Origin of the sequence: Pseudoalteromonas sp. SCSIO 43088, assembly GCF_023650795.1 — a bacterium.
Classification (GTDB): Bacteria; Pseudomonadota; Gammaproteobacteria; order Enterobacterales; family Alteromonadaceae; genus Pseudoalteromonas; species Pseudoalteromonas shioyasakiensis.
The window spans coordinates 2,667,488-2,898,173 of the sequence record NZ_CP072675.1 but is presented as its reverse complement, the minus strand read 5'-3'; the positions used below and the strand labels follow the sequence as shown (position 1 = coordinate 2,898,173).

Genomic DNA, 230,686 nt, shown 5'->3' with positions numbered 1-230,686 from the left:
CCGTTGAAACAAGATATATCATTATGAAAGTTAGCCATTTTGCTTCGTCTACCGTTTGATATGGAAGGTTATTCCAATACAATTTTGTATCTTGTGAGGCCGCTGTTCGGTATGGAGTTAAATCCCAATAAGTAGCGTCACCATAGGTTGATAGCACTACTCCGTCAGTATTTCGTGAGATAACGAAAGTTTGAGAGGGACAAGTTATATTTTTAGAGTTAAGTTGGAAACTGTCAGGTTTAGTTTGGTCAACCGCCGTTTCAAATCTAGATTCGTAAAGTAATTGATAAGACTCATTCATTTAATGAGCTCCAGATTAATGAGTAACTGGTATTTCCTGTCCCAATATGGAGAAAGCATTTCTTGCTCTGACACTTCCGAGCATATTCTATCAACAAGAAGTTTTAATTTTTTATTCTGGGTTCTAAGTGACATTAATATTTCATCTATACGAGTAAGCATTTTACCAAAGTAGTTTTCAAAATGTGTTTCATTGCTTGCCAGTTGACGAGACTCAACAGAGATATAACGGAAGCTAACTAGCTTTCTAATGTCTTCTTCATCTGCAACAATCCTATAGTGGGAACAATTTAAACAACCATGTGGGGTTGAACAGTCAGGTAAAACATTACTTATAGAATCAATGACCTTTGGAACTTGGAATTGTTGGCACTGACCTATAGGAACTGAGGTATACTGCGATTTTTTAGCGTTAGAAGTATTAAATTGAATGGTGGAAAGGCTATCGTAAAATTTTGACATTTCGTTTGCGCTTTCAATTTCAGACCCTGTTGTGTAATGTTTTAGCACTGTACGCTCGCTATTTTGTAACATCATTGCCGTGGTTTTAGGATCTGTATTGGTGATTAACCAATCGGCTTTGTGAGCTCTCCATTCTCGTGCGGTTATCGTTGGTATGTTGATGCCAATATTATTCCTTAATTTTTGATTGAAATTGGTAGTAAAACCCTTTGATAATGGCTTGTGATTGATAATTGAAGCATCAAAACCAAAAAATAATTGGGTACTATCTTCTACAAGTAAATATTTTCGAAGTTTTAAATACTTTTTAAAGAGTGGTAAAAATGAACTGGTGACGATGAAGTGCTGTGATTTGTTTCCAGCCCTGAGTTTGATTGCGCGATAACCTTGATGTTCTTTGCCAACTTTATAATCGTTAGACCAATTAAGTGTTATCATTTGTGCTAAATTCATTGCGGTATTCGATATGAATAACATGGTAAAAGCGTCACTTGCAAGTGAAGCTAGGCGTCTACGATAATAGTTATTATTGTCCGAATTTGCCTCAACTAGCGCTTTTTGAGATGCCTTCATAATGTACCTAGAGGCATCTCTTTTTTGTTTTTTATCTCCATTGTAATATTTCTCCATATTTTCTACTTTGGATAAACAACCGTTTTCATAATCCCACGACCAAAAACCTCTAGTCCATTCATTACGTACTTTTAATTTTGCTGTAGTGGCCATTGGACGAGTTGTTGGAAATACCCACAGAGTTTCTTCAGGCAAAGTTAATTGAAACGGGTACTTTTCAAAGCTAAGAACAAAGTCAGTTATTTGATTAAATAGGCTTAAATATAGTTCAATAGACTGATGGACCTTTGAATGACCAGGAACTGGAGTTGCTACTGTTGCGGCTCCACTCTTTCTGATAAGACGAAGCCCCGCACTAATGACTCCTTCATCGTCATCAAAAATGAATTTTAATATTTCAATGATATGATTTTGATAACGAGCTGCGGTATTTATGTTGAGTTGACTACTTCGTGTTAAATGAAAAAGAGTAAGGATATATTCAGCCAAGCTTTTCCTTGCTGTCATGATTGTGTTCAATACATCTTCTTGCTGGTTAGAATCACACCAAACTAAAAATTGATTAAAGCTACTAGTATATCGATGAAGGGTTTTTGGCGTTATGCCTGTGCTATATCGACTATGCAAATATTCCACAAAGGCTTTTATAGCGTTAATACGACTCTTTTTGAATGAACTAGCATCAACTAAGCTTGTAGCATAGTCTGCATGATTTGAATTGGCATGTTTTGATTTTCTCCTGGTAAAACACCAGGAGCCAACATCTAAATTTTTGACTTGCCAAGGCACTTTTATTTGTAACTGTGAATAATCAACTGGATAAATATTGTCATCAAAATTAAGGGGGATATTTTCAAGTTCATATACAATGGTTTTTCGTTCTGTCCATCGAGTATTAATTTCCTTCATAATCATCACTCACTTGCATAAGGTGTTTTTCAAACTCAGATTGAACAGTAAGTGCAATTGAAAAGTCCTTTCGATAGGTCAGATACCGCTCAGTTGTAGTAATACTTGAATGACCTAGTCTTTTTTGAACGATCATTAGGGCTGACCACAAAGCATCCCCACTCAGTAACTCTCTTCCCATAGTTGAATTATGATTTGTAGATTTAATTTTATCTTCGAGCAAGTTCATACCAAAAGTGGCTCTGAGATCATGAAATCTAATGCTAAATATGTGGCCTTTGCTAGTGAGCTCAGGTATAAGTTGCTGTCGTATAAATGCGTTAACAGATATTCCTCGAGGAGGATGACGATAAAGGGTTAAGAATGGATCTGAATTTGCCATATAATAAGGTCGTCCGCCTTTAGTTAAAAATGCATATTGATAATTCTCAGATTCATAAACTAGCCTAGATAATTGATTCCTTGTTTTGGCACGCTTTGAGCCAAGATATAACTGAATACGCCTATATAGCCACGCTGGTATATGCAGAACGATATTTTTTCCGTACTTCGTATCAATTAAGGTACCGTTTCCAGTATTTATTTTTACGACTTTTAAGGTATCAGGAATTTCAGCCTCAAAATGGCAATGTCTTAATGTGAAAACTGTTTGAAGCCTGGCACCGGTTGTTAAGGCAAACATAAATGATAAAGTCATTTCTGAATTGCCAATGTTTCTTAATGCCTCAACTAATTGGTATTGCTCAGTTGTAGCAAGTGGTCTTAGTTTTCCACCGTCTTGTATGTACTCTTCATAATCAGAGTTATTGTTCGTTTGCTTAAAAGATAAATCCGTGGATATTTGTTTTTTACTGAGTGAAAAGCCTTTATGATCTTTAAAGTTAATAAAAACTTCTTTCTCTCTCCACAATGGATAATCAAATGTTACTCCTGCACAGGTTTTTAGCCATCGGTAGAATGTTTGTACTGTACCCATTCTGCGTTTAGCTGTACTCGATTTTATTTCACCATTTCTTATTAACTCATGAAGGTAGGCACAGAATCGATAGGTTGGTCTTGCCATTATTCGTTTAGGGACGGATAAATAGTCAACTTCTTCAGTATCTAACCATCTTTTAAACATAACTAAATCAACAGATTTAGATTCTAATGTTTTTGGAGAAACACGTTTAACCGATTTTAAACTATCCAGCAAAAATAAATTGGCCTGCTCCCAAAGGCTTCCGTCTGAATTAAGTATCATCGGAAAATGATTGTAATGATCTAAATGAAAGTCATCATTTTGCTGAATTTGATACTTATATTTTTCTTTAGTTTTAGGGCAGGTATTAGAAATTAAGTCACCATCGACAACGAAACTAGTAGGTTCAAATAATTTTAAGTGAGTTATAACTTCAAACTTAGCTTTAGACATTTGGTTATCTATTTTAAATATGAATAATGATTTATATAAATCTAAAGTAACTCAAAAAGAATGTTTTTACAGGAAAAAATGTCCGTATTTAAATATATTTACATATGTAGAATATTGCAGTTATATATACAGTATGTTAACTTTCGTTCACTGGTTACGCTTACATTAATTCAAATAGGAATTATTATTATGAAATCACGTGCAGCAGTTGCTTTTGGCCCAGGTAAACCTTTAGAAGTTGTAGAAATAGATGTAGAACCACCTCGTAAAGGCGAGGTACTAATCAAAGTTACCCACACCGGTGTTTGTCATACAGACGCATTTACATTGTCTGGTGATGACCCTGAAGGCCTATTTCCCGTAGTATTAGGTCATGAGGGCGCAGGCACAGTAGTAGAAGTTGGTGAGGGTGTTACTAGTGTGAAGCCAGGAGATCATGTTATCCCTTTATATACGGCTGAGTGTGGAGAGTGTTTGTTTTGTAAGTCAGGGAAAACAAATCTATGTGTCGCCGTCAGAGAGACTCAAGGTAAAGGGGTGATGCCTGATGGAACAAGTCGATTTTCTTATCAAGGGAAGCCTTTGTACCATTATATGGGATGTTCAACGTTTAGTGAGTATACGGTGGTGTCAGAATACTCTCTAGCTAAAATTAATCCAAGCGCCAACCCCGAGCATGTATGTCTCTTAGGGTGCGGAGTTACAACAGGTATAGGTGCTGTACACAATACAGCAAAAGTCCAGCCCGGAGATTCTGTTGCAGTGTTTGGGCTCGGGGGCATAGGACTAGCAGCAATTCAAGGTGCAAGGCAAGCTAAAGCTGGTCGAATCATTGCAATCGATATGAATCCAGCCAAATTCGAATTAGCAGAAAAGTTTGGCGCAACCGATTGCATCAATCCAAAAGACTTCGATAAACCAATTCAGGAAGTATTAATTGAAATGACGGGGTGGGGTGTTGACCACACTTTTGAGTGTATCGGCAATGTACACGTTATGCGCGCCGCATTGGAAGCAGCCCACCGAGGTTGGGGGCAGTCTGTTGTCATCGGTGTAGCAGGTGCTGGCCAGGAAATATCCACTCGACCATTCCAGTTGGTTACAGGCCGGGTGTGGAAAGGTTCTGCTTTTGGGGGAGTTAAAGGGCGTTCTCAGCTCCCTGGAATGGTTGAAGATGCAATGAAAGGTGAGATAGATTTAGCACCTTTTGTCACTCATACAATGGGTTTAGAGGACATCAACAAAGCATTCGATTTAATGCACGAAGGTAAATCAATTCGCACAGTAATTCATTACTAAAATGCGATAAACACAACGAACGACACGGAGGCGAGTATCCGTGTCTTACAACTATACGGAGAGTTATCATGACTAAACCACTAATTCACCCTTCTGTTGATAATGGTATCACAGCGGGGAATCAAAACTTTTCAGGAGGGACTATCGAGTGTTTGTGCCCTTCAAATAAAGTTGAGGTTTCGGTAGGAGCCCAAACCTTACACAACCATGCTTGTGGTTGCTCAAAGTGCTGGAAACCTGAAGGGGCTACTTTTGCAGTGATTGCTGTTGTACCCAAAGATAAGGTGAATGTAACGACCAACGCCAACAAGCTACATATCGTTGATGAAAGTGCCGCGATACAGCGACATGCATGCATTGATTGTGGAGCTCATTTGTTTGGTCGAATTGAGAACAAAGAACATCCTTTCTATGGTCTTGATTTTGTTCATACAGAACTTTCGCCGCAACAGGGTTGGTCATCTCCAGGTTTCGCTGCGTTTGTGTCGTCAGTAATCGAGAGTGGTACGCCACCATCGACTATGGGCGCTATTCGTTCTCGCTTACGTGAACTAAAACTCGAACCATATGACTGTCTATCGCCGGAGTTAATGGATGTACTCGCTACACATGCAGCGAAACAGAAAGGTACATACCGCGAAGACTAATTAGAGACTTCATCGCAAAGTGAAGAAAAAATGAAAAGTAACTCCTCTTTTAAATCAGATCTGATAGAAAACCTAGAAGACGTCGTATATGGAATGCCTGCTCATACAGAGCGATTGCAAGCTGTAAACGAAATACATGCTAGGCCCCATTTGTCGGTCGATGCGCCAAGCTGTATGCTTCAATTGGCGTTTATGACGGATGGAGATAAACATAGGGATAATGCTGCTTTAAAGGGGTTGTCAGACCAACTGGGAATTGAGCTCCGCGAAGGTGAGGAGTTTCTTCATGATATTAACTTGCGTGATGGTCGGCTTCACTGTGAAAAGCATCTCGAGTTTTCGACATATCTTTGGTGTACAGCAATCAACCCAGAGACACACGAAATATTAGGAGAGGATCCATTTAAACGGGGCTTTGTTCCACCTGGCCCCGTTGTTTCTGGGGTCCGTTTGACAATTCTACCTTTTGATAGTCAAACAGAAGACAATATTGCACGCTTTGACTTTATATCACCTTGTTATTCAAAAGTTGAGAATGGTTTGGCGACAATTGTTACCGACTTTAGACAGGATGAAGATGGAATAACGAACGCGCTTATTATAGAAAAGGGATTGAAACCTGATCGAATAGGAGCATTAGCGCAGTGTTTGTTCGAGATTGAAACCTATCGAACGTTGGCCATGATAGCTATACCTTTAACGCGAACAATGGCGTTAGAGTTACGTAATATGGAATCTACTCTCGCACTTATTACTGAAGAAATGCGTTCAGATCCGAACTCAAGACGAGAAAGTGACGTTTTGTTATCTGAATTGACGAGTTTGGCAGCCGATTTAGAAGCTAGCGCAGCCGCTAATCTTTATAGATTTGGAGCAAGTCGTGCGTACTATGAAATTGTTCAAGAGCGACTTTCCTCACTTTCAGAACAATCAATGCCGGGATATTGCACATGGTACGAGTTTCTTGAACGCAGAATTGCACCCGCTATGCGGACCTGCCAATCCGTGAAAGAACGACAAGCTAAGTTGTCTGATAAATTAACTCGTGCGATATCTTTGCTTCGTTCTTGGATAGATGTTGAGCTTGAGCGCCAGAATCGAGATCTTCTGGCTTCAATGAATAATCGAGCCCAATTGCAGTTGCGTCTGCAACAGACTGTAGAAGGACTATCTGTGGCAGCTATTTCTTATTATATAGTCGGTCTACTTAGCTACATAGTGAAAGGTATGCCTTTCATATATAAGCTTATAGTTCCTGAAATCGCAATTGCTATAACAGTACCTTTAGTGACTCTATTTGTATGGTGGGTAGTACATAAAATCAGAGCAGCTCATACAGACCCACAAAAACACCCCTAAAATCTATGAATATATCGCCGTAATTTGCGGTAATAACAGGAGAACTATTATGGAGCGCATCGAGCACAATGCTAGTTTTGGCGGTTGGCAGGATGTCTATCAACATGATTCATCATCATTGGGATGTACAATGCGATTTGGTATATACCTTCCGCCGCAAGCAGAAAATAACAAGGTCCCCGTTCTTTACTGGCTTTCAGGACTTACTTGTACTGAACAAAATTTCATCACCAAATCAGCTGTGCAGCGCTATGCTGCGGAACACGGTATTGCGGTGGTGGCTCCTGACACCAGTCCACGCGGTGACGAAGTTGCAGATTGTGATGCATATGACCTTGGTAAAGGGGCTGGGTTTTATGTAAACGCTTTAAAAAAACCTTGGAGTACTCATTATCAGATGTACGACTATATAGTACAAGAACTCCCAGCGCTAATTGAAGCGAACTTTAATGTTACTCAAGAACGCTCAATAAGCGGTCACTCGATGGGTGGTCACGGAGCTTTGGTTATTTCAATACGAAACCCCGGACGTTATCGAAGTGTGTCTGCGTTCTCGCCGATCGTATCGCCGACACAGGTACCTTGGGGCCAAAAAGCATTTAAATCATACCTAGGTAATGATCAAGAGCTGTGGAAACAATATGATACCGTTGAACTAATCTCAACTGCTAAAGAGCGACTGCCTCTACTAATAGATCAAGGTATGAAGGATGATTTTCTGGAGTCTCAATTGAAACCCGAATTACTTCAGACTGCCTGTAAAGAGAATAATTATCCTCTAACTTTAAATTTGCGGCCCGATTATGATCATAGCTACTACTTCATCGCAAGTTTTATTGAGGAACATATGTCACATCATGCTGCCGCACTAAAAAGTAATGAAATGTAAGGAGCAATACTCATGGCAACTAAAACACATGAACGACACAAAGTGATCGTGGTTGGAGCTGGGTTTGGGGGCTTGGATGTCGTCAATAATCTTTCTGGTAAGTTCGTTGATGTAACGATTATTGATAGACGAAACCACCACTTATTTCAACCACTGTTATATCAAGTGGCTGGTGCATCCTTAGCCCCATCAGAAATAGCGTGGCCAATTCGACATCTTTTTAGAAAGAGACAAGAAGTTAATACGCTAATGGCTGAGGTAGTAGGTGTTGATAAAAAGGCTAAGCAGGTCATTATCGATAGCGGTGAACGACTCAGTTATGACACCCTCGTACTTGCTACTGGCGCAACTCATGCTTACTTTGGGCGTGATGAATGGGAGCCGTTCGCACCGGGCTTGAAAACGTTGGAAGATGCAACAAAGATCAGAGAGCGTATTCTCACTTCGTTTGAAGAAGCTGAAAGGACCTGTGATTTGGTGCAACAAGAAGCACTGAAAACGTTTGTTATTATAGGTGGGGGGCCAACAGGTGTAGAGTTAGCTGGCACGATTGCAGAACTAGCACGTGATACACTGGCGCGTGACTTTAGAAATATGGAGCCGAGTAAGTCTCGGGTCGTGCTTATTGAGGCTGCACCACGCTTACTTTCGGTGTTCCCTGAAAAACTGTCGGAGTATACCCGTAAAGCACTTGAAAAACTTGGTGTTGAGGTTATTACTGGAATGCCCGTGACAGAGTGTTCCGGCGAAGGTGTTGTTTATGACGGGAAGCAGATTAAGGCTAATACTATAGTTTGGGCCGCAGGTGTAAAGGCGTCTCCAGCCGCCCAGTGGTTGGGTGTTGAGGCTGATCGTGCAGGTCGTGTAATAGTAGATCAGCATCTTAACATTACAGATCACTTAGACATATTCGTTATCGGCGACACTGCAGCTGCAACAATGGAAGATGGCAAGCTTGTTCCAGGAATAGCCCCGGCGGCGAAGCAAGAAGGCAAATACGTTGCGAAGCTGATAATGAAACGTTTGAAAGGAAAAGAGGATAATCCTCCTTTTAAATATAGCCATCAAGGTAATCTTGCGACGATAGGGCATAGTCTTGCGGTTGTAGATTTTGGGTGGATCAGACTTAAAGGATTATTTGCCTGGTGGATATGGAAGCTAGTTCATATTTATTTTTTGATCGGAACCCGGAATCGGCTAAGCGTGGCTTTAAGTTGGGTATGGAATCACAGTATAGGTTATCGCGGTTCGCGCATTGTAATGAAGACCAGTTCCGACAGAGCTAGGAAACAACACGAAGACGATAAGTAATATAAATATCAGCAAATAGTAGATTTAGATCTATTTGTAAAGGAGACACTTCATTATTGAGCATTTGTAGTTTGATCAGAAAGGGACTTTCGATCGGCTCGGGAGCTAAGGTTAATAACACAGTTACTTGATAATTATAGTCATTATTAGTTCTTCGAATCTTGTTTTTAGACAAAACTCATTAAGTTGTCAGAGCTGAAGTCCAGCCTTCTTTTAAGTCATACGACGCCCTTTTCTAAGATAATGGGGTTCTAGGGATTTTCCCCTCTAAAAAGACATAATCCTCTGTAGACCACACCAATAAATGGCTGCGGAGGTGGGTTACTACTTATAAGTGTGGCAAATTAGGTAAATATCGTACATTTAATACGGAACAGCCCTGATATGGCCATCAAAAACGAAATTACTATTCTCACGAGAGCAGAACAGGCAGATCTTTATTCCCCACCCATTTTTTCAATCGAAGAACAACGTCTGTACTTTTCTCTGAACGATGCGGAATTGGCAGTTTTTCGGTCAATTCGTCTCAGAGCTCATAGATGTTACTTTGTCGCGATTTTGGGATACTTCAAATCAAAGCCCGTCATCCTAGATATCGCTTACTCGCAGGTTTCTAAGGATTTAATGTTCATCAGTAAAGAGCTGCTTGGCGGCAAGGGGCTCAGACCATTCACTCCCTCACAAAAACAAAAAGATCGACTCTACGCAAAAGTATTAGACCTTGCTGGTTATCACAAATGGGACGAAAGTCAGCACTTCAATTCTCTTTTCGACCACCTTGTTCAGGTGGGCAATGCCTGGCTGGAGCCGCGTTACCTCTTTGATACTGCTATTGAATTCCTAACCAGTCACAGCATTGCTATCCCTAGGTACACCGTACTCCAGAGACTGATAAGCAGAGCGATGCAGCAGGTCAGAAAAGACCTGGCGCACCAACTTAATCAACTCACCAGTCCTGAACTTCACGTCTTTCTGGACAGCATAACAGCCATTGATGACGGACTAAGCCTGAACCAGCTCAGAGGCGGTGCAAAAAGTCTGACCGTACCTGAACTTAAAAAAGAGCTTGCCCTTTATCATCAGTTAGCGCCATGGCGCACGCAAATCAATGGCGTTATCGATGGGCTTAATCTGTCTCTTAAAAATCGACAACACTTCGGTGAGCTCATCAACTATTACGGTAGTAAACTCAAACGATTCAAACGCGCACAGCAGCATCTATGGTTGCTATGTCACCTGACAGAGCGGATACAACTGGCACTGGAACGGTTAACTGATGGGTTCATTTACCATATCCGCAAGCAACAAGAAGCTGCCAACACCTTTGCACAACAAGCAGTGTTCCTGTCCTGGCAGTCAGCCGCGGACAATGTCACGAAAGCGGCAGAGTTACTGCATCTGTTTGTGGATGAGAACATTGATGATAATCAACCCTTCTCAGTAGTCAGACAGCAGGCATTGAAGGTCATGAATGACAGGGATATCCAGACCCTCTGCCTTTACCTGAAAAAACAGAAACGGACCGTGGAAGAGTACCAGTGGCAACATTACGATGAACAATGCAATCTCCTGGAGCAACTGTTAAGGCAGGTGTTCTTGTGCCTTGAATGTGAGGCCGGTAAAGGCTCAGAAGCCGTCGTCGCCCAACTTCAACAGATGCAGACGGAAATCGCATTCGGTGGACCACTGAAGAGGCTGTACTTGGAGAACCACCGACTTTTCCAGTTTCATCCTTGGTATAAAGGTTTTCCAATAAATAGTCTCGATATCTCACGATTGGACTTTCCTCTACCTTCTCGGTGCAGTCATATATTGTTAACGGAGGTTTTTCATCAACCAGAAGGCCAGTCCTTGGGTGTGTATGTTCGGGGATTTCCGTGCTCAACCACCGATAGAAGCTCAATAACGCAACTGCATGGGATTGAATCGTCTTATCGGAGGATATATCTGGATCTGCCAACAAAGAGTGAAGATATAGATTCACTGGCACCACATTGATACCATCGGGGTCTATTAAAATTGGAAGTTTATGAGCAAATGGTTTTGAGTTGTCCCTAACGTCATGGATGATCTCGCCACTGTCAGGGTGTGGCCTACTTATAAATGAGGGATATTTCTCCGTACTAATCCACATAAGACAATAGTCAAAGCCGAAGTCATCTGGAAACGACCTATTTTGTTCAATCACATTAACACCTAAATCATCCGTTATTCACACTGCTAAGCCTTCCCCCAGGGGGTTACGCGTTCATACATCTACTTTTTCAAGATATTTCTTAACCAATAGTAAAAATTGTAACCACCCCTCATCTCGACGTCTAATTTATACAACCTGAAACATTACAACATGTGATGTCTAAAGTATTTCCCAACTGTAAGCGCATAGTTAGAGGAGAATGCCAAAATGCCATGGCGCTGCATTTCGGCTTTGATCTGAAAGACGGGTACGCCCATTTTAATACCGAGTAACTTAGCTTCACGCGAGCGTGCAACCACGCAGCCGTCATTGTTGGACAGCACCACAACCGGCGTATCTTTTAAATCAGGACGAAACAGCTTCTCACAACTGGCGTAAAAGTTGTTGCAGTCCACCAAGGCAAATACAGGCATGGGACAGTCACGACTTACGGCGCATGTTTCGCACCACATTGGTGACCACACCAAATATCTCTAACTCTGCCCCTTCAGGAATATGAATGGGCTCATACGCCTGGTTTCTTGGGATCAGCTTGACGCACGGCCTTAGTTGAAGCTCCTTTACCGTGAGTTCTCCATGGATGCCAGCGATGACAATGTCACCGTGTTCTGCTTGAACAGAACGATCAACCACCAAAATATCATCTGGGTGAATCCCAGCATCAATCATTGAATCACCTTCAACACGCACAAAGAACGTTGCAGCCGGTCGCTTGATGCACAGCTCGTTGAGGTCGAGCGTTTGCTCAACATAATCCTGCGCTGGTGAGGGAAAACCAGCAGAAACACGTTCCATGAACAATGGAATACGAAGGCGCTTGGCTTTGATGAAGGCAAGTGCGCCGCTACGGCCTATCAGCGAGACACTCATGACGAACCTCGAAAAAATAGAATTAATACTGTTTGTTTATACAGTATCTGATGCTATGCTGATTTCTACAAGTAAAATTGTAGGTAAAACTGTAGTTGTTCGAGTAAGACGTTGTGTCGTGGGTGATTTCTTTTTTGTGTTGAAAAGCTTGATGTGGGGATTGCTCGCCCTCGTCAAAGCCTGCAAGGCTTGGACAATACTGCTTCTGCCTACTGCTCTTGTTTCTGTTACTGATCCTGTTACTGCTACTGGTTAACGCATGGGTCAAGTAACCGTCAAACAAGGCTTGTTGAACCCTTTGCAAAGGGTTTAAAAACAGTTAGTAAAATTCTGCTTCGTATTGAATTTACTGGCTTAAAGCGAAGTCAGGAGCATCATTAAAATGCTCAGTCGAACTCAGTTCAAGCCTTTTTCAACCGTTTGAAAAGGGGTTGGCTAAGCCATACCTAAAGGGTATCGGTAAGGGTTACCTAAAGGGTTTAGCTAAGGCTTTCTGAAAGGCTTAGCCAAAGCCTTCATACATGGGTCACCCAGTAGAAAGATCAAAAAAACGCTGAGGTATCCAAGGTGCATTTAGAGAAACCTGTGGCACAGTGAAATAACCCAAAGCGAACAATAGAAGTGAAGAGGAACCATCAATGACAAGAGCCCCTGCGCCATTTCCGCTAGAGCGCCTCGCGGATATCCCAGAAAGGCCAGAAGATTTTAGATTGCTGGAGCGTATTCCATTAACGCGTGAGCCGCAGTCCTGGCCACTTGAACTTTCTCCTATGGTAGGCGATGAACAGCCAATGGTGCTGCTCGATACAGAGACAACCGGACTGTCTGCCGATGATGAGTCCATTATTGAGCTTGGTATGGTTAAGGTGCTTTACAGCCCCTCTGCTCAGCGGATTGTGTCGATTGTTGATGTGATCAGCTTGTATGAAGATCCCGGTAAGCCAATCCCCGAGCTGATTACCGACTTAACGGGTATCACCGATGATATGGTGCAAGGCCAGCACATTGATGATTCACTGGTAGCGAGTTGGTTATCCGATGATCCGCTGGTGGTTGCACACAATGCACAGTTTGATCGTCCTTTCTTTGAAAAGCGGTTTGCTGCATTAGGACATCTATCTTGGGCCTGTTCAGCCAGTGGCATAGATTGGAAGGCGCTGGGTTTTGAAAGTCGAAAACTTGAGTACCTGCTGCTTCGCTTAGGTTGGTTTTATGAAGGACACCGAGCTGCAACCGATTGTTTGGCGATGGCCTGGCTGTTTCATTTGTTGCCCGAGTCCGTTGCAAACTTGTTGTCTGAAGCAGACAGGCGAACTGTGTTAGTTCGTGCGTTTGGTGCGCCGTTTGACGTAAAGGACTATTTAAAAGAGCGTGGTTACCGCTGGCATGACGGTGTTAAAGGTGCCAACAAACATTGGTGGCGCGAAATCAGCGAAGACGAGTTGCCGCAGGAACAAACTTACCTGGATGATTTGTATCATCGTGGCTCAGAACATGCCCACTATGACTACAAAGATGCCCGCAATCGATTTAAAGCTTTGTCATAGCCCCTTGCATATTTGAAAACCTCTGGAAAATGGAAAGTGAACTCATGGTTTAACCAACAAGAGGAATCTTTCCATGTACCAAGACACCTACATTGAATACTGGGGCGAAATCTTCGTCTCTGCCCGCATCATTGAATTTGGCATCACGTTCGAGCGCTTTCTTAAAGATCCATGGAAGCATTTGATGTCCTGTGGCCAAGAGTCTGCCCCAGACGCGATTGCTGAAGGGATGCTGCCATTGCTACCAGCCCAGGCAGAAGTTGCCAGGCGCATTCGGGAGAGTGAGCAACGAGCCCTGATGTCTACAGACTCGGACAAAGGGGTATCTCATCGCGGTAACATCGTGGTGCCATTGGTTCAGGTAGCGCATTGATAGCGGCTATCAGCAATGGCATGAAACAATGTCTTCACGCCCATACCTGAGCGGCAATTGCATTCCAGATCAAAAAATTGCCGCTTAGTCTTCCCTACAAGATAATTTGTGATAGGATGATACCTAATAAAATTAATTAGGTTGAAGCCTATTCAGTGTTTTATGGCCATCTGTCCAGCTTCAACCAGTAGAGATTGATTAGTCATTGCGGATAAAGAGCAGCTTTGTGCCATGCCGTTCAATGTGATTAAGCGATGTCTGACCGTATTTTATAAACAGAGTTTTAAGAATCTGGTTGAATTGGATAAACAAGACGCATGACAAATGATGGTCTGAAACAAACGGTAGTGGCGAAGCCAGATAGGCTTTCGCAGATAGCGCAGTTGCCACAAGCAACCAGGGATCGCATTGCCCACATCGATTTCACCTTATTGTTTAAGGGAGAAGCGGTACGGGCGGATTTAGTCGATCGCTTCAGCATTGCCGCCGCACAAGCAACGAAAGACTTCACAATGTACCGAGAGCTTGCACCAGGCAACATTGAGTATGACCAAAAGCTCAAGTTGCATAAGCGCGGTGAAGCTTTTGAGCCCTTGTTCGACTACGACGTTGTGAGAACACTGGCAACCATTAGCCAAGGGTACGGTGATGGCTTCACTGGAAAGGTAAAACCACCTCTTGCTTGTGAAGCGCCTTATCACCTTAACAAGCCGAGTTTATCGATAGTAGCGAAAGTCACCGAGGCCATACACAAAGGCAAAGCCTTGAGCATTACCTATGTGTCGTTATCGAGTGGTGAAACCACGCGTGAAATTGTACCGCATACGCTGGTGGACAATGGCCTGCGTTGGCATGTTCGTGGTTTTGACCGCAAGCATGGCGAGTTCCGTGACTTTGTACTGACCCGAATTAAAGCAGCGGTTGTGCTTGAATATTCCACTTTATCTGAAACCGAGCTCGAAGCCCAAGACCGGCAATGGAACCGCTTTGTAGAGCTGGAGTTAGTGCCGCATCCTCGTATTGAGCACAGCGAAGCGATTGAACTGGATTATGGTATGGCGGGTGGCGTTCTAAAGGTTGAGATTAGAGCGGCAACGGCAGGCTATTTACTCAGACAATGGAATGTGGATTGTTCTTCCAACGCCACACTAAAAGATGGTGGAGCTCAATTGCATTTAAAGAACAGAGCAACACTTTATGGAGTTAAAAACATCATGCTAGCTCCAGGGATTGAAAAAGAACTTGGTAACTAATGCACAAAAACGAACTTGGCGCAGGGAATAAATTTTGATGAAAATAATCGATAACCTTAACAACCTATTAGGTGACGAGCTTCAACAGACGCTGACACCGAATACAAAGTTAAAGATTGCTGCGTCTTGCTTTTCTATTTATGCGTATGAGGCTCTCAAAAAGGAGTTAGCGAAGATAGACTCACTTGAGTTCATCTTCACATCACCTACTTTTGTCGCAGATGAAGTTACCGATAAATTCAAAAAAGAAAAACGAGAGTTCTTTATTCCCAAAGCAGGGCGTGAACGCAGCCTTTACGGAACTGACTTTGAAATACAGTTAAAGAACAAGCTCACTCAAAAGGCGATCGCAAAAGAGTGTGCAAACTGGATCAGAAAGAAAGCAACATTCAAATCAAACAAAACTGATTCTCCAATGCAGTCGTTTGTTGTGACGGAAGCACCTAGACAGCAAACAGAGACAATGAGTGCAGTTTTTGCTCCGGTTAGCGGGTTTACGGCGGTTGATCTAGGGTATCAGCGAGGAAATGCTATTTCGAATTTTGTGCAAAAAATCGATGAGCCAAATTTCACAGCGCAGTACTTACAGTTATTCGACCAAATTTGGAAAGACCCTGCGAAGCTTCAAGATGTTACTAAAACCATTTGCGAGCATATAGAGTCTGTCTACCAGGAAAACTCGCCTGAAAAAGTCTATTTCATTATTTTGTATAACATTTTTAATGAATTCCTTGATGATATTACAGAGGATGTATTACCAAATGATCGAACCGGCTATCAGGACACCTTGATTTGGAACAAGTTATTTAACTATCAAAAAGATGCTGCGACCGGGATCATCAATAAGTTAGAGACCTATAACGGCTGCATTCTGGCTGATAGTGTTGGTCTTGGTAAAACATTTACAGCGTTAGCTGTCATCAAGTATTACGAGCTCAGAAACAAATCAGTGCTGCTTCTATGTCCGAAAAAGTTAGCGGATAACTGGCTCAACTTTAATCGAAACCTAAAAACAAATATCTTTGCTAAAGACCGTTTTAGTTACGATGTTTTGTGTCACACAGATTTGAGCCGAACCTCTGGCGAATCCTTCGGTACTCCGTTGAATAGAATCAACTGGGGTAACTATGACCTGGTCGTCATTGATGAGTCGCATAACTTTAGAAATAACGATGCAGTGAAAGATCGAGAAACTCGATATCAGAAACTGATGAATAAAGTTATTCGCGCTGGCGTGAAAACCAAAGTCCTGATGCTATCAGCTACACCAGTGAATAACAGATTTACTGACCTAAGAAACCAGCTTGCGCTAGCTTATGAAGGTGAGTCGAGCAATCTCACAAAGCATCTTAAAACCACAAAAAGCGTAGAGCAGATATTCAACCAAGCACAAGCCGCATTTAACGCTTGGTCCAAACTCGACCCAGAGACGCGAACAGCTAAAGCCATACTCGATGCCTTAGATTTCGACTTTTTTGAACTGCTTGATAGCGTCACTATCGCTCGCTCACGAAAGCACATCACAACATTCTACGACACAACAGATATTGGCCATTTCCCTGAACGTAACAAGCCAATCTCGTTTCATTGTCCGCTTACTACTCGTTCGGATGTAGTTAGCCTGAATGAGATCTTTGAACAGCTTAAGCTACTCAAACTATCTGTTTATGCGCCAGTGAGTTATATCCTCCCGAGTAGATTGAAGAAATATGAGGAGATGTATGACACGGAAGTTGAAGGCGGAAAAGGTAAGTTAAAGCAAAGCGACCGTGAAAAAAGTTTGGTTGCATTGATGACAACGAACCTCCTAAAGCGTCTTGAGAGCTCCGTATACTCGTTCAGAAGCACCTTGCAATCTCTCCATGATAACCATGTTCGTGTTCTAGGTATTATCGACGAATTCTATAAGCGAGACGGGCAAACCGAAGTGAGCAGTCTCGTTGAAGCGCTAGAGTCTATTGAAGCAGATGAAGACGATATGCCTTCTTATCACGATATGGAAATCGGTAACAAAATCAAAATTAAGCTAATGGATATGGATCTTCCATCCTGGCAGCAGGATTTAGATGGCGATTTGGAGCTGATCAAAGGGTTACTAGATTCTGTTAGCAAAATTAAGCCAGAAGAAGATGCTAAGTTGCAGCATCTGAAATCACATATTGCTGCAAAAATAAATAATCCGATAAATCCTGGAAACAGGAAAATCATCGTGTTCACGGCGTTTGCTGACACCGCTCAGTATCTGTACGAGCAGTTGTCACCTGTGATGTTAAGCGAGCATAGAATCCATACTGCGATGATCACTGGTGGTGCCAGTTTACCTAAGACCACCTTAAAAACCGGACGAAAAGGTTACGACACACAAGAAGTGCTCACCTTGTTTTCTCCAGTTTCCAAATCGAAAGCCAGTGTATTACCTGACGAACCCGCTGAAATCGATTTGTTGATTGCTACAGACTGTATCTCTGAAGGGCAGAACTTACAGGATTGCGATTACTTAATTAACTTTGATATTCATTGGAATCCAGTTCGGATTGTTCAGCGCTTTGGGCGTGTTGACCGTATTGGCTCGCCGAATAAATGTATTCAGTTAGTTAACTACTGGCCTGATATATCGCTGGATGAGTACATCAACTTAAAAGAACGTGTTGAAAGTCGAATGACGATTGTTGACGTAACAGCGACCGGTGATGACAACGTTCTAAGTAGTCAAGCGAATGATGTGTCGTACCGTAAAGAGCAGTTAAAGAAACTACAAGAAGAAGTCATCGAGCTTGAAGATTTAAAAACGGGGGTTTCTATCACCGATCTAGGTCTAAACGAATTTCGAATGGACCTACTAAATCTAATGAAACTCTACGGCGAACCAAGAAATGCACCAAGCGGCATGCATGCGGTGGTTGAGGCTAAGCCAGAATTAGGGTTATTGCCTGGCGTGGTGTTTGCGCTGAAAAACGTCAATAACAGTATCGATAGCGATCTGCAAAACAGGCTCCATCCTTATTACCTTGTCTATGTATCGAATGAAGGGCACATCGTCGCTAATCATTTTGAGGTAAAGAGACTATTAGATTTAATCCGCAGTAGCTGCAAAGGGCAAACAGAGCCGCTCAGTGAGATTTGTGCGTTATTTAATCGCCTAACACAAGATGGTCGAGATATGCAGCGTTACTCTCACCTTCTAACAGATGCCATAAAAAGCATGGTTGAAGTTAAGGAAGAAAAAGATATTGATAGTTTGTTTAGCGGTGGCGCTACCTCAGCTTTAGTGAATACATTTGCCGGGCTTGATGACTTTGAATTGCTGGCATTTATTGTGATTCAGCAAAAGCAGTTCATTGATAACAGTGCTCAGGATGAGGTTAGCTAGTCTATGAACTCACCTTGGATATTTCCTGACAAAGCAAAGTTCGGTCGAGTCGTACCGAAGAACAAAATATACGAACACAGTGCGGCAAGCGCTGGGTTGAAGTCACTTTTTGTACAGCAAGTTGATCAAATCCTTTGGGCTTACAAGCTATCACCTAACACACTGAATATTCCTCACACTAGTGAGATCAGTGAAATACAGGTTATCAGTGTGAAGCTTAAAGGCGACGAAGTAGACAATAGCGTACTAAAAGCGATTGATTTGGCCATACCTTTTCCCATTTTGTTTGAGGTATGGGGGGCTAGTGGTGAACAAGGCCACTATGCCGCTTGCTATAAGCGTAAGGCAGAAAATGATCAGTCCAAATGGGTTTGTAGCCACTATCTACACTCAGAAATATTCAATTCCGGTGAAGCATTAACAGTGAATTCAGAAGTTTTGGGTTTGCCTACAGCAATCGATATGGAGGAGCTGTATCAAAAGCTTCTTGCTCGCTTGTTACCCATACCCAAACGTACCGCTGAGAGTATTGAAGAGGCCATTGAACGCTTGGTGGCAATTCAGGCATTGGAAAAGCAAATATCGCAGTATAAGAAGAAGGTTCACGCTGAGAAACAGTTTAACCGAAAGGTTGAGCTCAATAAGCAGTTAAAGAATTTAAGGTGCGAGCTTGAAGAGTTACTCGCATAAAGATTACACAGATAAATAATTTTAATCAGTTAAATAGTGCCACATGCTTTTTATGCAAGGCATCACGCAAAAGGTGAACACATGGATAAATTAAAGATGCACAGCCCCGACATGACGCAGCAAAACATAGAGAAAATTCAGGCGTTGTTTCCGAACTGCGTGACGGAATCAAAAGGGGCTAACGGAGAACTAAAGCTAGCCATTGACTTTGACCAACTTAAACAAGAGCTATCAAATTCAATCGTTGAAGGCCCGCAAGAGCGCTATCAGCTGAACTGGCCCGGTAAGCGAGAAGCACTACTAACAGCGAATGCATCTATTGCCAAAACCTTAAGACCTTGCCCAGAAGAAAGTGTCAATTTTGACACCACTGAAAACCTCTTTATTGAAGGTGATAACCTTGATGCGCTAAAGATGTTGCAAGAAACCTATTTAGGGAAGGTCAAGATGATTTACATTGATCCACCATATAATACGGGGAATGACTTTATTTATGAGGATGATTATTCAGAGAATACAGAGAATTATTTTTTGAAATCTAATCAAAAAGATATTCAAGGAAATAGGTTAGTCGCTAACAAAGATAGTAATGGTAGGTTCCACTCTGATTGGCTTTCCATGATTTACTCTAGAATAAAACTATCTCGAAATTTACTTTGTGATGATGGTGTAATATTTATAAGTATTGATGACGGAGAAGTCGCAAACCTAAGGAAATTATGTGATGAAGTTTTTGGTGAGTCTAACTTGGTTTCACAAATTTGTCACAAGTCACGAGCTTCAGTATCTAATGATAAAATCATATCTCCTAACCATAATACAATATTGATGTATGTTAAATCTTATGAGCGAATTTTTGAAAGTAGAAAATATATTGGACTTGACCCAAATCTCGAGGGATTTTCCAACCCAGATAATGATCCAAGAGGGGATTGGAAAAAATCACCAGTAGACGGGCCTGGTGGAGCGAAGAAAGGTAATCCTTATTATGAGTTTTTGGGTGTTGAGGGGTATTTCAGGTTTTCTAAAGAGACTATGCAGAAAAAATACGATGAAGGGCTAATAATAAAAACTGAAAAAGGGCTTCAGCAAAAGTATTTTCTTAAACAAGCTATGGAGAGTAGAAAAACCGATACCACTTGGTGGGAGGATGGCGGTTTAACATCATCAGCCACAAGAAAATTGCAGGAATTAATGGGTGCAAAAACATTTGATACGCCTAAGCCAGTTGAGCTTGTTTCTAGGATGCTAAAGCTAGTAACTTTTAAAGATAAAGAAAATGCATTAGTACTTGACTTTTTTCTGGCTCTTCAACTACAGCCCATGCAGTAATGAAGTTGAATGCTGAAGACGGTGGCAACCGCAAATTTATCATGGTTCAGTTGCCTGAAGAGTGTGATAAAAAATCAGAAGCCTTCAAAGCTGGCTACAAAACTATTGCTGAGATATCAAAAGAACGCATTCGCCGAGCTGGTGCAAAAATATTAGAGGGCGAGTGCCACAAAGGCTGGAATAAAGATGTAGGTTTTCGAGTGCTTAAAGTGGACACCTCCAATATGGCAGATGTTTACTACTCGCCAGATCAAGTTACTCAGGGTTCGTTAGACTTATTGGTAGATAATATTAAATCAGACCGCACTGATGAAGATTTACTCTTTCAAGTACTGCTGGATTGGGGCGTCGATTTAACCTTACCCATTAAAAAAGAAACGATTCAAGGTAAATCGGTATTCTTTGTTGATGATGATGCACTGGTGGCCTGTTTTGATCTGCGTATAAATGAAGCTTTGATTAAAGAGTTAGCCACAAAAGAGCCACTTCGCGTGGTGTTTCGTGATGACGGCTTTGAGTCTGATGCAGTAAAAATTAATGCCGAGCAGATTTTCAAGCAAGTGTCGCCGCATACTGAAGTTAAAGCGATATAAGGGGGGAGCATGAAGTTAAAGTTCAAAGTCCAACCTTATCAAACTGTTGCCGTAGAGTCGGTTGTTGACTGTTTTGCGGGGCAACCTAATACCTCGGGAGTTACCTACCGAATCGACCCTGGTGTTGCCAAAGATAAATTTGGCAATGCTGGCTGGGATATGAGCGATCAGGATGGTTTTAAAAATGCTGAACTCGCGATCAACGAATCGCAGTTATTGCAAAATATTCATGGTGTTCAAAGTAGACAGAACCTGCCTGTTTCAGAAGCGTTAGTCTGCAATGCTAGCTCTAAGATTAATCTCGATGTTGAAATGGAAACCGGTACTGGTAAGACATATTGCTACATCAAAACCATCTTTGAGATGAATAAGCGCTATGGCTGGAGCAAATTTATTATCGTTGTACCTAGCATCGCCATTCGTGAAGGTGTTTACAAGTCGCTGCAAATCACAGGTGAGCATTTTGCTCAGAATTACGACGGTAAAAAGGCTCGGTTCTTTATCTATAACTCGAAACAATTGCACCAGTTAGAGAGTTTTTCTTCTGACAGTGGCATCAATGTGATGGTCATTAATATTCAAGCCTTTAATGCGTCAGGAAAAGACAATCGACGTATTTATGAAGAGTTGGATGACTTCCAGTCTAGGCGTCCTATTGATGTTATTAGTGCAAACCGTCCAATCCTGATTTTGGATGAGCCGCAGAAGATGGAAGGTAAGAAGACATTAGATGCCTTAGCCAAATTCAAACCACTGATGGTACTTCGATATTCGGCCACGCATAAGACAACACATAATAAAGTGCATCGCCTGGATGCGCTTGACGCTTATAACAATAAGCTGGTTAAGAAAATTGCAGTTCGTGGTATCTCAGTAAAAGGCTTAGCGGGCACGACAGCCTATCTATATCTGGAGTCCATCGAAATCTCGAAAAAAATGCCAATTGCTCGCATTGAAATCGAGGTTAAACAACAAAATGGTATTAAACGCATACCCAAGAAGGTCACTAAGGGCGATAATCTTTTTGATCTTAGTCATGGTCTGGACCAGTACCGTGATTTTGTGGTTACTGATATCAACGCGGTTAACGACACGGTTGAATTCAAAAATGGCCATGTTTTAACCGCGGGCGATGCCACGGGAGACGTGACCGAAGAGACCATTCGCCGAATCCAGATCCGAGAGACAATTAAAGCGCACCTTGAAAAAGAAAAAACACTTTTTAACCAGGGTATAAAGGTTCTCTCTCTCTTTTTTATTGACGAAGTCGCAAAGTATAGAGACTACTCTCAAGCCGATGAAAAAGGTGATTATGCTCGCGTCTTTGAAGAAGAGTATTCCTTGCTTGTACAGGAGTATCTTGATGAGTCGTCCCTTTTGCCAAGTGAGCAGACTGATGCCTATAAAGCCTATCTATCGGCCATTGAAGGCTCCAGAACGCATAATGGTTACTTCTCAATTGATAAGAAATCAAATCGTCTTCAGAACCCCGGCTTTAAAGTTCGTGGTGAAGATGCCGGGCTATCAGACGATGTAGATGCTTATGATTTGATTCTAAAAGATAAGGAAAAGTTACTTTCGTTTGAAGAGCCTACTCGGTTTATCTTTTCACATTCGGCCTTGCGCGAGGGGTGGGATAATCCAAACGTATTTGTTATGTGTATGCTAAAACACAGCGACAACACTATCTCTCGTCGTCAAGAAGTTGGGCGTGGTTTACGTCTGGCCGTCAATAAACATGGTGACAGACAAGACCATCCGGCAACTGTGCATGAAATTAATGTTTTGTCGGTGATTGCAAGTGAAAGCTATAAAGACTTTGTCACGAATCTGCAAAAAGAGATCAGCGAGTCTCTCTCAGCTAGACCTAGAAAAGCAGATGAAGCTTATTTTACGGGTAAGACAATTACAACGGCTGATGGACCTGTAGAAGTAACACCTGTCATGGCTAAGCAAATTTATAAGTATTTGCTTAAAAATGATTATACTAATGAAGTTGACGATTCAATTGCGCCATCATTCCACCAGGCTAAGGCTAGTGGACAGTTAGCGCCAATGCCTATTGAGTTAGAGCCTTACCGAGAGCAAATATTGACTCTGATAGACGGTGTTTATAGTGAAGCGCAATTGCCAGGTGTTGGTGATGATCGTAAACCTAAAAACAATCCGTTGAATGCTAATTTTGATAAGAAAGAGTTTCAGGAGCTTTGGCACAAAATCAATCGCAAAGCGGTTTATAAGGTTGATTTTGATTCGTCTGAGTTGATTAAAAATTGTATTCGGGTACTCAATAAAGAACTTAAGGTAACGCCTCTTCAATACACCATTCAAGATGGTGTTCAATTGGATGGCATTACCGACGAACAACTCAAAGCTGGACAAAGTTTCAAGGTGAAAAACACTGAGACTGAAACTCATCAATCGAGCATTCATTCTGCTGTTCGTTATGACTTGGTTGGTAAGTTGGCTGAAAATTGTGTGCTGACTCGCAAAACAGTCGCCGAAATACTGATGGGTATAGAACCTGTAGTATTTGCACAATTTAAGCAAAACCCTGAGCATTTTCTAGCTGAAGCTTCACGGCTTGTGAAAGAGCAAAAGGCATCTGTGATTATCGAGAAGCTATCATATGATCCAACGAACGAATCTTATGATGTTGATATATTCACGGCAGAGCAAAAAATCACTGATATGACAAAAGCCGTTAGTGGCGTTAATAAGCATATTTATGATTATGTTGTCGTTGATTCACAAGGCATTGAACGAGACTTTGTTACCGAGCTTGATACAAGCAAAGAAGTCGTGGTTTATGCAAAACTACCTCGTGGTTTTCTGATACCGACGCCTGTTGGCGACTACAACCCTGATTGGGCGATTTCCTTCAAAGAAGGAAGTGTTAAACACATTTACTTTATTGCAGAGACTAAAGGAACTATGTCTTCGCTTGAATTGCGTGGCATAGAAGATCGCAAGATTGAATGTGCTAGGAAATTCTTTGAAAAAATTAATGCAGAGATAACGAGTGAAAACGTCAAATATGATGTTGTAACGAGTTACTCGAAATTAATGGAAGTCGTAAGCGGCTAGTTGTTTCCGTTTTTATATCGGGCTGTCAGTTCATCTGGCTGACAGCTCACTTTTAGTTTCATAACAATAATTGGAACATTCAGCCAGATTGAGTCTAAATGTCGCTCATTCATGCGGTTAAATTTTTAGTATGGCTGTTTACGTGACGGAGAAATAGCATGAATCCTGAAAAATACAATAGAAGTATAAGCTTGCTTTGCCCGACTTGTGGCTGTTCAGACTTTTCCTACGAAGACGGTTGCGATGAAACAATACAAGTAATGACTTGTGCATCTTGTGGCAGAGAGTTCAATAAAGATGAGCTTATTCAAGAGAATAGCGAAAATATTGATGAGCACCTTTCTGAAATCAAGGAAGAAGTTTTAAATGACGTTCAAGACGAACTACGTAAATATTTGAAAAAGGCTTTTTCTGGTAGCAAGAATATAAGGATTAGGTAATGCCAGTAACTATTGATGCAGGTGATGTGATAGCTGGATTAGCTTTCCTTTTATCTGGCTACGCAACATGGCAAACGGTCAGCTTTAATAAGAGGCAGAAGTCACTTGTCGAAAGCCAGGAAAAGCTAAACACCATTCTCTTGGAAAAAGAAAATGAAGATGCTCTGAAAGGAAAGCAAGCTGACCTTAGTGCATCAATTATAAAACTTGGCAGCAGTAAGTATCGGCTTAAGGTTTGGAATAAAGGTTCTGCTACTGCAAGAAACGTCAGAATTGAGTTCCCCGAAGGTAACGATTTAGTTATTGAATCAGAAGTGACTGACAAATTTCCGATGGAAAGCCTCGAAAAGTATCAAGCCGTTGAGCTGATAGCCGCTGTTCATATGCAAACGAAACGAAAGCATGTTGTTCGGCTAGTTTGGGAAGATGATGCCCAGTCCTATAATGAAAAGCTGTCTTACCCTACACTGTAATGTAACTGTCGATTCTCTCACTAGAGCTAAAACAACTACAGATAAATGCATATTTCTTTCGGCTATCAAACATCTTCAGTTGCTAAAGAACCTTCACACTATCGTGTCGGAGGTTCACTATGTTCAAAAACCTATTTTTTCAAATCAAAGCACTACCAGAGCTTTCATCGCAACTGGATGCGGAAATTCCACGCTACCCGCCATTCCTAAAGGGGTTGCCAGCAGCGTCACCCGAGGATTTGCAGTCCACACAAGACGAGCTAATTTCCAAACTGCGCCAGGTACTTGGCTTTAATCAGCGTGAGTTTCAAAGACTGATTCAGCCCTGCATTGATCATCTGGCTGCTTATGTTCATTTGTTGCCAGCTTCTGAGCATCATCATCACAGTGGTGCTGGTGGTTTATTACGTCACTCGTTGGAAGTTGCTTTCTGGGCGGCACAAGCAGCTGAAGGGATCATCTTTGTTGCCAGTGGCACACCGGTTGAGAAAAAAGAGCTAGAGCCAAGGTGGCGTGTCGCGGCGGCTCTTGGCGGTTTGTTCCATGATATTGGTAAGCCTGTTTCAGATTTGTCCATCACAGACGAAGATGGACGCTATCAGTGGAACCCTTTTTTAGAAACCTTATCTCAGTGGACCACTAATAACAGCATTGAACGCTATTTCATTCGCTGGCGCGACGGACGTTGCAAGCGGCACGAGCAATTCTCAATTCTGGTGTTAAACCGGGTGATGACACCTGAGTTGCTCGCTTGGTTAACCCAGCCGGGCCCAGAGATTTTGCAAGCCATGCTGGAAGCAATTGGCAATACCGATCCCGAGCATGCCCTATCTAAATTGGTCATTGAAGCTGACCAAACCAGTGTCCAGCGAGACCTGAAAGCTCAACGAATTTCCGTTGACGACAATGCCCTTGGTGTCCCAGTCGAACGCTATCTACTTGATGCCATGAGGCGATTACTTGCCAGTTCCCAGTGGTTGGTCAATCAGCGAGATGCCAGAGTTTGGGTACGAAAATTGAATCAATCAACCAATCTTTACCTGGTCTGGAAAAGTGCAGCTAAGGACATCATTGAGCTGTTGGCCAAAGACAAGATACCTGGCATTCCAAGAGATCCCGATACCCTTGCGGACATCCTCATTGAGCGAGGATTGGCCACTAAATCCGTCTCAAATGAGCGATATGAAAGCCTTGCCCCTGAAGTGCTGATCAAAGACGACAAGCCAATCTGGTTACCCATGCTGCATATATCTGAGGCCGATTTATTGTTCAGCTCGAATGTACCAAGTAGCGTGAGACTGTTTAGCAAATCTGAGTGGGAAGCAACACAGCAAACACAAGCAGAGCCACAGAGTCGCTCCAGAGAGCATTCAGACTTGCCTGAAGCGTCATCATCAATCGAACATAGAAAATCGGATGAGTCACCATCGACAAACTCGTCCGAACAAGATGATGAACTTCGTCTTGCTAGTGATGTTAATAACCCCCAGGCAAATGAAAATGCTCCAGGTGATGGATGTGAAAAGCCTAACAATTCATATGATGGCGCTATCTCAAATAACGTAAACCAGCACGATGCAGAGGCATTGAATCTGCCTGAATCTTTGGCATGGCTCCCAGAGGCCAGTAGTGCGTTGGTTATGGTTGGTGAACAGATACTGATCCGCTATCCCGATGCCGTAAGACATTGGTGTGCTCCCCGAAAACTGCTTGCTGAACTCAGTCGATTGGATTGGCTTGAATTAGATCCCGCAAACCCGACTCGTAAGGCCAGAACTGTGACTACGAATGATGGCGTTCAGGAGCAAGGGTTACTGCTGAAAGTATCGATTTCTAAAGGGCTTTCTGCACTGATTGACCTTCCCAAACAAGACGCAGAATCAGCGGCAGCAATTCAGAACGAAGAGGCTTCACAGCGTCCGAGTCGAACTAAGATAACCAATGCCCAAGCAAAAGAGCCCGCCACAAGAGCGGAGCGTAATCAAAAGCCGATTGCGCCCAATGCGAACTCAATTACAGACCCCAAACACGAGCAGCGGCAAAAGATGGTTAATTTTGTGAAAGATTTGCCCATCTTACTGACCGATGGCGATTACCCAGACGTGGATCATAGTGCCGATGGTATTCGCGTCACGATTCAAACCTTACGCCAAGTCGCCAATGAGCATGGCATTCCAGCCGGACAGCTGCTTCGGGGGATCTCGGCCAGTGACCAATGCCAGTTTGATGAGGGGGAAACGGTTCTGTTTACCGCTCACGCTGAACGTTAATCCATTTTAAGTTGAGCAGATTGCAAACGGTTATTTTGCGGAGCATGAATGAAAGAAAACGCATACGAGATGCCCTGGCGCACGAACTATGAAGCCATGGCAGCAGCAGGTTGGATGGTCGGAGCAACTGGGGCAATTGCCGCAGAAATGCTGACTGAGCTACCACCTGAGCCATTTTGGTGGATGACAGGGATTTCCTCGGGCATGGCGTTGTATCGCCTGCCTGAGGCTTACCGTCTTTATAAGTTGCAGAAGGGGCTAAAAGGCAAACCTTTGGCTTTTATGGAGCTTTCGCATTTACAAAAGGTGATGGCAAAACATCCTGATGAACTGTGGTTAGGGTATGGCTTTGAGTGGGACCAACGTCATGCTCAACGCGCTTATGAAATATTAAAGCGGGATAAGCAAACCTTGCTTAACCAAGGTCACGGCAAACAAATGGGTTCGACCTGGATTCATGGTGTTGAGCCCAAAGAAGAAGATGTGTACCAGCCAGTTGGTCACACTGAGGGGCACACCTTAATTGTCGGCACGACCGGTGCCGGGAAAACCCGATGCTTTGATGCGATGATCACTCAGGCCATTTTGCGTAATGAAGCCGTGATTATTATTGACCCTAAGGGAGACAAGGAACTTAAGGATAATGCACAGCGAGCCTGTATTGCCGCCGGTAGTCCTGAGCGCTTTGTGTATTTTCATCCGGGTTTTCCAGAGCATTCAGTACGTCTTAATCCCCTGAGAAACTTTAACCGGGGTACTGAAATTGCCAGCCGAATTGCGGCATTAATCCCCTCTGAAACCGGTGCTGATCCATTTAAAGCCTTTGGCCAAATGGCACTGAATAACATAGTGCAAGGTTTGTTGCTTACGTCACAACGTCCTGATCTGAAAACACTGAGGCGTTTTTTGGAAGGTGGCCCAGAAGGCTTGGTAGTAAAAGCCGTCACAGCCTGGGGTGAGCAGGTGTATCCGAACTTTAGTGTGGAGATCAAGCGCTTTACCGAAAAGGCCAATACCTTGGCTAAACAAGCCATGGCGATGTTGCTTTTTTACTACGAACGCATTCAGCCCGTTGCCGCCAACACCGATTTGGAAGGCCTTTTGAGCATGTTTGAGCATGACAGAACCCACTATTCCAAGATGGTGGCTTCACTGATGCCGGTGCTCAATATGCTCACATCAAGTGAACTTGGTCCACTGTTATCACCTATTGCAAACGACGTGGATGACAGCCGGTTAATTACGGATTCTGGCCGTATTATCAACAATGCCCAAGTGGCATATATCGGCTTGGATTCATTAACCGACGCCATGGTTGGCAGCGCCATTGGTTCGTTGCTTTTATCCGATCTCACCGCCGTGGCCGGTGACCGCTATAACTATGGTGTTGAAAATCGTCCCGTAAATATTTTCATCGATGAGGCGGCTGAAGTCGTCAACGATCCCTTTATTCAACTGCTCAACAAAGGCCGTGGCGCAAAAATGCGTTGTGTGATTGCTACTCAGACCTTTGCTGATTTTTCAGCTCGTACAGGCAGTGAAGCTAAAGCTCGCCAGGTGTTAGGTAACATCAACAACCTGATAGCCCTTCGGGTGATGGATGCCGAAACGCAGCAGTACATTACCGACAATCTGCCTAAGACTCGGTTGCAGTACATCATGCAAACTCAAGGTATGTCGTCCAACTCGGACAGCCCCGCGTTGTTTACCGGCAATCATGGCGAACGCTTGATGGAGGAAGAAGGCGATATGTTTCCACCGCAGTTATTAGGCCAGCTCCCCAACCTAGAGTACATCGCCAAGCTTTCAGGTGGCCGCGTGATCAAAGGTCGCATTCCTATTTTAACCAGCTCTACACAGGCAGCATAAGGAGTCTGTATGCATCATTCTGTCTGTCTGAAAATGACAACACTTACCAGTAAAGAAATGATCGCTCAGTGGCAGCAACATAACCCCCAGTTCAAGGAAACCTTAAGACTGCTTGAAACCGACTGGCCTCATGCGTTGGCCTCGGTGTATTGCTTGGCAGACTACTTAACGGATGCGTTCACGTTAGATGGTCATTCCATCTTTGATTTGTGTCTGAGCAATGGCTTGGGTAGTTATGAAGAAGTCAGTTGTGATGATGACAGTGTACGCCTTTGGCATTTCATTGAGGCACTGACCTGGACTGCATCCAGTGCTTTAACGGGGATTCGGCTGCGTGACCCTGATCATTTCGAGTGGGCTGCCGTAGATGGTGTGTATTTCTACTCCTGGATTCGTAATCGTCCAAATCGGATGGCGTATTTGGCTGAAGGACGCATCGATGTGCGTTATGTCAGTGGTCATACGACGACAAAGCGGCTTCAACAAGTGATTAAAGCCCGGATTATGACGCCAACCGTTGCAGCCATGCTGGCGCGAGCTGAAGAGGATGTTTGGCATGAGCAAGCATAAGTCGGTTTGGCTACTGTGTCTGGCACTGATGCTAGAGATTATTGCTATTGGCGTGTTAGTGCCCGGTGATTGGACTGGCCGGGTCATCAGTAAAGAGAAGCAGATGATCCAAAACCAATTGGGCGCACAAACAAGCTATTGGATTGGTCAAACTAGCCATCGCTGGTATCAGTCATGGATTGTGGATACGCAGATGGAGCAATCTGTGCGTGATTTTCTAATCCCCACTGAAGAGCAGCGACTGCGCTCTAAAGGGATGGAGAACATGGGTGGCTTTTGGTTTGTGTGGGTAGAAGACCGTATTCAGGCATTTTTTGATGTGCTGTACCAAGTGTTCACTCGATTTGCTTTGCTGATGGTCTGGTTGCCCTTTGCGCTTATTCTCATGTTACCGGCGCTGTGGGACGGCTTGATGACCTGGAAGATTAAGAAGACAACCTTTGATTTTTCGAGCCCAATCATTCACCGCTACAGCATGATTATCCTGGGCTCAGGTGTCATTTTGCTGTTTATGGGATTGTTCGCCCCGCTGGCTATTCCACCGGTGGTGTTACCGTCGCTGATCATCGGTTTGGCATTGATGGCGGGGTTGGCGTTAAGCCACTTGCAGAAGAAGATATGAGGCCTGTCAGGCCTCATCTTGTAGAGCTAAAACCTTACGCCTACGGTATTGCCGTTCTCGTCTTCAGCAGGCAAATGGTAAGTATCAATAAGGTGACCTTGAAGCCAAATATATTGCGGCATCCAAAACGAGTACTGTCGTATAAGAGCCAATACTTCTTTTAACGGTTTGTTTGCATGAGGCTCGGCAAGACGGAAGTAAATGAATGAGCAATAATCTCGAAAATACTCATGAAGCTCTGAATCCGATAGCGTTTCTTTTAGCGGCCTGTTTTGTTCGTCGTCCTCATCAGGGGAATTGGCATAAATTTCAAATAGCTGCTTTTCAGTGAGCATCTCCAAGAAGTGGTCTTCAATTAAGATCCCATCACTGGTATCGACATCCATACCATCTTTGACATCAAAAGCCATGACACATCCTGAAGATAATGCCACTTCTGATGGTTTCAGTACGTCATTAGCTTGTACAACCTGATGCCAATGATTAAAACCAGCAGATACTGCAATTTCATCGAGTGCTTGAGTGTGTGGAATAGATTTTTCACGTTTAAGCTTTCGTGCTTTTTGCTTTAAACGTTCAACCGTGGCAGAGGAAATGATTTTAGTAATTTGCATTGAGTTTCTCCTATTAGCGAATACGGTGCCCACTGCAGAGGTCGCAGAAAAAACCTAAGCAAAAAATAAATTTGATATGCATGTCGTCCCATCCGGGTTTGCTAAAGTGGGCAGCTGGTCTCGACACGACCAATATCCCCATCATATCAACCGCATCAAAAAGATTAATTGTTAGTATTGTCTGAGTAGAACCCTCAAAACCTTCAAGAATTCGGCATCTAGCTGACCACTGAAGCTGCCAATCCCAAGGCATCCTTCACTTCTCAATTCAAACAACGAGGAGTGACTATGGAACCTGTGAGTATTCCGTCCTATATCGATGACCCGCCGCACTTCCTGCTTTGGAGTGCCGATGAGATGGCTCCCATTCTGTTGGGGCTAGTGATCGGCATTTTTACCGGTAATGCCTTGGTTTTATGCCTGCTGGGGTTGGTGACAACCAAGCTCTATCGGCGTTTTCGTGATGGTCGCCCAGATGGTTTTATTCTTCACGCCATCTACTGGGCTGGGCTGTTGCCAACCAAAGCCAAGACGATCCCTAACCCATTTATCAGGAGCTATCTGCCGTGAAGTTCGACGTGTTTTTAAAATCATGGCAAGGCACGCAATTAGAGAACCGATGGCAGCGGTTCCTGATTGCGGTGCTGGTGCTATCTAATTTGCTGCTTGCGATAGCGGCATTTTCTCGCAATACCGTGGTAGCTATTCAACCACCAACCTTGTCTGAAACGGCTGAAGTGTCACGAAACCAAGCCACTCAACCTTACCTTGAATCCTGGGGACTCTACCTGGCTGAGCTTATGGGCAACGTGACGCCGGGTAATGTGTCTTTCATCCGGGTTGCCATTGAGCCGCTACTTTCTCCAGCGGTGTACCAGCAAGTGGTCGATGCACTGGAGATTCAGGCAAGACAGATCCGTGAAGACCGAGTCACGCTCAAATTCCAACCCAGACAAGTGGAGTATGAGTATGAAACCGGCCATGTCTTTGTGACCGGTTATTCCTTGGTCTCTGGGCCATCTGGAGATGAACAGCGCCAAACTCGCACCTATGAGTTTGACATCGATATTGAGCAATACCGTCCAAAGCTCAGTTGGATGGATACGTATGAGGGGCAAGCTAGAACGAAGGGAGTTCGTGAAAAGTTGACCCAAGAGCAAAACCGGAGGGTGAATGATGCGAACCAAAATTAGTCGATGGATAACACCAAGCTTAATCGCAATGAGCTTGAGTGGCGTCCTGTTATCTCAAGCGTCGTATGCAGACGTGGAATTGCCGATTGTGCCAGCCAGTGTGATGAAGCAGTCTGCTACTGCAAATCCACCGGTTCAAAGCAATTCGGTTGCAGCGGATACGCCAACAACGCTACTGATGACACCGGGGGTTAATGAACTGATCCCTGTAGCACTTGGTCATCTGAATCGAATTGTGACGCCGTTTGAATCGCCTCAGGTGAGAACAACCAGTGATGCTCAGACGCAAATCAAGGGGAATGTTGTATATGTGGCCACGGACAAAGAATCACCGGTTTCACTTTACATCACTCCGCCTGGTCTGGAAGCGCCCGCGTTATCTGTCACCTTAGTACCTCGTCGTATTCCACCGCGTGAAATCACCTTAGCTATTGATGGTCAGCAGTGGCCTATTAAGGGCGTCGTGAACCGCAAAGCCGCCACTTGGGAAACAGCTCAACCTTACGTCGATAACCTACGTGACTTACTGAGACGCCTTGCACTAAATGAGTTACCACAAGGCTATGACATCCGTTTAGCTGGCCAAACTGACACAAGCCCGAAATGTTTTCAGCCGGGCTTAAAGTTTGGTTTTAAGCAGGGGCAAATTGTGTCGGGACATTACTTCACCGTCTATGTAGGACTGGTTGAAAGCTTTGCCGATGAGCCGATAGAAGCCAGTGAATTAGCCTGTCATGCACCAGATATAGTGGCAAGCGCTTACTGGCCTCGCAATATCTTGTTGCCGGGTGAAAAGACTGAGTTGTATGTGGTTGTTCGCAATCATCGTGAAGAACCAGTGGAAAGTCAGCGACCTTCGCTTCTTGTGGGAGGTAAGTAACGATGAAAGCACAATGGGAACAAATGAGCCCGAACATGAAGCGGGGCCTATCGGTTGCCGGTATTGCTGGTGGTCTCATTCTTATGGTGATGGTGTTTTCACCTAATCCTGACGATGGCTCAAGCAGTCGGAACCGACAGGAAACAATTCGGCACATTCTTACGGATACCAATACTCGTGATGTTGGGGTCGATAGTTTGGCTGCGAACGTAAAACTACTCAGTGAGCGCAATGAACAGTTACGTCGTGAAGTTGAGCGCTTGCGTCGCGACGTCGATTCAGGACGGCTAAGCCCAGGTTCGCCTTCTATACCAAGTGAGGTCAATGCGGAGCTGGCCCGCCTTAGAGCGGAACTTGATGATGTTCGCGCAGGAGGTGATGCAGCAGTTGAAGGCAAAAATAGCCGTTTTGAAGTGCCTTTATCTGCCATGGAATTACCCAAAGACGAAAAGCCTCTGCCGTCTAACCCAGACGACTATTTTGCCAATGCGCCGCTGCCTGATCCGCTCTATCAGCAGCCAGCCAATGGCCAAGGTACACGAGCACGAGATGTTCCATTGCCGCCAATCACGATTCGTATGATTGAGCCTGAAGTGGTTGCTGAACCAGAGGTTGTTGTGCAAGAAGCGCCGCCTTTGTATCTACCGGCGGGCAGCATCATCTCAGGTACTTTGATCACAGGTTTGGATGCCCCCACTCACGAGTCCGCAAGACGCGAGCCTTTTCCAGCATTGCTGAGGATTCAAAAGGAAGCCATTTTACCCAACCGATTTAGAGCGGATATCAAAGAGTGTTTCTTGATCGCCGCAGGTTACGGTGATTTGAGCTCTGAGCGTGCCTATTTGCGAGGCGAGACCATTTCATGTGTGAGAGAAGATGGCGGCGTCATTGAAACACGACTGGATTCTTATGCCGTAGGTGAAGACGGCAAAGCCGGTATTCGTGGCCGATTAGTGTCGAAACAAGGCCAACTGGTGGCTAAATCGATGATGGCCGGATTCCTACAGGGCTTGGCAGGCGCATTTGATGTGAATCCTGTACCAACGATTCAGACGGGTAATGCCGGTGATACTCAGCTGTACCAGCAAGTCATGAGCCAAGAAGCATTACAAGGCGCTGCGATTAAAGGCACAGGTAAAGCATTGGATCGAGTGGCCAAGTTCTATTTGGACATGGCTGAAAATATGTTCCCAGTCATAGAGGTAGACGCTGCCAGGAAAATTGAAGTCATAGTCACTCGTGGTGCCTCGTTGTCGTTGGCCACTTCGCAAGGGGGAGGTGCAAGAAGATGAAAAAATCCTGCATGTTGCTAACCGATCGAAGTCCGTTTCAGACAATAAGATGTGTATCCAGAGGAGAGTTAACCATGACGACATCAATGCAGAACAACCCAAAGCACCAGTCAAAACAGTGGTCTAAAGCTGGATTACTTTTATTGGCAGTCGGCTCAACCTTATTGTCTGGCTGTAGTTCATTGGGTCTTGGGAGTAGTGAATATGGATGCCCAGGTATGCCTGACGGTGTGCGCTGTTTATCCGCTCGTGAAGTCTATGAGCTGACCAGTAATGGCGCTGCACCCAAGACGATTGATGCTGTGGCGACTCGAATTGGTTCTCCCTCTGGGTATTCACAATCTGATTTAGAGACAGGACTGCTGAGCCATCCAGCATTACCTGAGACGCAGCAATCTGCACCTATTCGCATTCCTTCAAGGGTAATGCGGATTTGGATTGCGCCTTGGGAGGATGACCGTGGAGATCTGAATTTATCCAGCTACGTGTTTACCGAAATTGAACCGCGCCGGTGGGATATTGGGGTGTCAGCACCTCGAACGGTTTCGCCAGTGCTACGTCCACTTCAGACTCAAAGCGATTCAGCCTCAGCGGGAGCTGATGGTAAGCGCGATAACTTGAGTATCTACGGAGAAACTAACGAATGACAAATGCAGTTCGCACCATTCAGACTCAGCGCCTAATGACCATTGGTGCGCTTGGTTTAATGGCGTTAATGATTTCGGAGCCCTCATTTGCGGGCACCGGTGGTGATGCTTTCACTGATGTGTGGGATACCCTAAAAGATTGGACCCAAGGTACTTTGGGACGGATCGTAGCGGGAGCCATGGTACTGGTGGGTATTGTGGGCGGTATCGCCCGCCAAAGCTTGATGGCTTTTGCCTTGGGCATTGGTGGCGGTATGGGTCTCTACAATACGCCAACCGTCGTTGAAAGTGTTATGTCTGCAACCTTACCTGTTGTTGCCAGCACTCAAGAAGTTATTGGCACAACTGTTCCAGCAATCAGCGCCGTTTTACTGGGCACCTGAATGTGAGCCATAGTAGGCAGTTCACTTAAGGTAATCAAACTAGGTCTACACAACATCGGGTTATTGGTGATGTTGTGTAGACCTTTTCATTTCAACAACGCCGCATTAGCGGGCTTGGTTTACAGTATTTGGTATATTAATACCTAAAGTGTTAAAATCACTGTCACAATAAACTATATGGTTTATACTGTTTGTGATATTCATACTTTGGGTGTTAAAATGTCATCTAAGATAAACTGGCTTGTTGCTCATACTTCTCCTGGTGCGCTAGTACTTCAGCAATGGCTGACTGAAAACGGTGTGAGCTATTCCTTGGCTCAAAAGTACGCGCAGAACGGTTGGCTAAAGAAGCTATGTTCTGGCGTGTATTATCGTCCAGATGCGCGGGGCGATATAAAGCCAACTTGGGTTGATGCCATTCAAGCATTAGATGTGCAATTGGGCGTTTCAGTTCATTTGGCTGGATTGAGCAGCTTAACTCACCAAGGACTGAGTCACTATTTACAGCTGAACAAAGAGCAAGTTTGGATTTGCGTTAAAAACAAGTCGTCCTTACCGAAATGGTTTCGTGAATTCCCTTATCAGAATTGGTTTTACTGTGGAAACCATAAGCTTGAAGTGAATCCCGAGAAAGATTTGAAAAGGATCACGGTTAAAGAGAAAGAACTCACTGTCAGCTGTGCAGAACTTGCTGCCTATGAAGTGGTAGATGCGATTGGAAAGCTGATTTCATTTGAGCATGTCGCAGAATTATTTCAGGGTTTAGTCAATCTTAGCCCTAGAAAAGTACAAGATATTCTTGAACGAAGCAGCTCTGTTCAGGCAAACCGAATATTTCTATTTCTGGGTCGATACTACGATCACCAGTGGGTCAATCGCATAGATGAAACAAGAATTAAATTGGGGGCAGGAAAGCGGCAGGTTGTCGAAAAAGGACGTTTTGATGAGCGATATCAAATCACAGTGCCAGAGATATTAAGCGTCAAAAAAGGTGAACAACATAATGGATAAAGATAGCCCATATTACAAACAGGTTTCTTTGCTCATAAGAATGCTGCCTGTGGTAGCAACAGAGACGGTTTTTGCACTTAAAGGTGGCACCGCCATTAATTTATTTGTGAGAGATTTTCCTCGGTTATCTGTAGATATTGATCTTGCTTATCTTCCACTTGAACCAAGAGATGAGGCTTTGATTAATGTCAGGGCTGCATTGCAGCGCATTACAGACAGAATCAATACTCAACCAGATATCAGAGCGGCATTTCAGGATAATAAAGCTGATGAACTGAGAATAGTTGTATCAAGTCCGGTTGCGACGATCAAAATTGAAGTGTCGCCCGTCGCCAGAGGTACATTGCATAGTGCAGAAATAATGGCAGTTCAAGAGTCTGTTGAATACGAGTTTGGTTATGCTGAGATTCAGGTAGTCAGTCTTCCCGATCTGTATGGTGGGAAATTGTGTGCTGCAATGGATCGCCAACATCCTCGCGACTTATTTGATGTGCGTATGTTACTTGGCAGTGAAGGGGTTTCGAGAGAGATTTTAGTGGGTTTTTTAACCTATACATTAAGTCATCCTCGGCCTATTAATGAAGTCATGTCGCCAAACTGGCAGCCGCTGAATGAGAAATTTCAGGCAGAATTTGATGGAATGACTTTTGAAAAAGTTGAATGCGAAGACTTAGCTTCTGTTAGGCCTATGATGTTAACTTCGCTGCAAAAACATTTCACAGAAAGGGATTATGCTTTCCTTATGTCATTCAAAAGAGGGCAACCTGACTGGGCATTGTTTGACTATCCTAATGCAGCAGACTTGCCAGCGATTCGTTGGAAGTTGCAGAACATAAACAAATTGGCAAAGAATCAAGCAAAACATCAAGAGCAATTAGATAAATTGAAGCAAGTGCTTGATGATTGGCTTGTTAACGCAAACGCCGAGTAATTCGTTTATAACAAACCTCAACGAGCTATAAGCCCCCTAGTTAGATTGCGATTTCTTCAATCTATCTAACCGAGTCCACATAGGACAACTGCATAGACTGGAGCCTCGATTTACATTAACGAGGACTCCTCATGCGAAAACTATCTCCAATCATTCTGGCGCTTGCGCTGTCTCCTTTGGTTCAAGCTGAACCTGTGTCTGAAGTGTCGCCCGTTGGCAAAATTGACGGCATGGTTTCTTTACCTGTCACGGGTATGAAAGCGGTCGAAAGCAATGGCCGTATTGTTTTCATGTCAGACAGTGGCCGGTTCGTCATTGATGGCACGCTCTATGATGCCTGGTCCAAAAAGCCGCTTACCAGCCTTGAAGAAATTCGTGAAGCGGGGAACACGCTGGACTTAGGTCGTCTTGGCCTAAAAATGGATGATTTGAATCCACTGACGCTGGGTGAAGGCAAAAAGAAAGTGGTGGTCTTTGTTGACCCACGATGCCCGCACTGCCATGAGCTTTTGAAACAAGCTTTACCGTTAACCAAAGAATACACCTTCCAAATACTCCCTGTGCCAGTGCTTGGTCCTGATTCAGAGCGTCAGGTTCGCCAGCTTGGCTGTGCGCGTGACAAAAAAGCGGCCACCGATGCATTGCTGAATGGCCGGATTGGTAACCTAGAACAGGATGATGCCTGCAACTTAGAACCAATGCAGCGTACCTTGGTGACGGCTCAAATCCTGGGCATTCAAGGTGTGCCTTTCATCGTCGCCAATGATGGTCGCATCAGCCGAGGCCGTCCTTATGATCTTTCTGCTTGGTTGGAGGGGCGTTAATGAAAGCCTCTCTGTATTCAGGGCAACGCGCTTCAGAGCTCTTGCCAGTATTGGCCTATTCCGACGATGAGCAACTGTTTTTCATGGAAGACCAGAGTGTTGGCTTTGGTTTTCTATGTGACCCATTGCCTGGTGGTGATGAGTCTGTTGCAGACAGGGTTAATGTTCTACTCAACAACGACTGGCCAAAAGACACTTTGCTGCAATTTGGCCTGTACGCCTCGCCTGATATTCAAACCGACCTTCAGCGCATGATGGGCTTACGGCATCGTCAATCCGATCCATTGCTTAGGGCGTCGATACGCAAACGTGCGGATTTCCTCGATGGGGGCACGGTTCAATCGATAGAAGAATCGACCCAGACTCAGGTACGCAACTTTCAACTGATCGTCACCTGCAAATTGCCTTTGGAAAGTCCTATACCGACGGAGCGTGAGTTGAGTCGAGCATCCGCGCTTCGAGCTTCTTTCTCTCAGGCGTTGGCAACGGTTGGTTTTCGCGTCACTGAGATGACTGACCGAAATTGGCTCGCGGCATTAAGTGCGCAACTTAACTGGGGAAAAGATGCTTCTTGGCGTAATCCATCTCCAATCCGCAGTGAGGCAGATAAACCACTTCGAGAGCAAGTGTTGGATTATGACCGAGCTATCAAGGTGGATAGCCAAGGTCTGATGCTGGGTGATTACCGAGTTAAAACCTTATCGTTTAAGCGCTTGCCTGAGCGGATCTGGTTTGGTCATGCCGCAAGTTTTGCGGGCGATATGATGACGGGCAGTCGCGGCTTACGCGGCAGCTTTTTGCTAAATGTCACCATTCACTTTCCTTCAGCCGAGGCGATGCGATCTCGTTTAGAGACGAAGCGTCAATGGGCGGTCAATCAGGCTTATGGCCCGATGCTCAAGTTTGTGCCGGTGCTGGCAGCCAAGAAAAAGGGGTTTGATGTTCTTTTTGAAGCCTTGCAAGAAGGTGATCGTCCTATTCGGGCAAATATGACCTTAACGCTGTTTTCCCCGACGGAAGAGGCGTCCATCAGCTCTGTTTCAAATGCTCGAACTTATTTCAAAGAACTCGGGTTTGAGCTGATGGAAGACAAGTACTTCTGTTTGCCCATTTTCCTGAATGCCTTGCCATTTGGTGCCGACCGCCAGGCGATGAACGACTTGTTTCGATTTAAGACCATGGCGACACGACATGTGATCCCACTGTTGCCTTTGTTTGCAGATTGGAAAGGCACGGGCACGCCAGTGATTAACTTTGTTTCCCGCAATGGCCAGATCATGAGTGTGTCCCTTTATGACTCGGGCAGTAATTACAACTGTTGCATCGCGGCGCAATCGGGATCGGGCAAGTCATTCCTGGTGAACGAAATCATCTCCTCCTACTTATCTGAAGGCGGGCAATGCTGGGTAATTGATGTTGGCCGCTCTTATGAAAAGCTGTGTGAAGTCTATGATGGTGAGTTCTTACAGTTCGGGCGGGACAGTGGCATTTGCTTAAACCCGTTTGAAATCGTTGAGGACTATGACGAAGAAGCGGATGTACTGGTTGGGTTATTGGCCGCAATGGCCGCACCTACGCAGTCATTAACCGATTTTCAGATGGCCAACCTAAAACGTCAGACCCGTGAACTGTGGGAGAAAAAAGGTCGTGCCATGTTGGTTGATGATGTGGCAGAGGCTTTAAAAAATCATGAAGACCGACGTGTGCAGGACGTGGGTGAGCAGCTCTATCCGTTTACGACACAGGGCGAATATGGCCGCTTCTTTAATGGTCACAACAATATTCGCTTCAAAAACCGATTCACCGTTCTGGAGTTAGAAGAGCTCAAGGGGCGTAAGCATCTGCAACAAGTGGTGTTGCTTCAGCTTATCTACCAAATCCAACAGGAGATGTACTTAGGTGAGCGGGATCGTCGCAAGATTGTGTTCATTGACGAAGCCTGGGATCTGCTGACTCAAGGTGATGTCGGTAAGTTTATCGAGACGGGTTACCGTCGATTTCGAAAATATGGCGGCAGTGCTGTAACAGTAACGCAGTCGGTCAACGATTTATACGACAGCCCTACAGGTAAAGCCATCGCTGAAAACTCGGCCAATATGTACCTGCTTGGCCAAAAAGCCGAAACCATCAACGCGCTCAAAAAAGAAGGCCGTTTGCCATTAGGTGAAGGCGGCTACGAATACCTGAAAACGGTTCATACCGTCACGGGTGTCTATTCCGAGATTTTCTTTATTACCGAGATGGGCACCGGGATTGGCCGCCTTATCGTCGATCCGTTTCACAAGCTGTTGTACTCGTCCCGTGCAGAAGATGTAAACGCGATTAAACAGTTAACGCGCAAAGGCCTTTCTGTTGCTGATGCCATCTCTCAGTTGTTGAAGGAGCGAGGCTTTGACTGCTCCCCTCCCTAAAGGAAGGGGATTCTTGTTTCAAGGCGTTATGCCCGAAGTTCATTAGAACAATCGGGACTTACTTACGCTCCACAAGCTAACACCGCTTGCCCAGCGGCTTTGATATTAATAGCGGCATTGGTATCACGGTCTAAGCGCGCTTCACACGCTGGACAAGTCCAATGCCTTATATGTAACGGTAGAGAATCAACTACGTGACCACAGCAATTACAACGCTTACTAGACGGATACCACTTGTCAATCTGGACAAGTGTTCTGCCGCGCCATTCTGCTTTGTACTCAAGCTGCCTAACCATTTCGCCCCAATTGGCGTCACCAATGGCCTTAGCAAGTCGCGGATTCTTGACCATGTTTTTAACGCTCAAACTCTCACAGCTAATCACTTGGTTTTCGTTTATCAACGTAGTGGTGAGTTTGTGGGTAAAGTCGCGGCGGCAGTCGGCAATCTTCGCCTGAATGCGAGCAACTTTGATTCTGGCTTTGTGGAAGTTGGCAGTTCCTTTCTTCTTCTTGGAAAGGCGGCGTTGCGCCTGAGCCAATTTCTTCTCGTACTTTGCAGTATGGCGGGGATTGCCAGATTTAAACCCGTCAGCGGTAATCACAAGGTCGGTCAAACCCAAATCAATACCCGTTGTCTTTTTGGTAACAGGCAGTGGTTTAGGCTCGAAGCGGCAAAGCATAGACACGAAGTAGCGGCCTGCACTGTCTTTCGAGATAGTGACGGTAGTTGGTTCGCTAGGAAGTTCACGCGACCAGCGAATATCAAGCGGCTGTTTGGACTTGGCAATGTAGATATTGCCATCTTTGAACTTAAACGCCGACTTCGTGAATTCTGCGCTTTGCTTGCTGCGCTTCTTCTTAAAGGCTGGATACTTCGCCCTTCCTTCAAAGAAGTTCTTAAACGCAGTTTGTTGATGGCGCAAAGATTGTTGGAGCGGTACACACGACACGCTGTTAAGCCATTCAAACTCAGTTTGCTTCTTGAGTTCGGTCAGCTTAGAGCTTGCCGTGTTGTAGTTAACCTTTTTGCTTTCGTTGTAGAAAGCGTCGGTACGCCATTTAAGGATCGCGTTATAAACGAAACGCACACAGCCGAAAGTCTGCGCAAGCAATTGAGCCTGTTCAGTCGTTGGGTAAAAGCGTTGTTTAATAGCGATCTCTTTCATAGTTCACAAGAATACAGTTGTTTTTGTGAAAGTAAATATTAACATTAACCAATCGGGTAGTTTTTGCTCCTTCGGAGCAACCGCTATCCCTCCTCGCCCTAGAAGGACGGGGTTTCTCGCGGGATTTAGATGAATAAGACCACGCTTTGGCCATTTATGGCCTCTATTACTTTGTCTATTGCTGGTAGCGGTTTAATGACCAGCTGGCTTTTAATGAAAACACTCGAACCCATCCACAGCCAGTTGGCGTTAAGTACGCCCATTGCAGTCGTGGATTTTGGGGATGCGGTGTTGTCACTGGGTCCTAATGCCAGCGAACAAGACATCGAATCCAGGTTGCTTCAGACCAATCAGCAAATTGAAAAGTTAAAAGCAGCCGGTTTTATCGTGCTGGATGCCCAAGCGGTGGTTGGCGCTGATGATTCTGTTTTCGTGCCAGTAGGCTCAAAGGAGGTGTCTCATGCAGATACTCCGTAAAAGAATGCCTTGGCGGCCATATCTCATCCGTTTGACCATCCTTGCGTTAATCATGGCAATGGTAGGCACCTACGCCATGATGCGCTACAGAATAGGTATTGATACCCAGCAAGAGCGCTGCCTGCCTGATACCACGGTGTATCTGATTGACCTATGGAATAAAGAGCCCGTTAAGGATGGTTTGTATGCCTTCCACTCAAAAGGACTCGCTCCGTTATATAACGACGGTACTCGGATGCTGAAACGCCTAACAGGGATGCCTGGGGATGAAGTCAATGTGACGCCTGAGCATGTGCTGGTGAATGGTGCTGAAGTCTCTACCGGCATGGCATTAGCCCAGCGTCTTGGTGTGGCTGAAACAGAATTTAGCCGCTCATTGACGCTGCAAGAAAACGAGTATTGGTTTTCCGGTGAGGCCGCAACGAGTTTCGACTCCCGTTATTGGAATGCCGTTAAGCGCGAGCAGATTGTCGGTCGCGCTTGGCCGCTTTGGTAGGAGGTGGATGATGAGAAGACTATGCCTCTTATTTTTGTTGGTTGCTCCATTGGCTTGGGTGCAAGTGTCCTGGGCACAAGAGCCTTATCCGTTGTCTGACGAGGACAAAAAGATCGTCGAAATGAGCCGCAGCATTTTACAAAGTGCTGTGGATGGTGCATCTGAATTTATAGAGCCTTTTGCACCGGTTGAACAACCTGCGTCGCTCAAACACAGCGATGAATGGTTGATATTTGCGTCGTCCTCACTGGGAGATTCGTCACTGAAGCAGCTTTTCAAAGAGGCCAGTGCTACCGGCGCTATTGTGTTGTTTCGGGGAATTCCTGAAGGAAAGACCTTGGGGGCAGCTATCCGTGATTGGCATACCCTGATGACGGGGCTTGATCCTGTTCCTCAGGTTCGAATCGATCCGAAAGCCTTTGTGCACTGGCGGGTGACTAGCGTGCCTGCCATTTTTCGCATAGACGATGACAAGGTGACTGCAAGTGCACTAGGGGTTTACAGCAAGGACTGGTTGCAACGCCAAATTGAAACCGGCAATACCGGTTCATTGGGTCAACGCGGTCCGATTCATTCGATTTTAGAACCGGATTTGATGCAAGTGGCGATGCAGCGATTACAGTCGATTGACCTGGGCGCATTAAAGAAAAAAGCCATTGAGCGTTTCTGGTCTCGCCAAACATTCACTGACTTACCCAAAGCCACGCAGTATCGGATAAGAACGGTTGATCCAACCATCGTCATGCAGCGGCCACTATTGGATGCCAATGGCCGAACATTGATCCCAGCAGGAACGCGTATTAACCCGCTCAAAGCCTTGCCATTTACTCAGCAGCTCGTGGTGTTTAATGCGTCGAACGCTGAAGAAGTGGACGCAGTAGCGCATTGGCTTGAGACGCAAGATAGGACGCTGCGCCGCATTACGCTTATCACCACGCAGCTCGACCGTGCCCAAGGCTGGAATCGCCTCAATGCGCTCGAAAAGACATTGGATAGTCCGGTTTACCTTCTCAATGCCTCGCTAAAGCAGCGCTTTGATCTGCAAGTCACCCCATCGTTTGTTCAAGCAAAGGGGCTCGCGTTTGAAATAGAAGAAATTCCAGCAAAGGAGCTTGTTCATGAAAAAGCTCAATAATACGTATCGTCTGATGCGGACTCTCGTTGTCATGTTTGTCCTAAGCGCCTCTATTCCTGCAAAAGCCGAATTGACTTGCCCAGACGCGGGGTTATTGTCCGGCAAGTTGCTGACGGATGTTTGCTGGTCATGCATTTTTCCTATCCGGGTTGCCGGTCTTCCTCTTGGCTCTGGCAATGTCCCAAGCGGCGCATCAAATAAGTCATTTTGCTTATGTGAAGACAACTTAGGCGTGCCAAGGCCAGGTATTGTTACCAGTATGTGGGAGCCAGCGCGTTTGATTGAACTGGTCAGAACGCCAGGTTGTTCGCCTTCACTGGGAGGGATTCGCTTACCGTTAGGTGATAGGCGATTGCAAGGTGGTCATGGTGAAGGTGAATACGATACCGGTGATCTTGCTTTCTACCATTACCATTATTACGCCTTTCCGCTTTTGGTCATGCTCGATTTGTTCATGGATGGCAATTGCAATGCCGATGGTTACATGGATTTTGACTTGATGTATTTGTCGGAATTGGACCCAACATGGCTGAACGATGAACTGGCCTTTTTTACTCAGCCTGAAGCTGCTGCTGTTGCTAATCCATTGGCTATCTCTGCTTGTACCGCTGACGCTGCTTCATCAACGCTTGGTAAACCCATCGATCAGTTGTTTTGGTGTGCTGGCAGTTGGGGCCATCTCTATCCGTTATCTGGCCACACCTTAGCCTTTGGTTCATTAGCAGAAAACACCAGCCATTTAGCGGCGCGTGCAATCGCGGCTCAACACAGGCGTGGTCTTGCAAGACGAACAATGGGGAACAGTGCGCTATGCCGACCTGTTATCGAACCCATGCTGCCGAAATCCCAATACAAGATGAGTATGTTCTTCCCTGTACCAGAAACTGAAAGTGCGCATGTCATCGGTGAAAGCACCATGAAATGGGGAGAGTGGCGAACGATCCCCGGTGCCGGAGAAGATGCGCTCTACATTTTGTGGCGCTGGCAAGACTGCTGTAACTCGGGAGGTTAACTATGAAACCAACATTTTTTACCCGAGTGTTAGCGGGTATTTTATCTATCACTATGGCGTGCTTGCCCTTACATGGTGTGGCCGCTGATGTACAGCGCCAATCCGGCCTAAGCGGACAACAAGAAGGTAAGCAATTGCTGCAAAACTGGACGATGCCCGCACTCAATGGCAATACATTGTCGGTGCCGAATGGCAGTGGTAATGAGTCCATTAACTTGCAAGAGCTTTTCCCAGGTATGGATCAGGGCTCATTGGATGTCTTAACAGGCGTTTATGGCTCTGATGCCAGCATGAATCAATTGGGGACGCAGCGCCAAGAGAGCATGGTATCCGAAAGTGGCGCTACGGGTGAGGCATTTCGTTCGCTACAACAAATCAAAGACAGGTCTCGGCCAGATATGGTCAATGATCCCCTTTGGGCATTAACTGATGCGGTTCAAACTGACCCTAATCTATTGACGCAAAGCTTCCCAGGTTGTGAGTCTCAAGGTGAAGGAAGCCCAAACTACCAGCAATGTGACAGACTCAATACAGCGGTTAACAGCTGCACTATTACTCACGATTACACGGCAGGCATTATTGAGCATGTTTCAGGACCAATGAACCTTCGCTCTTGTGGTGAGGGATGTCTTGAAGTTTGGATTGGACGAATTGGCGACAACTACTGGAGTGGCCGTTGTAAAGTGTTTGAACAGGCCATCACACTCAAAGTCGTGAACCCCGATGCGATTACCTCAGCCGTTCTTGAGTACGCCAAATGGGATGACTACATGCAAGTTTGGCTTGGCGATCAGAAAGTCTGGTCTGGGCCGAACAATAACTTTCCACCAGAAACGGCTGGCCGCTGCGAGCTCAGTACCAGTTGGGAGCGCAATCCAAATACCGATCTCACTGCTAAGCTAAAAGCGGTAGAACCAGGTTTAGAAGTGCCGGTAAAAATTCGCGTATCGGTTACTGGTAGTGGTGAGGGGTATGCACGCATCAAGGTGCGCTTTGATCCAACCAAGGTGGTGATGAATGATAGTTGGTCGCCACAATCCTGTATCGAACAAGCAGCGGATATCCCGACGAAGTTTTCAGACTACAGCATTCAATGCACGGATCAGCCGTCTTCAACCAACGGATGTACGGTGGTCAATGGTGTTTCAGTTTGTGAATCCTACTTTGCCCCAAGCCCTGTGGCGGGCATATCGCCTTTGTGTCGGCGTATACAAGTCAGTGTGGATGACGAAAGCTATAAGGGGATTGAAAATCAGGCCTGCCAAGTGCTTGAAGCGAATCCTTCCTGTGGATTCATGTCGTCAGAATGTGCCGAAACCAATGATAAAGGTGAATGCATTCGTTTTACCGATACCTATGACTGTGGATTGCAAACCAGCGATCCAAAGTGTGTGGTATCCAACCTTATGCCAAGTAGTTTTGAGGCCTGTGAGCCTACTCAGACTATTACGCCATTTACTGAAACCAAGCATGTACCGGATTACCAGGTGTGCGAAAAGATCAGCGCGCTTACTCAGTGTCAGTTAGAGCGACGTGTATCCGCCGAAACACATCAACAAAGCTGGTCCATTGAGCGTGGTTGCTTTAGCTCTGAAACGCTCAGTTTTGTTCCACAGCACAGCAGTACTATGCAAACTGGAAACGCGACGCTGAGGATTTTTGATAATCAAAATACTGAGATAAAAATCACCGAGTCGCCGTCCAAGGCAAATGGCTGGAAAACGACACTCTCATTGACGGGCAACAAGGAGACGGTCACAGAGACGAAACCGTCCATTAAATACCCTGAAATGACCTGTCCAAAAGGAACCTTGGTTGGCTCATTGTGCAAGGTCGTTAATGGGTCGATTATTTCGTCGCATGAACCGCAGGAAGTCACTCGTTCCAGATGTGAGTCCGGCTGGAACAAAGTCGATTTCGATACTTGCAGCCGAGAAGTTCAGAAGTGTTTGGCTCCTGCAAAACTGAGCGCTTCATTGACCTTCTCTGGCAAATACTTAGAGCAAGACGTTGTTCATCAATCAAGTGATCTGGGCATAGACCAATGCTTGATGCAAACGGATCAGTTTACTGCGGTGCAGTGGCAGTGTTTGGATACGGGCACAAAACGAATCGACGGGTTAACGGTTGGTAGTGGTGAGTTGGCGAATCTTGGAAGCCTTTATCCGGCGGTTGTTTCGTCTCCTGCTCATTTAACCAGTCGCGGCAGTTCTGATGGACTGGGGCTCTCATGCTGGAGGGCAAGAGCGACCTACAATGCTTCGACTGCTCATCCAGAGTTCAACATGGGCAGCTCAGATAGCTGGGTAGATGCCAATGGTAATACACAAACCATCGTCAATAACGGACAAAACACGACCACCAATACGTGTTCCGCGCTAGAGCAAAACCCGGCCTGCCAGTACGTCAGAACCGAATGCACTGAAGGCGGGGCTGGTCATGAAGGCTTCTGTTATATCCAAAGTTTGGTGTATGACTGCGGACAAAGCGTTGAAGTGCAAAATGCACGAATGGAAACTCAATACAACTGTGAGGGGCCAGTTCGCTGCATGGGCACAGATTGTTTAGAGCCAGAGTCAATCAAGCAGGCTAACTTTGCAGAGGCAGCTGCGATGCTTAATGCGGCGCAGTTTATGACCAATGATATGTCATGCACGGGAGCTGATGGCCAAGATAACGTCGAGTGTACGGTCTTTAAAGGGAATGCTGGCCAGTGCAAAAAAGCCGTTGGCGGCATAGTCGATTGCTGTGAAAAGCCAAGTGGCGTGTCGTTATCGGACTACATCACGATGATAGTGGCGGTTAACAAGCTTGATACGGCAGTCATGGCCATGAATCCGTCTTCGGCAATCTATGGTTCTTGGAATACGCTCAGGGAGCCAATTACGAGCACTTGGAGTGCGGTCAAAGAGCCTTTTGTGTCAGCATGGGACTCTCTCATGGGAGCTGGGCCATCAACGGCTGCTGGCGCGGGAGCGGAGCAAGCTGCGACTGGCTTCATGCAGGTGTTGACCAACAAAACGGCTGAATGGGTAGGTACGACCTTTGGTTCGGGGGCACAATCGGCACTGTTTAGTAACGTTGGTGGCGCGGTTGGAGCCGATGGTGTCGTTTCGGGTGGTAACTTTGCACTGGGAGGCGCAGCGGGCGCAGTTCTGAGTACGGTTATGACGGCCTACATGATTTATTCAGTCACCATGATCCTCATTCAGCTTATCTGGAAATGTGAGCAGAGTGAGTTTGAGATGAACGCCAAGCGGGTATTGAAGAGTTGCCATTACGTGGGCTCTTACTGCAAGTCCAAGTTCTTAGGTGCCTGTGTTGAAAAACGGCAGTCATATTGCTGCTTTACTTCGCCACTTTCACGGATCATTCAAGAACAAGTACGTCCGCAATTAGGCCTTGGCTGGGGCAGTGCGAAGTCACCAAACTGTGAAGGTTTGACCGCGAGTCAGTTAAACCAGGTAGATTGGAGCCAAGTCAATTTGGATGAATGGATAGGTATCTTGTCGATCACGGGCAACCTACCCGAAATACCGTCACTGGATCTGGAACGACTCACAGGCTCAGGAAGTACGCTAAACGTTGATGGGAACCGTCAAAGTGCCGCAGATAGAGCCATTGAACGGCTAAACGGAATGGATGCACAGAAACTGCGTCAGGAGGCGACGGAAGAAATTTCGGGGAATAATTGAGCTCGTCCTTCTAAAATAGCAGCGACAATAATGTTCCATTTTGGTTACTTTAATGCGATTTTACGCTTTAAAGTAACCATTTTTGCACTTTGTGATCACAGATCGAACAATTTCAGCTAACGCGCTTTTGCCCTTTTTTGTGTTAGCTACGGGGCAAAGTTAAGCCATTGATTAAGATTTTGACTCACTCAATCCTATCACTTTGTCATTCGTTCAATGAGCGCTGGTTTTAGATAGTAGATTAAGTACAGCAACACCACATACGATTAATCCAATTCCAATCCACCCCCATGTATCCATTTTCTGTCCATATACAAGCCAAGCAATGCCAGTAACAATGGCCACGCCCAAGCCCGCCCATACAGCATAAGCGATGCCAACTGGTATAGATTTAAGGGATAACGATAGAAAATAGAAAGAAATACCATAACCTAAGCAAACAACGAATGAAGGAATCAACTTTGTAAAACCATCGGTTGATTTCAATGTAGTGGTTGCAATCACTTCACCAAGTATTGCTATTGTCAAGAATAACCAGTGTTTCACAAATATACTCCTAGTAGGTTTAGCTGAGGGCTAAGTATATGGAGTTTATTGATTAAATATCAGTCTTGTTAAAAAACAGAATTTCTGAGCAATGATTGCTTTATCAACGTTTCAATGCGCTCTCGGCTGACTCAAAAATGTCCAAAACTGTTTTACAAAGTTCACAACTGCAATTTAGAAGAGCCCCTTCGAGAGGGGCTGGTTGATGGGAGCCTAGTTGGCTAGTTGGCGGGGTTATCTGTTTCCTCTTCAGTGATATCGTCATCGGTTGAAGGCACCGCTTGCTCAACTTCTGCTTCTTTACCCTTAGCTTGGGCTGATTTTCGTGCTCGAATTTCGATATCAATTATGCGTCGAGCCAGTTTGATGATGCGCTGTTGCCATGCGTAGTTGCCATCAACACGTTGCTTGTTGCTAAGCACGCTAGACAACCAGAGTGTGTCCATTGAGAGCATCAACGCATCGAGTTTGCGAACTAATCCGACAAACTGGCCAACCTGAGGCGAGCTGATTTTGGCGTTGAAGGTAATCGGGTCGGTGTAGTCAGGTACTTCATCGATACCGTTGGACTCCATCAGTTTGTCCAAACGAGCTTGTTCGTTGTCTACCGCTTTAGCGCAATCCTCGATCAATTGGCTAATGATCTGTTCCACTTCATCAATTTCGTTCTCATCGCCAATGATGCGCAGGATGACATCGATTCCGTAAAGCGCACTGACCGTCCGTCTAAAAACACGGTCAACGACACGTTGCGCCTGTAAGCTGTTAATTGTGAATGATTGTTCAAAGATGGGTTTTGAGTAATTGGGTTTTGCTTGGGCCATAAGTTTGCTCCTGATATGACAAAAATCAGTCCCTAGCCTAATCCTCTGTGCGGTAATGGCCTTTCAGCTAGGTGGAAGAATTGAGCATCTTTCTGACTATCCTGTCTGGATAAGACGGTTACACTGACTTTCAAATATTGCTGATCTGTTTCAGTGATATCTGCGCCTGAGAGCATGAGCTCAAAGGAAGCCCGCCGCTGAGTATTCTCAGTGGTACTAAGAGGTAGCTAGCCTCCCTAAACAAATAGCCTGCATGTTTTTACATGCTCAACCATGCGTTCCTTACGGTTCGCCTTTTCACCACCCAACTGGGGGAGTTTTCCCCAGTTGGGGGTGACTCCTTCACAACCAAATTAAGGAGTCACCAATGGAATATATCTTCGGATTTATTATCCAAATCGCAGGCATTATGTTGCTTGCAAAACTGAGCTGGTCGCTTTTGCGATTGCTTGCTCGTCAAAGCGTGCGCCCGTTTCGATTTGTACTTACTCAAATCAAGCGATTGCTCACACCAACACCAAAACGTCGTCCAATGGCAGTGCCTAAAGCTCCTGGTATGCCCCGTTTGACATCTGCGTTTTACAAAGAGCCACATCAGTACGACATGGCTTTACTCGACATACCAACCTATCTGCGCCGTCAGTCATCTTTGCCCAGCCGGGCAGAAACGACTGTGTGCACAGAGTTCAACTAAGACGAGGAGAACATTATGAAAAACCAAGTAACACTCATAGGCTACGTTGGCTCTGAGCCAGAGACACGAGCCTATCCATCAGGTGATTTAGTGACCAGCATTTCACTGGCCACTTCTGAGAAATGGCGCGACCGTCAATCCAATGAGCTCAAAGAGCATACGGAATGGCATCGGGTCGTTTTTCGAGATCGTGGTGGATTTAAGTTAGGGCTAAGAGCAAAAGATTTAATCCAAAAAGGAGCGAAGCTTTTTGTTCAAGGTCCTCAGCGCACGCGCTCATGGGAGAAAGATGGTATTAAGCATCGATTGACCGAAGTGGACGCGGACGAGTTTCTGCTTCTTGATAGTGTGAACAAAACATCTGAGCCATCAGCGGCGGATGATGCGGGCTCCCAAGCTAATTGGGCACAAACTTATCCTGAACCAGATTTTTAACCGAGCAAAAACGCTTAAACCCAGCCGGGAGTACTTTCCCGTCAGGGGCAGACTCCCACTTTGATTGTCGGAGTCCACAATGGAAAAACCAAAGCTAATCCAACGCTTTGCTGAGCGCTTTAGTGTCGATCCAAACAAGTTGTTCGATACCCTAAAAGCAACAGCATTCAAGCAACGTGACGGTAGTGCACCGACCAATGAGCAGATGATGGCGCTCTTGGTGGTTGCAGATCAGTACGGCTTGAACCCTTTCACCAAAGAGATTTTTGCGTTCCCTGATAAACAAGCTGGGATTATTCCAGTGGTAGGTGTCGATGGATGGTCTCGCATCATCAATCAACACGACCAGTTTGATGGCATGGAGTTTAAGACTTCAGAAAACAAAGTCTCACTGGATGGCGCGAAAGAATGCCCTGAATGGATGGAATGCATCATCTACCGGCGCGACCGTTCGCACCCAGTCAAAATCACTGAGTATCTGGATGAAGTCTATCGGCCGCCTTTTGAAGGTAACGGCAAAAATGGCCCTTACCGTGTAGATGGTCCATGGCAGACGCACACTAAGCGAATGCTAAGACATAAATCCATGATCCAGTGTTCCCGCATCGCGTTTGGCTTTGTGGGAATTTTCGATCAAGACGAAGCGGAGCGAATTATCGAAGGCCAAGCTACACATGTTGTTGAGCCATCTGTGATTCCACCCGAGCAAGTTGATGATCGAACCCGAGGGCTTGTTTACAAGCTTATCGAGCGGGCGGAAGCTTCAAACGCTTGGAATAGTGCATTGGAATATGCCAATGAACATTTTCAAGGTGTTGAACTGACGTTTGCGAAACAAGAAATATTTAATGCACAGCAACAAGCAGCCAAAGCGCTCACACAGCCTTTAGCTTCTTAGCGCCACGCATTCATTCTACTAACCCTGGCGGGATTATTCTCCCGTCAGGGGGAAGGTCTCGTCTTTTTTTGGAGATCTTCCATGACTAAATCAGCCTCACTTTTTCGCTTGGTACTGGTTGTTGCCCTTGTCGTAGGTTCGATTCAAGCCGGTAAAGCGGCAATTGATTCGGTTCAAGCAAGTGTTGTTCAGCACCAAACAGCGTTAGCACAAGCTGCAAAGTAACCACTTAACCCTGAAGGGGAGTTCTCTCCTTCGGGGGAGTCTCCCCTCAAAGGAGGCAATATGAAGGTTATCGACCTATCACAACGTACTCCTGCATGGCACCAGTGGCGCATTGCAGGGGTTACGGCATCTGAAGCCCCAATTATTATGGGGCGTTCACCCTACAAAACACCTTGGCGATTATGGGCAGAAAAAACCGGATTCGTATTACCGGAAGACCTGTCTAATAATCCCAATGTGCTTCGCGGTATACGGTTGGAGCCTCAAGCAAGGCGAGCATTTGAGAATGCGCATAATGACTTTCTTCTGCCGTTATGTGCAGAAGCCGATCATAACGCAATCTTTCGAGCCAGCTTTGATGGCGTCAACGATGCGGGCGAACCCGTTGAACTGAAATGTCCTTGCCAGTCAGTTTTTGAGGATGTGCAAGCTCACAGAGAACAAAGTGAGGCGTACCAGTTGTATTGGGTGCAAGTTCAGCATCAAATACTGGTCGCCAATAGCACGCGTGGTTGGTTGGTTTTCTATTTTGAGGACCAACTGATTGAGTTTGAAATACAACGAGACGCGGCGTTCTTAACTGAGTTGCAAGAAACAGCGCTTCAGTTTTGGGAGTTAGTACAGACCAAAAAAGAACCGTCAAAATGCCCAGAGCAAGATTGTTTTGTTCCCAAGGGTGAAGCTCAATACCGCTGGACATCGTTGTCTCGCCAGTATTGCTCAGCACATGCCGAAGTGGTCCGACTGGAAAATTACATCAAATCTTTGAAAGAAGAAATGCGAGACGCTCAGTCGAAATTGGTCGCTATGATGGGTAACTACGCTCATGCCGATTATGCTGGGGTCAAACTCAGCCGCTACATGATGGCGGGTACGGTGGACTATAAGCAATTGGCCACCGATAAGTTAGGCGAGCTGGATGAACAGGTTTTAGCCGCTTACCGAAAAGCGCCACAAGAGCGGTTGCGCATTAGCACCAATAAGCCAGAGCAGCCCGTTGAAACACCAATCAAAATCAGTCTTGAGCAAGATAACTTGGTTCTGCCAGGTGACTCGCCGAGCTCATTTTACTTTTAACGTTCACTTGGAGCCGATTTCGGCTCCTTTCTCATGCGCTTACATCGAGTGCATCAGAAAGCAGTTTCACTCGTAGCCAATGCTGGGTACGAATGATAGAGCGAGCTGAACTCTTACATACACAGCCATACCACAATCAACACACCACCCGACGGGGACTTCATTCCCTGTTGGGGCATGGGGCCTCGTTAAAACTAATGAGGTTTACCATGACAGAACAATCCCCATTTTTGGTTCAAGTGAATCAAGCGTTTAATGTCCCGGCTCCTGATGCTTTCGTTCTGGAAGGATATGGTGCCGACACTACCCATCCAAACATTCCCGTTCGCAAGGACGAGTATGTTTTTAGAAAAGAAGACTTACGTGACGTATTGGCGTTCTTGTCTCACCCAGACGGTGACGGTTTGTATATTACAGGCCCCACGGGATGCGGTAAGACCTCGCTAATTTGCCAAGTTGCTTCTCGATTGAATTGGCCTGTTCAGCAAATTACTGCGCACGGTCGATTGGAGTTGTCCGATCTTATCGGTCACCACACACTGGTTAATGGCAACATGACCTTTGTGTATGGGCCGCTGGCACTGGCTGTCAAGCATGGCCATTTGCTGATCATTAATGAAATGGATCTTGCTGAGCCTGCTGAACTGGCTGGGCTCAATGACATTTTGGAAGGTGCCCCGTTGGTCATCGCACAAAATGGCGGTGAGATCATCATGCCACATGCCAAGTTTCGTTTTATCGCTACCGGCAACAGTGCGGGCAGCGGTGACCAAACGGGCTTGTATCAAGGTGTGCTCCAACAGAATTTGGCTTTTCTTGATCGCTTTAGAATCATCGAAGCGACCTATGCAGAGCCTTCTGTAGAGGAAGCCATTCTGGAGAACGTTGCGCCGGGCTTGCCAGAAGTCTTTCGCCAGAAAATGGTGAAAGTGGCTGGTGACATTCGTCGTCTCTTTATTGGGGGCGCGGATGGCGGTGCTGAGCTTAGTATCACCATGTCCACTAGGACCTTGGTGCGCTGGGCAAAGTTAACACTTGCTTTCAAAGGTGCTCCTAACGCAGTGGAGTATGCACTGGTTCGGTCTTTGACGGCTCGTGCTGAGTTGGAGCAACGTGAAGCTATTCACCGTATTGCCGCTGATGTCTTCGGTGACCACTGGGAGGATTGATGATGGAAAAGTGCTTTGCTCTTTACCGTTACAGTCATTCTGATGGGACAGCCAAAGAATGGGCCATTTACGTTGGATCAGACACCCAGGAGATTGAAGTTCGGTTTGGAAAAGCTGGTCAAATGTCGCAGCAGCGATTGATTGACTCGACTGATCCTAACGCTGAAGCAGACCGACGAATCAATGAGAAAATCAACAAGGGTTATCGATTTGTTGGACAAGTCGGCATTGATCATCAAGGGCGGCCATTTGAACTCTCAAATGCGCTAGATAGCGTCGCGTGCGCCAATAACGTCAGTTGGGAGTTTCGTACTCGCAAGGACGTCAATGGCCAAATCTCGCTGGCTCAAAAAGCGTTGTTCGATATGGCAAAGCTGCTTGAAGCCTATGGCTTGGCTGTTATTGATGATAACCAGGTCAGGATTGGAAAATGGTCATTAGGGTTTTGCAAAAGCGGATTACCTAGTACCAATCAAATCAGCATGGTGTCAGGTGAAGGCGCTGGCATTGTTAACACTGATGATGGCCCGTGGCCATTGTTGCTGTTACTGGCCTTTAAGCGTCAATTACCACCATTGTGTTCGCTCACAGTAGCGAGTCCTGAAGGGATAGAAGTATCCGACCAACTGAAGTTGGAAAAAGATGTATTGCGGTTGCTAGGCAGTGATTTAGAGCGGGTTCGCCCGATTGCTGAAGCACTGGACTTAATGCCTGCGAAAATCGATCTCAACCAATCGTCGCCTGATTCGCAAAATTACTATTTCTGATAGTGGTATTGCCATTAGCGCGTCAACTACTACCACCCAAACGGGGGCCATTGCTCCTGTTTGGAGTGGTGCGTCCCCATCTCGCATGAGGATGCACTATGAGTATTCAAACCCTCGACAAACTTTTGATTTGTCACATCGACTGTTCCATCTGGAGCGGTAGAAAAAAACTAAGGCCTGAAGATTTCAGATTAGCCAATGGCAGCCAACTTCCACCGAAGGATGTTGCCAGCTTAGGGAGTAAAAAAATTTGCGACCCAGAGGCATTGGCGAACTTTGAACGGCTTAAAAAAGAAGCGCAGCGCTTGTGTGAGCAAGTCGGTGTGCGGTTTTTAGGTGGCTATGCCGTCCCTGAAGACCGAATTGATCAGATTGTTCCAGAGCTTGACCGGATCGGTCAGGAGTTTGCGCAGTGTAAGCAGTTGTTCTTGGACAACTATGATCAGGTGACGTTTGACTGGGTTGCGAAACACCCGGAATTTGCAGATGCAATCCGGCGTGCGCTGTCACCCATCGAAGACGTGGAACAACGGCTTCAGTTCGATTATGCCATCTATCGAATGCAACCGGCTGAACAAGCTGGAGGCTTAGATGACAAGGTCAATGGTATGGGACACACCCTCTTTAGGGAGGTGGCTCGTGATGCCAATGAACTGTTTGAGCGTTCCGTTGCAGGCAAGAATCAAATCAGTCAGCGAGCCCTTAATCCGCTCAAGCGATTAAGAGACAAGTTGGATGGTTTGTCCTTCCTGGATCATCGAGTTCAGCCGATGGTTGAAGCGATGGACAATTTATTTGTTCGTCTGCCGAAGACCGGCCCTGTGACAGACAATCTCTATCACGAACTGATGGCGACCATTTTAATTTTGTCTGATCCAGACAAGATGAGAATGCACGGTGAAGGTCAATTGGATATCAGACAACTGATGCCCAAACCTGAACCTAAACCCGCACAGCCAGTATCTGCTCAGGCAGATAACTTACGTGCAATACCACAACCAACCGTCAGACCAAACCTTGGTTCGACTGTACCAAACTCATTTTATTTCTAACGTCCTTGAGGGCATGTTGCCCTTAAGGGCGCATGTCCTCTGAACTATGTAAGAGGAAATTATGCAATCAACCATCCATAACCCCAGCCAACTGAACCAGTTTGAACCGCATTTTCGTGGTGTGACTGATGCGGTTGAAAGTGAATCGATACCAGAAGTGGCGTGTTGTCGAACGTTAGTACAACGGTCGTACTCAACACATAGTGTCGTGATCCCCAAGAACCCTGTTTTGATCGCAGATGCGGACGCACAAGGAGTTTGGGTAACGGCCATGGTATTTGTTCCAAACATGGCATTGCAGCAAACCGCTTTTGAGCGGGCCTGGCTGCAATATCAGCACGAGGTGTCTACTCAGTTACAAGACCAGTACGGTCTGACATTGGATGACATCCTGAGTTTAGACCAGCTTAAAACGTCATTTGAGCAGCACGAGAGTCCAGCTCAATTGGTGGCTTGGTTAGGTCAAAAATATGACCTGGATAAGCTAAAAGCACAGGTTTAAACACTTACATTCCCAGCGGGGAAACGCTCCCGCTGAGGGAGTATTCCCCCTAATGATTAGGAGACTCCCATGAATCATCCATTAAAAAACGCACTGCCAATCGTTGCCGCCGCTTATGGCGAAAAGTTTGGTGTGAAGGTGCTTATTCAAGGACAAGATGCGTTTACCGATGGTGAGCGGATTGTGATCCCAACAGCAAACCCAGACGACCCACACTATCAACAGATAGCTTGGGGTTATCTGGCTCATGAAGCGGCGCATATTCGGCATACCAATTTTGACATGGTGAAGAAGGCGTCGTCTAAGCCGATCCGTAAGGCACTTCTCAATATTATTGAGGATGTGCGCATTGAAAACGAATTGGCAAAGGATTACCCCGGAACCCGGCGCAGTATTTCGCAAGTGATTGAGTACATGGTGGACACACAGCAAATGTGTGTACCTGAACAGCCTGAGCCTGCATCTAACTTGCAAGCCTGGTTGTTGTTTCGCTTGAGATGCCATTTTCTGGGCCAGAAAGCACTGACGCCTTTGTATCAAGCTGTTGATGAAAGGGTGAGACAACTCTTTCCTGCCGCAGCGATGAGCCGGTTAAGCGCCATGCTGACAGCAGTGCCTAGCCTGGCATCTACAGGTGAAGTGCTGAAACTTGTCGATGCCATCGTTGCCATGTTGGAAGAAGAATCTCGTCCACCACAGGATGAGTCGGATGCTGATAACGGTGATGACATTGGACAAGATGCGAGTAATGACAGCAATAGCAGTAGTGACAGTCAAACCCCGGAAACAGGTTCGTCTGCAACGGGGGATGCTGCTGAAACGGGAGATTCTGATAACTCTGATCAAGCTGACAATTTGCGACAAGCCTTAGAGGCCAGTGCCGCTCAGTTTGAATCCGATACCTTTGCACAAGTGGCAGAAGTGTTGTCGGAACAAGCTGAAGGACATCAGGGTGTCACTCCACTCAGTTTGCCCCAAGCAGAGCAGGCTATGTTGGGTGATGAGGCCATCTTGACCTTATCGGCGTCTGAGTCCGCTCAAATTCGAGCCCGACTTAGGGGCATGGTTCAGTCCAGTCAGGACAATCGGAATCATGCCAAAAGGCACGGTCTTCGAGTTGCAACCCATCGTCTTGCCGCTTCACAAGCCGGTGAGTCGAGATTGTTTATTCAAAGGCAACCTCGCATTGCGCCTAATGCTGCTGTGCACTTGCTGGTCGATATATCGGGTTCAATGGGTAAACCCATTGGCGAAGGTAATCGAAAGTACTTTCATGTTGCCAATGAAGCCGCTTTGGCTTTGGCCATGGCACTGGAAGGCATACCGGGTGTTGTACCTGCGGTCAGTTATTTTCCTGGTATTCATCAGGAAGTTTCTATCGCGTTATTGCCCAAGCAATCGGTTCGACATCGGGCCGCCTGTTTTGACCAAAAAACACGAGGTTGTACGCCTATGGCACAAGCGATGTGGTTTGCGGCAAACAGTTTGTTAGCGCAAAAACAGAAGCGAAAGCTAATGATAGTGCTAACCGATGGTGACCCAGATGATTGGGCTGCCACGCATGACATTGTTGACCGGTGCAGACGCAGTGGCTTTGAGCTGCTGGGGATCGGGATTCAAACACGCAGTGTTGAGAAATTCTTTCCTCAAAGCATCGTGATTAACGACGTCAAAGATCTGAAGCGTGAGTTATTCGAAGTAACACAACAACTGTTAATTCAGTAACCACATCAACTTTACCACCCTGCGGGGACGATTCCGTCCCCTTCAGGGCATGGGTTCGTCTCCGCTTTTTTTTTGGGGAGACTCCTATGAAAAACAAAAAGTTCTTAGCTGGCGAAGAAGCCGGTACTTATATCGTTCCTGAGCAAGTGACTGAAGCGGATATCTTAGATATGGCGCTCAAGCTTGCCCGTGGTCGATTGAGTAAAGGTCGAAAAATTGAACAGCCATCGTCGGCGTTCTCATACCTGCAAACACTGATGCACGAGTATGAGCACGAAGTCTTTGGCGTGCTGTTTCTTGATACAAAGCATCGTGTCATTCGATTTGAAGAGCTGTTCAAAGGCACTTTAGATGCGGCGAGCGTGTATCCAAGGGAAGTAACAAAACGAGCGCTAGAACTTAATGCGGCAGCAGTGATACTGGTTCATAACCATCCATCGGGTGATCCTGAACCCAGTGAAGCTGATAAACGCATCACTCATCGACTCCGTGACGCCTTGTCACTTGTTGATATTCGAACGCTTGACCATGTCGTGGTCGCATACGAGGGCTGCGTTTCGCTTGCCGAACGCGGTTATCTTTAATGAATGGGGGCATTGCCCATTCACCTTCATCACAAAAGCAGTCCCATCAACACACGTTATCACAGCTCGAATTTCTATTTGAGTTTGATGATGCCCCAGTCACTTGGTCTGACACGGAAATCTGGCAGTTACGCGAAGGCATTCTATTGGATGCGATCCGTGTATTGCTGGACGGTCGTGTCAGTACTCGGTTGCGCAAGGATGTGTTGTCGTGGATTCAAAATGACGAAATTGCGCCATTTTGCTTTCGTGTTTGCGCGATGGCTGCGGTTGTCGATCCTGATGTGCTTCGTGAGTCCATCATGTGGCTATTAAGACGACATGGTATCCAGCTTGACTAACGCTCCTGTATTAACCGAACGGCTAATGCAGGACCCAAGCTGACTTTTACCACCTGTGGTAGGAGTCGGCATTTTACTGAAGGAGGTTATATGGCGTTACCTTTACAAATTGAAACAGTAAGGCCATATCTTAATGGCCAATGGCTTCAAATACTGGCGGCGTTGGTGCCAGAACTTGATGCCGCTATTGCTCGAAAAGGCCGTCATGTGGCTTGTCCTGTTCATGGCGGTCGTGATGGCTTTAGGCTGTTCAAAGATGCTGAATATACCGGTGGTGGCGTTTGTAATACCTGCGGTATCTTTCATGATGGCTTTGAACTGTTGTCTTGGATTAATGGGTGGAACTTTGCTCAGTCTATTGAAGCAATTGGCCAAGTTCTTGGTATTCAACCCGGACAAATACAAGCACCTTCTCGGGCAATAACGCGTAACGCTGTTGATTGGAAGGCTAGAAAGCAGGACGAGGACAAAGCGATTATCCATCGCTTGAATCAAACCTGGGGAGAAACGCTATCTCTTGCAGATGCTCGTGCGCAACCAGTTTGGAACTACTTGCATCGTCGTGGCATTGTTACCCGGCTTCGTCCTGAATGGGATTCGGTGCTGAGGTTTCATCCAAACTTGCCTTACCATGATGAAGATGGTCTGTTTATCGATAGCTACCCAGCGCTGCTAGGTAAAATCGTTACTCAGCAAGGGCGTTCGGCCACGTTTCATCGGATCTACCTAAGTGAAGATGGATTCAAAGCGCCGGTTGAAAAGCCTAAAAAGATGATGCCCATACCAAGTGACAGAACAATCACTGGCGGTGCCATTCCGATTGGTGAGCCTGGTGAAGTATTAGGTGTTTCTGAAGGCATCGAAACAGCTTTAGCGGTTACCAGAGCAACGGGACAAACATGTTGGTCGGTTGTGAATGCAACCCTACTGGCTAGGTTTGAACCACCAAGTAATGTGAAAATGCTGTACATCTGGGCAGATCACGATCTCTCTGAGACCGGCCTGAATGCAGCGAATGAACTCAAGAAAAAAGCCTGGCAAAAAGGCATTCTGACACAAGTGTTGATCCCTCCGATACCAACGTCACTTGGCGTGAAAAGTTGGGATTGGAATGATGTGCTGAATGTTTACGGTGCCATGGGCTTTCCTAAAGTTCATATCTGATCCAAGGGGCTTCGGCCCCTTTTTTTGCGCCTTGCATATTTGAAAAAACATGGAGAATGAAAAATAGATAACCAATAGGAGAAACAAACATGATGGTATTAACCCTGTTAACAAAGCAGATTGATGGTGAGTTTACGGTTTACTGGAAGACCGGCCTTCGAAGAGGTGGTGAGCTAAAGGTCGATTTAGGTGAGCAATACGACAAGCTACCTGAGCAGCAAAAGCCAATTGCAGCTGAGCTCTATGCGATTCACCACCTATTGTCAGTGAAAGAGGTGATGGGGAGTAACCGAAGCGGCAATGGCCTTCAAATCCGGGTCAGTAAAGGAGCTATCAAAAAGTTACAGAAACAACGCTCAACTCAGCATTCACTATACAGCCTGACCAGGTTCTTGCTCACCCGTTACCAAGAAGCACAGATATCGGTAGAGAAGCGGGACGATTGGCTCTCACATTCCTTCGAAGAATACAGCGTCGATAATGCTACAGTGAGAGAAATCGATGAGGTCATCAACGTTCCGAACATTGGACCTGTCGTGGTGACTCGTCATGCACTGGAACGGTTTGTGGAACGGCTTTCAGACGGTGCTCCTAAGCATCCTTGGAAGGCTTTGTGCGCCAAATTGTGTAGCACAGAATTGGCAAAATCATTATTGCCAGAATATATAGCTTCAAACAAAGCCAAAAAATACTTCGTACAGGCTGAGTTTTGGTGTCATGGCAGCTCTGGTATGCACTTTGTTATGGTGCCATCAGCTAACGTACTTACGTTAGTAACAGTGTTTAATAGATAGTCAGAAACACACACGATTCCTTCATCTATCTGGCCAATCGCTCTTATGGGGATCTTTAGCATGTAGCTCTATGAAATTTTCTGGAGCTGACAATGAGAACCCCCTTGTTACCTTGGTTCATCCTATGGGTGACCATCCCAATCATTATTTTCTTTCTATTCATCTTGCCCGCCCATGCCAGTGATGGGCCATTCTATCAGCGTGGTCAGGAAGGCTGGTTTTGGTATCAGGTCATTCCTGAACCTGAGCAGCCTGATGAGCTGATAGAGCCGGAAGCTGGTGTCTTGGAGTCCAGTCAGAGCGAACTAAAGCCCTTCAGTGCCGCATGGTTCCGAGAGCATATGCAATCGTTTATGGACAAGGCAATTGATGAGCCAACGAGTGAGAATGTCAGAGCCTATCTTTATCTTCAGCGCGTCATGATGGATAAGGGCTCACTATTTGCTGATGTTAGTCAGCAGGTGGTCATGGGCGATCCTGTTTTGGATGAAATCAGTCGAAGACCCTTGGCGACTTATGCCGCCAATCGGATGGATAGAGAAGCTGGCACTCAACGGGATGTTGCTTTAGGTGAGGTAGCAAAACGAGCTGGCTTGTTCTTCTTCTATCGTTCGGATTGCCCTTACTGCCATGCTCAAGCGCCTATTATCGAATCCATGGCTTTGAACTACGGTTTTGAGGTGTTTGCTATTGCTGTTGATGGCTTGCCTTTACCCGGTGGAGAGTTTCCCAATTACAAAGTTGATTCAGGACAAGCACAATCCTTGTCCGTTACGACTGTCCCTGCCGTGTTCTTAGTTGATCCGCCTAATGTCATCACTCCGATTGGCCAAGGCGCAATGAGCCTTGATGAGCTCAATAATCGAATCATTCTCGCAGCCCATCAAGCCGGTTGGATTGACGATCAAACTTACTATGCCACCAGACCTGTTCAACCCGGCGTGTCACTCGCGATGTCAGCCCAAGAGCTTAACGAAAAGATATTACAGGACCCTGAGTTCCTTGTTCGCTATCTGCGTGCACAAGGAGGGTTATAACGATGAAAAAAGTATTCCGAGTATCGCTAATCGCCTGTGCGATTGGTTTTTCATCTATGAGCCAAGCAAGCTTGCAACAGGAGATGAACCAGTTGTTTGGTTCAATGACCAACGCCACTGCGCCAGGTGTATTCGAGAGTCAGCGGCGTGGCGTTATATCTGGTGGAAGCGTTGTTGTCCGTAACAGGATCATGAACGAGAACCTCGTCTCTATGGTGCCTCCGTCATTCCAAGCCGGTTGTGGTGGCATTGATATGTTCGCGGGAAGTTTGTCATTTGTTAACGCGGATCAGTTTGTTCAATTACTTCGCTCTGTTGCTGCAAACGCCAAGGGGTACGCATTCCAATTGGCGCTCAGTGCTATGTGTGAGAAATGCTCCCAGCACATGGAGACACTGCAAAAGAAAATCCAGCAGTTGAACGAGTATTTTGGCAATTCCTGTCAAATGGCTCAGGGAGTCGTGAACGATACCCTGGCTGCTTTTGGTAAAAAGGGGCAAACAGAAGCCAGCATGTTGAGCTCACTAAAAGGGGCTGGAGACGTTTTTACCAGTTGGAGTGAGTCCAATGGTAAGAACCCATATGAGAACGCTTCGAGTGTCGCGGCATCTGATGTAAACAGAACGATTAAAGGTAACTTGGTCTGGCGAGCACTGAAACGTCATTCGGCATCAAGCTGGTTTGCATCGGGGGATGACCGTTTTCTTGAAGCAGTTATGTCGGTGACTGGTTCGATCATTGTTGGTGATCTAGCTAATGCCGCTGATGGCCAAGGTAAAGCCCCAAAACTGACCAGGCTGAATGGCAATAAAGTGACTATTGAGCATCTAATTCATGGCGGTAACGTCGCTATGTACCGATGTGACACAGTGACGCAAGACGGTTGTCTGAACCCAATAATCACTAACGTGACTCTTACCGGGTTATCAACTCAGGTAGAAAATTTACTTCTTGGTACAGGTTCTAGTAACGGCATTATTTTTAAGTTTGCTCGAAATACAGGGGCTGCTAGCGCCACCGAAAAGGCTTTTATGACCTCGGCTCCTGCCAGCATTGGGGGCATGATTCGAACTCTTTCTGCATTAAATGAAGGGGCTGCTAGGTCGTTTGCTTCACGAGCGGCGCCATTTATTGCTGTTGAGATGGCCCGAGCATTGGTTGAAGACATGCTCAATGCAGCTAGAAGCACCTCTGGTGTAGAAGATCATGCCTATGCGAAGTTGTTAACTGAAGACCTTGAACGTGCACGTCGCCAAATCAATGAGGAATACGCCGCGTTACAGCGAAGATACGGTTCAGAGCAAGAATTGCTGGCGCATTTTAATCAGGTGATTCAGACCATTCGCAAGCAGCGTTATTACACCGTTAAATCTACGGCACTGGGGGAATAGATAATGTGGGAAATCTATTCCATCGGGGATTCGGCTTTTTTAGAGCAGGTCTTGAACGCTGTCGCGATGATCACTGGTACAGGCGACTTTACTTCAATGGTTCGCATTGGCTTGCTCATTGGGGTATTGATGGTCTCTGTTCAGGCCTTAATGCAAGGTGGTCGTGGGATTAACTTTCAACATGTTTTAGTCTCATGGCTAGTCTTTGCAACCATGTTTGGGCCCAGTACCCGAGTGAGCATTGAGGATGCGTACACGGGACAAGTTCGAGTGGTTGATAATGTGCCCATCGGTGTTGCTGCCGCAGGTAGTACGATTTCGACTGTTGGCTTTCAAATCACACGATTGTTTGAAACGGCGTTCTCAACTCCCGCCATGACGGAATACGGCTTTGCATCCAGTTTACAGTCACTGATTAAAGTGAGAAAACAGGTGATGGATCGCTCTGGGTTGGGTGATGCAAATCGTGTCGCCGGTTCGGACATCGAGCAATCGTGGTTTAACTACATCAAAGAGTGCACCTTGATTGGTATCGACATTGGCCAAAAGAACCTCGATCAGGTGCTGAGTGATCCTAACCCGATGACTGCGATTAGGTTTGACTCTAGCATTTATGGCACGCGCATCATGCTCAGTGGTAGCAGTAGCGATTTGGACTGCACCGATGCCTATAGTCAGCTGAAACTCATGACAGAATCAACCTTCATTCCAAGGCTTAAACAGGTTCTGTCAGCCTCATTGGGGACTTCGTCTGCAACGGACACTGATGACGTGATCCGAAATGCACTGAATAACCTTGGTTTAGCTTCGGTTAACACCCAAGAGTACATGACCGCGTCAGTGCTTTTGCCTATTTATGAGCAAAGCGTGACAGGCAAGTATATGGATGATCAAGCTTTCACCGCAGCCGTGATGGTTAACCAAGCGATTGAGCAGCGCAATACACAATGGGCGGCGGAGCAGACCCTGTTCCAAAGTATCGTACGTCCGATGATGACGTTTTTTGAGGGGTTCATTTACGCCATCACCCCATTGATGGCCTTTGTGATTGCCCTTGGCCAAATCGGGATGCGAATGGCCGGGAAGTACTTGTTAATCCTGCTTTGGATTCAACTTTGGATGCCCGTCATGGCCATCATTAACCTATATATCCATTTAACCGTTGCTGGGAAAATGTCGGCTCTTGATGCCTTTGCAGGTACAGAAGTGCCATCTTTTGCTGGGATGATGCAGATGGATTCAGTGCTGCAAACCTGGATAGCTACTGGCGGCATGTTGGCGTCGAGTGTTCCGGCGATTTCGCTCATGCTCGTGTATGGCTCAGCAATAACCGCTACCCACTTGGCTGGACGTCTTCAAAACGGTGATGCAATTGATGAAAAGATGGCAAGTCCAGATGTCGCGAAAAATGCCCCGGTGATGCAATCACAGTCAATGTTCCAAAATTCAGCCCTCACTGGTTCTGCTATGACCGGCGCGTCAAACCTACTTAGCAGTTTCTCTGTCGGAAACGCAGTGGGTTCAATGGTCGGCTCTGCAAAAGAATCCATGACTCAGGCAACTCAAGCCTTTAGCCGTCAAGTTGGCAATACCATGAGCCGAACCTTTGGTGAAAAGCTAAGTTACGACAATCTATCTTCGGTTGGACGTCAGATCGGTTCTTCTAATTCCGCATCTAGCGCCGTTGTTAATCAGGTTACTGATGACCTGCAAACACGGTATGGTTTCGGAGACGATAAAAAAGACGCTGTACGTGGCTTGGTATCTGGCGTGTTATCGGGAGGTCTAAGGGTCGGTGGCGATGGAACTATTACAAATACCGGTGATAAAGAAGTAGCAGACAAAGGGTTCTTGGGAAGATTGCTTGGTACAGGGGGGAATGACTCCCCACAAGGTAGCTTGCCTGGAGTCGATAAGCCTGAATCCTCAAGAGTGCCAAAAATATCACGGTTACGAGCTGGGTTGGATCTAGGTGGTAACTTTAGTGGCCAAGTTGAGTCATCAGAGGGCAGTTCTCGGTCAACGACCGCAAATACGCTCACTGGGGAGATGCAAAGCTTGGCATCGAGTGATTCACGACGTGCTGAGTATCGCGATGCCATGGTTAAGGACCTTTCAGATTCAAGACGTTCTGGCGTTGAAATGTCCTTGTCTAACCAAGACTATCAGTCTCTTCAGAGTTCAGCACAAGACGTTGTCACGGCATCAAACCGCTTTAGTGAGCTTGATCAGGCCAGCTACAGTCTATCAGGACAAAGGAACACGGATGGTGCGACGTTAACTCGATTAGCGGCGGATAACCCTGAAGTCATGGATTATTTAGGTCGCTATATGAACCAGCATGTTGAAGCCGGTAACCGATTACGTGAAAACCTTCCAATGTATCAGCGCTTGCTACCTGATGATAATCAGGCGTATGTGGCCGCAGCTATGGAGTCTTTAACCTATAGCAACTCCTCAACGCCCGCTGAACGAGACAATGATTATCAAGCAGCAATGACTGTTATGGCCATGGCTACTGGAGCCGATTTACGATCAATTCAACCGCGCTCAAATGAAGGCTTGTCATCAGCTGCACCTACTTTTGGTGGCACTCAAAGCCAAGTGGAATCGGGGGTATTGGGCGGCTACGAGGATGCTGCAACTGTTCAAACTCAGTTCAACGTAGCTCAATCAGCTTACCAAACTAATTTGTCTGGTGTTGATGGACAACTAAATGCGCATCAACAACAAGCCCAACAGGCCGTAGTTTCTGACACAAGTACCTATCAATCTGGACTAAACCGTGAAGCTGGCTCTCAGTGGCGATCTCGCATTATGGCTGATGATAGCGGAGTTTCTGGTGCTGAAATGTTCTTCAACAGCGCCAGTGCAATTGGTGACTTCAGTGGCAAGCATACTGATGCAGCACTGCATACCTTGAATCACTTTGGCGAAGACTATGAGAGTTACAAGGAGCAAGCACTTGAAGACCCTAGCTCACGAGGTTTCTTGCACAATGCAACGGTGGCCAGTAAATCAACCTGGGATGGCTTAAAAGCAGCCGTTGACGCCGGAACCTCTTTGGAAAACCCATTGACGGCGTTTAATGATGCATACAGTGGATCGAGTTCGCAGTATGCCTCCGAAGTAAACTGGGGTACTAAGTCTGAAGCCATGTTGGCTGGGGCATTCGGTGCGGCAGTTAACAATCGATATGGTGAGTTCTTAGAACAGTATGCCGATGATTTTAAACAGGAAGCATACAGCGAAGGGCAGAGAATGGGATTGACCCCGATTCAAAGTCAAGTGTTCGCTCAAGCTTTCAATGAAGGTTTGGCGGGGCGCGTTTTCAACTCTGAAGACTCATCGAGTTGGTCGCCTGAAATGCTTGGTCTAAGGGAGCAAATGCTAAATGAGTATCGTCAAAAAGATGAGAGCGGTGCTTACATCCCCGACAGTGTGTCCGAAGAAGATAAAGCATTTGTGGATAAGCAGATTGCAGTGATCTCAAATGCATCCCTTGCTGGAGATTATGCTCAGAACAACTTGATCGATATTAGGGCCTATAACCAGGCTTCAGGAAGGAACTAAAAACAGAAGGTAGCCAGCTTGTGATGGGCTGGCTATTTTTTTGGCCTTTTGGGGAGGATAGATGAGCGACCGTCTGCAAATTCGTTTACCCAGTACCAATATTTTTTTTCGCTCAGGCTTAGTTCTCGACCGGTATCTTTCAGTTGTCTTTGAAATAAATGGATTAGTCCGCTTAAGCCTAAGAAAGCTAAACCGACACATAAAATTGCCCAACTCGCTTGCCAATATGCGATTGCTAAACACATAGTGGTGATGGTTATAAGGCCGATAGGACTAGCAGTTGCTTTGAATCCCAAGTAGCTGAAAAAAACGATGGTGCAAAACAGAAATGGCAAAGCCGCTAACTTGGCAGATGCCGTAAATATTTCTGATGGAAAAAAATGAGCCGCTGCCAAAGTCGCCAGAAAAAGCCCCAGTGATATAAACCAGCAGCGTGCTGGTAAAGATTTAAGTAAGTTTGTCATCTTCTTAGTACTCTCAAAGTGCACAGACGGTGCACAATCAAATCATGCATCAGCATGTTAGTTCTCAAAAAGTGCTCTAGTGGTTTGCTCGGCCATAATCTCACACACAGGGCATTTAAGCTGAATGCGCTGTTGTGATACCGTCAAATACAGACTGCCGCATCGACACCGGTGTAAGGATGCAAGCTGTGATCTTAAATCACGAGCTAGAACCCAACCTTCATTGATGGTCAGTTTTTTCCAGGGGATCTCAGCTGGAAGATCTGCTTCTTCTCTTGCAACCAAATACGCATCGTAAGCCTTCATCAAAGCATCGATATTTAATTGCTTGTAGACATTATCACCACCAATATTGACATAAAGCGCCATAAGCAGGGAGCCTTCAACTAATGCTCTTCTGCTTTTGACGATGGCATCAGATTCTGGCAATTGACCAGGACAAGGTGACTTGCCAGTCACTTCTTTATGGAGCCTTCTGATAATGTGGATTGGCAAACCTGTATCGAGCGCGATAATGGTTGTTCGAAATCCGTATTTAATAAGCAGCGAGGCTCGGGTAAACAGCTCACTTTTGGACAGGTTATCAATCATGCATCCCCCTTGTTGTTTAGGGTTGATAATAAATAAGCGATTCTTGGGATACCTGTGCCTTTGCTCTTCACCATCTCAATCAGTTGGCTTTGGTTACCCCTTGGTTGAAACAGCATGAATGATGAGGTCGCCACTCGTTGCAGGTCGTCAACTCCAGCATTAATCAGCGCATCAACCACATCGCGTGTAAGTCCAAAGCGCAAGACCGCCTCTTGTGGATCAATGCGCGCCAATTCCCGTGCTGCGTGTAGGTATGCCAAATTTAATTGATAGAAGTCTTGTTGATTGGTTGTCATTGACGGACCTCCAGTTCATGTAAAATATTGCGATAGATAGAAAGCACTCTTTGCCCATACCAGCGTGCACGCTCTTCGTTCCAACTGTGATAGCGGCCTATGCCAAGCTCTAAATCGTTTGGTGAAGACTTGATTGCTTCGGCCAAAATACTGGAGCCGACAGTAAGGTTGGTGATGGGGTCTAGCAGTTCAGCTGCTGAGCTCACTCGATGCCCATGCCAATGCAAATTGATTTGCATAAGGCCAATATCGAGCTGGTATTTTTCACTCTCTTGAAGTGCCTGGTTTAACAGTTGCTCCGCTTCTGTCTTAGATTTGGCGTAGGTTGCGTTTGAACCATTGCGAATTGCGTATGGCCATGGACTGGTCATGTTAAGACCTCGATGTGAGGCTGACTCAGCCAAGGCAACGGCGTAGAGCATGACTGGATCAATACCAACACTTTGTGCTGCTTTTTCCCACTGATAGCCCGGAAACGCATAGACTGAAGTGCTTGCGGACATAGCTATCACTAGGGCAACGGTTTTTGCTTTAATCGTTTTCATTTTTGTCCTCTAATTGATTTCCGAGAAGCGCCTGAATGGCTTTCGGGCTTATTCTTTTCAAAGGCACTGCGCTAAAATTGGCGATGCCTCTCGTGTAAACTTGTGCCGCTTTTGACCAGTCACCCACGGCAACAGGCGCTTGCATATCAAATCCTTTTTGCTGGTTCTGATGGTCTGCAATACCCTGTAATAGCCTTGGGTATTCACCCACTTCGTCCCGCAGCAAGTAAGCCTGGTAGCGTGTTAAAAACTCTTTTTGCTTAAAGGGGTATTCCCTGTCATCAACTTTGCAGAGTTCAACCCATCCCCCCATGTCTGAAATCACGCGGTGGATAAGTGCATCGTCAAACATCACGGATGTCCAAGCACCAACCTGACGAACAGCCTTGTCAACTTTGTTCCAAGCAACCATGGCTCTTGAACCCGAGTTGCCATCGATATGCTTGATGACGTCAGCGGGCTTTGGAAAAAATTGCCCAGTATCCGGTGATTGAATATGCCGAGTCAGACCGATTCGCACTTCTTCAATGCTATAAGCACGAAGGGCTTCAAATGCGATGGATAGCAATTGCGGTGATACGCTTTTGCCATACATGGCCCAAGCTGCTCCCCAAACTTCAGCAAACTCGCGTTTATCAACCTCCTGCACTTGAACGAACCTCCCGAATACCTGGTCCGGCCCAGCTTTCAGCGATGCGACGATTGCTTTCTTCAATATTCAATTGGTGATTGCTGCCCTTTAGGCTCGTCGATGATTGCTGTACTTCATCAATGCGAACGTACTCGTCTTCCCATTGCCGGTTTAAAAGCCAGTTATGTGGCATAGGGGTCTTAGTCCGATCTTGATACTGCAATCGGTTGTCTCGTTGCTCTTTCCAGCGTGTTAGCACTTCCAAGGCGAGTTCATGGTCTTCATTGAGGCCCATGCGTAGCCATTCTTCTTTGGCTTTAGCTTTTTTTTCTTTGCGTATTTGTACATCCCAGAAGTCTTCAAACTGTATGTGATAAACAGTTTTAACTGTTGGTTTATTGCTTCTCTCAGAGTCATCCGACCGTTGAGAGTCCCTTACCGGGTTGCCAACAGGCATAAACAATGATGAAAATTCTTCTGGAAGCCGAGCTTGAAAAGCGGCAAGAGATTTCAAAAGCGATGCCATACCAACGAAGTCGGCAGGTACATCTTTAAGCAACCGAAAGGCTGCCTTACCTTGGTTTGGGTTTTCGATTGGGTTGTGCTTCAGAAAGCTTCGAATCAAAGTCCAACCGGATTCCTCGCAACGAATGAGGAACTGATCTTGTTCTAACTCATTTAGAGCCTTGGCAACCTGTTGCTCATCCCAGTTCAAGTCAGAAGCAACGTAACCAATCGGCAATCGAAAGCAGCCAAGCAAATTACAATGCGGGCATGTAAGCAAATACAGTCCTAGCAACTTCGCTGAGTCACTCCAGGACAAAACATTTTGCTTTAGCCAAAAGCGGGTATAGACCTTGCCATAATCACGCATGGAGTTACTCGCTTTTGTGTTTACGTAAAATGCTGACCATTACTTGCCCTTAATCCTACTGGTTACTGGCTTTCAGCTCGCTTGGGCATTCGGGGTAGATGTCCGGTCTTAACTGAGATCGGGTTACTTGTCCTTGCGTAGCTTGTTCGATGGGTAAAACGAATTCAGCGGGAACACGCCCTGATTTATTCAACCAAAACCAGACGTTTTGCTGTTTTGAGTTGATGGCTCGTGCTAATGCTGATTGCCCGCCGACCAAGTCAATGGCACGGCGGAGATGTTTTTGTGTCGTGTTGAACACTTCCATACCGTCTCCTGTTACAATAATAACTGTTACAAGATTGAATGTTACAGTTTAAACTGTAGATAAGTCAACAGTTAAAATTGTTGAAAGGCTACAGTTTTATTTGTAGAATACGGGCTTATGAAAACTTTATCCGAACGACTAAACCATGCCTTGCAGCTTACTGGGGTGACTCAGTCTGAGTTGGCTCGTCGCATTGGTATCAAACAGCAGTCGATCAGCCAGATTTGCTCTGGTAAATCGGCTAGATCTCGTTACACCATGCAGATCGCGGAGGCGCTTCGCGTGAATGCTCATTGGCTCGCCACAGGTGATGGCGAGATTGGCTTGGGGGTCGGTAATGTAGAAGTTGGGCCTGACATTAAGGGAAGAATTCCTCTCATTAACTGGGTTCAGGCCGGTGATTGGACTGAAATAGCGGAGGGATTTGCCCATGAAGATGCTGAGGAGTGGCGTGAAGTCACAGGGAAAGCACATGAGGGTTGTTTCGCACTTCGCGTAAAAGGCGACAGTATGGAAAATCCAAGCGGAAAAAAATCCATACCTGAGGGAGCAGTGATCGTTGTTGATCCTGAATTACCTTACTCTTCAGGTTCATTGGTTGTTGCGCGTTTGGATGATTCGAAAGAAGCAACCTTTAAGCAGTTAGTTATTGATGGTGAACAGAAGTACCTAAAACCTTTGAACCCCCAATACCCTGCAATACCGATCAACGGCAACTGCACCATCATCGGTGTAGTACGACAAGCTATCATCGATTTCTGGTAGCGAAGGAATTTGTGGTTTAGCCACAGTTGTTCATGAGCTGAAGAAGCAACGATTGCAAACAGCTACAACTGAGCATTGGCGCACGCTGAGAGTAAATGGTAACCGATTAGATAACCATTGATTGTTTATAAAGTCAAGATCAGCGAAAATAGCGGCCAATTACGATTAACACGACGGATTTGACAAGCGAAGAACTGAAAATAGAGTACTTCCAAAAGTGTGTACAAATCCGTGTACAAACTAAAAGAATTTATACATGGCAAACCAAGATTTTCTTAATGAAATCAATAAGCGAAGGACCTTTGCTATCATCTCGCACCCGGATGCGGGTAAAACCACTATTACAGAAAAAGTTCTGTTGTTCGGACAAGCGATTCAAAAAGCGGGTACCGTAAAGGGTCGTGGCTCAAACCAGCACGCAAAATCAGACTGGATGGAAATGGAAAAAGAACGTGGTATCTCGGTAACTACGTCTGTTATGCAATTTCCTTACAACGAGCGTCTAGTTAACTTACTTGATACTCCGGGACACGAAGACTTCTCTGAAGATACTTATCGTACACTGACTGCGGTTGACTCATGCCTAATGGTAATCGACGCAGCGAAAGGTGTTGAGGATCGTACTCGTAAATTAATGGAAGTAACACGCTTACGTACCACACCTATCGTAACTTTTATGAATAAGTGTGACCGTGATATTCGTGATCCAATGGAGTTATTAGACGAAGTTGAAACTGAGCTAAACATTGCCTGTGCGCCGGTTACTTGGCCGATTGGTTGTGGTAAAGAGTTTAAAGGTGTTTACCACATTCACCGTGAAGAAACGATTTTGTATAGCACAGGTCAAGGTCACACAATTCAAGAAGTTCGCGTTATTAAAGGTTTAGATAACCCAGAACTTGATGATGCTATTGGCGGTGAGCTTGCTGAGCAACTTCGTGAAGAGCTAGAGCTGGTAATTGGTGCATCACACGAATTTGATTTAGAGCTGTTCTTAGCTGGCGAATTATCACCAGTCTACTTTGGTACAGCACTTGGTAACTTTGGTGTTGACCATGTTCTTGATGGCTTAACTGAGTGGGCTCCTGCGCCATTACCACGTGAAACAGAAGACCGCCAAGTTGCGGCAACTGAAGATAACTTCTCTGGTTTCGTATTTAAAATCCAAGCGAACATGGACCCTAAACACCGTGACCGAATCGCCTTTATGCGTATTGTATCTGGCAAATATAGCCAAGGTATGAAGATGAATCATGTGCGTATTGGTAAGCAAGTCAGTATTTCTGATGCGGTAACCTTCATGGCCGGTGACCGTGAGCGAGCGCAAGATGCTTACGCAGGTGACATTATTGGTTTACACAACCACGGTACAATTCAAATTGGTGATACCTTCACGCAAGGTGAAAAAATGAAGTTTGGTGGTATTCCTAACTTCGCGCCAGAATTATTCCGTCGTATTCGCTTAAAAGATCCATTAAAACAAAAGCAATTATTAAAAGGCTTAGTTCAGCTATCTGAAGAAGGTGCTGTGCAAGTATTTAGACCGCTTATCAATAACGACCTAATCGTTGGTGCGGTCGGTGTACTACAGTTTGACGTAGTTGTTGCCCGCTTAAAAGCAGAATACAACGTTGATGCGATTTACGAAGGTGTTAGTGTTAACACTGCACGTTGGGTAAGCTCAGACGATACCAAAAAGCTTGAAGAGTTTAAGCGTAAGTGCGAAAGCAACTTAGCGCTTGATGGCGGCGATAACCTTACTTATATCGCGCCAAGCCGTGTAAACCTAAACTTGTCGATGGAACGCTATCCAGATATCAAGTTTAACCACACGCGCGAAAACTAATACGCTAAGTCTGCTTCAAATTTAAGTGCCCGTACAGCGGGCCATAAAGGTAAAAATTACAATGAATATTCGTACTCTTTTAATCGACAAAGCAATTGCTGCTATGGTTGCAGCCGGGTTACCTGAAGACACTAACCCAGCGGTGACACAAAGCACACGCCCACAGTTTGGTGATTACCAAATTAATGGCGCAATGGGCGCGGCTAAAAAATTAAAATCAAACCCGCGTGAACTTGCACAAAAAATTATCGATAACCTAGACCTTGCAGATATCGCAGAAAAAACTGAAATCGCAGGCCCAGGTTTTATCAATATTCACCTAAAGCCTGAGTTTTTATCAGCTAGCTTAAAAGCAGCAAACGAAGACGAAAAGCTAGCAGTTGCGCCTCATGCAACAGCGCAAAAAGTGGTTGTTGATTACTCATCACCTAACCTTGCTAAAGAAATGCACGTAGGTCACTTACGTTCAACCATCATTGGTGATGCAGTTGTTCGTGCTCTTGAGTTCCGTGGTGATGAAGTTGTTCGTCAAAACCATATGGGTGACTGGGGTACTCAGTTCGGTATGTTAATCGCGCACTTAGAAGATCAAATCAATCAAGGTGTAGACTTAGAGTCTGTAGCGCTGGCCGACCTTGAAACCTTCTACCGCGATGCGAAAAAACGCTTTGATGATGAAGAAGGGTTTGCCGACAAAGCCCGTAATTACGTTGTTAAATTACAAAGCGGCGACGCACACTGTGAAAAACTTTGGAAGTTATTCATTGCCACTTCTGTAAAGCATTCTGAAGAAGTTTATAAGCGTCTAAACGTCACACTTACGCAAGATGACATCATGGCCGAAAGTGCTTACAACAGCGAACTTGCAAACATCATCGCACTATTAAAAGACAAAAACATTGCCGTTGAGTCTGACGGTGCGCAAGTGGTGTTCTTAGACGAGCTTGCTAACAAAGACGGCGAGCCTTCAGTGTTTATCGTACAGAAATCAGGTGGTGGTTTCTTATATGCAACAACTGACTTAGCTGCTTGTGATTACCGTTCAAATAAATTGGGTGCTGATCGCATCTTAATCTTTGTAGATGCACGTCAAAGCTTACACTTCAATCAAGTTGAGCTAACAGCACGTAAAGCAGGTTTATTACGTGATGAAACAAGTTATGAATTCTGCCCATTCGGCACCATGATGGGTGAAGATGGTAAGCCATTCAAAACTCGTACTGGCGGTACCGTTAAACTTGCTGACTTACTTGAAGAGTCTATCACTCGTGCCGCAGCTAAGCTTGCTGAGCGTGAGTCAGATTTAAGCGACGAAGAGCGTAGCGAAATTGCCCGTAAAGTAGGTATTGGCGCAGTAAAATATGCGGATCTCTCTAAGCACCGTACTAGCGACTATATCTTCAACTGGGACACAATGCTGAGCTTTGAAGGTGCGACAGCGCCTTACCTACAATATGCATACACACGTGTTCGCAGTATTTTCCGTAAATCAGGTATCGAAGCAGCGTCATTAACAGCAGACGTTGCAATCAACGAGCCACAAGAAAAAGCGCTGGCACTTAAACTTCTTCAGTTAGAAGAAGTGCTCGATCTAATGATCAGCGAAGCGACACCGCACGTATTATGTGGATACCTATACGAACTAGCAAGCCTATACATGACGTTCTACGAAGCATGCCCAGTTCTAAAAGAAGGCGTAGAGCCAAGTGTTCGTGATAGCCGTTTAGTACTGTGTAATTTGGTTGCGAAGACGCTGAAATCAGGATTGGATCTTTTAGGTATCGAAGTCATGGAGCAAATGTAATCACCGTCGTATTTTAACCTAATACTGCGTTGTCAAACCGACTGACCCTAATCACATACAAAACACGTATGCTCATAGGGATAAGTCGGTTTTCCGCCTTGTCTTAGGCTAAACTACTTAGGTGAATTCTGCTTCGTGTAGTTCGCTTTGAAAGCACTCCTACACTTGCAGAAGGTTTAAGAACCCATAGCTTCGTAGGTTGGGTAGAGCGTAGCGAAACCGAGTATAAATCGAAGGTCCTAGACTCTAGGCGCGAGGGGAGTAGCTTGTAGAACCTAGAACCTAGAACCTAGAACCTAGCTTCGTAGGTTGGGTAGAGCGTAGCGAAACCCAACAAAATTGACAGCTCAATAACCTTGATTAATCTTTAGCTGATAGCTGATAGCTGATAGCTGATAGCTGATAGCTGATAGCTGATAGCTGATAGCTGATAGCTGATAGCTGATAGCTGATAGCTGATAGTAGCGATAGTAGCGATAGAGGGAATTTTATGAAACTTGAAGATATTCGCCGTGAATATTTACAGGATGGTTTATCTGAAGACATGCTTGATGCGTCTCCAATCAAGCAGTTTGAAAAATGGCTTGAGCAAGCTGTTGCAACTAATTTACCTGATCCTACGGCGATGGTCGTTGCAACGGTTGATGAACATGGTCAGCCTTCGCAGCGTATTGTGCTGTTAAAGCATCTTGATGAAAATGGCTTTGTGTTTTTTACCAATACCGGCTCGCGCAAGGCGCAGGAGCTTAAAGGTAATAACAAAATTTCTCTGCACTTTCCGTGGCATCATATGGAGCGACAAGTCATTGTCTATGGTGAAGCTAAACCTTTACCAACAACGGCTGTGGCTAAGTACTTTTTATCGCGTCCTAAAGAAAGCCAGTTAGCTGCATGGGCATCTCAGCAAAGTCGTCCTGTGTCATCGCGTAAGGTACTAATGGAAACATTTGCGAAAATGAAGCAAAAGTTTTCAGAGGGTGAAATTCCACTACCTGATTTTTGGGGAGGCTACTGTGTTGAGCCTACTAAAATCGAATTTTGGCAAGGTGGGGCACACCGCTTACACGACCGCTTTATGTATCAACGCCAAGCCGACGGTAGTTGGCAGTTTGGTCGTTTAAATCCGTAAATGCGTTTTATCGATTCCCACTGCCACCTTGATTTTGGCGAATTTGATGAGACTCGCAAAGAGCTCATCAAAACATGCAAGCAAGTAGGGATCGAGCATTTTATTGTGCCGGGTGTGAGCTTGGCACAATCTACAAAACTATTCTCTTTTGCTAAATCAGAGCCAAGTATTTCAGTTGCTTTAGGCTTACATCCTTATTTTTTATCTGATCACCAAACTCATCACCTCGCTGAACTAGAACAGTTAGCGAAAACCCATACAGGGCAGTTTATTGCCATCGGAGAGTGCGGACTTGATCGCAGTATCGACAACCTAGATAAACAAACGCAGCTTTTTGAAGGGCAGATAGAGCTTGCCAACCAACTCGCTTTACCACTGATTGTGCATCACAGACAAAGCCATGACTTAATTGCTCGCTCATTTAAGCGCTGCAAGCCAAAGTATGGAGGTGTTATTCATGCCTTTTCAGGTTCAGAACAACAAGCTCAGAGTTATATTAAACAAGGGTTTAAGCTTGGTGTTGGTGGCGTGATAAGTTACCCGCGCGCTGCTAAAACTCGTAAAGTTATAAACACAATTGAACCCCAGCATTTAGTGCTTGAAACCGACTCGCCATCAATGCCGCTAGCTGGTTTTCAAGGGCAGATTAATACACCACTTAAGGTGCGCGATGTATTTGCTCATTTATGTGAGCTTAAAAGCGCGACAGGCGATGCAAAGCAGCAATTGGCTGCTGAACTTTATGATTCTTGCTCTGCGCTTTTTTTGATGTAACGGTTGATTTGCCAGTGTTTTAAGCCGCGGCCTAACTGCCAAGTAAAAATACAGGTGATCACTAACATTAATAACACTTGGCGACCTAAATCATGAAAACTACTGTGGCTGGTCGCAATAGAAGCCTGCGTTAAATAGGTAATCGACACAAAGCCAATTGGCCTTTCATCATCACTTATCACCGGCTCTACAAATGGGGTTTTAAGCTTACTGATACCCGGCGTTGAGTCGGGTAATAAACCAAAAGTGTGGTGACTTTGCCAATTATCGCTGGCAGCAATTTGAATACCTTGTTGATCGTAAATCGTTGCCGCTAACACATACTCATCTTCAGCAATATGATTACACAACGCATTTAACTCGGGTTTGTTCTTCTCTTGCAGTGGGGTTTTTGCATTTAGTGCCATAAACTTGGTTAAGCTTATCGCGGTGCTGTCAGCACTATCATAAAGTAATTGGTGGCTTTGAAAGCTACTATTCATGGCAACCCAACTTAACAGCACAAAACAGGCTGCAGCCAAGCTCAAGCGCACAACACGTTGGCGATAAGTGGCTGAAAAGGGAATTTTAAGTTGGTTATTTTTCATAGTCACCGTATACGTTACTGACAGCTTTTAAATTTGATGGTACAACATGATAACTTTAACAGCCCCTTGAGTGCGAGTGCCAAATGCACGACCAAGGACAGACATAAGTCTAATGTGGAGCCACTATGTCACAGCTTAGCTTAGCTGCTACACCTTCAGCAAATTTAGCAGAACAAATCAGCCTAAATTGCTGGTATAAAATTGAAAACAAACACCTTATTACAACAGACTTTACGCCAAAAGCAAATCAAGGCGTGTTCAGTGTTGCCTTTGGTAATGAGCTTAATGCTGAGCAATTACTTGCTATTAGCGATTTTTTAGCAGCGCAAGGGTTTAGCAATTTATCGCTTTGTTGTTATCAGCCAATCGCAGACATGCCAGTAGCGTGGAGCTTTCATAGCGATACAACAACTGCACTAAGTCCATTGGTATTAGTTGAGTTTGCTAAGCAATTGGGTATTCAATTGGTGCAATTAACTAATCCACCTACAGTGAATGAGCCGGGCTTATTGCTAATGGATATGGATTCAACAGCCATTACTATCGAGTGTATCGACGAAATTGCGCGTCTTGCCGATGTGTATGATGAAGTTGCCGCTGTAACCGCGCAAGCAATGGCCGGTCAGCTGGACTTTGCACAAAGCTTAAAGCAGCGTGTCGCTAAACTAGAAGGTATCGATGTAGACTTAATTGATGGCTTAAAAGCGCGTTTACCGCTAATGCCGGGCGTGAGTGAATTATGCCAATTCTTAAAGCAACATAATTGGCATTTAGCAATAGCATCAGGTGGTTTTGTACCATTTGCTGAACAAGTACAGTCACTGCTTGATTTAGATGAAGTGCACGCTAATACCCTTGAGTTCAAAGATAATCGTTTAACAGGTAAAGTGATTGGCACTATTGTTGATGCTGAAGAAAAAGCCCGTGTACTTAAACGAATCGAACAAAAGCTTACCTTAAACAATCGCCAAACTGTTGCTATGGGTGATGGTGCGAACGATTTGAAAATGATGGCTGCGGCAGGGCTTGGTGTTGCTGTGCATGGTAAACCTAAAGTAGTTGAGCAAGCACAAACTGCAATTAATGAAGGCTCATTACTGCAAGTTGCTTACTTACTCTCTCTACCGTTAGATTACTCGCTTTAACCAAGTTGCTTTGCGTTTACTCATTTCATTGATCAGCCTTTGGTCAATATCAAAATGGGTAAGCGCTTCTTCGGTTATATCAATTAAATCACCCACACCAGCTACTGCCCATAGTGCTTCTTCTAAGTCTTTTGCTTTATGTAATGCGTACTGACTAATGTATTTGAGTTCATTCGCTAAGTAATCAATATCTGGGCGACCAGTTCGTGATACATATAAACGAAATACAAAGACTAAATCGTTTTTCAGCGCTTTTTTCACAAACAAAGTTTGTGGTTTGTAATCATCTTCACTAATACAGCGGCTGGTAATTGCATCGCTTATTTCGGCTTGGCGCGGATCAAAGCGAACAAATAGGGTAAATGGTAGAGGTGGATCTTGGCGACTACGGTCTTTGATCAACGGGGTGATCACTTCTGTAATTTGGTCCGTTGATAAGAATCCGTCGATGCTGGTTGTTTCGTTCAATAACGCAAAATTTTGTAGTAGTACATGAAGAGGGCTTGGATATAAGCCTTGGCCAATAGCGCCAGCTTTAAAGTGGGCAGCTTCTTTATGTAAATAAAACGGAAATTGGCAGACGCTTTTGGTCACCATATTTCTGAGTGCAGTTGATAGCCCCGGAATTTTAGGGGTTTCTTCACAAACACGTAATTTGTCTTTGTTGTTATCGATTAATACGGTGAAAAACTTAATCGCCATATGCGGTAAGTCACCAACTTTATGCACTTTTAAATTTACCGTTGTCAGTGATTTACTTATAGCCATTACTTCATAAGCCAAATTTGTTAAATCGTGCTTTTTGGTAATTTTTTGCAAATCAGGCAAGTTTAGTTTGATGATATCGCCTTTTTTGAACTCAACCGGTTGGTCGCATTCAATTTGCAAGCCCATCACAGATAAATCACGAGTATGGCCTGTAATTGTTTGCTCATGATGTTCAATGCTGATAGCTGTTTTGTATAAATAGCGTTTATGAGCGCGAAGGTTCACATACTCAAGCGCCACAGGCTCTAAATGAGGAGGCGTTTTATGCTTACTGTGACCAAACTGTTTAAGTTGGTTTACCGCATCTTTATTATAATCAAGCTGTTGGTATGTTTGTTGTTCAAACTTAGTACCCACCGAGGTCAAAATCAGTAGATATTTAACATCTTTAATCAACCCCTGCACCCTTGGTGTCGGTGGCTTATTAAGTTTTTCGATGTTTTTGCCAGCACTACTAGGTAGAGATAGCGGAATATACGAATCTTCCGGGTGGCTTGGCATCAACTGAAGCTTAAAGCATTGCCAGCTGTCTTTTTGGCTACCAAAGCCGAAAAATAAATCTCTCAGTTGTGGTTGGCTATCAAGCTCAGTTCGCGTAGCTGAGTAGTAATAAATTTTACCAGCAACGGTATGAGTGAAGGTATACAGGTATTCTTCTTTTACCGCATCAGGTGAACTGAGCAAGTGACCTAAACGTTGTTGATTGATAATGCTATATAAGCATGACAACTTACGCTCATCACAAAAATAGCGCTGAATAAAAATGTTATTTTCTGTGGTTAACGCAAGGCTAGGATAAAGCTTGTCGCCTTGTAAGCTCAAAAAAGTATAAAGCGAGGTAACACGTGGAATGTAGTATTGCTCGTAGCCTTTCGATACAACCGCATCTAAGGTATTGTCTAAGTTCACTTTATAGCGACGTTTATTACCGTGAATAAAGCTTTCTAAGAACTCATCAAACTTATCATTATTTTCAATAAAGGTGCGCTTTAAGCGTACATGGTTGTATTCACGGGATACTTTTTCTACCGCAACCACTTCGTATTGAATTCCGTTTTTTAAGCCCAGTTCAAAATCTTGCTCTAGGCCAACCAAGCGCAGACCAATTAATTGGCCTTTTTTAACTTTATACCGTGGTGCTAACTTGATTTTTGCGCCACTTAAAGAGATATCAGAGGTGGAAGCTGCAACCTTATTGTCTTTATCTAGTTCAACGGAAATTTTAATTGAGTAGTTCATCCGCTCTTCGCGGCGACTTTCATAGGATGCAAACTTAATGACCTTAGCAGACTGCTCTGTCGTGGTACTATCGTCAGTTAAAGCTTGTTCAGCGGCTTTTTTTTGCATTACGCGGTGATTGTTTTCGGTATTCATTACCGCTTCGTAAACGGCAAGGGTGTAACCACCGTGGCGCTTTATAGCATCTTCAAACACTTCAATGGCTGTATCGTCCATAAAGTGTTGCTTACCATCATATTCGTAGGGTTTGACTTGGCCGGTTACCTGGCCACGTAAATCAATAAAGCGTGCTACAGGCTGAGATAAGCGCGACATTTCCATTTTGATCAGAAACTGCTCTGGCTTAGTTAAGCTAGCTGTCTTTGATTTAAACAGTTTGTCGAACTGGGGAGTGCCTAAATGTGCCTTTAGTTCTTCAACTAGGCTTTCATATTTAAGCAGTATGTCTTCAGCCATTTATAAAACCATCACCGTCTATCTAAAAAAGTAGGTATACTAGCGGGCTATTGAAAGCCAAAGCAGTGTAACTAGTTTTTTATTTTATTAGTTATTGTTATATGTATTCGCCAATTAAATGGCAAGCACTGTAAAGTTTTATTTGTAAGCAAAAACTGTGCCCTTAACCATTTCTTAATTAAGCACTTAGCATGATTAAGCGTTTTTCATGGGGCAAGTTACAGCATATTATCTTTTGTGACTACAAAAGTGACTCTAGCTTAATTACCTGAGTCATATGTTTTACTTTAGCTATTATATGCTTGAAAATACAGAAATAGTCACAAAACAGCGACCAAAATAGGTAAGGCCGAATGGCAAAATCAGCAAAAATCGAATTTGTCTGCACTGAGTGCGGCATGAACTATCAACGCTGGCAAGGTCAGTGTAAGTGTGGAGCGTGGAATACGCTGGCAGAATTTAAGCCTTCAGCGGGGCAATCGAAGCAATCGAAGCAAGCGGCAAGCCGTGCGGCAGTGGCAGGCTATGCCGGTATCGCTAGCGGTGGCTCAAAGAAAATCAATGAAGTTGCGACCACAGAGGCCGAAAAACGCCTCACGGAAATAGGTGAGCTAGACAGAGTACTAAGTGGTGGCGTAACCACAGGCTCTGTTAACATTATTTCTGGCGACCCTGGTGCCGGTAAAACCACTTTGCTGTCAGATTTAGTCGCACGTATGTCAAAGCTAATGCCTTCTTTATACTGCACAGCCGAAGAATCTTTATCGCAGTTTAAAAACCGTGTGAATCGCTTACGATTAGATTACAACGAAGATGAGCTTTACTTGCTGTCTGAAACCAGTGTTGAAGCCATCATTGAAGAGCTTGATAAAAACAAAATTAAGTTCGCGGTTATTGACTCAATTCAGGCCGTGGTAACAGAAACGGCAAATGGTAGCCCTGGCTCACCCTCACAGGTAAAAAGTGCAGCTCAGGCACTAACACAATACTGTAAGCAAAATGATGTCACTATGTTCATCATTGCTCATGTAAACAAAAATAACGAAATTGCTGGGCCGCAAACACTTGTACACATAGTCGATGCTTTATTGCATATCGATACTAACGATGGCCAAGTCAGAACACTGCGTGCTAATAAAAACCGTTTTGGTGATATCGACACCGTGGGTATTTTTAGAATGTGCGAGCGCGGAATGCTGAGCGTTGATAACCCAAGCGAAATCTTTTTATCTGGTTCTAGTACCGAGTCTCCGGGCTCTGCTATCACTTGTATCCGTAAAGGTAACCGTAACTTACTACTCGAAATACAATGTTTAACCACAGAAACCGAAGCCGAATTCCCGCAGCGGGTGTGTGTTGGCTTAAATATGAATCGTATCAAGATGCTAACAGGTATTTTACGTAAGCACACAAAAACAAAAATCTTCCACGATACTTTTTTCAACATTGTTGGTGGATTAAAAATCGATGAGTCAGAGACTTGTATCGATTTAGCATTGGTAGCAGCACTTTTAAGCAGCTTGAACGAATTTGTTGTACCGCGTACCACCTGTATTATGGGTGAGCTAAGTTTAAATGGTGATGTAAGACCAATCGACAGCGGCGTACCTCGAGTTAAAGAAGCTGCGCAACACGGTTTTACTGAGATCTTTATTCCATATCGTAATTACCATAAATCAATGGAAGGCCTTGGGGCTAAGATCACCCCAGTAAAAACCGTGCATGAGCTATTGTCGTTAATAAACTAAATACAATTTGATACACTGATAAAAAATTTACACCAATTAAAGGAAATAAAATGAAGAAGTTAATTATTGCAGCGGTTGTTGCTGCGGCTGTCGGTGGCGTAGCTTACGCAAATTACGCAGCTACACAGGAAGTGAAAAAGGTGGTTGATAAGCAAATCAGTGCGTTATCAATCCAAAGCGGTGTAGAAATTAAATACAGTGATATCTCAGCCAGTATTTTTGATAGCAGCATGCAGTTATCTGAGATCACGGTTTCAAATAGTTTAAGCAATGAGCCTGTTGCAACAATCGATAGTATTGATGTGTCGGGTTACGAAGTAGATGCGGTGCCGCCTCACACAGGTTTTGTTATGAAAAACTTTCGTTTTAGCGATGAATTTTTAGCGCAGCTGCCAGAAAATTCTAATAACAAGCTAGCATCAACAAGCTATAACGTTGACTCATCGCTTGATTATAATAAAGATTCAGGCGACAGTGACTTTGCTCTTAAAGTGACTGCAAATGAGGTGGCTGACGTTAACTTTAATCTTGGTTTAGCTAAAACCACAGCGCTGATGGAAGCATCACTCGCTGTGAGCCAGATGCAAAATGAAGCAGCTGATGGTCAGCTTACTTTAGAGCAGCAGTTACAACAGCAATCGAAGATGATGGCAGCCCTCACTCAGTTAGAGCCACGTAGCATTAATATGTCGATTGCTGATGAAGGTGAGCTTAAAGCGGTTGTTGATAGCTTCTTAACTGCACAAGGTATGACTCATGATCAATTTAAGCAAGTCGTTGCGATGCAATTACAGCAAGTACCAGTGAGTGAAGAGCTTGCTACAGCGATTAGCAACTTTGTGAATGGTTTATCGTCTTTCTCTGTATCAGCTAAATTACCTGAAGGTAAAACTATGATGGAGATTAATCAGCAAATTCAAATGCTGATGGGTCAACCTGAAGAACTTGCGAAATTCATCAACCTACAAGCAAGTGGCGAATAATCTCAAGCCTCTTCTGTAAACCTAACCTTAAAGTGACGAGTGATTTAACTTACTCACTTTAAGGTTGTTTTTTATCTGCATCACACCTTGGCTGTGTTCTAAAAATTTCTGTGCTAAAGCGCGTTGAAATCCCGTTTCTGCAATACCTTTTAGTTCAACAGTTTCACCTTCAACAATCACTTGTAAGTTTTCAATGTCAAAGTTAGGGTTACGAGTTAACTTCTGCAATGCCATTTGCTGTAAGCGCGGTTGCGCAGATGTGCTTGTTGTTAGCACACTAGTATTGGCGCTCACAGTCGTTGCGCAAGCAAGTAAAAACATACAACTCAATAAAGTAAGTACTACGGTTAATTTGAAGCGGCTCATACAATTCCCTCGTTAATCTAGTCTGCTGTGAACTATTGCTGAACCTGTTACAATTATTATTCCAATGTTTAAGTTGTTGAATTTGATTGGGTTATTTTTATGGGTGTGATGTGTGGGCAATAAAGTGTGAACTAATTACACAGTTAATAAGTAAAAAGGGTATGGCACAAAAATGCCGAGACAAGCTCGGCATTTTCACAGTTATGATGTTAAAGTTAAAACTACTTCTTCTTCGTTTTAGCTTTGGCTTTTTTCTTTGCCTTCATTTTTACTGGATCTTTTTTCTTTTTAGATGGGATCTTCGCTTCTTTGTGCTGTGGCTCAAGCCCTTTAATTACTCGGCGTTTAAGCTTTTGCTCAATGTAGCGCTCAACTTTACCAACAATTGCCACGTCATGAGCTTCAATAAATGAAATCGCAATGCCTTTTTTACCTGCACGACCAGTACGGCCAATACGGTGTACGTATACGTCTGCGGTGCGAGGCATATCAAAGTTGATAACATGGCTGATATCAGCAACATCAATACCACGAGCAGCAACATCCGTAGCAACTAAGATATTGTTGCGACCAGAGTGAAAGTTCTCCATCGCTTTCATGCGCTTGTCTTGTGGCATTTCACCGCGTAACCAAGCTACACGAAGGCCTTCGTTGTTTAGCTCACCAACTAATGTTTCTAAGCGCTCACGAGTTTTTACAAACACAATAGCTTTATGAATGTCATCACCATTTAATGTTTCAACCAACATTTTTAGCTTGTGGTCGTAGTCATCCGCAAGATGAACCCATTGGTGGATTTTGCCTTTCTCTTTACGTGAAGATTCGGCTTCAAGCAGTGCAGGGTCGTTTAAGATACGTTCTGCAAATAACTCAACGCTGTCACCTTCAAGGGTCGCTGAGAATAAGAAACATTGGCGGCGGTTACGTGCTTCATCACAAATACGTAGCATTTCTTTACGAAAGCCCATATCTAGCATGCGGTCAGCTTCATCAAGAATAAGCATTTCAACGTTTTCAGCATGGAAGTTCTCTGTTTCAAGGTACTCCATTAAACGCCCAGGTGTGGCAATGAGAATGTCGTTATTGCTTTCGAAAATTTCTCTGTGTGTCCCGTAGTTTATACCACCTGTTACAACCCCAATTTTAAGATGAGTTTGTGCTGCGAGTAATTCACATTGCTCATGAATTTGATAAGCAAGCTCACGGGTTGGTGTCATGATCAACACGCGCGCAAAGCCAGGATCGCGACGCGGGAAATCAAGCAAATATTGAATTGCAGGGATCAAAAACGCGGCTGTTTTACCCGTACCAGTAGGGGCAGATGCCAAAATATCACGACCTTGAAGAGCTTCAGGGATCGCTTGTTGTTGAATACTGGTTGGCGTATCAAAACCCATTTTATTAATGGCATTTAACAGCTTGTTATCGATATCAAATTCAGAAAATTGCATAGAGTGACATAAATAGAGGACAATTGAGCCTAATTATACGCGTTAACGCGGCTGTGGTGAATGAAAAGGTGAAAAAATGTCAGGCTTTGTGTTTAAACAATTTACGGTAACGCAAACACGCACGGCGATGAAAGTGTCGACCGACGGTATTTTGTTAGGGGCGTGGGCTGATGTAAGTGGTGCTAAGGGCATTTTAGATATTGGCACTGGCACAGGGCTGTTGGCGCTAATGGCAAAACAAAGAGCGCCTGAAGCAAAAGTCAGTGCCATAGAAATAGACACGGGTGCCTGCAGTGATGCCCGAGATAACTTTGCGGCTAGCCCATGGTCTGATATAAACCTTTTCGAAGGTGCTGTGCAGTCGTTCAGCGCAGCAGAGCCTTTTGATGCGATCATCACCAATCCACCGTATTTTAATGCGAGCCTAAAAGGTGAAAATGATGCTCGAAATACTGCCCGCCATACTGATGGCCTGAGCTTCAGCGAATTAATAGCAGCGTGTACTAGGCTTAGCCACGGCAAAACGCTTTTGAATGTGATTTTGCCTTGCGTAGAGGCAAAACAATTCATTGCGGTAGCAGAGCAAGCAGGCTGGTACTTAAATCGGCATTGCTTGGTACGTACAACCGAGAAAAAACAACCAAGTCGCAGCTTGTTGTTACTCAGTCAAAACAGTACTGAATGCGAAACAACGTCGTTAACGATACACGCCGCTGATGGCAGTTATAGTCAAGGTTATAAAGAGCTATGTAAAGCTTTTTACCTAAAGATGTAATTGTTATTCAGCAATGCTCGCTTCAAGGCCATCTTCACTTAAAAGTAAAGTGTATGACTGCCCATATGATGCGTTGCAGATTGAGACAGGTTCATAAACTCGCTTATCTTCATCATTGAGCTTTGATACTTTTAAATCATCAGCGCAGTCATCAATGTGGTACCAGTAACTTAATTGATTTTGATATAAATTGACGATTTGCTTTTCAACTTTTAAGCGAAGGTTTTCAGTTGCGAGAATACGTATAGCAAAAAAGTCATCTTTATCATCATTAGCTTTTTTTACTAGAGTTAAACGAAGCTTTTCTTCATTTTGCCAAGCCACAAAATGATAAGGTTGATTTTGCTCTACCTGATACATCTGTGTGGCTGAGTTAGTTATGTCACTGTGATCGACTACATAAAATGAAATACGGCTACGTTCATTGTGAGCATGTGTTACATCAACGGGAAGTGATTGCGATGCAAGCGTATCAACATAGTATTGAGAGTCTTTAAATTCTTGAGCATCACCAAACAGGTCAGTGTTTGCCATGTAATAGTCCACTTCTAAATCAGTGGTATTTACGAGTGTGTAATTGTTCTCATACATTTCATCGCCAAAGTTATGAGTTTCTTCAACTTCTAATTCATCACAACCAGTTAGCAAAATACTTGCGGCAATCATTATAGGTAGCGCACTTTTCATTGTTATTCCTTTTACAAATGAAGGAGCCGATTAGCATACTTATAAGTTATTGTACCTTTATTGGTTGTTAAATTGTACCGGTAGCTGTAATTGCATTACTTCATCAAGCTGAATTTGTTGCACATATTCAAGCTCTAATAGGGCGTCTAACACGGCTTTACTGTGCGACTTTTCTATTTCGGCACTGCAAAAGTCAATAATGCTAAAGCGGCGTTTTATCAGCAGGCCGTTGATTTCAGGTAAAGGATGTGTGGTTTCAATTAGCACGCGGGTCGTAGGGCAGGGGTCGGCATAGCCTGAACGTAATAACTTTTTTAAATTAAACAAGTTATCATCAAGCCGACCCAGTTCAATGGCGGCTTTAGCGCTATCAGGAATAAATAATGGCTCAGCAAAGCGATTTATTTTTATTTCGCCCGCGGCGTTAATTGTAGCTACCTGATTACTGTCGTAACTGACAATATCACCGGTAATTAATGTGAATTGACTCATTGTGTTCCCTCGCAATGCTGTGTCGATTTCGGAGCTTAGCAAAATGGTGTGTTTGGTTAAGCCCTGATATAGTGCCAAAGTCTTAAGTTTTATACGAGTTTTTTATGTTCCGTTTATCAATTGTTTTATCTGCCTTATTATTTTCTCAGTTAAGTTTTGCTGCATTGACGCCTGTGGGTCTTTGGAAAACTATTGACGAAGAAACGAATGAAGCGAAATCTTTAGTACGTATTAGTGAGCAAGATGGTGTATTGGTTGGTAGTGTTGAAAAAATCCTTAACCCAGCCAAGCAAGACGCAATCTGCGAAGAGTGTAAAGGTGATAAGAAAAATCAGCCTATTTTAGGGTTAAAAATTATAGAAGGCGCTACAGATGCTGGCGATGGTAGCTGGCAAGAGGGTGAAATTCTAGACCCAAACAATGGTAAAACCTATACCCTTAAACTGACCCCACAAGAACAAGGTAAGGTGCTTGAAGTACGCGGATATATTGCATTTTTCTATCGTAATCAATATTGGCAACGTGTTGAGTAACCATTAAAAAAGCCAAGCAATGCTTGGCTTTTTTATTCATGACTTACAAGCTTTCGCTGTACTCAGTCATGACTTGTTCAACCCAGCTTGCGATACGTTCATCGCTAAGCTCGTATTGACTGTCTTCATCAAGGGCTAAGCCAACAAATTGTTTGCCATCTTCGCTGAGTGCTTTTGAAGCCTCAAATTCATAACTTGCATCGTTAGGCCATTTGCCTAGCAAGGTAATGCTTTGATCACAAATTTCATCGTGTAACATGCCAAGTGCGTCTTGGAACCACTGACCATAACCTTGTTGATCGCCCATACCAAACAGAGCCACGGTTTTGCCGTTTAGGTTAACATCTTTAATGTCGTCCCAGATTGATTCCCAATCTTCTTGCAACTCGCCAAAATCCCAAGTTGAAATGCCGAAGATCACGAAATCAAATTGCTCTGCATTTTTTAATGGCTCATCTTTGATATTGTGAAGGCTCACTATGTCGTGACCAATAATATCGCGAATTTTCTCTGCCGCTATTTCTGTGTAGCAGGTTGTCGAACCATAAAATAAACCAATCTGCATCGTATTTATCACTGTGTATTTGCCTGATATGATAGGCGTAAGTTTACCGTAAGGTATAATCAATTGATACCTTGATAAGGATGAGAGTACGCGTGGCTGATAATAATTCACAAGCCCAAAAAGGTGTAATAACAGCAAATAACGCCGAACATTTAGAGTTATTTTTAGATACGCTGTATCTTGAGCAAGGGGTCAGCGAAAATACACTCGCCGCTTATCGCAGTGACCTTGAAAAGTTTTGCCAATTTTTAAAAGATAAAGACCTACTAGCTGTTCGCTCTGATGATATTGAAGCGTATTTAGCATACCGTGTTGATTTAGGGCTGAAGTCGCGCAGTACAGCGCGAAGCATCAGTGCGCTTAAGCGTTTTTATCAGTATTTTGTGCGCGAAAAAGCCATTGCCGATTCGCCGATGGTCAATATTGCTCAGCCAAAAGCTGGGCAGTCATTACCAAAAACGCTGTCAGAAGCCGAAGTCGAAGCTTTGCTTGCAGCCCCAGACATAGAAGATCCTATGGGGCTTCGCGATAAAGCCATGCTTGAGCTGTTATATGCCACGGGGCTTCGTGTTACTGAGCTGGTGGGACTCAGAATGGAGCAAATTAATTTGCGCCAAGCGGTAGTCTTTGTAAAAGGTAAGGGTAATAAAGAGCGTTTAGTTCCCTTAGGCGAAGAAGCAATGTACTGGCTTGAGCAGTTTTTAAAAGTGGGCCGTTCGCAAATGATTAAGCATGCCACTGACTTTGTGTTCCCATCAAAGCGCGGGATTGGCATGACACGACAAACTTTTTGGCATCGCATCAAACACTATGCTATTTTGGCATCAGTTGAATCGCCGTTATCACCGCATACGCTTAGACACGCGTTTGCAACGCATTTGCTTAATCATGGGGCGGACCTTAGAGTCGTGCAAATGATGTTAGGTCACAGTGACTTATCAACAACACAAATTTATACCCATGTAGCGAATGAAAGATTGAAGTCGGTACACGAGCAACATCATCCACGTGCTTAGTGCAAGATTTTTAAAGATGTACCGGTCTATGTAAAAAATGATCAGGATATAGGATATTTATGAAAAAGTTAGTTTTAGCCACAGCACTACTAGGCACAAGCTTAAATGTGTTTGCCAATGGCGTATCAACAACAGACGCTGCTGATGCCCCTATTATTGCTAAGTTTGCTGAATTAGGCGTAACCGTTAAGCAAATCAACCCAAGCCCAGTGGCAGGCCTTAAAGAACTAATTACTGATAAGGGTGTACTGTACGCAAGCCCTGACGGTCAATTTCTAATGCAAGGAACACTGATTGACCTTAATAACCGAGTTAATCTAACAGAGCATGCACTGAGCGATGTACGTAAAGAAGGCATTGCTGAGTACGAAGACTCAATGATCGTTTACAAAGCGCAAAACGAAAAGCATTCAATCACAGTCTTTACCGATATTACCTGTGGTTACTGCCGTAAGTTACACCGTGAACTTGATGATTTCTTAGATGCGGGTATCACGGTTAAATACCTTGCTTTCCCACGTGGTGGTTTACGTGGTAAAGGTTATCAAGATTTAATGAATGTATGGTGTGCTAAAGACCCTGCTGAAGCGTTAACAGAAGCAAAAGCGGGTGCAGAAGTCGCTGCAGTGCCTGGTTGTAACGCACCAATTGCTGAGCATTATCAACTAGGTCAAAGCTTTGGTATGTCGGGTACTCCAGCAATTATTTTAGAAGATGGCACCATGATCCCAGGTTATCAATCAGCTGCGCAGATCAGCCAAGCGCTTGATGCCTTACCAAAAACATCTTCATAATTGATTTTTTAAACGAAAAGGCCTATTTGTCGTAGGCCTTTTTTATTTGTCTTAAGCAAAGAAGTACCATTTCCGACATGGAAAAAATAATTCAAGCTCGTCCTCATGTTGATGATTCGCATCTACCACACCATTTACACCCTGTAATTAAGCAAATATATGCGACTCGACAGGTGCAAAGTGCCACCGAACTCGATAATAGCGCTGCGACATTACATGATTTTAAGTTGTTTAAAGACATCGACAAAGCTGTGGTGCTATTGCAACAAGCGCTCGCGGCTCAAAGTCGCGTGTTAATCGTCGGTGACTTTGATGCCGATGGCGCAACCAGCACAGCAACCTTAATGCAAGGTCTTGCTATGTTTGGCTTAAAGAACCTTGATTACTTGGTTCCAGACAGATTCAGCCTAGGTTATGGCTTAAGTCCTGCGCTTGCTGAGCAAATAGTGACTATGCAACCCGAGCTTGTGATCACTGTTGATAACGGTATTTCATGTATTGATGGCATTGCAATTGTTAAACAAGCGGGTATTAAGGTGCTGGTAACTGATCACCATTTACAAGGTGAAACCTTGCCAAATGCAGATGCTATCGTGAACCCAAATCGCCATGACTGTCAGTTTCCATCGAAATCAATAGCAGGCGTTGGGGTAGCTTTTTATCTGCTCATTGCTTTACGTAGCCACTTACGTGAACAAGGGTATTTTCAGCATCAGCCAATGCCAAATTTGGCTGAGTTACTTGATATTGTAGCCCTTGGTACCGTTGCCGATGTAGTCGCTCTTGATGCCAATAACCGTACCTTAGTTCATCAAGGTTTAGCGCGTATTCGTAGTGGTAAAACACGCCCAGGTATTAGTGCCCTAATCGAAGTGGCGAATCGTAATGCTGCCCGTTTAAGTGCCAGTGACTTTGGCTTTTCATTAGCGCCACGCTTAAATGCAGCAGGGCGTCTAGATGATATGAGTTTAGGCATAGCTTGTTTGTTATCAAGCGATATAAACCAAGCACGCCGCATTGCCAGTGAGCTCGACAGTCTCAATCATGAGCGCCGTGAAATAGAGCAGGGCATGCAAACTGAAGCACAAGCAGTGCTTGACCGTTTAGCATTTAAAACCGACACAGTGCCTGATGCCATTTGTTTATACCAAGCTGATTGGCACCAAGGTGTGATTGGTATTTTGGCTGGCCGCTTAAAAGAAAAGTATCACCGCCCGACGATTATTTTTGCCGCTGGCGATAACGGCGAAATAAAAGGCTCTTGCCGCTCTATTGAAGGGCTGCATATGCGTGATTTACTCGAGCGAGTAAATACGCTCTATCCGCACTTGATCAGTAAATTTGGTGGCCATGCTATGGCGGCCGGGCTGAGTATCAATGAGCAAAGTTTTACTGAATTTAAAACAGTGTTTGAGCAAATGGTAACAGACACACTCACTGAAGAGCACAAGCAAAGTATTTTACTTACCGATGGTGAACTGCCTAATGATTGCTTTTCGATGGAGTTTGCCAACTTACTAAAAAATGCTGGCCCCTGGGGGCAGCAATTTCCAGAGCCAGTGTTTGAGCATGTGTTTGAGGTAATACAGCAGCGCATTGTTGGTGAAAAACACTTAAAACTGGTTTTAAAACATCAGTCTGGACGATTAGTTGACGGTATTGCATTTGGTGTTGATGTGCGTGCATGGCCAGATACCGAAGTGCGTTATGTGAAAGCTGCTTACCAACTCGATATAAATGAATTCCGTGGTAAATTCTCGTTACAGTTGATTATTCGAGAGCTACAAAAAGCGACATAAAAATATCGTTATAATCGACATAAAAGGCTAATAAAACGCTCGGTTTTTTGTTAAAATCGGGCGTTTTTAATATTTGTAGATAATTTACCGTATTTATTGTCGATATCGGTGCGCGGTAAATCAGCCATTTTGGAGTAATGTACATGTTTGAAGTGAATCCTGTGATTAATCAAATCAAGGAAATTCGCGAACGTACTGAACTGCTTCGGGGGTACCTTTGACTACCCTCTTAAGAAAGAGCGGTTAGAAGAAGTTAACGCAGAACTTGAAGATTCAGCAGTGTGGAATGAGCCAGAGCGAGCTCAAGCACTTGGCCGTGAAAAGTCGGCACTCGAAGCTATCGTTGAGACCATTGATAATCTAGTGTCAGGTACCGAAGATGTTGAAGGTTTAGTCGAGCTTGCTGTTGAAGCAGAAGATGAAGAAACCTTCGCTGAAGCCGAAGCTGAATTAGGCGATTTAAACGCACAGCTTGAAAAGCTAGAGTTCCGTCGTATGTTCTCAGGCGATCATGACCAAAACGATGCTTACCTTGATTTACAATCAGGTTCTGGCGGTACTGAAGCCCAAGACTGGTGTAACATGCTACTGCGTATGTATTTACGTTGGGGTGAAGCAAAAGGCTTTAAAGTTGAATTGGTTGAAGCAACTGATGGTGATGTGGCTGGTATTAAGGGCGCAACAGTGCGCTTTGTTGGCGAATATGCATACGGTTGGTTACGTACAGAAACAGGTGTTCACCGTTTAGTGCGTAAGAGCCCGTTCGACTCAAGTGGTCGTCGTCATACCTCGTTTGCATCGGCATTCGTTTACCCAGAAATCGACGATAATATCGAAATTGATATTAATCCGGCAGACTTACGTATTGACGTTTACCGCGCATCAGGCGCCGGTGGTCAGCACGTAAATACAACAGAATCTGCGGTTCGTATTACTCATATACCAACTAACACTGTTGTACAGTGCCAAAATGAGCGTTCACAGCACAAGAATAAAGACCAAGCAATGAAGCAGTTAAAAGCGAAATTGTTTGAGCTTGAAATTCAAAAGCAAAATGCTGAGAAACAAAGCCAAGAAGATGCTAAATCTGATATTGGCTGGGGTAGTCAAATTCGTTCATACGTACTTGATGACTCGCGCATTAAAGACTTACGTACAGGCGTTGAAAACCGTAATACACAAGCGGTTCTTGACGGCGACTTAGATAAATTTATTGAAGCCAGCCTTAAATCTGGCCTATAACCACCAAGCTAAAAAAGAGCTAAAAAATGACTGATCAAATCCAAGACGAAAATAAGTTAATCGCTGAGCGTCGTGGCAAATTAGACGCAATCCGCGAAAATTGCCCAGCCAACGGTCATCCAAACCAATTCCGTCGTGAACATTACACGGCTGATTTGCAAGCTGAGTTTGGTGATAAATCGAAAGAAGAATTAGTTGCTGAGCAACACGTTGTATCAGTTGCAGGTCGTATTCTTGCAAAACGTGGTCCTTTCCTTGCGTTACAAGACATGAAAGGCCAAATTCAAGCGTACGCATCAAAAGACGTACAAAAAGAATTAAAAGCAAAATATGGTCAACTTGATATCGGTGACATCATCGGTGTTAAAGGCGCACTAAATAAATCAGGTAAAGGCGACCTATACGTAGAAATGACAGAGTACGAGTTACTGACAAAGTCATTACGCCCGTTACCAGAAAAATTCCATGGTTTATCTGACCAAGAAACTAAATACCGTCAACGTTATGTTGATTTAATCACTAATGATGCGACGCGTGAAACCTTCCGTATTCGCTCTAAGGTTGTTGAAGGTATCCGTCGTTTCTTAGCTGATCGTGATTTCATGGAAGTTGAAACGCCTATGCTACAAGTGATCCCGGGTGGTGCGTCTGCACGTCCATTCGTAACACACCACAATGCACTTGATATCGACATGTACTTACGTATTGCACCTGAGCTTTACTTAAAACGTTTAGTTGTGGGTGGCTTTGAGCGTGTATTCGAAATCAACCGTAACTTCCGTAACGAAGGTTTATCAACGCGTCATAACCCAGAATTCACAATGATCGAATTCTACCAAGCATACGCTGATTACATTGACCTAATGAACATTACTGAAGACATGTTACGTACTGTTGCGACAGACGTACTTGGTTCACCAATTGTTGTAAACACAACGAAAGATGAAAATGGTGAAGTGGTTGATTCAGTAGAGTACGACTTTGGACAACCTTTTGCTCGTTTAACAATGAGCGAGGCTATCCTTAAGTACAACCCAGACTTTGATGCTGCGGTATTTAATGACCCTGAAAACCATTTTGAAGAACTTAAAGCGTACGCGAAGCAAGTACACGTTAAGATCCCAGAAAACTGTGTATGGGGCCCGGGTAAATTCTTATGTGAAATCTTCGAAGAGACAGCTGAGCATAAGTTAATTCAACCAACTTTCATTACCGCTTACCCGTGGGAAGTGTCACCACTTGCACGTCGTAACGATGAAAACCCGTTTGTAACTGACCGTTTCGAATTCTTCGTTGGCGGCCGTGAATTAGCAAATGGCTTCTCTGAGCTTAACGATGCACAAGACCAAGCAGAGCGCTTTACTCGTCAAGTTGAAGAGAAAGACGCAGGTGATGATGAAGCAATGCACTACGATGATGACTATATCCGTGCATTAGAATACGGCTTACCACCAACAGCGGGTGAGGGTATTGGTATCGATCGTCTAGTGATGTTATTTACTGACTCACCAACAATTAAAGACGTGATCCTATTCCCACACATGCGTCCTCAAGCTGATTAATCAGCTAAAAGTCTTGAAAACGCCGCTTTTTAGCGGCGTTTTTGTTATCAGAAATTTCTGATTTTTATTGCTCTCAATTTTAATACTCAATTGTAATTAGCTGATCTGAAAAGAAATGCTGAATTAGTCTTCCAACAAAGTTACTAAGTTGTAAAATTTTTCTACAAATACAAAGGCCAATAGTATTATTTTTAGCCAAGATATGACATCATTGCGCAATTCTCGTTCAATGTATAAATGGACTTAATAATAATGACTAAAAAGCCTTCGCCGTTGCCTACAGATACGAACAAAAGCGAGCATCAACGTGAAGATTTTTATCGTGCTTGCATAGCCGAATTTCAACAATTGGGTTATCAAGATCAATACCTCGCAGAGTTAACTGATGAACTGATCCCATTGACGGGTCTTGAGCCGTTGAGTGATAAAGAAAAAACGGCGAAAGGATAAACAAAAACAAGCTGTTTTGGCTCGTTATGGACAATCTATAACCATCTATACGATTTTCCTTGAAAAGTGTTTGACATATTTCCTGAAATCTTTATTATACGCCCCACAAGACGGAGAGGTGGCCGAGTGGCCGAAGGCGCTCCCCTGCTAAGGGAGTATAGGGTTTGTAGCTCTATCGAGGGTTCGAATCCCTCCTTCTCCACCATTTTTCCTAAAATGGCATGTCTTGAAAGTAATATGTGTGGACGCGTAGCTCAGCTGGATAGAGTACCTGGCTACGAACCAGGCGGTCGGAGGTTCGAATCCTCCCGCGTCCGCCACTTTTTACTTTAACTCTGCATCGAGTATAAACTTGAGTCTCTTGCTAAGAGAATAAATTAGCAATGTTCAAATGTGCGTGTGGACGCGTAGCTCAGCTGGATAGAGTACCTGGCTACGAACCAGGCGGTCGGAGGTTCGAATCCTCCCGCGTCCGCCATATTTGAAACTCATATCGAGTATAAAGATACAAATTTGGTCGGAGGTTCACTCTTTCAAGAGACGTCCCGCGTCCGCCATATTTGAAACTCATATCGAGTATAAAGATAAAATCATTGCAAGATTATAAAATGCAACTGCGGACGCGTAGCTCAGCTGGATAGAGTACCTGGCTACGAACCAGGCGGTCGGAGGTTCGAATCCTCCCGCGTCCGCCACTTTCTCTTAGAAAGTGACATAAGCCGACAAGCTGTCGGTTTTTTTGTGTCTTTAAGATACAGTCAATGCAAGACTTAAACATGCAGAATATAATGCGGACGCGTAGCTCAGCTGGATAGAGTACCTGGCTACGAACCAGGCGGTCGGAGGTTCGAATCCTCCCGCGTCCGCCACTTTTCTCTCAATAAGAGTTAAAGTGACATAAACCGACGAAAGTCGGTTTTTTTGTGCCTGCAATTCGCGTAGAAGCGTGAAAACACGATATAAACCTGTAGCAGCGATTTTATATCGCGTCTATTATCGTAATATTCGTAGTAGCGACTTCAGCCGTGAATAAACATACCTTTTATTGCACCTCATTATTCTTTGGGCGACTTTGAACCATACAGCCGGAGGTTCACTGTTTCAAAATACGTCCCGCGTACGCCACTTTTCTCTTAAGTAGAGTTAAAGTGACATAAACCGACGAAAGTCGGTTTTTTTGTGCCTAAAATTCGCGAACATCACGCTTCCACACTATTAATTAAACCCTAACTCAAAATATAAAAAACGCACCCCGTAGGCGTGAAACTTGTTTCGCGCGTATCACGATGCTGTCGCCATAAATGACGACCTACAGGGGGGCAGCGACTTCAGTCGCGAACATCATGCTTCCACACCACAAATTAAACCCCAACTCAAAATACAAAAAATGCACCCCGTAGGCGTGAAACTTGTTTCGCGCGTATAAAGATGCTGTTGCCATAAATGATGACCTCCATCTACCACATCTTGTTATCTATCCCAGAATAACCATTTCTCAATGTTAGGTTCATGCTCATGCATTATTTACATTTAACCGACAAAGGGTACAATCTCGCTAATATAATAATAATTAAACCAATATCCCTTGCGTCTATTTCATTTATTCTTTTTTTATTGCATTTTGCTTGGTTCGTTTGCTGCGCAAAGCGAGCCAGTTGTATCGCAATCAACACCATTAAACCAACAACAAATCCAAGCACTCAAATTTGAATCTCCAATTAAAGCAGATTGGTTGTTTAGTACTTACCAAGAGTCCGTATTTAATTCATCAATTTTGGTCTTAGAGGCCGGTGATAAAAAGTCGCCGCCTTTGCTGCTTGTGCATGGTTTAGGCGTATTAGGTATGCAAGATTGGTTTGGGGTTATCCCTGAACTCAGTAAACATTATCATGTTATTGCGATTGATTTACCTGGTTTTGCTCACTCAGAAAGCCCCGAAGGGCGTTACTCTCCTCGCAATTATGCTGCTGTACTGGCGGAAGTGGTCGATCTCTATATTGCTGAACCAACCACGGTTGTGGGTCACTCTATGGGGGGAGCGGTCAGCCTGTATTTTGCTGGCAAATACCCGGAGAAACTCAATAAATTGGTGTTAGTCGACGCGGCAGGTATTTTACATAAAGTGGCATTTATAAAGCCTATCTCCAACGTACCTAAGCCTAATACTAAGCTACCTAAATTTCTCTCAACTAAGTTAGCTCAGCTCAATGATTTTACAACCGGACTCATTGAAGAAGGGGCGATCGATTCATACCTGACAGAGTTATTGCAGCGTAGTGATGGTGCGTGGAAGCTAGTAATGGGTGAAACACCAAATATGAATGCAGCGCTGAGTTTAGTTGAAGAAGACTTTAGCGAGATTGTCAGCAATCTGAAAATAGAAACACATATTATTTGGGGTGAAGAAGATGCCGTAGCTCCATTACGAACTGCAAAAGTATTGAACAGCCAGCTAATCAATAGTGATTTAGCTACTTTGCCTGATGTGGGTCATGTGCCAATGAAGCAACAGCCCAGCCAGTTTTTAGCTTTATTAAATCGAGCGTTAACTGGGGAAGTTAAAAAAACAGCCAGTGCAGAAGTTTCAGATAAACAAATCGAGACATTTCATTGTGAAGATCAGCACAGTCGCGAGTTTTCAGGCCATTACCGTCATATGATTATTGAAGACTGTAATAATGTGTTACTTAAAAATGTGGTTGCTGAATCTATCCGTATTAAAGATTCTTTAGTGAGATTAGAAAATGTAAGCTTATCAGGGGCTAAACTCGCTTTAAATGTTAAGCGCTCTGTGGTTGAACTAACCAATGTCACTATTACGGCTCAACAAGGTGTAAAACTGAATGAAAGCCGATTTGATGGTGCTGGTGTGCAAATCAATGCATCTGAGCATGCAATAAGCGTTGTCGATGACAGCAATATTATATTCTCGTTAAGTAGAATCCATAGCCCGATATATCAAGGTTTGGCACATGATGCCATAGAAGTAGAAAAAGGAATTATTGATGACCGCTTTAAATAGCATCCCTTTTGTTAAATTAGCAGCGTGCTCGCTGTTTTGTGTCGCTTTACTAAGTGGTTGCAAATCAACAAAGACTGAGCAACAACAATATGCTGATCTACAAGATAGTTTTAGTTATGAAACGTACAGGGGATTGTCGAATACCAGTGTCGATACCATTGCTTATGGTTATAACAAACTGCAAAAAGAACAGTTAGAGCAAATAGGTGCAATTGAGCCAACACTGACTCATGCTATGATGAGCTACATTTTGAGCCTTGGTGTAAGTAAAGATTTTGCAATTGCTGAAAGCGACTTAGCGCTTGCTAAAGCGACTGATATGCGGGGTAAATATTTAGCATACAGTGCTCAGTCTTTGGCTTTTTATAACAAAGGTTGGCGTAAAATGGCTAAACAAAAAGCTGACTTCATTCGCACCGATCCTTTGTTTGCGACAGTGAGCCAGAGCTATCCAAAAGAGCAGCTTATTTCTTATCTCATTATTGGCAGTGTTGCAGTTCGTGATGGTGACTTAGCGACAGCACAAAACATGTTTTATGTGATTGGTGAGCAGATTGAAAAACCCTGGTTACCAAGCTTAGCAAAAGCGTTAACGGTAACCCTAAATGGCTCAACAATAGACTCATTAATCATGCTAAAAGATATCAGCACAGATCCCTCTTTAAACGGCTATGAACGTGAGAAAATAGCCGAGCTGATGGATGTTGCGCAAAGCAAATTAAGCGATAAAAAGAAGCGTCAAAAAATCACCCATATTGCTGACGATTTCTTTCTCGACCGCATTAAGGATAAAAGCTCAACGCTATATCGTGATTTGATCACTGACTTACAAAAATACACTGAGCAAGTTCTTTAATCTCTTAAGAAGTTGAGTGTAGTTTCACACTCAACGTCACCTAAATCCTCACTGTTTCAAATCCTTTACGCATTAAAACCGAGTTAATTTGCTTCACGGTCAATTTGTGTTAGATTTAATAAAATATTCCAAAAATAATAACAAGTGGGAATTTTATTTTATGTATGCGAAAGGTGCATATCAAAAACGGCTGGCTATAAGTTGCGGCTTGATACTCTTGGCTGGCTGTAAAGCGAACACAGAAAAAGCTCCATTAACCGACCAACAATACTTTGAGCAAGTAATGTTAGCACCCGCTATTTTGCCAAACGATTTAACGAATACCGGCTGTTTATCGCTTGAGAGTGAAACTAAGCTGCAAGGCTATAAATCAGCGGCTGAGGTTAATTACCAGCAGGCGGATTGGCAAAACAGAGTTGCGGCCGACTGGCAGTATTTTTTAGCCCCAGAGCAACCGGGCAAGCTACTTTTAATTGATTATCAAGTTCAAGCAGGGCAATTAGCTTACCGGTATTTAAGTGACGGCAGCCACAATGAGTTGTATGAACCTTGGAGTTCATCAAAAATTCAAGCATTTAGCGGTGCGCTGTCAAAAGTAAGGCAAACCCACCCAGAGCTTGGCGCAGCTTCTTTTGCTGGTGATACGGCACTGGCTGATTTGATCAGCAGTATTAATAGTTACGAAGCATTTGGCAAAGCCGATGGTAACTCAAATGCGATAGCCAGTTATTTTGTCAATGTGGCAGGGCGCGAATATTTACGTGGGCTTTTTAATGATGGCTGGCTAAAACTAGAGGATCAGCGTTTGTTATTTAACGGCGCATATGGCTCAGAGCAGTTTATGCCATCAGACGAATACTGGCATAACCCTGCCAATAATGAGCTTGATGCAAAGATAAGCCGGTACAAAGCAAGCAGTGATGATCCTGGCTATTTAGGGTATCGTTGTGAGAGCTGTGGTTTAACGGGCAACAAAGCAATGACCACACTTGCTCAAGCGGAATGGTTAAAACGTCTGGTTAGTCATCAGCGTGAACCAAGTACGCAAATGCCTTATTTACAAGCAAGTGATGTTGATGTGCTACTTAACGGCACAGGTCATACAGATGAACATGCTCCTGTAGGCGGTATGATGGTAGGTATCAGTCATATCGTTACAAATGCATTGGCAAATGTTATTGCGCCAAATGATAGTCGCTCTGCAAAAGAAGTGCTCGATAGCGCGACGAATGGGCAATGGCGTGTTTGGCAAAAAATTGGTTGGGGGCCAAGTGAAACGCGCTCCACCACAGAAACCGTAATGTTGGCACATGTGTGTTTAGGCAATTACCAAGGTGGCCGTGAGTTTACGTTTAGTGTACAGCAGTCAACTTCGGGGGCTGACGAAGCCAATTTGCCAACAGTCGGTAAGCAAATGCAGCAAAAGTTGCAGCATGCTTTTACAAAATTATTAGATTAACGCGTTCAATAAGAATTAAGGTACAGCTATGCGTCGTTCAATTATCGCTTTATCAATTACTTTAGGTGTTGCTTTTAGTGCACCTATGCATGCTGAGGGTTGGCAATCAGATGTTATCGGGGTCACGCAGTCACAGCTTTCGCCCAGCTACTGGCTAGCACAAGGGGCATCGGCAAAAGTGATCATGACTGAGTCGCAAATTGCGGCCTTCAACAAAAAACTAGTAAAAGATAATAAATACATTGTTGATCCTCTTTCATTTCAAAAATCGCTTACCAAAGACGAGCTAACAAGCGCCATTCATTCAGCAAGTTCAATTCCAAAAAGCCCGCGCTTTTTTACCGATGGCCGCCAACTCACCGCGAAAGACTTTGCCAAATATCAGGAAAACTTAAACCTTAACAAGGTCGCAGATAACAATGAGGTACGTTTTGCTGTAGTCGTTAAGCGCACTGTATTACGTACTTTTCCAACTTGGGATCGGGTTTTAAATAGCGGCCTTGATCAAGACTTAGATCGCTTTCAAGAAAGCGGAATGTTCCCGGGCGAAGCGGTTGCTGTATTGCATCAAAGCGCAGATAAAAAATGGTTGTTAGTACGTGCTTACAACTACCTAGCGTGGACGCCTGCCGAAGATCTTGCCTTTGCTGATGCAGATAAAATAAAGGCCTATCGCGAACAAGATGACTTCTTAGTTGTTACCGGTGCAAAAGTAAATACTGCTTATGTGCCAAACGATGAAGGCCTCTCAGAAGTTCAGCTCGATATGGGAGTACGCTTACCATTAGTTGATAGTGAGCAAGTACCGTATTTGCTAAATGGTCAAAATAGCTATGCTAGCCATGTTGTACAGTTACCAACCCGCGATGAGCAAGGCCAACTTGTTATTAAACCGGCGATGATTAGTAAAACTGCCGATGTAAATTTAGGCTACCTAGACTACAACGAACAGAATCTAATTAAACAGGGCTTTAAGTTTTTAGGTGAGCGTTATGGTTGGGGTCATGATTATAATGGCCGTGACTGCACTGGGTTTGTTGGTGAAATTTATAAGAGCTTTGGCCTACTAATGCCGCGTAATTCAGGGCAGCAAGGCAGTAGTGAATACGGGCAAAATAATCGCTTTGATAAAAATACAGCGGCGGATGCTAAGTTACCAAAGGTTAAAAACATGGCGATTGGCGATCTAATTTATATTCCGGGTCATGTAATGATGTATTTAGGAGAGCACCAAGGCGAGCCGTATGTTATTCATGACGTTAAAGGCTTAGGTTATAACAAAGGCGATGGTAGTTTTTATAGTAGTGCCTTGAATGGGGTGTCGGTCACGCCATTATTACCACTTAGATTATCTCAAGAAACCAGCTACTTAGATCGTATTTATAACATTAAGCGTATTCGCTAGAGGCCAATATGAAAATTAAAGCTGTTCGCTTTGCAAAGCTCAAAGTGCCATTAGTTACCCCATTTAAAACAGCACTAAGAGAAGTCAGTTTTATCGAGGATTTAGTGGTTTTAATCGATACAGAATGTGGCCAAATCGGCTATGGCTCTGCGGCCTCAACTCCGGTTATTACAGGTGATACCCATCAAGGAATGATCGCGGTCATTCAGCAGTTTATTGCTCCTAAATTAGTGGGGCAAGAAATCGAAAACATTAACCAGCTTACCCACATTATTCAATCTACGGTGGTTGGTAACAGTAGTGCAAAAGCGGCTTTAGAGTTAGCGGTTTACGACTTGTGGGGCAAGCTCTATCAAGTGCCTTTATATAAGCTACTTGGTGGTGGTAATTCAGCGCTGAAAACCGATATCACCATTAGTGTCGATAACATAGATAAAATGCTCAGTGATTGTCAGCGAGCGGTTGAGCAAGGTTTTGATGTATTAAAAATAAAAATCGGCAATAACCTTAATCAAGATATTGAACGAGTAAAAGCAATCCATGCAGGGTTTGCCGCTAAGGCGCAGCTTCGTTTAGATGTAAACCAAGGCTGGAATGCCAAACAAACTGTGTTTGCACTGCAGCAACTTGAGCAAGCAGGCGTGGTATTAGAGTTGGTTGAGCAACCGGTAAAAAGCAGCGATATTCAAGGTCTCAAATATATTACTGAGCGAGTGAACACCCCGATTATGGCCGATGAAAGCGCCTTTTCACCGAAGCAAGTGATCCAACTTTTAGAACTTGGCGCAGTTGATATTATCAATATTAAATTAATGAAAACGGGCGGTTTAAGCCGAGCAATTGAGATTGCTAATATCACAGCCCAATACCAAGCGGAGTGTATGATAGGTTGTATGCTAGAGGGCAGTATTGCCGTAGCTGGTGCTGCACATTTAGCCTCTGCCAAAGCACAGCAAATCAGTAAAATCGATTTAGATGGCCCAGCCCTTGGTCAATATGACCCTGTGCAAGGGGGCGTTGAATTTAGCGGCCCACAAATACGCTTATCGGATGCCCCAGGTCTTGGTATTGAATCAATAACGGGGCTTGAACTAATTATAAACGGAGTATGGCCAGCATGAAAAAACTAGTCAGTCTTATTGCAGTTATGAGTTTATCGGCTTGTGCCAGCAAAGAGTTACCTAAACCTATTATTGATAACAGTCATCAACAGCTCGTCGTGGTGGTAGCCAATGACAGTGATGCCATTGATGCCACCTTGTATCGTTTTGAAAAAACCGCTGGTAGCTGGCAACAACAAGGTCAGCAACACGCGGTGGTACTGGGTCGTACTGGCCTTGCGTGGGGAGTGGGGCTGCATCCGGCACAATCGGGTCAGCAAAAACAAGAAGGCGATGGTAAAGCGCCTGCAGGTATTTTTGAGCTTGGTACTGCATTTGGTTATTTAGATTCATTACAAACGAACCTCAGTTATCAAGCAATGACAGCAAATGATTATTGTATTGATGTGAAAGGCTCACCGTTTTACAACCAATTGGTTGATAAAGCACAAGTAGGTGAAGATGCCGTAAAAGATTCTTCAGAATGGATGCGTCGTGATATTTACAGCCAAGATAATCTTTATAAAAAAGGCATTGTAGTTAAGCATAATCCAAGCAATATTAATGGCGCGGGTAGTTGTATCTTCATGCACTTATGGCGTGCACCTAGTAAACCAACAGCGGGTTGTACTGCGATGACTGAAAGCGATATGGATGCTCTACTTGCTTGGTTAGATGAGCGTAAAAAACCATTATTAGTCAGCTTAACCAAAGCGCAATATCAACAAAAGCAAAGTCAGTGGCAATTACCTAACTTAGCTAAATAAAAATAATAAAATAAAAGTATTTTAATTTTGTCATAATGGTGGAATAATATATTCCATTGAGGTTTGGGTTAGGATAATAAATGAGTGCAAATTACGCTTTTCTCGATTGGCTAGTATTCGCAAGTTACGGTGCAATTTTATTGCTAAGTGGCTGGTGGTTTAATCGCAAACGCGCTAACTCAAGCCAAGATTTTTTTCTAGGCGGAAATAGCATGCCAACTTGGATGGTGGCTATTTCTGTTTTAGCTACTTCGCAATCTGCGGCAACGTTTATTGGTGGGCCTGATCAAGGCTATCAAGGTGATTTTTCATATATTGCGACCAATATCGGTGCGTTTATTGCGGCATTTATTGTATCGGCGTTTTTAATTCCAAAGTTTTACCAGCAAAAAGTGTATACCGTTTACGAACTGCTTGAAAAACGTATCGGACCAAAAGCTAAGCGCCGTAGTGGCTTGATGTATTTATTTGGCCGTGTGTTTGCCAGTGGCGCCCGTTTGTATATGGCAGCGATTGCTGTGGCGATGATTCTATATGGCAATATCGATGCAGATAGTGTGGTTATCGCAACTTTAGTACTGGCGCTTGCAGGTCTGCTTTATACCTTTTTGGGTGGCATTCGCAGCGTTATTTATTCTGATGTACTGCAAAGTATCGTTTATGTGAGTGCAGCTATTGCGGTTATTTGGTGCTTGCTGAATGTTATTCCGGCTGATTTCTCAACCATAATTGCAACTTTGAGTGAGCCAAGTCCTGGTGCAGACTCAAAACTCGCGCTGTTTAAATTTGATTTAGACTTTGGCCCGTCAGGGGTCTTTAACATGGCCTCTGTGTTAACGGGGTTTGTGCTATTAAATATCGCCGCATTTGGTTTAGACCAAGATATGACGCAGCGTTTATTAACCTGTAAAAGTCCAAAAGAAGGCAGTAAAGCGTTATTACTATCGGTAGTGATGGTGATCCCGGTTATGGCTATTTTTATCTTTATTGGTTTGCTGCTTTATATTGTTTATCAGCAACCTGCATTAATGAATAACGAAGCTGGGAAAACGGTTGTACAAGAATTTAATGGCGAAAAAATCACTATCTTTATGTACTACGTATTAAACGAAGTACCAGCCGGGGTTAAAGGTTTAGTCAGCGTGGGTATTATTGCTGCGGCTATTTCTACTTTGAACTCTGGGCTTAGTTCGATGTCTTCAGTCATCGTACAAGATATTTATCGCCCGTATTTAGAAAAACATAACAAACAAGTAAGCGATCATCACTTTGTAAAAGCGGGTCGCGTAGGGATGGCACTAGTGAGCCTTGCCTTAGCGCTGATGGCTATTCTTTGTTATTTCTGGCAGCAATACAGTGATATGCCATTATTAAAATTTGCGTTAAGTGTAATGGTATTTTCGTACAGCGGTTTGTTAGGTGTGTATTTTACTACCTTGTTCACCAAACGAGGCAGTGAAGGCTCAGTGTTAGCAGCACTAATAGCGGGCTTTGTGGTGACCTTATTAATGCAGCCGTACATGATTGACTGGTTACTACCCGAATCAATGCGCTTTTACTTAGGATTTACTTGGCAGCTATGCATAGGTACATTGCTCGCAACATTGGTGTGTTGCCTTGGTAAAGCGGCAGACGAGAAGAGTGCGTAAATGGCTGTACGCTATGTTTTAGCCATCGATGGTGGCGGCACCAAAGTGTTAGCAGAGCTAAAAGAGCAGGCAAGTGGCGCTACTTTTCGTGCCCAAGCGGGTTCGGCATCAATTTCGAATGATCTTGATTTAGCGTTAGAAAACATTGTTAAAGTGACCCGTGATGTATGCCAGCAAAGTGGCGCTGAGCCTAGTGAAATCGTCACCGTTATGGGGGTTGCTGGTGGCTCATCGCAGAGCCTTGCTGAACAATTAACAGTGATGCTCAAGCTGATTTACGAAATAGAATTTGCCAGTTTGCAAATTACCAGCGATGCAATTACGTCACTATATGGTGCTAATCTTGGTGACCCATGTGTGGTTATTGCCCTTGGCACCGGTGCTGTCGGGGCACGATTAAACGCCCAAAAGCAAACTAAGTTGGTGAGCGGCTGGGGTTTTACCATTGATGATTTTGGTGGTGGTGCCCGCATCGGCCTGATGGCTGTGCAGCAATTATTAAACGATATAGATATTTACGATTTACCAAAAAGCCGATTAACGATTCGTTTGAGTGAGCAGCTAGGATGCACTCGTCAAACAATTAGTAGTTGGCTTAAACAAGCAAAACCCGCGGATTATGCAGCATTTAGCCCGTTGGTGTTTAGCTTACAAAACGACTGTGAGGCGGCAAAAGCGGTTTTAACAGAGCACACCCAGTCGGTGGTTCGGTTAATAAATAAAAGCCGAGGTAACTCGCCGTTACCGGTGATTTTAATTGGTGGTTTGGCGAAAGTTAGCCAACCGTTATTGCCACTTGCCTTACAAAACGAATTATCTCCTTGTAAGGGAGATTCATTAACTGGTGCCGCCATTTTAGCGGCAAAGCATTACCATGACATTATTGAAAAAGGACAACCCAATGAGCCCTGAGCACGTCTTTAAGCAACAACGTGAGTTACTCGAAGAGTTAAACGGTATTGTCTCTGAAGGACAAAACCCAGACACTTTGGATATCGATCTGCTCAGCTCCACTGAGATCCTCACTAAAATCAATAATGAAGATCACAAAGTAGCGGGTGCCGTGAAACTTGTGATCCCACAAATTAGTGAAGCTGTCGATCATGTCGTTGAAGCATTTCAACAAGGTGGCAGGTTAATCTACATTGGTGCTGGCACCAGTGGTCGCTTGGGTATTTTGGATGCGGTTGAATGTGCGCCTACCTATAGCGTAAGCGATCAGCAAGTGCTCGGTATTATTGCTGGTGGTGACACCGCGGTTAAAAAAGCCGTAGAAGGCGCTGAAGATAGCACCGCGTTTGCTATTGAAGATTTAAAAAATGCCAATTTAACCAGTAAAGATGTCGTGGTTGGCATTGCCGCCAGCGGTCGTACACCGTATGTTTGCTCGGCAATTGAATACGCTAAATCACTTGGTTGTGTCACTGTAGGTGTCACTTGTAACCCTGATTCAGCGGTGATGCGTTTACCACAAATCGGCATTTGCCCCGTGGTGGGTGCAGAAGCTGTAACTGGCTCTACACGTATGAAATCGGGCACGGCACAGAAACTCGTACTGAATATGCTAAGTACAGCCAGCATGATCCGCACAGGCAAGGTGTATAAAAACCTGATGGTTGATGTGAATGCTAGTAACGAAAAGCTGCACGCTCGTGCTATTCGCATTGTGATGCAAGCAACAGAATGTTCTCAGCAGCAAGCTGTGGATGCATTAAAGCAAGCTGAGCAAAGTGCAAAACTGGCTATTTTAATCGTGTTAACTGGAAAACCAGCTCCTGAAGCAAAACAGTTATTGTCAAAAGCGGGTGGCTTTTTACGGAAGGCGGTTGAAGAATAATGCGTTTTTTAACTGTTTTATTTGTTAGTTGTCTAGCGCTTTTAGGTTGCCAAGAAACACCTGCACAAGCGCCTAAAAATGCACAGCCTTTACAGGTGGGCGCAGCCAATTTTCAAGCTTATGTACCTGCATTAACAGGGAAACGTGTTGGCTTGGTCGTTAATCAAACATCAGTGGTGAATGGTCAACATTTGGTTGATGCATTACTTGATAAAGGCGTTGTCGTTAGCAAAATATTTGCTCCAGAGCATGGCTTTCGCGGCGACCATGACGCTGGTGCTCACGTTAAAAGCACAGTAGATGCTAAAACCGGCATTGATGTTGTGTCGATTTATGGCAGTAATAAAAAGCCAAGCCCTGAGATGCTTGCTGATTTAGACGTCATTATTTTTGATATTCAAGATGTTGGTGTGCGTTTTTACACTTATATCAGCTCAATGCACTACGTGATGGAAGCTGCCGCTGAAAATGGTAAAGAGGTTGTGGTACTCGATAGACCAAACCCGAATATAGCTTATGTGGATGGACCTATCCTTGACCCAAAATTTCGCTCATTTGTTGGCATGCACGAAATTCCTGTTTTACACGGTATGACAGTGGCTGAGCTTGCTCAAATGATCAAAGGCGAAGGCTGGATAAATGACGCAGATAAGCTTGAGCTAAGTGTCGTGCCTGTTACAAACTACGACCGTGCTATGGCTTATGAGCTACCAATAAAGCCAAGCCCTAACTTACCAAATGCCCAATCAATTGCGCTTTATCCATCTTTGTGTTTCTTTGAAGCAACGCCTGTGACTATTGGCCGTGGCACTGATTTTCCGTTTCAAGTTGTTGGTTACTCGCCAGTTAAACTCGGCGAATTTAGCTTTACGCCAAGGGCGATTAAAGGCGCTTCAATGCACCCTAAATTCAAAGGGGTTGAAGTATTTGGTCAAGACTTACGAGATGCTGATATTCATGGCCTAGATTTAAGCTTGTTTATTTCGGTTTATCAAAAGCTAAGTGCGAATGAGCAAACGTTTTTTGAACGCGCTGATTTTATGGATAAACTTGCAGGGACTGATAAATTGCGTTTAGCCATTGAAGCAGGCCAAACTGAGCAACAAATAAAGCAAAGCTGGCAAGCCGACTTAAGTGCTTTTAAACGAAAGCGCTCCCCGTATTTACTGTATCAATAATAACTGGATAATTAGCTAACTAGATAAATAACAACGAGGCGCTTGCCTCGTTTTTTATACCCATAAAAAAGCTGTGTTATATTAAGGAACTTGATTTACAAGGATATAGCATGAAAGTTCATTTAATTGCTGCACTCGCTTTACTCGCTGGCTGCTCACAACTCCCAAACACTACAACAAGTAACTCAACCGATGTGCTCGATCTTCGTGATGATAAAAACGCAGCAGAGCAGCTGTGGACACTTAAACATGCAACAAAGCCCAGTTACCCTAAAGCAGCTTTTATATCTAAGCAGACGGGCTGTGCGCGCTTTATTATTACTATTGATAAACAAGGTAATACCACCGATATCCGTTTTGTAGAGAGCTTCCCTGAAGGACTATTTGTCGATGTGTCGCGAGAGTCGCTTAAAACTTGGCAGTGGCAAGCAAGGGAAAGTAACAGCGAAGTGAGAGCGATTATTCGAACTGTGCAACTCGACTACTATATGAAAGAAGCGAGTAATATGGATGCCGCAAAAGCATTTTGTACAATTTAAGCTTTTACTGTTTTTAAGGCATAAAAAAGGGCCGCAATAGCGGCCCCCAACAGGATTGATAAACTTAGAACTTGAAGTTAAACGACAGCTGCACGCGACGTGGGCTGTAGTAGTTGCGATACTCACCAAAGGTTTCTGACGAGACATAAGGGTTATTGTTATAACCTGTTTGACGGTCAAATACGTTGAAGATATCAGCGCGGAATTGTAATTCCATGTCACCTGAGAACTTAAAGTCTTGGGTGTAGTTTAAGTCAAGTTGCCAGTGGCTTGGGCTACGACGGCTACCCGCAGGCTCGCTGTAACGTGTGGTACCACTTGAGTAACCGTAGATTGAACCATCCCATGCTTCCCAAGGTTTACCCGACTGGAATACAAAGTATGCACCGATGTTCGCATCCCATGGCACAGTGTAGTAACCATACACTTTTACTTTATGTGGCTTATCACCTGATAATGTACCGTATTTGTAATCCCAAGGGTAACGGCCACGGCCATCGCCATAGTTTGATGAACCAATGAAGGTATTAGCATCTGTTGTTGCTGTGGTGTTATCTTGGTCGAAGTTACCGTAGTAATGGCTCCAAACATAAGAGGCATTGATGTAGCTGTTTTCACCTAGATATTCAGCTTCGATACTAGCTTCCCAGTACTTGGTTTCGCCGCCATCTACTTCGGCAATAACATAAGAAGAACCACCAATTTCATCACGGATTTCATCTAGGTTATCTACATATAAACCTTTGTCTGCAATATGTTGTGGTACGCCATCAGCATCAACGCCAGAGTAGTCAGTTAAGCGTGCATTGTTTGGCATATCTTCCCAGAAATGCGACGCTTTACGGTGACGTACGTGAGCACGTAATACTAAATCAGAACCCACATATTTAGTGGTACCAAGAGTAAACTCTTTGATTTGACGAGGTGTTAAATCATCAGCAAATACTTTACCTGATGAACCTTGACGTGGTTCAGCGTAAATTACGTTACCCGCTTCATCAAATTCAACTTCGATTTCGGCACGGGTATTACGGTCCCAAGAGGCTGCGCGCGCTAATGAGCTTGCTTCAGGGTTATACATTGAGAAGTTTGCAAATACTGAGTCTTGATCTGCATAATTCCAATTCACACCTAAACGCGGTTGGATCATATCTGACCAATCTGTTTGGTACATTTTGTATTTTTCGCCTGGTGCTAACTCATAGCCAGAGAGCGTACCTGATGCCGATTTAAGGCCTTGGCCATACCAAGTATCGCGGCTTACGAGTACACCCACATTGTAAGTCCAATCACCTACTTCAATGGTATCGTTGATTTCGAAATTCAGTGTTTCCATTTCTGAGTTGATAGCAGAAACGGCGTCTTCACCAGCAACCAAGCTCATTTGTTGTACGCGAGCACGGTAAATCACCGGGACAGAGCTGCCTTCTTCTAAGCTTTCATCGAGGCCGCCAACATAAGAGATTCTACCCCAACCGTTTGAAAGGCGAGACAGTACTTCTTTGCTTTCTTTCCATTCACCACCTACATGTAACGTGTGGTAAGTATCGCCCCAGCTAAATTCATGTTCTAGGTTTAACTCGAAGCTATCACGGTAAAAGTCAATATTATCGTATTGGTAATAAGCTCCAACACCGCCGCCACCAAGCATTTCGCCGTTTTCAGTATAACCGTACTGTGCAATTAAAGGTGCGGCGCCTGCATTAAATGCAGCAATTTGCTCAGCTGTGTAGTTATCATCAGCATCTAATAAACTAGGTACACTGAAGTAACCCATTTCAGTTAGATTACTTAAGTCAAGTTGACCTGTTAGCGATGGCACTACAGATAGCTCGGTATCTGGTGTGGTACCAGACTCAAGTTCAAATTTACTGTACTGGAATGAAAGGGTTGTTGCGTCACCTAAGAGCCATGAACCATCAAAGGTAAAGATATCTTGGTCTGCTACATCCCCGCAGAGACGCTGTCTGTTTCGTAAGCGCCAATTGAGCGACCTTCGATGGTTTTTTCTGAAGTACGCTGTGAAATATTAAGTAAAATATCGTCAGTAGGTGCCCAAGTTAACTTACCAAAGTATTCATCACGCACACTCTTATAGTCTTTTACTTCACCATACGCAGTATCTTTATTAGTACGAGTTTCCTCAGGACGATAATAAGAAGTGTAGAAGTATAAAGAGTCTTCAATAAGCGGGCCGCCTAAACTTGCTGTAAGCCAGCTTTTATCTAGCTCATAGCTTTCTTGACCTGTTGGTGTTGCCACTAAACTTTTAGGTTGAACCTTGTATTCAACATTACCGTGGAATTCGTCAGTACCTGATTTTGATACCGTATTGATTGAGAAGCCGCCTGAGCGGTTAAAACCAACGGCTTTTGCACCACCGCGGTCCATAGTTACGTAAGCAACGTCATGAGTTGATGGCTCTGATGCTAAGTTACCAAACATAGGTAGAGATACATCAACACCATCAAAACCATACGAGTTATCAACACCAGAACCACCGGCTGATGGGCCTAGCGTTGCGTTTTCAGATAGTTCAACACCCGGTACTAGTTTTAATAGGTCACGGTAATCTTGACCAACTGGCACGCTATTGATTGCTTCTTCACCAAGTGAGTTAGTCAGTGCAGACTTACCTTGGCGGAATAATTTACTGCCGGTAACCGTGATGACTTCAACGTTTTCGTTAGCACCACCCATAGTGACGTTTAGACTCGAAGTTTGTTCAAGTAAAACATCCACAGTCATGGTTTGAGTTACACCGTTTTTATCGGTGAAGGTCAGTTCATAAGTACCCGGTTTTAATTGTGGTAAGTCGTAGCTGCCGTCTTCTCGCGTAACAACGGTACGTGGTTTTGGCATCACATTACTTTTTGCTGTTACTGTGATCCCCGCCAGTGACTGCTGTGCTTCTGGTGATGATACTTTACCTTTGATCCCCCCGGTTAGATTTGCAAAGGCTGGCGCGCTGGCTAACGCCGCGGCCATAACAACACCTGTAAAGGCTGTTTTCTTTGCGCGAAGTGCATTGCTAGTCGCTTTTGCTATATAGCTCATTGCGAGTGTGGATGCATGTTGTTTCATTGTTTCCCGTCCTTATATTTATATGCTTTGCTGGACTACTTACCCAATTGAGACTTATGAACTTTAAAATTATGTTGCCCATATATTAAACAGGTGTTATTTAAGTTGGTCAAGAATATTTTTTCATTTAAAGGTTGGTTTTTAGGAATAAAATATATAACCGATTTTAGGTAAAGATCAGTAATGACTTGCTTTAACGGGGTGCTAATTTATTCTTAGTACAACTTTGTAAGAAATTATGATTTTAAAGTCAGTCGCTTATCGCAATTGTTTGGTAGTTTAGAGGAGAAAGGGGATTGTTAAACTGCATCCTAAATTAGGCATAAAAAAAGCAGCCTGAGCTGCTTTAAAGTATTTATATAACCTTATTGAAGAAATTAGTTATTCTTAAATTCGCCAACAACTTCATTAGAATGTTCTAGTAACTTACGACCTTGGCGGCTTGACTGTGTTAGAGCAATAAACAAAATATCAATGACAAAATCTTGTGCCGTACGCGCTAAGATTGACGATAAACGTACAGACTCGCCTTCAGCAACCGAATAAAGTTTTACATCAGCTGAGTCAGCAACAAGGCTACTACCAAATTTAGTCACTGAGATCACCGAGCTTGAGTTTTTCTTAGCTTGTTTAACAACTTCGGCAATTTCGCGAGTCATACCTGACTCACTTATCGCGATAACCAAATCACCTTTTGAAAACGTCGCAACATACGCAAGTTGTGCATGCCCATCGGGCTCTGCAATAGCTGGCATACCGAGTTTTTGTAATTTATAAGAAAAATCTTTTGCGACCAGTGCTGAGCCACCTAAACCACAAATTAAAATGCGCTTTGCAGATTTTAATAGCTCTACCGCTTTTTCGACAGCTGGTGCTTCGTTGAGGTTTTTGGTTTCGGTTAACACCGCCAATTTACTGCTTAATAGTTTTTCGGCGATTTGCTCTAGCGAGTCATTCAGAGTGATCTTGCCATGTAGCTTAGGTTCGCTGCTTTCATCGTTAAGTGCATCAATTACCGCAAGTTTAAAAGCAGGGAAGCCTTTATAACCTAACTTTTGCGAAAACTTCACCACACTTGATTGGCTTACACCAACCACTTTTGCTAGTTCAACCGATGATAAATTACGAATGGCATTCGCTGAATTTAACGTAAAGTCAGCAAGCTTAGCTTCGCTGCTCGATAGAGATTGGCGTAAGGCTTTAATTTTTACAAAAGTAGACATAGGGCTCACTTTGTTTGCTTAACTTAGTCAAAGCGCAAAGCGATGGTTCTATTATAAACACAGGGCTTGGGCGCATTGTTTGCTTAACACGACGACTTATTTTTGTTTTAGCAGACCTAAGTTTGGAATATTTTTCTTAATTTAGATGGAATAATATAGTTTTATTCCATAATAGATACAACTCTAATTATTGAGATAGCTCTATTTTTAGTAACTTAGCGATAATGTATGCTTTTTATTCTTTAATTGGGAAATAAAATATTTTACATGTTAAGTGGGTGTTGCTACTGTATTGCTGAGAATCGTCAACGCTTAAATCATCAGGTATGAATCTGTTATGAGTTTTACCCCTTTGAAAACGTTACTTAAACAGCTGTGTTATCTTAGTAGTGCGGCATTATTAGTAAGCTGCGCCAGTAATCCATATACCTATACACAATCAGCTAATTACAGTCATCGTGTTAAGTTTTTAGTGATGCATTACACCGCCATTGATTACGAAAAATCAATGCGTGCGCTCGTGGATGAAGGGGGCTTAAGTTCACATTATTTATTACCTGAATCAGGCGACCCGAGTTATCCAAAAGACGATTTAGAAATTATTCAGCTGGTTGATGAGAAAGATAGAGCATGGCACGCCGGACGCAGTTTTTGGCAAGGCCGAGAAGATTTAAATGATCATTCAATTGGTATTGAAATAGTGAATGTACCAAGCTGTCATATTCCTGAGCAAACTAAGCTTGCGATGGAAAATGACGCCAGCAAGTTATGTATTTTCCCAGATTATGATGCCAAGCAAATAGAGCTACTAATAAAACTTAGTAAAGATATTCTTGCCCGTAATCCTGATATTGGCCCAACTCAAGTGATTGGCCATTCTGATATTGCCCCAAGCCGTAAGAACGACCCAGGTCCGCGTTTTCCTTGGTATCAACTGTATAAAGCAGGTATCGGTGCATGGTATGAAAGCGACACCGTTGATAAATATTGGCAGTTATTTAGTGCATCAAAACCTTCAGTTGAATTAATGCAAAAAGCATTACGCAGTTACGGCTATGAGGTGATTGCAACGGGTCAACTTGATTCGCAAACGCTAGATGCCCTTAGTGCCTTTCAAATGCACTTTTTGCCTTGGCATGTAAGCGGTAATAGTGATGCAAGAAGTGCCGCGGTGCTATTTGCATTACTAGATAAGTACTTTCCTAAAAAGCTAGAGCGGTTATTTAAAGAATATCAGCAGCAACAGCAAGCGGTTGAGCCAGCGCCAAAAACACTGGCCAATGCACAAGTTATAGCGCGTATTCCGGCTCTTGATCCAAGCAGTCGCGCGCTTGTTAACGACCGAGGCACATTTACAGCCTATAAAGGTCGCGGTGAAATTATCATTGAAAACCAAGATGCAACCAGTGCTGATATTTTCATAAATGGTGAAAAAATTAATATTGCCTCACCGTTAACAGCCGAAAAAATATATCAATACAGTTTGGCTAAACGCACCCGCGATGGCATAAACACGTATAAAGTAGAAAATGTATTACCTGAAGGGGCAAGCTTAACCTTACGTTTTCCTTACCCAACGCTTGATAAAAACAGCACTCAAAAGCGTTTTAGTGCCGTTGATGAATTAATTAATCAAGAGATTAAAGAGGGCTTTCCGGGCGCGGTACTCGCCGTTGTTAAAGATGGCAAGTTGATTAAACTAAGCCATTATGGCGCGGCTAAAAAGTACCATGCTGATGGCAGTGAACTTGCAAGCCCACAATCTATGCAAAACGATACCTTGTTTGATATAGCTTCAAACTCAAAAATGTTTGCCACTAACTTTGCGCTGATGAAGCTTGCCAGCGAAGGTAAACTCGACGTAGAAAAACCACTGTTTTATTACCTACCAGAATTTAGAGGCAGCGGCCGTGAACAGCGTTTAGTAAAAGATTTACTCACCCATAGTGCGGGTTATCCTGCGGTGGTTGATTTTCATCGTAAAGACAATAAATTTGGTGAGCGCTTTTTTTCTCAAAACAGCCTGCGTACTAAAAACCTACTGTTAACAGGTGTCCCTTTTGTGGCTGGTCGTAACGTAAAACACCTATATTCTGATATCGATTATATGTTGCTTGGTGTACTAGTTGAACGCATCAGTGGTATGGCGCTCGATACCTATGTAGAAAGCCAAATTTATCAGCCACTTGGTTTAACACATACGGTTTATAATCCATTACAGAAAGGTTTTTTAGCTTCGCAAATTGCTGCCACTGAGATTAACGGCAACACCCGAGGTGGTCGCATCGAGTTTGAAAATATTCGAACTGATGTACTGCAAGGTGAAGTACATGATGAAAAAGCGTTTTATGCTTTAGGTGGCGTAGCAGGGCATGCAGGGCTTTTTAGCACTGCCGGTGACTTATCCGTGCTTATGCAGGTGTTACTCAATGGCGGTGGCTACGACAACAAGCAAATTTTTACGCCACAAGTACTTGAGCAATTTACAAACTCCCAAGCAAGTGATGAGACTTATGGTTTAGGGTGGCGTAGAGCGGGGCATCAAGCGCGTAAATGGCATTTTGGCCCTTATGCTAGCCCGCGGGCTTTTGGTCATACCGGCTGGACAGGCACCGTGACCGTTATTGACCCTGAGTATGACCTTGCTATTGTGCTATTAACCAATGCCCGTCATACACCGATTGAAGGTTCACAAGAAAATTACCAGTTTGTCGGCAAGCGTTTCGAAACAGGTAAGTATGGCTCTATTATCTCACTGATTTATGAGAGTATATTAAATCACTAGTCGAATTAAGTTGAGTTTGGTGGCAAAGCCATTAAGCTTAGCGAGTTTTCGCATAATAAAAATAAAATGTTGTTCTTAATTTAAAAGGGTTTTTATGTCTTGGTATTCAATTTTACCACCCTTGATTGCTATCTTAATTGTGTTTTGGCGCAAAGAAGTGATCATGGCGTTATTGGTCGCGGTTGCGTCGTCTGAGTTTTTGCTTGCTCTGAATGGTGAAGGTAATACCTTGTTTTTCACCTTTATCAACACTATTGAGCGAGTCATTGAGGTTGCCAGCTCCCCTGGTAATAGCCGCATCCTTATTTTTAGTATCTTAATAGGTGCTTTACTTGCCTATATTCGTGAATCTGGCGGTGTAGCCGCTACCGTTAACTTGCTGATGAACAAAGGGGTGGCTAAAAGTAAGCGCCAAGTGGGCTACTTAACCATGTTCTCAGGTATTGCGGTATTCATTGAATCGAACTTAAGTGTATTAACCTCGGGAATTTTATCGCGTGGTTTATTCGATAAATTTAAAATGAGCCGAGCACGCCTTGCTTACATTATCGATAGTACCAGCGCACCTGTGTGTATCTTAATCTTGCTAAATGGATGGGGCGCCTATGTACTCGGCCTTCTTGGCAACTACGAAATGGAAGAGTCTGCGGTATCGGTGTTGTGGGGCAGTATTGGTTATAACTTTTACGCCATTATCACTTTACTTATTGTGTTTTACACCATCACCTTTGACAAGGTACATGGCCCATTAAAGCAAGCAGAAGAAAACCTAGAGCAACAAGAAACCGAACTTACAGAAGAAGTGAAAGGTTCAAAAGCACGTTACATGCTTGTGCCTCTAATTACCTTAATTGGTAGTATGGTTGGCTTTATGTTCTGGACTGGCGATGGCGATATTGCCAGCGGTAGTGGTTCTAAATCAGTGCTGTATGCAACTATTTTAGCCTGTGTTGTAGCTTACTTTTTAATGATTAGCTCGCGTGAATTTACACATCATAAGCTGGTAGATATTGGCTTTAAAGGAATGGGTGAATTGCTGCCACTGGTTGCAATCGTATTGCTGTCACTTACTTTAGGGGCAAGCTTAAAAGACCTAGGTACGGGTGTGTTTGTTGCAGGCCTTGTGGGTGATTTCTTACCTATTTACTTGGTTGTGCCAGTGCTGTTTTTAACCGGTGCGGTAATTTCATTTACCACAGGTACCTCGTGGGGCACATTCGCAATACTTATTCCAATCGGTGTACCGCTCATTCAAGCTTTAGGTTTACCACCTTCATTGGTTATTGCCGCTATTTTAGGTGGTGGTGTGTTTGGCGACCACTGCTCACCAATCTCAGATACCAGTGCGGTATCGGCTATTGCATCAGGGTGTGATTTATTAACTCACGTAAAAACCCAAATGCCATACGCCTTATTCGGCGGCGCATTAACCTTTATAGCTTACCTTGTAACGAGTATTATTGTTTTATAAGTAATAGCTTTAAGCTGTAAGCCTTAAGTTATAAGTAAAAAACCACAGAGAAGTCTGTGGTTTTTTATTGCTTGTAACGTCAGTCGTCATTTATGGCGACACATGTCGAATCACTTATAAAGTGACGGACTAAAGTCCGACCTACAAGAGTATGGATTGAGGCCATCGTGCGAAATAAATTTCACGCCTACGGTATTCCTTTACTCTTTCCCTTTGTAACTCGCTAACTCGTTGGGTTTCGCTACGCTCTACCCAACCTACGATTTCGGTACAATCTTATAAACACCGACACCATCAACGCCAAGATATAAATCACCATTAGGGTGGGTGGCTAGGCTACGAACGCGACCTACACCTTCAAATACCTTGCTGTGGCCTGTTACTTTGTCACCATCAAGTTTTACCAAAACAAGGTGGCCAAACTTCATCGAACCTACGGCAATTTGGCCTTGCCACTGTGGGTATTTATCGCTGGTGATAAATTCCATTCCAGAAGGGGCAATTGAAGGCACCCAATACCAATCAGGTTGTTCCATTCCTTCGCGACTAGTTTCGTCGGTAATTTTTGTACCAATGTAGTTGATCCCATAAGTGATCTCAGGCCAACCATAGTTTGCACCTGCTTTAACTATGTTGATTTCATCGCCGCCACGAGGGCCATGTTCATGGCTCCAAATAACTCCCGTCTCAGGGTGCATTGCCATACCTTGTGGGTTACGGTGTCCATACGAATAAATACTTTTGTGAGTTGTTTTATGGTTATAAAACGGGTTTGATTTAGGGATAGAGCCATCGCTATTGATACGGTGAATTTTGCCTGCATCATAGTCTAGACTTTGTGGGTGAACGTCTCTTTTGCCACGGTCGCCAATAGAGAAGTACAAGTAACCTTGTTTGTCGAACTCAATACGCGAACCATAGTGTTTTGTTGTTTCAATATTTGGCTCGCCATCAAACAATAATTGCTGATCGACAAGAGCCATATCTTTAAAGCGGGCGCGCATAATTGAGGTATTGTAACCCTCACCATCGCCCTCATAGCCCGAGTAAGAAAAGTAAATCCAACCATTGTCGGCAAAGTTCGGATCAAGCTCTATATCTAATAAGCCTCCTTGACCTTCATCATGTACTTTAGGTGTGCCTTTAATTGCTTGCTCAACGAGTTTGCCATCACGAATTAACCTAAGCTCGCCACGTCTGTCGGTGACGAGTAAGTCACGCTCGTTAAGCCAAGCCATACCCCACGGAATTTGAATTCCTTCGCTTACTAATTCTAGTTTGTAGTTATTAGCACTGGCATCCAGAGGAATCTTTTGCTCCGGCTGAGCACAAGCTTGCAAGCTCGACAAGCTAATTGAGGCAATGATTAAACTGTTAAACAAAGACCTTTTCATGGTAACTCCATAATATTTAAACACGATGTTACTAGCCTAGCTGGTTCAGCATTAAATTGTTATTAACATTAGAGCAATGTGCGATTATTGGTAGGAAAAGCGAGGTAAAGAGTGGAGTATTAGCCTCAGTCGTCAGTCGTCAGTTTGAAAGCTGATGGCTCGTCGAAACCTTCGCGCGAAATAATTTTCACGCCTACGGTACTCCTTTACTCTTTCCCCTTGTAACTCGCTAACTTGTTGGTTTCACTCCGTTCTACCGAACGACACGTAGGTCGTCATTTATGGCGACAAATTATCTTTTCATTAACGGGCTAAAGCCCGACCTACAGAGTATGGATTGAGGCCATCGCGCGAAATAATTTTCACGCCTACGGTACTCCTTTACTCTTTCCCCTTGTAACTCGCTAACTTGTTTTAAATCTGGCAGCTGTTTTCAAGCTTTACACTTTTCCGCCTCATGAGTCAGCTGTTTGAGTGCGATGATTTGGCCTTGCTTGTTTTGGTCTAGGGCGAGTAAGTCTCCTTGGTGAATATGAGTATCTAGGGTGCCGTGTTTTTGTAGTTCTTCAAGGAGTGATTGTTTAATTTGTACTATGATATTTTGCTCGCAGTCGGCGATATACCAGTCGTTATCAACACTGACTAGACGGCCGGTGAAGCTGGTGCGGGCTTGGTGATTGGCTAATGCTTGTTGGTAGTTCGCATCTAGGTTTTGTTTTTGTTGTTTAAGGTTACTCACATAGCTGCCTTTGGCGTCAAGTTCATGTACCTCAAGCCATTGATAATCTGATAAATCTACGGCATAAACATGGGTTAATTCACGGTTATTGTATTGCAGCATGACAAAACCAAGAATCGCTAAAGCAGCAAAAACACCGGTCATTTGCAGGCCTAAAAAGCGCTGTGGTCTTGGCGTTGCCGACTGTGGCTTTTGCATGTGTGAAAGCTCGTCGCTGCTTAAGCTGTGCTCTGCCTTACGTTTTTGAAAATGTGCTTTTAAATCAGCATCGAGTTGCTCGTCGTTACGCTTCATGATGGCCTCCTAGTTGTTGTTTCAGGTTTTGACGGGCATATCGCAGCCGAGTTTTAATAGTCTCTGGGTTACTTTGTGTGATAGCAACAATATCTTCGAGACTAAAGCCTTCTTGTTGTAAGGTCAGCGCTTCACGTTGTACAAAGCTAAGTGCCATAAGTGCTTTATCAAAGGCTTCGTAGTCATAGTGATAACTTGCATCCTGAGATTCAGTAAATAGTTGGTTGTCTTCTAATTCAACGAACTTTTGCTGCTTACGAAACTCATCAATTAATAAATTACGTGCTAACCGAAAAAGCCACGCTTTTGGGTTGTTCTGTTCATTGTAAAAGTCGCGTTTATCAATGACTTTTAACCAGGTTTGCTGGCATATATCGAGGGCAAGATCTTTATCACTTTGTGTAACTAGGTAGTGATAAAGATCGTTCCCATATTGAGCAACGAGTTGGTTAAGGTAACGGTTGTCGCCCGTTTTGGCATACTGCGCCAAACAATCTGTGTTTGGCTTGTCAAATAACCATGTCTTGATGCTCATTAGCATAGGCAGTTATCCATCTATTTTAAAATCAAGTTGAACGCTTTGGTTTGTTTGTAATTGTGCCACACCTTCAACAACTTTAGGGCGATATTTCCAACGTTTAATGGCGCGAATTGCTTCACGGTTAAATACCCGTTTGGGCTCTGCATCAATAATAACAGGGTCAATCACTTCGCCAGTCGGAGAAATGCTAAAGCTAATTTGTACCCAACCTTCAATGCCATCACGAGCTGCTACCGGAGGGTACTTAGGGTTTATACGCACAATTGGTGTTGCATCTCCCGTTGGTTGGTTAATGCTTTTGCTAAGCGTGTCGCCAATGTTATCGAAAGTCATCGTTGGTGTTAAATCCGCAACTGCAACTGTATCGGTTGTATCAATCGTTGGGCGTGGCGGTACTTTTGGTGGCATTTTAGCAACTGGCGGTGGCGGCAGTGTTTGCTTTACTTGCACTTTTGAGTCTTTGGGTACTTCATAAATTTCAACCGTGATATCTGGGCCTGTTTTAACATCGGCTCTTTGCTCAGCAGAAATTAAGTACTGCATAAATGCAAATGCTGCAAAGGTCATGACACCGCCGCCAATAATTGCTGCGGTTGTCTTCAAAGCAGCATTGCTGTTATTCAAGCTTGCTGAGTTTAGTGGTAAAGTATGCATAGCCGTTCCTCTTTGGATAATTGCTTTCATAGCTAAAACGGCTGGCAAATAAAAAAGGGGTGAAATTTTTTTCACTTTTTATTTTTCACAAGTTTTTTAGGTTGTTATGAAACTTATTCAAATAGATAAAGCCCGTTACCGTAAACATTTAAACCAAGTAATTATTGCTTGTGTAATTGCTTTAGCCGTTGGCAGTTTAGCCATTTCACAAACGTTAATAGCGTTATTTCCTGACCCAAGCGGTAGCCATTTTCATTGGAACCTATTAGGTGTTGTTGTGTGTAGTTTGCTGGTGGGCTTTGTGCTTAATAAATACCGCAATCATGATTACATGACTGAAATAGTCTATGTGTGGGAGCTTAAAAAAGCGCTGAATAAAATCACCCGTAAAATGCCAAAGTTAAAAGCAGCGGGGCGCGAGGGCAATGCAGATGCTTTATTAGCAATTCAATACAGCTATGCGGGTTCGCGTTTGCTATGGCAGCTTGATGACAACACTATTACCATGGATGAGTTGGCAATTAAGCAGGCAGAGCTTGATAGTGTTGCAGAAAAATACAATCTCTCGCTTGATGCAGAACGTTATGATGAGTCAATCTTAAAGCAATTTTAAGGACGAATAATGAAAAAGGTTTTGATTGTTTGCTTAGGCAATATTTGCCGCTCACCTACTGCTGAAGCGGTACTTCGTAGTCGTGCCAAGGCGCTGGGTGTCAATGTCAAAGTTGATTCTGCTGGCACCATTGGTTATCACCAAGGTAATCCACCAGATTCGCGCTCAAAAGCAGCAGCCGAAAAGCGCGGTTATAGTTTTAAAGGCATCTATTCGCGACCAGTAACTCAATCTGATTTTCATGAGTTTGACTTAATTCTCGCAGCCGACAAGCAAAATCTTGCTGATTTACAAGCCCAGTGCCCAGAGCACTTACAATATAAGTTGTCGCTATTTTTAAGTCATGGTGACGCAGGGGAGAGCGAGATCCCTGATCCCTACTATGGTGGCGATCAAGGTTTCGAAAAGGTCCTTGACTTAATTGAGGACGCAGCAGATAACCTGCTTAAAAAGCTATAAAAAAGGGTCGCATTGCGACCCTGTTATTTATCTTTTTATTTTAAAGTCTAATTGCACCCGAGAAGTTGCAGCAATGGCTTGACCATTTTCAAACTTAGGCGCGTAACGCCATTTTTTCATTGCTTTTACCGCTTCTCTTTCAAATGCAGTACCACCTTCAGAGTCAACCACAGTTATGTTGTCTACAAAGCCTGTCGGGGTTACTTCAAATTCCATCACGACAATGCCGTCTTCCATACGTTGTGCTTTTGACATCGGGTATTTAGGTGGCACACGGTACAACGGCTCTTGTTCTTGGCTTTCTTTCCAAGGCACCATTTTTGCAATCGCTAAGCAATGTTTGGTTGCTTCGTCGCTTTTACCTGTTTTTTCGTATAAGTGAACCAACTTCGAATGGGCGTTTAATTCGGTTTGATGATCAAAGTCTAGCTCTTGATCAAATACGCTAACTACGTGATTCAATCGCTCAATAGCGGTGCTGTATTTACGTTGGTTTTCTGCAAATGCGGCAACTAAAAAGTCTGCGCTAATACGATCGACAGCGTTATTTGGTAAGTTTTCTTGGTAGTACTTATCGGCTTCTTCAAGATACTCCTTTGCTGTGTAATAGCGCTCGCCAGTGCCTTTGTAAGCAAGGATACGAGCAGCGGTCATTTTTGCATCAGCAACAAGCTTGTCTGAGTTTTGTTTTTCAGCAATGGCAATGACATCATCAAGATACGTATCAGCGCGCTTAGCTGAGGGAGTTGATTCTGCCATGCCGATTAATGAATCATACACTTGCACACTTAGCTTGCCGTGGTTTTTTTCGAGTATTTCGTAGGCTGTGCGATATAACTCAAGGCGTTGTTCTTGTTCGCTTTTATCTAGGCTGTTTGCATAGTTAATAGCAAGATTGGCGGTGTTGTCGGCGCTTTCACCATAAATTTCTTTGCCAAGCTCAAACGCTTTTTTAGCAAGCTCGCTACTGTCTTGCTTATTTTCTACAGCAGCGACATAAGCGCGGTAGGTGTCGTTAAATTCTTGTGTGGTCGTTTCATTGGCAATGCCTTGCTGACTAAATAGTAATGCAACACATAAGGCAAGTGAGCTCTTTTTCATAATATTCCTTATTATTTTGCCCAGAGAAGAGGGGATTAATACTCGTTGATGATAATCATTATCATCATGAGGTACAAGGTATCTAGTAATTTTTAATGTATCACTGTTTTTAATTTAAGCAAAAACAGTGATTAAGCTTAACCGGTCGCAGGTACTTATGAAAAAGCGCTCACATTGAGCGCTTTATTGTTAGATTATAAACTCAGGCAAATTCTGTTCATCAAACCAACCCGGTATGTAATGCGATTCGTAAAGTCGCCAACAATTATCTGACTCTAATCTTGCTGCTAACTGATAGTGAGCTGCATAGATTTTTTGATTGCCATCATTCACGGGGTTTTCGGGAATGATTCGGGCAATGATAAATCGAGCTGTTTTTTTATCTTGGCTAATCTCCATTTTAACCAACTCTGCAAAGTGCTGCCAAAATGGCGCAAGCAGTCTAAAGTTTTTTAAACTCCCTATAACACTTTCTCTACCAGATAAATCACCTAAAGGAGGAAAGCTGCCATGTATATCTTGGCTGTAGCAATCAATAAGTAAATTAATATCACAATTATCAACAGCAAATGCATACTTGTTATAGAGATCAATGAGAGCTTGCTTTGGCTCAGAGGCTTTAAACTTACGAATTAATGCCCATGGAGAGTGTAATTCACTCACAATTGTTGGTTCGCCATCAACTAGCTGCCAGCCCTGAACTCCAGGAAGCATGTTCCAGTTAGGAAGCAAGGATTGTTGTCCTTTATTCCAGTTAACCTGAAATTTAATGTGGTTAATAAGCCATTGCTGGTTTTCATAAACGAAATGAAAAATAAACGTACAACCACATAAAAAGCGTTTTTGCCCATGATTTACATCTACATAAGCGTAGCTGCTTGCTGCGGCAAAATCTTTTTGGTGTGCAGTAAACGTATTTGTAAATTCAGTACTCGTTGCATAGTTTTTGAAATCTTCACTTAAGGTTGTTGATACATGCTTTTGCCCATTTATAGAGCCATGGTGATGGCTTTTGAAAACGATATCAGAGCTAAACAGCTTTGCTAACGAGTGCTTATCCGAGCGTAACCAGCTATCTTTAAACTGAGATATTAAGTTTTCGAGCTGTTCTTGAGTACTCATACAGCAGGCTCTTTTTGTTCTTCTTCAAGAGCAGGAATAACAAAGTTACCCAATTCATCAATTACATCTTGGGCAGCCCTTCGAGAAGGTTTTAAGTTTAGCGCAATGTGTTTTACGCCAAGCTCTCTGTGTTTTAAAAGTCGCTCAATAAGGGCATTTCGACCAATTCGTACAACGTTATAAAAACGCTGGTACGGGGCGTCAGGGTTTTTATCTAAATCAAAAAATGTCGCATAGCCGTAATGTGGGCTTGTGTTGCTATTGCTTGCAATTGATAGGTTGTTAATGATTTCACTGATGGCTTGTTCATTATCAACAGCCCAAATCCAAGCATTAACATTATTAGCCAACCACTCAAATGATTGCCTAGAACGACCAACGGCCATAAAGGGTATTTGCTGGTTTACTGGTTTTGGATAAAGGTCAAGTGAACCATCAAGCTCACCGTAATATTGGCTAATGTGTTTAGGAAAGCTTTGTTGGTGTAATGTTTTGATAATTTCAACTGACTCTCTGTAGCGCTCAGCACGCGCGTTAAAATCGACACCAAAAGCCGGGTATTCAACTGGCCTGTCTCCGGTTGAAACTCCTAACACAAAACGACCATTACTTAGATGATCAACTGAGGCTGCTTGTTTGGCAACCATGATAGGATCGCGTAATGGTAAAACTGCCCCTGCGGTGCCTAAAGTAATTGTATTTGTATGTGCAGCAATGAAACCTGCGTAAGTGAATGGATCAAGCATCTGCGCAGCATCACCAAAATTAGGATCATAAAAAGGCACATCCCTAAACCAAATACTGGCAATACCTGCTTGTTCAGCTTGCTTAGCCGTTGCTATATCAGCATTGAGGGTAGGGAAAGGGCTGCTAGGGTAAGCTTCAAGGGGAGTGAGCAATCCCAGCGTTAATTTGTTGTCGGCAAATACATTTGTAAAGCTAGTTGGTAGATTATTCATGTTACTGATCTCCCGAATTCGCTGGCCAGACAACATCAAGTTTAGAGTGGCTAATGCGCCATTGACCGTCGACTTTTTCATAGCGGTCTAAGTATCGGCCCACCAATAAAAGCGGAGATTCGCTTTGCTCCCTACTTGTAACAAAGTCAATTAGATAGCACTCCCCCTGTGCTGTCGTTTTATCTGTTAGCACTATTTGATGGTTCATTACGGCATGAACAAAAGGGAAGTGCTTTCTATTGTGGGTATCGAATTCATTATAAGCATTTTTTAATCCTTGCTTTATCTGTTCAATTCCATTCATTTCTCCCACTGTTACTTCGACTCGTGCGTCGCTAGTAAATACTTCTTCCATTTTATGAATTTGACCAGAGTCTAAAAGCTGACTGTAGTTTAATCGAAGAGTTCGGATCTCTTCTTTTTCGAGTAAATCGAGAAGTTTGCGTTCGCTCATCATGTTTCTCTATTGCTGAATAAGTGAACACTATTTTATTATCTTCTTTTTAAATGATAACCTAGCTAATATTCCATTTATTCTGTCCTGGGATTCCATAATGAAACCAGAAGATAGCCCTTTCTTTGGTATTCGAGAGTTTGTTGAAACACTACGCATGGGTACATTCACAGCAGCTGGTAATCGGTTAGGTTTAACAGGCTCCGCTGTTGGTAAAACTGTTACTAGGCTTGAAAGTAAGTTAGGTACAAAGCTACTGCATCGAACAACTCGTAAAGTTATGGCAACCCCAGAAGGGCAGCATTATTTTGAAGGCTGGGTAAAAATACTGGCTGAAATAGATAGCCTAGAGCAAGCTGTCACTGCCGGTAGCCATAATGTTTCGGGGCAAGTAAAGCTTCACTTACCTGCGGCATTCGGCCGTAAGTATGTAATGCCAATACTTTCTAAACTAGCAAATAAGTATCCTAAACTAGAGCTTGCGGTTCACTTTAGTGAAAGTCGTATCAATTTAATAAATGAAAATGTTGATTTGGTGGTACGTATCGGCACATTAGAAGATGATGCCGATCTGGTAGCAAAATTGTTGGGTTATCAAAAATTAACAGTGTGTGGTAGTCAAGGTTATTTTGACCAACATGGTGTGCCAGACACTCCTGCCGATTTGCTCACTCATGATTGTATTATTGGCAGTAAGCGCTCTTCGCAGCCAACATGGTTGTTCAAAGATAGTAAAAAGCAGTCATTTAACCAGCTCATCAATGCCAGATATATGCTCAGTGATGGAGATGCGATGCTAGATGCCGCACTTAATGGTTTAGGTGTTGCACAATTACCTACATGGCTTATTCAAGAGCAGCTAGATAGTAATAGACTAACTAGTGTTTTAGATACCTTTTCAGGTGCGGTTATGCCAATCAATGTTGTTTGGCCACGCTCAAGATATTTAAAGCTTAGTCAAAGGGTTATAATTGATGAGTTAGCAGAGCAATTTAAGCTTCAAGCATCACTTTTTGGTTATTCTTCATAATTGTTTATCTAGCGCTTTTAGTACGTTATTAATCAGCGCTGAGACCCATCATTACACTGTTATTTTTATTATTTTGATAGGTGGTTGATAAAGGCTTAGCGGTTTATTGAGATTAAACTAATCTATTTTTTCGAATATCTGCAGAGGTTTGTTTAGTAACTTATTGTAATTCAATAGCCTAGTTATAAAAAGCAAAGCTTTTAAGGAGTTTTGTTAGCGCCACTAAAGCGAGGCGCAAGGCTCGTATCTTGGGGTGGTTTGAGTGTATAATACTTGAATTGCTGGTAACTGCCTCAATATTAGTTATCACTCGTCGTATGTTGCATCCTTACAACCTTCAAGCTGTTGTAATCACATTTGCAGTATCGCATTTATTTTTTAATTTGGATTTGTCGTGGCGCAAGTAAGAGCAAGAGTCCAGCTGAATGTTGGCAAAAACAGTGATATCCCTGCAGAAATCGTATCTTTCAGTGGCTTAAATGATGGCCAAGAACATGTTGCTTTAGTGTTTAATCAAGCAGACACAGAGCAAGATATCCCTTTAATTCGTATGCATTCAGAGTGTTTAACGGGCGATGTATTCCATTCATCACGTTGTGATTGTGGTGAGCAATTAAATGAGTGTATCGAGATGATGCACCAACAAGGCGGTATTTTACTGTATTTACGCCAAGAGGGCCGTGGCATTGGTTTATACAATAAAATTGATGCTTACGTATTACAGTCGCAAGGTATGAATACGTACGAAGCGAATAACCACTTGGGTTTTGCTGATGATTTACGTGACTTTTCAGACGCGGTATTAATGCTTGAAGCGCTCAATCAAAAGCACGTTAAGCTAATGACTAACAACCCAAATAAGCTTAAAGCACTGCGTGATGCAGGTATTGAAGTTGATTCAGTGGTTGGCACTCATGCGCACATTAAAGCGGGTGTGGTAGGTAACCGAGCTTACCTCGAAACGAAAATCAAACATGGCTCGCACATGCTTGATATTAAAAAAATTAAAAAGCCTGAGTAAATTTCACTACAGGTGACTATAAACAAGTAGCGCACCCAGTTATACTCGGTGCGTTTTGTCGTTATTGAATGAGAAACTATGTCGATCGAAGTACGTATTTTTAAAGCTGATGCGGGCGTTAAATGGTTCAAAGCTGGATGGGAAATCTTTAAGCTGCAACCTTTGACTTTTATTTTAATGCATCTGCTAATCGTGATAATTAGCTTTTTGGCATTGCTACTACCTTTACTGCAAGTTGTTGGTGCGTTTGTAACGCCATTTTTGATGGCGGGTTTTTATCAAGCTGTGTTAACAAAGCAGCAAGGCGGGACTGTCAGTCAGGCTGATATTTTTAAGCCGTTTAGTAATAAGGGAAACCGTATAGGTTTAGTGCGCGTTGCCGTGTATCAGATGGCGGCAGGTATTTTATTGGCCTTATTGTCTAATTTCATTTTTGCAGATGCCTACGCAGTTATTTCGAGTCAGACTTTCGATCCACAAAACCAATCACATATTGCAGATTTATTGGCAACCATTTCAATGGGGCAAGTTGCGGTATTCTTAGTGGCGATCTGTGTGTATTTAACTGCTTTTGCCTATGCAGTGCCTTTGGTTTATTTTCAAAAACAAAGCAATATGTTTCAGGTTTTAAAAACCTCATTCATGGTGTTTTACCATAATATGGCGCCATTGAGTGTTTATGGCCTAATTTGCGCTGTTTTAATGGTGATCTGTATTCCTTTATCGTTTATTCCTCTATTGGTTTTAATGCCAATTTGTTACATTAGCTTCTTCGTGTCTTTTCAGGCTATTTTTATGCCGGTTGTGCCAAAAGGTGATGACCAAACAAAAGCACCTGAAGCGCCGTCACAATCAGGACGCTTTGACGCGTAATGGATGATAAAGAACAAAAGTTAAAAAATTACGTACTTTGGTTATTGTCTCGACAAGATTATTCGCGTCGGGATTTAACAAGAAAGTTACAGCAAAAAGAGGCGACGCCCGAGTTCACAGAGCGCTTGTTAGATTGGTGTGAATCACACAACTTTATTAACGAACAGCGCTATTGCGAAGGGTTTGTACGCCGCCATTTAGCTAAGTATCATGGTGCAAAACGCATTCAGAGCGAAGCAATGGCAAAAGGGATAGACCGAGCACTATTAGATAAGACGCTCGAGGAGTTCGAAGTCGATTGGTTCGAACTCGCAAAGGACGCATATTTAAAGAAGTTTTCAAATTCAGGTAAAGAACTCGACCAGAAAGAAAGAGCGAAACGCGTACGCTACTTGATGTATCGAGGCTTTAATTACGAACAAATTGATTTTGCAATGCAAGCACAGCAATAAACGGGTGAGACTTTCACATGCAGCATATGACTACCGCACAGATCAGGCAACAGTTCTTAGACTTTTTTGCCTCTAAACAACACCAAATTGTTCCTTCAAGCTCGCTGATCCCGGGTAACGATGCCACGTTATTATTCAATAACGCCGGTATGGTGCAATTTAAAGATGTATTTTTAGGTGCGGAAAGCCGCCCTTATTCACGTGCAACCAGCTCACAACGTTGTGTGCGTGCCGGTGGTAAACATAACGACCTTGAAAACGTAGGTTACACTGCACGACACCATACATTCTTCGAAATGTTAGGTAACTTCAGCTTTGGCGATTACTTCAAGCAAGACGCAATCAAGTTTGCTTGGGAGTTTTTAACTGATGTTGTAAAACTACCTCAAGAAAAGCTACTTGTTACCATTTATCACGATGATGAAGAAGCCTTCAATATTTGGCATGAAGAAGTGGGTCTAAGTGAAGACCGTATTATTCGCATTGCAACCAGCGATAACTTCTGGTCAATGGGTGATACAGGTCCTTGTGGTCCATGTTCTGAAATCTTTTACGATCACGGTGAAGAAATTTGGGGTGGTCCTCCAGGTTCACCTGAAGAAGACGGTGACCGTTTCATCGAGATCTGGAACCTAGTATTTATGCAGTATAACCGCCATGCCGACGGTACAATGGAGCCGCTTCCTAAGCAGTCTGTTGATACAGGTATGGGTCTTGAGCGTATCTCTGCAATTTTACAAGGCGTGCACTCAAACTACGAAATCGATTTATTCCAAGCACTTATTGCTGCTGCGGCTAAAGTAACAAACGCACAAGATTTAGATGATAAATCGTTACGCGTTGTGGCTGACCACATTCGTTCGTGTGCGTTCTTAGTGTCTGACGGCGTTATGCCATCAAACGAAGGCCGTGGTTATGTACTACGTCGTATTATTCGTCGTGCAGTTCGTCACGGTAACAAGCTAGGCGCTAAAGGTGCATTCTTCTACAAGCTAGTTGCTGCACTAATTGAGCAAATGGGTCAAGCGTACCCAGAGCTTGCTAAGCAACAAGAAATTATTGAAAAAGTACTGCGTATCGAAGAAGAGCAGTTTGGTAAAACACTTGAGCGTGGTCTGGCTATTTTAGAAGAAAGCCTAACTGACATCGAAGGTGATGTGATCCCAGGTGACTTAGTATTCAAACTTTACGATACTTACGGTTTCCCAGCAGACTTAACGGCAGACGTGGCGCGTGAGCGTTTCATGACGATTGATGAGCACGGCTTCCAAGAGTGTATGGCTGTTCAGCGTAAGCAAGCACAGCAAGCTGGTAAGTTTGGTGCTGATTACAACCAACAACTTAAGTCTGAAAAACACACAGACTTTAAAGGTTACGATGCAGAACATTACACAGGTACTGTGGTTGAACTTTTCTCTGAAGGTCAATCGGTTTCTGTACTTGAAGATGGTCAAGACGGTATCGCAATCTTAGACCGTACACCGTTCTACGCTGAATCAGGCGGTCAGGTTGGTGACACAGGTGTGTTAAAAGTTGCTGGCGGTGAGTTTGTAGTGACTAACACCACGAAACTTGGTAATGCATTTGCACACCATGGTCGTGTACAAGGCCGTATTGGTACAAACGATAAAGCAGAGGCAACAATTGATGCAGCACGTCGCGATAGCATCAAGAAAAACCACACTGCAACACACATTTTACATGAAACGTTACGTCAAATTTTAGGTGAGCACGTAAATCAAAAAGGTTCACTTGTTGACCCTGAGCGTTTACGTTTTGACTTCTCTCACTTTGAAGCGGTAACAAAAGACGAATTACGCCAAATCGAGCGCGCAGTGAACGATGAAATTCGTCGTAACTTTGCTCTTGAAACTGAGCTAATGGCTATCGAAGATGCTAAAGCAAAAGGTGCAATGGCATTATTCGGTGAAAAATACGACGACGAAGTTCGCGTAGTAACCATTGGTGACTACTCAATCGAGCTATGTGGTGGTACTCACGTTAAGCGTGCAGGTGATATAGGTTTATTTAAAATCGTATCAGAAAGCGGTATCGCAGCCGGCATCCGCCGTATTGAAGCGGTAACAGGTGCTGAAGCGGTTGCTTATGTAAGTGAGCAAGAGCAACAACTAAACGATGTTGCAGCACTAGTAAAAGGTGATAGCAGCACAGTACTTGAAAAAGTAACGGCGTTACTTGAGAAATCAAAAGGCCTTGAGAAGCAAATTGCACAGCTTAACGACAAGCTAGCAAGTGCGGCTGGTGCATCGTTACTTGACTCTGTTGTTGAAGTGAACGGTATTAAACTACTGGTTGCTGATGTTGCAGGTACTGAGTCTAAAGCACTACGTGGCATGGTTGATGACCTGAAAACGAAAATTGGCTCAGGTGTTATTGCCCTTGGCGTAGCTAATGGTGACAAAGTAAGCCTAATTGCAGGTGTAACTAAAGACCTAACAGGTAAAGTGAAAGCCGGTGAGCTTGTAAATCACATGGCTGCACAAGTAGGCGGTAAGGGCGGTGGTCGTCCTGATATGGCACAAGCAGGTGGTACTCAGCCTGAGAACCTAGCTGCAGCCTTAGAAAGTGTAACTAGTTGGTTATCTGAGCGTTCTTAACTACTAGTGGCACTTATCGTCCAAAAATTCGGTGGCACCTCAGTTGGCTCAATAGAGCGAATTGAGGCAGTCGCCGACCTTGTTGTAAAAACCAAGCAACAAGGCCATCAAGTTGTGGTGGTACTCTCGGCTATGTCGGGAGAAACTAACCGTCTAATTAAACTCGCTAAACAAATCGATTCTCGCCCTAGTGCTCGTGAGCTTGATGTATTGTTAACCACAGGTGAGCAGGTGTCGGTCTCTCTGCTGGCAATGGCTATCATCAAACGTGGCCACTCAGCGGTAAGCTTACTTGCTGATCAGGTCAACATTCGCACTGATAATATGTTTGGTAAAGCGCGCATTGAAGAGATTGCGGCGACTCGTCTTAAGCATGAACTTGAACATAACCGTATTGCCATTATAGCGGGCTTTCAGGGCCGTGATATTGAAGGCAATATCACCACGCTTGGTCGCGGTGGTACTGATACCTCTGCGGTTGAGATTGCTGGCGCTATCAATGCCGATGAATGTCAAATTTACACCGATGTTGATGGGGTATACACGACCGACCCGCGTATTGAACCAAATGCGCGACGTATGAGCCATGTCACCTTCGAAGAAATGCTCGAAATGGCCAGCCTTGGGGCTAAGGTGCTACATATTCGTAGTGTCGAAGCCGCAGGAAAGTATAATATACCGCTCAGAGTGTTATCGAGTTTTAACCCGGATCAAGGGACCTTGATCAGTTTTGAGGAGCCGGATGTGCAAGCAAACATTGTGTCGGGTATCGCCTTTAATCGTGACGAAAGTCTGATTTACGTTAATGGTGTGCACCAAGGAACGGAAAACCTTGCAAAAATTTTGAAACTTTTTGCAGAATTCGGCATCGAAATAGATATGATTAATCAAGTTAATCATAACTTTGAAAAAATAGACTATGCTTTTACTGTGCACACGAATGATTTTGAGCAAGCGCTTGAAATTTTGACCAGTAACCAAGATGGTATCAGCGCAGAATCTATTAAAGGGATCAGCAATGTTGCCAAGGTGTCTGCAGTAGGTGTAGGGATGAAATCTCACTCTGGTGTGGCAAGTTTATTTTTTAATGCCCTTGCCGATGAAAACATCAAAGTGATGCTTGTATCGACATCAGAAATAAAGATATCAGTTTTAATTGACGAAAAGTATTTAGAACTGGCTGTACGTGCGCTGCACAAAGTTTTTTTAACTGAAAATGAATAAGATCTAGAGTTTTTACTTACTTTTAAGTCTATATTTCATTAGAATGTTTTTGACGCGGAATCTTTTAATTTTTTGGAACATGGGAGCAAGAGAATGTTAATACTAACTCGTAGAGTAGGTGAAACCCTTATGATCGGTGACGAAGTAACAGTTACTGTTCTTGGTGTTAAAGGAAATCAAGTTCGCATTGGTGTAAATGCACCTAAAGATGTATCAGTACATCGTGAAGAAATCTACATGCGAATCCAAGCAGAGAAATCTAACCCAAATCCGGGCAACGTTTAATCAGCGACAGATATTTTTAAGAGCCACTCACTGAGTGGCTCTTTTATTTAGTTCAGCTGTTATTTCATCATTTAGCGCTTGTTTAGAAATATATTGCATACCGCGCTGAGCCTTTAAAATATAACCTCGCTCAGTTTCAATAATTTCACTAATTTGTTGCCAGCTTAATTGATAGCTTTTATGCGGGTTTTCGGCTTTAACGCCTTCATCATCAAATACGACAGTCACTTCGCTACCCGATGCACGACTCATCATTTGTCTTGCGACCCACCATGGGCGTTTGTAGTAAAACGATAAGCACTCAACCACGGCAAGCATAATCATAAAGCTGCCTAAATAATGATTATCTAATTGATAAAAAGCTAATAAGCCTAAGGTTATTAATAATACCAATAGCGGGTATTTAGGCTTAGCTTGTGATGAATAAGGTAAAGACTCATCAAAGCATTCGTAATAATACGGTTTATCTAATTTGTAAGTTGTACTTAAAGTCATTTGTGGGCTCACTTAATTTGCTGGCGGCAGTTTAACATTGATAGAAAAAATCTTCTGTAGTTGGTTTTCATTTAGTTGTCATTGTGAGAGCTTAAGGTATGTGTATTTTAAAGGTGTAAGCTGTATGTTTGTTAGTTCAATGTCATTAGCGCTAGCAATGACCACAAATACTTTTTTAGTTATGGGCGATATGCCATACACCCCGATTGATGAAATCAATCTCGCCAAAGACGGAAAAATTACCAAGGCAATCGCAGCAACACCTCATGGCTTTTTAATGCATCTTGGTGACATGAAATCGGGAGCGCTTGCTTGCACGAATAAACTTTTGCAAAGTAATAAAGCGTTATTAATGTCTTTGACCCCGCAGCCTTTTATTTACACGCCAGGTGATAATGAATGGACCGATTGCGACCGAGAAAAGCTATCGGTGCGCTTTGATGAACTTGAACGGCTAAGCTTTGTTAAAGGCTTGATGTTTGACGATGATTATACAAAAAAAGCACAGCAACTTCAGGGTTATGCAACCCAAGCTGAAATGCTAGAAAATGCTCGCTGGCAGTTTGATGGTATTGAGTTTCGCACTTTGCATATACCGGGCACTTTTAATGGTCGCTCACAAATTTTAAAAAGTGATAAAAACGCGGCACTAGATGCCGCCGACAAGCGTGATAAGTACAACTTAACTTGGTTAAAACAAGGGCTTGTTCAGCAAGATGCTAAGGCCTATGTGTTTGGCTTTCAGGCTGATATTTACCACCCGACCAGTAAGCCCGCTTGCAGCGAATCACAGCGTAGCGATTGTGATGCATTTAAAATATACCGAGATGCCATCAGCGACTTCGCAAAGCAGACCAATAAGCCTGTACTTGTAATGCATGGCGATACCGGCCCATATTGCCAGCAGCAGTTAGCGAGCAACTTAACGCGGTTAAATGTACCTGGCGACTTTGCTGTAAGTGATGTCGCAAAGGTGAGTTTTAATGACGGCCAGTGGCATATAGCGAGTGTAACGACAAACGAGCCCCTCACAACGTCTTGTGAGTAATAACGTAGGTTGGGTAGAGCGGAGCGAAACCCAACAAGTTAGCGAGTTTCTAGGGGAAAGAGTAAAGTTGCGAGCATGATGTAGCAGCGGTTTAACCCCGCGTAGGCGTGAAATTTATTTCGCGCGATGTTTCTTAAATCTACGTGTAAGTCGTAGGTCGGGCTTTAGCCCGTCAATGTTAGCGGTTATGTGTCGCCATAAATGACGACCTACATGATGTAGGGTAGAACGGAGTGAAACCCAACAAGTTAGCGAGTTTCTAGGGGAAAGAGTAAAGTTAGCAAGCTTGAGGCTCGCGTAGGCGTGAAATTTATTTCGCGCGATTCCCTGAATTAATGCGGCTGTAGGTCGGGCTTTAGCCCGTCAAGTATGAGTGATAAAACATGTGTCGTCATAAATGACAACCTACGTGACGTAGGTTAGAGCGGAGCGAAACCCAACAAGTTAGCGAGTTTCTAGAGGAAAGAGTAAAGTTGCGAGCATGATGTAGCAGCGGTTTAACCCCGCGTAGGCGTGAAATTTATTTCGCGCGATTCCTCAATTAATGCGGCTGTAAGTCGGGCTTTAGCCCGTCACGTATGAGTGATAAAACATGTGTCGCCATAAATGACGACCTACATGATGTAGGGTAGAACGGAGTGAAACCCAACAAGTTAGCGGGTTTCTAGGGGAAAGAGTAAAGTTACGAGCTTCTTGACACAAGCTGCAGGTAGCCTAGACTTGCTAACTTGCTAACTTGCTAACTTGCTAACTTGCTAACTTGCTAACTTGCTAACTTGCTAACTTGCTAACTTGCTAACTTGCTAACTTGCTAACTTGCTAACTTGCTAACTTGCTAACTTGCTAACTTGCTAACTTGCTAACTTGCTAACTTGCTAACTTGCTAACTTGCATACACAAAAAGCGGCACTTGGCCGCTTTTCTTAAGTAAGGTGTGTTATTAGCAGTTAGTTTCTTCTGCGTTAACACCTTCTTTTACTTCTTCACATGCATCTTCAACTGCATTTTGTGTATCAGTAATTGCTTCATCAATACGCTCACCTGCGTCTTCAGCAGAGTTGTCTTCACAACCCATGATGAATAAACCTGAAAATAGGGCGATAGTAGCGGCTTTTAAAGTTGAATTTTTCATAATGAAATTCCTTGTAAATTTAAAATAAAGTAAGTGGTTATCTGCTTTTAACTACTTAGGGACACTGCCTCTAAGTGCTCCTGATACCAGCGAAATAACTAGTAATACTAAAAATATAAAAAAGATAATCTTAGCGATGCCTGCAGCGGCTCCTGCGATACCGCCAAAACCTAACACTGCTGCGATTAACGCGATAACTAAAAAAGTAATTGTCCAGCGTAACATAGTGGTCTCCTTGGCTATTTAAATTTTCTTAAGTTCGATGTAACTAAAGCGAGTTCTGTGCCATAAGTTTTATTTTATATATTTCAACGGGTTGAGTGTTTTTGTTGTTCTTGATAGGGTTCATCATTTGGTAACTTTTACGAGTAAGCATGTAACTTATTCATAGTGATATTTTTTCATATTGAGCTGAATGAAGAAAAAGAGTATTTCTATGATTATTGGTAAGACCAATTTAACTTTGTTTTAAGGGGATAGCTCTAACACCTTGTTGTGCGTGGTTTTTAGGCTTTTTACTATGATTGGTTAATAGCTGAACATATAACGTCTGGCTATATTGACTATTTATATCATCTATAACGGGGCTTTAAATGCGCTAATAGTAGGGTGTTAATTATATGTGCGTCATGTTATTTTAAATTTAATTGGTTTTACCAATTTACAATGGTGCTATACAAATGAATTTTGTTTGTTATTATTGGTGCATAATTATTTAACAAAAATAACTTTTTATTTTAAGTAAGCGAGGGGAGTCGTATGGATATAGGTGGATTACTCACCACTGCGGCCAGTTTGATGGTGACAGGCATGGTAGGCGTGTTTGTTTTTCTGACTATTTTGATTTCAGCAGTCACTTTAATGTCAAAGGTAGTGGGTCGATTTGATGATCCTGCAACTGCAGAACCTACGCGTACAGCAAAAATTCAACCTCAACAGGGTGTGCCACAGGCACATATTGCAGCAATCAGCGCTGCAATTGCTCAATTTCGAAATAAACAAAAATAACGGGGCAGCTTAAACATGGCTAAATTAAAATTAACCGAATTAGTATTGCGTGACGCACACCAGTCTCTTTTGGCAACGCGTATGCGCTTAGATGACATGCTACCCATGGCAGAAAAACTCGATAATGCGGGTTATTGGTCAATTGAATCATGGGGTGGTGCGACGTTTGACTCGTGTATCCGTTATTTAGGTGAAGATCCTTGGCAACGTATTCGCGAGCTAAAAGCGGCAATGCCAAACACTAAGCAACAAATGCTACTGCGCGGACAAAATCTTCTAGGTTACCGTCATTATGCTGATGATGTAGTCGAAAAGTTTGTTGAGCGTGCCCACAAAAACGGTGTTGATGTTTTCCGTATTTTCGATGCGATGAACGATGTACGTAACCTTGAAACTGCCATTAAAGCCGCAGTTAAAGTAGGTGCTCATGCCCAAGGTACTATTTCGTACACAGTAAGCCCAGTCCATACGCTTGATATGTGGCTTGAGCTTGCAAAACAACTAGAAGATCTTGGTTGTCATTCAATTTGTATCAAAGATATGGCGGGTTTATTAAAGCCATATGATTGCGAAAAGTTGATCAAAGGCTTAAAAGAAACTGTATCTATTCCTATCGCAATGCAATGTCACGCGACGACAGGTTTAAGTACTGCAACTTACCAAAAAGCAATCGATGCGGGTATCGATATGCTTGATACGGCGATTTCGTCAATGAGTATGACCTATGGTCATAGTGCCACAGAAACTATTGTTTCAATTGTAGAAGGCACTGAGCGTGACACCGGCCTTAATTTAAATGAGTTAGAAGAAATTGCCGCTTACTTCCGTGATGTACGTAAGAAATACGCTGCATTTGAAGGCAGCCTTAAAGGTGTTGATGGTCGTATCTTATTAGCCCAAGTACCTGGCGGTATGTTAACTAACATGGAAAATCAGCTTAAAGAGCAAGGTGCTGCTGATAAGCTTGATCAAGTATTACTTGAGATCCCGCGTGTTCGTGAAGACTTAGGTTACATTCCTCTAGTTACACCAACGTCGCAAATTGTTGGTACTCAAGCAGTACTCAATGTACTGACTGGCGAGCGTTATAAAACCATCACTAAAGAAACTGCGGGTGTTCTTAAAGGCGAGTATGGTGCAACACCAGCACCAATGAATAAAGAGCTACAAGAGCGTGTATTAGAGGGCGCTGAAGCAATTACGTGTCGCCCTGCTGATAAGCTTGAGCCTGAGCTTGAGAAGCTTGAAGCAGAGTTATTAAGTGAAGCTAAAGAGCAAGGTTTAGAGCTTGCTGATGACGTGATTGATGATGTGCTTACTTACGCATTATTCCCTCAAATTGGCCTTAAGTTTATTAAAAACCGTAACAACCCTGATGCGTTTGAAGCAATTCCAACGGGTGAAGTTGTTAAGTCAGAAACTAAGCCAGCCGCTTCAAGTCCTGCAAAAGCAGAGCAATTCAGCGTTAAAGTTGATGGCAAAGTTTACGATGTAGTTGTAGCGCAAGGTGGTGAGCTCAAAGAAGTAACCCTAAAAGACAGTGAGTTAATTCCTCAGTCAGCTTCAGCGTCTGTTAGCGAAACCTTAAACGCGCCGTTAGCTGGCAATATTTTCAAAGTGAAAGTAAAAGCTGGCCAAACAGTAAATGAAGGTGATGTGGTTATCATTATGGAAGCGATGAAAATGGAAACAGAAGTTCGCGCCGCACACTCAGGTACAATTGCAGAAGTATTAGTAGCAGAGGGCGACTCTGTTGCCACTGGCGATGCGCTAATCGCGCTAGCATAGGAGACAGAGGATGGATGGTGTTTTAAACCTCTGGCATGCGACAGGTATTGCTAACTTTACCTTTCCTGCATTAATAATGATTGCGGTAGGTTGCGGGTTATTATATCTCGCGATCGCCCGTAAATTTGAGCCACTGTTGTTATTACCGATTGGTTTTGGGGCTATTTTAACTAATATCCCAGTTGCTGGGTTATCTGAGCCGGGTGGTCTTTTATATTACGTGTACCATATCGGGATTGACTCTGGGGTATTCCCACTTTTGATCTTTATGGGCGTCGGGGCGCTTACAGACTTTAGTGCCCTGATAGCAAATCCGCGTATGTTGCTGTTAGGCGCGGCTGCGCAGTTTGGTATTTTTGCTACTTTATTTGGTGCAATTCTACTTAACTTTATTCCTGGCTTTGAATTTTCGCTACAGGATGCATCGGCCATCGCCATTATTGGTGGGGCAGATGGTCCAACAGCTATTTTCTTAGCATCTAAGTTGGCACCTGATTTACTTGGTGCAATCGCAGTAGCGGCTTATTCATACATGGCACTTGTGCCAATTATTCAGCCGCCAATTATGCGCGCACTTACAACGCAAGAAGAGCGCGAAATTCAAATGCCGCAACTTCGTACAGTATCGAAAAAAGAGAAAATTGTTTTTCCATTAATGGTGCTTAGTTTAACTATCTTGTTTTTACCTGCGGCAACACCGCTGGTAGGTATGTTCTGCTTAGGTAACTTGATGCGTGAATCAGGTGTGGTTGATCGTTTAAGCAATAGTGCACAAAACGAAATCATCAACATTACCACCATTTTCTTAGGCTTAGCGGTAGGCTCAAAGCTTGCAGCCGATAAGTTCTTAACCGTAGAAACAATCGGTATTTTGGTGTTAGGTGCTTTAGCCTTTGCAATTGGTACAGCTTCAGGGGTGTTTATGGCAAAAGGTCTTAATAAGATCTCTAAATCGCCAATCAACCCATTAGTAGGCGCAGCCGGTGTGTCAGCGGTACCAATGGCAGCACGTGTGGTTAATAAGGTAGGTCTTGAGAGCAACCCGCATAACTTCTTGTTAATGCATGCCATGGGACCAAACGTAGCAGGGGTATTAGGAAGTGCCGTTGCAGCAGGTATTTTGTTAGCGATTGTTGGCTAATAACACGATTAAGTCGATTTACTTCCAACCGACTGGCGCAGTAATTTTACTGCGCTTTTTTTTGCCCTTAAATTAGGTATAGTAAACCTTAATATTCAACAACTAAGAAAGCCGCCATGAATGTTTTTATTATCTTATTATGCCTTTTTGTTGCTTTGGTTATTTTAATACCACTACTTGAAAAGTATCAGTCTAAAATGGGGCTTGATGGCGCGACAAAGTATGCAAAGTATATTTGGCCACTGGTGATGATTTCGCTGATTATTCAACTTATCTATGTTCTTTTAAGGTAATAATAGTATTAACCCGCAGTGCTATCAGTACTGATTTTAGTAAAGTCCATAATAGTTTTAGCCAGATTTATTCTAGGCACAAAAAAGCCGCTTCAATTTGAAGCGGCTTTTTTTATATTTACTTAACTACTTATTTAACGCTAATTGTAACTCACGGTTACGCTGTAATTGAGCTAAGAAGTTATCAGCAATCGGTTTAAACTTAGCTAGCTCATCGCGCGGTAGAGGCTCTGATTTAGGTAGTTTGACCGTTTTAGGGTTACGGTGAACACCGTTTACTAAGAATTCATAGTGTAAGTGTGGGCCCGTCACACGACCTGTCGCACCAACAGTACCAATCTTCTGGCCTTGTTTCACTTTCTGACCAGTTCTAACCATCTTTTTGTTTAAGTGTAAGTACTTAGTCACATACTGTGTGCCATGGCTAATAAATACATAATTACCGTTGTATTTACTGTAGCCTGCTTTAATCACTTTACCATTACCCGATGATACAACTGGTGTACCGGTACGCGCTGCGTAATCGATACCGTTATGTGGTTTTACCGTTTTGGTCACTGGGTGTAAACGACGCGGGTTAAAGCTCGAGCTAATATACTTAAAGTTAACTGGCGCACGTAAGAAGGCTTTTTTCATGCTACGGCCTTCAGGTGTGTAAAAGTTACCATCAGTATGGCGAATAGCGGTATAACGCTCACCTTGGTTAATAAATTCTGCGGCAATAATTTTACCATCACCAATGTACTCACCATCAACATAGTGAGCTTCATAAATGAGACCAAATTGGTCACCTTTACGAATGTCATTAGCAAAGTCGACATCCCAACCGAAGATGTCAGCAAAATTCATAATTTGACGCTCGCTTAAACCTGCTGCAATGCCTGACGTCCAAAAGCTATTAGAGATCTCACCGCCAGCCGACTTACTTAGCGTTTCGATTTCTTTGCTATCGATAGAAGTGTCGTAGTTACCTTCGTCATTTAATGTAACGTATAAGGTATCTGTTTTTGAGATCACATAACGTAGCTGAGCTAAAGAGCCATCTTCAGCTGTTGCAAAGCTTAAGATTTCGCCTGGGTGAATTTTTGTTAATTTACGAGTTTCTGCGTTGGTGTTAACTAGTTTGTGTAATGTTTGCGCTGAGAAGCCCGCACGTTTAAAGATAAGTGCTAAATTATCGCCATTTCGTACTTCATGGTCGATAAGCTCGTATTCTGGAAGTTTTGCTGCTGCTTGCTGTGAATTAAGCTCAGTTAGTTTTTCGTTATCATCAACTTTAACTTGTAATTCGTAGCGTTTGCCAATTTCAAGTGCTTTTGCACTGTTATCCTTTGAAGCGGTGGCTTTTTCAGAAGGCAATAATGCCAAGCCAACAATAGCAGAAACCAAACCGAGAATAAGCAGTTTGTGTTTTTTGGGAAGTTTGTGCACTACGTGAACCATATCGTGCCTTTTCTGCTGTCAAGAAATTTAAATACTAATATCGCAGGATATACCTAAAATAGAGCAAATACCAGTGTTTTGTAGATTTAAACTGGCGCTATTTTACGCTAGAATTGCTCAGCGCGTTAAACTTTTTTGGTTAAAATTGCAGCAGGTGCCTATGGTTAAACTAAATCTATATTAGTTAACTAAAGTACCTTCATTAAATTGCAATAACGCGGTATAAAGAACAATCATGCGCGCTGCCTTCAGGGCTGTTTCTTAAACTATTTAAGTTAGGCTTTTTTCTAGTGTCGCTTTTTGGTGCTAACTAGCTAAATTTTAAAGTTTTTAGCTCTATATTTATAACCCTGACAGGCCACCACGCCCCGGTAGCTGAATTTTTGGAGTAATACACAGTGGATTTACAAACCGCTCTAGCTGAGATAAAACGCGGTGCAGAAGAGATATTAATTGAAGACGAATTAGTCGAAAAGCTAAAGTCTGGTAAGAAACTTAAGATCAAAGCGGGTTTCGATCCAACTGCGCCTGATCTGCATTTAGGTCATACAGTTCTTATCAACAAAATGAAAACCTTCCAAGACCTAGGTCATGAAGTGATTTTCTTAATCGGTGACTTCACCGGTATGATTGGTGATCCAACGGGTAAAAACGTAACGCGTAAACCGTTAACTCGTGAAGATGTTTTAGCTAATGCTGAAACCTATAAAGAGCAAGTATTTAAAATTCTTGATCCTGCTAAAACAACTGTTGCATTCAACTCTGCTTGGATGGAGAACTTAGGTGCAGCAGGTATGATTAAACTGGCTGCGCGTCAAACAGTAGCACGTATGCTAGAACGTGATGACTTTAAAAAGCGTTATGCCAACGGTCAATCGATTGCTATCCACGAATTTTTATATCCACTGGTACAAGGTTGGGACTCAGTTGCATTAGAAGCTGATGTTGAGCTTGGCGGTACAGATCAACGTTTTAACCTATTAATGGGTCGTGAATTACAAAAAGACGAAGGTCAAAAGCCACAAACAGTACTTATGATGCCACTGCTTGAAGGTACTGATGGCGTTCAGAAAATGTCTAAGTCATTAGGAAACTACATTGGTATTACTGATGAGCCTAACGACATGTTTGGTAAAGTAATGTCTATCAGTGATGATCTAATGTGGCGTTACTATGACTTATTAAGTGCATTATCTATCGAAGAAATTGCTGCGCTTAAACAGCGTGTTGCTGACGGTGCAAACCCGCGCGACATCAAGATTGAACTTGCCAAAGAAATGATTGCACGTTTCCACAGTGAAGAAGCAGCCGAAGGTGCTCATCAAGATTTCATCAAGCGTTTCCAAAAGAATGCATTACCAGATGAGATCCCAGAAGTGACAGTAACAATTGCTGAAGACACTGTGTTTATTACTAATCTATTAAAAGAAGCTAACCTTGTAGCTAGTACGTCAGAAGCAATGCGTATGATTAAACAAGGTGCTGTAAAGATTAATGGTGAAGAGAAAGTAACAGATACTAAGCTTGAAGTTGCTAAAGGCACAACACAGATTTACCAAGTAGGTAAACGTAAGTTTGCTAAAATCACCTTAGCTTAATAAAGCTAATTGGTATAAAAAAACCAGCTGCGGCTGGTTTTTTTGTGCTTATATTTTGATTAGTTTGTGAATAGGCTAATTACTTCAATCCCGACTATCAGTAGTAACCAAAATGCTTTCGCTTGATTTAAGCGATTCACTAAAGCAGGAATATCATCGGCATCTGGTAGGCGATCGGTCCCAACACGCATTTTATTAAAGCGCTCACCTTGGTAAAGGGCAGGGCCGCCTAACTGTACTTGCAAAGCAGCCGATGTAACACTTAACAGCCATCCTGTATTGGTTTGATAGAAGTGTCTGCCATAGTGTTTTATATAATGAATACATTGTTTACTGGCATTAGTTGCTGCAATCGTTAATGCAACTAATCGAGTGGGTAACCACTCCAATACAAATAGTAATTTAGCAATGGGAGCCAAAAACGGGTTGTTGGGTTTTAGGTTTTTTCGCCATGCCTGATGAATTAATGTGAGTAAACGATAAACCAAAGCAAGGATAGCGCCGCCAAGTAGATAAAAGAATATAACGGCAAAATAATGCCGCGCACTTTGAAGCACCAGTGACTCCATGGTTGCTTTGCAAATGCCTGGGGCTGATAAACGTGATACATCACGGGCAACAAGGCTAGCTAGTAGCTCTCTTGCAGTCGCTTTTTGGTTGAGCTTGAGTAATCTGGCAATACGTAATGATTTCTTCTCTTGAGCGCGGCTACTGAGTAACAAATATAAAATTAAGCCATTTAATAGCTCAGGGTAAAAAGCAAACTCTAAAAACAGCACAATCAATGTCACTATCACTAAAATGGTGAGAGTAAAAGCTAAGGTTGAGGCTAAATATTGATAGCTTTTGGGGTTCGTTGGGTTGTATAAACGCTCGCAAAGCGCAGAGAAAATAACGGTTAAAAAGGTATTAGGATGATACCAACTAACCAAAGGAAAGAAGCGCTCAGCTAAGAGCGCTACAAAAAATACAATAATGTCCAAATGGTTTTGAACAATATTTGCAATCACCTTATAAACTCACCGATGTTAGCTTCTCTAAAAGAGCAACAACCATTTTAGATGAGTTGATAGATGCGGTTTCGATATACTCTTCAAATGATTGCGGCGACTCTTTGCCAGCAATGTCAGACATTGAACGAATAACAACAAATGGTGTTTCTAGCACATGACAAGCTTGTGCAATTGCTGCACCTTCCATTTCTACTGCAAGCATAGTTGGGAATTCAGCACGTGTTTTTTCAATTCGTACCGGGTCACACATGAATGAATCACCAGTACAAATTAGGCCAATCATGGTTTTAACATCGCTGATTTGACTTACGCTTTGCTCTGCCGCTTCAATCAGTTTAGGGTGCGCAGCAAAGCCTGCTGGCATTTGTGGTACTTGACCGATTTCGTAACCGAATGCAGTTACGTCTACGTCATGGTGGCGAACTTCTGAAGAAATAACCACATCGCCTACATTTAGCGATGGCTCAAAACCACCTGCAGAACCTGTGTTGATCACACAATCAGGACTGAAGTTATCGATTAGTAGTGTTGTTGCTACTGCAGAAGCCACTTTACCAATACCAGATTGAACTAAAGTAACTGTGTTACCCGCTAGTTCACCGGTGTAAAAGGTAAAACCAGCTTTAGTCATGATGCTTGGGTTTACCATTGCTTCGCGTAAGATTTTTACTTCTGGCTCCATCGCGCCAATAATACCAACGTGCATAATATTTGATTCCTTAGATTGAATAGGATGATTATACCTAAAAATGTCTAAAACAAACAAAAAAGCAGACCTTAAAGTCTGCTTTTGCCAATATTATGACGGGTTATATTTCTGCAAGCGCTGTTGAGTGTGCTTTTGCTTGTGATGGTGATAATACCGCAGGTTTAGTAACGCGGTTGCGTGCAGGTCTTGCAGGCGCTGCTGCAGGTTTACCAAGTTTAAACATGATTGCATCACGCACTTCTCTTGGTTGATAACCTGATTTTACCTTCATGCGAATATGCGGGATGCCTGCCGCTTCTAACGCGCCACTAACAAACCAGTCACGTTGTGCTTTATGGCCGTCGCGGTTGGTGTTATTGACTAAATCAACCGCGGCAACAATAGTAAGTTTGTCTTTGTCGATAAGCACGTAATCTAACTGTTTATTTTTGGCTTTAGCCATTGCAGCTCGTTTGGCTTTGATAGATAAGCCTTGCTTACAGTCGATTAAATCAATGAGTTTAACGCGGCTGACGATTTTATATTGGTCGCCTACAGCACGTTCTAGAAGATGTAAAAAAGCACTCTCAACTTGCGTAAAAACAGTTTGCTTACGAGTGAAAGGATAAGGGTTTCCGCCTTCATCGGTAAACTTTGACGCAACAACAGAGGCTACTACGACTAATACTAAAATTGATAATAAAGCGAATTCCATACGGTAACTCCACAACAACAAATTGACACTGAAAATTAATAGCAATTAGCGTGCCTAAGTGTGTGGAGTCACCTGAAATTTTTAAGCTGTGTATCCGCCAGTAACCCCTTTAACAGCGATAGCTACTGCGTCGTGGGCATGAAGTGATTCGTAGTGATTTATTTGCAGCCAGTAATCTGCGTAGTTTTGCTGTTCAAGTAAGCCTTTAATTTTACGCGCAGCATCTTCGCAGAACATGAGGTTTTGACCATTTAAGCGGGCAAACTCTTGCTCATCTTCACGTTTAACTGCTGCTTGTACTGGTGTTTTTAGCTCAGCTTCTAGCGCATCAATTAAGCCAACCACATCAAAACTGTCAATTTTGCTGTGGAGCTTTACTTTCACATTTGCAATTGAACGTTGTGAGTGTGGTGTAGCAACAATGCCGTCTGTTGTGCCTAGCCATTCTAAAACAGTTTGCTTATCAATATTTTGCTCTGCAAACTTTTCGCTAAAGGCATTTTGAATTAATTGACGAGCAAGAGCCGCTGAACATGGGCATGTAGACGAGTAAGTAACATCAACCATTAACTCAAAGCTTACAATGCCTTGGTTGATCTTAGCGATCAGATGAATAGGGTAGTTTTTCCAACCTACTTTGCCACTTAATAAAGATTTACGACGCAGAGGTAGCTCAAATTTGAATTCGATTTGTGCTTGGTCACTTAAATCATCATGGCTGCTAATAAAGGCATCAAGTGCTTGCTTGAGAGTTTGTGGATTAACTTGCTGCTCGGTTGATAAGGTATCAAGAGCTAAAAATAAACGCGACATATGAATGCCTTTGGCGTCTTCTTTATGCAAGTTTACAAAAGCGCGTGCCTTGGCAATTACATTTACAGGGGCAATATTGCGAGTTTCAAAAATGAAAGGAAGTTCAATTTCGCCCATGCCAACCCAGTCTAATTTACCTGTTTGTAAGGCGGGAGCCGTATCAGCAATATCTGGCATTGTGGTTTGCATGGTAATACTCATTCTTTGCAATTATTAAAGCGCGGTATTTTACATGAAAAAATATAAAAAAGCGGCGTTGATGAAAAAATTCTATGTTTATCGCACAATATGAATATTTCTAAAGGAATAGTGATAAAATTAGCTATGCTGTTTTTTTTCGATTATGTGCCTAAGCTTTATATATGATTGATTCTTCTTTGAGTCCGTGGGCTCGCACTCTCTCAAGCTTTATTTCTAAGTATGGTGAGTTTAAAACTGCCGCTGCCTGTTATGCCTTATTATTGGTCATGTCGCTGATCTTATCGTGCATGTTTTATTATGTAGCAGTTGGTACGGTGACTTTAGTTGATGTTTTGGCCGTGATGTTCTTCACTGCGGTGGTATCGCCGATTTTAATCACTGTACTGCTTAACTCAATTCGCCAATTAGAAGCCTCTTATAGCTACCTAGATAGCGCAACCAAACAAGAAAAACTGCTTAACCAAACGCTAAAAGACAATATCAGTCGCTTAAACGAAGAGATTGATGAGCGTAAAATGGCGTTTCATGCCAAGCACAGAGCAATAGAAGAACTTAGACGCGAAATCGCCGAGCGTAAGAAGACCCAACAAGAGCTTGCGCAACAAGGCATGCTATTGCGCTCTATTGTCGACTCATCTCCCGATTTATTTTATTACCGCGATAACAATGGTGTATTTGCTGGCTGTAATAAAATGTTTGAACAAGTGATAGGTAAAAGCAGCGATGAGTTAATCGGTAAGAGTGTTGAAGAAATCTACCCAAGTGATTATTTACCTGAAGTTCTGCGCACCGACAAAAAAGTATCTCAAACCCACCAAGCTCTTACACTTGACGTTGAATACCCTGTTGATGGTGAAAAGCGCTGGTTTGAAATGCGTAAGTTACCCTTTATAAATGAAAAAGGTGAGTACATAGGTCTGCTTGCCTTTGGCCGTGATATCACCAGTCGTAAAGAAGCAGCACAAGCCCTTGAAGCAGCTTATAAAGATAAAGGAAAATTCATTGCAACTTTAAGCCATGAATTAAGAACACCGCTTAACGGTATAGTGGGTTTAACCCGCATGCTACTTGATACTGAACTCGATAAACAGCAACGTAGTTGGTGTAACACGGTGTTTTCAAGTGCTGAAACCCTTGGCAATATTTTTAACGATATTATCGACTTGGATAAAATTGACCGTGAGCAGCTCGATATTGTTGCTGATTCAGTCAATGTGGCCGACTTTATTAATGACGTAGTGAATTTTGCCGGCTTAATTGCTGAACAAAAAGGCCTTGAGTTCAATATTAAACGTAAAGGCACACTGGATGTTTACGCATCTCTAGATCCGACTCGTTTACGCCAAGTTGTTTGGAATCTTATCAATAATGCCGTTAAGTTTACTCAGCAAGGCCATGTAGAGCTTGAATGTCGCCGCGAGAATCGTGCTGATGGTCCGTGGTTAGTGATGCGTGTAAGCGACACGGGTCAAGGTATTCCACAAGAGCAGCTGCATCGTATTTTTGACATGTACTACAAAGCACCAGATATCAACGGCACCAATGCTATTGGCTCAGGTATCGGCCTTGCGGTAACAAAAGCACTTGTTAGCGCAATGAAAGGTGAAATTAATGTCAGCAGTACTGAAGGTGAGGGCAGTGTTTTTGTTGTTGAAATACCACTTAAGCTTTGTATTGCGCCTACCGAGCAAAGTTATGCGGTACGCAGCTTAAACATTCTTTTAGTAGAAGATGTGCCGCTAAATGCTGAAATTGCTACTAACTTACTTGAGCAGCGTGGCCACGAAGTTATTTGGGCTGAAACTGGTGAAGATGCGCTGTCGTTTGTCTACACAGAAGATGACTTAGATCTCGTTTTACTTGATATGCAATTACCTGATATCAATGGTGATGAAGTTGCTCGTCAAATTCGTGACGATGAACACTTTGATAACTTACCAATCGTTGCCTTGACTGCCAACGTGCGTAGCGCCGAAGAGGAGCTTGCGGGTATTAATATTCAAGGTGCACTTGCTAAGCCTATCAACACCACTAAACTCGATAAAATGCTCGGTGAGTTATTTGATATCAAGCAGCAACAAAACTGTCAGCCTGAGCCAATCAAAGCTGTGACTGAAAAAGATTTATCGGGTATTCGCGTTGAGCTGCTCGATATAGAAACCATCGAAGACTTTGTAGGCTCAATGGGGCTAGTTATCTTTAATCGCAGCTGTGAGTTATTTAATAAGTTAAATCCTCAGTACCAAACTGAGCTGGCAGATGCGTTAGCGGCAGATGATAGAGAAGAGTACAAATCGGTGGCACATAAATTAAAAGGTGCAGCTGGCTCTGTAGGCTTAAACGATGTGCAGTTACATGCTAAGAAGATGGAACATGGCGCGCTTGAAGAGAGTAGCGAAGAGTTACAGCAGTGGCTTGAAGAGTTAGCAGTGAAAATAAATGAAGGGCGTGACGCCCTCCAATTATTCTTACAACAGTTAGAAGATTAATTCTAATTAGCTGTCGATTTTACCAATGAAACGATAGCCTTCACCATGGATGGTGCTGATCAGCTCTGATGTGCTGTTATCGCTTTCAAAGTGTTTTCTGATACGACGAATTGTTACGTCTACAGTACGGTCGTTAGCGCGAAGCTCACGACCAGTCATGTGCTTGATTAATTGCTCACGGCTGAAGATACGGCCCGGTGAGTCAAGCATTAAGCGTAGCGCGCGGTATTCACCTTTAGGTAAACGTTTAGCGTCGCCGCTTGGAGATGTTAAACAACGGCTGTTTTCATCAAGTTCCCAACCGTTAAATGTGATAACACCATTTGTTTCGATATTCGCTTCTTCGCCACCTAGGGCAGTGCGCGAAATAAGGTTACGAGCACGAATAGTTAATTCGCGAGGGTTGAATGGTTTTGTGATGTAATCATCAGCACCAATTTCAAGACCTAAAATGCGATCAACGTCGTTGTCACGACCTGTTAAGAAAATTAAACCAACGTTACGTTTTTGACGTAATTCACGCGCTAAGATTAGCCCGTTTTTACCTGGTAGGTTGATGTCCATAACTACAAGGTTCACATCATCATTATTTGTAAGCTTGTCATGCATATCATCGCCATCAATGGCTTCAATAACTTTGTAACCTTCAGCTTCAAATAAACTAACGAGGTTTAGTCGAGTTACGTCTTCATCCTCTACGATCAGAATGACTGGCGTTTGCATTGTATATTAACCTTTTCGGAAATTTTATTTACAAAAATTCGGTATTATCAAGCAAAACCGAATACTAGAGATTATAGGATTAGATCCAATTGTTAACAAGTAAAATCAATTTGGATAAAACTTAGCCATAGCTAACAATCGAGATTGCACTTTAAAGTTATGCTGCAATACGTGCTGCTTATTGATATACAGTCGGATTTTATTTCCTTCTTGAACCAGAGAGGCTATACCGCCATTTTCTAAAAAGCTGATACTTTCACCTATTGTTAAAGTATCCAATGAAATTGTATCGGTCCAAAGTGGAAGTATATCATTTTCTAATGTTTCATCAATGTATGTGATATCACAAACTTGAGAAAGTTCAGAAATTTGCTGGGTTTTTTTCACTAATATAACGTTAATTGGTTTTTTGTTAATTTGCAGTTCATTTCTATCTTTAAGGAACGCCCCAGGGCCTTTATCTAAGTCATAAAAGCAAAATGAAATAGGGGGAGGGTTCACTTGGTCATTAAACTTCGTGAACTTAGCAATTTGATACAAAAATGCTGATTTAACTTGGTCCGGTGATTTGGCAAATGCAGGGCATACAACAAGCAAAGATAATAAGATACAACTCACTAATCTCATTACGCTGCACCTTCTTGCAATGGCAGAGTAATAATAAAGTGAGCCCCTTCGTCAGCTAGTTCATCGTATACGATGCTACCACCAAGTGCTTGAGTCACTAAGTTATAAACTAGGTGCATGCCCAAACCACTGCCACCTTCACCACGTTTTGTGGTTACAAATGGGTCGAAAATACGTTTGCGAATTGATTTCTCAACGCCAATACCGTTATCGAAGTAGTGAATACTCAAGCTACTTTCGTTGCGCTCAACGTTAAAGGTGATTTCGTTATTTTGATCATCACTAAATGCATGAATCACCGAGTTACTTAATAGCTGCTGTAACACTTGTTGTAACGGCCCAGATTTGGTTTCAATACTAACGTCATTGCTACAGTTAATCGTAACTTTAGGGTTACGGTATTGAATTTCTGAGCGCATCGACATCACCACATCACTTAATAGGTTATTTAAGTTAATTTTGGTGCTGACTTCTACATCTTGATTAACGGCCACTTTCTTAAAGCTAGATACGAGCTCAGCTGCACGGTTAAGATTGCGATAGATAAGATCGAGGTTTTCAATGCCGTCATTAATAAAGCGTTTTAAGTGTGCTGAAGTTAAAGTTTTTTGCTCAAACTGCGCGTGAATTTCTGCCAGCTTGTCGCGTAACAGCGTTGAGCCTGTAATACCTAACCCAATAGGTGTGTTAACCTCATGAGCAACACCTGCAACCATTTGCCCCAGTGACGCCATTTTCTCATTTTCGACGATTTGGTTTTGGTATTGGTGCATACGCTCAAGGGTATTGAGCAGCTCTTGGTTAGCCTCACGTAATGCGATTGTGCGTTGATTTACTTTTTCTTCAAGGCTTTGGTTAAGCTGTTTTATTTCTTGTTTGTCTTTTTCGTGGCGCTCAATTTGTTTTTGAGTGCGCGAGAGCATGATATTTAAGCTGCCCGCTAGCTGGTTTATTTCATCAATATTGGTTTTTTGTGCGCGAGTATCATAGTTATGGTTTTTCGACACGTCTTGCAGTAGGTTACTTAGCTCATCAATAGGGTTTGCAATGCGTTTTTGAATACGTCTAGCAACAAAATACACCAGTACTAAAACGAATAGGGTGAGTAAAATATCAATGATAATTTTACGATTAATATATTGGTTTAACCTGTCTAAGCCGCCGCGAATATACACGTAACCTATGGTGTCGCCTTCATAGACAATGGGCGTTATTAGCTCTATATCTTTATCTGTGAAGCGTGGCTCTAATAGGTTATCTATACTGCCAACCTTAATGGGTACTGGTGGGGTTCGGTTGGCATTAAAGCTACTAAAAAACACTGGCTCATTTGATAACTCATCGATTGAATAAATATGGATATTTTTAATAAGCGGCACAGATTCAAATGACTTTAAGCGCTCAGATTCGGTCTCGTTATCGTCAAATAACACTGTGATTTGGGCGTTGTAGGCAATTATTTTCGATAGGATAGAGATTTTATCGACAATCAGCGCTTTTTGTTCTTTTACGTCTAGATAAGTCGAAATAGAAATAGACAAAGACAAGCATAATGCAGTGACTAGCATTACCGCATTGGTCAACGCTTTACGAATACTTGTTTGTGTCGAAAATATCGGCATGCGCTATAGAAGGCCAGAATTTTTGTTATTAGTAAGAGTTTAGTCTAGCAAAGACATTTGAAAGTAACTAAATATTTTAAAAAATATTTTTGCTACGAATAAGCTATTTACTCAACTTTTATTTAGCTGAGTAAACGGCAAATTTAGTATTTTTGAAATCTGTGCTGTATTGGCCAAATTGCGCTTCTAAAATCGGTGGGTATTTTAAGAAGCTGTTTGCAACTATGGTCAATTTACCTTGCTTGCTCAAGTGTTGCTTTGCTGAGCTAAGAAATGCTTCGGCAATGGTGTAATCTGTGGCAATCCCCGTATGGAACGGTGGGTTACTGATGATTAGGTCAAATTTACCATTAATATCAGTTAAGCCATCACTCAAAATTGCTTGGCCTTTGAGGTCATTTAACGCCAGTGTTTGCTCAGTGGCGTAAGTTGCAAGAGCACTTACATCGCTACATACAAATTTAAGCTCAGGCTGCTTTAAACCTAAGTAAGTAGCAATAATGCCTGCGCCACAAGCAAAGTCGAGTACTTTACCCTTGCTAACAGTTGGCGCATTATTCAGAAGTACCGCAGTGCCTACATCAAGCGCACCGTGGTTAAATACGCCTGGAACACTGATCGCAGTAAATTCAATATCGCCGGCTTTTACTTGGAATTGTTTGTGGTAACGGCTGATAGCAAAGTTATCGTTTAGCGTAAGCTCAGAGAATAAATACAGAATACAGTGCTTGGCACTATCGATCTTGTTACTAAAACCACAGTGGTCTTTTAGTTGTTTCTCTGCTGATTTAACACCGCTTTTATTTTCACCTACTACAAATAGTTGCGCATCTTGATGACAAACAGCACGAATGTTATCAAGGCACATTTGTGCTTCTGGCTTTGCTTTTGGGTAATAGTAGATAACTAAATCGTAGTTACCATTTGGAATAGTGTGATCAACCACTGCATGTATACCGGCTATTTTACTGGCATACATGGCATTTGCGTGGTTATAACTGAACGCAGTAATTTTTGCGTCGGGATTTAACGCTTTAAGTTCGCGTAAAAAGCCATCTTGCTCAAAGTTAACCACTAAAATCGATTGTCCAACAAGTTCGTCTTCATTACGAAGCAATAGTAAACTTGGGTTGGTTAACTTACTCATGCTGCTTTTACCTTTTATTACTTAGTACGCTCGAACATTAGATCCCATACGCCGTGACCTAAACGGTGACCGCGCTGCTCAAATTTTGTCAGTGGTCGTGAATCTGGGCGAGGAACGTAATCGTTAGTTTCTGATTGGTTTTTGTAACCTTCAGCCACTTGCATTACTTCTAGCATATGCTCTGCATAATTTTCCCAGTCAGTCGCCATATGGAAAACACCGCCAATTTTTAATTTGCTACGTAATTTTTGTGCAAACTCTGGTTGTACGATACGACGCTTATGGTGACGTTTTTTATGCCATGGATCAGGGAAGAATAATTGCAGCTTAGATAAGCTTTCATCGGCAATACAGTCAGCAAGCACTTCAACCGCATCATGCTCGAATACGCGTAAGTTTGTTACACCAGCTTCATCGGCATCCATTAAACAAGCACCTACACCTGGGCGGTGAACTTCAATACCAATGAAGTTAAGTTCTGGTGCGTTTTTAGCCATTTCAACTAGCGATTTGCCCATACCAAAACCGATTTCTAGTACCACATCGTTATCGTTACCAAACACTTCTGCTAGGTTTAGCATGCCATTTTTGTGCTCAAGGCCCATAGTTGGCCAACACTTCTCGATGGCTGCCGCTTGGCCTTTTGTTAGGCGACCTTCGCGCTTAACGAAACTACGAATCGTGCGGATGTATTTACCCTCTTGCTTTGCTTGCTCGAGGTTTGGGTTACTTGAGTCACTCATATATTTTGGCCTGATTAAAATACTGACTATAGAAAAAGGTTGCGTATTATCCCTGACCTGCGCCTTGAGTACAATAGTCAGGGCCTGTTTATCTTTCGAGATTAATATTGCGACTATGTACGAGCAATTTAGACAGAGCAGAGCCTCTTCGGCTTGCTTGGCCTAACTAACTGCAATAGACTTGGCCGCAATGAGCTTCAGCAAGTAAAGATGTTATTTTGAATTTAAGCAATAAGGAGTCAACCTGGTTTGCAAACCAAGTGGTTGACTGGTACCACCTTCACGGTCGTAAAACTCTGCCATGGCAGCTAAATAAAACCCCTTATAAGGTATGGATCTCTGAGGTCATGCTACAGCAGACCCAAGTAGTAACTGTTATTCCTTACTTTGAAAAGTTTATGCAAAGCTTTCCTGACATCATTGCGCTTGCTAATGCGGATGAAGATCAGGTGCTTCACCATTGGACTGGGCTTGGCTATTACGCCCGTGCGCGCAACTTACATAAAACGGCAAAAATAGTTCGTGATAAATACCAAGGTAAATTTCCAACCACGCTTGAAGAGGTGATGGACTTGCCGGGTATTGGTCGTTCAACTGCTGGGGCAATTTTGTCTTTATCACTTGGTCAACATCATCCAATTTTAGATGGTAATGTTAAACGAGTACTGGCACGCTTTTTTATGGTTGAAGGCTGGTATGGAGTGAAAAAGGTCGAAAATCACCTTTGGTCATTATCATCGCAATTAACGCCTAAAGAGTCGGTCACTGAGTTTAATCAGGCCATGATGGATTTAGGTGCAAGTCTTTGTTCGCGAAGTAAGTTTGACTGTGAGCCTTGCCCTTTAAATAGTAAATGCCTTGCTTTTAAGGAAGGTAAAGTTAAAGAGTTCCCGCATTCAAAGCCAAAAAAGGCTGTACCGAAAAAGTCATGTTATCAACTTATACTAGCCTGCGATAATAAGGTGCTTATGGAAAAGCGCCCAAGCTCAGGGATATGGGGTGGTTTGTTTGGCTTTTTCGAGTTTAGCGAGCTAACTGAGCTAGAAACATTTTTAGCCCAGCATGGTTTATCTAGTAATACGCAGGCACTGGAGGCCTTTACCCATGTGTTTTCGCATTTTGAGCTAACCATCAATCCGCATGTTTTAACCTTGCCGAGCATTCCAGATCTCATTAATGAACGACAACTAGTTTGGTATCCGCTTGATGAGTCAGTTGAGGTTGGCCTTGCAGCCCCGACGAAAAAGCTGGTTAAACAATTAAGCGCAATAGATTACAATAGCATCACGCAATAAGAGTAGAGAGCAATTATGGCACGCACAGTATTTTGTCAAAAGTTACAAAAAGAAGCTGAAGGCTTAGGCTTCCAACTATACCCAGGTGAGCTTGGTGAAAAGATTTTCAACAACATAAGTAAAGAAGCATGGGGCCAATGGCAGCACAAGCAAACAATGCTGATCAACGAAAAACACCTGAACATGATGGACCCAGAGCACCGTGCTTTTTTAGAAGAGCAAATGGTAGGTTTCTTATTTGAAGGTAAAGACGTAGAAATCGAAGGCTACCGTCCACCAGAAAAGTAAGCAAAGATATTAAAAGTAAAAAGGGCCAATAGGCCCTTTTTTAATGTGTTGCTTCTTGCTCAGCTCTTTGTATTTGTTCTTTTAAGAATTGAGCGACTTTGGAGTATTCAATTTCATAACTATCGCGCAGTTCAATTAAATCATCGCTTGATAGTTCATCTTCTTTGCAGCGTTTTTCAAATTCGGCGGCTAGTTCTGCAACTTTCATTGCACCAATCGTTTTTGAGATTGACTTGAGCTGATGACAGGCTGAAGTGATTTTCTCTAAGTCTTGCTCAATAACACCACTGTTGATTTCTTTACTAAGTTGATTACTTTGCTCTAAATACATTTTGAAAAAGCGTAGTTTCTTTGCTTCATCATTGTTTACATAGTTAGCAAGCATCGCCATATCAATAGGCGCTGTTGGTCTTTTAACTTCAAGTTTAGTGGCTTCAGGATTCGTTTTGTATGCACATTTGTGCAAAGTGGCCTCGAGCACATTTAGCTCAACAGGCTTGGTGATGTAATCATTCATCCCTATGCTTAAACAGCGTTCTTTTTCGCCTTTAAGGGCATTGGCGGTGATAGCAATCACATAAGGTTGAGCGTTAATATCTTCAAGCTGCGATGCTTCATGACGAATTTTTTCAACCATATCGTAGCCTGACATTTTCGGCATGTGTAAATCGGTCAAGATAATTGAGTGTTTACCTTCACGCCATGCTTCAAGGCCTTTTTCACCATTTTCAGTTACTTCAACGCCATAACCTAATAGATGGAGCTGATCAGTTAACACTTGCTGATTTAATACGTTGTCTTCAACAAGCAATACAAGTTTGTTCTCTTCGCGGGCTTTATCAACACTTAAATAGTCGTTAAATGACTTAGCCGAAGCAATTTGTTTTGGCTTATGTAAACCTGCAGCCACTAGTAGCGACATCATAAAGTTAGACTTACACAGCGGTGCAGCATTTAAGTAGAAGATATTTTTATGATTAACAGCGGCTTCATCTAGCTTACTTAATACAATTACTTGCTGTTTATTGTCTTCTAAGGTGTATAGCAAGCGGCGTAAGATATAGTTAATATCTTCCATGGTTTCGATACCATCGAGGATCCAAATAATATCTTTTTTATCTTGTTCAGCTTCGATTTTGTCGCTGCTATCAGCAATAACAGGTGTTGCCCCCATAAATGATAGATAACGAGTAAGTAGTTTTTTGCGGCCATCATGATTGGTTACAACTACAACACGTTGGTCTTTCATTACCTGTTTGTGGGCATATTCAACTTTACCTTGTGTATTAAAAGGTAACTCGACAACAAACTCACTACCAATACCTAAATCACTTGTTACAGAGATGGTACCTAGCATTAGCTCAGTTAAGCTTTTACAAATCGATAAGCCTAAACCAGTACCACCGTATTCACGGGTGATTGAGCCTTCAGCTTGAATGAATGGGTTAAAGATTTCACGAAGCTGTGCTTGTGTCATACCCTTGCCGTTGTCTAATACGCTAAAACGCAGGGTGTAGTGATCAGTGGTGTTTTGAGCCACCTATACCGAGATTTTAACGTGGCCTTTATGTTTATCATCAGTACTAGTGAACTTAATTGCATTACTGCATAGGTTATAAAGTACTTGGCGAACACGCACCGTATCACCAATCAAATTTGTAGGGATATCTGGCGCAATTGCCAGCTCTAATTCAAGGTCACGCTTTTTGGCCACCGATGATAAAACACGAGCGACCTCTTCAATGGTGTCTGACACTGAGAAAGGAATATTATCGATATTCAGTTTACCTGCTTCGATTTTCGAGAAATCGAGAATGTCATCTAATATGCCTAATAAAGAAAATGCAGAATCACGAATAATTGTACTTAATCTGTGCTGCGCACCATCAAGCTCGGTTTGGCGGAGTAAGTCAATGGTACCGATAACCCCATTCATAGGGGTGCGAATTTCATGGCTCATGGTTGCCAAGAAAGTCGTTTTGGTTTCGTTTGCCTGTTCGGCTTTGAGAGTTGCTTGCTCAAGAGCTAGAGTACGGTTTTGTACTTCGTTTTCTAGACCACTTTGTAGTTTCTGTAAATCTGCCTGAGCAGCTTTGTTTTCTGTTATTGCTGATTGAACTTTATTAAGTAGTAAATTGATATTTTTTGCTACTGAATCCAAACCAAAATCTAGGTTTTCATTTACTTGGGCTTGGTAATCAGCATTGTCTGTGATGGCCATTAACTCACTGCTTAATGACTCACTACTTTTAGTAAAACGCTTATTAATAAAGATACTTAAGGCAAAAGATAAAATAGCCAGTGCTACTAAAGTCAATGCGGCTAAACCATATGCAAGACCTGCAGACTGCGCAATGGGTTCAGCAATCGGGTGTTGCTTTATAACTAGTTCACCAACTGGTTGATCATTAAACTCTAACACCGTATGAATAAGGGTGTTTTGTTCTAGCTTTTGATTAACTTTACTGGCTTCGATTAGCTTTTTATTACTGGCGTATACAAGCGATACATCGCCGTTGAATTCATATCGATATAAATAGTAATCAAAACCATCATTAAGGAGGTGACTTAAATCGAGAACCTCTTTTACTTTATCTTGGCCAGGCATAGTTAATGCACTGATTAGAGGTGCTGAAAGCTGATTTGATAATTGCTGCGTTGTGATAGTTGGTTTGCTATCTTGCTGAGTTACTTCACTTGTTGGATAAAAAGAGTAAGCAACAACCGCAAGTAGGGTGATGACAAGATTCGTGATTATAAAAAGCGGTAGTAGGCCTTTTACAGGTGAATTTGATTTACTTGGCATGGCTTTAGTCCAACAAATTATACAGCATCATTAAGCATATTCTTGATTATTGGACAATCCTACCATCTATGAAGAAAAATTCACCACGTTTTTAACATAGGTAACCCTTTTATGATGAGGGTCAACCAAAAAGCACAAAGTTTGTAGATTAAATAAGCTAAAAACTATTAAAAACAGCAATCTTGATTGAAAACTGTGCAAACAGTTAGAATCCTCAAAAAAAAGTTGACTTGAGAGGGCAAAACCCGTTTAATACGCCGCACGCCCAGACAGCGACAACCAAATTTGTTGCTCATGAATGCGTTTGAAATTTGCCCAGATAGCTCAGTTGGTAGAGCCATCGGGAATTGCATTGAAAATCCTTGTTGATATTCTGCATAAAAACTAAATATTGCCCAGATAGCTCAGTCGGTAGAGCAGAGGATTGAAAATCCTCGTGTCGGTGGTTCGATTCCGCCTCTGGGCACCATTATTTAATATACTGGTGTTTAATTTATGCTTTAAACATCAGTATCGTGCATAGCACACAGATTTAGTGTGCCGACTTAGCTCAGTTGGTAGAGCAACTGACTTGTAATCAGTAGGTCATCCGTTCAACTCGGATAGTCGGCACCATTTATTTTGCCCAGATAGCTCAGTCGGTAGAGCAGAGGATTGAAAATCCTCGTGTCGGTGGTTCGATTCCGCCTCTGGGCACCATTATTTGATAATCTCTTTTAAAGTGATTATAGTGCACAACGCACACGATTTTAGTGTGCCGACTTAGCTCAGTTGGTAGAGCAACTGACTTGTAATCAGTAGGTCATCCGTTCAACTCGGATAGTCGGCACCATTTATTTAAACATCAAGCTTCTAGCTTTTTGTTATGCCCAGATAGCTCAGTCGGTAGAGCCATCGGGAATTGCATTGAAAATCCTTGTGGATATTCTGCATAAAACTAAATATTGCCCAGATAGCTCAGTCGGTAGAGCAGAGGATTGAAAATCCTCGTGTCGGTGGTTCGATTCCGCCTCTGGGCACCATTATTTATAATCACAATGTGATTAAGTGCTAAACGCACACAGGTTTAGTGTGCCGACTTAGCTCAGTTGGTAGAGCAACTGACTTGTAATCAGTAGGTCATCCGTTCAACTCGGATAGTCGGCACCATTTATTTTTAAACGAAAGTTTAAAATGCCCAGATAGCTCAGTCGGTAGAGCAGAGGATTGAAAATCCTCGTGTCGGTGGTTCGATTCCGCCTCTGGGCACCATTGATTCAAAGCCTCGCAATCGCGAGGCTTTTTTGTTTCTAGTCCCTCCAAATCACAATTCTACATCCCGTAGGCGTGAAATTTATTTCGCGCGTTGAGCATAAGAGCTATCAGCTTTCAGCCGTCAGCTATCAGATTTTAAATACATAAGTTAGCGAGTTAGAAAGGGGAAAGAGTAAAGGTACGAGTTTCGAGGCCCGAGGTACGAGTTGTTGGAGGCGTTTTAACGCCGAAAAAAGAGTTATTAGATATCAGTGGTTAGAAGTCAGATTGAAACAAAAAAGCTAGAAGCTTTTAGCTGTAAGTTTTAAGGCGATCGTGCGGGGCTTTTAGTTGTAGGAGGCGCTTAAACGCCGAACAAAAAATTCGATTTGGTAGGGTGACCCCTTTACGAATCCAAAACCAACACCAACACTATGCTGTTAGCACCTAGCACCTAGCACCTAGCACCTAGCACCTAGCACCTAGCACCTAGCACCTAGCACCTAGCACCTAGCACCTAGTACTTCATCACACAAGTTCTGACTAGTTGAGGGCACCATAGGACCTCTGAAGTTTTTCACGAGCTAACTCAACATTAAACATCCAGTTTATACTTGTTCTTTCTTTATTCCGGATCCATTCCCAGGCCGCGAGTTCTGTCTTTAGTTCTTCCATGCTTGCTATACGTCTATCTAAACATTGCTTATTCATATTACCAATTTCTATCTCGACCATATTTAGCCAACTCGCGTGTTTTGGTGTGTAATGTAATTCTAGTTTATTTAAAATCCGCCGTGCTTCCTGTGGAGAAAATGCTTTATATAACGCTCCTTCTGTATGAGTTGATAAGTTATCTAACACAACTTTTACTTTGTTCGCATGTGGATAATGAAGATCAACTAAATCCCTCATACAATTAGCAAAGTCAATTTTCGTCTTTCTTTCTGTTGCTTTAACATGCCGCCACCCTCGATGGCGATCGAAGAATACAAATAAGTTGGCCACACCTACACGTTTATATTCATAATCTAACCGCTTAGTCTGCCCCGGCTTCATTGGTTGTGCCGGTCGAGTATCATCTACAAGTTGTTTCATCGCCTCATCAAAGTTAATTATGGGGTTTAACTCATCTGCTGGCTCAGCATACAACTCGAGCACATGTTCCATCCGCGCGATATATTCAGCATCCATTGTCGCCACACACCACATCTTTTTTTGCCATGGCTTTAGTGCATTCTCTTTAAGGCGCCTCCGTATTGTTTCATACGAGATACTATCTAAATCGGTTAACGTAACTAATCGCTCTCCAAGTAAAGATAATGTCCATCTAGCGTGACCTGTTGGTGGCTTAGTGCAAGCTGTGGCGATTAACGTTGCTTCATCTTTCGCAGAAGTTTTTCTCATTGCACCACTTCGTGCACCTTCATTCAAAGCTGCCGCTAGATTTTCTTCAACAAACTGGCGTTTGACTCGAAATACGGTGGAAGAGCTCACTTGAACTGCTTCACATATTTGCTCTGTTGTATATCTACAACGGTCAGCTTTTAACAAAATAGCAGCCCGCTTGTACTTTCGAACATTGACCATGCCTTTTTTGCAATAGTCTATTAATTCTTGTTTTTCTTCTTCTGATAATTCAACAATATACTTTCGGTTCATAACAATATTAAGTAAGTTTATATGAGTTAAAGGATCGTTGATTAGGGTAAAAGTTCATTATGAATAAAGAAGAGTCGCCACTGTTTACAGCAAAGCAAGGTCAGTATTTAGCATTTATTTATTACTACACAAAAGTGAATGGGATTGCGCCTGCTGAAAGTGATTTTGAGCGCTACTTTGGAACCGCATCTTCAAGTGTTCATTCAATGATTTCAGTTCTTAAGAAGAAGAAATTTATAACATCAGTTACTGGAAAAAGCAGGAGTATTGAATTATTGATTGAAAAAGATCAGTTACCTGAATTTAAGTAGGGGCAACTGATCAAAATATATGTGAAAGAGTACTAGCACCTAGCACCTAGCACCTAGCACCTAGCACCTAGCACCTAGCACCTAGCACCTAGCACCTAGTACCGTAGGCGTGAAATTTATTTCGCGCGAATAAGAATAATAAGTTCTTGTATAAAAGAAAAACTACATGGAAGATTTTCGATAGCTGATAGCTGATAGCTGATAGCTGATAGCTGATAGCTGATAGCTGATAGCTGATAGCTGATAGCTGATAGCTGATAGCTGATAGCTGATAGCTGATAGCTGATAGCTGATAGCTGATAGCTGATAGCTGATAGCTGATAGCTGATAGCCGATAGCCGATAGCTGATAGTTTGCAACTTACCTCCATTTTCCTACCATTCATCGTCCCCAAATGTCAGGCAGTGTAATGTTATGTAAAGTCAGTTGAGCAAAACTTAACGTGGTGCTTGAATTACACTCATAAATAGATGTTTTTCAGGTTTTTAGAATGAATTGGCAATATAAGCCGAGTTTATTGGCTTTAAGTGTAATTTTGCTAAGTGCATGTGCGAGCCAGCCGACTCACAATGAACGAGTTGCTGAGCTTGAGACTGTACCAAGTGCATGGCAGCAACTTCCTTCTGGCGACAAGGTGCTTGCTGTTGAAGACAACTGGTTGCAGCAATTACACGACCCTCAAGTTTTTACTTTTGTTGAGCAAGCATTAGCCCATAACCAAGCGATTTTACAAGCGGGCTATGATGTCGCGATTAAAGAACAGCAGCTTATTGCTGCTGGGGCTGATTTATGGCCAAGCCTTGATTTATCAACACGTGCTAGCCGTAGTAAAGATAACCGCCCTGTTAGTTATAACAACGCTAGTTCTGCATCATTAGAATTAAGCTACGAAGTTGATTTATGGGGCAAATTGTCGGCCTCAGAACGACAAGCAAATCTTGAATACCTAGCTGAAAAAGCCACATTTGCGCAAAGCAAACAACAATTAGTTGCTGATGTAGTAGCGGGTTGGTTTGATGTTATTACGAACCACAAGTTACTTGAGCTATATAAGCAGCGTGAGCAAAACGCTGAGAAAAATTTAGATATTATTGAGTCAGGTTATCGCCAAGGTTTAAATGAAGCGCTTGATGTTTATCTTGCTCGTAATGAGCTAAATACCGAGCGCTCGAACATTGCGGCGCAGCAAGCAACGTTAACTAAATCGATTCGCGATTTAGAGCGTTTAACAGGCCAATACCCAACTGGCGCGTTAAGCGTTAGTGCAGATTTACCTCTACTCGATAGTGCTATTCCACTTGGTTTACCTTCAGAGCTTATTACTCGCAAACCTGAGTTAATGGCAAGCTGGTATCAATTACTTAGCACCGATGCTGGGCTTGCTTATGCGCATAAACAGCGTTTTCCGAGCTTAAATCTTTCTGCATCAATGAGTGATAGCACAGATAGAGTGAGCGACTTATTTTCGCCATCAAGCTTAGCGTGGTCGCTGATTGGTAGTATTTCGATGCCGCTTTTTGAAGGGGGTCGCTTAAAAGCCAATGAAGAACAAGCAAGGCTAAGCGTTAAGCGCCAAGAACAGGCGTATCTTGCCACACTTTATGATGCCTTTAACGATGTTGAAACAGCCATCAGCCAAGAGCAAGCGCTTAAAGTACGCTACGAAAAAACCTTAGAAGCGCAAGAAAATGCCATTACCGCAGAGGCATTAGCGTTTGAACAATATCAAAGTGGCTTGGTTACCTACACCACGGTACTCGATGCACAAGACCGTTCGTTCAATGCGCAAAGCTCGGTAATCGAAATTAAAAACCAGTTAATTATTAATAGAATCAACTTACATATTGCCCTTGGTGGTGATTTTAGTGAAGCAAACAGCGAAGTAGCAGAGCAATAATCATGAATAGCAAGACACGTAAAATTTTAATTCCATTGGTAGTAATTGTTGTGACGGTACTGCTTGTCATGTTTATTAAAGGCAACCCGCCTCAAGCAAACCGCTTTTCTTCACCGCCAAAAGCAAAAGTAAATGTGGCAGTTAAGACCCTAACACCAGAAACCTATCAGGTGATGATTGATAGTTTTGGCACCGTAAAGCCACGTACGCAAAGTATGCTAGTCGCGCAGGCTTCAGGGCAAATTATCGAAATTAGTGAGCAATTTCGTGAAGGTGGCTTTTTCGAAAAAGGCGATGTGTTGTTGCAACTAGATGATAGAGATCACCGCGCCGAAGTAAAATCAGCACAAGCGACGTTATTAACCGCTGAGCAAAGCTTACTTGAAGAGCAAGCTCGTGGTCGTCAAGCTATTACTGATTGGGAGCGCTTAGGCAAGGGTGAACAAGCAAGTAGCCTGGTATTGCGTAAGCCACAACTTGCAGCAGCCGAGGCAAGTGTATTGTCTGCCCAAGCGACGCTTGAAAAAGCCAAACTTGATTTAGAGCGTACAAAAATCACTGCTCCATACGCGGGGCGAGTTTTAAGCCGCAGCGTAGATTTAGGCCAAGTGGTGAGTAATAACATGGAACTTGCCAGCATTTATGCGATTGACCGTGTTGAAATTCGCTTACCAATCAAAAATAAAGATCTGCCGTTCATTAACTTACCAGAACAATTTCGTGATGGTGCTAAAAATAGCGCAGGTTCACTCGTTAAATTTAGCTCAGATCTTGTTGGTAAACAGCAATGGCAAGGTCAAGTTATTCGCACCGAAGGGGCCATTGATGAAAGCGCGCAGCAGCTTTACGTGGTTGCACAAATTAATGACCCTTACAAAGCCACTTCTGCGAATCAGTATCCAATTAAAATTGGTCAGTACATCAAAGCGCAAATTACCGGCAAAGCGGTTGAAAATGCCATTGTGATCCCAAACAGCGCAATTTACCAAGGCACGTACGTTTATATTGAAGAGCAAGGTGTATTACGTCGTAAAAACATCTCACTGGCTTGGCAAAACGCGACTCAAGCTATGGTTGCCGAAGGCTTATCAGCAGGAGAACACTTAGTGATTACTCCGCTTGGACAAGTTAGCTCAGGTACACAAGTGACAGTAATGGGTAGTGAAGCATATCAAGCTACGCGTGGTAAAGCACAGCGCCCAAGCAATCAAGAGCCGGCTAAAGAGCAAGGAGCGCAATAATGATCGCTTGGTTTACAAAGAATCATGTTGCAGCAAACTTATTGCTGATCAGCATTTTATTAGCGGGGCTATTTAGCGTTTCGACGCAAATACCACTCGAAGTGTTTCCTTCATTTGAAGCAGACCGTATCAGTGTTAGCGTGACCTTACGTGGCTCAACACCTGAAGATGTTGAAAAGGGTGTCGCTATCCGTATTGAAGAAGCGGTGCAAGATCTCGAAGGGATCAAGCGTATTACTAGCCGCTCATCAGAAGGCTCTGCCTCGGTATCAATTGAAGTAGATACCGGCTATGACCCTCGGGAGCTATTAGCCGATATAAAAAGCCGGGTTGATGCCATTAACACTTTTCCGGTTGATGCCGAAAAACCAGTTGTAGCCCTTGCACAGCGCACTCGTGAAGTAATCGCGGTTACCGTGTCGAGTGAATACGGCGAAAAAGAAACTTTAGAATACGCCGAGCAGGTACGTGATGACTTATTACGCTTACCAGAAATCACTCAGGTAGAGCTAAGTGGGGTGCGTGATTACGAAATTGCCATTGAAGTAAGCCAAGATACATTACGCCAATATGATTTACGCTTATCGGACATTTCTTCAGCAATTAGTAATTCAAGTACCGATGTTTCTGCAGGTAACTTAAAAACACAAGGGGGTGATGTACTCATTCGCTCAAAAGGCCAAGCCTATCGTAAAGATGAGTTTGCCCAAGTTGTGGTGAAGTACCAAGCTGATGGTACCATTATTCGCCTAGGTGACATTGCTAGTATTACTGATGACTTCGAAGAAACCCCAGTTCGCACGCGATTCAATGGTAAGCAAGCGGCGTTTATTGATGTGTACCGTATTGGTCCGCAAAGTGCGATTGAAGTTGCTGATGCGGTAAAAAATTACATTACCGAGCATCAAAGCCAGCTACCTGAAGGGTTTGAGTTAAGCTTTTGGGATGACGACTCTGAAATCGTGAAAAGCCGTATTGCTACACTGACAACCAATGCTATTCAAGGTGGTATTTTAGTTCTTGCATTACTTACCTTGTTCTTGCGTCCTGCCATTGCGTTTTGGGTGTTTATTGGTATCCCTGTGTCATTCATGGGCGCGTTTTTAGCAATGCCAATTTTTGGTATTACGCTTAATGTAATGAGTTTATTTGGTTTTATTTTGGTACTTGGTATTGTTGTTGATGATGCCATTGTGACCGGTGAAAATGTCTACACCCACCTAAAAACAGCCGAAAGTGGTGAGCAAGCTGCTATTCGTGGTACGCAAGAAGTTGCGACACCCGTTACCTTTGGTGTACTTACAACGGTTGCTGCATTTTTACCATTAGCCTTTATCGAAGGTAACCGTGGTGCCTTATTTGCGCAAATTCCTGTTGTCGTTATTCCGGTATTACTGTTCTCTTTAATAGAGTCTAAATTTGTTCTGCCGGCTCACTTAAAGTACTTAAAACTACGAAGTGAAAAAAGTAATCCGTCAAAACTGCAGCAGTTTCAGCAGCGTTTTGCCGATGGCTTTGAACACGCCATTATGAAGTACTATCAGCCGCTACTAAATGTTGCACTAAAGAATAAATTAGCAACTGCCAGCTTGTTCGTAGGGGTTTTCTTCATCATTTTGACCCTGATCACCAGCGGTTGGACAAAGTTTATATTCTTCCCACGTATACCAAGTGAAACCGTTCGCGCAGAGCTAACATTCCCTGCTGGAACACCGTTTGAAGTGACCAACAAGTACATCATCGATATGTCAGATAAGGCCAAAGAGCTACAAGACAAGTATCGCGATGAAGATGGTCAAAGCGTGATTTTAAATATTTTGGCAACCACGGGTGGCCGTGGTGGTTCGTCAAATACAGGTAGTGTGCGCTTTGAAATCACACCAGCCGAAAAACGAGAATCAGATATCGGCTCTCGAGAGCTTGCCAGTGAATGGCGTGACCTTATCGGTATTATACCGGGTGCAGAGAGTGTGACTTTCCGTGCTGAATTTGGTCGCAGTTCAGACCCTATTGATGTGCAGCTAAGTGGCAGCTCAATCGACACCCTTGAAGCTGTGGCAGAAAAGGTAAAAGAGCGTTTAGCAACTTACCCAACTGTGTACGAAATTGCTGATAGCATGTCAGATGGTAAAGACGAGCTGCAAATTGAGCTAACAGAGCAAGGTTTGGCACTCGGTTTAAACCGTGTTGATGTATCGCAACAAGTGCGTAATTCGTTCTTTGGTGCGCAAGTTCAACGTATTCAACGTGGTCGTGATGATGTGCGTGTAATGGTGCGTTTGCCAATTGAAGAGCGCCGCTCAGTTGCTGATTTAACCGATATTTTAATTAAAACCCCAACGGGTGGCACAGTGCCATTGTCGCATGTGGCGACCTTAGTGCCAGGGCAAAGTCCATCGTCTATTTATCGTATTGATCGCTATCGCACGTTGAATGTGACAGCCGATGTTGAAAAATCAAATACCAATATGACGATACTGCAAGCAGATTTAAAAACCTACTTAGATGAGCTCATGGTGCAATACCCAGGGGTTGATTACTCTCTCGAAGGTGAAGCCAAAGAGCAGCGAGAGTCATTTGGTTCATTGGCTTGGGGCCTCGTGTTTGTATTCTTTATTATTTATGCGTTATTAGCGATACCGTTTAAATCATACTTACAGCCATTAATTGTGATGAGTGTTATTCCGTTTGGCATGATAGGTGCGGTAATGGGCCACTGGGTAATGGGCATGGAGTTAACCATTATGAGCTTACTTGGCATGTTAGCCCTGATAGGTGTTGTAGTGAATGACTCTTTGGTACTGGTTGATTTTATCAATAAGAAACGTGAAGAGGGCGGTGATTTACTTGAAACCGTTAAGCTTGCCGGTGCGGCACGTTTTCGCCCTGTTATGCTAACCAGTTTAACCACCTTTATTGGCTTAATGCCGCTGTTATTTGAAAAAGCAACGCAAGCACAATTCCTTATTCCAATGGCAGTAAGCCTTGGTTTTGGGATTATCTTCGCAACGCTTATCACCTTGCTATTAGTGCCAGTTAATTATCTATTAATGGAGCGTTTTCAAGGGTGGTTTAAGTAGGGGCGATAGGTTAAAAGCATGTGTGTTGGGTAGAGTGAAGTGAAACCCAACGCACAGGAGCTTTCAGCTTTCAGCCCTCAGCTATCAGAAAAACAAATAAGTTAACGAGTTAGCAAGGGGAAAGAGTAAAGTTAGATTGTGAACGCACATTGCTATGGCTAAACCCGGTGCCGTAGGCGTGAAATTTATTTCGCGCGATATTTCTTAAATAACGGGTAAGTCGTAGGTCGGGCTTTAGCCCGTCAATGTTAGCGATTATGTGTCGCCATAAATGACGACCTACAGTGCTTGACTCATTAGCTCGTAGGTTGGTTAGAGCAGAGCGAAACCCAACATACAGGAGCTATCAGCTTTCAGCTATCAGAAAAACAAACAAGTTAGCAAGGGGGAAGAGTAAAGTTAACGACTGCCGAGATGTAGGAGGCGTTTCAACGCCGAAAACTAAAATTTCTTGTAAAAGGGAAATATAAGGAAAGTATTGATAACTTGAAACTTGAAACTTGAAACTTGAAACTTGAAACTTGAAACTTGAAACTTGAAACTTGAAACTTGAAACTTGAAACTTGAAACTTGAAACTTGAAACTAAATAGTACCGTAGGCGTGAAATTTATTTCGCGCGAATAAGAATAATAAGCTCTTGTATAAAAGAAAAACTACATGGAAGATTTTCGATAGCTGATAGCTGATAGCTGATAGCTGATAGCTGATAGCTGATAGCTGATAGCTGATAGCTGATAGCTGATAGCTTGATGGTGTTCCCCAAGTATGCGGTGCCCGGTGTCAGTCCTGAAACCTTGAGGTTTCAGGGCGGGGATCTGCGGTTTACCGTAGGCTTCTCGGTACATGCCGAGCTTGCACAATAGTAAACGAACAGAAACCCTAACATAAAATTTATCGGCTCAGGGACTTAACCAAGCTCCTGCACCCTAGGGAACACCTTCAGTATATAAGACAAGTTTCAATCCTTAAACCATAGAAGTAAAAAAAGCGGATCGTTCGGGTAGTTTTTCCCCACCTTTAACTGCTTATTTACTTTTCAGATTGCTTTTTGACCTCAATCATACAATTAATTGGAGTTGCGATTTATCGAGTGGTAGCATGGCGTTACTTAGCCGAACAAAGAAAAAGTTATGAGCACGTTACCTGATTACCAACAAGCCCAATTGTTATTAGAAAAGAATGAAATTTTTGTCGCACCAGCAGAAGCCCATGGTGTGATCAGCGGTTTATTAGCCTGTGGCATCAATATCGAAGCCGACGAATACTTAGGTTTACTAAGCGATGTATTCAATGATGGCTTAGCCTTCAATAAAGATTTAAAAGCATTTTTTGCTGATGTGTATTCTCAGGTTGTTGCCAGCTTTAGCGATGAAGAATTTCAGTTTGACCTATTCTTACCAAGCGACGACGAAACACTGATCGATTTAGCCAATGGCTTAGTATCTTGGGTATCGGGTTTTATGCTTGGTTTTGGTTTAAAGCAAAAAGACTACGGCAAGTTATCAGCTGATGTGAAAGAAGTGATCAGCGATTTTAGTGAAATTACCCGCCTAGACACCATGTTTGAAGAGACCGAAGAAGACAGCCAAGCACTGCACGAAGTGATTGAGTATGTGCGTGTTTCTGCGCTGTTATGTTTTGCTGAGCTAGGTAAAGAACCAGCCGATAAAAACCCTAAGAAGACCCTTCACTAATCAAATTACAGAGGTTTAGCATGTCGTCTATTGCAATCGATAAAGCTGAATTTAAAGCCCGCCGCGAGCACTTGCTTGCGATGATGGATAAAAACAGCGTGGCTATTATTCCTGCGGCAGGAGAAGTAACACGCAGCCGTGATACTGAATATGCATTTCGTCAAGACAGTGACTTTTTCTACCTAACAGGGTTTAACGAACCAGATGCAGTTTTAGTGCTTTGCCCGTCGAGCGATACACCAAGTACGCTTATTTGCCGTAACAAAGACAAACTAGCTGAAATTTGGCATGGCCGAAGAATTGGCTTCGAAAAAGCTAAATCTGAGTACTTATTCGACGCAACTTGCCCACTTAGTGAACTAGATGAACAATTATTAGATTTGGTGAACGGCCAGCAGATTTTATTTTATGCACAAGGCACTTACGCAAATTTCGATGCAAAGGTTTGGGACTTATTAAACACCCTTCGCGGCGCACCTAAAAAAGGCTATAAAGCCCCACATACCATTAAAGATATTCGTGGTTTAGTGCATGAAATGCGTTTGTTTAAATCTGACGCAGAATTAAACATTATGCGCACAGCTTGCGAAATTAGTGCACAAGGCCATATTCGCGCTATGCAGTTTGCCAAACCTGGCGCAACTGAATACCAATTAGAAGCAGAGCTTCACCACCATTATGCAATGAATGGTGCCCGTCATCCTGCTTATGGCACGATTGTCGGCAGTGGCGACAACGCCAACATTTTGCACTACACACAAAATGACGCTGAGCTAAAAGATGGCGATTTAGTGTTAATTGACTCTGGCTGTGAACTTGAAGGTTATGCGGCAGATATCACACGTACTTTCCCAATCAATGGCAAGTTTAGCGAACCTCAAGCGGCGCTTTACAACATTGTATTAGCAGCTCAAGAAGCAGCATTCAGCCAAGTAAAGCCGGGCGGTAGTTTATCGAAAGCGAATGAACTGGCCTCAACGGTATTAACGCAAGGGCTGATTGATTTAGGCATTTTAACTGGCGAGCTTGATGAGCTAATGGCAAACCAAGCCTGCAAAGCATTTTACATGCATGGCCTTGGTCATTGGTTAGGGTTAGACGTACACGATGTTGGCGAATATAAGCTTGATGAAAAAGAGCGCGTATTTGAGCCGGGCATGGTGCTCACAATCGAACCAGGTTTATATATTAGCGAAGATGCAAAAGCACCAAAGCAATATAAAGGCATCGGTATTCGTATCGAAGATAACTTACTTGTCACTCAAGATGGCCATGAAAACCTGACCATTTCGGTTCCAAAAACCATTAGTGACATTGAAGCAGTGATGCAAGCAAACAAAGGCTAGGAGCAAGCGTGGCAAAGCAGTTTGATGTTGTCATTATCGGCGGTGGAATGGCGGGTGCAAGTTGTGCACTTGGCCTAAAACAGAGCAATAAGCAGTTATCAATCGCTGTAATTGAAGCAAATGAAGTAAGCGCAGACTATCATCCAAGCTTTGATGATAGAAGCATTGCGCTGGCTCAGCAGTCTGTTCAGTACTTAGAATCAATCAATGCGTTTGATTGCCAAGCACCATTTGCGGCAGCGATTAAAAAAGTCACTGTGTCTGACCGTGGCCATTTTGGTAAAACGCATATTGATTGCCAAGAATATGGCCATGATGCCCTTGGTTATGTGGTCGAAGTGAACCCATTTGGGCGCAGCCTTCATCAGCAACTTACGCGTACTGATGTTAGTTTGTTTTGCCCTGATACGGTTGCCAAGCTTGAATACCAAAGCGATTTTGCCAATATCACGCTAAGCTCGGGCGAGCAGTTAAGCGCAAAGCTTGTGGTGATTGCCGATGGCGCTCATTCGCAAAGCCGTAAACTGGCTAATATTGAATTTAATACCCGCGCATATCAGCAAGCGGCGATTATTGCCAACATCGAAGTGGCTGGCGGTCATCATAATCATGCCTTTGAGCGTTTTACTGAGCACGGCCCAATGGCGTTGTTGCCAATGAGTAATAACCGATACTCACTGGTGTGGTGCATGGAGCCTGAGCAAATTGAGCACACTATGGCGCTTGAAGACGATGCCTTTTTAGCTGCGTTACAAAAAGCATTTGGTTACTGCGGCGGCTCATTTAGCAAAGTGGGTATGCGCGCAAGTTATCCGCTTGTGTACGGTAAAGCAGAATCACTGAGCAGCCACCGTACGGTATTAATTGGTAATGCAGGGCATGCTATTCACCCAATCGCAGGGCAGGGCTTTAATTTAGGCCTACGTGATGTGCAATTATTGTGTGATATGGCAAATAGAAGCGACCTTGGTGATTACGCTTTTACGCGTAATTACAGCCAAACTCGCAGTAAAGATATTACGACCGTGATGACACTCACAGACAGCCTAGTGCGTTTGTTCTCTAACTCATCGCGATTGCTCGCGCTTGGTCGCAGCATTGGCCTTTTCTCAATGGATTTATTCTCCTCGTTAAAAACCCCGCTGGCAAAACAGCTTATGGGTCAGGTTAAGCAAGGTAAACGGATATGAAACAAGCACAAGTTTGTATTGTCGGTGGTGGCTGTGTTGGCCTTACGCTAGCACTAGGTTTAGCAAAAGCAGATATCAGCGTTGTGGTGATTGATGCGAGTAAAAGTCAAACCTTACCGGGTGATGATTACGCACTTCGCGTGAGCGCATTGAGCTTGGCTAGTCAGGGCTTATTCGAGTCTTTAAATGTATGGCCAGAGATCATTAAACAACGTGCTACACCGTATACCTCGATGGATGTACGAGATCAAGACAGCTTTGGTAAAATTCATTTTGATCATAACGATCTCGATTTGCCGCAGCTCGGTCATATCGTCGAAAACGACATTATTCGCTACGCTTTAATTAGCGAACTTGAAAAGCAAAGTAATGCTACTTTACTGTTCGAAACCCGCTATCAGCAAATTCATCAAACTGACTCTGATGTGTTTATTACTCTTGAAAGCGGCGAGCCTGTGATTGCTAAATTATTAGTAGCGGCTGATGGGGCTAACTCGGCTATTCGTAAGCAGTTCAATATGCCAATTACTTTTAAAGATTACGACCATCACGCTATTGTTGCCACGGTTAAAACCGCTGATGAGCATAACAACACAGCACGCCAAGTGTTTTTGCCAACCGGGCCGCTGGCGTTTTTACCCTTGCCAGATAACCATACGCACTCAATTGTTTGGTCAACAAGCCCTGAGCATTGCGACACACTTTTAGCGCTTGATGATAACAACTTTAATAAAGCGGTTATGGCAGCCCTCGATGGCCAATGTGGTTTATGTGAAGTGCAAAGTGAGCGCATGGCGTTTCCACTTAAGATGCGTTATGCCCAGCAGTGGGTGTCGGGCAAAGTAGTATTAATGGGCGATGCAGCGCATACCATTCATCCATTAGCTGGTTTAGGTATGAACCTTGGCCTAAAAGACGCCGCTTATTTAATTGAGCTATTAAGTAATGAGCAAGGCGAGTTTGCAAGTGCACGCACGCTGCGTGATTATGAACGTACTCGTAAGCTTGATGCACAAAAACATATTGCCATGATGCAAGGCTTAAAAGAGCTATTTGCGGGCGCTAATCCACTGAAAAAGCTTGTACGTGGTGTTGGTTTAAGCCTTGTAGACAGCCTTGGCCCCATTAAACATTTGTTCGCAAAAGAAGCAATTGGTAAATAACACCTAACTAGTTGTTACTATTTAGTTTAAGCCGCAGCTAAGCAATTAGCTGCGGCTTTTTTGCACTTATATGAACGCAAAATGATAGCGCTGTCATTTTTGTTAGTGTATGATTAAATTTTTGTGATTGGTATGGAAATTAAACAGCTCTGTTGAGTTGTATACTAGATTCCAACCAAATAAAAATAATTAAACTAAGAGAACAATTATGGAAGCAACGGTTGAGTGTGACAACAACACAAAACAAAGCATCTGGCTGCCAATGGTATTGGCTGGCTCAATGTTTTTTATCTTAGGGTGTATAACGTGGCTTAATGGTGCAATTACACCATTTTTGCAGCAAATGCTTGAGCTTTCGCCGTTACAAGCTTCGTTTATCATCTCTTCTTTTTATATTGCGGTAACAGTTGCCGGTATCCCATCGGCTATGCTGATCAAGCGCGTTGGTTATAAGAATGGTATGGCGATTGGCTGTGCGATTATGGCTTTATCGGCGCTGATGTATATTCCCGCTGCAAAACTGCAAATGATCGAAATTTTCTTGTTCGCACAGTTAATGATTGGTGTAGGACAAACCGTGCTACAAACCGCTGTTAACCCATACGTGGTGAAAATGGGCTCTGAAAAATCAGCCGCTGTGCGCGTGTGTATCATGGGTTTATTAAACAAATTTGCGGGTGTTATTGTGCCTGTTATTTTTGCCGCTGTAGTTGTAAGCGGTGTTGTTGATGGCGCAGGTAAATTATCACAAGAGCAAAAAGACATTATGGCAAATAGCCTTATCATGCCTTATGTGTTGATTGCTGCTTTAATCATGTTATTTGCCGCCTTTGCCAAATTTGCACCATTACCTGATTTAGTATTTGATGAAGACGAAACATCAAACGGTAAAGGCGAAATTAAAGAAACCCTAGCACACCCTCACTTAGTTTTAGGTGTAGTGGGTATTGCTTTATACGTTGCTGTTGAAGTGATTGCAGCAGATACCATTGGCTCGTACGCTTTACAAATTGGCGTTGCCGACTACTCAGTTATGACCTCTTACACCATGGCGTGTATGTTGATTGGTTACGCGATTGGTATTTTGACTATTCCACGCTTTATGAGCCAACAAACAGCGTTATTAATGTCGGGTATTGCTGGTATTATCACCGTGTTGTTAGTGGTACTTGGTAGCAATGACTCGTTTATTATTTCAAACCTATTATTAGTGCCATTTGGTGGCCCACAATTACCAGACCCACTGTTATGCATTGCGTTATTAGGCTTTGCTAATGCCATGGTTTGGCCTGCAATCTGGCCACTAGCTTTAGCTGGTTTAGGTCGCTTAACAGGCACTGCATCAGGGTTATTGATCATGGGTATTGCTGGTGGTGCACTAGGCCCATTATTAATCGGTTTAGGAAACGTAGCAGGCCTTGGTGCACAAGGCGCTTACATTGTGATGATCCCAAGTTATGTATTCATTTTATTCTACGCCTTAAAAGGCCATAAGATGAGAAGCTGGAAATAACCCAGCAAACTAATTTTTCAAGTTAGGCAAAGCCGCGGTACGCCCATCACTGCGGCTTTTTTGTGGGTAAAAGTTAGCGAGTTAGAAAGAGTAAAGGGGAAAGTTAGCGAGATGCGAGTTGTAGGAGGCGTTTTAACGCCGAAAAAAGAGATATTAGATATCAGTGGTTAGAAGTTAGATTAAAACAACAGAGCTGTAAGCTTTAAGCTATAAGTCAGTTCAGCCTGCACACAGTCTCAGTGAAGTGCATGCCTGTAGGCGTGAAATTTATTTCGCGCGATGTTTTTCAAATCAACGGGTGAATCGTAGGTCGGGCTTTAGCCCGTCAATGTTAGCGATTATGTGTCGCCATAAATGACGACTTACAGTGCTTGATTCATTAACTCGTAGGTTGGGAAGAGCGGAGCGAAACCCAACGCTTGGAGCCATCAGCCATCAGCCATCAGCCATCAGCCTTCAGCCGTCAGCTATCAGATTGAAAAAGTTAGCGAGTTAGAAAGAGTAAAGGGGAAAGGTACGAGTTTCGAGGGACGAGATGCGAGTTGTAGGAGGCGTTTTAACGCCGAAAAAAGTCGATTGGGTAGGGAGCCCTCTTTACGAATCTAAAACCAACACTATGCTGTTAGCACCTAGCACCTAGTACTCTTTCACATATATTTTGATCAGTTGCCCCTACTTAAATTCAGGTAACTGATCTTTTTCAATCAATAATTCAATACTCCTGCTTTTTCCAGTAACTGATGTTATAAATTTCTTCTTCTTAAGAACTGAAATCATTGAATGAACACTTGAAGATGCGGTTCCAAAGTAGCGCTCAAAATCACTTTCAGCAGGCGCAATCCCATTCACTTTTGTGTAGTAATAAATAAATGCTAAATACTGACCTTGCTTTGCTGTAAACAGTGGCGACTCTTCTTTATTCATAATGAACTTTTACCCTAATCAACGATCCTTTAACTCATATAAACTTACTTAATATTGTTATGAACCGAAAGTATATTGTTGAATTATCAGAAGAAGAAAAACAAGAATTAATAGACTATTGCAAAAAAGGCATGGTCAATGTTCGAAAGTACAAGCGGGCTGCTATTTTGTTAAAAGCTGACCGTTGTAGATATACAACAGAGCAAATATGTGAAGCAGTTCAAGTGAGCTCTTCCACCGTATTTCGAGTCAAACGCCAGTTTGTTGAAGAAAATCTAGCGGCAGCTTTGAATGAAGGTGCACGAAGTGGTGCAATGAGAAAAACTTCTGCGAAAGATGAAGCAACGTTAATCGCCACAGCTTGCACTAAGCCACCAACAGGTCACGCTAGATGGACATTATCTTTACTTGGAGAGCGATTAGTTACGTTAACCGATTTAGATAGTATCTCGTATGAAACAATACGGAGGCGCCTTAAAGAGAATGCACTAAAGCCATGGCAAAAAAAGATGTGGTGTGTGGCGACAATGGATGCTGAATATATCGCGCGGATGGAACATGTGCTCGAGTTGTATGCTGAGCCAGCAGATGAGTTAAACCCCATAATTAACTTTGATGAGGCGATGAAACAACTTGTAGATGATACTCGACCGGCACAACCAATGAAGCCGGGGCAGACTAAGCGGTTAGATTATGAATATAAACGTGTAGGTGTGGCCAACTTATTTGTATTCTTCGATCGCCATCGAGGGTGGCGGCATGTTAAAGCAACAGAAAGAAAGACGAAAATTGACTTTGCTAATTGTATGAGGGATTTAGTTGATCTTCATTATCCACATGCGAACAAAGTAAAAGTTGTGTTAGATAACTTATCAACTCATACAGAAGGAGCGTTATATAAAGCATTTTCTCCACAGGAAGCACGGCGGATTTTAAATAAACTAGAATTACATTACACACCAAAACACGCGAGTTGGCTAAATATGGTCGAGATAGAAATTGGTAATATGAATAAGCAATGTTTAGATAGACGTATAGCAAGCATGGAAGAACTAAAGACAGAACTCGCGGCCTGGGAATGGATCCGGAATAAAGAAAGAACAAGTATAAACTGGATGTTTAATGTTGAGTTAGCTCGTGAAAAACTTCAGAGGGCCTATGGTGCCCTCAACTAGTCAGAACTTGTGTGATGAAGTACTAGCACCTAGCACCTAGCACCGTAGGCGTGAAATTTATTTCGCGAGATGATCTATTTAAAACGTGTCATGTAAGCAGAACGACTACATATTTCATTTACTACGCGATATAAAATCGCTGCTACAATTTTGAAAACTCGCAACTCGCAACTCGCAACTCGCAACTCTCATCCACAAAAAAGCCGTGGGATTTTCATCACACGGCTTTTGATATTTCGCTTAGTCGTTTTATTAGAACGAGTAGCTGTAACCTAGTTGTAGGGTACGTGGTTTACCTGGTTGAATACCGCCGTTTGCACGGTTTGCAACGTAGGTTTTGTCAAACAGGTTGTCTACTGTTAGGTATACTTTTTGTTTGTCGTCGATTAGGTATTTAGCTGCTAAATCCCATACAACGCGGCTGTCGATTGCATTGCGACCTGAGTCTGTTAAGTCTGCGTGTGCATCAGACACATAACGCATTTGCGTATCGAATACGAAGCTTGAGAACTCAGCACCCACTGAAAGCGCTAATTGGTTTTCAGGCACGTATGGCATTGCATCGCCTTTTTCTACGCTACCCCAAAGATCTGATTCAAACGCATTGTCGAACTCAGAATCAGTGTAAGTGTAAGTTAAGCGAACTGGGAACGAGGCTGCGTTAGTAGCAAATACTTTACCTGCGCTTAGCTCAAAACCAGACACAGATACTTCACCGTAGTTGTATTGGTCGCCAATATTGTCATCGCTACAGCCTACAGCTGCAGTACAGTTACCGTGCATGTTTGTGTAGTCAGAGTTAAAGTAAATTACTTCACCTTGAATGCCAGCGTAATCGTAACGACCACCTAGCTCAATGTTAACACTCTCTTCTTCTTCTTGATCCGCATTACCTGGGGCTGCTGGTGCGTAACCCTTTTGAATACCAGCAAGAAGCGTTAGGTTGTCGCTTACTGTGTAAGTAGCACCTAGTGATGGTACTAAGATCTCAGTGTCGTTGCTGATATCTTTTGTTAAACCATTTTCACGGTTTGGATCAGACTTAGCCCATTCAACTCGTTTGATTGTGATGTCTTCGTAGCGAAGACCTGCGCTAATAACTAATGCATCAAGTGACCACTCATCTTGAATGAATAGGGTAGTTGCTTCAGCGCTATCTAAACGGTTGCTGTTTGAACCTGGAACGCCTTTTTCTGTAAGCGTCATTGATAGGTCTTGGTTAAGCGTGTACTTGTCTTCCCATTGGAAACGATCCATTTCATCTTCGTGGTAACGTGCACCAACTGTGATGTAGTGGTTGCCCGCAGGGATATGGAATTCAGTTTGTAAGCCTTTCGCTTGGTAATCACGGTTATTCGCTTTTACGCCAACACCTTCAATACCTTCGCTCGTTGGGTTTGCTTCAAACTCGCTGTATTGCTCAAGGTAGCTGCTGCTTACTTTGCTTGCTTTATACCAGTTACGGTGGAAATCGTTCAGGTAAGCTGTAGCAAGTAGCTCGTAACCTTTACCAAAGCGGTATGCATAGTTGATTTGGTATGCATTGTGTTGTGTGTTCATTTCATCGTTTTGCGATGCAGCATAACGACGGTAAGGGTTTTCTTTGTAATCAGCGTCAGTTAAACCCATGTACGTTTCGTCAGAGCGCTCGTCTGAGTACTTTAACTTCATTTCTAGGCTGTGTGCTTCGTTATCACCAAAGTCAAAGCCAAACTTTAATAAGAAATCGTTCTTTTCAAAGCCTGTGTTGTCGCTACCTACTGGTAAATCTTTAAAGCCATCTGCACCGTAAGTAAATACTTCTACAAGGCCCGCAGCATTGTTTTTCTTTTTACCGAAGTAAGCATGACCTTTGTAGAAACCGTCGCTACCAAGCTCAGCGTTAAGTAAACCTTTAGACCCTTCAGTTGGTAAGCTACGAGAAACTAAGTTTAAAACACCGCCTGTTGTACGTGGGCCATACTTAACAGAAGCTGCACCTTTAAGTACTTCGATTGACTCCATACGACCCATAGTAGGGAAGTAGTAAGCAGAAGGCGCTGAGTAAGGTGCTGGTGCTACAAGTACACCATCTTCCATTACTGAGATTTTGTCGTTACGACCCGTACCCGTACCACGCATACCGATGTTAGGACGAAGGCCGTAGCCGTCTTCTTCTTGTACATATACACCCGGTACAGCACTTAAAACACGAGAGATATCAGTATATTCAAACTTTTCTAGTTCTTGCTCATCAATAAAAGTAGCAGAGCCAGGAATATCGTTAATTGCAGATGCAGAGCCAATTACAGTGATTTGCTCGAAGTTTTTCTCTTCTTTAGTTACATCATTTGCAAAAGCATTAGCGCTTAAAGATAAAGCGACTGCAGTCGAAAGCGTAGAAACAATAAACTTAGGTGTCATTGTGTGTCCTGTATATGTTTAGATTTTTTTAACCGGCGCAATTAAAACATGTAAAAAAATGCGAATCAATCCTATTTGTAATAAAATAGGTCTGAACTGTAAGTTTATGAAATAAATCAAATATAATGAATATAGTAGTATTGTAATACCAGTCTGGGGTTTTGAGTGGTGTTAAGTAAAACTTAACAAGTCGGAGCCATCAGCTTTCAGCCGTCAGCTATCAGATTGAAAGTTAGCGAGTTAGAAAGAGTAAAGGGGAAAGTTTGCGAGATAAGAGGAACGAGATGCGAGTCGTAGGTCGGGCTTTAGCCCGTCAATGTTAGCGATTATGTGTCGCCATAAATGACGACTTACAGTGCTTGATTCATTAACTCGTAGGTTGGGAAGAGCGGAGTGAAACCCAACGCTTGGAGCCATTAGCCGTCAGCTATCAGATTAAAAAAGTTAGCGAGTTAGAAAGAGTAAAGGGGAAAGTTTGCGAGATACGAGGAACGAGATGCGAGTCGTAGGTCGGGCTTTAGCCCGTCAATGTTAGCGATTATGTGTCGCCATAAATGACGACTTACAGTGCTTGATTCATTAACTCGTAGGTTGGGAAGAGCGGAGCGAAACCCAACGCTTGGAGCCATTAGCCGTCAGCTATCAGATTGAAAGTTAGCGAGTTAGAAAGAGTAAAGGGGAAAGTTTGCGAGATAAGAGGAACGAGATGCGAGTCGTAGGTCGGGCTTTAGCCCGTCAATGTTAGCGATTATGTGTCGCCATAAATGACGACTTACAGTGCTTGATTCATTAACTCGTAGGTTGGGAAGAGCGGAGCGAAACCCAACGCTTGGAGCCATTAGCCGTCAGCTATCAGATTGAAAAGTTAGCGAGTTAGAAAGAGTAAAGGGAAAGTTTGCGAGATAAGAGGAACGAGATGCGAGTTGTAGGAGGCGTTTTAACGCCGAAAAAAGTCGATTTGGTAGGGAGCTCCCTTTACCAATTCGAAACCAACACTATGCTGTTAGCACCTAGCACCTAGCACCTAGCACCTAGCACCTAGCACCTAGCACCTAGCACCTAGCACCTAGCACCTAGCACCTAGCACCTAGCACCTAGCATACGCGATATAAAATCGCTGCTACAATTTTGAAAACTCGAAACTCGAAACTCGAAACTCGAAACTCGAAACTCGCTAACTCAAACCTACGTTAAACGTAGGGCGATGAACTCGGCGAGTTTGTCTACGGCGGTGCCGGGGTCGTCGGTGCGTTTAATTAAACTAATACCGATTTGACCAAGCTCGGGGAGGTCTTTGGTTTGTAGTTGGTAATTAAGCTCATTCGGTACGGTGCTTTTTGCAAGCACTGTAATGCCTAAGCCTTCTTTTAATGCCGCAGTCAGGCCGGTTAAGTCGGCATTACTGTAAGCAATGCGGTATTTAATACCCGCACTTTGTAGCGCCTCGATTGCGCGGCGGCGATAAATACATCCCTCAGGGGCGGTTACAAGCGTTACCACATCGTTCTGTGCAAGATTTAAATCGCCCACCCATACTAGTTGGTCTTGCATAAAAATAGGGAACTTAGCTGATTCGAGCTCTTCGTTTAATGCCAGTACTAAATCGAATTGATCTTGGCGCGAGACCGACAACAAATGTTTACTCAAACGAGAACGCACTTCGAGCGATACGTCAGGGTAGAGGGCCACGAAGTCACCTATGATCGAAGGTAGAATACGTGCAGCAAATTCACTAGGGATCCCCAAGCGCACTTTACCCGTCACGTTTTCGCTGGTGAACTGCTGCAAAATGGCATCGTTTTGTTGCAGCATTTGCTTAGCTAATGGCATAAGCAATTCGCCGTATTGATTAAGCACTTGGCGCTGGCCTTGCTTTTTAAACAGCTTATGGCCCAGCATGTCTTCTAGGCGCTTTATTTGTAAGCTCACAGCCGGTTGCGATAGCCCCAACAATTCACCTGCTTTGGCAAATCCGCCAACTTCAACAACAGTGACTAAAGTACGTAAACTATCGGTAGAAATGTTTTTCATTAAAAAATTCTATTTATATGGCTATGTATATAAGCATTATTTATCAATTGATAAATAATTACAATTTGTTGTTGCCAGCACGGCGCAATATACTTCAAGCATTAACGATTGATAGGTGTCACATATGACTTTTACGCCAATAATGTTTGCTCGCCACAGCCAAGCTGAGACCCCTGCAGACAACGTGCTACAAGCAAATAGCGATACTGCCATTATGGATTTTAGTGGCACTGAAGCAATCCCATTTTTAACGGCTATTTTAGGTCTTGATATTAATAAGCTAACCGCCAGCGGTTTAGGCTTACGTAGTTCATTAGACGATGACCTAACAAGCAGCTACGCTTATGCCCTGTATTACTTTAACGAAACTGCATTTCGTTTTGTATTAGGTAAAGATGCCAGCGTGCAATTACAGTCGCTTATTAATGAGCAACAACTACGTTACGACATTGATTATGTAATGCGTGACGATTTAAGCGCGCTAACTCTAAGTGGTGAGCAAGCGTTTGATGCCTTGGTCGACAGCTTTAAGCTAACGCCGGGACTGCGTTTATCAGACATGCGCAGCTGCTATGGTACACAAAGTGGTGAGGTATTTATTACCGCCATAGATAACCAAGCAACACAGCAATTTCAGCTGGTGGCGCGCCAAGCAGAGCTTGATAAATGGCAAACGCACTTACAGCAGCTCGGCTTTGATTTAGCCTTAGCCAACGTTGCTTAAAACATAAAATTTTTAAAACAGCTACGCACTTGGGTGTTTAGCTGTTTTTTAGTTACAAAATCGCAATTTGGGTGTGACAACTGTGCAACTAATGTATAATCGCCGCCCATGTTATTCCCCCTCATTAAATTGAGGCCACGCCCCACAACTTGTGGGTTAATTTAAAAGTGAAGGAATATTATGACTTCTAAAACAGTTTTACATGCTAAGCACCTTGAAGCTGGCGCAAAAATGGTTGATTTCCACGGCTGGGAAATGCCAATCAACTACGGCTCACAAATCGAAGAGCATAATGCGGTTCGCACAGATGCAGGTATGTTTGACGTATCTCACATGACTATTGTCGATATTCAAGGCGAGCAAGCACAAGCGTTCTTACGTAAGCTAGTTGCAAACGACGTTGCTAAGTTAACTGTACCGGGTAAAGCACTTTACACAGGTATGCTTAACGAAGAAGGCGGCGTAATCGACGACCTAATCATCTACTTCTTCTCAGAAACGAACTACCGTTTAGTAGTTAACTCAGCAACACGTGAAAAAGATTTAGCGCATTTAGCTAAAGTTTCGGCTGATTTCGCCGTAACGGTTACTGAGCGTCCTGAGTTTGCAATGATTGCCGTTCAAGGCCCTAACGCACGTGCTAAAACAGCAACAGTACTTAACGCAGAGCAACAAGCTGCTGTTGAAGGTATGAAGCCTTTCTTTGGTGTGCAAGCAGGTGATTTATTTATTGCGACAACAGGCTATACTGGCGAAGATGGTTATGAAATCGTAGTACCTAACGATCAAGCTGCTGATTTATGGCAACAACTTCTAGACGCAGGCGTAGCGCCAGCGGGTCTAGGTGCGCGTGATACGTTACGTCTTGAAGCGGGTATGAACCTTTACGGCCTAGATATGGACGAAAGTGTTTCTCCACTTGCTGCAAACATGGCGTGGACAATCGCATGGGAGCCAGAAGATCGTAAGTTTATCGGTCGTGAAGTATTAGAGCAGCAACGCGCTGACAAGAGCACAGACAAACTAGTTGGTTTAGTGCTTGAAGAAAAAGGCGTATTGCGTAGCGGTTTAAAAGTCATCGTTGAAGGTGGTGAAGGGGTGATTACCTCTGGTACATTCTCACCAACCCTTGGTCACAGTGTTGCGCTAGCACGCGTTCCGCGTTCAACTGGCGAAACAGCCCAAGTAGAGATGCGTAAAAAACTGGTTAACGTTAAGGTTGTTAAACCTTGCTTTGTACGTAACGGCAAATCAGTTATCTAAACTATAAAAAATTTGGTGTTATCACCTAATAATGCCAATCATGTTGAGTTGTTAGCATGATTGGTAACAGAACCAAAGGAACAAAAAGATGAGCAATATCCCAAGCGAATTAAAATATGCTACTTCACACGAGTGGGTTCGCGACGAAGGTGACGGTACGTTTACTGTAGGTATCACTGAGCACGCACAAGAACTTCTTGGCGACATGGTATTCGTTGAATTACCAGAAGTTGGTGATGAAGTTGACGCGGGTGAAGACTGCGCAGTAGCTGAGTCTGTAAAAGCAGCATCAGACATCTACGCACCAATCGGCGGTGAAATCGTTGCAATCAACGAAGAGCTTGAAGATTCGCCTGAAACAGTAAATAACGACCCGTACACTGACGGTTGGTTATTCCGTATCAAAGCATCTGACACATCAGAGCTTGATAACCTGTTAGACGCTGAAGGCTACGCTAACACAATCGACGAAGACTAATTAATTAGTCACGCCGACTAAAAGCCCCGTCTAGATCCCCAGCTAATTAAATGCGCTGCTTGGGTTTCACAGGGGCTTTTATGATTTTATAGCTTACTTTTCCATACGCTGTAAGTTACTGAATCAACCTGTTTTTAAGTTATTGCCAGTTACCCATTGGCAGTAACCACTTTTTTTTGGATCATAGGAATCTGGACAAATGTCAAACGCCAAATCTCTTGAACAATTAGAGCAAAAGCAAGATTTTATTCGCCGTCACATTGGGCCAAGCCCAGCGCAAGTAAGCGACATGCTAAGCGCTCTTGGAGTATCGAGTGTTGAAGAGCTGATCGGTCAAACGGTACCTGCAAGCATTCGCTTAGAGCAAGGTTTATCAATTGGCGAAAGCCGCACTGAAGTTGAAACACTAAGCTACTTAAAATCAGTAGCAAGCAAAAATAAAGTGTTCAAATCATACATCGGTCAAGGCTACCACCCAACTCACGTACCACACGTAATTTTACGTAACGTACTTGAGAACCCAGGCTGGTACACTGCGTATACACCATACCAACCAGAGATTGCACAAGGTCGTTTAGAATCATTATTAAACTTCCAGACTATGTCCCTAGACCTAACTGGTCTTGATTTAGCAAGCGCGTCATTACTTGACGAGTCAACGGCTGCTGCAGAAGCAATGGGCCTTGCAAAGCGTGTTGCTAAAGCTAAAAAAGCTAACATCTTCTTCATTGCTGATGACGTACACACACAAACAATCGACGTTGTTGCTACACGTGCAGACCAGTTTGGTTTTGAAGTAGTTGTTGGTCCTGCAAGCGAAGCGGCTAATCATGAGATTTTTGGTGCATTATTCCAATACCCATCAACAACCGGTGAAATCACTGACGTAACTGACCTAATCGCACAAGTACAAGACAAAAAAGCGATTGCCTGTGTTGCTGCAGACATCATGAGCTTATTAATGCTTAAAGCACCAGGTAAACTAGGTGCAGACGTAGTACTTGGTTCAGCACAGCGTTTTGGTGTACCTATGGGTTACGGTGGTCCACACGCTGCATTCTTCGCAACACGCGACAAGTACAAGCGTTCACTACCAGGTCGTATTATCGGTGTTTCTAAAGACCGCTTAGGTAACGACGCATTACGTATGGCAATGCAAACACGTGAACAACACATTCGTCGTGAAAAAGCCAACTCAAACATCTGTACAGCGCAAGTATTACTAGCGAACATGGCAGCGTTCTACGCGGTTTACCACGGTCCACAAGGCCTTAAAACTATCGCTGAGCGTATCCACCGTTTTGCAGACATCTTAGCAGCAGGCTTAAAAGCGAAAGGTGTAAACCTTAAGCACGACACATGGTTCGATACACTGACTGTTGTTGCAGATAACAAAGACGAAGTTGTTGCACGTGCAGTAGAGCACGGCGTTAACTTTGCGTCTAACCGCGCAGGTGAATACTCAATTTCTGTATCAGAAACAACAACGCGTGAAGACGTAGCTGAGCTATTCGACATCATCTTAGGTGAAGATCACGGCCTAAGCGTTGACGCACTTGCAAACGAAATCGAAGTAAACGGCAGCAACTCAATTCCTGCAAGCCTAGTACGCGATGACGAAATTTTAACGCACCCTAACTTCAACTCGTACCACAGCGAGACTGAAATGCTGCGTTACATCAAGCGCCTAGAGAACAAAGACTTAGCGCTTAACCACTCAATGATCTCATTAGGTTCATGTACAATGAAACTTAATGCGACAGCTGAGATGATCCCAATCACTTGGCCTGAGTTTGCAAACTTACACCCATTCTGCCCACTTGATCAGGCTGCGGGTTACCAAATCATGATGACTGAGTTACATGATTGGTTAGTAAACATTACAGGTTACGATGCAGTTTCACTACAACCTAACTCAGGTGCACAAGGTGAATACGCAGGCTTAATCGCGATTCGTAAATACCACGAGTCACGTGGTGAAGGTCACCGTAACGTATGTTTGATCCCAAGTTCAGCGCACGGTACAAACCCAGCGTCTGCACAAATGGCAAGCATGAAAATTGTGGTTGTTGACTGTGATAAAAACGGTAACGTTGATATGGCAGACCTTAAAGCGAAAGCCGAAGAGGTATCTGAAAACCTATCTTGTATCATGATCACTTACCCATCTACACACGGTGTTTACGAAGAAACAATTCGTGAAATCTGTGACATCGTGCACCAGCACGGTGGTCAAGTGTACATGGATGGCGCAAACATGAACGCGCAAGTAGGTGTTACAAGCCCAGGTTCAATTGGTTCTGACGTATCGCACCTTAACCTACACAAAACATTCTGTATTCCACACGGTGGTGGTGGTCCAGGTGTTGGCCCTATCGGTGTTAAATCTCACCTAGCGCCATTTATGCCTAACCACAGCGTAATTAATGTTGCTGGCACAAACATCGGTAACGGTGCAGTTTCTGCTGCTCCTTACGGCTCTGCAGCTATTTTACCAATCTCGTGGGCATACATTGCCATGATGGGCTCTGAAGGCTTAAAACAAGCAACAGAAATGGCTATCGTGAACGCTAACTACTTATCTGAGAAGCTAAGCGAGCACTTCCCAATTTTATACCGTGGCCGTAACAACCGCGTTGCGCACGAGTGTATTGTTGACCTACGCCCACTTAAAGAGCAAACAGGCATCACTGAAATGGACGTAGCTAAACGTCTACAAGACTATGGTTTCCATTCACCAACTATGTCATTCCCAGTAGCTGGCACACTAATGATTGAGCCAACTGAGTCTGAGTCTAAAGTTGAGATCGACCGTTTCATCGAAGCAATGGTGTCAATCAAGTCAGAAATCGACCGTATCGCATCTGGCGAATGGTCAATTGAAAACAACCCGCTAGTGTTTGCACCGCACACACAAGCAGACGTACTAGGCAATGAGTGGGATCGTGCATACGACCGTTTCTACGCTGCATTCCCAGTACCAAGCGTAGCAAAAGACAAATTCTGGCCTACAGTAACCCGTATCGATGACGTATACGGCGACCGTAACCTAGTTTGTTCATGCCCAGCGGTAGAGACATACCGTGACTAAGGTTTGATTAAATTCAAATGCCAAAAAGCCGTTGCAGCAATGTAACGGCTTTTTTGTTGGAAAACAGCTATCAGCTTGTAGGTTGGGTAGAGCGGAGCGAAACCCAACAAGTTAGCGAGTCGCGAGGAGAAAGGTGAAAGTTACGAGGAACGAGTTTCGAGATGCGAGTTGTAGGAGGTGTGTTTTAACGCCTAAAAAGAGTTATTAGATATCAGTGGTTAGAAGTTAGATTAAAAATACCCAAGTTAGCGAGTTGCTAGGGGAAAGAGTAAAGGAGCTTTAAGCCACAAGTTTTAAATAAGATTGTGCTTGTGCATTGCTATGGTTAAACCCGATACCGTAGGCGTGAAATTTATTTCGCGCGAGTAGGTTGAGTAAAGTTAAAAGGCAAGACCTGAGCCTATGTGTTCCCATGTGTTTTGAAGCAACTTACCCTTCTGCTGAAGTGATAGTGTGTTGTTTTAATAAAATCAAATATGGTCAGTTTGGTCAGTTAAACTATAACAATTTGAAAAGAAATGAATTATATGGCATTTTCTATGTATAAAAATACATGGACAGTAAATGATGACCATAAATCAATTCGATGCTACAAGTTCTCTTCTAGGCTATATTTATCAGGTTAGGTACAGTTTACTTCTTTCTTTGAAAAAAATGAGGGAAGTCGATGATCCCGATGATTATCATGTATCAATAGAAACGATTGATGATATTGCTTTTGAAAAAGGCGGAACTCCAGAAGAATTACTACAAACCAAATACCACTCTAAGCCAGGTAATCTAAATGATAAAAGTCCTGATATTTGGAAAACAATTAGAGTCTGGGTAGAAACATACAAAAATAATCAACTCGATTTAAATAAAGCAAACCTTTATTTGATTACAACAGAAAATATTCTGTCGGATACGCTTGCAGAATTGCTTTCAACTTCCAGAAATAGGAACACTGAAAAAGCTCATGAATTAATGTGCTCTATTACTAGTGATAATCCCAGTGAGAAAAACAAGCAGGCTTTCATGCTATTCAATTCTATGTCTGAGACAGAGCAAAAAAAACTTTGCGATGCCATTTTTATTATTGATAGATCGGAGACGCTGGTTGAAATAGAAAAGCACCTAGAAAATAACCTAAGAGGGTATGCTCATTCAGCTCAATTAAAACCATTTTTAAACAGATTGGAAGGCAAATGGTTTTCAATGGCAATATCAGCTTTGGAAACTGGAGATGGGAGAGTTAACCTCGGAGAAATTGTAAATATAATTGATGATCTAAGAGAGCAATTTTTACCAATTAATTTACCTGATGATTATTCTTCAGCGGAAGTTGATGTGGCGCTCCTTCTTGAACAAGATCATAACTTTATTAATCAAATGAAGATATTTGGTGCTGGGGAAAGGTTAATAAGAAAAGCTGTCTTAGATTTCTTTAGAGCCTCTGAACAAAGATCTAGGTGGGCTGGTGATGGACTTTTAAATCCAGGGGAGCTAGTGAACTATTTTAGGAAGCTGGAAGAGGAATGGGAATTCAACATAGGTTTAGCCGAGACAGAAATTGCTATAGAAGATGAAATATCAAAGAAAAAGCTAGCATTAGAAGTCTTTAAGAAGTGTCAAAATGAAGGTGCAATCCCTATACGTACCCACTTCTCAGAAAGTTATGTGGCTCGTGGAAGTTATCACCACTTGGCTGATGAATTAATAATAGGTTGGCACCCAGATTTTGAACAATTGTTAAATAAAAAAACGAAATCAGAGGTGGCTTAGATGGATTTTTCTAAGTTAACTAGAGAGGAATTTAATCTTCATAATCCTTCTTATTGTGGATTTCTGATATACAGTATCGTTCGAGAGTACGGAACAATAGATAAAAATGGTATGAATCCAGCTCTTCTTTATTTATGCTTGCCTATAGTTTTGACTAAATCGATATCATCACAATTACCGAGATCTTCTAAGACATCACTTATTGCATGGCTTGTTGAAAACGAAGGGCAATTCTTTAATTTTGCTAATAAAGTTACGAGTTTTTTTGAAATAACTCAGAATGCATTTGATTTTCTATATCAAAATAACCTCTTAGAGCTCACCGAAAACCACGATGTGATTGCCGTTGATAGTGGCCTAGCTCAATCCCCAGCTATTTTTAATAAAAGTGAAACGATGAAGTTACAGCTAAACGCTTCAAAATTAATGGGAAGATGGTTAGCCGTTAGCCCTAACGTAGCAACAATTTATTCAGTTTTAGGGATAAGACCATAATGCAAATCAAGCAAATATCACTATATGGAAAAAATAAAAAAAGGCGTGATGTTGAATTTGAAACTTCCAAATTAAATATTATCACAGGGGCTTCAAAGAAAGGTAAAACTTCACTTTTAGATATCATTGATTACTGTTTGGGTTCTAAAGAGTGTGATGTTGCCGCAGGTTACATTCGTAACACAGTAAGTTGGTTTTCTACTTTATTCCAATTAGGTAGTTCTCAAGTCTTCATTGCGAGAAAAGCGCCAGGGTTGGGAGCAAAATCAAGTGTAGAATGCATGTTGTTAGTTGGAGAGAACGTAAAAATCCCAGAGCCAGATGAAATTAGAAGTGATACTACAATAGACTCAGCAATCAAGCTTCTTTCTTCAAAGCTAGGTATGCCTGAGTACAATACTGAAGTTCCAGAAGGTCAATCAAGAAGCTCAATTTCACTATCATTTAAGCATTCAAAATTCTTTTTGTTTCAAAGCCAAGATGAAATAGCGAATAAAAAAGTATTATTTCACCGTCAATCTGAACAATTCATCCCACAAACAATTAAAGATGTACTTCCATTTTTTCTTGGTGCCGCAGATGATAATCGCTTTTCTGAAATGGAGAAGTTAAGGGGATTAAAGAGAGAACGAACCGTTAAAGTAAAAGAACTTAAGGAAATTGAGTCATTAAAAGGTAATGGTTTAAGCAAAGGGTTTGCCTTATTAGCTGAAGCCGCCCAAATTGGGCTTTATAACGGTTCCACATTTAATCTGTCTGATGAACAATTAATAACTCAATTTAAAAAATTGAGCACATGGAAGCCTGAAGATATCTCTGAGCAGACTGAAAGTGGCCCAGCAATCAACCAACTTGAATCTGAATATAGAGTGTTAAAAGAGCAGAAAAGTATAGTTAATAATATGCTTAAAGAGGCTGAGGATTACGAAAAGGCGATTAATGGTTTCGAGAATCAAGAGCATGAGCAAGGATTACGGTTAGAAACTATAGGTATTTATCAAAAGCTTGAAGTGTCTGAGTCGCCGGTAAAAGACGCACTTTTGATGTCATTGTCTAAGCTCAATGAAAGTTTATCTAAAACAACTAGAGCTAAACCTCACTTGAATTCAAGAATCGCGGAGCTTAGGGGAAGGCGAAGTGAACTTGCAAAGTCTATCAAGAAAACTCAAAGCATGTTATCTGAGTATCAGAAAAAGGATGAAGAGCTAGGTAAACTTCAAAATTTGAACTTGCGTAAAGCTAAAGTTATAGGACGGATTTCACTTTACTTAGACGGAATTGATTGGAATAAAGATACCACTTTATTGGAGAAACAAATAAGAGAACTGAATCAACGAATAGAAGAATTAGAGGAGGCGCTTGATCCCGAGTTGTTGATAGAGAAGTTAGATTCTCAGCTTAATCTAATTGGAAGGGACATGAGTCGTTGGGCCAAAGAGCTTGAATTAGAACATAGTGATTGTCCTATAAAGCTTGATTTAAAGCGTCTTACTGTCGTCGCTGAAACACCTGATGGAAAAGTTCCATTATACCAAATGGGAAGCGGTGAAAACTGGGTCGGTTATCACTTGGTGACATACATGGCATTGGCAAAGTGGTTTACCAATAGAAACAGACCGGTTCCTCGTTTTGTACTGTTTGATCAGCCCACTCAAGTCTACTTTCCGACCGATATTGATGTAACGGGAAACATTGACGAAATAGCAGTCGATGAAGACAGATTAGCGGTTAAGAAAATGTTTAAGTGGCTTCATGACTTGATAGAAGAAGAGTTTGACAGTGATTTTCAAATAATTGTCACTGACCATGCAGATATCGATGAACCATGGTTCCAAGATTGTATTCGGGATAAAAAATGGAGAGGTGATGAGGCCTTGATTCCACTTAGCTGGATTGAATAACAAACAGTTAATTGGAGGATTGTAGTTCGTACTAATTTATATGCAGGCACGAAACTATGATTCTTCATAATGAATTTAATGCCTTGGAGTCATTACTCTATTTTGCGGAATGTTTAAATTTTCAGAATCAACGGGGTCAGGGCCTTTTTCTCTGATCCCTTTACCAACCCACAACCAACACTATGCTGTTAGCACCTAGCACCTAGCACCTAGCACCTAGCACTGTAGGCGTGAAATTTATTTCGCGCGAATCCATTAAAAAACAACTTTGAAAGAATTTTTGTGTTTTTATGGGTACAGTTGTCAAGTAACCTGTATTATGCATGCTTTGCTGTTGGGTGGTGAAACCTCTTACTTAACCACCTGATTATGTTGTTGAAAATTTAAGGTGTAATAATGTTTGAAGGGAACTTTGTGCGCATTAACATGGCTTTGGCCTGTTTGCTTGTGTTAAATCTTGGGGTTGCTGGTGCTTCGGCTAATGACGATACACCAATAGAGACTGTGGTTGCTGATGCTAATTTCTTAGCGTGTTTACAAGAAAGTGGCTATAAAACTGTGGGTGAGGTGACAAAAATACATTGCAGAGATCGCGGTATTACCTCAGCCAAAGGGCTTGAGCATTTTAGTAACTTAACAAAACTCGTCCTCAGTAATGAAGGGGATAGCTTCATCGTTGGTGAAATTGGCGGCATTACAAGCAGACCTGCCGATAAGAAAGTGCCAAACCAGCTGACCGAAATCGACATAAGCCACAACAGCCAGCTTTTCCATGTTAATTTAAGCCAAAATAGCCTTACGAGTATTGATGTAAGTAACAACGAAGATTTAGAGACTTTAATGCTGAGTGGTAATAAGCTTTCAAAGCTTGATGTAAGCACTAACAGTAAACTTACATGGCTTGATCTTAAAGATAATAAGCTGACAGGCGAATTGACGCTTGTTAATTCTGAACTATATCAACTTAACCTGTCGGGCAATAAGCTCACAAAAGTAAATATACCGAGTGGTATTCGCAATCTTGAGCTTGCAAATAACCAGTTAAAAAACCTAGATTTAAGCAAGTTCAAGATGCTTAGCGAACTAAACCTAGATGCCAACCAGCTTAGCGCTTTAGACATAAGCCATAATAAAAAGTTAACTGCACTTTACGCCGGTAATAACCACTTAAGCACAATCGATTTAACAGCAAACCCCATGCTTCAAGTGCTCTTTTTGCCGAATAACAAGTTAAAAATCATTGATTTACGTGAACATGAAAATTTAGTAGATATCAGTCTTTTTAATAACCCACTACAAAAGGTAGATGTTAGCAAAAGCTATAGTTTAGAGCTGTTAGAACTCGACAGTGGTGTTGAGTGCATAGGCATTGGTTGTGCAACAAGGTTTGAAGGGTATTAATACCAGCGTATAGGGTAGAGCACAGCGAAACCCAACAAGTTAGCGAGCAGCTAGGGGAAGGAGCTATCAGCCGTCAGCTATCAGATTGAAAAGTTAGCGAGTTAGAAAGAGTAAAGAGGAAAGTTAGCGAGATGCGAGATGCGAGGTGTAGGAGGCGTTTTAACGCTGAACAGGTAGCAGCGGGTTTACCCCGCGTTCTTAGAGTAAATTGTTCATTCCTAAGCGATATAAAATCGTTGCTACCATCTCGCTAACTCAAACCTACTGAATCAAACTCACTTGTTTTACATACGTATCGGTTTGCAAACCAAAGTGGCCGAGAACGTAGGTGTAGGTGGCATTTTCATTCCATAATCGGCTGCTGTGAATGCCGTACACATAACAAGTGCCAGTGAGCAGACGATTTGATCAGAGTAGCTTTTTATTGAATACACTTTGTCGCCTAATGCTTCTCCATAAATACTATTTAATAATGGGCTGCCAACCGATAAGCCATAGTAACCACATGTGTTATTCCACACATTGTATGGGTAAACACCACAACTAAGCAGGCCGCGCGCGGCACCTGCAACACCGACAAAGGTATCAACATCTGATGCCATGCCTAGCTTATAAATTTGCTGGGCTGCGAGTGTAACCCCCATTGAATGGCCGATAATATCGATCTTACCTGTGCAAGATTGGTTGATTGCAGTAAGAATGGCGTTACGTACGGGCGTTTCTTCACTGCCGTTATGATCGTTGCAACTCGCACAAGATTTAGAGCCCCAATCTGGGGTGAAAATTTCACTGTCGACATACCCTTTTCGTTTTAATTCGTTGATTGTGTTATTCCAACTCGAAGGGGAGGCGGTATTACCATGTACCAGTACAACGTTATCTTTACATGCTGCAAAAGCAGTTGTGCTCATACCTGCGCAAAGCGCAATTATCGTCAATAGGCGTTTCATTGTATGTTCTCCTGTTTAACATTTAATTTACAACGTATGAAATTTAAACAGGGCTGGATATAGTACTTTCGTGCAGCGATACTATTTCGCATTGTGCAATGTATATCGTTATATTTTTCTAGCACTGTAGGCGTGAAATTTATTTCGCGCGATGAACAAAAGCCCTATCAGCTTTCAGCCGTCAGCTATCAGATTGAAAAGTTAGCGAGTTAGAAAGAGTAAAGGGGGAAAGTTTACTCGCACCTAGCACCTAGCACCTCGCATCTCGCATCTCGCATCTCGCATCTCGCATCTCGCATCTCGCATCTCGCATCTCGCATCTCGCATCTCGCATCTCGCACCTCGCACCTCGCACCTCGCACCTCGCACCTCGCACCTCGCATCTCGCATCTCGCACCTCGCACCTCGCATCTCACCCCCTCTTTTTTCTCCTAAAATCTAATAATTTGTACTTAAAAAACGCACAAAAGTTAAATTAATGTAAATTTACTCTTGCTTTCGTACCTGTTTGGTCTATGTTTTTGGTCGGAGGTCACTCCTCCAACCTGATAGATAAAGTGACAATCAACAGGAACACACATGAAAATAAAAACACTCTCACTAGTGCCAGCTTTAATATTGGCAGCGGGTATCAGCCACAGTGCTTTTGCTGCGCAAGGAGTCGCATTTGTGCACGGTACAGGCCAGCAAAGCGATGCGTATAATGACTATTGGACAGGCAGTTTTGTCGACACGGTTCGTCAAGGTTTACCAAACAGTAGTAATTACACGGTCATTAATTGTGACTTTGATCAATACATGTGGGCAGACGCGGCATCTGGCTGTTTAGCAGGGCAGCTCACTACATTTATCAATAATAAAAACATCACTGATTTAACTCTGATCACCCATTCTAACGGTGGCAATGTGGTGCGTTGGATTTTATCTAACCCAACATGGGATAGCCGCTATCCAAATATTATTAGCAAAGTCACGCGTACCATTGCTCTAGCTCCTTCAAGTGGCGGTACGCCGTTGGCTGATGCGGTTATTGCGGGCAATTCGTTTGAGCAAAGTTTAGGTTGGCTTTTAGGTTACGGCAGCGATGCAGTAAAACAACAACAAGTATCTTGGATGGAATCGTATAACGCACAGTGGTTGTATGGCACACCGAACCGCCCAAGCTTACCGTCTAGATTCGAAACAGTAGTAGGCAGTGATGTTGAATCAGCGGTATGGGATAGCGACAGCTATTGTGGCGGTTATCAAAATCAAGTGGGCCTTGAAGTAACACAAAACTGGTTAGACAGCTGTTCAGATGGTTTTTTAAATTGCAGTTCTCAGTCGTTAGCTGGGGTGGTGTGGTTTACCGATAAATCACGAACCCAAGGTGGTGAGCCTTTGAGTCATCAGCAAAGTCGACGTAACTGTTTTGGCTTGCCAAACATGCTTAAAAACCGAATTTAGGAGCCCGCTATGATTAATAAGTTAACCACACTTGCAGCTGCAATAGTGCTTGTAAGCACAGCAGCGAAAGCTAATGAGCAAACGGTTTATCAGTTTCCTCAAGTTCAACCAGCATCAAGCGCTCAACTGCAAACACTTGAAAAAGACAGTGTTGAATATTGGCAGAAAGTTTCGGGTAAAGAGCTTAAACGCGGTGTGCCTGTCTTTGTAAACCAAGCTGATAACTTTATTCGCATTGCACCAAAAGCACGCTTTGATAGTGGCGAAGTATTTAAGCCTCATGGTTTACAGCTAGATAAGCTGTCGGTGCGAGATGACAACTTTAGACAAATGCCAATGCAAGCCATGGTTGCACGTGAGCAAATGGAAAATGCAGGGTTTAGCGATGGTAGTGTTGGCTTAAAGCTAGGTCAGGTAAATGGCAAAGCAATGTTAAGAACAAGCCAAGCGCTTAACGACGACGACACCTATTTGCTGCATGTGATTGAAAAAGGCTCGAGCAATGCTTTACATGCTAAATCGCAGTTTAAAGTGAAAGATCAGCAACAACGTGTTGCTATGCAGCTTAGTATGGGTAAAAAGCGCTTTAAAGATAGTGATGTGAAGTTAACGCTTTCAAGTCCTGATGGCGAAAAACTAGATGTACGTTACGAAAATGGTGAAGCCGTATTCAATTACCCGCTTGAAACCTTAGGTGCCGCAAATGGTTACTATGAGCTTGAGGCCAGTGTAGATACTAAAGTGAATGGCCAAACGGTAAAACGCTCTATAAAAATGCCGTTTGTACATAGCTCACAAACCATCAGTATGGATAAAGCCAAAGTCACTGCGCTTGGCAATAATAAATACCAAGCCAAGGTGCCAGTGCAAGTGACCGACTCAGGCCGCTATGCTATTCGTGCAACCTTAACAGGCAAAGGTGATAAAGGTGAGCGCATCAAACTGGCAACGGTTGAAGTAGCAAAACAGATTGATAGCTATGATAGTTTCACCATGCCTTTTGCGGTCACTCAAGCAGCGAAAGCCCCATATGAGCTGGTGGATATTGAACTTACCGACCAAACGCGAATGTTAAAGTTTGCGGGGGAATAAAGGGTAGCTCTTATTGTATGTTGGGTGGAGCTGAGCGAAGCCCAACAAGTTAGCGAGCAGCTAGGGGTAGGAGCTATCAGCTTTCAGCCGTCAGCTATCAGACGAAAAAGTTTGCGAGATACGAGTTTAGGCGTTTTTTCGCCGAACCCTGTGGTTCAATTTGTTTTTCACAAAGAGAAAAGAATGAGAAATAAATGAGATAGACCAAAAGAGTATTTTGTTTTTTCCTCTAAAGCGCAGCGTCTCTTATCCTCTTTGTGAATATTATTTTTAAATGCTGTTTTTCTCTGTGTAGCGCGAAGTGCCTCGGTGCTCTCTGTGGTTCATATACTTTGAAAATAAAAATATGCTCAGTTTGAATTTGAACTAAAAAACACCTGTTTAATAGGTTGTTTTTGTGTTTATCATAGAAATTAAACAATAATAAAGTTTGAGCTTTATGCTCACCAAGGACGGTTATGCCAGATATGTATTTTGGAATACTCGCCAATTTAGGCGTGGTTCTATTACTCGTTTTAATTTTAAAAGCATTCAGTAAAGTAACTATAAACTTAACTTGGCTGCTTGGTACTCTGTTAATTCTATTTTGCTATTTCTTAGCTTTATTCGAAGGTAAAGAGTTCATTTCCTTAGATTTACTTTTTACAGATCTCAAATGGAATTGGTCAGGTAAAATTGTCGCTATTACTCTTTGGGCTTTGGTATTGGCTTTATTAGCAGCTTTTAAAAGTGACTTTAAAATCAAGGACGCTGGTTTTACTCTTAGACAAAATGAAGGCTCTATTAAGCCTGCACTCGTTGTTTTAACCCTGTTTGTTGTGTTGCAGATTGTTGTAACGCTTAGCCTTGGTAACGGACCAAATTACGATTTTGAAACGCTACTCTATCAAGCTCTTATTCCTGGATTAGATGAAGAACCAATGTTTAGAGGGGTTTTATTATTTTGTTTTTAGTTGGCTGTTGTTTCATCGCGCATTAACTTTTTTGGCTCGCCAATAAACATTGCAGGGTTACTTTTAGTTTTATTATTTGGTCTAGTTCATGGGGTTATGTATATAGATGGTGAGTGGCATTTGTCTGCATTCAGAATCGTATTAACTGGGAGTTATGGATTTATTTTGCTGTGGTTGAGAGAGCGTACTGGTAGCCTTGTTTTTCCAATTGTAGCGCACAATATGGTTAACTTTGTTGGGCAGTTAGTTTAGTACATGAAGGTAAAGTAAATATACTATCAAGTACATAGGTTGGCTTAATAGGAAAGTAATGGCAAAATTGTGTTTTAAAAATGGAAACTTAAATAATGGATTATAATCAGCCACTTTCGAAGCACTCCCTAGATTTAAACCTGAACGACCGAGTTTGGTTTAGATATTCAACTTTCTATGAAAAGACAGTTTTACAAGCAGACTCTAATACAAAACTAAAGTCGCTACCGGGCCTAGCTGTGCTGTCCGGCGGAGCTGAATTTTTATTTTTCTTTATGACTATCGCTATTGCTGTAATGAGCATAGTGCTTCAAGAAACGATGCAGCCGATACCTGCTTTTTTAACTTGTGTGAGTTGTTATCTTTGTGTATTTGTTATCAAGCGAATTGTGATTTATAACAAATTTGGATTTGGTCGTAAGTGGATTATGAGTATATCTAAAGACTCACTCGAAATAGATAGGCGAGCAATAGAGGGCAAAGCTTCAAAAGTTTTGCAAATCGCTAAGGAAGATATCAAAGAGATCATTTTTAATTATACTTTTCACGGTAGAAGTGGTCATATTGTGAACGAAAAAACGGCCAATTTACACGCTTGTGAAATTCATCAAAAAAGTGGCGATGTTGTTACGCTAGATAGTCTGCGAGTAGGTCTTTTTGATGTGCTGTACCTTTTAAAATTCCACGAATACCCGCTACTATTCAGAAGTACAACTTCAAGCGGTGCAGGTAATATAGTTATTTTGATTATGCGGTTAATTTCTCTTTCTGCGATCATATCGGCTCTTGTCATGTTGGCATTTAATTTAAAGTCATAAAGGTGAGTTATTTGTATGGCTATTAGCTGGTAGGTTGGTTAGAGCGGATTTAAACTCAACGTATGGAGCCATCAGCTTTCAGCCGTCAGCTATCAGATTGAAAAGTTAGCGAGATTCGAGTTGTAGGAGGCGTTTTAATGCCGATATTCCAACCCAAAACCAACGCTATGATGTTAGCACCTACCACTGTTGGCGTGAAATTTATTTCGCGCGATGCTTATCTAAACCACAGAAGCAAGATGTAGGTCGGGCTTTAGCCCGTCAATGTTAGCGATTATGTGTCGCCATAAATGACGACCTACAGTGCTTGATTCATTAGCTCGTAGGTTGGTTAGAGCGGAGCGAAACCTAACTTTGGAGCCATCAGCTTTCAGCCGTCAGCTATCAGATTGAAAAGTTAACGAGATTCGAGTTGTAGGAGGCGTTTTAACGCCGATATTCCAACCCAAAACTAACGCTATGATGTTAGCACCTAGCACCTAGCACCTAGCACCTAGCACCTAGCACCTAGCACCTAGCACCTAGCACCTAGCACCTAGCACCTAGTACTGTAGGCGTGAAATTTATTTCGCGCGATGATCTATTTAAAACGGGCATGCAAGCATAACGCTTACGAGACATTTGATTACGCGATATAAAATAGCGGCTACAATCTTGCTAACTCGCTAACTCGCTAACTCGCTAACTCGCTAACTCGCTAACTCGCTAACTCGCTAACTTGCACTTTGTGCCCCTAGACCCTCTCACCTGTATTCTTTTACAATGCGTAAAATGACTTGATTTAGAGAATGCGTTGAACTACTTGGCTCACCTTTATTTAGCACAACCGACAGCTGATTCACATTTTGGTAATTTGCTGGGTGATTTTGGTGGGCGCCGATATTCAGCGCAGTTACCTGATGCGGTTAAAAATGGCCTTGAAAATCATTATTTAGTTGATAGGTTTACCGACTCACATCCCCTTGTAAAAGAGGCTAAGCAGTACTTTTCTCCAGCGCGTAAACGCTTTGCAAGTGTCGCGATTGATGTAGCGTTCGATCACTTTCTTATTCAGCATTGGCAGCGCTTTAATGACCAACCATTGGCTGATTTCAAACAGCACAGTTATGGTCTTTTAAATGCACGCCAAGCCATGATGCCTTCACGCATGCAGCAAGTTGTGATCAGTATGACCAACAATGATTGGTTTAAAGAATATGAAACACTGGATGGGGTCGGCCTTGCCCTTGATAATATCGCAAGGCGAATTCGCTTTGCCAACAACTTTACAGGAGCTGCCGAAGATATTACTCGCCACTACCAACAGTTAGACGCGGTGTTTTTAGCGTTTTTTCCCGAGCTGGTTGAGCATGTGAAGCAAAAGGGGGTGGAAAAGTAAAAGCTTTCAGACATCAGCCGGTAGGTTGGCTAGAACGGAGTGAAACCCAACAAGTTAGCGAGTTACAAGGGGAAAGAGTAAAGGGAAAGAGTAAAGGGGTAAAGAGTAAAGGGGTAAAGAGTAAAGGGGTAAAGAGGAAAGATACGAGTTTCGAGGGACGAGATACGAGATGTAGGAGGCGTTTTAACGCAGAACAAAAATAGAGATATTAGATATCAGTCGTTAGAAATCAGATTAAATCAAAAGAGCTTTAAGCTATAAGTTTTAGATGATTGTGCGCCATATATAGCCATCAGCTATCAGATTTAAAACCCAACAAACAAACTGAAACTTGCCCGTAGGCGTGAAATTTATTTCGCGCGATGGTTATTATCAAAGAGGTAATTTGTAAGTCGGGCTTCAGCCCGTGAGTGTTAACGGTTGCTTTTCGCCATAAATAACGATCTACAATGGGTTATATCTGTGAAGTTTGCTTTTAATTATTCCTCTTAAGCGCAGCGCCTCTTATCCTCTTTGTGAAAATCCCCCGCACTGTGGCTTACAAACCGATTTACCTCTTACATTAAAATACGAAATGGCTGATATCTTGGCTGCTTGTTGCGGTTATATAGTCGATTATTGATAGCTAAGTGAACTTCTAGGCGCTTAAAAGCTCGTTATTTAACTGAGCTGAACTACCCTTTGTAAAGCAAGTAAGCCTAGAATGAATACTTACCTCAATCGCAGTACCTTGAACATAGCAATGTAATGTAGCAACCGTGAGGGAACAATAATGAGCAAACCCATAATTGCAGCCGTTTCGCCGAAAAAAGTCACCTTAGAGCAGGGGCAAGAATACTATTTTTGTGCCTGCGGGCGTTCTAAAAACCAGCCATTTTGTGATGGCTCACATGCCGGAACCGATTTCAAACCCAAAGCATTTACAGCAGAAGAGTCGGGCGATGCCTATTTATGCCAATGTAAGCACACTGCCAATGCGCCGTTTTGTGATGGCAGTCACAAACAATTTGATAAAAGCCAAGTTGGTCAAGAAGGGCCAGGCGTGCAAATTCAAGCCTCTGATTTGCCAGTTGCTACAGCAACCAAAGAGGAACCCACCGTTGAGCTTATCCATCAATTAGCACGTGAAGGATTATCTAAGCTTGGGCACCATGGCCCTATGGTGTCGATGGGCGTGCCACGATATCAATTACCTAAATGGGATGATTTACAGCTAATGGTGGCGCAAATGGCAACGCAACCTTTAATGGAAGATGTTGCTGTTAATACTGAGCTTGTGATTGGCCCGCGAGCGAAAAAGCCATTAAAGCTGGCTATTCCATTATTTGTTTCTGATATGAGTTTTGGGGCTTTATCTGAAGAAGCTAAAGTATCTTTAGCGAAAGGAGCAGAACTTGCTGGCACAGGTATTTGTTCGGGTGAAGGCGGTATGCTTCCTGAAGAGCAGCAAGCCAATTCACGGTACTTTTATGAGTTAGCAAGTGCAGGCTTTGGTTATAGCGAAGATAAATTAAAGAACGTTCAGGCCTTTCACTTTAAAGGTGGACAAGGCGCAAAAACGGGTACTGGTGGGCATTTGCCGGGCAATAAGAATGTTGGCAAAATCTCTGAGGTTAGAGGAATTGAAACGGGTACTTCGGCGATTTCACCACCAACATTTAAAGACTTACACAGTGCGGCCGATTTCAAAAAGTTTGCTGATAGAGTACGCGAGGTAACGGGCGGTATTCCAATCGGTTTTAAACTGAGTGCTAATCATATTGAGGAAGATATTCAATTTGCGCTCGATGCGAGTGCCGATTACATCATTCTTGATGGTCGTGGAGGCGGTACAGGCGCAGCCCCTGAGATTTTTAGGGATCATATTAGCGTACCGACTATTCCTGCACTTGCCAGGGCAAGAAAGTACTTAGATGAACAAGGTGCAAGTGATGTTACTTTGATCATCACTGGCGGCTTACGCTTGCCAATTGATTTTGTAAAAGCACTTGCGCTTGGTGCTGATGGGGTGGCGATTTCAAATAGTGCAATGCAAGCAATCGGCTGTGTTGCTGCGCGTATGTGTAACACCAATAACTGCCCTGCAGGGATTGCCACACAAAAGCAAGATTTACGTCAGCGCCTAAATATTGAAAAGTCGGCAAATCAATTAAAGAACTTTTTTGAAGCTTCAACTGAGTTAATGTCGGTAATGGCGAGGGCATGTGGTCATGACTCTTTAGCTAAGTTTAATGCTAATGATCTAGCAACATGGCACAAAGATATGGCGTTGTTATCTGGCGTTAAGTACGCAGGCGTTGGAATAAGTTAGCTAGTTTCTAGAGGAAAGTTAGCGAGTTAGAAAGAGTAAAGGGGAAAGGTACGAGTTCCGAGGGACGAGATGCGAGTTGTAGGAGGCGTTTTAGCGCAGAATTGGTAGCAGCGGGTTTACCCCGCGTTATCAAATAAAAATACTCAAGTTAGCGAGTTTCGAGGGACGAGATGCGAGTTGTAGGAGATGTATGGACTCCTCCCCCAAATGGGGTGAGTACGGTATAAAGAGATTGGACAATTACTTTTACCAATAAGGAATCCATACATGTCAAAATTTAACCTAATTAGCATCGACTTGGCAAAAAATGTTTTTCAAGTCGGTAAGTTTTTTCATCAAAAACTTCAAAGTAATAAAGCGGTGGGCAGAAAAGAGCTACTGACCATACTCACTACGTCACCTCGCTGTAAAGTTGTTATGGAATCATGTGGTGGTGCTCATTATTGGGCACGCAAAGCACGTAGTGTTGGTCATGAAGTCGTGATTCTAGATCCTCGATTTGTCAAAGCATTTAGAGTTGGCCAGAAAACAGATGCAAATGATGTCATTGCAATAGCTGCCGCTTCTTTCTCACCTAATGTCCGCCCGTGTAAATCACTGACACAAGCACAGCAAAGCTTACAGTCAATAGAGCGAATGCGCGCCTTAGCTGAAAAGCAGAAACGACAGCTGGCTAATCAAATCAGAGGCTTGTTACTTGAATTTGGGATTGTAATCAAGCAATCGGAATGCGCGTTTAGGCAAGCTATCCCTGAGATTCTAGAGGATAGCGATAATGGATTAACCGCTGGTTTAAGGCAGTGTCTAGCTCAGTGCTATGAATTATTTAAAGCGCAATCAACATTAAAAGAAACATTAAATGAGTTACTGACAGGTTTAGTAAAACAAGATGAGCAGTGTGAACGTTTACTGGCGCTTGAGGGGGTCGGGCCTATCACAGCGGTTGGTTTATTAATAAGCTTAAGTGACACAACCCATTTTACGAGTGGACGTAATGCGGCAGCCAATGTTGGTGTCACCCCTCGGCAACACTCAAGTGGTGGAAAAGTACGAATAGGTCATATAGCCAAATACCGTGGAGAGATAACATTACGCAGTCACTTGTTTCTCGGAGCCAGAGCGGTTATCAGTCAGTTAAAGCATCGAGAGCCAAAAACGAAAAAAGAACAATGGCTCAAAGCATTAGTTGAAAGACGCGGTGTGAAGTGCGCCGCCATTGCATTAGCAAATAAAACAGTTAGGACAGCGTATGCCATGCTGAAAAAGGGCACGAGTTATGAACCCAGTTTACTAGCCAATTAATATTTAGCCTTCAATAACAGAAACAACAGTATTGACCAAGAACCTGCGTTAAGCGGTTAGACCCACCCTTGATAGCCTGTAAAGTGCCTGGCGTGTTAAAACACCGAGTAGGAGAAGAGGCACAAGGGCGCGAATACATCAAAGGGCCGAGGTAGCTCCTCATTATGAGCCCGCATATAAGCACGCAGTCTGACAAAATTAACGAAGGGTATTGTGCAATAGGAGGAGTCCATATAAGGTACTTTAGTGCCGAAAATATCTTCACAAAGAAAATGACGAGCTGTCAGCTTTCAGATTAAAACCAGAGTTTCTAGTTACGAGAGTAAAGTTTGCGAGTCAGGTCACGTGCTTGATACAAATGTGAAATGAGCTGTCGTAGGCGTGAAATTTATTTCGCGCGAGGGTGCTTGTATTGAGTGGTGGTTGAGACGCGCCGAGCAAGCGTGACGCCTACGGCTGATAACGGCGTGAAATTTCTTTTGCGTATTGCGCGATATAAAAATCGCGCCTACAATCTTTGCCTCGAAACTCGAAACTCGAAACTCGAAACTCGAAACTCGAAACTCGCAATCATTTTATCGGCAAATATATATCCGTTTGCAGGTCACATTCATCAACTTCATGGATGAGGTTGAGGTAATGAAAGAAGCAAGGGAAGTCTCTGACTTCTTCGCCGCTTTGCACCAGCCATTCACGGTATAAGTAGTAAACTGTATCGCTAATGGTGTCATGAGAGCCATTATGACGAACTACGGCGCAGCGTCCTGCTGGAATTTCACCATTTCGCACACCTTGCGGGTTTTCAGTAATCGGTGAGGTGATACTGCCTGCAAAGTCAAAACGAAATGCATGGTCTTCAGTGGTGGCCGGATCGCTATACGGGATCCCATATGTGTTACTGGTTTTAACAGGTGAGAAGCCTGATTCTTTGCGCCACTCAATAAATTGTGCAGCGGTATTCATCAGGGTATTAGCAGCGCCTTGGTGGGTTAATAAAGCCACCGGCTGTGCTTTAAAATCAACAATGTTTACATTCATAGGGCAAACCTTTTTGTCAGGTAATGAAAATTCAAACTGTGAGTGCCAATTAGGCCAGTTTGGTTTGCTTCTGAATTCGCTTGGCGACTGCGTAAAGGTGCGCTTAAAAGCACGACTAAATGCTTCTGGGCTATCAAATTGCGCTTCTAATGCAACATCAATAATTTTAAGTTGATGTTCAAATGCAAGTCGAAATGAGGCACGCTTTAAACGCGCAAGCTGCGCATATTTGGTAACGCTTAGGCCAACTCCAGCGACAAATAAACGATGAAAATGATATTTCGAACAACATGCCACCTCACTGAGTGTCTCCAGTGATAAAGGTTCATCAAGATGCTGGCTAATGTAGTCACAGACTAACTCAATGCGTTGTTGTTGCTTCGTTTTCATGGTTACTCGTTAATGCTTTTCAGAAGTGGGGCCAGTTTGCCATGGCCCCTAAGTCGTTACCTGATTGAAATTGCGCATTTTGAGTTTAGTTGATAGCTGTCACTTTAAAGGTGTTTTGATAGAGCAACTGTTGGTTTGCTCCCATTACATCTAGTGTCCACGTACCTGGAGTCGATGTTTCATCTAAAGTGCGGTAGGTAGACCATTCATCAAGAGGGCTGCCCCATAAAGTTTGGTAATAAACATTTTCATTTTCTTCAGGAGAGCTTGGTTTGAAGTGCCACTTGGTAAATATAACCAAGCGATCCTTACGATTATCAATACCCTCGCGGTTCATTGAAAACTCGATTCCAAAGCGCTGTTTTTCGTTCAGTGTATATGAAAATTCCGTATTTTCATTGAGTTGCTCGACACTAGAACGGCCATTAAATTTTTCAGATAAAACTAGTTTAAATAATCCAGCCCGCTCTAACTCTAAAATCGCATTTGGATAATCAAGTCCATACAGTTTTTTAATTATTTTCTGAAGCCTTTCTTGTTCTTGAGTCGAATATTGACCTTCCAGCATCAGCAGGGCTATCTGCTCTCTAACTTCTCCGTTTGAGTTACTGCCAACTTTTTCAGCATACTCTTCTATTAAGCTTAAACACTTTTCTGTATTTCTAAATTTAATATCAGCAATGCAATTGACTACTGCTAAGTTAAATGCGTTTTTAACAGTTTGCTCTTTATCATAAAGTTCTTGAGAGTACTTTTGAGCTTTTTTGAAGTCAGGCTCCACAAGTAAGCTGTAGGAATAGATAAAACTTAGTCTTTCTTTTGCATTCTCATAGCCTAATTCCGCCGAGCGGCTGTAATACTCAATAGCTTTTTTAATATCAATAGGCCTATTATCGCCACGATGATAATAACTACCGACATTAAACATGGCTCGATCATGATCTAAGTTGGCAGCTAATTGGTAGTAGTCAAAGCTTTCTTTTTTACGATCAGTTTCTATAGTCTTACTGTCAAAAGTATCTGCTAACAATATGGCATCACGTTGAACCGCTTTCTTTTCTGATTCAGTATAATTAGTCAATGTACTGTTTAGATTAAGTTTTCTTTCAAGAAAGTCGTTAGCTAAAGCTGCTTCTACTTGATCGTAATACCAAATCTGATGGCCATGCCCTGAACGCTCGAAAAACGCTTTTTCAACATCATGACCTAAACGCTTTAAAACATAGTAAAAGCGATTACTTTGCTCAAAGCCCGATATTTCATCTTGTTTACCAGCAATAATAAGAACTGGGGCTTTTAAAGATGTAGCCTGATAGACGGGGGAAATATCTTTTAAATCTTGGCTATATTCACCAACCGTACGTTCTATAAGCTCTTGATAATCTTTAGTTAAAGCGATATTACTTGCGTTATAAAGTAGAGGTAAGTCATAAATACCAAAACTTGCAATCACGCATTCATAAATATCAGGGTGTTTAATTGCCAGCATCACCGCAGAATAACCACCATAGCTTGCGCCAATAGAGCAGGTATGTTTAAAGCTATATTGTGAACGAATATGTGCCACTGCGGCAGAAATGTCTTGTTCGATAAGGTTACCAAATTGACCAACACCGCTTTCTAAAAATTCTTTACCAAACCCTGCTGAGCCTCTGAAATTAACACGTAAAATAGTAAAGCCTCGAGAGGCAAGGTATTGCACTTCAGGGCTAAACTCATCACTTTCACGAATACCTATTGGGCCACCATGTGGCATCACTAATAATACCTGCTTATTGTTGTTAATAGGTTTGGTTAAGTAACCTTCTAGGTTAGTTCCGTCGTAGGCTTTAAAGTTAAAAAACGTTGTTTTAGCGTACGTTGCGTCTTTATTTTTGGCGACAGAAAACAGTAACTCCATGTGATTTGTTTCTGATTGGTATAAATAGTATTTGCCAGGTACGGTGGCTGAGTGACTGAATAAAATTTGTGTCTTACCATCGATAGAGCATTCAACCCAAAAAAACTGTTCGTCTCCTAAAGCTTCCGCAACTTTGCTATGCAATTGCTCATAGGCGTCAATAAAATAATCGGTAGTATATTTACCATGCTTGATATACGAGGCAGCAATAAGTTTGCCATTATCATCAAGCTCAGCGGACTGAATGTCATATTTTGGGTGCTCATAGAGTGTGTCGGTGATTTCTTGTGTGTTGATATTAAAAAGGCTCACCTGGCTCTTATCGGTATTTTTGTTGGTAATGACGGCAAGGTGATCTTGGTCTGTAAATCCAACTGGTAAAAACTGATAATCTGCGTCAGTGAGAGTAAAAATCGGGATCCACTTTTTATTGCCAATAACCTTATAGAAGAACTGTAAACTCTTTTCGTCTTCATCAAATTTTGCAGTAAAAAGCTGCTGTTTGTGCTCGTCAAAGAAGTAGCTATAGGCACCTTTTAAACCTTTTTCTATAGGAGTATAAGAGCTGTAATCATTACTGTATAAAGCTGTTAAGGGCACTTGATAAAGCAGTGTGTTTTTCTTATCAGGTTTAGCAAATAAGATATGTTCAGGATCACTGAGTAACCTATCTACGATGTAGCCTTTTGCTTTAACTCTATGCTGTTCAATTTTTGGTTTTTTTTCGCCTTCAATAACATTCACGACGACTTCAAAATCGTGACTATCGCGACTTTTTACACTGATAAAAATATCATCGTCTGTTAACCATTGATAATTGTAAAAATCATTATCCTCGTCGAGTTTGACGATATAGTACATTTTCATCGAATCCATATCGATGATATTGAGAGTTTTGGTTTTGTCTTCCTGCGCTTCTAAAAAGCTGATCCAACGGCCACTGGGCGATACTTTAACTTGGCTTTGATCGGGCGAATACATTAAGTCTTCACTCGATAACATTTCAGCATGCAAGGGAAAAATAAAAAATAATAAGATAAGTAGCTTTTTCATTATTTTGCTTCCTGCTGCGAAAATGTTTGTTCCAAATAATCAAAGAATGAGTCTTCGCCGGGGCCGCCATAATTTAGCGAGCGACCGGACAAAATCGTTGGGAAGTTTTGTTCCATGTATTGCAGTGCTTCAGAACTACGGTTTTCTAAAACAATATGAGAGCGTGTGTTCCAGTAACCTATAGTTGTTATGTCTAAATGGCCAACATAATTAACTTTGTTAGGGGCAAGTGTGAATTGCCAACTTTCTTCATCGTTATCAAATTTGAGAAATGAGTAATGACTTAAGTTCAAGCGTGTGATGGTGTAATCACCCAATGGTAGATTCGCTAAAATATAATTGCTACCACTTCGAATGTCCTTAGCCGTAAGAACAAGCGATTTTGGACCATCAATATAAATGGCTTTTAAACTGCGGTTAGTTTCAATGCCAATCAGTAGGTAGCCTTCATCGGCTTTAGATAGTGTGTCTCGGTCTTCTTTTATGTTGGTAACTTTAGATGCGCATGCACTTAACAAAAGCGCACAGCTAAGCAGCAATAAACTTCTCATTCCCTTGTATCTTATTGTTGTTATTTTATTAATTTTAAAATACTTAAAAACCGGAACTATGTGAAGCACAATTTGTGAATGAGTGTGAAAAGAGTTGAGTTGCTAGGCGTGAAATTTCTACGCGCTAAACCAGAGTGGACAAAGAGAATGATGAGCCGTCAGATTTCAGCTTTCAGTTTGAAAACCAGAGTATCTAGCTACGAGAGTAAAGTTAGCAAGTCAAATCACGTGTCCGATACAAATGTGAATTGAGGTGTGGTAGGCGTGAAATTTATTTCGCGCGAGGGTGTTTTATTTGTGTGGTGGTTGAGACGCGCTAAGCAAGCGTGACACCTACGGTGTAGGAGGCGTTTTAACGCCGAACAGCTTTACTTTATTCACGGCTAAAGCCGCTCCCACGTTTTTTGATGTAGGTGTGAAATTTATTTCGCGCGTTATCTTTTTATATTGCGCGATGTAAAATCGCGCCTACAATCTGACCGCTGACCGCTGACCGCTGACCGCTGACCGCTGACCGCTGACCGCTGACCGCTGACCGCTGACCGCTGACCGCTGACCGCTGACAACTAGGTATTTTTAACTTTCCTGCTCAGCTTCTTGCTGTGCTAATTTTTCGCGTTCTGCCTTTGAAATATATGCCGGTTTATTGCTTTTATGCAATTTTGCATTGGCACGCTTATCTTTTTGCTTAAGTTTAGTGAAGATCTTTTTTCTGCGGTTCATGAGTCTAACAAACGAATTAATAGGGTGAGTGGCTATTGTACCTTGTTGGTATTTTTAAGCGATCTATTTTGCTTTAATTAGAGATGTTATGTCGGCGTTATAAGCGTTACAATCAAGGCGACTTTCTAAAAACCTTCTTAAACTCTAGAGCTTATCTTGAAACATTCATTACTTGCTGCATTTTTATTAAGTGCTTTCTCTAGTCAGGCTGCTGTGTCTGAGCAAAGTGAAAAGCTGGCTAACTACGCGGTAGAGCAATATCAACATGCGCAAATTCATACCTTAGAGAATTTAGTTTCGTACCCAACGGTAAATAAAGAAGGTCTAGCGACTCCAGATAACCCAGATTTCATTGGCTTTAAGTCGTTCTTAAAAATGAAAGCGGCGCAGTTTGGTTTTGATTATCAAGATTTAGGCTACACAGTGTTAATTGGCATGGGTAACCAAGCTGAAAAAGTAACCATAGTAACCCATGGTGATGTGCAACCAGCAGATGCCAGTAAATGGCAGCAAAGTCCATTTAAAATGGATAAAACCTCTGAGCCAGGAAAGCTAATTGCACGTGGTACAGAAGATGATAAAGGGGCAATTGCGACTGCACTGCATGCAATGAAGGCGATCAAAGACAAGGGTATTACATTAAATAACCGTATTGAATTAATGGTTTACCTTGCAGAAGAGTCTGATTGGGCACCACTCGAAGAGTTCATGAAAACCTATCAGCAACCTAAATACGCAGTCACTATTGATGCTTCATACCCTGTGGTTGTTGCAGAAAAAGGCTGGAGCTTAATTGCCCCGACTTTCTCAGAGACCTCAGCACAAACAGGCTTATATGTTAGTGACTTAAAAGGCGGCGCCTTTGTTAGCCAAATCCCTGAAGATGCCAGTGTGTTAGTACATAACGCTGATGCGGCAACTGTGGCTAAATTACACGACAATGTCGCTAAGCTTAAAAACGTCAAAGTGGCGATGACAGAGCAAGACAATGGCTTGTTAGTCCAAGTGAAGGGGATTTCAGCGCATTCATCTGAGCCAGAAGCTGGTGAAAATGCCATTGCGCACCTTGCAGAAATCTTTAAAGGTATTGATCTTGAAAACAATAGCGATGGTCAAGCAGTTGAGTTTATCAATCAGCTAATTGGCCTTGATTTATACGGCGCGCAATTCGGGGAAATTGGTTACAAGCATGACTTTATGGGACCGATGACTGTTTCGCCAACCTTATTAAGCCGCGATGGTAACGACATTAAATTGTCGATTAATATGCGTCGTCCGGTAGGTAAACAAGAAGCTGTGCTTAAGCAGCAAATTAATGAAGCGCTTAGCGCTTGGCAAACCACTAATGGTGTTACGTTAAAAGACACTAAAGTGGTAATTGGTACGCCAATGCTGTTAGATGGTGCGCCTCATGCAGAAGCATTACTCGATATCTTTAAGCACTTTACCGGCGATAAAGACGCGGGCTTTGTGTCAATTGGTGGTGGCACAAATGCTAAGCTGTTTGATAATGCGGTGTCATTTGGTCCATCAATGCCAGGTAAAAAGTACACAGGTCACTCAGAGCATGAGTTTATTACTGAAGAGCAGTTAGCACTGAACTTAAAAATGTACACTGCAATGATGATTAAGCTAGGCAATATGTAATTCTATAAACTGAAAACGCCGCTTTATAGCGGCGTTTTTGTTTAAAGCTGTTGGCTCATATCAGTTTAAAACTGGGCAACAAACTTAAGGTTATAAAGTTCAGCAGAGCCGCTTTCAGTGTAATTAGCGGTTAAATAGTATTTATCATTAATAAAGTACTTGCCTTGTAAAACGAGTTCAGAATCATCCAAACCTGCGCCTATGGCATAGTGATCGCCGAAGTAGTAGCTGATCATGGCATTGCTTGCTGAATCATTAAGGCTGTCTTGGTGGCCAACATCGACAGTAATGTAATGGCTACCGCTTAAATGATTAAAGTATCTGGCAGAGACATTCCAAACGTCGAGTTCATCATCTGTTTCTGCACTAAAACCAAGGTAATCCTTATCGTTGATTTGGAGGTTATACTGCGCTTTCAAGCGGAAATAATCATCACCATAGCTACGCACATCCCTATTTATAGAGACTTTTAAGGCATCGGCAAATAAGTAGCCAATTCCTAGCGTGTAATTGTCTAAATCCCTCACATCCCTCATATCGGCTACAGCAAACCAGTTGTTCAAAAAATACTCGCCTGATAAACCAATATCGTTGTAATAGTCTCCTCCTGAGTAATTCACTCGAAAGTTTGTATCTGTATCTAGGTAACCATAATCATCGAGCACACCCGAGCTTTGCTGCTCCTCAAAGTAGTAATGGCTTACTAATTGATAACCATCAAAGTCATAATAGTCATTATTAATATGAGTGTATTCGATACTGTTGAACCATTGTTTACTTACTTGTTGTTCTGTGGCGATTGAGCAGTTTGAATAAGCAAGTGTTGCAAGAGCGATCGGGGCTAATTTTTTAATCATACATATCCTTGTTGTATTTGGTTTTGCTTCATCAAGATAATACAACAAGTAGGTATTTACATTGTAATAAAGTGTTGTGGGTCTGTTAGTTTGTGAAAAGGCCAAGCAGTGCTTGGCCTACAGAGATTAATTAAGCGTTGTGGTGAGTGATATTTCGGCATTCATCAGTTTAGAAATAGGGCAGCCTTGCTTAGTTTGATCACAAAGTTGCTCAAACTTTTCGCTCGAAATTTCTTTTATCTTTGCACTAACATCAAGTGCAATGTGACTCACTTCGAAGCCCTCATCAACTTCATCAAGACTCACTGTTGCTTTGGTCGTTATGTCGTCAGCGACAAAGCCTGCTTCAGTTAGTGCAAGCGATAGCGCCATGCTAAAACAGCTACTGTGTGCCGCTGCAACCAGCTCTTCAGGGTTAGTGCCCGGCTTATCTTCAAAGCGAGTGTTAAAGCCAAATGGCTGTTTCTCAAGCGCGCCACTTTGACTAGAAATATAGCCTTTGCCAGATTTAATATCACCAGACCAACTCGTATGTGCAGATTTTTTAATCGTCATCGTCATCTCCTTTGTAAATTATTTCGACAACCGTGAAAGGCTTTCAGGGTTTTGTGCCGAAAACTGTGAGTTAACGATATAAGTGCAACTTAAACGCCAATATTTCTTTTTGCTTCACGCTTGCAACGTTCTGAGCAGTACTTTACATGCTCCCAGTCACGTTGCCATTTTTTACGCCACATAAATGGCCTGTCGCAAACGGGGCAGGTTTTGCTGGGTAAATTAAGCTTTTTATGAGCCATGGCGTTGTCTTTTAAGGCTTATCACATGCTTATTCAATACGGCTTTTGTGCCACGCTTTACATCATCACGTTCTCGAAATGACCATAATCGCTCACGTGCTGCTTTGGCTGCATGTTCAATATCTACCATAGGCTCAGGGTAGTCTTCGCCGAGTTTAAAGTTATTAAATAAGGCCTCCATTGGCGGCTGTTGCCATGGCTGGTGGAGATCTTCTATGGGTAAGTTTTTAAGCTCAGGGCACCATGTTTTAATAAATATGCCATCTGGGTCTTTATCTTGAGATTGCTTTATTGGGTTATACAAACGAATCGTGTTGGTTCCTGTGACCGATGCTTGCATTTGGATTTGTGGGTAGTGAATACCAGGCTCAAAATCTAAAAAATAACGCGATAAAATAAAGCTGACTGATTGCCAATGAATGTTCATATGATGAGTCATAAAGCTGACTAACATAGCGCGCATTCGAAAATTAATGTAACCCGTTGCTGCTAGGCAGCGCATGCACGCATCAATAATGGGAATACCTGTTTGACCTTGCTCAAAGCGTTTTAAGTGCTCTGCAACGAGTTCATCATCGCGATAAGGGTAGTGCTTGTAGCCCGCATTTTGCGGTGCAAACTCCATGCTGCATTGAGTTTCGAATTTTTGCATAAAATGGCAATGCCAGTGAAGCCTTGACTCGAAAGCATGTAATGAGCGACGCCAGCTTAAAGGCTGCTTTGCTAAATAGTATTTAAGAGTTTGATAAACTTGTCTGAGGCTCAAGTTGCCAAAGGCTAAGTAAGGCGAAAGCCTAGAGCATGAATCTCTACTTTTGGAAGGACTCGAGATACCATTTTGGTAGCTCTTTGCACGCTCTTCTACAAAGCTCTGTAGGCAAGCTCTGGCTGCATGAGGGCCACCATATTGAAACTGCGGGTCGTGCTTTAGAAAATCATCAGCACAGGTTGCTGCTTGGTAATTATGAGGCTGCACTGCATTAAAGGCTTGCCAATTTGGCGTTACAAGACGTTGGTTCATCACACCATGCCAATGTGTTTGCCAATCAAACTGTTTAGGTCGTGCTCGTTTTACACCTCCAAGTGGCGTTTCGTGCCAAGGAATTACTTTGCTGTCTAGCCAGCGTTTGACCTGTTTATCTCGCTCAAAGGTATTGTAAAGACCTATTTCTTCATGACTATAAACCCCTGCAATATCAAAATCTTCACTAAGGGTTTCTAACAAGGTAATCATTTCTTGATTATAAATGGCGATTTCAGCGTTATATTTTTCGAGCTGTTGGTTGATGTCTTTAAGTGACTGAGCAACAAAACGCCAGTGCCTAAAGCTGTAATGGGGGTCTTCGAGTAATAGGGGCTCAAAGTTGTAAATAAGTAAGCAAGGCAGCTCTGATGCAATTGCACTGGCAAGTGGCTGATGATCAGATAGTCGTAGGTCACGTTTAAACCAAACAAGATTTACTTTTTGTTTTTTTGAGCCTGCCATAAACGTGGAGTTGAAAATTGCTTTGATGATTATACGTAGCAAGTCACAACTTAGATTAATTACTAAAGCAATCCACAAAGTTTCCACATTTGTAGCATATTGCCCACACACTTTTGGATGGTACTCAGATTATGCTTACGGTCAACTGAATGACATAAGAGGTTCGCTATGAAGCAATTATCTGCACTTTCTGTTTTAGCTATTTCGTTGTTAGCCACAGCGCCCGCTTGCTTTGCTCGCGACCATCAAGGCGGTCCACCCCAGCGACCTGACTTTGCATCGATTGATATAGATGGCAATGGGGCGATTGATTTTACTGAGTTTAGTGAACAGCCTATGCCTGTAGATATGCTGCAAACCATTTTTAATGACATGGATGCTGATCAAAATGGTGAAGTAACTGAAGACGAGTTCAACAACCATAAACCACCAAAACGTAAGGAAAATCAACGATGATCAACAGTGTTTCATCGGGTGCGAATTTTCAGCCCATGCAACGACCTCAAGCAGAGCCGTTGACCAGTGAACAAACAGAGTTAATGAATGAAACCTTAGCTCAGTTTGATCCTGAAAACTTAACTGCAGAAGATGCACAATCTATTATGCAGACATTTATGGATGCGGGTATTCAACCGGGTCAAGAAATGGAAGCAATTATGGCTGAAGCTGGCTTTGATGCCGCTGAAGTCGGTGAATTAGGTCGTCCTGAAGGTGAGCGTCCGCCTGGTCCGCCACCACCGCCGCCAAGTGGTAATTCACTTGAGCAGGTTGATAGCGAAGAAGTTGTCAGTTATTTAGATGAGTTGTTAGCGCAATATTCTGATCAACTGGGAGAAGAAGATAAAGAAGCAATTCTAGCCTCTGTGCAAGAAAAGTTTGGTTTATCTGAAGGTGATTCGCTGTTATCGGTCACAGCGTAAATCACAAAGCGGTCATGATGACCGCTTTTTTATATCTAGCTTTATTAATCACATATTAAAGTGACGCGGTGAAAGCCTTTATTTCGTTTTGTGCAGCTTCTAAGCTTTGATCTGCACCTGGCATTGCAAGGCCTTCAGCGTAAATAAAGTTAACATCAGTCATACCCACAAAACCAAGTACATCTTTTAAGTATTTAGTTTGTGTATCCATCTCTGTGCCTTGATATACACCACCACGGGCAGAAAGTACCACTACTTTTTTGTCTTTAATTAAACCTACAGCGCCTTGCTCTGTATATTTAAATGTAATACCAGCACGAGCAATACGATCAATCCAAGCTTTGAATGTTGATGGAATACCAAAGTTATACATTGGCATACCAATGACAATCAGTTCGTTATCGTTAAGTTCAGCAATTAAATCGTCAGAAATTGCAGCAAGTAGCTTTTGCTCATCGCTACGTTCGTTTGCATCAGTCATCCAAGCAGCCATTTCTGTCTGCGTTAAGTGAGCAATCGCATTGTCGCTTAAATCGCGAGTTGTTACTGAAATTTGTTGGTTGTTAGCAAGCTGCTCAACAAATAGTTGGCTAAGCTTGGTTGAATTACCTTGTTCACCATTTAAAGATGAATTTAACACAAGTACTTTTTTCATCATGTCACCTAAGAAAACTGAAGTTGTGCAGTTATTATAATTAGCAAAAAATAAATTAATAATGCTATTAATCGAGTGTTACGTTCGTTTTAAACGAATGGAAGAGGTGTCTAATTTTTTTGAATTAGTCTTTTTTTGTAATTTAATGTTACTATTGCCGCGACAATAAAAAAGAAATGGACTTTATTATGAAGTACTTACTGCTTACTCTTTTTGCAGTGCTGAGCTTAATGCCTCGTGCTGCTGAAAACACACAACTCCCTGTAGAATCATTCGCCTCTTTACGCGCTTTTAGCCAAGTAAAATTTTCGCCAAATGGTAAAAATTTATCGTTTATTCGAAATGTAAATGGTGAGTTGGTTTTAATGGTTTATAACCGTAAAACTAAAGAAGCTGATTCTATTATTCGTTCAGATAATCATACTATTTTCTTCGATTGGTATGAATGGGCAAATGATGAGGTACTTCTTTTAGGTGCCCGCTATATTCAACGCCAATTTGGCGGCCCTAAATATACCTCTACACGTTTATATGCATATAAAATTGGTGGTGATGGCAAGGCGAAACTGGCTATAAAGCCTAACTTTAATCGTGATGAACGCCAACCGCAATTTGGTGATCAGGTAATCAGCTTTTTACCCGATAAAAAAGATAAAATTTTAGTTCAAGGTGATTTTGATGTTGCCAATGCCCCTGGCGTGTATGAACTTGATTTAAGTACACTTCGTAAGAAAAAAATTCAGCGCTCACGTAGTAAAGTGATTGATTGGACAGCAGACCGCCAAGGTAATGTGCGTATTGCCCTAAAAATGGATGAAGACGAATTTGAATATATTCTTTATGACGAAGATCGAGATAACCGTAAAACGTTATTCAAATATAAAGCATTTAGCCCTGATGTAGTGACTGTTTTGGGCTTCGATAAAGACCCTAATATTCTTTACTTCAAAGCTCTTAAAGATGGCTATGATGCGCTTTATAAAATGGACCTAACGACCATGAAAAAAGAGTTAGTGTTCAGCGATGATAATTATGACTTCGATGGTCATATATTCTATTCATCTCTTACAGGTGAAGTAGCAGGGTTTACGCACTCTCAATTAGATGAGGGGATCCGTTACTGGGATGAAGATTTAAACAACCTTTATAATGGCTTACGCGCTGTATTGCCGGCAGATAAGTTTGATATTGATATTATTGATACTAGTAAAGAACAGCGTCAATATGTGGTTTACGTTTCAGGTGAGCAAATCCCTGGTACCTATATGTTGGGTGACCGGGATTCTAACTAATTAACTGCATTTGCCTCGGCATTTCCAGATGTTGATGAAACTGTTTACAGTGGTAAAAAGAAAATTAGTTATAAAGCTCGTGATGGCTTAACTATTGAAGGGTATTTAACTCTACCTGTGGGCTACAAAGAAGGTGATAAGTTACCAACAATTGTGTTCCCGCATGGTGGGCCAATGGCTCGTGATTACGCTGGTTTTGACTATTGGACTGCGTTACTTGCTTATAATGGTTATGCAGTACTGCAACCAAACTTCCGTGGTTCAAGTGGCTATGGGCATGAATTTGAGATGGCTGCAGTTCAAGGTTTTGGTAAAGAAATGCAAGATGATTTGCAAGATGCGGCGAATTGGCTTGTTGAAGAAGGTATCGCTAATAAAGATAAAATTTGTATTGGCGGGGCAAGTTATGGTGGCTATGCTGCATTAATGGCAGTGGTTAAACACCCTGAAACATTCAAATGTGCAGCAAGCTTTGCTGGCGTTACTGATCTTGAGCGTATTGTTAGTAAAGCGCGTTATTTCACTAATAAAGAAATTGTGCGTAAGCAATTTGGAACTGATGGCGATAAACTAGAAAAAGTGTCGCCTGTTAATTTTGCAAAGCAAATTAATCGTCCGGTGCTATTGGTTCATGGCTCTGATGATAATGTAGTGCCTGTTTATCATAGTCGTGAAATGGATGATGAACTTAAAGACGAAGGCAAAGATGTTACTTATATTGAGCTCGAAGATGGCGACCATTACTTATCGCACCAGCCGTATAGAATTAAAACGTTAAAAGCGTTTTTAGAGTTCTTCGATAAGAACTTGAAAAACTAGAATTAGCAAAGAAAAAGGCGACCTAGGTCGCCTTTTTTAATACCTGATTCTGCGTCAATTTTATTTATAAGCTAATTCAGCATCAATATTGCGCATTAAGTTGGTAACCCAATTGATATATTGGCGGTGGATTTTTTTGCCATTGTAATCAAGGTTTATCGAATCTTTGTAATCAATAGAATATTCTTGCTCGTTAAACGTAATATCAACGCGTAATTGGTGTTTACGAATATCAAGTTTACCTAAGATTTGGCCTTCGGCATTTGAACGACACGTCCAGCCTAGTTTCATACATGCTTTTAAAATATTGGTTTTGATACTTTCAAGGTCATGTTGGCCAGACGCCATTTGCGGTACAGGGTTTGCGTCAAAGTTACGAATAGGCACACTGGTGCTACAAGCAGAAAGTGTAAGTAGCGTAAGAAGTGCAAGAGCTGCCTTTTTCATAGTAAGTCCTTTTTGGAGATAAAATCAGCGCGATTATGCGCTTTTTTTACTGCATGGTCTAGGCATCGGGTAAAAACCACGCACTAATTGCACCAAGTAAGCCTAAGATACTGTAGAAAAAAATTAACTCAGCAGTCGTTAAGTAGGTATTTAGTAAGCCGACGCTACCTAGCAGTAATAATATAACTCCGATCACCGTATTACTAACAGAGACATAGTCAGTGCGCTTGTTTCCTTCAGCCATATCAACAAGGTAGGTTTTACGACCAAGGCGAACCCCTTGATGAGCTACGGTGAGTAAAAAATAACAGAGCGGTAATAGCCAAAATTCATTGAGCGTTTGTGGGCTCAGATAAGCAACTAAATAAACGGCGAAACCGTTGAGGGTGACGAGCATTGCAGCAAACACTAATACCTTGCGGCTCGATAAATCACTTAGTCGACCCCAGATAGGCGCAGAGACTAAGCTGGCAAGCCCAGAAAGCGCCATAAACGTAGCAAGTAGTGAAAAGTCGAAAGCCTGTTCACTAGCAAGAACGATATAAAACGGGGCGCTCAAAGCAGAACATAGCAACAACGCACGAGTGATAATAAAGTGAGCAAATTGTTTATCTTGGTAAAGCAGTTTTAATTTTGATAAAGCATGCAGAAAGCCGTTTTCAGCGCCCTCGGTTGCACCCTTGTATTCTTGAATGCGGCTATAACTGAGCGCTGCAAACAGCCACATTAAAGCGGCCAGCATTAAAGCAACATACACCCCATTTTCATAGCCAAGGCTTTGTAGATACCATAAACCAAGACCAAATGTGAGCGTTGCAAATCCTGCAAAACTCGCAGCAAGACCGCTAATGCTGCCTCGTTGTTGTTTAGGTATGACCTTGCCTAATACATCTTTTGCAGCAATGGAATTAAAGCCACGAGCAAGGCTAAAGATAATCAAAATAGCGATGATAGCAAAACCTGCCGTTGCACCTTGAAGTGTTAAAGCACAAATAAGCATGCCTACAATACACAAGGCTTGCACTATGGCGCCAATCACCCAAACCCACTTTCTGACAGGCAGCCTACGAATAGCACTTGCGATGGCCAGTTGTGGCAACATTGAGCCTGACTCACGAATAGGCACAAGCCAAGCAATAAAACTACTTGGTACATTAATGCTCTGTAAAAGCCAAGGCAGGGTCACTTTAGGGTTTAACAGGGCATCTGCAAACTTACTAAATAGTTGGCTTACTAATAAGGTAAGAAAATTGCCGGGCACTACTTTACAAGCAGCTTCATCAATTGCTTTGCAGGCACGGGCATCCTCGGTGTTACTGAGGCGTTGGTAGATATCTTCTTTACTGAGCTTTTGCATACTTTTTATTTTTATGAAAAAGGGCATTTAAGCCCTTAAAAATCTTCCTTAGAGTGGCGCTCTGCTAACTGCTCAGCTTCATCACCCCATGTTTTGTTTACTCTGCGACCTCGTTTTACAGCAGGGCGGCGCTCAATTTGTTTTGCCCAGCGCATCACATGACTATATGACTCAACATCTAAAAACTCTGCCGCATCATATAAATTGCCAAGTACCAAGCTGCCATACCAAGGCCAAATAGCGATATCGGCAATTGAATATTCGCTACCAGCCATGTAGTCATGGTCGCTTAAATGGCGGTTTAATACGTCTAACTGGCGTTTTACTTCCATGGTGAAACGGTCAATTGGGTACTGCATTTTGAATGGTGCATAACTATAAAAGTGACCGAAGCCTCCACCTAAGTATGGGGCAGAGCCCATTTGCCAAAATAGCCAATTTCGACATTCTGTTTTACTAGCGTGATCGCTTGGGATCAGCGCATCAAACTTTTCTGCCAGGTATTGTAAAATTGCACCTGACTCAAACACGCGAGTAACGGGCGTTGTACTGTGATCCATTAAGGCTGGGATTTTTGAATTAGGGTTAACACTGACAAACCCTGAAGAGAATTGATCACCATCGCCAATTTTAATTAAAAATGCATCGTAGTCAGCTTCATCAATACCAAGCTCTAATAGTTCTTCGAGCATGATAGTCACTTTTTGGCCGTTTGGTGTCGCAAGTGAGTAGAGTTGAAGATCGTGTTTACCAACGGGCAAGTCTTGCTCGTGGGTTGCACCTGAGACCGGACGATTAGTCTTCGCCCATTCACCACCGTTTTCTGCATCCCATTGCCACACTTTAGGTGGCGTATAACTTTCGGTATTACTCATTGAAACTCCTAAATTGTGCTTTAATGAATGTCATTACGAGATTACCATCCTAGTTGATCAGATAGAGCAAGGGAAGTACAGTTATTAATTATGAATAACAAGGAGGATGACATGAAAAAGCATGGTTTAGCCATTGGCCTTGAGCGAACTGGCACGACTTTTTATCTCACAATTAAAGTAGTCGGAAAGCTTACCCACGAGGATTATAAAACTCTCACTCCTCTTATAGATAATGCTGTAGCGGCAGTTCCGAGTGCAAAAATAAGAGCCTATGTTGATATTACTGAGTTAGAAGGCTGGGAGTTACAAGCGGCGTGGGATGATTTTAAGTTAGGCCTTAAACATAACAAAGAGTTTTGCCGTATAGCTGTGCTTGGTAACAAAAACTGGCAACAAGTGGCAAGCAAAGTGGGTAACTGGTTTATCAGTGGCGAAGTGAAATACTTTGAAGACCCGATTATTGCCACTGAGTGGTTACACGAATAAGGAGTTAAGTGATAGAAAACAGTCAATTAAAGGTGGCGACGTTTAATTTATATAATTATTTAGCGCCACCTGACGCATTTTATGATTTTCAGCGCATTTATAGCGCTGAGCAGTGGGCCAAAAAGCAGCGCTGGTTGGCCGATTACCTTAAAAATCAGCAGCCAGATATCATTGGCTTTCAAGAAGTGTTCAGTATCAATGAGCTAAAACAACAAGTTAACGCAGAGGGTTACCCCTATTTTGCAGTCGTTGATGAGCCAACGGTGATTGATGACTTTATTTATCGCGATCCGGTTGTGGCTATTGCCTCACGCTATAAAATTGTTGCTGTCAGTCAGGTTGAGGCAGAGCAAGATGATATTTTAGCGATGGGCTTGAGCGATAATTTTAACTTTAGCCGCAGTATTATTCGCGCGACACTTGAAGTACCTCACTTAGGACACGTCGATTGCTATGTAGTGCACTTTAAATCTAAGCGCAGCATGCTCCATCACCAAGAGGATGAAAGCCAAAGCGAACAGCAAAACTTAGTTATGCAGTTAAAATCGCAAGTTCTTGGACGCTGGGCATCAAGCATGCAGCGTGGCAGTGAAGCAGCGCTGTTACTCGTAGAAATCATTAAGCGCAGAGCGCACACCAATAACCTTGTGATTGTGATGGGGGACTTTAATAATGAGTTACACGATGGCGTGCTTAACCATTTAATCGCTGACCACCTTCGTTTTAGCGGTCATAGGCAAAATAGCCCATCTCGTTCAGAGTTTAAACTACAAGATAGTTGGCAACTCTATCAGCGCCATGTTGTCACCGAGAACGACAGAGAAGCCACCCACTATTTTGGCAGTAGCAGCTCAGTATTTGATTATATTTTGTTATCACGTGAGTTTGATGCCGGGTTTCAGGGTAGCTTTTTTGAGGTGGTTGATTATCACACCTATGATCAGCACTTGATCAACCCCCAGTTTGCCTATGATGATCAAAGTACCGACCATGGCGTTGTGATGGTGACAATGAAGTTAAGAGACTAGAAGCTTATAGCTTTCAGCTTTCAGCTTTCAGCTTTCAGCTTTCAGCTTTCAGCTTTCAGTTTAAAGCCTAGGGCTCTTTTGCTTATCACGCTTTGCCATAATATAGCCGATGAATGCGCCGCTAATTGCGCCGAATAAATGGCTTTCGAATGAAATATGAATGCGCTGCGGGAAGACACCCCAAATCAGGCCGCTGTATAACACAACAACCGCAATACTGATTAAAATGGCTTTGAATGAGCGGTGCATAATGCCGTAGCTAATTAAGTAGCCCCATAAACCGTAGATAACACCACTTAGTCCTACATGAATATTGCTGCGGCCAAATAGCCATACTAATAACCCACCAATGAGCGCTGTGCCTGCAAACACCAGCCAAAAGCGTTTTACGCTAAATTGGCAAACTAGCCAGCCGAGAATCGCAAATGGCACTAGGTTACTAAAAAGGTGTGCCCAGCCACCATGTAAAAATGGCGCAAAAAACACCCCCGATAAACCAGACATTTGTCTTGGCAAAATACCTAAGCCGTTTAAGTTTATGCCGGGTAGGGTATTAATTATTTGCAGTACCAAGCACACCAGCATAATGCCTAAAATTGCGAATCGCTTACTACTAATAGGAGGAATTTTGACAGCTTTTTTTTCAGTCATGATGAGAAGCTCTTAAATCAATGTGACCGAATGAGTATAACTTATTAAAAGTGAAGGTAAACACCTTGATATGCAAGGTGTTTACTAAAGGTCTAGGGCATGTTGACTTATTTTAACCTAATTTGGTTAATAGTTTTTTCGCAGCAAGCTCTGAACTTGCAGGGTTTTGCCCTGTGATTAGTAGGCCATCTTCAATCGCAAGCTCGCCCCAATCATCGGTTTTTTGATACTGACCACCTTGTTTGATTAGCTCATCTTCAACAAGTAATGGCACAACATTGGTAAGTTGTACGGCATCTTCTTCTGAATTACTAAAGCCGGTTACTTTTTTATCAAATACCACAGATTTACCAGCTGCATTTTTCGCATTCAGTAATACTGCACTGGCGTGACATACTGCACCCACTGGCTTCTCTGAATTAATAAATTGCTCAATTAAGCTAATTGAATCTTGGTTATCAACTAAGTCCCATAGCGGACCATGGCCACCAGGGTAAAATACCGCATCAAAATCATCGGCTTTAACTTCAGCCAGAGGTTTAGTGTTAGCCATTAAAGTTTTTGCCGCACTGTCTTGCTCAAAACGTTTTGTGGCATCGGTTGCTGCATCAGGGGCTGCACTGTTTGGATCAACCGGAGGTTGGCCACCTTTAACAGAGGCTAAAGTTACTTCTACACCAGCATCAATAAAGGCGTAGTAGGGCGCCGCAAATTCTTCAACCCAAAAGCCTGTTTTATGGCCTGTATCGCCAAGCTCATCGTGTGAAGTGAGTACCATTAAAATTTTCTTAGCTGACATAGTGAATCCCTTTTTGTGTATTAAACATCGTTGATAACACTATAGGGGTGAAAATAGAGTTAAACAACGCAGATAAATTTGACTTCATTGGTTTAATAATTGATACAATTATTCAGGTTAGATTAGGAGTTTGTATGAAAGTATCGTTTGAGCAATTAAAAAGCATGGTGGTGTTTGCCCACATTGTGCAGCAAGGCAGCTTAACTAAAGCAGCTCAGCAACTTGGTTTATCAAGGGCTGTTGTTAGTTATCACTTAAAGAAATTAGAACAGCAACTAAAGCTTACCTTGCTTAACCGCTCAACGCGTACCATGACCCTCACCGAAGCAGGTATGGCTTATTATGAACGTTGTCAGGCTATCACCGAGCACGCTGAGGCTGCTAACTTACACCTTGAAAACTTAAAGAGTGAACCGGTTGGGGTTATTAAATTGAGTTGCCCGGTGAATGTAGGCTTGCAACTTGTGGTACCGGCACTGGCTCAGTTTAAGCGTTTGTATCCGAAAATTGATATTGATTTACAGCTTAGTGATGATGTGGTTGATATCATCAAAGAAGGCTACGACTTAGCGATTAGAGGCGTGGCCCTTGAAAGCTCAAGCTTACAAGCCTCTAAACTTGCAAGTATGGCTACTTGCTTATGTGGCTCAGTCGATTACTTTACAAAATACCCTATACCAAAGAGCATCGCCGATTTAGCGAAGCATACATGGGTGGTGTATCAACCAAGTAGTGCTGTTGTCACGCTCGAAAAAGATAAACGCCGCTTTGAGGTGGCAGTTAGTGGTGGCATAAGTACCAACAACGCTGCTGCACGAACTGCCTTTGTAGAAGCTGGGCATGGCTTAGCGAAAATCCCAGTTTATGATGCATTGCCAAGGATCAAAGCAGGATTGTTACGCACAATCTTAGATGATTACAAAACTGCTGATATTGAACTTTATGGCGTTTTCCCGCCAGGGGCGGCGGGAAGTAAAAAGCTGCGGGTTTTACTTGATTACTTGAAGGATTATTTTACTAATCAAGTAGCCACTATGACGATTTAAACAAGTGTGCGATTAAATAAAGCGACTGCTTGTTGATACATGCTGATGGCAAGAACTGGGTCGTATCGGTCGCCTTCGTCGCGCATAAACGCATGTTGGGCATTCACTTCTTGCCACTGGTAATTAATGCCTGTTGCCACCGCTTGTTGGTAAATTTTAAGGCGGCCTTCTTTTGGTACATGTGGGTCTTGTTTACCCCAAACAAAGTGGATCTCACCTTTAATATCTGCCATGCGCTCAAATGAGTTATTACCTGCTTGTGCTGGTAAAGTATCGCTGTGTATATCTGTCGCGTATAAACAAAAAGCGGCTTTGATACTTGGGTTTAATGCAGCACGGTATGCAAGGTGACCACCAATACATACGCCCATCGCACCTACATTTCCTGTGCAGTAATCTTGCTGACGTGCAAATGCAATTAAGGCGTCAGTATCTGAGTCATGGCTCTCAAGCGGTTTTGCCCATTTGTCGGCATTGCCTTTGTCTTTACCAGCATCATCATAGGCAAGTACTGTCCCAATAGGATTTAACTCATGAAAAACTTCTGGCACTAACACGACAAAACCATGACCAGCAAGTATTGCCGCAGAGCGTGCAATTGGTGCTGTTTCTTGGAAAATCTCAGAATAGAAGATAATACACGGGTATTTACCTTCTTCTACAGGACGATAAATACTGGTGCGCATTACACCTGTGTTGGTCGCTATGTCGTGGCTATGGTGCTGAATAATCATGTTTATCCTTGTAAAAAACGGTTTAGCTAATAATACCTCAGCCCCACCTTTTGGACGAGTAAAAGCCCTTGAAATTTATTGATGCTCAGTTAACTCTCTGAGGCAGGATACTGCATACAGCTTGCGTAATAGGTAAGAGTAGCAGGCCAGTCAGAGAAAATAGCCATCACACCCACTTGCTTAGCAAGGACGTCTACCACTTTCATCATTTGCCCATCTTGTTTAATTACACGGGCAATCGACTGGTAATAATAACCACCGCCATTATTTAATGGACCAGAGCGCTCTAAACTCCAAGTAATGATGTTCAGTCCAGCTTGTTTAGCTTTAATAGCATAAAGGGAAGGCACGATTGCACCTGACTCATCAAGGCTCAAAAGCATCCATATTGGCGGTGCGATAATGCGTACTCCATCGTTATATAGAGCCTGCATTGATGGCTGCCAAGTTGTTTCATCCATGGCATCAAAGTCTGCTTGCTCATCTCGGCCATCAAGATAAATACTGTTGTTTGCAAATTCAGGGTGATTGTTTAGCCAATACTTCACATCTTCAAGATTAAATGATTGCGGATAAACATCTTGGCTATTCACACCTAAAGCTCGGTACTCATCAAGCATTTTTTGCGCATAATCTTGCTGGCTAAAACCGTTAAATGGCATGCTAACTTCTGGGCTTTTTAGTTCGGGTGTCATTTTTACACCCAGTGATTTGAATAACTCAATGCTTTGCTGGTGGGTCATTACGGTGCCACTGTTTGCGTATAAGTCAGTGCGCCAGCTTGGTGTGCCTTGCATGTATTCTGCAACCGTTTTGGCATTTGGATTGGCACCATCCATTTTAGCTTTTAAGGTTAAAAACTCAGCTTGGGTGATATCGCTGGTGCAGCATTTAGCCTGAGCTGGTTGGCCGTCTTTGGCCGGGGTAAAAGGTTGGCTGCATTTTGCAGCGAGCTCAGGAATCGCTAAAATGTTGGTAGTGGTGTGTAAATCACACTGTGAATGGCGACACACGAGTTGTTTGTCTTTAGTAAAGGCGACGTCACATTCAAGTACGCCTGCGCCCATTCTTGCAGCGGCTAAATATGACTCTTTGCTGTGCTCAGGAAACTGCATAGGGGCACCGCGATGACCAATTACAAAATCAGTTTTGTAAAAAGGGCCATTACCGCAGGCAGCAAGTTGCTGCTTTAAAGGCCCATCTATCATCTTGTCGATTAAATAGTAAGGCCTTGCACCCACTTGCACTGCCTGATCCATAGGCAGATTCTTACAGCCTTGAATAACGAAAACTAAACAACATAAAACCAGTGCGCGCATAACAGCATCCCTCTAATCGAATAGAGTTTAGCCTATCATGACTCCGTGGCAGTTTTATTAAGTTTCTGATTTATAATAAGTGCTAATAAGATAATCGCTGCGCCGATAGCAAGCTTGATGATATCGGCATCACGATTCCAAATCACAATGTTAACGATGATCCCAGCTGGGATCAGTAGGTTATTCATTACGGCCAAGGCACCTACATTGACAATAGTCGCGCCCTTATTCCACGCGAAATAACCAAGCCCTGAAGCAATCGTGCCTAAGTAAATTAACACGCCCCATTGTGTCGTTGTGGTGGGTAGCTTACTGGTATCACCAAATAAGCCGTAACAAATCAGTGCGACAATTAAAGCGCCAATAAAGAACCAAGCAAACACCCGAGAGTGAGGGAGTTGCTCATCTTGCATTAAACGTTTGTAAGTTACTTGACCGGTAGCAAAGCAAATATTGGCAGCCTGAACCATTAACATACCAATAAGATAGTTTTCATCGACGCCTTCATAGCGAATAGCAACGGCGCCTAAAATAGCTAGCATTGCGGCGAATAAAAACTTTGCATTAAAACGTTTTTCAAGCAAATCGTTTAACAAAGTGATGTAAAGTGGCGTCATTACCGTGAATAGCAGTACCTCGGGCACACTGAGGTACAAAAACGAATGGTAATAGAAGCTGTACATCACACCAAGTTGTACTGCGCCTATTGCCATGAGCTTTAGGGCTAACGCTTTAGGGGTTTTACGCCAGTGCAAAAAGGGCAAAAACACGCAAGTTGCCAAGCCGATGCGCATTAAGACACTAAACCATGCATCTACTTGGCCTGCTAAATAAACACCAATAAGACTAAACGAAAAGGCCCAAAGCAGGGTTACAGCAAATAAGTAGGTCATGTTATTCGAGTTATGTGCAAAAAAGGGCAGTGTATATGAGATGGCTGAAAATTAAAATTGCCCATGACGGATAATACGCGGTCATGGGCAATGGGGGGGTTAGGGTTGGCTGGCAACAAAGGCTTTTGCTTGTTGCTTTAATAGCTCGAGTGCGTTGCTATCGTAAAACGTGCTGTGCGAGACAACACCCTTTAGCGTTTGTGTATTACGAATATCAATAAGCGGGTTTTTTGAAAGCAAAATGAGATCGGCTACTTTGCCTTCGGTAAGGGCACCGTATTGCTGTTGTTTATTTAAAAATTTAGGCCCCGCAAGTGTCGCAGCTTGCAGCGTTTGCAGTGGTGTTAGGCCATATTCAGTAAAAATACTCAGTTCTTGGTGCAAAGAAAGCCCCGGATAAATATACGAATTTAAAAAGCCAGCATCTGTGCCTGCAATAATGCTCACACCTGCTTGTTGGGCGATAGGGAGTAACTGTGCGGTTTTAATAAAACGCTCTTTGCGCTGTTTGATTTGTGCAGGGGTGTCTTTGTTAGCTCTATCAACTCGCCACTGATAAGTTGCTTTTAAACCTTTACCTAAAAAATCTAAATAGGCATCGTCTTGATGATTGTCTTCATCAATGTAAGCCGTTATTTTGCCACCAATCAAGGTTGGCACCACGGCGGTGTCGTTGTTAGCAAGAACCGTAAACTTCTCAATAGCTGTTGGTTCATCAAACTGCGCGGTGATAATAGGCAGCGCAGTGCGATAACTCAGCTCTTTTGAAGCAACCTTTGCAGAAATATCTGCTTCGTTTTTAGCCGCAGCTTTAAGCATATAGGTCATATGCTCAATAGCATCAAGCCCCGCCTTGGATACATCAGTCACAGACAATGAAAATGGAAGATGCCCCGAAATTTGATAACCACGCTTTTTAACCTCATGCACGGCTTTTAGGTAAAGCTCGGGAGTTAATGCGCTGTCGGTAATTTTGATAAAATCAACATTCATGCCGTCTAACAGATCCATTGCAGCATGCATTTCTTCAGTCGTTTCTACTTCTAAATCACCGGGCCAAATAGACCCTTTACCTTCTAATTTCGGGCCTGAGGTGAAAATAGTTGGGCCCACTAACTGACCTTGTTTTACTTGTTCTCGCCAGCTAAGTACAGATTCACTCAAATCAGCCGCAGCATCACGAACAGTTGTTACGCCGTAGGCTAAATACAGTGGCAATAGCTGTTTATTTTCTTCAATAAGTTCATCACCACCACCAAAGTGGACATGCATATCCCATAGACCAGGCATGACATACTGACCTTTGGCATCAATCAATGTTGAGCTTTGATAGTGGCTACTTAAAGGTTTATCGCTACGTTTGATGATAATTCCATCGCGAATGGCAAGAGATTGCTTTGCTGAGATAGCCCCAGTTTGCATATCAATAATTTGGGCGTTTTCTATCACGATGTCAGCGCGCTCATCTGGGGTTGATGAACATGCAGCTAAAGCTGAGCAAAGTCCTAAAAGTAAAGCGTTTTTCATGTGTGAACTCGTGTTTTTCTTTGAGGTTAGCAAAAACGAGTTATCTGACAATTGCTTTGAGGTGGGTAGGAGTAAAAGCGGGGTGAAAATTTAATTAATACTTAAAAAGTATGAGGGTTACCCCTCATACTTTAAACATCATGGTGATTATTCAACTAAACCACGACGCTTTAATAGTGCGTCTGTTGTTGGTTTTTGACCACGAAACTCAATGTAGCTTTGCATTAAGTCGCGGCTGTTACCTTTAGATAAAATCTCTTTACGGAAATTATCACCGTTTTCACGTGTTAAACCACCTTCTTCGGTCATGTGTGCAAACGCATCTGCTGCGAATACTTCAGTCCAAAGGTAAGCGTAATAACCCGCTGAGTAACCACCGGCAAAGGTGTGGCTGAAGTAGCAAGACTTATAGCGTGGTGGTACTGGGTAGTAAGCAATACCGTGCTTGTCTAATGCATCATGTTCAAACTTTTGAACGTCTGTAATGTCAGCATCAACACCAAATGAGTGCCATTCCATATCAAGCAGTGCCGCAGCTAAATACTCAGTTGTATCAAAGCCTTGGTTGAATTTTTGTGATTCAAGTACTTTATTTAAAAGCGCTTTAGGAATTGGTTCACCTGTTTTGTAGTGCTTGGCATAGTTTGCAAGTACTGTTGGTTCAATATTCCAGTCTTCATGTGCTTGTGAAGGGAATTCAACGAAGTCACGAGCAGTTGCTGTACCCGCTAAGCTTGGATATTTAACATCAGAGAATAAACCGTGTGCAGCGTGACCAAACTCATGGAACATAGTCGTTACTTCAGAGAAAGTCATAAGTGTAGGTTGACCTTCAGCTGGCTTAGGAATGTTCTGTGCGTTGTAGATCACAGGCATAGTGTCTTTAAGGCCGCTTTGGCTAACATAAGCACTCATCCATGCACCACCACGTTTACCTTCACGTGCGTAAGGGTCCATGTAGAATAGACCGATAGCGCTACCGTCTTCGTTAAATACTTCAAACACCATGACGTCTTCGTGATAAACCGGTAAGTCTTTACGCTCTTTAAAGGTAATGCCGTAAAGTTTATTCATCGCAAAGAATAAACCGTCGTGGATCACTGACTGCATTTCAAAGTAAGGCTTAACTAAAGCAGGGTCTAAGTCGTACTTCTCTTGGCGAACTTTCTCAGCGTAAAACGCCCAGTCCCAAGGTTGAAGCGCAAACGTTTCACCTGACTTTTT

General features: G+C 43.0%; 202 protein-coding genes, 12 tRNA genes, 1 other RNA gene and 4 pseudogenes (2 of these 219 cut by a window edge). 145 read left to right on the top strand and 74 right to left on the bottom strand.

The genetic code is table 11. The features are described from left to right. The 3 genes in view from J8Z28_RS13390 to J8Z28_RS13380 are tightly spaced (each overlapping or abutting the next) and all read right to left on the bottom strand, a layout consistent with a single transcriptional unit that may run on beyond the window. On the bottom strand, window positions 1-301 hold the beginning of the coding sequence (locus J8Z28_RS13390) for a site-specific integrase (protein WP_182254017.1). 1,664 nt of this gene lie to the left of the window's left edge; only the first 301 of its 1,965 coding nucleotides appear in the window; it begins with the start codon at window positions 299-301; its stop codon lies beyond the left edge, outside the window. Then, window positions 298-2,244, bottom strand: coding sequence for a hypothetical protein (locus J8Z28_RS13385; protein WP_182254019.1), 1,947 nt, complete (start codon window positions 2,242-2,244; stop codon window positions 298-300). Before J8Z28_RS13385 ends, J8Z28_RS13390 begins: the two co-directional genes overlap by 4 nt. Beyond that, the gene (locus tag J8Z28_RS13380) at window positions 2,231-3,658 is read right to left on the bottom strand and encodes a tyrosine-type recombinase/integrase (RefSeq protein WP_182254021.1); all 1,428 of its coding nucleotides are present in this window, start codon (window positions 3,656-3,658) and stop codon (window positions 2,231-2,233) included. The genes J8Z28_RS13385 and J8Z28_RS13380 overlap by 14 nt, the downstream gene beginning before the upstream one ends. A 189-nt stretch (window positions 3,659-3,847) precedes the next feature. Here J8Z28_RS13380 and J8Z28_RS13375 point away from each other — a divergent pair, with 189 nt between their 5' ends. From J8Z28_RS13375 to J8Z28_RS13350, 6 genes and pseudogenes are all read left to right on the top strand, one after another. After that, window positions 3,848-4,957: an S-(hydroxymethyl)glutathione dehydrogenase/class III alcohol dehydrogenase gene (locus J8Z28_RS13375; RefSeq protein ID WP_008843107.1), complete on the top strand. Its 1,110-nt coding sequence runs from the start codon at window positions 3,848-3,850 to the stop codon at window positions 4,955-4,957. 68 nt (window positions 4,958-5,025) lie between these two features. After that, a complete protein-coding gene (gene gfa, locus J8Z28_RS13370; RefSeq protein ID WP_250659612.1) occupies window positions 5,026-5,604 on the top strand; it encodes an S-(hydroxymethyl)glutathione synthase in 579 nt (192 codons plus the stop codon). A gap of 30 nt (window positions 5,605-5,634) precedes the next feature. Further along, window positions 5,635-6,963, top strand: coding sequence for a DUF3422 family protein (locus tag J8Z28_RS13365; protein WP_008843105.1), 1,329 nt, complete (start codon window positions 5,635-5,637; stop codon window positions 6,961-6,963). 49 nt (window positions 6,964-7,012) lie between these two features. Further along, window positions 7,013-7,852: an S-formylglutathione hydrolase gene (gene fghA / locus J8Z28_RS13360; RefSeq protein ID WP_250659611.1), complete on the top strand. Its 840-nt coding sequence runs from the start codon at window positions 7,013-7,015 to the stop codon at window positions 7,850-7,852. 12 nt (window positions 7,853-7,864) lie between these two features. Next, complete coding sequence (locus tag J8Z28_RS13355; protein ID WP_008843103.1) at window positions 7,865-9,163, top strand: NAD(P)/FAD-dependent oxidoreductase; 1,299 nt, start codon at window positions 7,865-7,867, stop codon at window positions 9,161-9,163. A 384-nt stretch (window positions 9,164-9,547) separates the two neighbouring features. Further along, window positions 9,548-10,861, top strand: a pseudogene (locus J8Z28_RS13350) (DUF4158 domain-containing protein); the annotation flags it as partial. Window positions 10,862-11,539: 678 nt separating this feature from the next. Here the strand turns inward: J8Z28_RS13350 and J8Z28_RS13345 are convergent. After that, window positions 11,540-11,773 (bottom strand): annotated as a pseudogene (locus tag J8Z28_RS13345) (Y-family DNA polymerase); the annotation flags it as partial. Window positions 11,774-11,780: 7 nt separating this feature from the next. Then, on the bottom strand, window positions 11,781-12,230 hold the full coding sequence (gene umuD / locus J8Z28_RS13340) for a translesion error-prone DNA polymerase V autoproteolytic subunit (RefSeq protein WP_000116661.1): 450 nt from the start codon (window positions 12,228-12,230) through the stop codon (window positions 11,781-11,783). On the opposite strand from umuD, the gene J8Z28_RS13335 reads away from it, so the two are divergent. The 15 genes from J8Z28_RS13335 to J8Z28_RS13265 all read left to right on the top strand — a co-directional run bounded on the left by J8Z28_RS13335 (window position 12,229) and on the right by J8Z28_RS13265 (window position 30,719). Next, window positions 12,229-12,486, top strand: a complete 258-nt coding sequence (locus J8Z28_RS13335; protein ID WP_000182836.1) for a hypothetical protein — start codon at window positions 12,229-12,231, stop codon at window positions 12,484-12,486. The genes umuD and J8Z28_RS13335 overlap by 2 nt on opposite strands. 382 nt (window positions 12,487-12,868) lie before the next feature. Beyond that, window positions 12,869-13,777, top strand: a complete 909-nt coding sequence (locus J8Z28_RS13330) for a 3'-5' exonuclease (RefSeq protein WP_250659610.1) — start codon at window positions 12,869-12,871, stop codon at window positions 13,775-13,777. 73 nt (window positions 13,778-13,850) lie between these two features. Next, window positions 13,851-14,150, top strand: a complete 300-nt coding sequence (locus tag J8Z28_RS13325) for a hypothetical protein (RefSeq protein ID WP_169618677.1) — start codon at window positions 13,851-13,853, stop codon at window positions 14,148-14,150. A 317-nt stretch (window positions 14,151-14,467) separates the two neighbouring features. Next, window positions 14,468-15,403, top strand: coding sequence for a WYL domain-containing protein (locus J8Z28_RS13320; protein ID WP_250659609.1), 936 nt, complete (start codon window positions 14,468-14,470; stop codon window positions 15,401-15,403). Window positions 15,404-15,440: 37 nt separating this feature from the next. Continuing rightward, window positions 15,441-18,773 (top strand): helicase-related protein, encoded by a 3,333-nt coding sequence (locus tag J8Z28_RS13315; RefSeq protein ID WP_250660399.1) that lies wholly within the window; start codon window positions 15,441-15,443, stop codon window positions 18,771-18,773. Between the two features lie 3 nt (window positions 18,774-18,776). Next, window positions 18,777-19,463: a DUF4391 domain-containing protein gene (locus J8Z28_RS13310; protein ID WP_250659608.1), complete on the top strand. Its 687-nt coding sequence runs from the start codon at window positions 18,777-18,779 to the stop codon at window positions 19,461-19,463. Window positions 19,464-19,544: 81 nt separating this feature from the next. Beyond that, a complete protein-coding gene (locus J8Z28_RS13305; protein WP_250659607.1) occupies window positions 19,545-20,795 on the top strand; it encodes a site-specific DNA-methyltransferase in 1,251 nt (416 codons plus the stop codon). Beyond that, window positions 20,795-21,388 (top strand): site-specific DNA-methyltransferase, encoded by a 594-nt coding sequence (locus tag J8Z28_RS13300; RefSeq protein WP_250659606.1) that lies wholly within the window; start codon window positions 20,795-20,797, stop codon window positions 21,386-21,388. Before J8Z28_RS13305 ends, J8Z28_RS13300 begins: the two co-directional genes overlap by 1 nt. A 9-nt stretch (window positions 21,389-21,397) precedes the next feature. Then, the gene (locus tag J8Z28_RS13295; protein ID WP_250659605.1) at window positions 21,398-24,475 is read left to right on the top strand and encodes a type III restriction-modification system endonuclease; all 3,078 of its coding nucleotides are present in this window, start codon (window positions 21,398-21,400) and stop codon (window positions 24,473-24,475) included. Between the two features lie 158 nt (window positions 24,476-24,633). Continuing rightward, on the top strand, window positions 24,634-24,915 hold the full coding sequence (locus tag J8Z28_RS13290; protein ID WP_250659604.1) for an ECs_2282 family putative zinc-binding protein: 282 nt from the start codon (window positions 24,634-24,636) through the stop codon (window positions 24,913-24,915). After that, window positions 24,915-25,388, top strand: a complete 474-nt coding sequence (locus tag J8Z28_RS13285) for a hypothetical protein (RefSeq protein ID WP_250659603.1) — start codon at window positions 24,915-24,917, stop codon at window positions 25,386-25,388. The genes J8Z28_RS13290 and J8Z28_RS13285 overlap by 1 nt, the downstream gene beginning before the upstream one ends. Window positions 25,389-25,507: 119 nt before the next feature. Beyond that, a complete protein-coding gene (mobH, locus tag J8Z28_RS13280; protein WP_250659602.1) occupies window positions 25,508-27,658 on the top strand; it encodes a MobH family relaxase in 2,151 nt (716 codons plus the stop codon). Window positions 27,659-27,706: 48 nt separating this feature from the next. After that, window positions 27,707-29,527, top strand: coding sequence for a conjugative transfer system coupling protein TraD (gene traD, locus J8Z28_RS13275; RefSeq protein ID WP_250659601.1), 1,821 nt, complete (start codon window positions 27,707-27,709; stop codon window positions 29,525-29,527). A gap of 9 nt (window positions 29,528-29,536) precedes the next feature. After that, the gene (locus J8Z28_RS13270; protein WP_250659600.1) at window positions 29,537-30,097 is read left to right on the top strand and encodes a conjugative transfer protein; all 561 of its coding nucleotides are present in this window, start codon (window positions 29,537-29,539) and stop codon (window positions 30,095-30,097) included. After that, window positions 30,084-30,719 (top strand): IncC plasmid conjugative DNA transfer DtrJ family protein, encoded by a 636-nt coding sequence (locus tag J8Z28_RS13265; protein ID WP_011788471.1) that lies wholly within the window; start codon window positions 30,084-30,086, stop codon window positions 30,717-30,719. The genes J8Z28_RS13270 and J8Z28_RS13265 overlap by 14 nt, the downstream gene beginning before the upstream one ends. Window positions 30,720-30,745: 26 nt before the next feature. Here J8Z28_RS13265 and J8Z28_RS13260 read toward each other — a convergent pair whose 3' ends face one another. Next, window positions 30,746-31,333 carry a plasmid-related protein gene (locus J8Z28_RS13260; protein ID WP_250659599.1) on the bottom strand — a complete coding sequence of 196 codons (588 nt, stop codon included), beginning with the start codon at window positions 31,331-31,333 and terminating at the stop codon, window positions 30,746-30,748. A 288-nt stretch (window positions 31,334-31,621) separates the two neighbouring features. Here J8Z28_RS13260 and traL point away from each other — a divergent pair, with 288 nt between their 5' ends. From traL to traC, 10 genes are all read left to right on the top strand, one after another. Continuing rightward, window positions 31,622-31,903, top strand: coding sequence for a type IV conjugative transfer system protein TraL (gene traL, locus J8Z28_RS13255; RefSeq protein WP_000433891.1), 282 nt, complete (start codon window positions 31,622-31,624; stop codon window positions 31,901-31,903). Continuing rightward, window positions 31,900-32,526: a TraE/TraK family type IV conjugative transfer system protein gene (locus J8Z28_RS13250; protein WP_218529103.1), complete on the top strand. Its 627-nt coding sequence runs from the start codon at window positions 31,900-31,902 to the stop codon at window positions 32,524-32,526. The genes traL and J8Z28_RS13250 overlap by 4 nt, the downstream gene beginning before the upstream one ends. Continuing rightward, window positions 32,510-33,406: a TraK domain-containing protein gene (locus J8Z28_RS13245; RefSeq protein WP_206989670.1), complete on the top strand. Its 897-nt coding sequence runs from the start codon at window positions 32,510-32,512 to the stop codon at window positions 33,404-33,406. Before J8Z28_RS13250 ends, J8Z28_RS13245 begins: the two co-directional genes overlap by 17 nt. A 2-nt stretch (window positions 33,407-33,408) precedes the next feature. After that, a complete protein-coding gene (locus J8Z28_RS13240; RefSeq protein WP_206989652.1) occupies window positions 33,409-34,698 on the top strand; it encodes a TraB/VirB10 family protein in 1,290 nt (429 codons plus the stop codon). Between the two features lie 74 nt (window positions 34,699-34,772). Continuing rightward, window positions 34,773-35,345, top strand: coding sequence for a type IV conjugative transfer system lipoprotein TraV (traV, locus tag J8Z28_RS13235; protein WP_001944091.1), 573 nt, complete (start codon window positions 34,773-34,775; stop codon window positions 35,343-35,345). Further along, window positions 35,342-35,728: a TraA family conjugative transfer protein gene (gene traA / locus J8Z28_RS13230; RefSeq protein ID WP_000180225.1), complete on the top strand. Its 387-nt coding sequence runs from the start codon at window positions 35,342-35,344 to the stop codon at window positions 35,726-35,728. The genes traV and traA overlap by 4 nt, the downstream gene beginning before the upstream one ends. A 219-nt stretch (window positions 35,729-35,947) precedes the next feature. Then, window positions 35,948-36,739, top strand: a complete 792-nt coding sequence (locus J8Z28_RS13225) for a type IV toxin-antitoxin system AbiEi family antitoxin (RefSeq protein WP_008844784.1) — start codon at window positions 35,948-35,950, stop codon at window positions 36,737-36,739. Then, window positions 36,732-37,670 carry a nucleotidyl transferase AbiEii/AbiGii toxin family protein gene (locus tag J8Z28_RS13220; protein WP_008844785.1) on the top strand — a complete coding sequence of 313 codons (939 nt, stop codon included), beginning with the start codon at window positions 36,732-36,734 and terminating at the stop codon, window positions 37,668-37,670. Before J8Z28_RS13225 ends, J8Z28_RS13220 begins: the two co-directional genes overlap by 8 nt. Window positions 37,671-37,801: 131 nt before the next feature. Then, window positions 37,802-38,494 carry a DsbC family protein gene (locus J8Z28_RS13215; RefSeq protein WP_008305510.1) on the top strand — a complete coding sequence of 231 codons (693 nt, stop codon included), beginning with the start codon at window positions 37,802-37,804 and terminating at the stop codon, window positions 38,492-38,494. Next, a complete protein-coding gene (traC, locus tag J8Z28_RS13210) occupies window positions 38,494-40,905 on the top strand; it encodes a type IV secretion system protein TraC (RefSeq protein WP_008844786.1) in 2,412 nt (803 codons plus the stop codon). The genes J8Z28_RS13215 and traC overlap by 1 nt, the downstream gene beginning before the upstream one ends. A 62-nt stretch (window positions 40,906-40,967) precedes the next feature. On the opposite strand, the gene J8Z28_RS13205 is transcribed toward traC, so the two are convergent. Beyond that, window positions 40,968-42,071, bottom strand: a complete 1,104-nt coding sequence (locus tag J8Z28_RS13205; RefSeq protein WP_032479266.1) for an RNA-guided endonuclease InsQ/TnpB family protein — start codon at window positions 42,069-42,071, stop codon at window positions 40,968-40,970. Window positions 42,072-42,200: 129 nt separating this feature from the next. Here J8Z28_RS13205 and J8Z28_RS13200 point away from each other — a divergent pair, with 129 nt between their 5' ends. Genes J8Z28_RS13200 through traN form a run of 5 tightly spaced genes read left to right on the top strand, consistent with a single transcriptional unit; the run spans window position 42,201 to window position 48,886 of the window. Then, window positions 42,201-42,548 carry a hypothetical protein gene (locus J8Z28_RS13200; protein WP_008305502.1) on the top strand — a complete coding sequence of 116 codons (348 nt, stop codon included), beginning with the start codon at window positions 42,201-42,203 and terminating at the stop codon, window positions 42,546-42,548. Then, window positions 42,532-43,044: a S26 family signal peptidase gene (locus J8Z28_RS13195; RefSeq protein WP_250659598.1), complete on the top strand. Its 513-nt coding sequence runs from the start codon at window positions 42,532-42,534 to the stop codon at window positions 43,042-43,044. Before J8Z28_RS13200 ends, J8Z28_RS13195 begins: the two co-directional genes overlap by 17 nt. Before the next feature lie 7 nt (window positions 43,045-43,051). Next, complete coding sequence (locus J8Z28_RS13190; RefSeq protein WP_350438526.1) at window positions 43,052-44,179, top strand: TrbC family F-type conjugative pilus assembly protein; 1,128 nt, start codon at window positions 43,052-43,054, stop codon at window positions 44,177-44,179. Between the two features lie 31 nt (window positions 44,180-44,210). Further along, on the top strand, window positions 44,211-45,191 hold the full coding sequence (locus tag J8Z28_RS13185; RefSeq protein WP_008305499.1) for a TraU family protein: 981 nt from the start codon (window positions 44,211-44,213) through the stop codon (window positions 45,189-45,191). A gap of 2 nt (window positions 45,192-45,193) precedes the next feature. After that, window positions 45,194-48,886, top strand: a complete 3,693-nt coding sequence (gene traN / locus J8Z28_RS13180) for a conjugal transfer protein TraN (RefSeq protein WP_250659597.1) — start codon at window positions 45,194-45,196, stop codon at window positions 48,884-48,886. 213 nt (window positions 48,887-49,099) lie between these two features. On the opposite strand, the gene J8Z28_RS13175 is transcribed toward traN, so the two are convergent. Together J8Z28_RS13175 and J8Z28_RS13170 are read right to left on the bottom strand one after the other, a co-directional pair. After that, on the bottom strand, window positions 49,100-49,432 hold the full coding sequence (locus J8Z28_RS13175) for a DMT family transporter (RefSeq protein WP_008305497.1): 333 nt from the start codon (window positions 49,430-49,432) through the stop codon (window positions 49,100-49,102). 221 nt (window positions 49,433-49,653) lie between these two features. After that, window positions 49,654-50,256 carry a hypothetical protein gene (locus J8Z28_RS13170; protein ID WP_008305494.1) on the bottom strand — a complete coding sequence of 201 codons (603 nt, stop codon included), beginning with the start codon at window positions 50,254-50,256 and terminating at the stop codon, window positions 49,654-49,656. A 367-nt stretch (window positions 50,257-50,623) separates the two neighbouring features. Between J8Z28_RS13170 and J8Z28_RS13165 the strand changes: the two genes are divergently transcribed. The 17 genes from J8Z28_RS13165 to J8Z28_RS13085 all read left to right on the top strand — a co-directional run bounded on the left by J8Z28_RS13165 (window position 50,624) and on the right by J8Z28_RS13085 (window position 67,684). Next, window positions 50,624-50,950: a hypothetical protein gene (locus tag J8Z28_RS13165; RefSeq protein ID WP_008305491.1), complete on the top strand. Its 327-nt coding sequence runs from the start codon at window positions 50,624-50,626 to the stop codon at window positions 50,948-50,950. A gap of 15 nt (window positions 50,951-50,965) precedes the next feature. Beyond that, window positions 50,966-51,385 carry a single-stranded DNA-binding protein gene (locus J8Z28_RS13160; RefSeq protein ID WP_072155941.1) on the top strand — a complete coding sequence of 140 codons (420 nt, stop codon included), beginning with the start codon at window positions 50,966-50,968 and terminating at the stop codon, window positions 51,383-51,385. Between the two features lie 79 nt (window positions 51,386-51,464). Beyond that, window positions 51,465-52,283: a phage recombination protein Bet gene (gene bet / locus J8Z28_RS13155; protein WP_000414662.1), complete on the top strand. Its 819-nt coding sequence runs from the start codon at window positions 51,465-51,467 to the stop codon at window positions 52,281-52,283. An 81-nt stretch (window positions 52,284-52,364) separates the two neighbouring features. After that, window positions 52,365-52,508 (top strand): hypothetical protein, encoded by a 144-nt coding sequence (locus tag J8Z28_RS13150; protein ID WP_000167275.1) that lies wholly within the window; start codon window positions 52,365-52,367, stop codon window positions 52,506-52,508. A gap of 60 nt (window positions 52,509-52,568) precedes the next feature. Continuing rightward, window positions 52,569-53,585, top strand: a complete 1,017-nt coding sequence (locus tag J8Z28_RS13145) for a YqaJ viral recombinase family nuclease (RefSeq protein ID WP_149150974.1) — start codon at window positions 52,569-52,571, stop codon at window positions 53,583-53,585. Window positions 53,586-53,794: 209 nt separating this feature from the next. Continuing rightward, complete coding sequence (locus J8Z28_RS13140; RefSeq protein ID WP_067206276.1) at window positions 53,795-54,754, top strand: AAA family ATPase; 960 nt, start codon at window positions 53,795-53,797, stop codon at window positions 54,752-54,754. Between the two features lie 2 nt (window positions 54,755-54,756). Beyond that, the gene (locus J8Z28_RS13135; RefSeq protein WP_447018000.1) at window positions 54,757-55,521 is read left to right on the top strand and encodes a hypothetical protein; all 765 of its coding nucleotides are present in this window, start codon (window positions 54,757-54,759) and stop codon (window positions 55,519-55,521) included. Window positions 55,522-55,619: 98 nt separating this feature from the next. Beyond that, window positions 55,620-56,573 carry a DUF3150 domain-containing protein gene (locus J8Z28_RS13130; protein ID WP_000027441.1) on the top strand — a complete coding sequence of 318 codons (954 nt, stop codon included), beginning with the start codon at window positions 55,620-55,622 and terminating at the stop codon, window positions 56,571-56,573. 61 nt (window positions 56,574-56,634) lie between these two features. Next, entirely contained in the window at window positions 56,635-57,075 is a 441-nt protein-coding gene (locus J8Z28_RS13125; RefSeq protein ID WP_250659596.1) for a hypothetical protein, read from the top strand. A gap of 69 nt (window positions 57,076-57,144) precedes the next feature. Further along, window positions 57,145-58,800 carry a VWA domain-containing protein gene (locus J8Z28_RS13120; protein ID WP_218529104.1) on the top strand — a complete coding sequence of 552 codons (1,656 nt, stop codon included), beginning with the start codon at window positions 57,145-57,147 and terminating at the stop codon, window positions 58,798-58,800. Between the two features lie 86 nt (window positions 58,801-58,886). Beyond that, window positions 58,887-59,384 (top strand): RadC family protein, encoded by a 498-nt coding sequence (gene radC / locus J8Z28_RS13115; protein ID WP_049195485.1) that lies wholly within the window; start codon window positions 58,887-58,889, stop codon window positions 59,382-59,384. Next, on the top strand, window positions 59,384-59,725 hold the full coding sequence (locus tag J8Z28_RS13110) for a plasmid-related protein (RefSeq protein ID WP_102887291.1): 342 nt from the start codon (window positions 59,384-59,386) through the stop codon (window positions 59,723-59,725). The genes radC and J8Z28_RS13110 overlap by 1 nt, the downstream gene beginning before the upstream one ends. Window positions 59,726-59,815: 90 nt before the next feature. Further along, complete coding sequence (locus J8Z28_RS13105; protein ID WP_102887292.1) at window positions 59,816-60,889, top strand: DUF7146 domain-containing protein; 1,074 nt, start codon at window positions 59,816-59,818, stop codon at window positions 60,887-60,889. 89 nt (window positions 60,890-60,978) lie between these two features. Then, window positions 60,979-61,683, top strand: coding sequence for a hypothetical protein (locus J8Z28_RS13100; RefSeq protein ID WP_119788452.1), 705 nt, complete (start codon window positions 60,979-60,981; stop codon window positions 61,681-61,683). A 92-nt stretch (window positions 61,684-61,775) separates the two neighbouring features. After that, window positions 61,776-62,720: a thioredoxin family protein gene (locus J8Z28_RS13095; protein WP_169631897.1), complete on the top strand. Its 945-nt coding sequence runs from the start codon at window positions 61,776-61,778 to the stop codon at window positions 62,718-62,720. 2 nt (window positions 62,721-62,722) lie between these two features. Further along, on the top strand, window positions 62,723-64,111 hold the full coding sequence (locus J8Z28_RS13090) for a conjugal transfer protein TraH (RefSeq protein ID WP_169631898.1): 1,389 nt from the start codon (window positions 62,723-62,725) through the stop codon (window positions 64,109-64,111). A gap of 3 nt (window positions 64,112-64,114) precedes the next feature. Next, entirely contained in the window at window positions 64,115-67,684 is a 3,570-nt protein-coding gene (locus tag J8Z28_RS13085) for a conjugal transfer protein TraG N-terminal domain-containing protein (RefSeq protein ID WP_025610844.1), read from the top strand. Between the two features lie 32 nt (window positions 67,685-67,716). Here the strand turns inward: J8Z28_RS13085 and eexR are convergent, their stop codons facing one another. The 7 genes from eexR to J8Z28_RS13050 are packed head-to-tail and all read right to left on the bottom strand — an operon-like array spanning window position 67,717 to window position 71,392. After that, complete coding sequence (gene eexR, locus J8Z28_RS13080; protein ID WP_025610845.1) at window positions 67,717-68,148, bottom strand: entry exclusion protein EexR; 432 nt, start codon at window positions 68,146-68,148, stop codon at window positions 67,717-67,719. Window positions 68,149-68,205: 57 nt separating this feature from the next. After that, window positions 68,206-68,739, bottom strand: coding sequence for a FlhC family transcriptional regulator (locus J8Z28_RS13075; protein WP_000566753.1), 534 nt, complete (start codon window positions 68,737-68,739; stop codon window positions 68,206-68,208). Continuing rightward, a complete protein-coding gene (locus tag J8Z28_RS13070) occupies window positions 68,736-69,035 on the bottom strand; it encodes a flagellar transcriptional regulator FlhD (RefSeq protein ID WP_000210563.1) in 300 nt (99 codons plus the stop codon). The genes J8Z28_RS13075 and J8Z28_RS13070 overlap by 4 nt, the downstream gene beginning before the upstream one ends. Beyond that, on the bottom strand, window positions 69,032-69,580 hold the full coding sequence (locus tag J8Z28_RS13065) for a lytic transglycosylase domain-containing protein (protein WP_000848909.1): 549 nt from the start codon (window positions 69,578-69,580) through the stop codon (window positions 69,032-69,034). Before J8Z28_RS13065 ends, J8Z28_RS13070 begins: the two co-directional genes overlap by 4 nt. Next, window positions 69,567-70,229: a DUF6475 domain-containing protein gene (locus J8Z28_RS13060; RefSeq protein ID WP_001158521.1), complete on the bottom strand. Its 663-nt coding sequence runs from the start codon at window positions 70,227-70,229 to the stop codon at window positions 69,567-69,569. Before J8Z28_RS13060 ends, J8Z28_RS13065 begins: the two co-directional genes overlap by 14 nt. Continuing rightward, on the bottom strand, window positions 70,216-71,085 hold the full coding sequence (locus J8Z28_RS13055) for a hypothetical protein (RefSeq protein WP_250659595.1): 870 nt from the start codon (window positions 71,083-71,085) through the stop codon (window positions 70,216-70,218). Before J8Z28_RS13055 ends, J8Z28_RS13060 begins: the two co-directional genes overlap by 14 nt. A gap of 55 nt (window positions 71,086-71,140) precedes the next feature. Continuing rightward, the gene (locus J8Z28_RS13050; protein WP_000451746.1) at window positions 71,141-71,392 is read right to left on the bottom strand and encodes a helix-turn-helix domain-containing protein; all 252 of its coding nucleotides are present in this window, start codon (window positions 71,390-71,392) and stop codon (window positions 71,141-71,143) included. Window positions 71,393-71,509: 117 nt separating this feature from the next. Between J8Z28_RS13050 and J8Z28_RS13045 the strand changes: the two genes are divergently transcribed. The 5 genes from J8Z28_RS13045 (at window position 71,510) to J8Z28_RS13025 (ending at window position 77,710) form a co-directional block, all read left to right on the top strand. Next, on the top strand, window positions 71,510-72,157 hold the full coding sequence (locus J8Z28_RS13045; RefSeq protein WP_000854920.1) for a LexA family protein: 648 nt from the start codon (window positions 71,510-71,512) through the stop codon (window positions 72,155-72,157). A 256-nt stretch (window positions 72,158-72,413) separates the two neighbouring features. Continuing rightward, entirely contained in the window at window positions 72,414-74,003 is a 1,590-nt protein-coding gene (gene prfC / locus J8Z28_RS13040) for a peptide chain release factor 3 (protein WP_250659594.1), read from the top strand. Window positions 74,004-74,064: 61 nt separating this feature from the next. Further along, the gene (argS, locus tag J8Z28_RS13035) at window positions 74,065-75,807 is read left to right on the top strand and encodes an arginine--tRNA ligase (RefSeq protein ID WP_250659593.1); all 1,743 of its coding nucleotides are present in this window, start codon (window positions 74,065-74,067) and stop codon (window positions 75,805-75,807) included. Between the two features lie 490 nt (window positions 75,808-76,297). Continuing rightward, on the top strand, window positions 76,298-76,936 hold the full coding sequence (gene pdxH, locus J8Z28_RS13030) for a pyridoxamine 5'-phosphate oxidase (RefSeq protein ID WP_055020972.1): 639 nt from the start codon (window positions 76,298-76,300) through the stop codon (window positions 76,934-76,936). Then, complete coding sequence (locus J8Z28_RS13025) at window positions 76,937-77,710, top strand: TatD family hydrolase (protein ID WP_250659592.1); 774 nt, start codon at window positions 76,937-76,939, stop codon at window positions 77,708-77,710. Here J8Z28_RS13025 and J8Z28_RS13020 read toward each other — a convergent pair. Further along, window positions 77,677-78,297 (bottom strand): AhpA/YtjB family protein, encoded by a 621-nt coding sequence (locus J8Z28_RS13020; protein ID WP_054560826.1) that lies wholly within the window; start codon window positions 78,295-78,297, stop codon window positions 77,677-77,679. The two genes, J8Z28_RS13025 and J8Z28_RS13020, sit on opposite strands and share 34 nt — an antisense overlap. 125 nt (window positions 78,298-78,422) lie before the next feature. On the opposite strand from J8Z28_RS13020, the gene serB reads away from it, so the two are divergent. Continuing rightward, on the top strand, window positions 78,423-79,442 hold the full coding sequence (gene serB / locus J8Z28_RS13015; RefSeq protein WP_250659591.1) for a phosphoserine phosphatase SerB: 1,020 nt from the start codon (window positions 78,423-78,425) through the stop codon (window positions 79,440-79,442). On the opposite strand, the gene J8Z28_RS13010 is transcribed toward serB, so the two are convergent. Next, on the bottom strand, window positions 79,425-81,905 hold the full coding sequence (locus J8Z28_RS13010; protein ID WP_250659590.1) for a PilZ domain-containing protein: 2,481 nt from the start codon (window positions 81,903-81,905) through the stop codon (window positions 79,425-79,427). The genes serB and J8Z28_RS13010 overlap by 18 nt on opposite strands. Window positions 81,906-82,258: 353 nt before the next feature. Here J8Z28_RS13010 and radA point away from each other — a divergent pair, with 353 nt between their 5' ends. After that, complete coding sequence (gene radA / locus J8Z28_RS13005; RefSeq protein ID WP_250659589.1) at window positions 82,259-83,653, top strand: DNA repair protein RadA; 1,395 nt, start codon at window positions 82,259-82,261, stop codon at window positions 83,651-83,653. Window positions 83,654-83,703: 50 nt separating this feature from the next. Continuing rightward, entirely contained in the window at window positions 83,704-84,636 is a 933-nt protein-coding gene (locus tag J8Z28_RS13000; RefSeq protein WP_250659588.1) for an aq_1923 C-terminal domain, read from the top strand. 27 nt (window positions 84,637-84,663) lie between these two features. Here J8Z28_RS13000 and J8Z28_RS12995 read toward each other — a convergent pair whose 3' ends face one another. Both J8Z28_RS12995 and srmB read right to left on the bottom strand, forming a co-directional pair. Next, on the bottom strand, window positions 84,664-85,002 hold the full coding sequence (locus J8Z28_RS12995; protein WP_250659587.1) for a BON domain-containing protein: 339 nt from the start codon (window positions 85,000-85,002) through the stop codon (window positions 84,664-84,666). Window positions 85,003-85,223: 221 nt separating this feature from the next. Next, the gene (gene srmB / locus J8Z28_RS12990) at window positions 85,224-86,453 is read right to left on the bottom strand and encodes an ATP-dependent RNA helicase SrmB (protein ID WP_063528733.1); all 1,230 of its coding nucleotides are present in this window, start codon (window positions 86,451-86,453) and stop codon (window positions 85,224-85,226) included. A 76-nt stretch (window positions 86,454-86,529) separates the two neighbouring features. On the opposite strand from srmB, the gene J8Z28_RS12985 reads away from it, so the two are divergent. After that, the gene (locus tag J8Z28_RS12985; RefSeq protein ID WP_250659586.1) at window positions 86,530-87,228 is read left to right on the top strand and encodes a tRNA1(Val) (adenine(37)-N6)-methyltransferase; all 699 of its coding nucleotides are present in this window, start codon (window positions 86,530-86,532) and stop codon (window positions 87,226-87,228) included. 3 nt (window positions 87,229-87,231) lie between these two features. Here J8Z28_RS12985 and J8Z28_RS12980 read toward each other — a convergent pair whose 3' ends face one another. Then, window positions 87,232-87,915, bottom strand: coding sequence for a hypothetical protein (locus J8Z28_RS12980; protein WP_250659585.1), 684 nt, complete (start codon window positions 87,913-87,915; stop codon window positions 87,232-87,234). A gap of 57 nt (window positions 87,916-87,972) precedes the next feature. Further along, the gene (locus J8Z28_RS12975; protein WP_250659584.1) at window positions 87,973-88,407 is read right to left on the bottom strand and encodes a hypothetical protein; all 435 of its coding nucleotides are present in this window, start codon (window positions 88,405-88,407) and stop codon (window positions 87,973-87,975) included. 104 nt (window positions 88,408-88,511) lie between these two features. Between J8Z28_RS12975 and J8Z28_RS12970 the strand changes: the two genes are divergently transcribed. Further along, complete coding sequence (locus J8Z28_RS12970) at window positions 88,512-88,940, top strand: DUF2147 domain-containing protein (protein ID WP_055020966.1); 429 nt, start codon at window positions 88,512-88,514, stop codon at window positions 88,938-88,940. 43 nt (window positions 88,941-88,983) lie between these two features. On the opposite strand, the gene fldB is transcribed toward J8Z28_RS12970, so the two are convergent. Continuing rightward, entirely contained in the window at window positions 88,984-89,505 is a 522-nt protein-coding gene (gene fldB, locus J8Z28_RS12965; RefSeq protein WP_063703534.1) for a flavodoxin FldB, read from the bottom strand. 128 nt (window positions 89,506-89,633) lie between these two features. Here fldB and xerD point away from each other — a divergent pair, with 128 nt between their 5' ends. The 22 genes from xerD to J8Z28_RS12855 all read left to right on the top strand — a co-directional run bounded on the left by xerD (window position 89,634) and on the right by J8Z28_RS12855 (window position 110,180). Continuing rightward, the gene (gene xerD / locus J8Z28_RS12960) at window positions 89,634-90,521 is read left to right on the top strand and encodes a site-specific tyrosine recombinase XerD (RefSeq protein WP_408002930.1); all 888 of its coding nucleotides are present in this window, start codon (window positions 89,634-89,636) and stop codon (window positions 90,519-90,521) included. Window positions 90,522-90,580: 59 nt separating this feature from the next. After that, on the top strand, window positions 90,581-91,315 hold the full coding sequence (gene dsbC / locus J8Z28_RS12955; RefSeq protein WP_250659583.1) for a bifunctional protein-disulfide isomerase/oxidoreductase DsbC: 735 nt from the start codon (window positions 90,581-90,583) through the stop codon (window positions 91,313-91,315). Window positions 91,316-91,392: 77 nt separating this feature from the next. Further along, window positions 91,393-93,114, top strand: a complete 1,722-nt coding sequence (gene recJ / locus J8Z28_RS12950; protein ID WP_250659582.1) for a single-stranded-DNA-specific exonuclease RecJ — start codon at window positions 91,393-91,395, stop codon at window positions 93,112-93,114. A gap of 143 nt (window positions 93,115-93,257) precedes the next feature. Further along, a protein-coding gene (gene prfB, locus J8Z28_RS12945) for a peptide chain release factor 2 (protein ID WP_105181232.1) occupies window positions 93,258-94,356 on the top strand; the annotation gives its coding sequence in 2 pieces (ribosomal slippage) (window positions 93,258-93,332 and window positions 93,334-94,356; 1,098 coding nt in all). 26 nt (window positions 94,357-94,382) lie between these two features. Next, the gene (gene lysS / locus J8Z28_RS12940; protein WP_175081029.1) at window positions 94,383-95,918 is read left to right on the top strand and encodes a lysine--tRNA ligase; all 1,536 of its coding nucleotides are present in this window, start codon (window positions 94,383-94,385) and stop codon (window positions 95,916-95,918) included. 252 nt (window positions 95,919-96,170) lie between these two features. After that, on the top strand, window positions 96,171-96,368 hold the full coding sequence (locus J8Z28_RS12935; RefSeq protein ID WP_055020963.1) for a hypothetical protein: 198 nt from the start codon (window positions 96,171-96,173) through the stop codon (window positions 96,366-96,368). A 112-nt stretch (window positions 96,369-96,480) separates the two neighbouring features. Then, window positions 96,481-96,573 (top strand) — tRNA-Ser (locus J8Z28_RS12930). A gap of 38 nt (window positions 96,574-96,611) precedes the next feature. After that, window positions 96,612-96,688: transfer RNA gene (locus J8Z28_RS12925), tRNA-Arg, on the top strand. Between the two features lie 81 nt (window positions 96,689-96,769). Beyond that, window positions 96,770-96,846 (top strand) — tRNA-Arg (locus J8Z28_RS12920). A 140-nt stretch (window positions 96,847-96,986) separates the two neighbouring features. Continuing rightward, a tRNA-Arg gene (locus tag J8Z28_RS12915) sits at window positions 96,987-97,063 on the top strand. Between the two features lie 97 nt (window positions 97,064-97,160). Continuing rightward, window positions 97,161-97,237 (top strand) — tRNA-Arg (locus J8Z28_RS12910). Between the two features lie 716 nt (window positions 97,238-97,953). After that, complete coding sequence (locus tag J8Z28_RS12905) at window positions 97,954-99,390, top strand: alpha/beta fold hydrolase (RefSeq protein WP_250659581.1); 1,437 nt, start codon at window positions 97,954-97,956, stop codon at window positions 99,388-99,390. After that, the gene (locus tag J8Z28_RS12900; protein WP_250659580.1) at window positions 99,374-100,246 is read left to right on the top strand and encodes a hypothetical protein; all 873 of its coding nucleotides are present in this window, start codon (window positions 99,374-99,376) and stop codon (window positions 100,244-100,246) included. The genes J8Z28_RS12905 and J8Z28_RS12900 overlap by 17 nt, the downstream gene beginning before the upstream one ends. A gap of 160 nt (window positions 100,247-100,406) precedes the next feature. After that, on the top strand, window positions 100,407-101,705 hold the full coding sequence (locus J8Z28_RS12895) for a peptide deformylase (RefSeq protein WP_250659579.1): 1,299 nt from the start codon (window positions 100,407-100,409) through the stop codon (window positions 101,703-101,705). 28 nt (window positions 101,706-101,733) lie between these two features. Further along, window positions 101,734-103,110, top strand: coding sequence for an SH3 domain-containing protein (locus J8Z28_RS12890; protein ID WP_250659578.1), 1,377 nt, complete (start codon window positions 101,734-101,736; stop codon window positions 103,108-103,110). 8 nt (window positions 103,111-103,118) lie between these two features. Then, the gene (locus J8Z28_RS12885) at window positions 103,119-104,231 is read left to right on the top strand and encodes a mandelate racemase/muconate lactonizing enzyme family protein (RefSeq protein WP_250659577.1); all 1,113 of its coding nucleotides are present in this window, start codon (window positions 103,119-103,121) and stop codon (window positions 104,229-104,231) included. After that, window positions 104,228-104,977 (top strand): L,D-transpeptidase family protein, encoded by a 750-nt coding sequence (locus tag J8Z28_RS12880; protein WP_250659576.1) that lies wholly within the window; start codon window positions 104,228-104,230, stop codon window positions 104,975-104,977. The genes J8Z28_RS12885 and J8Z28_RS12880 overlap by 4 nt, the downstream gene beginning before the upstream one ends. Before the next feature lie 80 nt (window positions 104,978-105,057). Continuing rightward, window positions 105,058-106,626, top strand: a complete 1,569-nt coding sequence (locus J8Z28_RS12875; RefSeq protein ID WP_250659575.1) for a sodium:solute symporter — start codon at window positions 105,058-105,060, stop codon at window positions 106,624-106,626. Beyond that, the gene (locus J8Z28_RS12870) at window positions 106,627-107,538 is read left to right on the top strand and encodes a glucosamine kinase nucleotide-binding domain-containing protein (protein WP_250659574.1); all 912 of its coding nucleotides are present in this window, start codon (window positions 106,627-106,629) and stop codon (window positions 107,536-107,538) included. Continuing rightward, window positions 107,528-108,463, top strand: coding sequence for an N-acetylmuramic acid 6-phosphate etherase (murQ, locus tag J8Z28_RS12865; protein ID WP_250659573.1), 936 nt, complete (start codon window positions 107,528-107,530; stop codon window positions 108,461-108,463). The genes J8Z28_RS12870 and murQ overlap by 11 nt, the downstream gene beginning before the upstream one ends. Then, window positions 108,463-109,641 (top strand): exo-beta-N-acetylmuramidase NamZ family protein, encoded by a 1,179-nt coding sequence (locus J8Z28_RS12860; protein ID WP_250659572.1) that lies wholly within the window; start codon window positions 108,463-108,465, stop codon window positions 109,639-109,641. Before murQ ends, J8Z28_RS12860 begins: the two co-directional genes overlap by 1 nt. A gap of 110 nt (window positions 109,642-109,751) precedes the next feature. Beyond that, the gene (locus J8Z28_RS12855; RefSeq protein WP_250659571.1) at window positions 109,752-110,180 is read left to right on the top strand and encodes an energy transducer TonB; all 429 of its coding nucleotides are present in this window, start codon (window positions 109,752-109,754) and stop codon (window positions 110,178-110,180) included. Between the two features lie 64 nt (window positions 110,181-110,244). Here J8Z28_RS12855 and J8Z28_RS12850 read toward each other — a convergent pair whose 3' ends face one another. The 3 genes from J8Z28_RS12850 to J8Z28_RS12840 form a co-directional block, all read right to left on the bottom strand. Then, window positions 110,245-112,002, bottom strand: a complete 1,758-nt coding sequence (locus J8Z28_RS12850; protein WP_250659570.1) for a TonB-dependent receptor — start codon at window positions 112,000-112,002, stop codon at window positions 110,245-110,247. 122 nt (window positions 112,003-112,124) lie between these two features. Further along, the gene (locus J8Z28_RS12845; protein WP_250659569.1) at window positions 112,125-113,264 is read right to left on the bottom strand and encodes a TonB-dependent receptor; all 1,140 of its coding nucleotides are present in this window, start codon (window positions 113,262-113,264) and stop codon (window positions 112,125-112,127) included. A 377-nt stretch (window positions 113,265-113,641) separates the two neighbouring features. After that, entirely contained in the window at window positions 113,642-114,487 is an 846-nt protein-coding gene (locus J8Z28_RS12840; RefSeq protein ID WP_054560797.1) for a MurR/RpiR family transcriptional regulator, read from the bottom strand. 337 nt (window positions 114,488-114,824) lie between these two features. Here J8Z28_RS12840 and pbp4b point away from each other — a divergent pair, with 337 nt between their 5' ends. Continuing rightward, window positions 114,825-117,272: a penicillin binding protein PBP4B gene (gene pbp4b / locus J8Z28_RS12835; RefSeq protein ID WP_250659568.1), complete on the top strand. Its 2,448-nt coding sequence runs from the start codon at window positions 114,825-114,827 to the stop codon at window positions 117,270-117,272. A gap of 94 nt (window positions 117,273-117,366) precedes the next feature. Then, complete coding sequence (locus J8Z28_RS12830; protein WP_250659567.1) at window positions 117,367-118,743, top strand: Na+/H+ antiporter NhaC family protein; 1,377 nt, start codon at window positions 117,367-117,369, stop codon at window positions 118,741-118,743. Between the two features lie 257 nt (window positions 118,744-119,000). Here the strand turns inward: J8Z28_RS12830 and J8Z28_RS12825 are convergent, their stop codons facing one another. From J8Z28_RS12825 to J8Z28_RS12810, 4 genes are all read right to left on the bottom strand, one after another. After that, window positions 119,001-120,137, bottom strand: a complete 1,137-nt coding sequence (locus tag J8Z28_RS12825) for a PQQ-dependent sugar dehydrogenase (protein ID WP_250659566.1) — start codon at window positions 120,135-120,137, stop codon at window positions 119,001-119,003. A gap of 433 nt (window positions 120,138-120,570) precedes the next feature. After that, on the bottom strand, window positions 120,571-121,170 hold the full coding sequence (locus J8Z28_RS12820; protein WP_250659565.1) for a hypothetical protein: 600 nt from the start codon (window positions 121,168-121,170) through the stop codon (window positions 120,571-120,573). Beyond that, the gene (locus tag J8Z28_RS12815) at window positions 121,160-121,711 is read right to left on the bottom strand and encodes an RNA polymerase sigma factor (protein WP_250659564.1); all 552 of its coding nucleotides are present in this window, start codon (window positions 121,709-121,711) and stop codon (window positions 121,160-121,162) included. Before J8Z28_RS12815 ends, J8Z28_RS12820 begins: the two co-directional genes overlap by 11 nt. 6 nt (window positions 121,712-121,717) lie before the next feature. After that, window positions 121,718-122,365 carry an energy transducer TonB gene (locus J8Z28_RS12810; protein ID WP_250659563.1) on the bottom strand — a complete coding sequence of 216 codons (648 nt, stop codon included), beginning with the start codon at window positions 122,363-122,365 and terminating at the stop codon, window positions 121,718-121,720. A gap of 106 nt (window positions 122,366-122,471) precedes the next feature. Here J8Z28_RS12810 and J8Z28_RS12805 point away from each other — a divergent pair, with 106 nt between their 5' ends. Both J8Z28_RS12805 and J8Z28_RS12800 read left to right on the top strand, forming a co-directional pair. Next, on the top strand, window positions 122,472-122,978 hold the full coding sequence (locus tag J8Z28_RS12805) for a DUF3087 domain-containing protein (protein ID WP_250659562.1): 507 nt from the start codon (window positions 122,472-122,474) through the stop codon (window positions 122,976-122,978). A gap of 9 nt (window positions 122,979-122,987) precedes the next feature. Then, on the top strand, window positions 122,988-123,437 hold the full coding sequence (locus tag J8Z28_RS12800) for a low molecular weight protein-tyrosine-phosphatase (RefSeq protein WP_250659561.1): 450 nt from the start codon (window positions 122,988-122,990) through the stop codon (window positions 123,435-123,437). A 27-nt stretch (window positions 123,438-123,464) separates the two neighbouring features. On the opposite strand, the gene J8Z28_RS12795 is transcribed toward J8Z28_RS12800, so the two are convergent. From J8Z28_RS12795 to J8Z28_RS12780, 4 genes are all read right to left on the bottom strand, one after another. Further along, window positions 123,465-124,538 carry an energy transducer TonB gene (locus J8Z28_RS12795; protein ID WP_250659560.1) on the bottom strand — a complete coding sequence of 358 codons (1,074 nt, stop codon included), beginning with the start codon at window positions 124,536-124,538 and terminating at the stop codon, window positions 123,465-123,467. Window positions 124,539-124,727: 189 nt separating this feature from the next. Beyond that, window positions 124,728-125,660, bottom strand: a complete 933-nt coding sequence (locus tag J8Z28_RS12790) for a nuclear transport factor 2 family protein (protein ID WP_250659559.1) — start codon at window positions 125,658-125,660, stop codon at window positions 124,728-124,730. Further along, a complete protein-coding gene (locus J8Z28_RS12785) occupies window positions 125,657-126,619 on the bottom strand; it encodes a TIGR03571 family LLM class oxidoreductase (RefSeq protein WP_250659558.1) in 963 nt (320 codons plus the stop codon). Before J8Z28_RS12785 ends, J8Z28_RS12790 begins: the two co-directional genes overlap by 4 nt. 1 nt (window position 126,620) lies before the next feature. Continuing rightward, window positions 126,621-127,076, bottom strand: a complete 456-nt coding sequence (locus J8Z28_RS12780; protein ID WP_250659557.1) for a nuclear transport factor 2 family protein — start codon at window positions 127,074-127,076, stop codon at window positions 126,621-126,623. A gap of 97 nt (window positions 127,077-127,173) precedes the next feature. Here J8Z28_RS12780 and J8Z28_RS12775 point away from each other — a divergent pair, with 97 nt between their 5' ends. The 7 genes from J8Z28_RS12775 (at window position 127,174) to csrA (ending at window position 134,576) form a co-directional block, all read left to right on the top strand. Continuing rightward, the gene (locus J8Z28_RS12775) at window positions 127,174-128,103 is read left to right on the top strand and encodes a LysR family transcriptional regulator (protein ID WP_250659556.1); all 930 of its coding nucleotides are present in this window, start codon (window positions 127,174-127,176) and stop codon (window positions 128,101-128,103) included. 394 nt (window positions 128,104-128,497) lie between these two features. After that, window positions 128,498-129,124: a GTP cyclohydrolase II gene (locus J8Z28_RS12770; protein WP_058585670.1), complete on the top strand. Its 627-nt coding sequence runs from the start codon at window positions 128,498-128,500 to the stop codon at window positions 129,122-129,124. Between the two features lie 78 nt (window positions 129,125-129,202). Continuing rightward, complete coding sequence (locus J8Z28_RS12765) at window positions 129,203-129,997, top strand: BPSS1780 family membrane protein (protein WP_054560784.1); 795 nt, start codon at window positions 129,203-129,205, stop codon at window positions 129,995-129,997. Beyond that, window positions 129,997-130,449: a regulatory protein RecX gene (locus tag J8Z28_RS12760; RefSeq protein WP_250659555.1), complete on the top strand. Its 453-nt coding sequence runs from the start codon at window positions 129,997-129,999 to the stop codon at window positions 130,447-130,449. The genes J8Z28_RS12765 and J8Z28_RS12760 overlap by 1 nt, the downstream gene beginning before the upstream one ends. Window positions 130,450-130,466: 17 nt before the next feature. Then, entirely contained in the window at window positions 130,467-133,067 is a 2,601-nt protein-coding gene (gene alaS, locus J8Z28_RS12755) for an alanine--tRNA ligase (RefSeq protein WP_250659554.1), read from the top strand. 6 nt (window positions 133,068-133,073) lie between these two features. Continuing rightward, on the top strand, window positions 133,074-134,291 hold the full coding sequence (locus J8Z28_RS12750) for an aspartate kinase (RefSeq protein ID WP_058585667.1): 1,218 nt from the start codon (window positions 133,074-133,076) through the stop codon (window positions 134,289-134,291). Between the two features lie 93 nt (window positions 134,292-134,384). Next, window positions 134,385-134,576, top strand: a complete 192-nt coding sequence (gene csrA, locus J8Z28_RS12745) for a carbon storage regulator CsrA (RefSeq protein WP_036970495.1) — start codon at window positions 134,385-134,387, stop codon at window positions 134,574-134,576. A 27-nt stretch (window positions 134,577-134,603) separates the two neighbouring features. On the opposite strand, the gene J8Z28_RS12740 is transcribed toward csrA, so the two are convergent. Then, window positions 134,604-135,071 carry a YcxB family protein gene (locus J8Z28_RS12740; RefSeq protein WP_130166576.1) on the bottom strand — a complete coding sequence of 156 codons (468 nt, stop codon included), beginning with the start codon at window positions 135,069-135,071 and terminating at the stop codon, window positions 134,604-134,606. A 124-nt stretch (window positions 135,072-135,195) separates the two neighbouring features. Between J8Z28_RS12740 and J8Z28_RS12735 the strand changes: the two genes are divergently transcribed. After that, a complete protein-coding gene (locus tag J8Z28_RS12735; RefSeq protein WP_250659553.1) occupies window positions 135,196-136,119 on the top strand; it encodes a hypothetical protein in 924 nt (307 codons plus the stop codon). A 940-nt stretch (window positions 136,120-137,059) separates the two neighbouring features. Here the strand turns inward: J8Z28_RS12735 and J8Z28_RS12730 are convergent. Next, complete coding sequence (locus tag J8Z28_RS12730; RefSeq protein ID WP_054551284.1) at window positions 137,060-137,251, bottom strand: hypothetical protein; 192 nt, start codon at window positions 137,249-137,251, stop codon at window positions 137,060-137,062. 51 nt (window positions 137,252-137,302) lie between these two features. After that, window positions 137,303-137,476 (bottom strand): DUF1328 domain-containing protein, encoded by a 174-nt coding sequence (locus J8Z28_RS12725; protein ID WP_064971747.1) that lies wholly within the window; start codon window positions 137,474-137,476, stop codon window positions 137,303-137,305. A gap of 534 nt (window positions 137,477-138,010) precedes the next feature. Here J8Z28_RS12725 and J8Z28_RS12720 point away from each other — a divergent pair. The 3 genes from J8Z28_RS12720 to J8Z28_RS12710 are packed head-to-tail and all read left to right on the top strand — an operon-like array spanning window position 138,011 to window position 141,188. Beyond that, window positions 138,011-138,259 (top strand): OadG family protein, encoded by a 249-nt coding sequence (locus J8Z28_RS12720; RefSeq protein ID WP_054560781.1) that lies wholly within the window; start codon window positions 138,011-138,013, stop codon window positions 138,257-138,259. 15 nt (window positions 138,260-138,274) lie between these two features. Then, window positions 138,275-140,047 carry a sodium-extruding oxaloacetate decarboxylase subunit alpha gene (oadA, locus tag J8Z28_RS12715; protein WP_250659552.1) on the top strand — a complete coding sequence of 591 codons (1,773 nt, stop codon included), beginning with the start codon at window positions 138,275-138,277 and terminating at the stop codon, window positions 140,045-140,047. 10 nt (window positions 140,048-140,057) lie between these two features. Next, window positions 140,058-141,188 (top strand): sodium ion-translocating decarboxylase subunit beta, encoded by a 1,131-nt coding sequence (locus tag J8Z28_RS12710; RefSeq protein WP_058585665.1) that lies wholly within the window; start codon window positions 140,058-140,060, stop codon window positions 141,186-141,188. Window positions 141,189-141,607: 419 nt separating this feature from the next. Here the strand turns inward: J8Z28_RS12710 and J8Z28_RS12705 are convergent, their stop codons facing one another. After that, entirely contained in the window at window positions 141,608-142,924 is a 1,317-nt protein-coding gene (locus J8Z28_RS12705) for a peptidoglycan DD-metalloendopeptidase family protein (protein ID WP_054560778.1), read from the bottom strand. Between the two features lie 398 nt (window positions 142,925-143,322). On the opposite strand from J8Z28_RS12705, the gene tyrS reads away from it, so the two are divergent. Further along, window positions 143,323-144,522, top strand: coding sequence for a tyrosine--tRNA ligase (gene tyrS, locus J8Z28_RS12700; RefSeq protein ID WP_054560777.1), 1,200 nt, complete (start codon window positions 143,323-143,325; stop codon window positions 144,520-144,522). 59 nt (window positions 144,523-144,581) lie between these two features. Here the strand turns inward: tyrS and J8Z28_RS12695 are convergent, their stop codons facing one another. The 4 genes from J8Z28_RS12695 to folE2 all read right to left on the bottom strand — a co-directional run bounded on the left by J8Z28_RS12695 (window position 144,582) and on the right by folE2 (window position 147,940). Next, window positions 144,582-145,532 (bottom strand): cobalamin biosynthesis protein CobD/CbiB, encoded by a 951-nt coding sequence (locus J8Z28_RS12695; RefSeq protein ID WP_250659551.1) that lies wholly within the window; start codon window positions 145,530-145,532, stop codon window positions 144,582-144,584. A gap of 1 nt (window position 145,533) precedes the next feature. Further along, entirely contained in the window at window positions 145,534-146,241 is a 708-nt protein-coding gene (gene mtnN / locus J8Z28_RS12690) for a 5'-methylthioadenosine/S-adenosylhomocysteine nucleosidase (protein WP_054551291.1), read from the bottom strand. 103 nt (window positions 146,242-146,344) lie between these two features. Continuing rightward, on the bottom strand, window positions 146,345-146,938 hold the full coding sequence (locus tag J8Z28_RS12685) for a DUF2726 domain-containing protein (RefSeq protein WP_058585661.1): 594 nt from the start codon (window positions 146,936-146,938) through the stop codon (window positions 146,345-146,347). Between the two features lie 81 nt (window positions 146,939-147,019). Beyond that, window positions 147,020-147,940: a GTP cyclohydrolase FolE2 gene (gene folE2 / locus J8Z28_RS12680; RefSeq protein ID WP_250659550.1), complete on the bottom strand. Its 921-nt coding sequence runs from the start codon at window positions 147,938-147,940 to the stop codon at window positions 147,020-147,022. Window positions 147,941-148,113: 173 nt separating this feature from the next. Between folE2 and arcB the strand changes: the two genes are divergently transcribed. Beyond that, window positions 148,114-150,441 (top strand): aerobic respiration two-component sensor histidine kinase ArcB, encoded by a 2,328-nt coding sequence (gene arcB / locus J8Z28_RS12675; protein WP_250659549.1) that lies wholly within the window; start codon window positions 148,114-148,116, stop codon window positions 150,439-150,441. A gap of 6 nt (window positions 150,442-150,447) precedes the next feature. Here the strand turns inward: arcB and arcA are convergent, their stop codons facing one another. The 5 genes from arcA to trmB all read right to left on the bottom strand — a co-directional run bounded on the left by arcA (window position 150,448) and on the right by trmB (window position 155,303). Further along, the gene (gene arcA / locus J8Z28_RS12670) at window positions 150,448-151,164 is read right to left on the bottom strand and encodes a two-component system response regulator ArcA (RefSeq protein ID WP_054551295.1); all 717 of its coding nucleotides are present in this window, start codon (window positions 151,162-151,164) and stop codon (window positions 150,448-150,450) included. 105 nt (window positions 151,165-151,269) lie between these two features. Next, the gene (locus J8Z28_RS12665; protein ID WP_250659548.1) at window positions 151,270-151,791 is read right to left on the bottom strand and encodes a YfiR family protein; all 522 of its coding nucleotides are present in this window, start codon (window positions 151,789-151,791) and stop codon (window positions 151,270-151,272) included. Continuing rightward, window positions 151,791-153,413, bottom strand: coding sequence for an ATP-binding protein (locus J8Z28_RS12660; RefSeq protein WP_250659547.1), 1,623 nt, complete (start codon window positions 153,411-153,413; stop codon window positions 151,791-151,793). Before J8Z28_RS12660 ends, J8Z28_RS12665 begins: the two co-directional genes overlap by 1 nt. 118 nt (window positions 153,414-153,531) lie before the next feature. Then, entirely contained in the window at window positions 153,532-154,560 is a 1,029-nt protein-coding gene (rsmC, locus tag J8Z28_RS12655; RefSeq protein WP_250659546.1) for a 16S rRNA (guanine(1207)-N(2))-methyltransferase RsmC, read from the bottom strand. A 17-nt stretch (window positions 154,561-154,577) separates the two neighbouring features. Further along, the gene (trmB, locus tag J8Z28_RS12650; RefSeq protein WP_054560769.1) at window positions 154,578-155,303 is read right to left on the bottom strand and encodes a tRNA (guanosine(46)-N7)-methyltransferase TrmB; all 726 of its coding nucleotides are present in this window, start codon (window positions 155,301-155,303) and stop codon (window positions 154,578-154,580) included. A 218-nt stretch (window positions 155,304-155,521) separates the two neighbouring features. Between trmB and mutY the strand changes: the two genes are divergently transcribed. Continuing rightward, complete coding sequence (gene mutY / locus J8Z28_RS12645; protein WP_502934612.1) at window positions 155,522-156,598, top strand: A/G-specific adenine glycosylase; 1,077 nt, start codon at window positions 155,522-155,524, stop codon at window positions 156,596-156,598. Window positions 156,599-156,613: 15 nt separating this feature from the next. Then, window positions 156,614-156,886 carry an oxidative damage protection protein gene (locus J8Z28_RS12640; protein WP_036970432.1) on the top strand — a complete coding sequence of 91 codons (273 nt, stop codon included), beginning with the start codon at window positions 156,614-156,616 and terminating at the stop codon, window positions 156,884-156,886. Between the two features lie 40 nt (window positions 156,887-156,926). On the opposite strand, the pseudogene J8Z28_RS12635 reads toward J8Z28_RS12640, so the two are convergent. Next, a pseudogene (locus J8Z28_RS12635) lies at window positions 156,927-159,692 on the bottom strand (hybrid sensor histidine kinase/response regulator). Window positions 159,693-160,085: 393 nt separating this feature from the next. Between J8Z28_RS12635 and J8Z28_RS12630 the strand changes: the two are divergent. From J8Z28_RS12630 to J8Z28_RS12600, 7 genes are all read left to right on the top strand, one after another. Further along, window positions 160,086-160,161 (top strand) — tRNA-Phe (locus tag J8Z28_RS12630). Between the two features lie 70 nt (window positions 160,162-160,231). Further along, a tRNA-Thr gene (locus J8Z28_RS12625) sits at window positions 160,232-160,307 on the top strand. Between the two features lie 8 nt (window positions 160,308-160,315). Next, a tRNA-Phe gene (locus tag J8Z28_RS12620) sits at window positions 160,316-160,391 on the top strand. A gap of 57 nt (window positions 160,392-160,448) precedes the next feature. Beyond that, window positions 160,449-160,524 (top strand) — tRNA-Thr (locus tag J8Z28_RS12615). A gap of 114 nt (window positions 160,525-160,638) precedes the next feature. Next, window positions 160,639-160,714, top strand: a tRNA-Phe gene (locus J8Z28_RS12610). A gap of 51 nt (window positions 160,715-160,765) precedes the next feature. Further along, window positions 160,766-160,841 (top strand) — tRNA-Thr (locus tag J8Z28_RS12605). 26 nt (window positions 160,842-160,867) lie between these two features. Beyond that, window positions 160,868-160,943 (top strand) — tRNA-Phe (locus tag J8Z28_RS12600). A 525-nt stretch (window positions 160,944-161,468) separates the two neighbouring features. On the opposite strand, the gene J8Z28_RS12595 is transcribed toward J8Z28_RS12600, so the two are convergent. Then, on the bottom strand, window positions 161,469-162,584 hold the full coding sequence (locus tag J8Z28_RS12595) for an IS630 family transposase (protein WP_250659374.1): 1,116 nt from the start codon (window positions 162,582-162,584) through the stop codon (window positions 161,469-161,471). A 59-nt stretch (window positions 162,585-162,643) separates the two neighbouring features. On the opposite strand from J8Z28_RS12595, the gene J8Z28_RS12590 reads away from it, so the two are divergent. After that, window positions 162,644-162,895 (top strand): LexA family protein, encoded by a 252-nt coding sequence (locus J8Z28_RS12590; RefSeq protein WP_175081208.1) that lies wholly within the window; start codon window positions 162,644-162,646, stop codon window positions 162,893-162,895. A 116-nt stretch (window positions 162,896-163,011) separates the two neighbouring features. Here J8Z28_RS12590 and J8Z28_RS12585 read toward each other — a convergent pair whose 3' ends face one another. Beyond that, window positions 163,012-163,254 carry a hypothetical protein gene (locus J8Z28_RS12585; RefSeq protein WP_250659545.1) on the bottom strand — a complete coding sequence of 81 codons (243 nt, stop codon included), beginning with the start codon at window positions 163,252-163,254 and terminating at the stop codon, window positions 163,012-163,014. A 131-nt stretch (window positions 163,255-163,385) separates the two neighbouring features. Here J8Z28_RS12585 and J8Z28_RS12580 point away from each other — a divergent pair, with 131 nt between their 5' ends. Genes J8Z28_RS12580 through J8Z28_RS12570 form a run of 3 tightly spaced genes read left to right on the top strand, consistent with a single transcriptional unit; the run spans window position 163,386 to window position 169,113 of the window. Then, complete coding sequence (locus J8Z28_RS12580; protein WP_250659544.1) at window positions 163,386-164,792, top strand: efflux transporter outer membrane subunit; 1,407 nt, start codon at window positions 163,386-163,388, stop codon at window positions 164,790-164,792. A gap of 2 nt (window positions 164,793-164,794) precedes the next feature. Continuing rightward, on the top strand, window positions 164,795-166,033 hold the full coding sequence (locus J8Z28_RS12575) for an efflux RND transporter periplasmic adaptor subunit (RefSeq protein ID WP_239963294.1): 1,239 nt from the start codon (window positions 164,795-164,797) through the stop codon (window positions 166,031-166,033). Next, on the top strand, window positions 166,033-169,113 hold the full coding sequence (locus tag J8Z28_RS12570) for an efflux RND transporter permease subunit (RefSeq protein ID WP_250659543.1): 3,081 nt from the start codon (window positions 166,033-166,035) through the stop codon (window positions 169,111-169,113). Before J8Z28_RS12575 ends, J8Z28_RS12570 begins: the two co-directional genes overlap by 1 nt. Window positions 169,114-169,866: 753 nt before the next feature. Here J8Z28_RS12570 and ssrS read toward each other — a convergent pair. Beyond that, a non-coding RNA gene (ssrS, locus tag J8Z28_RS12565) (6S RNA) lies at window positions 169,867-170,050 on the bottom strand. 194 nt (window positions 170,051-170,244) lie between these two features. Here ssrS and J8Z28_RS12560 point away from each other — a divergent pair. The 5 genes from J8Z28_RS12560 (at window position 170,245) to nagP (ending at window position 176,020) form a co-directional block, all read left to right on the top strand. Further along, window positions 170,245-170,808 carry a UPF0149 family protein gene (locus J8Z28_RS12560; protein WP_054551315.1) on the top strand — a complete coding sequence of 188 codons (564 nt, stop codon included), beginning with the start codon at window positions 170,245-170,247 and terminating at the stop codon, window positions 170,806-170,808. Window positions 170,809-170,828: 20 nt separating this feature from the next. Beyond that, window positions 170,829-172,154 (top strand): Xaa-Pro aminopeptidase, encoded by a 1,326-nt coding sequence (gene pepP / locus J8Z28_RS12555; protein ID WP_250659542.1) that lies wholly within the window; start codon window positions 170,829-170,831, stop codon window positions 172,152-172,154. A gap of 8 nt (window positions 172,155-172,162) precedes the next feature. Next, the gene (ubiH, locus tag J8Z28_RS12550; protein WP_250659541.1) at window positions 172,163-173,344 is read left to right on the top strand and encodes a 2-octaprenyl-6-methoxyphenyl hydroxylase; all 1,182 of its coding nucleotides are present in this window, start codon (window positions 172,163-172,165) and stop codon (window positions 173,342-173,344) included. Continuing rightward, the gene (locus tag J8Z28_RS12545) at window positions 173,341-174,507 is read left to right on the top strand and encodes an FAD-dependent monooxygenase (protein ID WP_250659540.1); all 1,167 of its coding nucleotides are present in this window, start codon (window positions 173,341-173,343) and stop codon (window positions 174,505-174,507) included. Before ubiH ends, J8Z28_RS12545 begins: the two co-directional genes overlap by 4 nt. 208 nt (window positions 174,508-174,715) lie before the next feature. After that, complete coding sequence (gene nagP / locus J8Z28_RS12540; protein WP_055198117.1) at window positions 174,716-176,020, top strand: N-acetylglucosamine MFS transporter NagP; 1,305 nt, start codon at window positions 174,716-174,718, stop codon at window positions 176,018-176,020. 672 nt (window positions 176,021-176,692) lie between these two features. On the opposite strand, the gene J8Z28_RS12535 is transcribed toward nagP, so the two are convergent. Then, window positions 176,693-176,944: a LexA family protein gene (locus J8Z28_RS12535; protein ID WP_175081208.1), complete on the bottom strand. Its 252-nt coding sequence runs from the start codon at window positions 176,942-176,944 to the stop codon at window positions 176,693-176,695. A gap of 59 nt (window positions 176,945-177,003) precedes the next feature. Between J8Z28_RS12535 and J8Z28_RS12530 the strand changes: the two genes are divergently transcribed. After that, on the top strand, window positions 177,004-178,119 hold the full coding sequence (locus J8Z28_RS12530) for an IS630 family transposase (protein WP_250659539.1): 1,116 nt from the start codon (window positions 177,004-177,006) through the stop codon (window positions 178,117-178,119). A gap of 252 nt (window positions 178,120-178,371) precedes the next feature. On the opposite strand, the gene J8Z28_RS12525 is transcribed toward J8Z28_RS12530, so the two are convergent. Together J8Z28_RS12525 and J8Z28_RS12520 are read right to left on the bottom strand one after the other, a co-directional pair. Continuing rightward, window positions 178,372-180,522, bottom strand: coding sequence for a TonB-dependent receptor family protein (locus J8Z28_RS12525; protein WP_250659538.1), 2,151 nt, complete (start codon window positions 180,520-180,522; stop codon window positions 178,372-178,374). A 1,185-nt stretch (window positions 180,523-181,707) separates the two neighbouring features. Further along, window positions 181,708-182,553 (bottom strand): LysR family transcriptional regulator, encoded by an 846-nt coding sequence (locus tag J8Z28_RS12520; RefSeq protein ID WP_054560757.1) that lies wholly within the window; start codon window positions 182,551-182,553, stop codon window positions 181,708-181,710. Window positions 182,554-182,677: 124 nt separating this feature from the next. On the opposite strand from J8Z28_RS12520, the gene J8Z28_RS12515 reads away from it, so the two are divergent. The 8 genes from J8Z28_RS12515 to J8Z28_RS12480 all read left to right on the top strand — a co-directional run bounded on the left by J8Z28_RS12515 (window position 182,678) and on the right by J8Z28_RS12480 (window position 193,670). Next, the gene (locus J8Z28_RS12515) at window positions 182,678-183,277 is read left to right on the top strand and encodes a hypothetical protein (protein ID WP_250659537.1); all 600 of its coding nucleotides are present in this window, start codon (window positions 182,678-182,680) and stop codon (window positions 183,275-183,277) included. A 180-nt stretch (window positions 183,278-183,457) separates the two neighbouring features. Then, a complete protein-coding gene (gcvT, locus tag J8Z28_RS12510) occupies window positions 183,458-184,540 on the top strand; it encodes a glycine cleavage system aminomethyltransferase GcvT (protein ID WP_054560755.1) in 1,083 nt (360 codons plus the stop codon). A gap of 88 nt (window positions 184,541-184,628) precedes the next feature. Further along, window positions 184,629-185,018, top strand: a complete 390-nt coding sequence (gene gcvH / locus J8Z28_RS12505; protein WP_054551324.1) for a glycine cleavage system protein GcvH — start codon at window positions 184,629-184,631, stop codon at window positions 185,016-185,018. A gap of 199 nt (window positions 185,019-185,217) precedes the next feature. Continuing rightward, window positions 185,218-188,109 carry an aminomethyl-transferring glycine dehydrogenase gene (gene gcvP, locus J8Z28_RS12500; RefSeq protein ID WP_250659536.1) on the top strand — a complete coding sequence of 964 codons (2,892 nt, stop codon included), beginning with the start codon at window positions 185,218-185,220 and terminating at the stop codon, window positions 188,107-188,109. Window positions 188,110-188,673: 564 nt separating this feature from the next. Beyond that, a complete protein-coding gene (locus tag J8Z28_RS12495; protein ID WP_250659535.1) occupies window positions 188,674-189,873 on the top strand; it encodes an ABC-three component system protein in 1,200 nt (399 codons plus the stop codon). Next, entirely contained in the window at window positions 189,874-190,368 is a 495-nt protein-coding gene (locus tag J8Z28_RS12490) for a three component ABC system middle component (protein WP_135925794.1), read from the top strand. Then, complete coding sequence (locus J8Z28_RS12485) at window positions 190,368-192,269, top strand: DUF3732 domain-containing protein (RefSeq protein ID WP_135925793.1); 1,902 nt, start codon at window positions 190,368-190,370, stop codon at window positions 192,267-192,269. Before J8Z28_RS12490 ends, J8Z28_RS12485 begins: the two co-directional genes overlap by 1 nt. Before the next feature lie 396 nt (window positions 192,270-192,665). Then, window positions 192,666-193,670 carry a leucine-rich repeat domain-containing protein gene (locus tag J8Z28_RS12480; RefSeq protein WP_250659534.1) on the top strand — a complete coding sequence of 335 codons (1,005 nt, stop codon included), beginning with the start codon at window positions 192,666-192,668 and terminating at the stop codon, window positions 193,668-193,670. A 261-nt stretch (window positions 193,671-193,931) separates the two neighbouring features. Here J8Z28_RS12480 and J8Z28_RS12475 read toward each other — a convergent pair. After that, window positions 193,932-194,620: pseudogene (locus J8Z28_RS12475) on the bottom strand (alpha/beta fold hydrolase). Window positions 194,621-195,199: 579 nt separating this feature from the next. Here J8Z28_RS12475 and J8Z28_RS12470 point away from each other — a divergent pair. From J8Z28_RS12470 to J8Z28_RS12435, 8 genes are all read left to right on the top strand, one after another. Next, on the top strand, window positions 195,200-196,066 hold the full coding sequence (locus J8Z28_RS12470) for a hypothetical protein (RefSeq protein WP_250659533.1): 867 nt from the start codon (window positions 195,200-195,202) through the stop codon (window positions 196,064-196,066). A 9-nt stretch (window positions 196,067-196,075) separates the two neighbouring features. Next, window positions 196,076-197,158 (top strand): DUF4785 domain-containing protein, encoded by a 1,083-nt coding sequence (locus tag J8Z28_RS12465; RefSeq protein WP_250659532.1) that lies wholly within the window; start codon window positions 196,076-196,078, stop codon window positions 197,156-197,158. Window positions 197,159-197,616: 458 nt separating this feature from the next. After that, complete coding sequence (locus J8Z28_RS12460; RefSeq protein ID WP_250659531.1) at window positions 197,617-198,111, top strand: hypothetical protein; 495 nt, start codon at window positions 197,617-197,619, stop codon at window positions 198,109-198,111. After that, a complete protein-coding gene (locus J8Z28_RS21860) occupies window positions 198,112-198,363 on the top strand; it encodes a CPBP family glutamic-type intramembrane protease (protein WP_284693430.1) in 252 nt (83 codons plus the stop codon). 95 nt (window positions 198,364-198,458) lie between these two features. After that, window positions 198,459-199,181: a hypothetical protein gene (locus tag J8Z28_RS12450; protein ID WP_250659530.1), complete on the top strand. Its 723-nt coding sequence runs from the start codon at window positions 198,459-198,461 to the stop codon at window positions 199,179-199,181. A 793-nt stretch (window positions 199,182-199,974) separates the two neighbouring features. Next, the gene (locus tag J8Z28_RS12445; protein WP_250659529.1) at window positions 199,975-200,559 is read left to right on the top strand and encodes an acyl carrier protein phosphodiesterase; all 585 of its coding nucleotides are present in this window, start codon (window positions 199,975-199,977) and stop codon (window positions 200,557-200,559) included. 772 nt (window positions 200,560-201,331) lie between these two features. Beyond that, window positions 201,332-202,870 (top strand): glutamate synthase-related protein, encoded by a 1,539-nt coding sequence (locus J8Z28_RS12440; protein ID WP_054560744.1) that lies wholly within the window; start codon window positions 201,332-201,334, stop codon window positions 202,868-202,870. A gap of 267 nt (window positions 202,871-203,137) precedes the next feature. Then, window positions 203,138-204,172: an IS110 family RNA-guided transposase gene (locus J8Z28_RS12435; RefSeq protein WP_250659528.1), complete on the top strand. Its 1,035-nt coding sequence runs from the start codon at window positions 203,138-203,140 to the stop codon at window positions 204,170-204,172. A gap of 570 nt (window positions 204,173-204,742) precedes the next feature. Here the strand turns inward: J8Z28_RS12435 and J8Z28_RS12430 are convergent. The 4 genes from J8Z28_RS12430 to J8Z28_RS12415 all read right to left on the bottom strand — a co-directional run bounded on the left by J8Z28_RS12430 (window position 204,743) and on the right by J8Z28_RS12415 (window position 209,827). Then, entirely contained in the window at window positions 204,743-205,600 is an 858-nt protein-coding gene (locus J8Z28_RS12430) for an AraC family transcriptional regulator (RefSeq protein ID WP_250659527.1), read from the bottom strand. An 85-nt stretch (window positions 205,601-205,685) separates the two neighbouring features. After that, complete coding sequence (locus J8Z28_RS12425; RefSeq protein WP_250659526.1) at window positions 205,686-208,553, bottom strand: prolyl oligopeptidase family serine peptidase; 2,868 nt, start codon at window positions 208,551-208,553, stop codon at window positions 205,686-205,688. After that, window positions 208,553-209,104, bottom strand: coding sequence for a hypothetical protein (locus tag J8Z28_RS12420; RefSeq protein ID WP_054561977.1), 552 nt, complete (start codon window positions 209,102-209,104; stop codon window positions 208,553-208,555). The genes J8Z28_RS12425 and J8Z28_RS12420 overlap by 1 nt, the downstream gene beginning before the upstream one ends. A 576-nt stretch (window positions 209,105-209,680) precedes the next feature. Beyond that, on the bottom strand, window positions 209,681-209,827 hold the full coding sequence (locus J8Z28_RS12415; RefSeq protein WP_064971746.1) for a DUF2986 domain-containing protein: 147 nt from the start codon (window positions 209,825-209,827) through the stop codon (window positions 209,681-209,683). A 156-nt stretch (window positions 209,828-209,983) separates the two neighbouring features. Here J8Z28_RS12415 and J8Z28_RS12410 point away from each other — a divergent pair, with 156 nt between their 5' ends. Continuing rightward, window positions 209,984-211,474 carry a dipeptidase gene (locus tag J8Z28_RS12410; RefSeq protein WP_250659525.1) on the top strand — a complete coding sequence of 497 codons (1,491 nt, stop codon included), beginning with the start codon at window positions 209,984-209,986 and terminating at the stop codon, window positions 211,472-211,474. 65 nt (window positions 211,475-211,539) lie between these two features. Here J8Z28_RS12410 and J8Z28_RS12405 read toward each other — a convergent pair whose 3' ends face one another. From J8Z28_RS12405 to J8Z28_RS12390, 4 genes are all read right to left on the bottom strand, one after another. Then, on the bottom strand, window positions 211,540-212,331 hold the full coding sequence (locus J8Z28_RS12405) for a putative porin (RefSeq protein ID WP_250659524.1): 792 nt from the start codon (window positions 212,329-212,331) through the stop codon (window positions 211,540-211,542). Between the two features lie 126 nt (window positions 212,332-212,457). Beyond that, window positions 212,458-212,886 carry an OsmC family protein gene (locus J8Z28_RS12400; RefSeq protein ID WP_054561975.1) on the bottom strand — a complete coding sequence of 143 codons (429 nt, stop codon included), beginning with the start codon at window positions 212,884-212,886 and terminating at the stop codon, window positions 212,458-212,460. Window positions 212,887-212,975: 89 nt separating this feature from the next. Next, complete coding sequence (locus J8Z28_RS12395; protein ID WP_082401584.1) at window positions 212,976-213,128, bottom strand: DUF2256 domain-containing protein; 153 nt, start codon at window positions 213,126-213,128, stop codon at window positions 212,976-212,978. Then, complete coding sequence (locus J8Z28_RS12390; protein ID WP_054561974.1) at window positions 213,118-214,614, bottom strand: cryptochrome/deoxyribodipyrimidine photo-lyase family protein; 1,497 nt, start codon at window positions 214,612-214,614, stop codon at window positions 213,118-213,120. The genes J8Z28_RS12395 and J8Z28_RS12390 overlap by 11 nt, the downstream gene beginning before the upstream one ends. A gap of 168 nt (window positions 214,615-214,782) precedes the next feature. Between J8Z28_RS12390 and J8Z28_RS12385 the strand changes: the two genes are divergently transcribed. After that, on the top strand, window positions 214,783-215,070 hold the full coding sequence (locus J8Z28_RS12385; protein WP_054561973.1) for an EF-hand domain-containing protein: 288 nt from the start codon (window positions 214,783-214,785) through the stop codon (window positions 215,068-215,070). Next, on the top strand, window positions 215,067-215,534 hold the full coding sequence (locus J8Z28_RS12380; RefSeq protein WP_054561972.1) for a hypothetical protein: 468 nt from the start codon (window positions 215,067-215,069) through the stop codon (window positions 215,532-215,534). The genes J8Z28_RS12385 and J8Z28_RS12380 overlap by 4 nt, the downstream gene beginning before the upstream one ends. A gap of 55 nt (window positions 215,535-215,589) precedes the next feature. On the opposite strand, the gene J8Z28_RS12375 is transcribed toward J8Z28_RS12380, so the two are convergent. Then, complete coding sequence (locus tag J8Z28_RS12375; RefSeq protein ID WP_054561971.1) at window positions 215,590-216,189, bottom strand: FMN-dependent NADH-azoreductase; 600 nt, start codon at window positions 216,187-216,189, stop codon at window positions 215,590-215,592. 188 nt (window positions 216,190-216,377) lie between these two features. Here J8Z28_RS12375 and J8Z28_RS12370 point away from each other — a divergent pair, with 188 nt between their 5' ends. Together J8Z28_RS12370 and J8Z28_RS12365 are read left to right on the top strand one after the other, a co-directional pair. Further along, window positions 216,378-217,481 (top strand): hypothetical protein, encoded by a 1,104-nt coding sequence (locus J8Z28_RS12370; RefSeq protein ID WP_250659523.1) that lies wholly within the window; start codon window positions 216,378-216,380, stop codon window positions 217,479-217,481. A gap of 63 nt (window positions 217,482-217,544) precedes the next feature. After that, entirely contained in the window at window positions 217,545-218,300 is a 756-nt protein-coding gene (locus J8Z28_RS12365; protein WP_350338390.1) for an alpha/beta hydrolase family protein, read from the top strand. Between the two features lie 60 nt (window positions 218,301-218,360). Here the strand turns inward: J8Z28_RS12365 and J8Z28_RS12360 are convergent, their stop codons facing one another. Genes J8Z28_RS12360 through yghU form a run of 3 tightly spaced genes read right to left on the bottom strand, consistent with a single transcriptional unit; the run spans window position 218,361 to window position 220,979 of the window. Continuing rightward, a complete protein-coding gene (locus J8Z28_RS12360) occupies window positions 218,361-218,747 on the bottom strand; it encodes a hypothetical protein (RefSeq protein ID WP_054561969.1) in 387 nt (128 codons plus the stop codon). Between the two features lie 58 nt (window positions 218,748-218,805). Next, window positions 218,806-220,104: an MFS transporter gene (locus J8Z28_RS12355; RefSeq protein ID WP_055021473.1), complete on the bottom strand. Its 1,299-nt coding sequence runs from the start codon at window positions 220,102-220,104 to the stop codon at window positions 218,806-218,808. 35 nt (window positions 220,105-220,139) lie between these two features. Continuing rightward, window positions 220,140-220,979 carry a glutathione-dependent disulfide-bond oxidoreductase gene (yghU, locus tag J8Z28_RS12350; RefSeq protein ID WP_250659521.1) on the bottom strand — a complete coding sequence of 280 codons (840 nt, stop codon included), beginning with the start codon at window positions 220,977-220,979 and terminating at the stop codon, window positions 220,140-220,142. Between the two features lie 111 nt (window positions 220,980-221,090). Here yghU and J8Z28_RS12345 point away from each other — a divergent pair, with 111 nt between their 5' ends. Next, window positions 221,091-221,465, top strand: coding sequence for a SpoIIAA family protein (locus J8Z28_RS12345; RefSeq protein WP_058585519.1), 375 nt, complete (start codon window positions 221,091-221,093; stop codon window positions 221,463-221,465). A gap of 8 nt (window positions 221,466-221,473) precedes the next feature. Next, window positions 221,474-222,493 (top strand): endonuclease/exonuclease/phosphatase family protein, encoded by a 1,020-nt coding sequence (locus J8Z28_RS12340; protein ID WP_250659520.1) that lies wholly within the window; start codon window positions 221,474-221,476, stop codon window positions 222,491-222,493. Window positions 222,494-222,553: 60 nt separating this feature from the next. Here J8Z28_RS12340 and J8Z28_RS12335 read toward each other — a convergent pair whose 3' ends face one another. Together J8Z28_RS12335 and J8Z28_RS12330 are read right to left on the bottom strand one after the other, a co-directional pair. After that, a complete protein-coding gene (locus tag J8Z28_RS12335; protein WP_250659519.1) occupies window positions 222,554-223,144 on the bottom strand; it encodes a rhomboid family intramembrane serine protease in 591 nt (196 codons plus the stop codon). 112 nt (window positions 223,145-223,256) lie between these two features. Continuing rightward, a complete protein-coding gene (locus J8Z28_RS12330) occupies window positions 223,257-223,943 on the bottom strand; it encodes a type 1 glutamine amidotransferase domain-containing protein (protein WP_054561963.1) in 687 nt (228 codons plus the stop codon). 134 nt (window positions 223,944-224,077) lie between these two features. On the opposite strand from J8Z28_RS12330, the gene J8Z28_RS12325 reads away from it, so the two are divergent. After that, window positions 224,078-224,989: a LysR family transcriptional regulator gene (locus tag J8Z28_RS12325; protein WP_250659518.1), complete on the top strand. Its 912-nt coding sequence runs from the start codon at window positions 224,078-224,080 to the stop codon at window positions 224,987-224,989. On the opposite strand, the gene J8Z28_RS12320 is transcribed toward J8Z28_RS12325, so the two are convergent. The 5 genes from J8Z28_RS12320 to J8Z28_RS12300 all read right to left on the bottom strand — a co-directional run. Further along, window positions 224,986-225,723, bottom strand: coding sequence for a dienelactone hydrolase family protein (locus tag J8Z28_RS12320; protein WP_250659517.1), 738 nt, complete (start codon window positions 225,721-225,723; stop codon window positions 224,986-224,988). The genes J8Z28_RS12325 and J8Z28_RS12320 overlap by 4 nt on opposite strands. 89 nt (window positions 225,724-225,812) lie before the next feature. Further along, window positions 225,813-226,982: a glycerophosphodiester phosphodiesterase family protein gene (locus tag J8Z28_RS12315; RefSeq protein ID WP_250660396.1), complete on the bottom strand. Its 1,170-nt coding sequence runs from the start codon at window positions 226,980-226,982 to the stop codon at window positions 225,813-225,815. A gap of 95 nt (window positions 226,983-227,077) precedes the next feature. After that, window positions 227,078-227,935: a carboxylate/amino acid/amine transporter gene (locus J8Z28_RS12310; RefSeq protein WP_054561959.1), complete on the bottom strand. Its 858-nt coding sequence runs from the start codon at window positions 227,933-227,935 to the stop codon at window positions 227,078-227,080. A 99-nt stretch (window positions 227,936-228,034) separates the two neighbouring features. Further along, window positions 228,035-229,462 carry an amidohydrolase family protein gene (locus tag J8Z28_RS12305; protein ID WP_250659516.1) on the bottom strand — a complete coding sequence of 476 codons (1,428 nt, stop codon included), beginning with the start codon at window positions 229,460-229,462 and terminating at the stop codon, window positions 228,035-228,037. Between the two features lie 147 nt (window positions 229,463-229,609). Then, window positions 229,610-230,686, bottom strand: partial view of a M3 family metallopeptidase gene (locus tag J8Z28_RS12300; RefSeq protein ID WP_130166967.1) — the 3' portion only. It continues 1,062 nt past the right edge of the window; 1,077 of the gene's 2,139 nt are visible here — the last part of the coding sequence; its start codon lies beyond the right edge, outside the window — the gene reads right to left on this strand; the stop codon is at window positions 229,610-229,612.

What these genes read in the sequence shown, in the direction of transcription:
- J8Z28_RS12735 (WP_250659553.1), top strand. Translation starts at nt 135,196, where the DNA reads ATGTTTGTTAGTTCAATGTCATTAGCGCTAGCAATGACCACAAATACT.
- J8Z28_RS12430 (WP_250659527.1), bottom strand. Translation starts at nt 205,600, where the DNA reads ATGAAAACGAAGCAACAACAACGCATTGAGTTAGTCTGTGACTACATT.
- J8Z28_RS12730 (WP_054551284.1), bottom strand. Translation starts at nt 137,251, where the DNA reads ATGAAAAATTCAACTTTAAAAGCCGCTACTATCGCCCTATTTTCAGGT.
- J8Z28_RS13335 (WP_000182836.1), top strand. Translation starts at nt 12,229, where the DNA reads ATGACGAACCTCGAAAAAATAGAATTAATACTGTTTGTTTATACAGTA.
- J8Z28_RS12420 (WP_054561977.1), bottom strand. Translation starts at nt 209,104, where the DNA reads ATGAGAAGTTTATTGCTGCTTAGCTGTGCGCTTTTGTTAAGTGCATGC.
- J8Z28_RS12890 (WP_250659578.1), top strand. Translation starts at nt 101,734, where the DNA reads ATGCGTCGTTCAATTATCGCTTTATCAATTACTTTAGGTGTTGCTTTT.
- J8Z28_RS12530 (WP_250659539.1), top strand. Translation starts at nt 177,004, where the DNA reads ATGAACCGAAAGTATATTGTTGAATTATCAGAAGAAGAAAAACAAGAA.
- traC (WP_008844786.1), top strand. Translation starts at nt 38,494, where the DNA reads ATGAAAGCCTCTCTGTATTCAGGGCAACGCGCTTCAGAGCTCTTGCCA.
- csrA (WP_036970495.1), top strand. Translation starts at nt 134,385, where the DNA reads ATGTTAATACTAACTCGTAGAGTAGGTGAAACCCTTATGATCGGTGAC.
- J8Z28_RS12425 (WP_250659526.1), bottom strand. Translation starts at nt 208,553, where the DNA reads ATGAAAAAGCTACTTATCTTATTATTTTTTATTTTTCCCTTGCATGCT.
- pbp4b (WP_250659568.1), top strand. Translation starts at nt 114,825, where the DNA reads ATGAGTTTTACCCCTTTGAAAACGTTACTTAAACAGCTGTGTTATCTT.
- J8Z28_RS12335 (WP_250659519.1), bottom strand. Translation starts at nt 223,144, where the DNA reads ATGACTGAAAAAAAAGCTGTCAAAATTCCTCCTATTAGTAGTAAGCGA.
- traL (WP_000433891.1), top strand. Translation starts at nt 31,622, where the DNA reads ATGGAACCTGTGAGTATTCCGTCCTATATCGATGACCCGCCGCACTTC.
- argS (WP_250659593.1), top strand. Translation starts at nt 74,065, where the DNA reads ATGAATATTCGTACTCTTTTAATCGACAAAGCAATTGCTGCTATGGTT.
- J8Z28_RS12580 (WP_250659544.1), top strand. Translation starts at nt 163,386, where the DNA reads ATGAATTGGCAATATAAGCCGAGTTTATTGGCTTTAAGTGTAATTTTG.
- J8Z28_RS13020 (WP_054560826.1), bottom strand. Translation starts at nt 78,297, where the DNA reads ATGAAAAATAACCAACTTAAAATTCCCTTTTCAGCCACTTATCGCCAA.
- J8Z28_RS12885 (WP_250659577.1), top strand. Translation starts at nt 103,119, where the DNA reads ATGAAAATTAAAGCTGTTCGCTTTGCAAAGCTCAAAGTGCCATTAGTT.
- J8Z28_RS13285 (WP_250659603.1), top strand. Translation starts at nt 24,915, where the DNA reads ATGCCAGTAACTATTGATGCAGGTGATGTGATAGCTGGATTAGCTTTC.
- J8Z28_RS12400 (WP_054561975.1), bottom strand. Translation starts at nt 212,886, where the DNA reads ATGACGATTAAAAAATCTGCACATACGAGTTGGTCTGGTGATATTAAA.
- J8Z28_RS12330 (WP_054561963.1), bottom strand. Translation starts at nt 223,943, where the DNA reads ATGTCAGCTAAGAAAATTTTAATGGTACTCACTTCACACGATGAGCTT.
- J8Z28_RS12980 (WP_250659585.1), bottom strand. Translation starts at nt 87,915, where the DNA reads ATGAAAAGTGCGCTACCTATAATGATTGCCGCAAGTATTTTGCTAACT.
- traD (WP_250659601.1), top strand. Translation starts at nt 27,707, where the DNA reads ATGAAAGAAAACGCATACGAGATGCCCTGGCGCACGAACTATGAAGCC.
- eexR (WP_025610845.1), bottom strand. Translation starts at nt 68,148, where the DNA reads ATGACAAACTTACTTAAATCTTTACCAGCACGCTGCTGGTTTATATCA.
- J8Z28_RS12385 (WP_054561973.1), top strand. Translation starts at nt 214,783, where the DNA reads ATGAAGCAATTATCTGCACTTTCTGTTTTAGCTATTTCGTTGTTAGCC.
- J8Z28_RS13105 (WP_102887292.1), top strand. Translation starts at nt 59,816, where the DNA reads ATGGCGTTACCTTTACAAATTGAAACAGTAAGGCCATATCTTAATGGC.
- folE2 (WP_250659550.1), bottom strand. Translation starts at nt 147,940, where the DNA reads ATGCAAACCACAATGCCAGATATTGCTGATACGGCTCCCGCCTTACAA.
- arcB (WP_250659549.1), top strand. Translation starts at nt 148,114, where the DNA reads ATGATTGATTCTTCTTTGAGTCCGTGGGCTCGCACTCTCTCAAGCTTT.
- J8Z28_RS12525 (WP_250659538.1), bottom strand. Translation starts at nt 180,522, where the DNA reads ATGACACCTAAGTTTATTGTTTCTACGCTTTCGACTGCAGTCGCTTTA.
- J8Z28_RS12935 (WP_055020963.1), top strand. Translation starts at nt 96,171, where the DNA reads ATGACTAAAAAGCCTTCGCCGTTGCCTACAGATACGAACAAAAGCGAG.
- J8Z28_RS12720 (WP_054560781.1), top strand. Translation starts at nt 138,011, where the DNA reads ATGGATATAGGTGGATTACTCACCACTGCGGCCAGTTTGATGGTGACA.
- J8Z28_RS12665 (WP_250659548.1), bottom strand. Translation starts at nt 151,791, where the DNA reads ATGAGATTAGTGAGTTGTATCTTATTATCTTTGCTTGTTGTATGCCCT.
- J8Z28_RS13305 (WP_250659607.1), top strand. Translation starts at nt 19,545, where the DNA reads ATGGATAAATTAAAGATGCACAGCCCCGACATGACGCAGCAAAACATA.
- J8Z28_RS13135 (WP_447018000.1), top strand. Translation starts at nt 54,757, where the DNA reads ATGGAAAAGTGCTTTGCTCTTTACCGTTACAGTCATTCTGATGGGACA.
- J8Z28_RS13125 (WP_250659596.1), top strand. Translation starts at nt 56,635, where the DNA reads ATGCAATCAACCATCCATAACCCCAGCCAACTGAACCAGTTTGAACCG.
- pdxH (WP_055020972.1), top strand. Translation starts at nt 76,298, where the DNA reads ATGAAACTTGAAGATATTCGCCGTGAATATTTACAGGATGGTTTATCT.
- J8Z28_RS13200 (WP_008305502.1), top strand. Translation starts at nt 42,201, where the DNA reads ATGAATAAGACCACGCTTTGGCCATTTATGGCCTCTATTACTTTGTCT.
- J8Z28_RS12800 (WP_250659561.1), top strand. Translation starts at nt 122,988, where the DNA reads ATGAAAAAGGTTTTGATTGTTTGCTTAGGCAATATTTGCCGCTCACCT.
- J8Z28_RS12640 (WP_036970432.1), top strand. Translation starts at nt 156,614, where the DNA reads ATGGCACGCACAGTATTTTGTCAAAAGTTACAAAAAGAAGCTGAAGGC.
- J8Z28_RS12975 (WP_250659584.1), bottom strand. Translation starts at nt 88,407, where the DNA reads ATGAGTCAATTCACATTAATTACCGGTGATATTGTCAGTTACGACAGT.
- J8Z28_RS13270 (WP_250659600.1), top strand. Translation starts at nt 29,537, where the DNA reads ATGCATCATTCTGTCTGTCTGAAAATGACAACACTTACCAGTAAAGAA.
- J8Z28_RS13355 (WP_008843103.1), top strand. Translation starts at nt 7,865, where the DNA reads ATGGCAACTAAAACACATGAACGACACAAAGTGATCGTGGTTGGAGCT.
- J8Z28_RS12575 (WP_239963294.1), top strand. Translation starts at nt 164,795, where the DNA reads ATGAATAGCAAGACACGTAAAATTTTAATTCCATTGGTAGTAATTGTT.
- J8Z28_RS12355 (WP_055021473.1), bottom strand. Translation starts at nt 220,104, where the DNA reads ATGCAAAAGCTCAGTAAAGAAGATATCTACCAACGCCTCAGTAACACC.
- J8Z28_RS12805 (WP_250659562.1), top strand. Translation starts at nt 122,472, where the DNA reads ATGAAACTTATTCAAATAGATAAAGCCCGTTACCGTAAACATTTAAAC.
- J8Z28_RS12820 (WP_250659565.1), bottom strand. Translation starts at nt 121,170, where the DNA reads ATGAAGCGTAACGACGAGCAACTCGATGCTGATTTAAAAGCACATTTT.
- J8Z28_RS13120 (WP_218529104.1), top strand. Translation starts at nt 57,145, where the DNA reads ATGAATCATCCATTAAAAAACGCACTGCCAATCGTTGCCGCCGCTTAT.
- J8Z28_RS13160 (WP_072155941.1), top strand. Translation starts at nt 50,966, where the DNA reads ATGAAAAACCAAGTAACACTCATAGGCTACGTTGGCTCTGAGCCAGAG.
- gfa (WP_250659612.1), top strand. Translation starts at nt 5,026, where the DNA reads ATGACTAAACCACTAATTCACCCTTCTGTTGATAATGGTATCACAGCG.
- trmB (WP_054560769.1), bottom strand. Translation starts at nt 155,303, where the DNA reads ATGAGTGACTCAAGTAACCCAAACCTCGAGCAAGCAAAGCAAGAGGGT.
- J8Z28_RS12765 (WP_054560784.1), top strand. Translation starts at nt 129,203, where the DNA reads ATGTCGATCGAAGTACGTATTTTTAAAGCTGATGCGGGCGTTAAATGG.
- J8Z28_RS12570 (WP_250659543.1), top strand. Translation starts at nt 166,033, where the DNA reads ATGATCGCTTGGTTTACAAAGAATCATGTTGCAGCAAACTTATTGCTG.
- J8Z28_RS13330 (WP_250659610.1), top strand. Translation starts at nt 12,869, where the DNA reads ATGACAAGAGCCCCTGCGCCATTTCCGCTAGAGCGCCTCGCGGATATC.
- arcA (WP_054551295.1), bottom strand. Translation starts at nt 151,164, where the DNA reads ATGCAAACGCCAGTCATTCTGATCGTAGAGGATGAAGACGTAACTCGA.
- prfC (WP_250659594.1), top strand. Translation starts at nt 72,414, where the DNA reads ATGGCAAACCAAGATTTTCTTAATGAAATCAATAAGCGAAGGACCTTT.
- fldB (WP_063703534.1), bottom strand. Translation starts at nt 89,505, where the DNA reads ATGCAGATTGGTTTATTTTATGGTTCGACAACCTGCTACACAGAAATA.
- J8Z28_RS12790 (WP_250659559.1), bottom strand. Translation starts at nt 125,660, where the DNA reads ATGAGTACTCAAGAACAGCTCGAAAACTTAATATCTCAGTTTAAAGAT.
- J8Z28_RS13315 (WP_250660399.1), top strand. Translation starts at nt 15,441, where the DNA reads ATGAAAATAATCGATAACCTTAACAACCTATTAGGTGACGAGCTTCAA.
- J8Z28_RS12740 (WP_130166576.1), bottom strand. Translation starts at nt 135,071, where the DNA reads ATGACTTTAAGTACAACTTACAAATTAGATAAACCGTATTATTACGAA.
- J8Z28_RS13380 (WP_182254021.1), bottom strand. Translation starts at nt 3,658, where the DNA reads ATGTCTAAAGCTAAGTTTGAAGTTATAACTCACTTAAAATTATTTGAA.
- gcvT (WP_054560755.1), top strand. Translation starts at nt 183,458, where the DNA reads ATGACTTCTAAAACAGTTTTACATGCTAAGCACCTTGAAGCTGGCGCA.
- J8Z28_RS12815 (WP_250659564.1), bottom strand. Translation starts at nt 121,711, where the DNA reads ATGCTAATGAGCATCAAGACATGGTTATTTGACAAGCCAAACACAGAT.
- J8Z28_RS13320 (WP_250659609.1), top strand. Translation starts at nt 14,468, where the DNA reads ATGACAAATGATGGTCTGAAACAAACGGTAGTGGCGAAGCCAGATAGG.
- J8Z28_RS12305 (WP_250659516.1), bottom strand. Translation starts at nt 229,462, where the DNA reads ATGAAAAACGCTTTACTTTTAGGACTTTGCTCAGCTTTAGCTGCATGT.
- J8Z28_RS13295 (WP_250659605.1), top strand. Translation starts at nt 21,398, where the DNA reads ATGAAGTTAAAGTTCAAAGTCCAACCTTATCAAACTGTTGCCGTAGAG.
- J8Z28_RS12590 (WP_175081208.1), top strand. Translation starts at nt 162,644, where the DNA reads ATGAATAAAGAAGAGTCGCCACTGTTTACAGCAAAGCAAGGTCAGTAT.
- J8Z28_RS12480 (WP_250659534.1), top strand. Translation starts at nt 192,666, where the DNA reads ATGTTTGAAGGGAACTTTGTGCGCATTAACATGGCTTTGGCCTGTTTG.
- radA (WP_250659589.1), top strand. Translation starts at nt 82,259, where the DNA reads ATGGCAAAATCAGCAAAAATCGAATTTGTCTGCACTGAGTGCGGCATG.
- J8Z28_RS12450 (WP_250659530.1), top strand. Translation starts at nt 198,459, where the DNA reads ATGGATTATAATCAGCCACTTTCGAAGCACTCCCTAGATTTAAACCTG.
- J8Z28_RS12870 (WP_250659574.1), top strand. Translation starts at nt 106,627, where the DNA reads ATGGCTGTACGCTATGTTTTAGCCATCGATGGTGGCGGCACCAAAGTG.
- J8Z28_RS13075 (WP_000566753.1), bottom strand. Translation starts at nt 68,739, where the DNA reads ATGATTGATAACCTGTCCAAAAGTGAGCTGTTTACCCGAGCCTCGCTG.
- J8Z28_RS12830 (WP_250659567.1), top strand. Translation starts at nt 117,367, where the DNA reads ATGTCTTGGTATTCAATTTTACCACCCTTGATTGCTATCTTAATTGTG.
- J8Z28_RS12810 (WP_250659563.1), bottom strand. Translation starts at nt 122,365, where the DNA reads ATGCATACTTTACCACTAAACTCAGCAAGCTTGAATAACAGCAATGCT.
- J8Z28_RS12375 (WP_054561971.1), bottom strand. Translation starts at nt 216,189, where the DNA reads ATGAAAAAAGTACTTGTGTTAAATTCATCTTTAAATGGTGAACAAGGT.
- J8Z28_RS12785 (WP_250659558.1), bottom strand. Translation starts at nt 126,619, where the DNA reads ATGAATAATCTACCAACTAGCTTTACAAATGTATTTGCCGACAACAAA.
- J8Z28_RS12460 (WP_250659531.1), top strand. Translation starts at nt 197,617, where the DNA reads ATGCCAGATATGTATTTTGGAATACTCGCCAATTTAGGCGTGGTTCTA.
- J8Z28_RS12470 (WP_250659533.1), top strand. Translation starts at nt 195,200, where the DNA reads ATGAAAATAAAAACACTCTCACTAGTGCCAGCTTTAATATTGGCAGCG.
- J8Z28_RS13055 (WP_250659595.1), bottom strand. Translation starts at nt 71,085, where the DNA reads ATGCGTGATTATGGCAAGGTCTATACCCGCTTTTGGCTAAAGCAAAAT.
- J8Z28_RS13220 (WP_008844785.1), top strand. Translation starts at nt 36,732, where the DNA reads ATGGATAAAGATAGCCCATATTACAAACAGGTTTCTTTGCTCATAAGA.
- J8Z28_RS13240 (WP_206989652.1), top strand. Translation starts at nt 33,409, where the DNA reads ATGAAAGCACAATGGGAACAAATGAGCCCGAACATGAAGCGGGGCCTA.
- J8Z28_RS13150 (WP_000167275.1), top strand. Translation starts at nt 52,365, where the DNA reads ATGACTAAATCAGCCTCACTTTTTCGCTTGGTACTGGTTGTTGCCCTT.
- J8Z28_RS12855 (WP_250659571.1), top strand. Translation starts at nt 109,752, where the DNA reads ATGAAAGTTCATTTAATTGCTGCACTCGCTTTACTCGCTGGCTGCTCA.
- pepP (WP_250659542.1), top strand. Translation starts at nt 170,829, where the DNA reads ATGTCGTCTATTGCAATCGATAAAGCTGAATTTAAAGCCCGCCGCGAG.
- J8Z28_RS12875 (WP_250659575.1), top strand. Translation starts at nt 105,058, where the DNA reads ATGAGTGCAAATTACGCTTTTCTCGATTGGCTAGTATTCGCAAGTTAC.
- J8Z28_RS12895 (WP_250659579.1), top strand. Translation starts at nt 100,407, where the DNA reads ATGTATGCGAAAGGTGCATATCAAAAACGGCTGGCTATAAGTTGCGGC.
- J8Z28_RS13225 (WP_008844784.1), top strand. Translation starts at nt 35,948, where the DNA reads ATGTCATCTAAGATAAACTGGCTTGTTGCTCATACTTCTCCTGGTGCG.
- J8Z28_RS12795 (WP_250659560.1), bottom strand. Translation starts at nt 124,538, where the DNA reads ATGAAAAAGAGCTCACTTGCCTTATGTGTTGCATTACTATTTAGTCAG.
- gcvP (WP_250659536.1), top strand. Translation starts at nt 185,218, where the DNA reads ATGTCAAACGCCAAATCTCTTGAACAATTAGAGCAAAAGCAAGATTTT.
- J8Z28_RS12435 (WP_250659528.1), top strand. Translation starts at nt 203,138, where the DNA reads ATGTCAAAATTTAACCTAATTAGCATCGACTTGGCAAAAAATGTTTTT.
- J8Z28_RS12845 (WP_250659569.1), bottom strand. Translation starts at nt 113,264, where the DNA reads ATGAAACAACATGCATCCACACTCGCAATGAGCTATATAGCAAAAGCG.
- J8Z28_RS12995 (WP_250659587.1), bottom strand. Translation starts at nt 85,002, where the DNA reads ATGAGCCGCTTCAAATTAACCGTAGTACTTACTTTATTGAGTTGTATG.
- J8Z28_RS13300 (WP_250659606.1), top strand. Translation starts at nt 20,795, where the DNA reads ATGAAGTTGAATGCTGAAGACGGTGGCAACCGCAAATTTATCATGGTT.
- dsbC (WP_250659583.1), top strand. Translation starts at nt 90,581, where the DNA reads ATGAAAAAGTTAGTTTTAGCCACAGCACTACTAGGCACAAGCTTAAAT.
- J8Z28_RS13195 (WP_250659598.1), top strand. Translation starts at nt 42,532, where the DNA reads ATGCAGATACTCCGTAAAAGAATGCCTTGGCGGCCATATCTCATCCGT.
- J8Z28_RS12860 (WP_250659572.1), top strand. Translation starts at nt 108,463, where the DNA reads ATGCGTTTTTTAACTGTTTTATTTGTTAGTTGTCTAGCGCTTTTAGGT.
- J8Z28_RS12825 (WP_250659566.1), bottom strand. Translation starts at nt 120,137, where the DNA reads ATGAAAAGGTCTTTGTTTAACAGTTTAATCATTGCCTCAATTAGCTTG.
- J8Z28_RS12660 (WP_250659547.1), bottom strand. Translation starts at nt 153,413, where the DNA reads ATGCCGATATTTTCGACACAAACAAGTATTCGTAAAGCGTTGACCAAT.
- J8Z28_RS13310 (WP_250659608.1), top strand. Translation starts at nt 18,777, where the DNA reads ATGAACTCACCTTGGATATTTCCTGACAAAGCAAAGTTCGGTCGAGTC.
- traN (WP_250659597.1), top strand. Translation starts at nt 45,194, where the DNA reads ATGAAACCAACATTTTTTACCCGAGTGTTAGCGGGTATTTTATCTATC.
- J8Z28_RS12405 (WP_250659524.1), bottom strand. Translation starts at nt 212,331, where the DNA reads ATGATTAAAAAATTAGCCCCGATCGCTCTTGCAACACTTGCTTATTCA.
- J8Z28_RS12685 (WP_058585661.1), bottom strand. Translation starts at nt 146,938, where the DNA reads ATGGAATTCGCTTTATTATCAATTTTAGTATTAGTCGTAGTAGCCTCT.
- rsmC (WP_250659546.1), bottom strand. Translation starts at nt 154,560, where the DNA reads ATGAGTAAGTTAACCAACCCAAGTTTACTATTGCTTCGTAATGAAGAC.
- J8Z28_RS13070 (WP_000210563.1), bottom strand. Translation starts at nt 69,035, where the DNA reads ATGACAACCAATCAACAAGACTTCTATCAATTAAATTTGGCATACCTA.
- J8Z28_RS12520 (WP_054560757.1), bottom strand. Translation starts at nt 182,553, where the DNA reads ATGAAAAACATTTCTACCGATAGTTTACGTACTTTAGTCACTGTTGTT.
- yghU (WP_250659521.1), bottom strand. Translation starts at nt 220,979, where the DNA reads ATGAGTAATACCGAAAGTTATACGCCACCTAAAGTGTGGCAATGGGAT.
- J8Z28_RS13145 (WP_149150974.1), top strand. Translation starts at nt 52,569, where the DNA reads ATGAAGGTTATCGACCTATCACAACGTACTCCTGCATGGCACCAGTGG.
- umuD (WP_000116661.1), bottom strand. Translation starts at nt 12,230, where the DNA reads ATGAGTGTCTCGCTGATAGGCCGTAGCGGCGCACTTGCCTTCATCAAA.
- gcvH (WP_054551324.1), top strand. Translation starts at nt 184,629, where the DNA reads ATGAGCAATATCCCAAGCGAATTAAAATATGCTACTTCACACGAGTGG.
- J8Z28_RS12595 (WP_250659374.1), bottom strand. Translation starts at nt 162,584, where the DNA reads ATGAACCGAAAGTATATTGTTGAATTATCAGAAGAAGAAAAACAAGAA.
- traV (WP_001944091.1), top strand. Translation starts at nt 34,773, where the DNA reads ATGACGACATCAATGCAGAACAACCCAAAGCACCAGTCAAAACAGTGG.
- J8Z28_RS13260 (WP_250659599.1), bottom strand. Translation starts at nt 31,333, where the DNA reads ATGCAAATTACTAAAATCATTTCCTCTGCCACGGTTGAACGTTTAAAG.
- J8Z28_RS13025 (WP_250659592.1), top strand. Translation starts at nt 76,937, where the DNA reads ATGCGTTTTATCGATTCCCACTGCCACCTTGATTTTGGCGAATTTGAT.
- J8Z28_RS13100 (WP_119788452.1), top strand. Translation starts at nt 60,979, where the DNA reads ATGATGGTATTAACCCTGTTAACAAAGCAGATTGATGGTGAGTTTACG.
- J8Z28_RS13000 (WP_250659588.1), top strand. Translation starts at nt 83,704, where the DNA reads ATGAAGAAGTTAATTATTGCAGCGGTTGTTGCTGCGGCTGTCGGTGGC.
- serB (WP_250659591.1), top strand. Translation starts at nt 78,423, where the DNA reads ATGTCACAGCTTAGCTTAGCTGCTACACCTTCAGCAAATTTAGCAGAA.
- J8Z28_RS12535 (WP_175081208.1), bottom strand. Translation starts at nt 176,944, where the DNA reads ATGAATAAAGAAGAGTCGCCACTGTTTACAGCAAAGCAAGGTCAGTAT.
- recJ (WP_250659582.1), top strand. Translation starts at nt 91,393, where the DNA reads ATGGAAAAAATAATTCAAGCTCGTCCTCATGTTGATGATTCGCATCTA.
- J8Z28_RS13325 (WP_169618677.1), top strand. Translation starts at nt 13,851, where the DNA reads ATGTACCAAGACACCTACATTGAATACTGGGGCGAAATCTTCGTCTCT.
- J8Z28_RS13095 (WP_169631897.1), top strand. Translation starts at nt 61,776, where the DNA reads ATGAGAACCCCCTTGTTACCTTGGTTCATCCTATGGGTGACCATCCCA.
- J8Z28_RS13010 (WP_250659590.1), bottom strand. Translation starts at nt 81,905, where the DNA reads ATGGCTGAAGACATACTGCTTAAATATGAAAGCCTAGTTGAAGAACTA.
- J8Z28_RS12775 (WP_250659556.1), top strand. Translation starts at nt 127,174, where the DNA reads ATGAAACCAGAAGATAGCCCTTTCTTTGGTATTCGAGAGTTTGTTGAA.
- J8Z28_RS12320 (WP_250659517.1), bottom strand. Translation starts at nt 225,723, where the DNA reads ATGATTATTCAGCACCATAGCCACGACATAGCGACCAACACAGGTGTA.
- J8Z28_RS13245 (WP_206989670.1), top strand. Translation starts at nt 32,510, where the DNA reads ATGCGAACCAAAATTAGTCGATGGATAACACCAAGCTTAATCGCAATG.
- J8Z28_RS13215 (WP_008305510.1), top strand. Translation starts at nt 37,802, where the DNA reads ATGCGAAAACTATCTCCAATCATTCTGGCGCTTGCGCTGTCTCCTTTG.
- J8Z28_RS13165 (WP_008305491.1), top strand. Translation starts at nt 50,624, where the DNA reads ATGGAATATATCTTCGGATTTATTATCCAAATCGCAGGCATTATGTTG.
- mtnN (WP_054551291.1), bottom strand. Translation starts at nt 146,241, where the DNA reads ATGCACGTTGGTATTATTGGCGCGATGGAGCCAGAAGTAAAAATCTTA.
- J8Z28_RS12560 (WP_054551315.1), top strand. Translation starts at nt 170,245, where the DNA reads ATGAGCACGTTACCTGATTACCAACAAGCCCAATTGTTATTAGAAAAG.
- fghA (WP_250659611.1), top strand. Translation starts at nt 7,013, where the DNA reads ATGGAGCGCATCGAGCACAATGCTAGTTTTGGCGGTTGGCAGGATGTC.
- J8Z28_RS12760 (WP_250659555.1), top strand. Translation starts at nt 129,997, where the DNA reads ATGGATGATAAAGAACAAAAGTTAAAAAATTACGTACTTTGGTTATTG.
- J8Z28_RS12725 (WP_064971747.1), bottom strand. Translation starts at nt 137,476, where the DNA reads ATGTTACGCTGGACAATTACTTTTTTAGTTATCGCGTTAATCGCAGCA.
- J8Z28_RS12490 (WP_135925794.1), top strand. Translation starts at nt 189,874, where the DNA reads ATGGATTTTTCTAAGTTAACTAGAGAGGAATTTAATCTTCATAATCCT.
- J8Z28_RS12315 (WP_250660396.1), bottom strand. Translation starts at nt 226,982, where the DNA reads ATGGATCAGGCAGTGCAAGTGGGTGCAAGGCCTTACTATTTAATCGAC.
- J8Z28_RS13045 (WP_000854920.1), top strand. Translation starts at nt 71,510, where the DNA reads ATGAAAACTTTATCCGAACGACTAAACCATGCCTTGCAGCTTACTGGG.
- srmB (WP_063528733.1), bottom strand. Translation starts at nt 86,453, where the DNA reads ATGCAATTTTCTGAATTTGATATCGATAACAAGCTGTTAAATGCCATT.
- J8Z28_RS13050 (WP_000451746.1), bottom strand. Translation starts at nt 71,392, where the DNA reads ATGGAAGTGTTCAACACGACACAAAAACATCTCCGCCGTGCCATTGAC.
- J8Z28_RS12970 (WP_055020966.1), top strand. Translation starts at nt 88,512, where the DNA reads ATGTTCCGTTTATCAATTGTTTTATCTGCCTTATTATTTTCTCAGTTA.
- J8Z28_RS12705 (WP_054560778.1), bottom strand. Translation starts at nt 142,924, where the DNA reads ATGGTTCACGTAGTGCACAAACTTCCCAAAAAACACAAACTGCTTATT.
- J8Z28_RS12900 (WP_250659580.1), top strand. Translation starts at nt 99,374, where the DNA reads ATGACCGCTTTAAATAGCATCCCTTTTGTTAAATTAGCAGCGTGCTCG.
- J8Z28_RS12985 (WP_250659586.1), top strand. Translation starts at nt 86,530, where the DNA reads ATGTCAGGCTTTGTGTTTAAACAATTTACGGTAACGCAAACACGCACG.
- J8Z28_RS12495 (WP_250659535.1), top strand. Translation starts at nt 188,674, where the DNA reads ATGATGACCATAAATCAATTCGATGCTACAAGTTCTCTTCTAGGCTAT.
- J8Z28_RS12325 (WP_250659518.1), top strand. Translation starts at nt 224,078, where the DNA reads ATGAAAGTATCGTTTGAGCAATTAAAAAGCATGGTGGTGTTTGCCCAC.
- bet (WP_000414662.1), top strand. Translation starts at nt 51,465, where the DNA reads ATGGAAAAACCAAAGCTAATCCAACGCTTTGCTGAGCGCTTTAGTGTC.
- J8Z28_RS13090 (WP_169631898.1), top strand. Translation starts at nt 62,723, where the DNA reads ATGAAAAAAGTATTCCGAGTATCGCTAATCGCCTGTGCGATTGGTTTT.
- J8Z28_RS12465 (WP_250659532.1), top strand. Translation starts at nt 196,076, where the DNA reads ATGATTAATAAGTTAACCACACTTGCAGCTGCAATAGTGCTTGTAAGC.
- J8Z28_RS12390 (WP_054561974.1), bottom strand. Translation starts at nt 214,614, where the DNA reads ATGGCAGGCTCAAAAAAACAAAAAGTAAATCTTGTTTGGTTTAAACGT.
- J8Z28_RS13185 (WP_008305499.1), top strand. Translation starts at nt 44,211, where the DNA reads ATGTTTGTCCTAAGCGCCTCTATTCCTGCAAAAGCCGAATTGACTTGC.
- alaS (WP_250659554.1), top strand. Translation starts at nt 130,467, where the DNA reads ATGCAGCATATGACTACCGCACAGATCAGGCAACAGTTCTTAGACTTT.
- J8Z28_RS13170 (WP_008305494.1), bottom strand. Translation starts at nt 50,256, where the DNA reads ATGGCCCAAGCAAAACCCAATTACTCAAAACCCATCTTTGAACAATCA.
- J8Z28_RS12880 (WP_250659576.1), top strand. Translation starts at nt 104,228, where the DNA reads ATGAAAAAACTAGTCAGTCTTATTGCAGTTATGAGTTTATCGGCTTGT.
- mobH (WP_250659602.1), top strand. Translation starts at nt 25,508, where the DNA reads ATGTTCAAAAACCTATTTTTTCAAATCAAAGCACTACCAGAGCTTTCA.
- J8Z28_RS12360 (WP_054561969.1), bottom strand. Translation starts at nt 218,747, where the DNA reads ATGAAAAAGGCAGCTCTTGCACTTCTTACGCTACTTACACTTTCTGCT.
- J8Z28_RS12380 (WP_054561972.1), top strand. Translation starts at nt 215,067, where the DNA reads ATGATCAACAGTGTTTCATCGGGTGCGAATTTTCAGCCCATGCAACGA.
- traA (WP_000180225.1), top strand. Translation starts at nt 35,342, where the DNA reads ATGACAAATGCAGTTCGCACCATTCAGACTCAGCGCCTAATGACCATT.
- J8Z28_RS13290 (WP_250659604.1), top strand. Translation starts at nt 24,634, where the DNA reads ATGAATCCTGAAAAATACAATAGAAGTATAAGCTTGCTTTGCCCGACT.
- J8Z28_RS12395 (WP_082401584.1), bottom strand. Translation starts at nt 213,128, where the DNA reads ATGGCTCATAAAAAGCTTAATTTACCCAGCAAAACCTGCCCCGTTTGC.
- J8Z28_RS13365 (WP_008843105.1), top strand. Translation starts at nt 5,635, where the DNA reads ATGAAAAGTAACTCCTCTTTTAAATCAGATCTGATAGAAAACCTAGAA.
- J8Z28_RS13085 (WP_025610844.1), top strand. Translation starts at nt 64,115, where the DNA reads ATGTGGGAAATCTATTCCATCGGGGATTCGGCTTTTTTAGAGCAGGTC.
- J8Z28_RS13385 (WP_182254019.1), bottom strand. Translation starts at nt 2,244, where the DNA reads ATGAAGGAAATTAATACTCGATGGACAGAACGAAAAACCATTGTATAT.
- J8Z28_RS13375 (WP_008843107.1), top strand. Translation starts at nt 3,848, where the DNA reads ATGAAATCACGTGCAGCAGTTGCTTTTGGCCCAGGTAAACCTTTAGAA.
- J8Z28_RS13140 (WP_067206276.1), top strand. Translation starts at nt 53,795, where the DNA reads ATGACAGAACAATCCCCATTTTTGGTTCAAGTGAATCAAGCGTTTAAT.
- J8Z28_RS12780 (WP_250659557.1), bottom strand. Translation starts at nt 127,076, where the DNA reads ATGATGAGCGAACGCAAACTTCTCGATTTACTCGAAAAAGAAGAGATC.
- nagP (WP_055198117.1), top strand. Translation starts at nt 174,716, where the DNA reads ATGGAAGCAACGGTTGAGTGTGACAACAACACAAAACAAAGCATCTGG.
- J8Z28_RS13205 (WP_032479266.1), bottom strand. Translation starts at nt 42,071, where the DNA reads ATGAAAGAGATCGCTATTAAACAACGCTTTTACCCAACGACTGAACAG.
- radC (WP_049195485.1), top strand. Translation starts at nt 58,887, where the DNA reads ATGAAAAACAAAAAGTTCTTAGCTGGCGAAGAAGCCGGTACTTATATC.
- J8Z28_RS12545 (WP_250659540.1), top strand. Translation starts at nt 173,341, where the DNA reads ATGAAACAAGCACAAGTTTGTATTGTCGGTGGTGGCTGTGTTGGCCTT.
- J8Z28_RS12710 (WP_058585665.1), top strand. Translation starts at nt 140,058, where the DNA reads ATGGATGGTGTTTTAAACCTCTGGCATGCGACAGGTATTGCTAACTTT.
- J8Z28_RS12485 (WP_135925793.1), top strand. Translation starts at nt 190,368, where the DNA reads ATGCAAATCAAGCAAATATCACTATATGGAAAAAATAAAAAAAGGCGT.
- J8Z28_RS12840 (WP_054560797.1), bottom strand. Translation starts at nt 114,487, where the DNA reads ATGTCTACTTTTGTAAAAATTAAAGCCTTACGCCAATCTCTATCGAGC.
- murQ (WP_250659573.1), top strand. Translation starts at nt 107,528, where the DNA reads ATGAGCCCTGAGCACGTCTTTAAGCAACAACGTGAGTTACTCGAAGAG.
- J8Z28_RS12310 (WP_054561959.1), bottom strand. Translation starts at nt 227,935, where the DNA reads ATGACCTACTTATTTGCTGTAACCCTGCTTTGGGCCTTTTCGTTTAGT.
- J8Z28_RS13065 (WP_000848909.1), bottom strand. Translation starts at nt 69,580, where the DNA reads ATGAAAACGATTAAAGCAAAAACCGTTGCCCTAGTGATAGCTATGTCC.
- J8Z28_RS12345 (WP_058585519.1), top strand. Translation starts at nt 221,091, where the DNA reads ATGAAAAAGCATGGTTTAGCCATTGGCCTTGAGCGAACTGGCACGACT.
- J8Z28_RS12515 (WP_250659537.1), top strand. Translation starts at nt 182,678, where the DNA reads ATGACTTTTACGCCAATAATGTTTGCTCGCCACAGCCAAGCTGAGACC.
- oadA (WP_250659552.1), top strand. Translation starts at nt 138,275, where the DNA reads ATGGCTAAATTAAAATTAACCGAATTAGTATTGCGTGACGCACACCAG.
- J8Z28_RS13190 (WP_350438526.1), top strand. Translation starts at nt 43,052, where the DNA reads ATGATGAGAAGACTATGCCTCTTATTTTTGTTGGTTGCTCCATTGGCT.
- J8Z28_RS13110 (WP_102887291.1), top strand. Translation starts at nt 59,384, where the DNA reads ATGAATGGGGGCATTGCCCATTCACCTTCATCACAAAAGCAGTCCCAT.
- J8Z28_RS12440 (WP_054560744.1), top strand. Translation starts at nt 201,332, where the DNA reads ATGAGCAAACCCATAATTGCAGCCGTTTCGCCGAAAAAAGTCACCTTA.
- J8Z28_RS12370 (WP_250659523.1), top strand. Translation starts at nt 216,378, where the DNA reads ATGAAGTACTTACTGCTTACTCTTTTTGCAGTGCTGAGCTTAATGCCT.
- J8Z28_RS12415 (WP_064971746.1), bottom strand. Translation starts at nt 209,827, where the DNA reads ATGAACCGCAGAAAAAAGATCTTCACTAAACTTAAGCAAAAAGATAAG.
- J8Z28_RS13265 (WP_011788471.1), top strand. Translation starts at nt 30,084, where the DNA reads ATGAGCAAGCATAAGTCGGTTTGGCTACTGTGTCTGGCACTGATGCTA.
- lysS (WP_175081029.1), top strand. Translation starts at nt 94,383, where the DNA reads ATGACTGATCAAATCCAAGACGAAAATAAGTTAATCGCTGAGCGTCGT.
- J8Z28_RS13130 (WP_000027441.1), top strand. Translation starts at nt 55,620, where the DNA reads ATGAGTATTCAAACCCTCGACAAACTTTTGATTTGTCACATCGACTGT.